This is a genomic window from Flammeovirga sp. SJP92, assembly GCF_001583495.1.
Lineage (GTDB): Bacteria > Bacteroidota > Bacteroidia > Cytophagales > Flammeovirgaceae > Flammeovirga.
The window spans coordinates 461,370-692,055 of the sequence record NZ_LQAQ01000093.1 but is presented as its reverse complement, the minus strand read 5'-3'; the positions used below and the strand labels follow the sequence as shown (position 1 = coordinate 692,055).

184 protein-coding genes, 1 tRNA gene, 1 other RNA gene, 1 pseudogene and 1 riboswitch (2 of these 188 only partly in view) are annotated in these 230,686 nt (G+C 34.6%); of the genes and pseudogenes, 109 read left to right on the top strand and 78 right to left on the bottom strand.

Going from position 1 to position 230,686, the window contains the following annotated elements:
• The 10 genes from AVL50_RS23560 to AVL50_RS23515 all read left to right on the top strand — a co-directional run.
• A protein-coding gene (locus tag AVL50_RS23560) for a transporter (RefSeq protein ID WP_062619038.1) crosses the window boundary here: on the top strand, nucleotides 1–43 show its 3' portion. Its footprint begins 482 nt before the window's first position; 43 of the gene's 525 nt are visible here — the last part of the coding sequence; its start codon lies beyond the left edge, outside the window; the stop codon is at nucleotides 41–43.
• Between the two features lie 126 nt (nucleotides 44–169).
• Nucleotides 170–1,630 (top strand): M48 family metalloprotease, encoded by a 1,461-nt coding sequence (locus tag AVL50_RS23555; RefSeq protein ID WP_062619036.1) that lies wholly within the window; start codon nucleotides 170–172, stop codon nucleotides 1,628–1,630.
• Between the two features lie 618 nt (nucleotides 1,631–2,248).
• Nucleotides 2,249–2,710: a hypothetical protein gene (locus AVL50_RS23550; protein WP_062619034.1), complete on the top strand. Its 462-nt coding sequence runs from the start codon at nucleotides 2,249–2,251 to the stop codon at nucleotides 2,708–2,710.
• 70 nt (nucleotides 2,711–2,780) lie between these two features.
• Nucleotides 2,781–3,368, top strand: a complete 588-nt coding sequence (locus tag AVL50_RS23545; protein WP_062619032.1) for an HdeD family acid-resistance protein — start codon at nucleotides 2,781–2,783, stop codon at nucleotides 3,366–3,368.
• Nucleotides 3,369–3,569: 201 nt separating this feature from the next.
• The gene (locus AVL50_RS23540) at nucleotides 3,570–7,031 is read left to right on the top strand and encodes a two-component regulator propeller domain-containing protein (protein WP_062619029.1); all 3,462 of its coding nucleotides are present in this window, start codon (nucleotides 3,570–3,572) and stop codon (nucleotides 7,029–7,031) included.
• Nucleotides 7,032–7,038: 7 nt separating this feature from the next.
• Nucleotides 7,039–7,698, top strand: a complete 660-nt coding sequence (locus tag AVL50_RS23535; protein WP_062619027.1) for a response regulator transcription factor — start codon at nucleotides 7,039–7,041, stop codon at nucleotides 7,696–7,698.
• A gap of 69 nt (nucleotides 7,699–7,767) precedes the next feature.
• Entirely contained in the window at nucleotides 7,768–8,103 is a 336-nt protein-coding gene (locus AVL50_RS23530) for a hypothetical protein (protein WP_157491506.1), read from the top strand.
• Between the two features lie 214 nt (nucleotides 8,104–8,317).
• Entirely contained in the window at nucleotides 8,318–9,076 is a 759-nt protein-coding gene (locus AVL50_RS23525) for a hypothetical protein (RefSeq protein ID WP_062619023.1), read from the top strand.
• A gap of 493 nt (nucleotides 9,077–9,569) precedes the next feature.
• On the top strand, nucleotides 9,570–10,655 hold the full coding sequence (locus tag AVL50_RS23520; protein WP_062619021.1) for an ATP-binding protein: 1,086 nt from the start codon (nucleotides 9,570–9,572) through the stop codon (nucleotides 10,653–10,655).
• Nucleotides 10,655–11,086, top strand: coding sequence for a response regulator (locus AVL50_RS23515; RefSeq protein ID WP_062619019.1), 432 nt, complete (start codon nucleotides 10,655–10,657; stop codon nucleotides 11,084–11,086). Before AVL50_RS23520 ends, AVL50_RS23515 begins: the two co-directional genes overlap by 1 nt.
• Before the next feature lie 93 nt (nucleotides 11,087–11,179).
• On the opposite strand, the gene prfA is transcribed toward AVL50_RS23515, so the two are convergent.
• From prfA to AVL50_RS23490, 5 genes are all read right to left on the bottom strand, one after another.
• Nucleotides 11,180–12,253 (bottom strand): peptide chain release factor 1, encoded by a 1,074-nt coding sequence (gene prfA, locus AVL50_RS23510; protein WP_062619018.1) that lies wholly within the window; start codon nucleotides 12,251–12,253, stop codon nucleotides 11,180–11,182.
• Nucleotides 12,254–12,398: 145 nt separating this feature from the next.
• Nucleotides 12,399–13,292: a toxin-antitoxin system YwqK family antitoxin gene (locus AVL50_RS23505; protein WP_157491505.1), complete on the bottom strand. Its 894-nt coding sequence runs from the start codon at nucleotides 13,290–13,292 to the stop codon at nucleotides 12,399–12,401.
• A gap of 14 nt (nucleotides 13,293–13,306) precedes the next feature.
• Nucleotides 13,307–18,676: a hypothetical protein gene (locus AVL50_RS23500; protein WP_062619014.1), complete on the bottom strand. Its 5,370-nt coding sequence runs from the start codon at nucleotides 18,674–18,676 to the stop codon at nucleotides 13,307–13,309.
• Between the two features lie 103 nt (nucleotides 18,677–18,779).
• Complete coding sequence (gene prmA / locus AVL50_RS23495; RefSeq protein ID WP_062619012.1) at nucleotides 18,780–19,598, bottom strand: 50S ribosomal protein L11 methyltransferase; 819 nt, start codon at nucleotides 19,596–19,598, stop codon at nucleotides 18,780–18,782.
• Nucleotides 19,599–19,609: 11 nt separating this feature from the next.
• Nucleotides 19,610–20,107, bottom strand: coding sequence for a dihydrofolate reductase (locus AVL50_RS23490; RefSeq protein WP_062619010.1), 498 nt, complete (start codon nucleotides 20,105–20,107; stop codon nucleotides 19,610–19,612).
• 594 nt (nucleotides 20,108–20,701) lie between these two features.
• Here AVL50_RS23490 and AVL50_RS23485 point away from each other — a divergent pair.
• Complete coding sequence (locus AVL50_RS23485) at nucleotides 20,702–21,517, top strand: hypothetical protein (RefSeq protein WP_062619008.1); 816 nt, start codon at nucleotides 20,702–20,704, stop codon at nucleotides 21,515–21,517.
• 80 nt (nucleotides 21,518–21,597) lie between these two features.
• Here the strand turns inward: AVL50_RS23485 and AVL50_RS23480 are convergent, their stop codons facing one another.
• Nucleotides 21,598–23,388, bottom strand: a complete 1,791-nt coding sequence (locus tag AVL50_RS23480; protein ID WP_062619006.1) for a murein L,D-transpeptidase — start codon at nucleotides 23,386–23,388, stop codon at nucleotides 21,598–21,600.
• A 50-nt stretch (nucleotides 23,389–23,438) separates the two neighbouring features.
• A complete protein-coding gene (locus AVL50_RS23475; protein WP_082795980.1) occupies nucleotides 23,439–23,927 on the bottom strand; it encodes a MarR family winged helix-turn-helix transcriptional regulator in 489 nt (162 codons plus the stop codon).
• 301 nt (nucleotides 23,928–24,228) lie between these two features.
• On the opposite strand from AVL50_RS23475, the gene AVL50_RS23470 reads away from it, so the two are divergent.
• The 5 genes from AVL50_RS23470 (at nucleotide 24,229) to fmt (ending at nucleotide 28,874) form a co-directional block, all read left to right on the top strand.
• The gene (locus tag AVL50_RS23470) at nucleotides 24,229–24,630 is read left to right on the top strand and encodes an Hsp20/alpha crystallin family protein (RefSeq protein ID WP_062619003.1); all 402 of its coding nucleotides are present in this window, start codon (nucleotides 24,229–24,231) and stop codon (nucleotides 24,628–24,630) included.
• 28 nt (nucleotides 24,631–24,658) lie between these two features.
• Entirely contained in the window at nucleotides 24,659–25,069 is a 411-nt protein-coding gene (locus AVL50_RS23465; RefSeq protein ID WP_082795979.1) for an Hsp20/alpha crystallin family protein, read from the top strand.
• Nucleotides 25,070–25,376: 307 nt separating this feature from the next.
• Nucleotides 25,377–27,140, top strand: coding sequence for an ABC transporter substrate-binding protein (locus AVL50_RS23460; RefSeq protein ID WP_062618999.1), 1,764 nt, complete (start codon nucleotides 25,377–25,379; stop codon nucleotides 27,138–27,140).
• 93 nt (nucleotides 27,141–27,233) lie between these two features.
• Nucleotides 27,234–27,944 (top strand): RNA methyltransferase, encoded by a 711-nt coding sequence (locus AVL50_RS23455; RefSeq protein WP_082795978.1) that lies wholly within the window; start codon nucleotides 27,234–27,236, stop codon nucleotides 27,942–27,944.
• Between the two features lie 6 nt (nucleotides 27,945–27,950).
• Nucleotides 27,951–28,874 (top strand): methionyl-tRNA formyltransferase, encoded by a 924-nt coding sequence (gene fmt / locus AVL50_RS23450; RefSeq protein WP_062619186.1) that lies wholly within the window; start codon nucleotides 27,951–27,953, stop codon nucleotides 28,872–28,874.
• Between the two features lie 76 nt (nucleotides 28,875–28,950).
• On the opposite strand, the gene AVL50_RS23445 is transcribed toward fmt, so the two are convergent.
• Nucleotides 28,951–29,682: an SDR family oxidoreductase gene (locus AVL50_RS23445; RefSeq protein WP_062618996.1), complete on the bottom strand. Its 732-nt coding sequence runs from the start codon at nucleotides 29,680–29,682 to the stop codon at nucleotides 28,951–28,953.
• A gap of 119 nt (nucleotides 29,683–29,801) precedes the next feature.
• On the opposite strand from AVL50_RS23445, the gene AVL50_RS23440 reads away from it, so the two are divergent.
• The 5 genes from AVL50_RS23440 (at nucleotide 29,802) to AVL50_RS23420 (ending at nucleotide 34,063) form a co-directional block, all read left to right on the top strand.
• Nucleotides 29,802–30,647: a LysR family transcriptional regulator gene (locus AVL50_RS23440; RefSeq protein WP_062618995.1), complete on the top strand. Its 846-nt coding sequence runs from the start codon at nucleotides 29,802–29,804 to the stop codon at nucleotides 30,645–30,647.
• Nucleotides 30,648–30,666: 19 nt separating this feature from the next.
• Nucleotides 30,667–31,233 (top strand): Crp/Fnr family transcriptional regulator, encoded by a 567-nt coding sequence (locus tag AVL50_RS23435; protein WP_062618993.1) that lies wholly within the window; start codon nucleotides 30,667–30,669, stop codon nucleotides 31,231–31,233.
• A gap of 86 nt (nucleotides 31,234–31,319) precedes the next feature.
• Nucleotides 31,320–31,796 (top strand): heme-binding protein, encoded by a 477-nt coding sequence (locus AVL50_RS23430; protein WP_062619185.1) that lies wholly within the window; start codon nucleotides 31,320–31,322, stop codon nucleotides 31,794–31,796.
• 25 nt (nucleotides 31,797–31,821) lie between these two features.
• Nucleotides 31,822–33,357 (top strand): Dabb family protein, encoded by a 1,536-nt coding sequence (locus tag AVL50_RS23425; protein ID WP_062618991.1) that lies wholly within the window; start codon nucleotides 31,822–31,824, stop codon nucleotides 33,355–33,357.
• A complete protein-coding gene (locus AVL50_RS23420; protein ID WP_062618990.1) occupies nucleotides 33,341–34,063 on the top strand; it encodes a 3-ketoacyl-ACP reductase in 723 nt (240 codons plus the stop codon). The genes AVL50_RS23425 and AVL50_RS23420 overlap by 17 nt, the downstream gene beginning before the upstream one ends.
• Nucleotides 34,064–34,277: 214 nt before the next feature.
• Here the strand turns inward: AVL50_RS23420 and AVL50_RS23415 are convergent, their stop codons facing one another.
• The 3 genes from AVL50_RS23415 to AVL50_RS23405 form a co-directional block, all read right to left on the bottom strand.
• On the bottom strand, nucleotides 34,278–35,234 hold the full coding sequence (locus tag AVL50_RS23415) for a hypothetical protein (RefSeq protein WP_062618988.1): 957 nt from the start codon (nucleotides 35,232–35,234) through the stop codon (nucleotides 34,278–34,280).
• Nucleotides 35,235–35,538: 304 nt separating this feature from the next.
• Complete coding sequence (locus AVL50_RS23410; RefSeq protein WP_062618986.1) at nucleotides 35,539–36,108, bottom strand: hypothetical protein; 570 nt, start codon at nucleotides 36,106–36,108, stop codon at nucleotides 35,539–35,541.
• Between the two features lie 282 nt (nucleotides 36,109–36,390).
• Nucleotides 36,391–37,476 carry an Ldh family oxidoreductase gene (locus AVL50_RS23405; protein ID WP_062618984.1) on the bottom strand — a complete coding sequence of 362 codons (1,086 nt, stop codon included), beginning with the start codon at nucleotides 37,474–37,476 and terminating at the stop codon, nucleotides 36,391–36,393.
• 223 nt (nucleotides 37,477–37,699) lie between these two features.
• Here AVL50_RS23405 and AVL50_RS23400 point away from each other — a divergent pair, with 223 nt between their 5' ends.
• Nucleotides 37,700–38,677, top strand: coding sequence for a glycosyltransferase (locus AVL50_RS23400; protein WP_172826907.1), 978 nt, complete (start codon nucleotides 37,700–37,702; stop codon nucleotides 38,675–38,677).
• 65 nt (nucleotides 38,678–38,742) lie between these two features.
• On the top strand, nucleotides 38,743–39,270 hold the full coding sequence (locus tag AVL50_RS23395) for an HAD-IIIA family hydrolase (RefSeq protein WP_062618981.1): 528 nt from the start codon (nucleotides 38,743–38,745) through the stop codon (nucleotides 39,268–39,270).
• A gap of 103 nt (nucleotides 39,271–39,373) precedes the next feature.
• Here AVL50_RS23395 and AVL50_RS23390 read toward each other — a convergent pair whose 3' ends face one another.
• The gene (locus AVL50_RS23390; RefSeq protein ID WP_062618979.1) at nucleotides 39,374–39,859 is read right to left on the bottom strand and encodes a GAF domain-containing protein; all 486 of its coding nucleotides are present in this window, start codon (nucleotides 39,857–39,859) and stop codon (nucleotides 39,374–39,376) included.
• Between the two features lie 231 nt (nucleotides 39,860–40,090).
• Between AVL50_RS23390 and AVL50_RS23385 the strand changes: the two genes are divergently transcribed.
• The 6 genes from AVL50_RS23385 (at nucleotide 40,091) to AVL50_RS23360 (ending at nucleotide 49,494) form a co-directional block, all read left to right on the top strand.
• Nucleotides 40,091–41,548, top strand: a complete 1,458-nt coding sequence (locus AVL50_RS23385; RefSeq protein WP_062618977.1) for a hypothetical protein — start codon at nucleotides 40,091–40,093, stop codon at nucleotides 41,546–41,548.
• On the top strand, nucleotides 41,532–42,806 hold the full coding sequence (locus tag AVL50_RS23380) for a GDSL-type esterase/lipase family protein (RefSeq protein ID WP_062618976.1): 1,275 nt from the start codon (nucleotides 41,532–41,534) through the stop codon (nucleotides 42,804–42,806). Before AVL50_RS23385 ends, AVL50_RS23380 begins: the two co-directional genes overlap by 17 nt.
• Nucleotides 42,807–43,243: 437 nt before the next feature.
• The gene (locus AVL50_RS23375) at nucleotides 43,244–44,494 is read left to right on the top strand and encodes an OmpP1/FadL family transporter (RefSeq protein WP_062618974.1); all 1,251 of its coding nucleotides are present in this window, start codon (nucleotides 43,244–43,246) and stop codon (nucleotides 44,492–44,494) included.
• 28 nt (nucleotides 44,495–44,522) lie between these two features.
• On the top strand, nucleotides 44,523–46,280 hold the full coding sequence (locus tag AVL50_RS23370) for a hypothetical protein (RefSeq protein ID WP_062618971.1): 1,758 nt from the start codon (nucleotides 44,523–44,525) through the stop codon (nucleotides 46,278–46,280).
• A 239-nt stretch (nucleotides 46,281–46,519) separates the two neighbouring features.
• Entirely contained in the window at nucleotides 46,520–48,319 is a 1,800-nt protein-coding gene (locus AVL50_RS23365) for a chloride channel protein (RefSeq protein ID WP_062618969.1), read from the top strand.
• 44 nt (nucleotides 48,320–48,363) lie between these two features.
• A complete protein-coding gene (locus AVL50_RS23360) occupies nucleotides 48,364–49,494 on the top strand; it encodes a hypothetical protein (protein WP_062618967.1) in 1,131 nt (376 codons plus the stop codon).
• Here the strand turns inward: AVL50_RS23360 and AVL50_RS23355 are convergent.
• A complete protein-coding gene (locus AVL50_RS23355) occupies nucleotides 49,486–50,172 on the bottom strand; it encodes an arylesterase (protein WP_062618965.1) in 687 nt (228 codons plus the stop codon). The two genes, AVL50_RS23360 and AVL50_RS23355, sit on opposite strands and share 9 nt — an antisense overlap.
• A gap of 110 nt (nucleotides 50,173–50,282) precedes the next feature.
• On the opposite strand from AVL50_RS23355, the gene AVL50_RS23350 reads away from it, so the two are divergent.
• The 24 genes and pseudogenes from AVL50_RS23350 (at nucleotide 50,283) to AVL50_RS23235 (ending at nucleotide 74,147) form a co-directional block, all read left to right on the top strand.
• Nucleotides 50,283–50,711 carry a hypothetical protein gene (locus tag AVL50_RS23350; protein WP_062618963.1) on the top strand — a complete coding sequence of 143 codons (429 nt, stop codon included), beginning with the start codon at nucleotides 50,283–50,285 and terminating at the stop codon, nucleotides 50,709–50,711.
• Nucleotides 50,712–50,812: 101 nt separating this feature from the next.
• Entirely contained in the window at nucleotides 50,813–51,334 is a 522-nt protein-coding gene (locus AVL50_RS23345; protein ID WP_062618961.1) for a hypothetical protein, read from the top strand.
• Nucleotides 51,335–51,351: 17 nt separating this feature from the next.
• Complete coding sequence (locus AVL50_RS23340; protein ID WP_062618959.1) at nucleotides 51,352–52,095, top strand: NRDE family protein; 744 nt, start codon at nucleotides 51,352–51,354, stop codon at nucleotides 52,093–52,095.
• 103 nt (nucleotides 52,096–52,198) lie between these two features.
• Nucleotides 52,199–53,086: a hypothetical protein gene (locus AVL50_RS23335; protein WP_062618957.1), complete on the top strand. Its 888-nt coding sequence runs from the start codon at nucleotides 52,199–52,201 to the stop codon at nucleotides 53,084–53,086.
• Between the two features lie 92 nt (nucleotides 53,087–53,178).
• On the top strand, nucleotides 53,179–54,252 hold the full coding sequence (locus tag AVL50_RS23330; protein ID WP_062618955.1) for a DNA replication/repair protein RecF: 1,074 nt from the start codon (nucleotides 53,179–53,181) through the stop codon (nucleotides 54,250–54,252).
• A gap of 7 nt (nucleotides 54,253–54,259) precedes the next feature.
• Nucleotides 54,260–54,601, top strand: a complete 342-nt coding sequence (locus AVL50_RS23325) for a DUF721 domain-containing protein (RefSeq protein ID WP_062618953.1) — start codon at nucleotides 54,260–54,262, stop codon at nucleotides 54,599–54,601.
• Between the two features lie 16 nt (nucleotides 54,602–54,617).
• Nucleotides 54,618–55,694: a mannose-1-phosphate guanylyltransferase gene (locus tag AVL50_RS23320; protein ID WP_062618951.1), complete on the top strand. Its 1,077-nt coding sequence runs from the start codon at nucleotides 54,618–54,620 to the stop codon at nucleotides 55,692–55,694.
• A gap of 35 nt (nucleotides 55,695–55,729) precedes the next feature.
• On the top strand, nucleotides 55,730–56,995 hold the full coding sequence (locus AVL50_RS23315) for a nucleotide sugar dehydrogenase (protein WP_062618949.1): 1,266 nt from the start codon (nucleotides 55,730–55,732) through the stop codon (nucleotides 56,993–56,995).
• A gap of 127 nt (nucleotides 56,996–57,122) precedes the next feature.
• A complete protein-coding gene (locus tag AVL50_RS23310) occupies nucleotides 57,123–58,181 on the top strand; it encodes a hypothetical protein (RefSeq protein WP_062618948.1) in 1,059 nt (352 codons plus the stop codon).
• A gap of 7 nt (nucleotides 58,182–58,188) precedes the next feature.
• Nucleotides 58,189–59,586 carry a nucleotide sugar dehydrogenase gene (locus tag AVL50_RS23305; RefSeq protein ID WP_062618946.1) on the top strand — a complete coding sequence of 466 codons (1,398 nt, stop codon included), beginning with the start codon at nucleotides 58,189–58,191 and terminating at the stop codon, nucleotides 59,584–59,586.
• Nucleotides 59,587–59,588: 2 nt separating this feature from the next.
• On the top strand, nucleotides 59,589–60,857 hold the full coding sequence (locus tag AVL50_RS23300) for a nucleotide sugar dehydrogenase (RefSeq protein WP_062618944.1): 1,269 nt from the start codon (nucleotides 59,589–59,591) through the stop codon (nucleotides 60,855–60,857).
• Complete coding sequence (locus tag AVL50_RS23295; protein ID WP_062618942.1) at nucleotides 60,857–61,852, top strand: SDR family oxidoreductase; 996 nt, start codon at nucleotides 60,857–60,859, stop codon at nucleotides 61,850–61,852. Before AVL50_RS23300 ends, AVL50_RS23295 begins: the two co-directional genes overlap by 1 nt.
• Nucleotides 61,853–61,854: 2 nt before the next feature.
• Nucleotides 61,855–62,862: an NAD-dependent epimerase/dehydratase family protein gene (locus tag AVL50_RS23290; RefSeq protein WP_062618940.1), complete on the top strand. Its 1,008-nt coding sequence runs from the start codon at nucleotides 61,855–61,857 to the stop codon at nucleotides 62,860–62,862.
• Between the two features lie 5 nt (nucleotides 62,863–62,867).
• Complete coding sequence (locus tag AVL50_RS23285; RefSeq protein ID WP_062618938.1) at nucleotides 62,868–63,986, top strand: O-antigen ligase; 1,119 nt, start codon at nucleotides 62,868–62,870, stop codon at nucleotides 63,984–63,986.
• Nucleotides 63,983–65,272 (top strand): O-antigen polymerase, encoded by a 1,290-nt coding sequence (locus AVL50_RS23280; protein ID WP_062618936.1) that lies wholly within the window; start codon nucleotides 63,983–63,985, stop codon nucleotides 65,270–65,272. The genes AVL50_RS23285 and AVL50_RS23280 overlap by 4 nt, the downstream gene beginning before the upstream one ends.
• Nucleotides 65,265–66,554 carry a lipopolysaccharide biosynthesis protein gene (locus AVL50_RS23275; protein WP_062618934.1) on the top strand — a complete coding sequence of 430 codons (1,290 nt, stop codon included), beginning with the start codon at nucleotides 65,265–65,267 and terminating at the stop codon, nucleotides 66,552–66,554. The genes AVL50_RS23280 and AVL50_RS23275 overlap by 8 nt, the downstream gene beginning before the upstream one ends.
• Nucleotides 66,523–67,542 carry a hypothetical protein gene (locus AVL50_RS23270; protein WP_062618933.1) on the top strand — a complete coding sequence of 340 codons (1,020 nt, stop codon included), beginning with the start codon at nucleotides 66,523–66,525 and terminating at the stop codon, nucleotides 67,540–67,542. The genes AVL50_RS23275 and AVL50_RS23270 overlap by 32 nt, the downstream gene beginning before the upstream one ends.
• 206 nt (nucleotides 67,543–67,748) lie before the next feature.
• Nucleotides 67,749–68,150 (top strand): annotated as a pseudogene (gene tnpA, locus AVL50_RS23265) (IS200/IS605 family transposase).
• 273 nt (nucleotides 68,151–68,423) lie between these two features.
• Nucleotides 68,424–69,518, top strand: a complete 1,095-nt coding sequence (locus AVL50_RS23260; protein WP_062618930.1) for a glycosyltransferase — start codon at nucleotides 68,424–68,426, stop codon at nucleotides 69,516–69,518.
• Between the two features lie 2 nt (nucleotides 69,519–69,520).
• The gene (locus tag AVL50_RS23255; protein WP_062618929.1) at nucleotides 69,521–70,675 is read left to right on the top strand and encodes a glycosyltransferase; all 1,155 of its coding nucleotides are present in this window, start codon (nucleotides 69,521–69,523) and stop codon (nucleotides 70,673–70,675) included.
• Nucleotides 70,668–71,822, top strand: coding sequence for a glycosyltransferase family 4 protein (locus AVL50_RS23250; protein WP_082795976.1), 1,155 nt, complete (start codon nucleotides 70,668–70,670; stop codon nucleotides 71,820–71,822). The genes AVL50_RS23255 and AVL50_RS23250 overlap by 8 nt, the downstream gene beginning before the upstream one ends.
• Complete coding sequence (locus tag AVL50_RS23245) at nucleotides 71,815–72,426, top strand: sugar transferase (protein WP_062618925.1); 612 nt, start codon at nucleotides 71,815–71,817, stop codon at nucleotides 72,424–72,426. The genes AVL50_RS23250 and AVL50_RS23245 overlap by 8 nt, the downstream gene beginning before the upstream one ends.
• A complete protein-coding gene (locus tag AVL50_RS23240; protein ID WP_062618923.1) occupies nucleotides 72,413–73,024 on the top strand; it encodes an acetyltransferase in 612 nt (203 codons plus the stop codon). Before AVL50_RS23245 ends, AVL50_RS23240 begins: the two co-directional genes overlap by 14 nt.
• On the top strand, nucleotides 73,017–74,147 hold the full coding sequence (locus AVL50_RS23235; RefSeq protein WP_082795975.1) for an aminotransferase class I/II-fold pyridoxal phosphate-dependent enzyme: 1,131 nt from the start codon (nucleotides 73,017–73,019) through the stop codon (nucleotides 74,145–74,147). Before AVL50_RS23240 ends, AVL50_RS23235 begins: the two co-directional genes overlap by 8 nt.
• On the opposite strand, the gene AVL50_RS23230 is transcribed toward AVL50_RS23235, so the two are convergent.
• From AVL50_RS23230 to atpD, 3 genes are all read right to left on the bottom strand, one after another.
• Nucleotides 74,144–75,907, bottom strand: a complete 1,764-nt coding sequence (locus AVL50_RS23230; protein WP_253764317.1) for a nucleoside-diphosphate sugar epimerase/dehydratase — start codon at nucleotides 75,905–75,907, stop codon at nucleotides 74,144–74,146. The genes AVL50_RS23235 and AVL50_RS23230 overlap by 4 nt on opposite strands.
• 1,040 nt (nucleotides 75,908–76,947) lie before the next feature.
• Entirely contained in the window at nucleotides 76,948–77,193 is a 246-nt protein-coding gene (locus tag AVL50_RS23225) for a F0F1 ATP synthase subunit epsilon (RefSeq protein ID WP_062618918.1), read from the bottom strand.
• A gap of 142 nt (nucleotides 77,194–77,335) precedes the next feature.
• Complete coding sequence (gene atpD / locus AVL50_RS23220; protein ID WP_062618916.1) at nucleotides 77,336–78,841, bottom strand: F0F1 ATP synthase subunit beta; 1,506 nt, start codon at nucleotides 78,839–78,841, stop codon at nucleotides 77,336–77,338.
• A gap of 449 nt (nucleotides 78,842–79,290) precedes the next feature.
• Between atpD and AVL50_RS23215 the strand changes: the two genes are divergently transcribed.
• The 5 genes from AVL50_RS23215 (at nucleotide 79,291) to AVL50_RS23195 (ending at nucleotide 83,755) form a co-directional block, all read left to right on the top strand.
• Complete coding sequence (locus tag AVL50_RS23215; protein ID WP_062618913.1) at nucleotides 79,291–79,974, top strand: hypothetical protein; 684 nt, start codon at nucleotides 79,291–79,293, stop codon at nucleotides 79,972–79,974.
• A gap of 161 nt (nucleotides 79,975–80,135) precedes the next feature.
• Nucleotides 80,136–80,801 (top strand): carboxypeptidase-like regulatory domain-containing protein, encoded by a 666-nt coding sequence (locus tag AVL50_RS23210; protein ID WP_082795974.1) that lies wholly within the window; start codon nucleotides 80,136–80,138, stop codon nucleotides 80,799–80,801.
• Between the two features lie 283 nt (nucleotides 80,802–81,084).
• Complete coding sequence (locus tag AVL50_RS23205) at nucleotides 81,085–82,110, top strand: rod shape-determining protein (RefSeq protein ID WP_062618911.1); 1,026 nt, start codon at nucleotides 81,085–81,087, stop codon at nucleotides 82,108–82,110.
• 226 nt (nucleotides 82,111–82,336) lie between these two features.
• On the top strand, nucleotides 82,337–83,188 hold the full coding sequence (gene mreC / locus AVL50_RS23200) for a rod shape-determining protein MreC (RefSeq protein ID WP_062618909.1): 852 nt from the start codon (nucleotides 82,337–82,339) through the stop codon (nucleotides 83,186–83,188).
• 36 nt (nucleotides 83,189–83,224) lie between these two features.
• A complete protein-coding gene (locus AVL50_RS23195; RefSeq protein WP_062618906.1) occupies nucleotides 83,225–83,755 on the top strand; it encodes a hypothetical protein in 531 nt (176 codons plus the stop codon).
• Between the two features lie 84 nt (nucleotides 83,756–83,839).
• On the opposite strand, the gene mnmA is transcribed toward AVL50_RS23195, so the two are convergent.
• On the bottom strand, nucleotides 83,840–85,045 hold the full coding sequence (gene mnmA, locus AVL50_RS23190; RefSeq protein ID WP_062618905.1) for a tRNA 2-thiouridine(34) synthase MnmA: 1,206 nt from the start codon (nucleotides 85,043–85,045) through the stop codon (nucleotides 83,840–83,842).
• Between the two features lie 438 nt (nucleotides 85,046–85,483).
• Between mnmA and AVL50_RS23185 the strand changes: the two genes are divergently transcribed.
• Both AVL50_RS23185 and AVL50_RS23180 read left to right on the top strand, forming a co-directional pair.
• A tRNA-Leu gene (locus tag AVL50_RS23185) sits at nucleotides 85,484–85,565 on the top strand.
• A 245-nt stretch (nucleotides 85,566–85,810) separates the two neighbouring features.
• Complete coding sequence (locus AVL50_RS23180; protein WP_082795973.1) at nucleotides 85,811–88,204, top strand: GAF domain-containing protein; 2,394 nt, start codon at nucleotides 85,811–85,813, stop codon at nucleotides 88,202–88,204.
• Nucleotides 88,205–88,298: 94 nt separating this feature from the next.
• On the opposite strand, the gene AVL50_RS23175 is transcribed toward AVL50_RS23180, so the two are convergent.
• Nucleotides 88,299–90,338 carry a BatA domain-containing protein gene (locus tag AVL50_RS23175; protein WP_062618901.1) on the bottom strand — a complete coding sequence of 680 codons (2,040 nt, stop codon included), beginning with the start codon at nucleotides 90,336–90,338 and terminating at the stop codon, nucleotides 88,299–88,301.
• Between the two features lie 248 nt (nucleotides 90,339–90,586).
• Between AVL50_RS23175 and AVL50_RS23170 the strand changes: the two genes are divergently transcribed.
• The 3 genes from AVL50_RS23170 (at nucleotide 90,587) to AVL50_RS23160 (ending at nucleotide 92,728) form a co-directional block, all read left to right on the top strand.
• On the top strand, nucleotides 90,587–91,189 hold the full coding sequence (locus tag AVL50_RS23170) for an OmpH family outer membrane protein (protein WP_062618899.1): 603 nt from the start codon (nucleotides 90,587–90,589) through the stop codon (nucleotides 91,187–91,189).
• Nucleotides 91,190–91,360: 171 nt separating this feature from the next.
• Nucleotides 91,361–91,894, top strand: coding sequence for a hypothetical protein (locus tag AVL50_RS23165; protein WP_062618897.1), 534 nt, complete (start codon nucleotides 91,361–91,363; stop codon nucleotides 91,892–91,894).
• Nucleotides 91,895–91,969: 75 nt separating this feature from the next.
• Nucleotides 91,970–92,728 carry a class I SAM-dependent methyltransferase gene (locus tag AVL50_RS23160; RefSeq protein ID WP_062618896.1) on the top strand — a complete coding sequence of 253 codons (759 nt, stop codon included), beginning with the start codon at nucleotides 91,970–91,972 and terminating at the stop codon, nucleotides 92,726–92,728.
• Nucleotides 92,729–93,033: 305 nt separating this feature from the next.
• Here AVL50_RS23160 and uvrA read toward each other — a convergent pair whose 3' ends face one another.
• The 7 genes from uvrA to AVL50_RS23125 all read right to left on the bottom strand — a co-directional run bounded on the left by uvrA (nucleotide 93,034) and on the right by AVL50_RS23125 (nucleotide 103,102).
• Nucleotides 93,034–95,883 (bottom strand): excinuclease ABC subunit UvrA, encoded by a 2,850-nt coding sequence (uvrA, locus tag AVL50_RS23155; RefSeq protein ID WP_253764316.1) that lies wholly within the window; start codon nucleotides 95,881–95,883, stop codon nucleotides 93,034–93,036.
• A 132-nt stretch (nucleotides 95,884–96,015) separates the two neighbouring features.
• Nucleotides 96,016–97,140 carry a leucine-rich repeat domain-containing protein gene (locus AVL50_RS23150; RefSeq protein WP_062618891.1) on the bottom strand — a complete coding sequence of 375 codons (1,125 nt, stop codon included), beginning with the start codon at nucleotides 97,138–97,140 and terminating at the stop codon, nucleotides 96,016–96,018.
• The gene (locus AVL50_RS23145; RefSeq protein ID WP_157491504.1) at nucleotides 97,118–99,418 is read right to left on the bottom strand and encodes a hypothetical protein; all 2,301 of its coding nucleotides are present in this window, start codon (nucleotides 99,416–99,418) and stop codon (nucleotides 97,118–97,120) included. The genes AVL50_RS23150 and AVL50_RS23145 overlap by 23 nt, the downstream gene beginning before the upstream one ends.
• A gap of 33 nt (nucleotides 99,419–99,451) precedes the next feature.
• Entirely contained in the window at nucleotides 99,452–99,601 is a 150-nt protein-coding gene (locus AVL50_RS33130) for a hypothetical protein (RefSeq protein ID WP_157491503.1), read from the bottom strand.
• Between the two features lie 566 nt (nucleotides 99,602–100,167).
• The gene (locus AVL50_RS23135; RefSeq protein ID WP_157491502.1) at nucleotides 100,168–101,061 is read right to left on the bottom strand and encodes a hypothetical protein; all 894 of its coding nucleotides are present in this window, start codon (nucleotides 101,059–101,061) and stop codon (nucleotides 100,168–100,170) included.
• Between the two features lie 33 nt (nucleotides 101,062–101,094).
• A complete protein-coding gene (locus tag AVL50_RS23130; RefSeq protein ID WP_062618883.1) occupies nucleotides 101,095–102,519 on the bottom strand; it encodes an ATP-binding protein in 1,425 nt (474 codons plus the stop codon).
• Between the two features lie 124 nt (nucleotides 102,520–102,643).
• Nucleotides 102,644–103,102, bottom strand: a complete 459-nt coding sequence (locus AVL50_RS23125) for an N-acetyltransferase (protein WP_157491501.1) — start codon at nucleotides 103,100–103,102, stop codon at nucleotides 102,644–102,646.
• 223 nt (nucleotides 103,103–103,325) lie between these two features.
• On the opposite strand from AVL50_RS23125, the gene pruA reads away from it, so the two are divergent.
• Nucleotides 103,326–104,960, top strand: coding sequence for an L-glutamate gamma-semialdehyde dehydrogenase (gene pruA / locus AVL50_RS23120; protein ID WP_044211646.1), 1,635 nt, complete (start codon nucleotides 103,326–103,328; stop codon nucleotides 104,958–104,960).
• 325 nt (nucleotides 104,961–105,285) lie between these two features.
• The gene (locus tag AVL50_RS23115) at nucleotides 105,286–106,614 is read left to right on the top strand and encodes a T9SS type A sorting domain-containing protein (RefSeq protein ID WP_082795972.1); all 1,329 of its coding nucleotides are present in this window, start codon (nucleotides 105,286–105,288) and stop codon (nucleotides 106,612–106,614) included.
• A gap of 128 nt (nucleotides 106,615–106,742) precedes the next feature.
• Here the strand turns inward: AVL50_RS23115 and AVL50_RS23110 are convergent, their stop codons facing one another.
• From AVL50_RS23110 to AVL50_RS23090, 5 genes are all read right to left on the bottom strand, one after another.
• Nucleotides 106,743–107,600 (bottom strand): biotin-dependent carboxyltransferase family protein, encoded by an 858-nt coding sequence (locus tag AVL50_RS23110; protein WP_062618879.1) that lies wholly within the window; start codon nucleotides 107,598–107,600, stop codon nucleotides 106,743–106,745.
• Nucleotides 107,597–108,265 carry a 5-oxoprolinase subunit PxpB gene (gene pxpB, locus AVL50_RS23105; protein WP_062618877.1) on the bottom strand — a complete coding sequence of 223 codons (669 nt, stop codon included), beginning with the start codon at nucleotides 108,263–108,265 and terminating at the stop codon, nucleotides 107,597–107,599. Before pxpB ends, AVL50_RS23110 begins: the two co-directional genes overlap by 4 nt.
• Nucleotides 108,262–109,005 carry a 5-oxoprolinase subunit PxpA gene (pxpA, locus tag AVL50_RS23100; RefSeq protein WP_062618876.1) on the bottom strand — a complete coding sequence of 248 codons (744 nt, stop codon included), beginning with the start codon at nucleotides 109,003–109,005 and terminating at the stop codon, nucleotides 108,262–108,264. Before pxpA ends, pxpB begins: the two co-directional genes overlap by 4 nt.
• A 116-nt stretch (nucleotides 109,006–109,121) precedes the next feature.
• Nucleotides 109,122–109,637, bottom strand: a complete 516-nt coding sequence (locus AVL50_RS23095) for an LptA/OstA family protein (protein ID WP_062618874.1) — start codon at nucleotides 109,635–109,637, stop codon at nucleotides 109,122–109,124.
• A gap of 52 nt (nucleotides 109,638–109,689) precedes the next feature.
• Nucleotides 109,690–110,157 (bottom strand): hypothetical protein, encoded by a 468-nt coding sequence (locus tag AVL50_RS23090; protein ID WP_172826906.1) that lies wholly within the window; start codon nucleotides 110,155–110,157, stop codon nucleotides 109,690–109,692.
• A 492-nt stretch (nucleotides 110,158–110,649) separates the two neighbouring features.
• Between AVL50_RS23090 and AVL50_RS23085 the strand changes: the two genes are divergently transcribed.
• On the top strand, nucleotides 110,650–111,102 hold the full coding sequence (locus tag AVL50_RS23085) for a hypothetical protein (RefSeq protein ID WP_157491500.1): 453 nt from the start codon (nucleotides 110,650–110,652) through the stop codon (nucleotides 111,100–111,102).
• 69 nt (nucleotides 111,103–111,171) lie between these two features.
• Here the strand turns inward: AVL50_RS23085 and AVL50_RS23080 are convergent, their stop codons facing one another.
• The 6 genes from AVL50_RS23080 to AVL50_RS23055 form a co-directional block, all read right to left on the bottom strand.
• Nucleotides 111,172–111,627: a DUF6438 domain-containing protein gene (locus AVL50_RS23080; protein ID WP_062618868.1), complete on the bottom strand. Its 456-nt coding sequence runs from the start codon at nucleotides 111,625–111,627 to the stop codon at nucleotides 111,172–111,174.
• A gap of 4 nt (nucleotides 111,628–111,631) precedes the next feature.
• Entirely contained in the window at nucleotides 111,632–113,434 is a 1,803-nt protein-coding gene (locus AVL50_RS23075; protein WP_062618866.1) for a T9SS type A sorting domain-containing protein, read from the bottom strand.
• A 352-nt stretch (nucleotides 113,435–113,786) separates the two neighbouring features.
• Nucleotides 113,787–114,497, bottom strand: coding sequence for a Bax inhibitor-1/YccA family protein (locus AVL50_RS23070; RefSeq protein WP_082795970.1), 711 nt, complete (start codon nucleotides 114,495–114,497; stop codon nucleotides 113,787–113,789).
• 60 nt (nucleotides 114,498–114,557) lie between these two features.
• Nucleotides 114,558–115,250, bottom strand: a complete 693-nt coding sequence (locus AVL50_RS23065; protein WP_082795969.1) for a YggS family pyridoxal phosphate-dependent enzyme — start codon at nucleotides 115,248–115,250, stop codon at nucleotides 114,558–114,560.
• Nucleotides 115,251–115,252: 2 nt separating this feature from the next.
• Nucleotides 115,253–115,807 (bottom strand): hypothetical protein, encoded by a 555-nt coding sequence (locus AVL50_RS23060; RefSeq protein ID WP_062618864.1) that lies wholly within the window; start codon nucleotides 115,805–115,807, stop codon nucleotides 115,253–115,255.
• A gap of 86 nt (nucleotides 115,808–115,893) precedes the next feature.
• Nucleotides 115,894–117,936, bottom strand: coding sequence for a PP2C family protein-serine/threonine phosphatase (locus tag AVL50_RS23055; RefSeq protein WP_082795968.1), 2,043 nt, complete (start codon nucleotides 117,934–117,936; stop codon nucleotides 115,894–115,896).
• A gap of 305 nt (nucleotides 117,937–118,241) precedes the next feature.
• On the opposite strand from AVL50_RS23055, the gene AVL50_RS23050 reads away from it, so the two are divergent.
• Complete coding sequence (locus tag AVL50_RS23050; RefSeq protein ID WP_157491499.1) at nucleotides 118,242–119,660, top strand: BamA/TamA family outer membrane protein; 1,419 nt, start codon at nucleotides 118,242–118,244, stop codon at nucleotides 119,658–119,660.
• Here AVL50_RS23050 and AVL50_RS23045 read toward each other — a convergent pair.
• The 3 genes from AVL50_RS23045 to AVL50_RS23035 all read right to left on the bottom strand — a co-directional run bounded on the left by AVL50_RS23045 (nucleotide 119,657) and on the right by AVL50_RS23035 (nucleotide 121,876).
• Nucleotides 119,657–119,947, bottom strand: a complete 291-nt coding sequence (locus AVL50_RS23045) for a helix-turn-helix transcriptional regulator (protein ID WP_216639079.1) — start codon at nucleotides 119,945–119,947, stop codon at nucleotides 119,657–119,659. The genes AVL50_RS23050 and AVL50_RS23045 overlap by 4 nt on opposite strands.
• A 70-nt stretch (nucleotides 119,948–120,017) precedes the next feature.
• The gene (locus tag AVL50_RS23040; protein WP_062618856.1) at nucleotides 120,018–121,310 is read right to left on the bottom strand and encodes a DUF2851 family protein; all 1,293 of its coding nucleotides are present in this window, start codon (nucleotides 121,308–121,310) and stop codon (nucleotides 120,018–120,020) included.
• Nucleotides 121,311–121,468: 158 nt separating this feature from the next.
• Complete coding sequence (locus AVL50_RS23035) at nucleotides 121,469–121,876, bottom strand: hypothetical protein (protein WP_062618854.1); 408 nt, start codon at nucleotides 121,874–121,876, stop codon at nucleotides 121,469–121,471.
• 274 nt (nucleotides 121,877–122,150) lie between these two features.
• Here AVL50_RS23035 and AVL50_RS23030 point away from each other — a divergent pair, with 274 nt between their 5' ends.
• The 3 genes from AVL50_RS23030 (at nucleotide 122,151) to AVL50_RS23020 (ending at nucleotide 125,872) form a co-directional block, all read left to right on the top strand.
• The gene (locus tag AVL50_RS23030; RefSeq protein ID WP_062618852.1) at nucleotides 122,151–124,229 is read left to right on the top strand and encodes a S9 family peptidase; all 2,079 of its coding nucleotides are present in this window, start codon (nucleotides 122,151–122,153) and stop codon (nucleotides 124,227–124,229) included.
• A gap of 200 nt (nucleotides 124,230–124,429) precedes the next feature.
• Nucleotides 124,430–124,936, top strand: a complete 507-nt coding sequence (locus AVL50_RS23025) for a transposase (RefSeq protein ID WP_253764315.1) — start codon at nucleotides 124,430–124,432, stop codon at nucleotides 124,934–124,936.
• 456 nt (nucleotides 124,937–125,392) lie between these two features.
• On the top strand, nucleotides 125,393–125,872 hold the full coding sequence (locus AVL50_RS23020) for a Dps family protein (RefSeq protein WP_062618850.1): 480 nt from the start codon (nucleotides 125,393–125,395) through the stop codon (nucleotides 125,870–125,872).
• A gap of 125 nt (nucleotides 125,873–125,997) precedes the next feature.
• On the opposite strand, the gene AVL50_RS23015 is transcribed toward AVL50_RS23020, so the two are convergent.
• From AVL50_RS23015 to AVL50_RS22995, 5 genes are all read right to left on the bottom strand, one after another.
• Nucleotides 125,998–127,599, bottom strand: coding sequence for a hypothetical protein (locus AVL50_RS23015; protein WP_157491498.1), 1,602 nt, complete (start codon nucleotides 127,597–127,599; stop codon nucleotides 125,998–126,000).
• A gap of 79 nt (nucleotides 127,600–127,678) precedes the next feature.
• Nucleotides 127,679–128,788, bottom strand: a complete 1,110-nt coding sequence (gene obgE / locus AVL50_RS23010; RefSeq protein WP_062618846.1) for a GTPase ObgE — start codon at nucleotides 128,786–128,788, stop codon at nucleotides 127,679–127,681.
• 268 nt (nucleotides 128,789–129,056) lie between these two features.
• On the bottom strand, nucleotides 129,057–129,629 hold the full coding sequence (locus AVL50_RS23005; protein WP_062618839.1) for an adenylate kinase: 573 nt from the start codon (nucleotides 129,627–129,629) through the stop codon (nucleotides 129,057–129,059).
• A 183-nt stretch (nucleotides 129,630–129,812) separates the two neighbouring features.
• On the bottom strand, nucleotides 129,813–130,337 hold the full coding sequence (locus tag AVL50_RS23000; protein ID WP_062618837.1) for an RNA polymerase sigma factor: 525 nt from the start codon (nucleotides 130,335–130,337) through the stop codon (nucleotides 129,813–129,815).
• A 246-nt stretch (nucleotides 130,338–130,583) separates the two neighbouring features.
• Nucleotides 130,584–132,362, bottom strand: a complete 1,779-nt coding sequence (locus AVL50_RS22995) for an ABC transporter ATP-binding protein (RefSeq protein WP_062618835.1) — start codon at nucleotides 132,360–132,362, stop codon at nucleotides 130,584–130,586.
• Between the two features lie 477 nt (nucleotides 132,363–132,839).
• On the opposite strand from AVL50_RS22995, the gene AVL50_RS22990 reads away from it, so the two are divergent.
• From AVL50_RS22990 to AVL50_RS22960, 7 genes are all read left to right on the top strand, one after another.
• Nucleotides 132,840–133,361 carry a MarR family winged helix-turn-helix transcriptional regulator gene (locus AVL50_RS22990; protein ID WP_062618833.1) on the top strand — a complete coding sequence of 174 codons (522 nt, stop codon included), beginning with the start codon at nucleotides 132,840–132,842 and terminating at the stop codon, nucleotides 133,359–133,361.
• Nucleotides 133,362–133,427: 66 nt separating this feature from the next.
• Complete coding sequence (locus tag AVL50_RS22985) at nucleotides 133,428–135,836, top strand: 3-hydroxyacyl-CoA dehydrogenase/enoyl-CoA hydratase family protein (protein WP_062618832.1); 2,409 nt, start codon at nucleotides 133,428–133,430, stop codon at nucleotides 135,834–135,836.
• A gap of 45 nt (nucleotides 135,837–135,881) precedes the next feature.
• On the top strand, nucleotides 135,882–137,060 hold the full coding sequence (locus AVL50_RS22980) for an acetyl-CoA C-acyltransferase (protein WP_062618830.1): 1,179 nt from the start codon (nucleotides 135,882–135,884) through the stop codon (nucleotides 137,058–137,060).
• Between the two features lie 242 nt (nucleotides 137,061–137,302).
• Nucleotides 137,303–138,256: a hypothetical protein gene (locus AVL50_RS22975; RefSeq protein ID WP_157491497.1), complete on the top strand. Its 954-nt coding sequence runs from the start codon at nucleotides 137,303–137,305 to the stop codon at nucleotides 138,254–138,256.
• Nucleotides 138,237–139,049, top strand: a complete 813-nt coding sequence (locus AVL50_RS22970; RefSeq protein WP_062618826.1) for a DUF6048 family protein — start codon at nucleotides 138,237–138,239, stop codon at nucleotides 139,047–139,049. Before AVL50_RS22975 ends, AVL50_RS22970 begins: the two co-directional genes overlap by 20 nt.
• Nucleotides 139,050–139,186: 137 nt before the next feature.
• Nucleotides 139,187–139,876, top strand: coding sequence for an outer membrane beta-barrel protein (locus AVL50_RS22965; RefSeq protein WP_062618824.1), 690 nt, complete (start codon nucleotides 139,187–139,189; stop codon nucleotides 139,874–139,876).
• A 7-nt stretch (nucleotides 139,877–139,883) separates the two neighbouring features.
• Nucleotides 139,884–140,948, top strand: coding sequence for a PCMD domain-containing protein (locus AVL50_RS22960; RefSeq protein WP_062618821.1), 1,065 nt, complete (start codon nucleotides 139,884–139,886; stop codon nucleotides 140,946–140,948).
• An 89-nt stretch (nucleotides 140,949–141,037) separates the two neighbouring features.
• On the opposite strand, the gene AVL50_RS22955 is transcribed toward AVL50_RS22960, so the two are convergent.
• Entirely contained in the window at nucleotides 141,038–143,365 is a 2,328-nt protein-coding gene (locus AVL50_RS22955; RefSeq protein ID WP_172826905.1) for a DUF6089 family protein, read from the bottom strand.
• A gap of 209 nt (nucleotides 143,366–143,574) precedes the next feature.
• Nucleotides 143,575–144,216 carry an NAD(P)H-binding protein gene (locus AVL50_RS22950; protein WP_062618816.1) on the bottom strand — a complete coding sequence of 214 codons (642 nt, stop codon included), beginning with the start codon at nucleotides 144,214–144,216 and terminating at the stop codon, nucleotides 143,575–143,577.
• A gap of 145 nt (nucleotides 144,217–144,361) precedes the next feature.
• On the opposite strand from AVL50_RS22950, the gene AVL50_RS22945 reads away from it, so the two are divergent.
• From AVL50_RS22945 to AVL50_RS22935, 3 genes are read left to right on the top strand one after another with little or no spacing between them, the layout of a single operon-like run.
• Complete coding sequence (locus AVL50_RS22945) at nucleotides 144,362–146,200, top strand: ABC transporter ATP-binding protein (protein ID WP_062618814.1); 1,839 nt, start codon at nucleotides 144,362–144,364, stop codon at nucleotides 146,198–146,200.
• Between the two features lie 6 nt (nucleotides 146,201–146,206).
• The gene (locus AVL50_RS32805) at nucleotides 146,207–148,063 is read left to right on the top strand and encodes a glycosyltransferase (RefSeq protein ID WP_062618812.1); all 1,857 of its coding nucleotides are present in this window, start codon (nucleotides 146,207–146,209) and stop codon (nucleotides 148,061–148,063) included.
• A 20-nt stretch (nucleotides 148,064–148,083) separates the two neighbouring features.
• Complete coding sequence (locus AVL50_RS22935) at nucleotides 148,084–148,791, top strand: FkbM family methyltransferase (RefSeq protein WP_062618810.1); 708 nt, start codon at nucleotides 148,084–148,086, stop codon at nucleotides 148,789–148,791.
• Nucleotides 148,792–148,804: 13 nt separating this feature from the next.
• Here AVL50_RS22935 and AVL50_RS22930 read toward each other — a convergent pair whose 3' ends face one another.
• The 13 genes from AVL50_RS22930 to thiS form a co-directional block, all read right to left on the bottom strand.
• Nucleotides 148,805–149,626, bottom strand: coding sequence for a DUF5672 family protein (locus AVL50_RS22930; RefSeq protein ID WP_062618808.1), 822 nt, complete (start codon nucleotides 149,624–149,626; stop codon nucleotides 148,805–148,807).
• A 327-nt stretch (nucleotides 149,627–149,953) separates the two neighbouring features.
• The gene (locus tag AVL50_RS22925) at nucleotides 149,954–150,976 is read right to left on the bottom strand and encodes a hypothetical protein (RefSeq protein WP_062618806.1); all 1,023 of its coding nucleotides are present in this window, start codon (nucleotides 150,974–150,976) and stop codon (nucleotides 149,954–149,956) included.
• Nucleotides 150,957–152,099, bottom strand: a complete 1,143-nt coding sequence (locus tag AVL50_RS22920; RefSeq protein WP_062618804.1) for a glycosyltransferase family 4 protein — start codon at nucleotides 152,097–152,099, stop codon at nucleotides 150,957–150,959. Before AVL50_RS22920 ends, AVL50_RS22925 begins: the two co-directional genes overlap by 20 nt.
• A gap of 173 nt (nucleotides 152,100–152,272) precedes the next feature.
• Nucleotides 152,273–153,007: a polyprenol monophosphomannose synthase gene (locus AVL50_RS22915; protein ID WP_062618802.1), complete on the bottom strand. Its 735-nt coding sequence runs from the start codon at nucleotides 153,005–153,007 to the stop codon at nucleotides 152,273–152,275.
• 58 nt (nucleotides 153,008–153,065) lie between these two features.
• Complete coding sequence (locus AVL50_RS22910) at nucleotides 153,066–153,944, bottom strand: glycosyltransferase family 2 protein (protein ID WP_371259052.1); 879 nt, start codon at nucleotides 153,942–153,944, stop codon at nucleotides 153,066–153,068.
• 191 nt (nucleotides 153,945–154,135) lie between these two features.
• A complete protein-coding gene (moeB, locus tag AVL50_RS22905; protein ID WP_063850846.1) occupies nucleotides 154,136–155,212 on the bottom strand; it encodes a HesA/MoeB/ThiF family protein in 1,077 nt (358 codons plus the stop codon).
• A gap of 66 nt (nucleotides 155,213–155,278) precedes the next feature.
• Nucleotides 155,279–156,385 (bottom strand): 2-iminoacetate synthase ThiH, encoded by a 1,107-nt coding sequence (thiH, locus tag AVL50_RS22900; RefSeq protein WP_062618797.1) that lies wholly within the window; start codon nucleotides 156,383–156,385, stop codon nucleotides 155,279–155,281.
• 98 nt (nucleotides 156,386–156,483) lie between these two features.
• Nucleotides 156,484–157,257 (bottom strand): thiazole synthase, encoded by a 774-nt coding sequence (locus AVL50_RS22895; protein ID WP_044204544.1) that lies wholly within the window; start codon nucleotides 157,255–157,257, stop codon nucleotides 156,484–156,486.
• A gap of 25 nt (nucleotides 157,258–157,282) precedes the next feature.
• Nucleotides 157,283–157,927: a thiamine phosphate synthase gene (locus AVL50_RS22890; protein WP_062618795.1), complete on the bottom strand. Its 645-nt coding sequence runs from the start codon at nucleotides 157,925–157,927 to the stop codon at nucleotides 157,283–157,285.
• Nucleotides 157,924–158,685, bottom strand: coding sequence for a hydroxymethylpyrimidine/phosphomethylpyrimidine kinase (locus tag AVL50_RS22885; protein WP_063850844.1), 762 nt, complete (start codon nucleotides 158,683–158,685; stop codon nucleotides 157,924–157,926). The genes AVL50_RS22890 and AVL50_RS22885 overlap by 4 nt, the downstream gene beginning before the upstream one ends.
• Nucleotides 158,658–159,380 (bottom strand): thiamine phosphate synthase, encoded by a 723-nt coding sequence (locus AVL50_RS32800; protein WP_172826904.1) that lies wholly within the window; start codon nucleotides 159,378–159,380, stop codon nucleotides 158,658–158,660. Before AVL50_RS32800 ends, AVL50_RS22885 begins: the two co-directional genes overlap by 28 nt.
• 78 nt (nucleotides 159,381–159,458) lie before the next feature.
• Nucleotides 159,459–161,303, bottom strand: coding sequence for a phosphomethylpyrimidine synthase ThiC (gene thiC / locus AVL50_RS22875; protein ID WP_062618790.1), 1,845 nt, complete (start codon nucleotides 161,301–161,303; stop codon nucleotides 159,459–159,461).
• Between the two features lie 180 nt (nucleotides 161,304–161,483).
• Nucleotides 161,484–161,690, bottom strand: a complete 207-nt coding sequence (thiS, locus tag AVL50_RS22870; RefSeq protein WP_062618788.1) for a sulfur carrier protein ThiS — start codon at nucleotides 161,688–161,690, stop codon at nucleotides 161,484–161,486.
• A gap of 104 nt (nucleotides 161,691–161,794) precedes the next feature.
• Nucleotides 161,795–161,889, bottom strand: a riboswitch (TPP riboswitch).
• 281 nt (nucleotides 161,890–162,170) lie between these two features.
• Between thiS and AVL50_RS22865 the strand changes: the two genes are divergently transcribed.
• Together AVL50_RS22865 and AVL50_RS22860 are read left to right on the top strand one after the other, a co-directional pair.
• The gene (locus AVL50_RS22865) at nucleotides 162,171–162,785 is read left to right on the top strand and encodes a tRNA-(ms[2]io[6]A)-hydroxylase (RefSeq protein WP_240970838.1); all 615 of its coding nucleotides are present in this window, start codon (nucleotides 162,171–162,173) and stop codon (nucleotides 162,783–162,785) included.
• Between the two features lie 105 nt (nucleotides 162,786–162,890).
• Nucleotides 162,891–164,174 (top strand): anthranilate synthase component I family protein, encoded by a 1,284-nt coding sequence (locus tag AVL50_RS22860; protein WP_063850883.1) that lies wholly within the window; start codon nucleotides 162,891–162,893, stop codon nucleotides 164,172–164,174.
• 85 nt (nucleotides 164,175–164,259) lie between these two features.
• Here AVL50_RS22860 and AVL50_RS22855 read toward each other — a convergent pair whose 3' ends face one another.
• Both AVL50_RS22855 and AVL50_RS22850 read right to left on the bottom strand, forming a co-directional pair.
• Nucleotides 164,260–165,027 (bottom strand): sulfite exporter TauE/SafE family protein, encoded by a 768-nt coding sequence (locus AVL50_RS22855; protein WP_062618786.1) that lies wholly within the window; start codon nucleotides 165,025–165,027, stop codon nucleotides 164,260–164,262.
• An 86-nt stretch (nucleotides 165,028–165,113) separates the two neighbouring features.
• Nucleotides 165,114–166,919: an SLC13 family permease gene (locus AVL50_RS22850; protein ID WP_062618785.1), complete on the bottom strand. Its 1,806-nt coding sequence runs from the start codon at nucleotides 166,917–166,919 to the stop codon at nucleotides 165,114–165,116.
• A gap of 179 nt (nucleotides 166,920–167,098) precedes the next feature.
• Between AVL50_RS22850 and AVL50_RS22845 the strand changes: the two genes are divergently transcribed.
• Nucleotides 167,099–170,245: a PAS domain S-box protein gene (locus tag AVL50_RS22845; protein WP_062618783.1), complete on the top strand. Its 3,147-nt coding sequence runs from the start codon at nucleotides 167,099–167,101 to the stop codon at nucleotides 170,243–170,245.
• Nucleotides 170,246–170,310: 65 nt separating this feature from the next.
• On the opposite strand, the gene AVL50_RS22840 is transcribed toward AVL50_RS22845, so the two are convergent.
• Nucleotides 170,311–170,865 carry an NADPH-dependent FMN reductase gene (locus AVL50_RS22840; protein WP_062618781.1) on the bottom strand — a complete coding sequence of 185 codons (555 nt, stop codon included), beginning with the start codon at nucleotides 170,863–170,865 and terminating at the stop codon, nucleotides 170,311–170,313.
• Nucleotides 170,866–171,088: 223 nt separating this feature from the next.
• On the opposite strand from AVL50_RS22840, the gene AVL50_RS22835 reads away from it, so the two are divergent.
• The 7 genes from AVL50_RS22835 to AVL50_RS22805 all read left to right on the top strand — a co-directional run bounded on the left by AVL50_RS22835 (nucleotide 171,089) and on the right by AVL50_RS22805 (nucleotide 181,715).
• Entirely contained in the window at nucleotides 171,089–172,123 is a 1,035-nt protein-coding gene (locus AVL50_RS22835) for a low specificity L-threonine aldolase (RefSeq protein WP_062618779.1), read from the top strand.
• A 133-nt stretch (nucleotides 172,124–172,256) separates the two neighbouring features.
• On the top strand, nucleotides 172,257–172,700 hold the full coding sequence (locus AVL50_RS22830) for a DUF4199 domain-containing protein (RefSeq protein ID WP_062618777.1): 444 nt from the start codon (nucleotides 172,257–172,259) through the stop codon (nucleotides 172,698–172,700).
• A gap of 472 nt (nucleotides 172,701–173,172) precedes the next feature.
• Nucleotides 173,173–174,306 (top strand): T9SS type A sorting domain-containing protein, encoded by a 1,134-nt coding sequence (locus AVL50_RS22825; protein ID WP_062618775.1) that lies wholly within the window; start codon nucleotides 173,173–173,175, stop codon nucleotides 174,304–174,306.
• 342 nt (nucleotides 174,307–174,648) lie between these two features.
• Nucleotides 174,649–175,716: a T9SS type A sorting domain-containing protein gene (locus tag AVL50_RS22820; RefSeq protein WP_157491495.1), complete on the top strand. Its 1,068-nt coding sequence runs from the start codon at nucleotides 174,649–174,651 to the stop codon at nucleotides 175,714–175,716.
• 722 nt (nucleotides 175,717–176,438) lie between these two features.
• Entirely contained in the window at nucleotides 176,439–177,533 is a 1,095-nt protein-coding gene (locus tag AVL50_RS22815) for a T9SS type A sorting domain-containing protein (RefSeq protein ID WP_062618772.1), read from the top strand.
• Between the two features lie 269 nt (nucleotides 177,534–177,802).
• Nucleotides 177,803–179,629 carry a T9SS type A sorting domain-containing protein gene (locus AVL50_RS22810; RefSeq protein ID WP_062618770.1) on the top strand — a complete coding sequence of 609 codons (1,827 nt, stop codon included), beginning with the start codon at nucleotides 177,803–177,805 and terminating at the stop codon, nucleotides 179,627–179,629.
• A gap of 382 nt (nucleotides 179,630–180,011) precedes the next feature.
• Nucleotides 180,012–181,715 (top strand): T9SS type A sorting domain-containing protein, encoded by a 1,704-nt coding sequence (locus AVL50_RS22805; protein WP_062618768.1) that lies wholly within the window; start codon nucleotides 180,012–180,014, stop codon nucleotides 181,713–181,715.
• A gap of 87 nt (nucleotides 181,716–181,802) precedes the next feature.
• On the opposite strand, the gene AVL50_RS22800 is transcribed toward AVL50_RS22805, so the two are convergent.
• Together AVL50_RS22800 and rnpB are read right to left on the bottom strand one after the other, a co-directional pair.
• Nucleotides 181,803–182,666, bottom strand: coding sequence for a glycerophosphodiester phosphodiesterase family protein (locus AVL50_RS22800; protein WP_062618766.1), 864 nt, complete (start codon nucleotides 182,664–182,666; stop codon nucleotides 181,803–181,805).
• Between the two features lie 35 nt (nucleotides 182,667–182,701).
• An RNA gene (gene rnpB / locus AVL50_RS22795) (RNase P RNA component class A) lies at nucleotides 182,702–183,084 on the bottom strand.
• 445 nt (nucleotides 183,085–183,529) lie between these two features.
• Here rnpB and thrA point away from each other — a divergent pair.
• From thrA to AVL50_RS22740, 11 genes are all read left to right on the top strand, one after another.
• Nucleotides 183,530–185,992, top strand: coding sequence for a bifunctional aspartate kinase/homoserine dehydrogenase I (gene thrA, locus AVL50_RS22790; RefSeq protein ID WP_062618765.1), 2,463 nt, complete (start codon nucleotides 183,530–183,532; stop codon nucleotides 185,990–185,992).
• A 210-nt stretch (nucleotides 185,993–186,202) separates the two neighbouring features.
• Nucleotides 186,203–187,135 carry a homoserine kinase gene (locus tag AVL50_RS22785; protein ID WP_062618763.1) on the top strand — a complete coding sequence of 311 codons (933 nt, stop codon included), beginning with the start codon at nucleotides 186,203–186,205 and terminating at the stop codon, nucleotides 187,133–187,135.
• Between the two features lie 1,041 nt (nucleotides 187,136–188,176).
• On the top strand, nucleotides 188,177–190,039 hold the full coding sequence (locus AVL50_RS22780) for a GMC family oxidoreductase (protein ID WP_062618761.1): 1,863 nt from the start codon (nucleotides 188,177–188,179) through the stop codon (nucleotides 190,037–190,039).
• Between the two features lie 60 nt (nucleotides 190,040–190,099).
• Nucleotides 190,100–190,582 (top strand): hypothetical protein, encoded by a 483-nt coding sequence (locus tag AVL50_RS22775; protein WP_062618758.1) that lies wholly within the window; start codon nucleotides 190,100–190,102, stop codon nucleotides 190,580–190,582.
• A gap of 435 nt (nucleotides 190,583–191,017) precedes the next feature.
• Nucleotides 191,018–192,922: a GMC family oxidoreductase gene (locus AVL50_RS22770; RefSeq protein ID WP_062618756.1), complete on the top strand. Its 1,905-nt coding sequence runs from the start codon at nucleotides 191,018–191,020 to the stop codon at nucleotides 192,920–192,922.
• Nucleotides 192,912–194,033, top strand: a complete 1,122-nt coding sequence (locus tag AVL50_RS22765; protein WP_062618754.1) for a ferritin-like protein — start codon at nucleotides 192,912–192,914, stop codon at nucleotides 194,031–194,033. The genes AVL50_RS22770 and AVL50_RS22765 overlap by 11 nt, the downstream gene beginning before the upstream one ends.
• Nucleotides 194,026–195,291, top strand: coding sequence for a VCBS repeat-containing protein (locus AVL50_RS22760; RefSeq protein WP_062618752.1), 1,266 nt, complete (start codon nucleotides 194,026–194,028; stop codon nucleotides 195,289–195,291). Before AVL50_RS22765 ends, AVL50_RS22760 begins: the two co-directional genes overlap by 8 nt.
• A 2-nt stretch (nucleotides 195,292–195,293) precedes the next feature.
• Nucleotides 195,294–197,315, top strand: a complete 2,022-nt coding sequence (locus tag AVL50_RS22755) for an amylo-alpha-1,6-glucosidase (RefSeq protein WP_062618750.1) — start codon at nucleotides 195,294–195,296, stop codon at nucleotides 197,313–197,315.
• Nucleotides 197,312–200,011 (top strand): hypothetical protein, encoded by a 2,700-nt coding sequence (locus AVL50_RS22750; RefSeq protein WP_062618748.1) that lies wholly within the window; start codon nucleotides 197,312–197,314, stop codon nucleotides 200,009–200,011. The genes AVL50_RS22755 and AVL50_RS22750 overlap by 4 nt, the downstream gene beginning before the upstream one ends.
• 8 nt (nucleotides 200,012–200,019) lie before the next feature.
• Nucleotides 200,020–200,931 (top strand): myo-inosose-2 dehydratase, encoded by a 912-nt coding sequence (gene iolE, locus AVL50_RS22745; protein WP_062618747.1) that lies wholly within the window; start codon nucleotides 200,020–200,022, stop codon nucleotides 200,929–200,931.
• Between the two features lie 362 nt (nucleotides 200,932–201,293).
• Entirely contained in the window at nucleotides 201,294–202,901 is a 1,608-nt protein-coding gene (locus tag AVL50_RS22740) for a cation:proton antiporter family protein (RefSeq protein ID WP_062618745.1), read from the top strand.
• Between the two features lie 500 nt (nucleotides 202,902–203,401).
• Here AVL50_RS22740 and AVL50_RS22735 read toward each other — a convergent pair whose 3' ends face one another.
• The 3 genes from AVL50_RS22735 to AVL50_RS22725 all read right to left on the bottom strand — a co-directional run bounded on the left by AVL50_RS22735 (nucleotide 203,402) and on the right by AVL50_RS22725 (nucleotide 206,901).
• Nucleotides 203,402–204,349, bottom strand: coding sequence for a succinylglutamate desuccinylase/aspartoacylase family protein (locus AVL50_RS22735; protein ID WP_062618743.1), 948 nt, complete (start codon nucleotides 204,347–204,349; stop codon nucleotides 203,402–203,404).
• Between the two features lie 125 nt (nucleotides 204,350–204,474).
• Nucleotides 204,475–204,990, bottom strand: a complete 516-nt coding sequence (locus AVL50_RS22730) for a DUF3124 domain-containing protein (protein WP_062618741.1) — start codon at nucleotides 204,988–204,990, stop codon at nucleotides 204,475–204,477.
• Between the two features lie 147 nt (nucleotides 204,991–205,137).
• Nucleotides 205,138–206,901: a long-chain fatty acid--CoA ligase gene (locus tag AVL50_RS22725; RefSeq protein ID WP_062618739.1), complete on the bottom strand. Its 1,764-nt coding sequence runs from the start codon at nucleotides 206,899–206,901 to the stop codon at nucleotides 205,138–205,140.
• Nucleotides 206,902–207,198: 297 nt separating this feature from the next.
• On the opposite strand from AVL50_RS22725, the gene AVL50_RS22720 reads away from it, so the two are divergent.
• Nucleotides 207,199–207,819 carry a class I SAM-dependent methyltransferase gene (locus AVL50_RS22720; RefSeq protein ID WP_062618732.1) on the top strand — a complete coding sequence of 207 codons (621 nt, stop codon included), beginning with the start codon at nucleotides 207,199–207,201 and terminating at the stop codon, nucleotides 207,817–207,819.
• A 68-nt stretch (nucleotides 207,820–207,887) separates the two neighbouring features.
• Here AVL50_RS22720 and AVL50_RS22715 read toward each other — a convergent pair whose 3' ends face one another.
• Nucleotides 207,888–208,328: a BLUF domain-containing protein gene (locus tag AVL50_RS22715; protein WP_062618730.1), complete on the bottom strand. Its 441-nt coding sequence runs from the start codon at nucleotides 208,326–208,328 to the stop codon at nucleotides 207,888–207,890.
• A gap of 126 nt (nucleotides 208,329–208,454) precedes the next feature.
• Nucleotides 208,455–209,447: an AraC family transcriptional regulator gene (locus tag AVL50_RS22710; RefSeq protein ID WP_062618728.1), complete on the bottom strand. Its 993-nt coding sequence runs from the start codon at nucleotides 209,445–209,447 to the stop codon at nucleotides 208,455–208,457.
• 156 nt (nucleotides 209,448–209,603) lie between these two features.
• On the opposite strand from AVL50_RS22710, the gene AVL50_RS22705 reads away from it, so the two are divergent.
• Nucleotides 209,604–211,112 carry a DUF1214 domain-containing protein gene (locus AVL50_RS22705; protein ID WP_062618727.1) on the top strand — a complete coding sequence of 503 codons (1,509 nt, stop codon included), beginning with the start codon at nucleotides 209,604–209,606 and terminating at the stop codon, nucleotides 211,110–211,112.
• A 180-nt stretch (nucleotides 211,113–211,292) separates the two neighbouring features.
• Here the strand turns inward: AVL50_RS22705 and AVL50_RS22700 are convergent, their stop codons facing one another.
• Both AVL50_RS22700 and AVL50_RS22695 read right to left on the bottom strand, forming a co-directional pair.
• Nucleotides 211,293–212,360: an LA_2272 family surface repeat-containing protein gene (locus AVL50_RS22700; protein WP_062618724.1), complete on the bottom strand. Its 1,068-nt coding sequence runs from the start codon at nucleotides 212,358–212,360 to the stop codon at nucleotides 211,293–211,295.
• 254 nt (nucleotides 212,361–212,614) lie between these two features.
• Nucleotides 212,615–213,334: a chalcone isomerase family protein gene (locus tag AVL50_RS22695; protein WP_062618722.1), complete on the bottom strand. Its 720-nt coding sequence runs from the start codon at nucleotides 213,332–213,334 to the stop codon at nucleotides 212,615–212,617.
• A gap of 256 nt (nucleotides 213,335–213,590) precedes the next feature.
• On the opposite strand from AVL50_RS22695, the gene AVL50_RS22690 reads away from it, so the two are divergent.
• Together AVL50_RS22690 and AVL50_RS22685 are read left to right on the top strand one after the other, a co-directional pair.
• Nucleotides 213,591–214,001 carry a DoxX family membrane protein gene (locus AVL50_RS22690; RefSeq protein WP_062618721.1) on the top strand — a complete coding sequence of 137 codons (411 nt, stop codon included), beginning with the start codon at nucleotides 213,591–213,593 and terminating at the stop codon, nucleotides 213,999–214,001.
• 324 nt (nucleotides 214,002–214,325) lie between these two features.
• The gene (locus AVL50_RS22685) at nucleotides 214,326–215,489 is read left to right on the top strand and encodes a nitrate/nitrite transporter (protein ID WP_062618720.1); all 1,164 of its coding nucleotides are present in this window, start codon (nucleotides 214,326–214,328) and stop codon (nucleotides 215,487–215,489) included.
• A gap of 33 nt (nucleotides 215,490–215,522) precedes the next feature.
• On the opposite strand, the gene AVL50_RS22680 is transcribed toward AVL50_RS22685, so the two are convergent.
• The 4 genes from AVL50_RS22680 to AVL50_RS22665 form a co-directional block, all read right to left on the bottom strand.
• Entirely contained in the window at nucleotides 215,523–216,332 is an 810-nt protein-coding gene (locus AVL50_RS22680) for a DUF4249 domain-containing protein (protein WP_062618719.1), read from the bottom strand.
• 14 nt (nucleotides 216,333–216,346) lie between these two features.
• On the bottom strand, nucleotides 216,347–218,671 hold the full coding sequence (locus AVL50_RS22675; RefSeq protein WP_062618718.1) for a TonB-dependent receptor: 2,325 nt from the start codon (nucleotides 218,669–218,671) through the stop codon (nucleotides 216,347–216,349).
• A gap of 127 nt (nucleotides 218,672–218,798) precedes the next feature.
• Nucleotides 218,799–219,554: a LytTR family DNA-binding domain-containing protein gene (locus AVL50_RS22670; RefSeq protein WP_062618717.1), complete on the bottom strand. Its 756-nt coding sequence runs from the start codon at nucleotides 219,552–219,554 to the stop codon at nucleotides 218,799–218,801.
• Nucleotides 219,551–220,615, bottom strand: a complete 1,065-nt coding sequence (locus AVL50_RS22665; protein WP_062618716.1) for a sensor histidine kinase — start codon at nucleotides 220,613–220,615, stop codon at nucleotides 219,551–219,553. The genes AVL50_RS22670 and AVL50_RS22665 overlap by 4 nt, the downstream gene beginning before the upstream one ends.
• 1,308 nt (nucleotides 220,616–221,923) lie before the next feature.
• Between AVL50_RS22665 and tpiA the strand changes: the two genes are divergently transcribed.
• A complete protein-coding gene (gene tpiA, locus AVL50_RS22660; RefSeq protein ID WP_062618715.1) occupies nucleotides 221,924–222,685 on the top strand; it encodes a triose-phosphate isomerase in 762 nt (253 codons plus the stop codon).
• A 200-nt stretch (nucleotides 222,686–222,885) separates the two neighbouring features.
• The gene (locus tag AVL50_RS22655) at nucleotides 222,886–223,734 is read left to right on the top strand and encodes a hypothetical protein (protein WP_062618714.1); all 849 of its coding nucleotides are present in this window, start codon (nucleotides 222,886–222,888) and stop codon (nucleotides 223,732–223,734) included.
• Nucleotides 223,735–223,773: 39 nt separating this feature from the next.
• Here AVL50_RS22655 and AVL50_RS22650 read toward each other — a convergent pair whose 3' ends face one another.
• The 3 genes from AVL50_RS22650 to AVL50_RS22640 are packed head-to-tail and all read right to left on the bottom strand — an operon-like array spanning nucleotide 223,774 to nucleotide 226,464.
• Nucleotides 223,774–224,559, bottom strand: coding sequence for an alpha/beta hydrolase (locus tag AVL50_RS22650; RefSeq protein ID WP_062618713.1), 786 nt, complete (start codon nucleotides 224,557–224,559; stop codon nucleotides 223,774–223,776).
• A gap of 17 nt (nucleotides 224,560–224,576) precedes the next feature.
• Nucleotides 224,577–225,341: a LytTR family DNA-binding domain-containing protein gene (locus tag AVL50_RS22645; RefSeq protein ID WP_062618712.1), complete on the bottom strand. Its 765-nt coding sequence runs from the start codon at nucleotides 225,339–225,341 to the stop codon at nucleotides 224,577–224,579.
• A complete protein-coding gene (locus AVL50_RS22640) occupies nucleotides 225,313–226,464 on the bottom strand; it encodes a sensor histidine kinase (protein WP_062618711.1) in 1,152 nt (383 codons plus the stop codon). Before AVL50_RS22640 ends, AVL50_RS22645 begins: the two co-directional genes overlap by 29 nt.
• 346 nt (nucleotides 226,465–226,810) lie before the next feature.
• On the opposite strand from AVL50_RS22640, the gene AVL50_RS22635 reads away from it, so the two are divergent.
• Together AVL50_RS22635 and AVL50_RS22630 are read left to right on the top strand one after the other, a co-directional pair.
• Nucleotides 226,811–229,780: a TonB-dependent receptor domain-containing protein gene (locus AVL50_RS22635; protein WP_062618710.1), complete on the top strand. Its 2,970-nt coding sequence runs from the start codon at nucleotides 226,811–226,813 to the stop codon at nucleotides 229,778–229,780.
• A gap of 19 nt (nucleotides 229,781–229,799) precedes the next feature.
• On the top strand, nucleotides 229,800–230,686 hold the 5' portion of the coding sequence (locus AVL50_RS22630) for a RagB/SusD family nutrient uptake outer membrane protein (RefSeq protein WP_063850880.1). The gene runs 712 nt beyond the window's last position; 887 of the gene's 1,599 nt are visible here — the first part of the coding sequence; it begins with the start codon at nucleotides 229,800–229,802; the stop codon falls past the right edge of the window.

The window sequence follows — 230,686 nt, the reverse complement described above, 5'->3', positions numbered from 1 at the left end:
TGATACTTTTTCTTTGAGTGTAGGTATTGGAAAGGCGTTTTAGGCAATTTACCTAATCTCTCACTCTAGGTTTTCTTCTCACATAATCACCTTCAAAATTCAGTTGATTTGTAATAAGATCAATCACTACTGATCTACAAAAATTATCTCTCAGAAATTACAAATCATCATGAAAAATCTATCTGCCTTTCTATCGATCATTATTACAGTACTGTTTTTCCAAAATATCAGTTATGCACAAAGCATAGAAATTGATAAAGCCGTAGGGCATGAATATGCTCAAAGTGTTATCAAAGACATGGGTGTTTATCAAGATCATGCATTAACCGCTTATGTGGACAGTGTAGGACAAAAACTGGTAGGAAATTTAGAAGAAAAGAAATTCGATTATCAGTTTTTTATTGTTGAAAATATTGAACCGAATGCCTTCGCATTGCCGGGAGGCTATATTTTTATCACCACTGGCTTGTTGCCCATCATTCAGACTGAGGATGAGTTGGCCTGTATTATTTCACATGAAATTATTCATTCTCATAACAGACATACAGTTTCTCAGTTTAAAAAAGGAATTTTACCTCGATTGCTGGAAGTACCTGGAAATCTCTTAGGTATCTTAAGTAAGGACTTAGAGACGATTTTCAATGCTCCGATCAAATCAACCAATGCTTTATATATGGCTTCTCATGGTAGAAAAAACGAAACAGAAGCCGACTTGGAAGGTATGGAACTTGCCGCTAAATCGGGGTACAAGCCATCAGCCTTAAAAGATATTTTGCATAGAATGTCAACTTCCATTGAATTAGTAACCGGAGAAACGGAACAGAAAAGTTACTTTAATGACCATCCTTATACTCCAGACAGAATCAATGCGATTGATCTTCAATCCACTTTTATGGAAAAGGCGCCATCAGCACGTTTAACGAAGAATTATCAGACTAGAATAGACGGTCTGCTTTTCGGTGAAAGTGTTTATAAAGGCACTTTCGAAGGTCAGACTTTTATGCACCCCGTCTTTGATTTTAAGGTGACTTTCCCAGAAAAATGGAACTTGGTTAATCAGCCTGACTTTGTAGGTGGTTATAGTACCAATGGTAAGGAAGGCATTATCATAACGATTGAAAAAGATAAAGATATAATGGAGTCGGCCCTTGCGTTTATGGAGGAGTTATCGGAGAAAGAAAAAAATGCGATGACTTCTAAAGGGTACTTCTCCAATGGAGAAAGTGAAGGCTACTTAATGACATTTGAAGGAGAACTGAAAAATGAAAAGAAGTACGCTAATATTGGCTGGGTAAAGATTCACAATTATGTCTATAAAGTAACAAGCTTCACTAATAAGCCTAAGGATATAGCATTCGAACAGGTGGCTACGTCTTTAAAACCTTTGGAGAAAAAGGATTTGAAAGAAATTCATACGCATAAAATAGTAGCAGTTCAAGCTAGAAAAGGTGAAACGTTAAAACAGCTTTGCAACAGAAGTGACAACAAAGGAAATCTTGAGTTGATTAGTGTTTTGAATGATAAGAAACCGAATGATAGGTTGGAGTATGGAGAGTGGATTAAGGTAGTCAACGCCTTCCCATATTTTACAGAAGTGGAAATTGACCATGAGATAACCCTCTCTAAGTAAAACACCTAGTACGCTAATTTAGGTAATCAGCTAAAAGAGTTGAGGTATAAAAGAAGGAACTTTGTAATGTACCAGTGATGGAATATGTGGGGACATAATCCTGGTACAATAGAAGTAAAGAAAACGCTCTCAAGATCATGAAAATAGTAACATTTATATTGCTTTTGGCAGTGATCATTTTTATCACTAAAGTCAGCAAAGTACATCATCAAACAGAGACAGTAGTAATAATTATAGAAAGGTAGCGAAGGTATAAACTTCACTGCTGAAAAGGAGGGGATATTTTATCCCCTTTTTTTGTATCTGTAGCCACGTAGCCCTGCTACGTGTCCTCTTTAAAAGATAAAATAACACTTAAGTTATTAGTAATGTAAATGATATATGAGTGCTTATTTCGGACGAAGCGTAATAGATTCCGCTACTACATGTACTCCTTCAAATGTGATGTATTGTAATGTAAATGATGAGTGAATATTAATTTCAGTCAAAGTAAAACAGTTTAGTATTCAACATAGGTAATTTACCTAAATACGGTAATTAGGTAAGCCTGCAATATAGAAAAGCCCTTATTTCTCCACCTTTGTATAGTAGTAATAACTCTCTTAAATCAATACAGATATGAATACTTCTATACAAAATTCGATTTCAAGTTTACCTTTTGATAGCAAGGATTTACCCAATAGAATAGACGACGTTTTATTAGAAAATGAAATTACTTTCGCGGAGAAATTTGAAGTGATAAGCGGTGTGAAAAATGAACTCTTTGATATTGTCAAAGGTGTTGAAGAGATCTCTTTAAAAATTATCACTCGTCATGTTTTTAATAAAATGAGATATCAAAAAATCTCTGAAGTACAGAAAGATACAGTACTTACAGAACGTCAGAAAGAACTAAAACTTCAGGAAAGCCTATTGGACATCTATCTTCTTCAAAATGAGATTGAAGAGATGATCCAAGAAGACTTGATCCAGATTGAAAAAATTAATGTTGATACTCAAGAATATTTAACTTCTACATTCAGATTAGGAGAGGAGTTTCTTTCTAAAATGAATAACAAAGTATCATCAATGATCAGATAAAAAATTATTTAAAAAGGAATTGCCGAACTCCTAAATAGTAGGCATAAATATTTCTCTCTCTTTAAAAATTATGGAAACTAAAAATTCATTGCAAAGAACTATTAAGCATTGGTACCTTCCCCTTATTTCAGGCATATTATTTATCATTGCAGGCGTGTTTACGTTCACTTATCCTATTGAAAGTTATGTAGCATTATCCACCTTATTCAGTGTTACATTTATCATAATGGGTATTTCAGATATTACCTTTTCAATATTAAATCGTAAAGCAATTAAAGGCTGGGGATGGCAGTTGTTATTAGGTTTTACCTATACTCTTTTAGGTATCTTCTTGATCAAGAATCCTGCAATCTCAATTGTGACATTACCAATGTATGTAGGCTTTTCGTTTTTGATCAGAGCCATAGGTACAATATCCTTTTCACAAGACTTGAGAAGATTTGGTTTGATCTCTCACGATCCGTTAATGTTTATAGGAGTTGTAGGATTGATTTTCTCATTGATCTTAATATGGAATCCTGTTTTTGCAGGCTTTACCATCATCACTTTAACAGGTGTGACATGTATACTTTTAGGAGTTTATCATGTATCGCTTTCGATGAAGTTGAAGAAGGCTAAAAATTTTATTAAAGATGTTAGTAAGATGGAGTTAGTATAATACATATGGAAGATAGAAGTATTACTTATATCTTCCTTTTTTACTATCTTGAATATTATAAGCACAAGGAAAAAAATATAGGGAAGAGTTAAAAGGGATGAGGGAAGGTGGCCCGTGCAGTGATTCAAGAACCATAACACGAACCACTTTTCTTCCCTCTTAATTCTTCCCTCTTCCCTTTTTAGACCTCTTATTTATACTATGTACTGTCTGAACTATTTATATAAAACTACTAAAATACTGCTCCTTTTATTACTTGGATTTTCAGGCATAGTATTCTCTCAATCCTTAAATCCAAATATTCCCCTAGATGAATATGAATTAAAAACATGGACTGAAATACTAGAAACTCCTATCGATAGAGTTTTTGCCATCAATCAAGATCCAAAAGGCTACTTATGGATTGGATCGGACAGAGGACTCTTGAAGTTTGACGGTTCGCAGATTAAGGTGATCAATCTGAAATCAGATCCTATTATAGAAACGGAGTCTATTGTGTATATAGAGTTCGATAATGATGGAAAACTATGGTTTGCGACGCGAAGAGGTGTTTTTTATTTGGAAGACAATAAAGCGGTTCAAATTTATGATCAAGACCATCAGAAACTGAGCCGTATCATGAACTTTTTCAAAGATAAAAATGGAGTGATTTGGTTTGTGAGGTATGGAAAAGTGTATTCGATTAAGAATAGTATCTTGAAAGAACACAATTACCCTAAACCTCGACTCTTTAGAATATTTCCTGCTGATGATGGGCAAATCTATACACTGCATACGTTCCTTTCTAAAAATGAATCCATCTTCTATAAATGGGACCCAAAAACAAATAAGACTCATAAATTATTTGACGATCCTGTTGGTATGATGGCTTTTTCAATTAAAGATTTTGGTGATAATTATGTGATTGGCGGGCTTTGGGGTGAGCTATGTTTATACGCTAAAGAGAAAGGTTTTATCAAGCAATGGGTAGGGAAAAACAATACTAAATCACCTGTTAGAAAAATACTTATTCAAGAAGACAGTACGATTTGGGGAGGCGGTGTTGGTCTCCATCGTATTTATAAAGATCAGGTTTCTTCTATGTATGATGATGATGGATTGACAAACAGTACTATTCGCTCTATCTTTTTTGATAAAGACAATAACCTTTGGCTGGGCACAATGGCAGGGTTGAACTACTTTTCCAATACTGCTTTGCACCAAATGAATAAATCTGAAGAAGCACAAAACGTTGCTTTTCAAAGACCTATTGATATAGACGGACAGCTTATTTTTGGATCAAGGGAAAATGGACTTTTTACCTTCAAGAATAATCAAATTGAAAAACTGAAAGTCGTTGGTGATATCGGAAGTGTAATTTATGAAACGGCTATCTCTATCAATAATCACCTTCTTTTATCCACCGACAAAGGAGCATTTGAACTTCAAAAAATCAATGGTATTTACCAAGTTATTCATCACCTTAAAGAAGGAAAAGTATACGATTTCTTTCAGCTTTCTAACGGTGATTATCTTCTCAACGACCCTACAGGATTTTACATTGCAAAGCAAGATACCTTGATAAAGGTCAGAAATAGTTTCCTTGAAATAGAAGGTTTGAACCGTACGTTGGGTAAAGATTGGTTGAGCACAAATTTAGGTGTTTATAGTGTGGAAGGAGACTCTTTGAAGTTAAGTAAATTAGACTTTGCCTTAGAAAAATATGTGGTAAGTCTGGCTTTGGAAGAGGATTCTACGCTTTGGGTGGGAACGTATGGAAGTGGAATTGTACATATCATAAATGATAGCACTGCTGTAAAATATGATACTCGTAACAATCTACCTGCTAATCAGGCAATGATGATTGCGATGTCACCTTCACAAGGAAAATGGTTTTATGTGGCACACTCCAGACAGCCCTATTTACAGGAAGTCATTCCCATTTCAGACAAAGACGGACATCGAATTAATTTAGGGAAAAAATTCCGATGGGTTTTATTAGGTGGAGCCTTTCATGAGTTAGGATACTCTCCACAATTCGTCAAACATCAATCAGAACTATACTTATTGACAAAACACAATCTTTATCTTTTCAGACCAAGAGATGTGTATTATTCTCCACCTGTATTGAGTTTACAACTTATGACGATTAATGGTGAGTCATTAAACACATTTCCATCAGAAATTGAAGCGGATTTAAATCAATTAGAGTTTTACTTGTCCACTCTTGATTTTTCTCAAGGAGAAAGATTCAACTATGAATATAAAATAGAAGGGTACGATAAAGATTGGGTGAAAATGGGCACAAGAACGGTAGCTTATTATAATAATCTGCCCGCTGGAGAATATACCTTCAACGCACGAATCCTTAACACTGATGACTCCTATACTTACCTCCAAAACCCTTATCATTTTGTAAAAAAAGAGTTTTGGTATAAGACAGCCTTAGCAAAAACATGTTATGTCGTTTTATTTGGACTATTGATCTATCTGATTTTCCAATGGAGATTAAGAGTCCTGAAGGCCCAAAGAAGAAGATTACAAGTAAAGGTCAATGAGCGTACACAAGAATTGAAGCACCTCAACGAAAATCTTGAAAATATTGTACAGGAAAGAACTCATGAAATTACAGAACTCAATGATCATCTGTATGAAAGTGAAGAACGACTGAAATACGCTTTGGAAGCCACAAAAGATGGTATTTGGGATTATAATGTGTATTACGATACCTTGAAAATCAGTGATGCTTCTGCCGAAATGTTAGGGTACACACTTGCAGATTGTGATGCTCATACTGGTATTTTACCCTTTATACATCCAGATGATCGAGACTTGTGGATTGTCACTTATGAGGAACCTAGAAGGCAAAAATTGATTGATGAAATAGAAGATCAAGAGTTTAGATTTCATCATAAAAACGGTAAGCTGATCTGGATTTTAGTGAAGTGTAAAATTGTGGAAAGAGATCAAGAAGGGAACCCTCAACGTATTGTCGGAACTTACATTGATGTCACGGAAAAGAAGAAGAAAACACAAGATCTCATTGAGGCAATTATTCGAACTGAAAACAATGAGAGAAGTAGAATTTCCAAGGATATTCATGATGGATTGCAACAGACACTAACCATCTCTTCATTGAACTTTCAATCCGTAAAAAAGAACCTTAAAGATATATCGCCGGTCATTTGGGAAAAGTTTGAAACAGGATGGGATTACCTGCAAAAGTCAATTACAGAGAGCAGATCGGTGGCTCATAGTCTGATGCCTAAGGCGATCACTGATTTTGGTATTATTTCGGCTTTCGAAAGTTTGATCACTGAAGCGGATAAAAGCAGTGAGGATATTGAGTTTCAGTTTTTTCATAATTTCGATGGACATCAAATTAAAAACCAGCAAATTGAAGTGATTTTGTATCGCATATTGCAAGAAGGGGTCAATAATATCTTCAAGTATTCTAAAGCCACCAAAGTTGATATTCAACTCAAAAACTATGAAGATATTTATATGTTAACCATAGAAGATAATGGTGTAGGTTTTGATGTATCAAAGGTTTTGAAAGGAAATTCAGGACTTGGTTTCAAAGGAATGAAAAACCGATTGGATGCTATTGACGGCTTTTTGGAAATAGAAAGTAGAGAGGGGAGAGGAACAACATTATTAATAGAAATCAATAAAAATATATAAAGATAAAATGGGAAAGATTAAACTGTTTTTGGTGGATGATCATAAAATGATTCGTGAAGGTTTGAAGAATTTCTTATTGGATGAAAGTGATTTTGAGATTACAGGTGAGGCAGAACACGGCAAAGATTGTTTGGATCAATTAGAGAAAAATAGTGATATTGATATACTATTGACAGATGTGAATATGCCTGTCATGGATGGTTTGGAATTGGTTCAAAATGTAAAAGAGAAATATCCATCGATAAAAATTATAGCACTCACGATGTTGGGTGAAAGTCAACATATCAAGAAAATGCTGGGCGAGGGTGCTATGGGCTATTTACTGAAAAACTGTAGTGAACAAGAATTGATCAATGGTATCAGAATTGTGTATTCGGGCGGGACTTATTATTCTCCTGAAGTAACAAATGCCATCATTAATAATATCAGAAAAGTAAAACCTCAAAAGTCAAATGTTGCTTTGGAAGTACCATTGTCTGAAAGAGAAACAGAAGTGCTCCATCTGATATTAAAAGAAAAAACGAATAAGGAAATCGCTGAAGAACTTTTCATCAGTGTAAGAACTGTAGATGCTCACAAACGTAATTTACTGGATAAAACAGGTAGTAAAAACTTAGCAGGTTTGATTCTTTATGCCATAGACAGGGAATTATTTGATGATATTTAATCAAAATAGGTAATTCTCTAATAGACGAAGCCTTACTAGATAATAGATTTGTGTGTAAACCCTATGGACATGAATTTATTAATTGGAAAAGAGAATAATCTAAATAATAAACTTGTAGAGCAAATTCATTCCTTGACACCCATCAAAAGAGTGGACTTAGAAGAAATCGTAGATGATCAATTGACATCTGAAGGATATATTTTTGTAAATCTCCTGGATGTAAGTATTTCTTCCGCAGAAGTTTTGAGAATTGTAAGGAAAAAGTTTCCCAATGATTGTATTGTGGCAATGCACTGCTTTCAAGTTGATCATATGATCAATAAATTAATGGAGGAAGGATATCACGCTTATGTATCAATCTTAGACTTCACGGATTCTATCCATGATGTTTTTGGTGAGGTATAATACTGTTTGATATTTTCCCATTGCATGCAGACTATTGTCAGTAGTTTGTTTCGCTATTAAAGATCTCATTATATGAGGTCTTTTTTTGTGCCCTATTTCCTGACAAAGAGCGTAGTAAGCATTTTACCTAAAAAGGAATAATTAGTAATTCTCTATCCTATGCGGAAGCATTTTTCAAGAGATTTGAAGTATCAAAAAACAATAATCTCTCAACATGAAAAATCTATTTATAGCAGTATTGCTACTTGTATCATCTTTCTCATTTGCTCAAACTGCTGAAGAAAAAGCACAAGCAAATAATCCCTTAGCCAATCTCACGGCATTTAATCTCCAACAGTATTATTCACCAAATCTTTCAGGAAATAGTGAAGCTACTCAAAGTTCGTATTGGATGCGATTTGCTACACCAACCGGACGAGTGTTATGGAGAGCCTCTTTACCAATCAATACTTATTCGAATCCAGAATTAGGAGTGAGTCGATCTGGTATTGGAGATTTTGACTTATTCGGAGCGTATCTAGCTGTTTCAAAACCCACTTTATCAATAGGTATTGGACCATCGGTGTCAGCTCCAACAGCTACTCATTCATCGTTAGGTACAGGTAAGTGGACAGCCGGTGCTGCCGCAGTTGCTTATGCCAGTGTATCACCACAATTCCAAGTAGGTGGTTTAGCAATATGGCGTACCGATGTAGGAGGTGATGCGAATAAAAACGATGTCAATTTTATGGCGATCCAGCCTTTCGCCTTTTGGCAGGTGAGCAATGGGTTGTACTTCAGAACGGCTCCAACATGGAATTTCAATTTAGAGAAAGGAGAATACAACGTTCCTGTAGGCTTTGGTATTGGTAAAATAGTGAAGGTAGGTAACACAGTATGCAATTTCTTTGTTGAACCTCAGTACTCGGTATTACACCATGGTGATAATCAGTCTATTTTTCAGTTATATTCTGCATTGAATATGCAGTTTTAACTCTACCAATTGCTATGGGGTTTTATAAGTTGGAAGGGTTAGATTATAAAAGTAGCCTGACATTCATACCTTACTGACAATTGATGTTCTGTAAGGTATATTTTTAATGATAAATTGTCCTTTTTTTATGATTAGTGTGATGGGTACGCTTAAAGTAGTTTTATTCTGTTTAAATTGAACCATAACAGTATTCGTATCGTTATGCTTTTGTAAAGTAAGCAAAGATATGGGTTGAAGATAGAAGAGGCTTTACTACCAAAGATTTTGTAATCAAATTTTTTAGAAATCCTTTAATCATATAATGTGTTATAAGAATAAATTTTTATGTAAATCAGTCTTCAACCATTCATTATACTATAGCAAAAATATCAAGTATTTAAATAAGAATATCTTTCATCTTTCTTATAATCTTTAAAGGATAAAGTGTAAAAGTTCTAGATTATTTTAAATTGTTCTATTACGAAAACCCCAAATAACTATTCCACTTAAACCTATGAAACCATCCTATAATACGACCTTACTCCTTGATCACTTGAATACGGCGGTATATGTGTTGCGCCTCAAGTCAGGAGCAATATTGAATTTTGATATTGTTTATGCCAATTCAGTAAACAAGGAGGTGATCGGGACGGATTTGAGGGATTTTGTAGGATCTGACTTTAAATCTTCTTTTCCAGAATTATATGAGACCAAATTACCCTCATTGTATTATACCTCTATTAAAGAACAGAGAGTAGTGGATGTTGGAGAAGTGGAATATGGAGACTGTAAAGTCAGCAAGAATACCTATCTCATTAAAGCCATTCCAATTTCTCATCAAGAAGTAATGGTAACTTGTAATAATGTCACCAGGTTGAAAAGAGCTGAACGGGAATTAATCAAAAATAATATAGTACTCAAAGAGAAAAATAAATCACTCGAAGAATTTGCTTACATCACCTCTCATGACCTTCAGGAACCCCTAAATACAATTACAAGCTTTGTAGAAATTTTTAAGGAAAAGTATAACGGTTTGTTTGATGAAACAGGACAAATGTGTTTGAATTACCTTGAAAACTCAGCTACCCGTATGAGTGAAATGATTAAAGGGATATTACATCATTCACGACTTGGTACGGACGTCACGATTACTCAAGTGGACCTCAATAAAACATTACAGGGCATCAATGAGGATCTTAAAAGTGTTATTGATGAAAAAGATGCACTGATAAGGTCTGAAACCTTGCCTATACTCAAAGGTTGTGATGTCGGTTTGAGGTTACTCTTTCAAAATCTGATTCATAATGCATTGAAATATCAGAAACAGGGCAATCGTCCGGAAGTAACCATTAAAGTGAAAAGTCAACAGAATGGGTGGCTTTTCAGTGTGAAAGATAATGGTATAGGTATTCGAGAAAAACATCAAAAGAAGATATTTCAGGTTTTTCAACGGCTTCATACCAATGAAAGTAATTATCAAGGTACAGGACTTGGCCTTGCAAACTGTATGAAAATAGTAAAAGTATCTGGAGGTAAGTTGTGGGTTGAATCAACTTATGGTGAAGGAAGTACTTTCTTTTTTACGTTACCAAATTTATAATGGATCAATTAGCACATATTTTACTAATCGATGATAGTGAATCAATTAATTTCTTTAATCGATTGATCATCGAAGACTCAAAAATTACTAAAAAATGTACCTTTTTCTTAAGTGCTGAAAAGGGGCTCGATTATCTGAAACAGGAAGATAAAGAGCGGTACCCTTTGCCGAATATCATATTTCTGGACATCAATATGCCTAGAATGAATGGGTGGGAATTTATAACTGAATACGACAAATTGGATATTGAAATAAGAGAACAAATATCCCTGTTTCTCTTAACAACTTCTATCAATGATGACGACCTTCAGAAGGCAAATACACTTCCAACAGTAAAGGGATATCTGAATAAGCCACTGTCTGTAGAAACCATTATGTCAGCGTATAATTTAAGCTTAAATGTTTTACAGAGAAAGCCTACTATAGAGTGAAAAATCATTAAGTGCCTTTAATGAGAAACCCCTCCACTAATTTTTAGTGGAGGGGTTTTCTTGTATTTTTGAGGAAATTATGATGTCGCTGAATTAAGCTAAACCACTATTCTCCATTTTCTCTAAGTTATCAGCAATACGTAAACGGTCGATGAAATCTTGTAATTCACCATCCATAACGATTGGCAAGTTGAACACCGAGTGGTTGATACGGTGATCTGTTACACGACCTTGAGGGTAGTTATACGTACGAATTTTATCCGAACGAGCACCAGAACCTACCATGGATTTACGCTCTGCACCAATCTCTTCTTGACGCTTTTTCTCTTCGATAGCGTAAAGACGAGATTTTAACTCTTTTAATGCCTTGTCGTAGTTTTTCAACTTCGATTTCTCATCTTGACATTGTACGATAATTCCTGTAGGAAGGTGAGTAAGACGGATGGCAGAGTAAGTTGTGTTTACTGACTGACCACCAGGTCCAGATGAACAGAATTCGTCACGACGGATATCAGACATGTTCAATTCAATTTCTACATCGTCCATTTCTGGAAGTACAGCCACTGAAGCTACTGAAGTGTGAATACGTCCTTGAGATTCTGTTGCAGGAACACGTTGTACACGGTGAACACCTGCTTCATATTTCAACATACCGTAAGCATCTTCACCTTGGATGTTGGCTACGATTTTGTTGAAACCACCAGAAGTACCGTCAACGAAGTCGGTAATTGATAACTTCCATTTATGTTTTTCACAGAAACGTTGGTACATACGAAGTAAATCTCCTGCGAAGATTGAAGCTTCATCACCACCCGCACCTGCTCTGATTTCAAAGATGGCATTCTTAGAATCGTTAGGATCTTTAGGGATTAAAAGCATTTTTAATTCTTCTTCAATCACAGGGATCCCTTCTTGATGTTCGTCAAGTTCCATTTTTGCCATTTCACGCAATTCTGGATCTTTCTCTTCTTCTAATATTTGCTTTGCCTCATCAATACCCTCAAGCATATTTTTATACTCAAAGTATTTATTGACAACTTTCTCTAAATCTTTATATTCTTTGTTTAATTTGGCGTATAATTTCATGTCTGAGACAGTCTCAGGCTTCACCAAATCTTCGCTTACTTGATCAAAGCGTTCTTTTATTTTCTCAAGTTTATCTAACATCTCTGATTGACTTTGCTATAATTTCTACAAATGTACGCTTTTTTCATTAAAAGGAAGGTTTAAAAAAGTCCTTATGAACATTTGTTCAGTGGATTAGGTACTGGGTAAAAGTATTTTTGATCCACTCTGTTCGTTTTTTAAGGTCTTATTTACTCTTATGAGTCACTTTCCCGTTTTTATCCCATTCGTATTTTACTTTCGGGCCTGCGTAATCTTTTCTGTAGACGTTATTTTTATTTCTATACTGGGTTAATTTTTTTCTTCTCTGTCTTCCTCTTTTGTCCATTGCGTCATAGTATTCAGTCCAGTCACCAATTTTGTAACCGTACTTGTAACTGCCTACGACTTTCTTTCTGCCACTTTCATAAAAAGACTGATAGATACCATTGAGTTCTCCATGTTGATAGGGAGTTACTTCTTTAACTTTGGTTTGTTTAGAATCGTAATAAGTGATTTCAGCATCTTTAGGGAAGCCCATATAATAAAATTTCTTATCCTTGATCGTTTTATCTTTCCCATACCAAACCCATCTTCCGGTCAAGAGTCCTTTATAAAAGAAACCAGTAGTGACAGTATCTTTTTCAACGATTTTGACATAAGAACCATGTAAGGGGATACCATATTTGGAATTCGAAGTTGACTTTCTCTCTATCTTACGATCCTTCGCATTATAATAGTATTTTAAAGGTGCGTAAGGGTTAGGTGCTTCATATTCAGGTAAAACGAAGAAAAGTTCAAATACAGCTTTTCCTTTGTCACTAGAGCGGGTATATTGCTTTTTAGTTTTAATACCCCAAAAAATATTACGTTTCTTTTTCTTCTTTTTTTTGATTTGTGCCTGTTCTTCAGGTGCACCAGGGTTCAACTCAATAGTAGGAGCATCTTCGTCAATAGAATCCATCTCAACTACCATTGGTTTTGGTTTTATTTCTTCGCCTTCCTCATCATACTCATTTTGAGCATAGATAGTGGAAGAAGACATTCCAATTATTGATAATAAAAGGAACGTTGATTTAATAAGATAAAAAAGTCTTGCCATCTTTCTAGCCTAATTTAGAAATCATCTCCATCGTCTTCCTCTTCCTCTGGAATACTGTCAATACTATCATCCTCTTCTCCTTCAGTTGCTGAATTGTCTTCTACGCCTTCGAAATCATTACCGAAATCCTCTTCTTCTTCAATAGCTGTATTAAGTTCTGAATCATATCTTGAAGGGATCTCGGAACCATCTTTATAGGTATTATAGTACCACTCTAAGAATGCAAAGGTCTGTTTCGCTTTACCAGGAGTAACGTCGCTTTGTTTCTTAATGTCTTCCATGAAAGCCTTGTTAGAGCTAAATATACTCAATTCTCCGTTATCTTGTCTTATATGATACCAAATTCCTGTAGGGCCTTCTAAGAATATATTAATAACTCTATCGTTAGGTTCTCGGTCGCCATCATCACCAGTTTCTTCTTCTTTTGGTATTTCTATGAATCCAGTGACTACGGTGTTAATATCATCACCGAAGGCAGATAATAATTTGATTTCCTCTCCTTTAGAATGGAAAGCTGCGTTGTTATTATCCCACACCAACGGATTATCCAATATCACAATATAGCTACTGAGCAGTCTTGCAATATCGTAGCCATTCAAATAGTTTTTATATTGACTGGCATTGAATAGCGGTACAATTTGATGATTCAAAGTACCTAAACTGTCAATTTCATAATCTTCAGGAAGTACTCTTGGAGCATCCTCTTTATTGGATCTCATATCATTCAAAATATAAGATGCCACTTTTGAAGATAGCTTAGGACCAATAGCAAAGGAAGCATTCATAGAAAGCTCGTCAATTTCATGCATTGCTACTCCTTCTGCTGCAGTAAGAATAGAAGGAGTTTTTTCTTTAGGGTTTGGTTGAAGCAAATCGATTTTCCCTCTGAAATTGATTTTATTTTTCTGATGATCAAAGCTAAACCAGTTTCCTGCAATAGATGCATAAAACTCTTCTTCTCCTTTTGCTAATTCATCATAGTATCTCTTTGGTTTGATATGGAAAATACCTTTGTTACTTGTGCCGTCTAAGGATTCAAATTTCAGTAAACCTTCCACATTAAATAGCTTTCTGTGTTCCTTTCTGTAACCATCCGGGCGCTCAACAAAGCTATTGTAGATATAACCATTTTTCTCATCATAGAAAAGTCCTGTAATTAAAGGTAGATTCTCTTCTGTTGAAACTAGTTTTTCATCTATAATAACATGTGCTGTAGAGTCAGTTTCACCATCATCATTTGTAGATTCATAACTGAACCATTGCGTAGATTGTCCTGGAATGTTCAAGCGGGCATTTCCTCCTTTGAAACGAGCCACTTTTTTATTTTCAACCAAACCAATCTTACCATAATATTCTAATCCGCCAACAAATAATAAAGGATCACTTTCGCTTACCTCTCCATAAGCTCTATTTTGAATCGTGTTGTCAGAGATATCATTGTTATAGAACTCTTTGGCAATCACTCTGCTTATTTTAATCACCTTTGATTCTCCAAGCTCATTTTCATATTTATAATCTCCAGAAGCATTTACTTCTTTACTAGAAATCAGTTCAACATTGGCGTTGTAAATTGTGTGCAGTTTAGTGTATCTACTTAAAACGATTTTAGCGTTTGTCAATGGTTCAATTGTAGCACCATTACTGATTTTTACTGTTTGATTTAATGAATCAGGTAGAATATCAAGGTTGCTGACTTTTATCTTGTCCACATTGTAAATGTTCAGCTTATTGGATGCTAAATCATAATTGGCGGAATCACCTTCAATAAGTAATGAATCTTGAGATGGCTCATTGGAAACAAATTTACCTTTTTGACTTTCTCCTGCAGACATGTAAATCTTTTTGGAATCGATGTCCCAAAGGGCTTCATTAATTGAAGTTTGGAAATTTACCGCTGGGAAAGTAAGGGAAGAAGTGTTTCTGCTATTATTCTCCGTACGGATAAGGACCTTATTGTCTATTACATTTCTTGCTACTCTGATATCATTACCGTGCATTGATGGACTGCCTTCAATATTGGATTTGATATCAAAAGTGGAATGTCTACTAATATAGCCGTCTTTTTGGAATCTAAAGTTTTGAGATTTATTTCTAGATTCTGAAGTTTCGATTTCACCTTCACCAAAGATTTTTGTTGGAAGAAGGGCTAGATCACCAGAAAATTTAGTGTCATCATTATAAATAGTAAAAGGCTCCTCATAAGTACCTTTAAAAGCCATACTGTCTCTAAATACATACCATTTCATATCGTAAGTATGCATTTCTACTCTAGGGTGAATATCAGATTCTATAATACCTTTTGTACCTTGAGTTGTCACAGAATCGGAATAGAAAATAAAGTCATCTGATTTAAATTCACTTCCTAAATATTCTAACTCTCCACTGCCTCTGATTCCTTTATGGGTTAAAGCAATATCTCCATCAAAGTGACCTTTACCACTGAGTTTTGGACCAAAATCAGTCTTTTTCTTTTTAACGTAAATGGGCCACCCTTTTTCACTTCCCCATGGAGCATCGTGATTGGTATTTCTTTCTAAAACAAAAATACCTGATGTTGGATCCATGGTCACTTCGTCTTTGAAAGAAGGGAAAATTCCTCCCGTATTTAGTACTCCATTAAATGAAACGTCACTATGTTCTACAGAGGCGTCCACAGTGAAAGTATCTAACTCAAAAACAATTCTTTTGTCATAGGCTCCATTCAAAATTGAAGGACGGTCATAATAAATACGACCACCTTTACTACTGCTGTCTGATGTAGCATTGAATGAAGGGAAGCCATTGATATTTAAGAGACCACTTTTGTTGAATGATTTATTGATATAAAGTGTACCACCAGTATCAACTAAAGGGTTTGGAGCTTCTTTTGGTTTTCCTGTAATACTGTCTTTCAATACAAAGCTGATAGAGTCAACATCAGTAAGCTGAATAAGGAAGCTATCGTAATCAAATGTAAATTCCTTACCTCTGAAAAGGTAAGTTCCGGCCATAAACTCTCCACCAAAAGATATTTTTCTTTCTTTTTCAATTGTCAAACCAGCACTGTCTGGAGTTACAAATACGTTCAGAGAATCGGAAATTGGGAAGTAAGGTACCTTTTTAAGAATCAGCTTAGAGCTATCGTCCAATGAAAGCTGAGCGTTAGCACTACCGTCAACTGGCAATTGAGCCGCAATACTCAAGTTATCAAAATCTCTATTGAAAAGAGCTTGTTCTTGTCTTGCACTCAGGTGTTCAAAATTCATTCTTGAGGTCATTGCCCTTCTTCTTCTTTCGCTTGAAGCATAGAAGTAGCGGTCAAGATACCTGTAGGCTTTATCGTTGAGTTTTACAATTTTTGAATAAGGATCATATTCAATAAGTCCGTCAATTGCCATAGATTGAAGACTTTCATCAAACTGCTCTTCATTGATCTGAAGTTCTTTGGCAAGTTGACCAGCATCAAAACATTTTCGTCTATGTGATCTTGAGTGATTAACAAGAATCATCAGCGGATGAAACTTTTTCATGCCTTGAATTCTTGTTACAAAACCAGGATGGAAAAAGTCCTGTGATTCTACAATTAGAGGAACAATTTTTTCACCTCCTGTAATTCTAAAATCAAGAGAGTCCTTCGTAATATCCCAATCAATTGCATCAGCATAGACATTCACGTCCTGAGCACTTAATGTAAACGGATTAAATCTGTAGATATCTGTGGTCTTTCTGAAGTACACCTTTTTGATACTGTCACCAATGCTGATATAAGAGTTAACAGAAGGATGGGAGATGGTATCTCCATTCGAATAGTAGATATCAATCTGACTTGATTTAGTTCTTATAACTTCACCTTCGTCTTTTATGCGTACTTCTTTATCGGAACGCAAAGTGAAAAGAGCTGAATTATCATTTTTTACTGTGATAGTTGTTGGAGCACCAGAAACAGCCTTGGATACTGTATGTTTTCCTTTGATGGCAAACCCTCCTTTCATCTCCATCTCTTCTGGAAGGTTTTTCCAATGAAGATTATTATTATAGCTGATAAATTGAGGATAAATTGCCCTTTCTGGGAATTTATTAAAGTGACCACTTCTATAGGTAAATGCACCAATCGCAATTGTATCGAGGTAATGACTAAAATACATTTCAGCATGATCCGCCTCAATGTAAGCTACTCTTGTATCAAAACTGAAGTGAGGTAATTCACACCAGGCAGAATCTTTAGAGAAATTGACATTTTCCCAATAGAAACGCCCTCCTTGACACACAATTGTATCAGATTTGAAAAGGAAAGTACCTACAGTATGTTCAAGTAATGCTGTATCAAATTTTGTAGTAATCAGTAAGTCAGCTTCTGAAATATGGAGCATAGGCCCTTCCAGAGGTGGCATATCTGTGATGCCAGGATCATAATTTACAATTTCAGAAGATTGTTCATTACAGTCTTCTGAAAAGGCGTAAGTATCAGCTTCCGCTCCACTGTCTCTTCCATCACTGCTGCCTTCATCATATACCTCAATGCTACTGTCGTCACCACTCCATGAGTCACCCCAATCAGAGGAACCATCATCGGAACTCCAGTCACTGCTACTGTCATTGCCCCAGTCTACGCTTCCGCTGTCCCATGAATCATTACTGCTGTCATCACCCCAGTCTGTATTGCCACTATCTTCCCAAGAGTTTTCATCATTGCCGGAAGAGTCATCACCCCAATCAGAAGAAGAGTCAGAGGTGTTTTCTTGTGCAACATCTTCATTGGTTTCAAACCAGTCTTCTTTTGGAGCTTCTTCCTGTGCTTCTTTATTGATTTCTACCACCATGTTGTCACTCACATAGCCATCTGCTGATAGTTCATGCATAAACTCATACTCACCTCCCATTACTTTGATGGTGGTGTACTTTGATTTCTCAATCAGTCTTTTCTCCAAAAAGAGTCTTGATTTATAGAAGAAATTATGAGTGACTTTTGGAGTATAAGAAATAAGACAAGTATCTGCTATTTCTAAGAACCGGGTGAATTGATTGTTATTATGACCTGCTGAATCTATGAATGCCATGATACAGCCATAATACATTGCCGCTTGATGTTTGTACTTGAAGCGGTTCTTATGCATACGTTTAGTACTCTTAAAAATCCATTCTTTTTGATTCTCCTTGATGACATTATTTTCCCAATGAGACTCAAAATCAGCCATGATGGTATCACTTCCTAATCGGACACCTTTTTGCAAATACAAATTAAGGTCCACCAAGAAGCTATCATACTCAGTAAAAGGATGATAGTACTTTTTTACTAATGAATCTGACTGCACATTGTTGGCGTCAGATTGAGCAAATAGGGCTGATGAGTAAAAACTCAATAAGAAGAGTAGAGGTAGAAATTTATATTTAAACTTTGAAAGCATAAGTTCAAAAGACGATTTAAAAATAAAAGAGGCTGTAATAGACACTCTTGTTCAATTACAGCCTACTTATAAGCTTGTTTCGCAAAAAATACTCCAAAAAGTATTAATTTTCAAATACGGCACTTACCCAATTATCTTTCTCTAAATGTGAAAGGTAAGTAAGACCTACTGAATTAGCTTTTTCAGTTATTATTGGAAGATCTTCTGTGTAGAATCCACTGAGTAATAGTTTGCCACCTTTGGTGATAAGTTTTTGGTACGTAGGCATTTCTTCCAACAAAACATTCCTATTAATGTTGGCCAATACGATTTCGTATTCTTCTAGCTTCTCCATTTCGTGTACAGTTCCTACTGTCACTCTTAAATCTACATTATTTAAAGAAGCATTTTCTAAAGCGTTTTCACACGACCAGTCTTCTATATCACAAGCGTCAACTTGTTCTGCTCCTAGAAGTTTCGCCATTACAGCTAAAATTCCAGTACCACATCCCAAGTCAGCAACATTTTTACCTTTATGATCGATTGTAAGTTGATTTCTCAACATCAAAGTTGTAGTAGCATGATGCCCTGTTCCAAAAGACATTTTCGGAGTAATGACAATTTCATACTTGTACTTTGGATTGGCAGGGTGGAAGGAAGCTCTGATTTGTAGTTCTTCGCTAATTTCTACTGGATCATAATGACTTTCCCATAACTTATTCCAGTTTTGCTTTTCCTGCTCTTCAACTGTATAAGTGATTTGTTCTTCGAAGAAATCCAATGCTTCTTTTACTTCAACTTCATTATAAAGGTCTTTTTCAATTGAAGCTTCAAACCCATGGTCATTTTCAAGAAATGCATCAAACCCAACATTTCCCAAAACCGCCTGAAGAACTTCACTTAGTTCCTCATTGCATTCCACTTTGATGACAATGTAATTCATAAAAAGGTTAATTATTTATTGCGTATATAATTTACAAAAGAATAAGCATACGGAGAAGTCATATTTTTGGGATATTCAAACCTTGATATTTCAGACCACTGACTAGGTAGAATATCTGGGAAGAAAGTATCCCCAACAAATTGATCATGTATTTCAGTGATATAAAGTTTATCTGCAATTTTCATTGCCTCTTCATAAATTTTTCCACCACCAATAATAAACACCTCTTGCTCACCTTTTTGTCTAGCCATTTCAATAGCGTCAGCTAAACTGTTAGTCAATACACCTCCGTCGAACACTTGGAAATCAGGGTTTCTTGAAATGACAATATTCACTCTGTTCGGTAAACATTTACCGATAGATTCATGTGTCTTTCTACCCATAATCACCGTGTGGTTTGAAGTCACTTTTTTGAAGTATTTTAAATCAGCGGGAATATGCCATATGAGCTGATTATCTTTTCCTATCACATTATTAGTAGCTTTTGCTACAATGATGGATATTTTCATATTTGATATATTTATTAAAAAATTGTCGTGTCTAAAGGCATTTTTGAAACATGAACCTCAAAAAAGAAGTCTCAAGCATGCTCCAGTTCATAGGACCAATTTCTATTTAATAATTGAGTAAATAAGAAACATCTAAATGAGCAAAACAAAAGTAGAGTTTTTATTCTATGATTCCCAAGTAAAAGAGACTTTAGTCATAGTACTGCGTTAAGGGAAATGTCAATCATCATTAATTTGGTTCTTTCAAAAAAACACACTGAATAAATTTCATTATTTTCTTTATTCCTACAAAGATAAGCTACAAACTGCTAAAACAATAGAATTCACATTGCAGTAGTTCTAAGTATAAAGTCAAAAATAGTGTATAATCAATACATTATTGAATGCAATTAGTAATTTGATTCTAAGATTAAAGAGAAATGCTCAAACAAAAATTTATTTTTTATGATTAAGTTTGCTATATTCTTATAACAATAGCAAACTTAGTGATTTTTTGCTTTCTATTCATCACTTTCTTATTTGTAGGAATCATTTATAGAATGTAAATTACTATAGTAAACCCTTATTTATCTGAACGAATTAAATTAGCTAGACTTGAAGAAGTTAATCATCTCTTTAATATTTATCTGTATTTCCCCGTTAGCCGTTTTTGCTCAATTTCCAGTTGAGGAGGAGGATGAATATTATGAAAAAGAATGGGCCTTGGGTATTATGATGAATACCTACGGGGGAACTATTGGTGGAGCTTCTCTCCGTTTCTCCAAGAAATTCTTTTATGAGCATAAAATCACAGAGTCATTGGGAAGAAACAGTGGTAAAACGAAAGTGACTCGTGGTAGAGTTGGGCAAATAGAGAACGAAAGGAAGTACCATTCATTGAGTATAGAATTTCTAAACATCAAACACCCTAAAGAGGAAAGAAGACAAACCTATACAGGTGAAGGTGTTGTCTATGGAAAAATGAACAGACTTTACGCCATCCGACCTATGTTTGGTAAAGAGTGGATTATCTTTAAAAAAGCTAGGAAACAAGGAGTGCAGATGAATGTGATTGTCAATGCAGGTCCTTCTATTGGGCTTGTAACCCCTTACCTCATCAAATATAAAGACCCTCAAGATGGAGTGATTACGAAGCAATTTACGAAGCAGGATTTTGCAGATTATAGTAGTTATATTGAGGGAACAGGCTCTTTTGGGGAAAGTCTTTCCAAGGCCAGTGTAGTGGCAGGTTTAGCGCTAAAGGCTTCTTTGTCGTTTGAATTTGGGGTAAATAAGAGAAGTATAACAGGTATTGAAGCAGGCATTATTGCAGATGCTTACACACAGGAAGTTCAGATCATGGCATCTTCAGATAACCGTAGTTTTTATTCAGCAATGTTCCTTACCTTCTTCTTCGGAGGAAGAAAGTAACAGAGTGTAAAAATAATAAGGAGAAAAGGTATAGCATGTAGAGTGCTATACCTTTTGTGTTTATATCATAAACTGTACAATTAATACAGTGATTTGTTGAGTTCTTTTAATACTTTTTTATCTCTTGAATAAATATCATCATAGAAATGAACTGCAACATCAGGCCCAAGCATTGCTGTGAAATACAGTAAATAAACAGTAGGTCTTTCCATCAAAATTACTCTTTTCAATTCATGAGTTTTTACAATTTCCTCAATCTTTTCTAAGGTATACCCTTGATCTTTCAGTAACTGTTCCCCCAGTTTTAGAGGTTCATGTACTCTGATACAACCGTGACTGAATGCTCTTGAATTTCTGCTGAATAAATATCTGGAAGGAGTATCATGCAGATAAATTGAATATTTATTGGGGAAAATGAATTTGATGTATCCTAGTGCATTTCCTGGTCCTGATCCTTGGACAATATAATAAGGAAAGCTTTTTTGTTTGATCGTTTTCCAGTCAACAGAATAAGGATCAATTTCATTATTGGCTCTGTCATAAAGCTTCATATTTTGCCTTTTCAGATAACCAGCATCCTTTTTAAGTTTAGGAAGCATTTCTTTACTTGCTATACTATAAGGAACATTCCAAGTGGGATTAATGTCTATATAGCTCATTTTTGCTTTGAATACAGGCGTTTGATGGTAAGGTTTTCCTACTACCACATTAGTAGTGTAATACCACTCGCCATGCTTATGAAGGTACAATGTGAAATCTGCAATATTGACAAAAATAAAATTATCATCATCTTCGTGATTGATCCACCTGGCTCTTTCCATATTCACTCTCAGCGTGTTGATTCGGCTTGAAATAGGAACATTCAACGCCTTGAGAGTAGCTTTTCCTACTTTTCCATCTTGTTCTAATCCATACATTTTCTGAAATGCAATAATGGACTGTTTCAAATTCTCATTATAAAGAGTAGATGCCGTGTCTAAAAGAGGAACTGTAACGTAAGCTGAATCAAGAATAGGGGCAGGGTTGAAAGGAATCATTGAAGTGATGGTATCAATCTCAGGTCTGTTTGATGGAGCATTCACAATTGCAATTCCTTCTTGCTGAGAGCGGAATGTAGTATCTACTTTAAGTACGGTAGAATCTACTGGGATAAGATTTCCGGTGATGGCCAATCTTTTTCTTAGCTCAGGAATAAACTCATTGTTATCACCCAACTCTATTGATTCTATTTTTTGAAGTTTTGTATAACCGCCTTTCGCCTCAATTTCCCTGAAGTTTTTTAATGATTTTCGTAATCCGGTGTATAAGATGTTACTAGGTCTAATAGAGGCAGAAGCCTCAAGAATTTTTTCTTGTTCAATAGGTGCTAAAAAAAGCTTGATTCTATCTTCAGAAAATTCCTTGGTGTCAAAATTCCAAGTAGAAGAGATGGTTTCAGGTTGTACTTTTCCCCAAATCAAATGAGAACTCAATAATATTCCAGCATCAGTCATTGCAATATCATAGAGAGCCTTTTCTTCATTGGTCAATGAAGGTTTATTTTTCAGCTCCATGATGATTTTCAAATGATAATGCTCAGGTGTTAAACCATCATTATAGCTGTCATTAATAACAAAAAGAAGATCTTCGATGTTTTTTGGGGAAGTCCATATTGGCTGGTATTCTCTTCTTTCATAGATCAAAGGCATTAAACTGTCCGAGAAGATTTTGATACCATAAGATGGGTCTCCGGAATTGAGTGCTTGAAGAACAGTTTTAATTTCTGGAGTTTGCTGTGAGAAAAGTGTATTGGAAAATAGAAGTGAGATAAAAAACACAATTGATCCAATACACTTTTGCCAACAAATAAGAGTATTAGTTTGTTGTTGCATATTTTTGAAAGTAACCTTTCTATTATTAAGAGCTTTTTCGGTTGGAGAGGTTATGCACCTTTTTGATCATCAAGAATATTCTCATCATATTCTACGATGTTCTCTAAACATTTTGTTAGTAAGTCTGCGGCATGTTCAACATCTTCTAAAGGAATTCCTTTTGTGATAGAAAGAATTGCATCTTGAGCAATGCCTACAACTTGTTCTTTAAGGTCTCTTGCTTTTCTTGTTAGATAAATAAGTTTTGATCTTTTATCGTTAGGATTTGGAACTCTTGTTACCAAGTTATTCTTCTCCATATTATCGATCAAACTCGTGATACTTGCTCTGTTTTTCAATAAAAATGTAGCAAACTCTTGTTGTGCTCTACCATCTTTATCCCAAAGCATCACAAGCACATCCCATTGTTCTCTTGATATAGGTAATCCTTCACGTTCAAAAGCACGCCCTAAGGTGTAGTTGCCTAACCTTGATACTTGTGCGATGATTTTAGTCAGACGTCTTCTCTTCTCAACATCTTCTCTCATTAATGTGCTCATTAGATATGAATTTGAATTGATAAGTAATTAAATGTCCTGTAATGTAATTAATTGTTTGTGTTTAATCAAAATTTAAAACCTAAAATTATTCTCAAGTATTGGCACGCTTGAACGGGAACTTGAATTTTAATTTTGACTCATTTTGTCCGATTAATTTCGTTTAAAATGACATTATGTCATTTGTTGGAGCGTTTTTATTAATATAAAATGACAAAATGTCTTAATTTTTCACTTGGTATACCTCTTGTCTATAAGCAAACTGTAAAATTGATATTGAAATTAAAATTAAAATAATAAAATCATGAGTATCACAACTTATAGACCTTCGACAAGAAAATCATTTGTTTCAAATGTAATTAATGCAGTAGAAAGAAATAGGCAATCATTTGTGCCTGTGAATATTAAGGAAGATGAAGCAGCCTTTTATTTAGAATTAGTAGTACCAGGTTACAAAAAAGAGTTTTTCTCAATTGATGTTGAAAATAATAGATTGAATATTAACTATAAGCAACCAAAAGAAGAGAACAAAACAGAAGAGAAAATCTTAGTCAATGCTTATCAAGTAAGTGATTTTGAAAAAACGTTTAGAATCTCTGACTTAATTAAAGTAGAAGCTTTAGAAGCGAAATTTAATGCAGGTATTTTGACTGTAACTTTACCAAAAAGTGAAGAGAAAAAGCCTGTTAAAATTGAAGTAAAATAATTAGCCAAACCAAAACATAAATAATAAAATGAAACATTCATTGTCAGATTACCCAACAACTTTTATTTCCTCTTTAATGAGTGATGTTGTTAATGTATTAGATACTGTAAACCCGTTAGATGCTCAGGTTCCTATGAACGTGAAAGAGTATGCGGAAGGGTTCACTGTTGAAATAGTTATTCCAGGTGTTAAGAAAGAAGATGTGGAAATTGCCATTGATCAAAACAAATTAGTGGTGACTTACAAACATACTGAAGTAGAGCAGGAAGGAGTTACATATTTGAAAAGAGAATTTGTAGGTAAAGATTTCAAAAGGTCTTTTACACTTCCTAATAATATTAATGTAGAGGGTATTAATGCTTCATACGATGACGGAATTTTATCCGTAGTGTTGCCGAAGAATACTCCTGCTGAGAAAAAAACAATAGAAATCAGCTAGTCAATAATAGTCGTTATCAAATCACGGATCCCTATTGTGGTGAGTAGGTTGGATTTGTGACAGATAGTTTTAGAGTTCCTTTTTTTAGCCAATCTCATTTTTTGAGGTTGGCTTTTTCTATTCAAAAAAACTAATAAAACTGTAATTCAGAAGGTTCTATTACCTATTATTTATCCCAAAGTGTTTTTAATCATAACCGTTTTTGTAACTTGCAGTTGCTTTTAATTCGAAAGAACTATTTTTCTTATTACCAAAGCCATATTCTAAATTTTTATCTCAGTTTAAATAAGAAGAAGATCATTTTTTTATGAGATACTTTTATACGTTAATCTTGACTTTCTTAGTTTCTATCAGTGCTTTTGCTCAAAGTGGAAAAACTGAAGTTGAGAAATATACTTACGGGAAACAATTAATAGACCAAGGAAAGTACCAGCCTGCGATTGTGGTATTACAAGATATGATGAGTCTTAAAGGAGCAACTTTGCAGCCTTATGCACTTACATTGATTGGGTATGCTAATTATCAGGAAGGTAACTTTACAGAAGCACAAAATAATTTAAATAAAGCAATTGCAGATTATGCGGATTGGGATGAGAAAGAACAAGCAAAATACCTTTTAGGTTGTGCTTATCTGAAAGCCACTAAGTATGATGAAAGCTTGATGATTGCTAATGGAATCACGGACAGTAAACTCAGAGAAGAGCTGACTGCAATGATTTACCAATCTTTAGAAGCACTTTCTATTGAAGAGTTGAAGCCAATTTGTGAGGCAAACACTGATAATAAAGAGATTGCATCTTTGCTTTTCAATAAAATATTAGAACAGCCTAAAGAGGAAAGAGATGAAGAGCTGTTGACAAAGCTTTCTGTTCATTTGGGTATTGAAATTAATAAGCATGTAGTTAGAAAATCTCAAAAGAAAGAGAAATATACTGTAGCTGTAGTATTGCCATTCTTTACTGAAACTACGAATGGAAATGCATTGAGAGTCAAAAACGAATTTGTTTATAATATCTATCAAGGAATTTTAATTGCTAAAGAATACTTGGCAAAAAGAGATGTCAACATAGATGTAGTGGCTTATGATACTAAAAGAGATACAACTCATTTGAAAGGGTTGCTTGAAGATCCTAAAATGATGAATGTAGATCTTATTGTGGGACCATTATATGCAGATATGTTGCCATTGGTACAGCAATTCTCAAATGAAACTGGTATTCCAATGGTCAATCCAATTTCAAATAACAGTATGGTGATTGAAAACTCTTCTAATGCATTTTTAGCTACTTCAACTCCTGAAACAATTGGAAGAAGTTTAGGTAAAAGATTAAGAGCTGAGGAGTTAGCAACATTAGAGCAATTCCCTGAAGGCGATTCTTTGAGAATTCAAGCAGACACAGTTCAAACTTATGTTGTTTTTGGACATTCAACCAAAGAAAAACAAATGGCTGTAGCTTTTAAAGAAGCTTATGAGGCTGAAGGTGGTAAAATTGCAGCTTATCAAGAGTTTGACCCAGTAGATGGTTTTGAGGTATTGCAGGAGATGTTTGATCCTTTGGCTTACGATGATTCTCTGGGAGTGGTAAAAGATTCAACTGCTCATGTATTTATTGCAGTAACTAATGAAGTTGAAGCTTTAAGTACAGTAAGTGCATTATTGTCATTAGGTACAGTGGCCTCTGCTTATGTTCCTCAAGAATGGTTGAAATACAAACAGTTGAGTTATTCTCAAATGGAGACTGCAAAAATCAATATCCTATTCCCCAATTGGTTTGATGATGACTCTTTCAGAGCAAAAACATTTATTGCTGAATATCAAGAAAAATTTAATAACCAGCCCTCAAGCTTTGTATATGATGGTTTTGAAACCATGTTTGCTTTTGGTATGATCATGAGTGAATACGGAAATGGTTTTGTGCAGCAGTTAAAAGCAAGTGACGAGTTCAGGAAAGGATATTTGACCCCAGCTTATAATTATAAGAATGCTCAAGACAATCAATATGTTCCGATTATTCAATTTGTTGATGGAGATTTGAAGAATAAAACTCCAATTGAAGAAGCAGTGAACTAAGATTCATAGAAATAATACAAATTAAAGCTGTCCGTAAAGCTGTTTTTCACTTTACAGACAGCTTTCCTAGTTTTAGAAATAACATAGAGAGAAATGCCTTACGCAAATGACGATGATTTCAAGTTTTTTAAAACAGATGCTTTTAAAAAATACTCTGAAGAAGAAGGGTTAGTAGATTACTTGAAAACATTTATAACAGAAAAGAAATTAGAAGGAATAGAAAAGGTACTTTCTCAGAGAACAAATCATTTTACAGTATTGTTGGAGGAGGTTTTCAAACTTCAAAACGTAGGAGCGATCATCAGAACATGTGATTGTTTCGGTTTACAAAACCTTCATTTGATTGAATCTGATACAAAGTTTAAAGTCTCATTGAAAACCACAATGGGGTCAGCAAAATGGGTAGATGTCAATACTTATGATTCTACTAAGGGAGCCATTGAAACATTGCAATCTAAAGGGTATAAGTTAGTAGCCACAACACCTCATACGGATATGTCTATTGATGATTTACCAGTCGATGAACCTTTAGCCTTGATGTTTGGTAATGAAAAAGAAGGCATTTCAGAGGAAGCTTTTGAAATAGCTGACTACAAGGTGAAAATACCAATGTACGGCTTTGCTGAAAGCTTTAATATATCGGTCAGTGCGGCATTGAGCCTGCATACATTAAGCACAAAATTGAGAAAGTTGCCCGAGAGTGAGTGGAAATTATCAGAGGAAGAAAGAAAACTGATTGAAGCGGCTTGGGTATGTAAATCATTGGACCGTCACGAGACCATTGCTAAGACTTTTAAAAAATAAGATATGATGAATAAAGACTTGAGAATTGTTTTTATGGGAACACCGGATTTTGCGGTTCCTTCATTAAAGATTTTAGTAGAAAATAATTACAATGTGGTAGGTGTGATCACAGCACCTGACAAACCTGCTGGTAGAGGAAGAAAATTGCATATGTCTCCTGTAAAAGAATATGCATTGGAAGCTGGGTTGAATATTCTTCAACCTACCAATTTAAAGAACGAGGAGTTTCAAGCAGAATTAAAAGCTTTGAAAGTTGATCTTCAGATTGTTGTGGCGTTCAGAATGTTGCCTGAGTCTGTTTGGGATATGCCTCGAATTGGTACTTTTAACCTTCACGGTTCATTGCTTCCTGATTACAGAGGTGCAGCTCCAATTAACTGGGCCATCATCAATGGTGAGAAAGTAACAGGTGTAACAACTTTCTTCTTACAGCATGAAATTGACACAGGAGATGTTATTATGCGTGAGGAAGAGCCAATTCATGAAGAAGATACTGTAGGAGATGTGTATTTGAGATTGATGGAGAAAGGTGCTGGTACAGTATTGAAAACTGTGAAGCTGATTGAAGAAGGAAACTACAAGACAACACCTCAGCAGATTGTAGGGGAACCTAAACATGCACCAAAAATCTTTAAGGAGACTTGTAAAGTAGATTTTAATCAGCCTACGGAAAAAGTATATAATTTTATCAGAGGACTTTCACCGTATCCTGCTGCTTGGACTGAAATTGAAGGCAAAACATATAAGCTTTTCAAGGTGTCTAAAGTGATGGACAGTGAGGTAGAAGCCAATGAAAAAGGTTACGCCACTGATAATAAGAATTACTTCTATATTAAAACAGTAGATGGGTTCATCTCTGTTGAAGAATGGCAAATGCAAGGCAAGAAAAGAATGCCTGTTAAAGCTTTTCTACTTGGAACGAAGTTTTAATTCACAAAAAATCCCGATCAATAATTGGTCGGGATTTTTTTTTGGATACCTGCTGTACCCTAATTCAAATTTTGATCTATTGTTGCTGTTTTGTTGCAGCAAGTACAATTTCTCTCACATTGACACCTTGAGGTTGATTAAAAGCATACCATATAGCATTGGCAATATCTTCTGCCTTTAAAATGTTTCCCATTTCCTCTTTCCATGCCTCGTAACCATCTTTTATTTCTTGATTACTAGTATGTGAAAGCAGTTCCGTTTCTACAGCACCAGGTGCAATCGTAACCATTCTTACATTATCTGCAGCCGCTTCTTCTCTAGCATTTTCAGTTATGGCGTGTACACCGAATTTGGTACCACAGTAAGCAGCATGATTGCCGAAGGTTTTTCTACCTGCAATTGAACTGATGTTAATAATTGTGCCCCCTTTTCTTTCTCTCATTTGAGGCAAGACAATTTGCATTCCATTCAATACTCCCATAATGTTTACATCAAACATTTTTTTCCATTCCATTGGATCTTGGACAGCAATATCACCCAAAAGCATCATTCCAGCATTATTCACTATAGCTTCCGTTGGCCCGAATTGTTTTTCGGCATCATTTACAGCAGTTTTAAAAGCGTCGTAATCGGTCACATCCACTTTTTTAATGAGTGTATTAGGAAGGTTTAGCGCTTCCATTTTTTCCACTCTTCTGCCTAACAGTAAAAGAGGAAAACCATTGTCAGAAAAAAGTTGAGCAGTGGCAGCACCAATTCCAGAACTAGCACCTGTGATAACGATCAGACCTTTTTGTATTGATTCCATAATGAGAAGTATTAGATTTATTTATGATTAAATGTCTTTATTATTTGTTGATACAAAGGTGTTTATTATCAAATTAGCATCAAAATACTATTTTTGTATCGTTATCATAACTATTTATTATGGATGAAAGACTACTTCGATTTTTTGTGGCAGTGTACGAGGAAAAAAATATTTCTAGAGCGGCCGAGAAATGTTTTGTATCACAACCTAATATCTCTAATGGTATCAAGTCATTAGAAGAATTAATAGGAAAAGAACTTTTTATACGGCACAAAAAAGGGGTGACCATCAAAGAGGAAGGTCATCAATTGTACCCTATTGCAAAGAGAATATTAGGTGAGTTAAATGATATACCTGATTTGTTTAAACATAAAGACTTTAAGCAAAAAGTAGTGCTAGGCGTGGCTGACAGTCTGCCTCAATCTTTAAAAAAGAAATTTTACCTAGCCATAAATCAAAAAGTCAATAATATAGAATGGGATATTAGAGGTATAGGCAGAGATTGTGAATTGAACTTGCTGGTAAGAGAATGGAAGTTTGAAGATCATTTATTTTTGCCATTGTGGAAAGAGGATTATGTTTTGTGCATTCCAGATCAGCATCCTTTATGTGATAAAGAAGAAATAGAAATTACGGATCTAGAAGGCGAGCCTTTTATTCATTGTCCTCCATGTGAAGCACATCAGCAAAGTTTATCTATTTTGAATGATTTAGGAGGGAAATGGAAAACAATAGCCAATTGTGCAACAAAGAACGATGTGCTCACATTACTTATCGCAGGACTGGGAATCACCTTTTTACCTGAATCTTTTGTCAGAGAATGGAGCGGATTTCAGATTCGTAAATATAAAGGACCAATTTCGTACAGAGAAGTAGGATTATCTTACCCTAAAGACAGTTTAAGAAATCCTGCTGTAGCTGACATCATTAAACTATTCTCTTCAAATGAGCTTTTAATGGATTGACTTAAATAAATAGACAATAATGAATGAACTTTTAAAGCAGAATATAAGTAAGAATGCTACTTTCTCAGAAACTGAATTGGAAGAATTTTGTAAGCATTTTAAGTTGAAATATTTTAAGAAGAAAGAATACCTTTTAAAACAAGGGGATGTTTGTCGGTTTGAAGGCTTTGTGTTAAATGGATGTTTTCGGATTTTCACTTTTGATCAAAAAGGTAATGATAATACATTGTATTTTGCAGCAGAGGATTGGTGGCTTATGGATAATGATAGTTTTATGCATCAAAGTCCATCTCACCTGAACATACAAGCCTTGGAAGACAGTGAGGTATTGATGATCAATAGAACAGACAAATTGATGCTTTACGAAAAATTGCCTGTGGTAGAAAAGCTTTTTCGTGTTATGTCACAAAAAGCGTTGGTGGCTTGGCAACGCCGTTTGATCAGAAATCATTGTGAAACAGCAAAAGAGCGTTATCAAAATTTTGTTTCCACATATCCGGATATCTCTTCTAAAATAACAGATAAACAGATGGCTAGCTATTTAGGAATTACACACGAATTTTTGAGTAAGATCAAAAAGCGGTAATTTTTCCGGAGAGTTGAACTAGTTCAACTTTTTTTTGAAAACGGTTTATGAATTTTGCATTAGAATTTATAATCACGTTTTTTAAGATGTATAAAGTATTATTTTTTATAACTATCACTCTCTTCAGCTCAAACTTCATTTATGCCCAAAACGCATATGATATTACGGATGAAGAAGCTCTTCAAATTCTTTTAGCGGCCAAACAAAAAGCAGAAGAATCCAACGTATTGGTCAATATTGCAGTCACTGATGCCGGTGCTAATCTAAAAGCATTTATTCGGATGGATGATTCTTATTTGGGAAGTATTGATGTAGCCATCAAAAAAGCGAAAACCGCAAGATATTTTAATATTGATACCGGTGAATTGGGAGAGTTGACACAGCCAGGTGGTATCATTTACAACATAGAACATTCCAATGGTGGATTGATTACTTTTCCGGGAGGAATACCAATTAGAAATAAGGACAATATAATTATTGGAGCTATAGGTGTAAGTGGCGGCACAATAGAGCAGGATAGAACAATAGCAACTGCAGGTGCAATTACAATTTTACAACAATAAGCACTTTACTTGAAAAACTACACTCATGAAATTTATAATCAACTTTTTTTTCATTGCCTTTTTATTCCAAACTATATACGCACAGGAAGATAGTTTGAGGTTGGTAAGACAAGATTTTAAAAAGATCTCAGCAAAAAATACGGTAACAGTTACTTCTTATAAAAAGCAAGGGAAAGACTTTGTATATGTAGGAGGGTTTGGGAATATTGATGTCTATGAATTAGATAAGAATGGTCAACTGACTCCAGTAAGCAATCATGAATTGTACAAACAGCAAGGTCCAGCTAGAGGAATGGTGGCAGATCAAATTGGAGGTAATGATTATCTTTTTGTCGCCAACAAATATGGAAATGCTGTAGAGACTTTCAAGATATTAGAAAATGGTTCTATTGAAAGGGTAGCGATCACTGAAGATACAGAGGAGACACATATTGGGGTAGCCATTACATTACAGGTGATACATATGAAGAAATCTTCTTACCTGTTTGTGGGAGGTTTAGAGGAAACTCCAGGACTGAGTTGCTTTAAGATTAATAATGATGGAAAACTTATACATGTACAGTCGTTAAGAGATAATGATGTCATTCATACAGATGGAATTATTGGAATGTTTTCACATCAAATCAATGGCAAAACTTATTTGTACACAGGAGGTTTTCAGGATAATGGTATCAGCAGTTTTAGAGTTTATGAAAACGGAACTTTTAAAAACATCAATAACATTAGTGATAATGAAACAGACCGCTATTTAACGGGTACTTATCCGGTAACGGGAGTGCAAATGGGCGATGATTATTATGTGATTGCTGGGCATCGCCATCATAAATATTATAAGCGGAAAGGCTTTATAAAGAATACTGATTTTGTTTATCATGGAGATGGTGTTACAGTATTCAAAGTGGATAAAAAAGGAGCTTTGGTTCCTCATTATGTATTAAAAGATACGGAGAAGACTCGATTGAAGGGGCAGACTAGAATTGAGGTGGTCTCTTCAAATGCAGATGAGGCAATTCTAGCTATTGGCACTAGAGATGATGAAAGCATTCAGCTTTGTCAATTGAATAAAGAAGGCATTTTAAAACCTATCAACTATTTAGAAACAGGTTTTTCAATTTATTATGGTTTAAGAGCTCATGAAATGAACAATCAGCAATTTTTGATTGCCGGTTCTTTTCGATTTGACCTTGGAAAAGTGGTGACATACAAAATAGAGCCAAATATCAACAGGGAGAATGAGCAATTGAAACATATTGTAAGTATAAAATTTAAGGAAGAGGCTACACAGGAGAAAATTAATTTGGTGATTAAAACATTTGAAAGTTTAAAAACAGACATTCCAGCAATCGCACATCTTGAGTGGGGACTAAATGATAGTACTGAAGGTATGAGCAAAGGTTTTACACACTGTTTTACATTGGTTTTTAATGATGAATCAGCCAGAGAAATTTACCTTTTTCATAAGGCACATCTAGAGCTTGTGAAAATTGTAGGACCTCTTATAGAAGATATATTTGTTATTGATTATTGGATAGAAGGAAAAGAATATGAGCTTGAAAAATAAAAAGGCCATCATTACAGGTGGTGGCAGAGGATTAGGGAAAGCAACAGCTATTGCATTTGCTAAAGATGGAATTGACGTGGCAATTACCGGCCGAAATGAGGAAGTGTTAAAAGCAACAGTAAAGGAACTAGAGGCTTTTGGGGTGAAGGCAGTTTATGCAGCTTTTGATGTTTCAGTTTATGAGGAAGTGAAAACCAATATCAAAAAGTTGGTAGAAGAATTAGGCTCTGTGGATATTCTTGTGAATAATGCAGGGATAGCGGGTATTGGATCCTTCAATGAGATGCCGGTAGAAGAATGGTCGCAAATGATACAGGTCAATGTAATGGGATTGTACTATGTCACAAAAGAGGTGCTTCCATATTTAATTGAAAAAAATGAAGGTGATATTTTCAATGTGGCATCAACGGCAGGGTTAAATGGAAATGCCAATATATCGGCTTATTCAGCTTCTAAGTTTGCAGTGATTGGATTGTCGGAATCCTTAATGAAAGAAGTAAGGAAAAATAATATCAGAGTAATTACACTGACACCAAGTACTATTGAGACAGACATGACAAAAGACTTGGGCATGATAGGCAGTGACGATTCAGAGGAAAGAGTGCTGCAACCTGAAGACTTTGCAGAATTGATATCGTCTGCATTAAAACTCCCAAGGAGGGCAATGCTGAAGAGTGCGGCTTTATGGTCTACAAACCCAGCTTAATAGCATAATTACCAGAACATGTACTTGATTACTTTTTCTGGTAGTTATATTCAAAGTAGATTAAAGGAGTGTTTCTTAGGTTTTCCAATTCATCCATTTCTTTACCTTCAGATGATATAGCCAGCCAAGAACACTTCCTTTTTTATCTAAAAAGAAAAGTCCCCGAAAAAGGTCCAATAAGGCTTTTATCGGGGTGTTTGTTGTTCAGTTAGTATTATTTTAATAAACGGACAACCGGGTAAATCATAGCCGCTGTGCCGTTTGTAATAAATTTCCTAACATTTTGACGTGCTTCATCCACATCATCCATTTTCGGAAGTTCAACAGGTGACATTCTTAGGATCTTGTCTGACACATCAGAAAATACACTTGATGTAGCGTCTTTAGCACTATTTGCTGTTGAAGAAATAGTGTCTACAGGTTCTGATACTAGATCTTTTGATGTACTGAATACCTTTGAAGAAGCATCCTTGATGAAACGGTGTGATTCATCTACAATACTGTCAGCCTGAGTTGTAACACTGTCAATGGTTTCATTGGCTTTTTCATAAGCCATATCTTTGAACGTTTTACCGTTGCTGACCAATGAGGTAACCACTTCTTGAGAATTGACAAAAGTGCTTTCAACTAAATCTTTTGTAGAAGACAACACCTTGTTTGTCGTTTCCTCAATACTATCAATAGCGGCATCAGATAAACTTTTTGCTTCTGTAATTAGACGACCAGCAGCATCTTCAGTTTGATCAAAAATAGCAGTAGCTTTTTCATTAACAGTAGTTGCTGATGATTTAGAAAAAGTAGACGCATCTTTGATTACTTCGTGCGACTGCTGTACTGTTTTCTCTAACATCTCCTCTACTTTAGAATCCGCTTTTTCTGTTGCCTCAATTACTTTTTCTTGTCCAGTATTGATCGTTTCTTTTGCTTTTTCTTCTACAGATTCTTTTGCGTCTTCTACCATTTTAGTAGCAGTAGAAATACCTTCATTTACAGTTTCTGTAATTTTCTCTACAACATCAGAAGAAGCTTCTTGAGTAGTTTCATCTACTTTTTCTTCTGTTTTTGGAGGTGTTACATTTTCTGTCTCTTGCGTGTTCTTAGTCTCTTTATTAACTGTAGTCGAAGCTCTACTAGCAGTTGTTCTGCGGGGCTTTTTTCTTTGCTGTGCCATAGTATTTATGAGGTTATTATCTATAATTCTATTTGTTGAAGGTTTGCCTTCACAGAAAAAAATAACAGATCAGATGTCATTTTTTTCTCTGTAGAGTAAATATACGTATGAATGATTGTTTATTCACTATCATTTGTAAATTTTATAAGCTTAATGGGTTGAAAAAGAGACTTTTGATCGCTTAAAAGGTGTAATGATAAGGAGTATTGTTAAAATAAAAAAGTACTCCATCAAAATGAGTTTAAATCATTCTAGTGGAGTACTTTATTTATATTGAATTTCCAATACTGATTTAGCACTTGTTCTAGTTGCTTGAAACAATATTAGGATTTTCTTCTTCTTCAAATTTATTCAAGCTCTTTGTCTTACCAAAAAGCTCCTTTGACTTATTGTTATAAGCTTCCGCTGCACTTTCAGCAGATGGGAATAAGCCTAAGTCATATCTTTCACCTTTTGAGTAAAGTACCGCACGGTATGTTTTCTTACTCACTTTCACAACACCTCTGTAACCGGTCTTGTTATGATGATGTTTTTGATTTCTTCTTAATTCAGCCATAGTAGCCCAACCAAGGTTTTTCTCTCTACAATCCAATGGATTGCCATTCATAATTCTAACGAATAATCTTCTTTCCGACTCATGCTTAGGAACAAACTTCTCTGCTACTAACTTATGAAGGTAAATGGTTACATTTTTATAACCTCCATTAGGTTTTGGAAAGTTTTTTTGGAAGAAAACATATCCGCTGGCGTGCAAACGTAGGTTTTCCAAAAGATTTAATTGCTTGTAGTACTCGTTGTTTTCAATGAACTCATAAGCTGCACTTGATAAAAGCACATGCTCATCAGCATTCTTAAGCTTAATTTTGTAAAGCATTTTCTTAATTGGTTTTAGATAGTAATAAAATCATAGACAGTACATTTCGGCAAGTTCATCACTTGCATCAATACACTACCTTATTTTGCTAAGTGTTTTGTTTTTAAATTTTAATCTAGAATGAAGTTTAGTGCCATGGCAAAAGTTTATAATTACGTTTGTCATAGTACTTTAGCAAGTTGTAAATGTCTTAGTATTTAATGGTTTTGTTTTTAGTAATTCTGGAATTAATACTCCATCAAAATGAGTTGAAAGTGATTTTGATGGAGTATAAAATCCAATTTAAATTGATAGACTAAATTTACTACCAACTTCTTCTAAGTCTTTTATAACAGGAGACAACAAAGGAATACCCTCCGTTAATCTTTCATGTTCAATTTCTCTTTCTGGATCGCCTGGAATCAATACTCTTTCCTGACCTTCAACAGCTTCCGCATTTTTGAAACGTCTGATCCAGTTGTCCATATGTGATTTAAACTCTTCTTTAGGTCTAAATCCATCTACTCTCATAGCACCGAAGAAGTGTCCTAATCCTTCTCCTACCGGATCTTCAGGTAACGGCAAGAAGCTAACAAAAGGAGGAGCCCACGGTCCATATCCAGCACCTGATAGTACAGATGATAAAATATCTACCATACTTCCTAAACAATATCCTTTGTGACTGCTTCTGATTCTATCACCTCCTAAAGGTAATAGTGCACCACCATTTTTCAATTCGGCTGCATTTGTAGAAGATAACCCTTCTTTGTCTTGAATCCACCCCACTGGAGCATCTTCTTGTTTTCTTTGAAGGATTTCAAGTTTGCCATTAGCTGCCGTTGTTGTGGCAAAGTCTGCAACATAAGGAGGTTCCTCACCAGCAGGAATGGCCATGGCAATCGGGTTGGTACCCAATAATCTTTCTTTAGAGAAAGTAGGTGCAACCAATGGACTTGCGTTGGTCATGGATAAACCAATCATATCATGCTCTAGGGCCATCATTGCATGATAACCAGCAATGCCGTAATGGTTTGAGTTTTTAACAGAAACCCATCCAGTACCAACATTTTCGGCTTTATCAATCGCAATCTGCATAGCTTGAGGTGCTACAACCAAACCTAATCCAGCATCACCATCTACAGTAGCTGTACTTGGTGTTTCATGGATTATTTTAATATTGGGTGTAGGATTGATTCTTCCAGCTTCCCACAGTCTTACATATCCAATCAAACGAGCAACCCCATGTGAATCTACACCTCTTAAATCAGCTGATAATAAAACATTCGCGGCTAAATCTGCATCTTTCTCAGGACAGCCCATTGCCAAGAAAACGTTTTTACTGAAAGTTAGAAGAGTTTTATAGGGAACTAAATTTATTGCCGTTGTCATGTATAAGTCTTTTTATAAGTAGAACTATCAGTCTAGTTTTATTAAGTACAAACGTAAAGTCAATTTTTCAATACCTTGTAATTTGAAAACAGTGATTTTCTACTCTTGGTATTATTTTAATTACATACAAATTTACCAACTTTACATAAACCTACAAACAGGTCAAAATGCTGTGAGGTTTAAATTTTAACATGTTTAGTAAATTGATTTTGATAAAATGAAGGTGAGTGTACTTGTTGCGGCTAGAAATGAGGAAGTTACGATAAAATCTTGCCTTGAAAGTTTAATTTCGCAAAATGTTAATAACAATGTATGTGTTGATATTTTAATAGGTAACGATGCTTCTGAAGATAATACAGCCGAAATTCTTCTTGAATTTGTACGTAAATCTGACCAGATTAGAGTATTTAACATTCCTCAAAACCGGCCTTTGAAAGGGAAAGTGAATGTGCTGGATTACTTGAGTTCGTATACTGATGCAGAGTACATTCTATTTGCAGATGCCGATGTAATTTACCCTTCTTCGTGGGTGCAAAATATGCTTAATTCCTTATTATCAAAGGATATTGTGACGGGTGTGACTATTGTTGAGCAAGGGGAATTGTGGTCAGATTATCAAAGATTGGACTGGATTTTTGCCTTAAAGATGATTCGAATTTTATCAAAACTGGGTATACCTGTAACGGCTATGGGGAACAATATGGGAATCCGAAAGGTGATGTTTGATAAAGTGGGAGGAATGAAGGGAATCCCTTTTTCAGTAGCTGAAGATTTTGCATTATTCAGAGAAGTAATTAAAGCAGAAGGACATTTTGAACAGTTGTTCTCAAAAGAAGTATTGGCAGTAACTCAACCTATTAACTCTTTAAATGAATGGTTGCATCAGCGATGGAGGTGGATGCAGGGAGCTAAAAAGGTTCAAGTGTCACTAAAAATACTGAACTACCTTAATATCATTTTTTATCCTTTATTAATACTTTTAGGTGCGTTTTTTAACGAATTATTATGGTTGCTTCCTGTCGTTTATGTTGTTAAGTCAGCAACAATAATCACAATTCAGAAAAAATTAGCATTAAAAATAAGATGGAAAGCGAGTTTGCTCTTCGAATTTATGTACCTATTTACCTACAATGTCTTGCTCATTTACAGTGTTACCAAACCCAAGGTGTACTGGAAAGGAAGGGTTTATAAATCTGAATAGATGAAGGATTATAACTGTATTCTTTTAACTTTGCGGAAATTATTTCATTTCTATACTTAATTAAGATGAAAAAGAATAAGTGCGTATTCTTGGATAGAGACGGGGTTTTGAATAAAGACTATGTGGACTATGCTTATACTTTAGAAAAGTTTGAAGTGCTTCCAGGAGTTGCAGAAGCTTTGCAAAAATTAAAAGATGCAGGTTTTAAGTTAGTCATTCTAACCAACCAATCAGGCATTGTAAAAGGAATCTACAAGAAAGAAGATGTATATATCTGTCATGATGATTTACAGAAAGAATGTAACAATGCCATTGATGATATGTTTTACGCTCCTTTACATGAGAATTGGACCAATTCATTAAGCCGTAAGCCAGGTACTTTGATGTTTGAAAGAGCCATCTACAAGTACGATGCGGATATGGAAAACACTTGGATGATTGGGGACAAAGAGAGGGATTTAATTCCTGCTGAAAAAGTGGGTATCAAATATAGAATTCAAGTTGACAATCCTTTAGTAGAAAATTCAGTTGCAACACATTATGCAAAGAATTTATTAGAGGCAGTTGACAAGATCATTTTAGCTGATCAATAAAAAAATAAGGGCGTCTATTCAACGCCCTTATTTTTTGTTTCAATTTTAAATACGAAGACAAAATTATATAACACTAATTCTTCATGACTTTTTGGCTTAGTGCTTAGCTCCATTTAGAAGCCAAGTAATTACATAACTCTTCAATATATTTTTGATCTGTCGTATCAAAAGTGCTCAGTTGATCACTATCAATATCTAAAACTGCAACTACTTCACCATTTACTATTACAGGAGCAACAATCTCAGACTTAGAAGCCGAACTGCAGGCAATATGGCCAGGGAAAGCCTCTACATCTTCCACGACATAAGTTTTTGCTTCAGCCCAAGTCGTTCCACAAACACCTTTCCCTTTTTTGATTCTTGTACAGGCTATTGGACCTTGGAATGGACCTAATACCAATTCATCATTTTTTACCAAATAAAATCCAATCCACAAGTGGTGAAAAGCTTCCTTTAGAACAGCACAAGTATTGGATAAATTCGCAATCAAGTCTGTTTCAATAGAAGTCAATCCTTTTATTTGAGGAAGAATGCTTTCATATATTTCTACTTTACTACCATTATCTGGTAAGAATAATTCTTCTGCCATGTTTTATGTATTTATTGAGGTTAGTATATTTTTCTTTGGAAGAGAAAATCAAAACTCAAAATTAAAGGATTGAAGATAGATAAAAAACTTTCAGTGAATTATGAGGAACAGCTTATGGTTCATTTATATTTTTTATAAATTTATACTTGAATTTTTTGTAGGAAAAATACTTTTTTAATGTAGGCGAATGAAAGCCACTCCTTCAACTTTTAATAACCTTAGAGAGAAAGAATGAAAATTACTCCTTTAAAGATAATTCAGATATTAGTATACGTAGCCTTAATGCTTGGTTTGGTACTGATGATGTCTCCTGAAGAAATTAATGTTTTCGGGACAACAATTCGTATTCCATCGACTGAAGATGTTTTGCCAGAAAGCATGATTGCCAATGAAACAGAAGAAGTGGTAGAAGTAGAAGAATACGAAGAGGATGATTCTATGACAGTAGATATGGAAAGTATTTCAGAAGAGTCGTCATGGACGCCAGTGGAAGAAAAACCATTGAAAGTAAGAACGCCCAAAGGAGCAGTGGCAATAGAATATCCTGAAAGTAATCCCAATTGTTTGGATCATTTCTTTAAAGGTTTGACTTCAATTTCTGAACAAGGAAAGTTGATCAGAATTTTACATTATGGAGATTCTCAATTGGAAGGTGATAGAATGACGGAACAGCTTCGAAGAAATTTACAAGAGCAGTTTGGTGGATGCGGAGTAGGATTAGTGCCTATTATGGAGCAGAAAAATAGGAGAACAACCTTAGCTCAATCTTTCAGTAATAACTGGGAGCAGTTTTTATGTTTTGGTCCAAAAAAATATAGAGGAAAGCACAATGACTATGGTTTTTTCGGAAAGTATTATTCCTATGAAGGCACTGAAGCAACAATTGCTTTTGAACCAGCTCCTTATTCAAAAAATTCGCATAAGCAATTTGAACTGTTTAATGTGTATATGAGAAATACAGTGGCTGATGTGAAATTGGGGTACAGTATGAATGGAGTAGAAGGGAACCCAATTGAAGTGGAAGCAGACTCAGAGAGTAAAAAAGTAAAACTCCCTGTTTCAGGTGCACTTGGAGATCTAGAAATCTCATTTGAAGCAGATGCATCTCCAGAAGTTTATGGTGTGAGCTTTGATTGTAATACCGGTATTGCAGTTGATAATATCCCAATGAGAGGTTCATCAGGGACAGATTTTACTAAAGTGAGTAGAAAACACTTCAAGACCTTACTTTCTACTGTCAATACGGAACTTTTAATCTTGCAATTTGGTGTCAATGTTGTGCCTCAAGAAGCAAAGAACTATAAATTTTACGAGCGTCTATTGGTGAAACAATTGAATTATTTCAAAGAGGTGGCACCAGAGATGAGTATTCTTGTAGTCGGAGTTTCTGATATGGCCAGAAAAGAAGGCTCGAAAATTGAATCTTATCCTAATATAGATGCCATTAGAGCTGCGGAAAGAAGAGCAGCAAAGCAGGCAGGAGTAGCTTATTGGGATTTATATTTGGCAATGGGAGGAAAGAATTCCATTGTTAAATGGGCAGATAAGAAGCCAGCTTGGGCAGGGAAAGATTATACACACTTTACTAGAAAAGGAGCAAATTACATCGGTGATATGCTTTATAATGAGTTGGTAAGAGAATACCAACGCTATAAAAACAGAAATAACGCTAATGAAGCCACAAAATAATAATAGAGTTTGGAAAAGGTATGTATCCAATAGTGTAAAAGCTTTTTTTACAATACTATTTTTGTGTGGTCATTCTGCTCCAACTTCTATATCCTCTACAAAGAAACCTTTTGAAGTTTATGATTTTATTAGAATGGATTTGAACTCCATTCAAGTCTTTAACGATTCATCTTTATTAGATTCTTTTTTTGATAAGCTTTCGGATTTGGAAGCCGGAGATCAAAAGCAACTTGAGGTCTTGCATATTGGAGATTCGCACATTCAAGCTGATTTTTTCTCGGGGTGGGTAAGAGAAAAATTTTATGAAGATCCTCGATTCCCAATGCAGAGCAGAGGTTTTTTCTTTCCTTATAAAGCTGCCAAAACGAATAATCCTTATAATTTTTCTGTTTCTAAAATAGGAACTTGGGAGGGAAAACGTGCTTCAATTAGCTACCATAAGAGTAATTGGGGATTAGCGGCTATTTCGGCAAGAACCACTGAATCATTTGCAGCACTTACTGTTAATGTAGGAATCGATTCATTACACCCTTATAAAGGGAATATAATTGAAGTCTATTATCCCACAGATGATGCATCACAGTTTACACCAAAAGTGATGCCTTTGGAGCCTGCTCAATTAATAAGTATGGAAGTAGGAAATGGGAAAGTGTCATTCCTTTTTGATAAACCGATTTCTAAATTCAGGTTCTCATTCAAAAAAGAAAATTCATCACAAAGCCAGTTTATATTAAGAGGTTTTGGAGTTTATGATAAACTCAATAAAGGACTATCTTATAGTTCATCAGGCGTTAATGGAGCTAAAGTCACTTCTTATTTAAGGTGTAAAGCTATTCAGGAAGATATTTTATCGATTCATCCTGATTTATTAATCATTTCTTTAGGTACTAACGATGCTTTTCACTCTCCATTTAATAAAAACCTTTTTATAGAAAGATATACAAAGCTGATTCAAGACATCAGAAAAGTCATTCCAGACCTGCCCATAATATTGACTACACCGGGAGATAATTTTAGGAAATCGAAATATTTGAATAGAGATAATGCCATTGCCACGAAAGCAATGTATGAAATAGCTCAGGCTAATAATGTAGCAATTTGGGACTTCTACCATGTTATGGGAGGATTATCTTCAATCGAGCAATGGAGTGCGCTTTCTATGACTTCAAAGGACAGAGTCCATCTGAGTAGAATTGGCTACCAATATCAAGGAGAATTATTTTATAGAGCATTAATGAAATATTATAATACATATTAATTTGATTCGTATATATAAATTGGTTATATAAATAATGAATAATCATTCATTTATATAATACCCAAATAGTTCAATTATTAAATTCTTTATCTTCTTTCTTTTTTTATTACAAAATTAACTATTGGTTAATTCTTTTGCTGTACCTGTTTAACGAGTGTTATGTGTTATGAATGAATATTCATTTGGGGTTAAATGTAATAATTACAAATATTATATTGTATTTTTTTTATAATAAATGTAAATATATCTATTAAAAGAGCTTTAAGTGTGAAATATACGTGGGAATTTTTATGAATTGTTTGCACTTTGCGGACAGTAAACCTATAATTGTTTAGAAAAATTTGTTATGCATACATAACATTTATTCATCTGATTGTAATATTAAAGACAACACTTAGTCTGGAAATTATCAATTTTTACAAAATCTATTTTACTTAATGAAACTTAGAAATCTACTGTTATCATTGGCAGCAGTATGCATCGCTCAAGCATCTTTTGCTAATGGCTTCCAGGTGCTTCTTCAAGGAACAAAGCAAACTGGACGTGGTAATGTTGGCGTGGGTTACGGCCCAGACGCATCAAGCTTATTTTTTAATCCAGGAGCTCTTTCCTTTTTAGAAAGTACACAAATCCAAGTAGGATTTAGTCCAGTAATGTCACACATTTCATATCGTGGCCTTGAAGGAACACAGAAATATGAATCCAATTCACCAATGGGTACACCTTTTCACGCATACGGTGTATATAGACCTTCAGCAGAGTCTCCATGGGCGTTTGGCTTAGGTGTTTTCACTCCTTTTGGGTCAACAGTAACCTATGATCATGATTGGACAGGTAGATATTCTCTACAAGAAATTTCATTACAGTCAATTTATATCCAGCCAACTGTATCTTACAGAATTGGAGAAAAAGTATCAGTTGGTGCAGGTTTGGATATTGTATCGGGTAGTGTTGTCTTCCAAAAATCAAACACAGCTCCAGGTGGCGATATCAATTCAAAGATTGAAGGTAACACTTTGCAATATGCATTCAACGTAGGTGTTTTTGCTCAGTTGAACGATCAGTTGTCACTTGGTGTAAATTACCGTTCAGGTGTAGATATGAAAGTAGAAGGTGGTGATGCCACTTTTAATGTACCGAACGCATACATTGCAGGTGTTCTTGGAATGGTTGAAGGTGTAAACACAGATAAATTTGATGCTACATTGCCGTTGCCTCAGACTATTGCAGTGGGTGTAGGATACAAAGTAACAGACAAATTGGCACTAGCATTAGACTTCAACTATGTAGGTTGGAGTGTGTATGAATCACTTGAAGTGGAATTTGAAGAATTTTCTAGCAACAATATCAGCTTTGCAAGAAACTGGAAAGATTCATACATCATTAATTTTGGAGCAGAATACCAAGCATTGGACAATTTAGTAGTTAGAGCAGGTGCTTATTATGATACAACTCCAGTGAGAGACGGTTATATGACACCTGAATCTCCAGACGCCAACACTATTGGTTTAACAATTGGAGCAAGTTATAATATTGGTGAGCACTTCGCTATTGATGCCGCTTTCCTTTACAATACAAAAGAGCAAAGAGAGAACGTAATTCCTGATGGTGTGAATACAGGTGCATTGAATGGTGTTTACAAAGCATCAGCCATGATCCCTAGTATTGCATTGAACTACAAATTCTAATTACTAATCCAATCAATTTTTTAGAAACATGACATTGAAAAGATATAGATCATTAATTACTGCAGGGGTTTTTGCTTTGCTCATGGCTTGTAAGCCAGAAGTAGAAGACTTTACTCCTTCGGGTGGTTCTTCTAATGGAACCCCAATTGATTATACAACTTATGTAGCACTTGGCAACTCATTGACGGCGGGTGTTTCAGATGGAGCTTGGCTTGCATCTTCTCAAGTGAATTCTTATCCTCAGCTGATCGCGAATAGCTTACAGCAGGCAGGATTAGGAGCTAAAGATTTTGCTCAGCCTTTAATCACTCATTCTGGTAACGAATATTTTGGACAGCCACTTATTCTTACAAATGCGGGACCTTGTTTTACATGTACAGAAGCGGTTGTACCTACTTCTAATATTTATGCTGATCATGGTGGTTTCCATAATATGGCGGTTTCAGGAATGAAAGCAATTGAGGTAAACAACCCAGCTTTGGCATTAGGTTTATATGGCTACTTTGCCAGCCAGCCAGGTGCTTCAACTGTTTTAACTGATGCATTGGCATTAGATCCAACTTTTTATACAATGTGGTTGGGAGCCAATGATGTGCTTGGATATGCTCAGTCTGGAGGTTCATTAGGTAGTGAAGCAATTACTCCTCAAGAGGATTATGAAGCAGCAATATCATCTGTATTGGATGCTATGGATGACAAAGGAGCGAAGGGTGCTCTTTTAAATATTCCAGATATCACAGAAGCGGCTTTATTTAATTTTATTCCATCTGATTTAGAAGGCGTTTTACAATTAGCAGGTCAAGAATTATCAGAGCCTGTTTTAGGCCTTGTGAATGGTTTTATGGATAATGCCATTGGAGGTGTGAAAAACCCTACAATTACAGATTTGGTAACACCAAGCATTGATATTGGAAATGGAACAATGATCAATGTAGTAGCAGGTGTTGTAGCACAGATTCAAGGTAGTGTAGGAGATCCTACATATATACCAAAGGCAGTAGAGATTGCAACTGCAATTGTTTATGCTGGTGCTTATGCTGAAGCTATTGAAGGAGGAGCAAGCGAAGAAATGGCTCAAGCGATAGCTAATGCCTATGTTGCTAGTGCTGAAGGACAAGCAGCTATCAGCCTTTTAGTTGGTATTGGAATCGATGCATCATGGGCAAGTGCATCTGTAGAAGAAGCTATTAGTTCTTCAGATGAATATATGAAAGCCAATGGAAGTTATCCTGTATTTACAATGGAGTCGAATCAAATGCCGGTATATGACGCAACATCTCCAACGCAAATGAGACAAACTACAGTAGGTACTAAATTTACGCTTTTAGCTCAAGGTAAAGTGTCTGCTCTAGTCAATGTGATTACTGGTGGAGGAAGTCTTCCAGATGATTTGCAGGAGGTATTACCTGTTCCAACTGCAGGTGAAGCATTATTGGCTGATGATGTGAAAAAGGTTCAAGAAGCTGTTGAAGGGTATAATGCTTTCTTAAAGGAGCAAGCAGATGCTAGAGATTTAGCTTATGTAGATACTAAATCAATTATGAGTGAAGCGGCACAAACTGGGATTATTATTGATGGAGTAACATATACTACAGCTTATTTAAGTGGTAACTTGTTCTCTTTAGATGGTGCTCATTTAACTCAAAGAGGATATGCTGTGATTGGTAATCTTACAATTCAAGCAATTAATGCAAAATACAACGCAAAGATTCCTCAAATTCAGCAAAATGACTTCCCTGTAGTAGAAACTACTCCTACTACACCAGCACCTGCGGGATCGAACTAGAATAAAAAACTCAATTATAGGTAAGTCACCTTTCTTTTTCTTAAGAGAGGTGGCTTTTTTTGTCTAGTATTTTTGTAAGTTTACTTTCTGAAAGTTGTGCGAATCATTAAAATAAGTACATAGTCAGTGCAGAGTGAAGCAATTTTGTCTTAGTACTTAATATTCAAACGTATTATTTTTGGAGAAATAAAGGTATTCTCATTTTTTGTAGACCAACAGAAACATTTTTTAATAGATAAATGGCAAAATATAAATTAGTCGAAAAGTTATTAAACTTAAGAAGGGTACACCTCTCCGATAGGAATTTTATTCTTATTGTTAGTAGCATGGTGGGTATAGCTTCAGGTTTAGCAGCTGTTCTATTAAAGCTTTCAGTACATCATATTCATGAGCACCTTACACATTATAGCTTTGGAGATAATTGGGGGTTGTTATTATTCCCAATAATTGGTTTGATCATAACAACTTTAATAGCAAAATCACTTTACAAAGAAAGTAGTGTAGGACATGCTATCACTGATATTCTTCACGATATTTTTAGAAATAACAGTAACATTGGAAAGAGTAAAATGTATTCCAGGTTCGTTACTTCTATGTTTACCGTAGGTTTTGGAGGCTCCGTTGGACTAGAGTCCCCGATTGTATTAACAGGAGGAGCAATTGGCTCTAATATGGCCCAGTCATTTTTGTTGGATTATAAAACCAAAACATTGATGATTGGATGTGGTACGGCAGGGGTGATCTCCGCCATATTCAATGCACCTGTTACAGGTTTGATTTTTAGTATTGAAGTAATTTTGACGGGAGTTTCTGTAGCGAACTTTGTGCCTCTATTAATATCATCAGTGAGCGCGGCAATTGTATCATCATTAATTGTAGGTGAAGAAGTATTGTTCTCCTTTAAAATAACAGATGACTTTCAAGCACAGAACATTCCTTTCTTTATCATATTAGGTGTTTTAGCCGGTTTGATGTCTATTTATTTCAATCAGACATTGCATCAGATGGAACATTTGATGGAAGAGAAATTTCCAAATAGATATAGAAGAGCATTGTTTGGCGGTATTTTATTGTCTATCACAATCTTTATTTTTCCTCCAATTTATGGTGAAGGGTACGAGTCTATTAAAGCATTGTTAAATGGACACGAACATCATCTTTTAGAGAGAGCAGAGCTTTTTGAGAGTATTATTCCAAATACTAAAGCATGGTTGTTTTTGGCATATATCATTATGATATTATTTGCAAAAGTGATTGCCGCTTCTTTAACGCTTTCATCGGGAGGTAGTGGTGGTACTTTTGGACCTGCCTTGGTGATTGGGGGTCTGACAGGTTTTGCCTTTGCAAGGTTAGTCAACCTTTTAGGTTTTGCAAGTCTTCATGAATCTCATTTTATACTTGTAGGTATGAGTGGAGTTTTATGCGGAGTAGTATATGCCCCGTTGACTGCCATCTTCTTAATTGCAGAAATTACAGGTGGTTATACACTTTTTGTTCCCTTGATGTTGGTTTCAGCAATTGCTTATACTACTGTAAGTGTGGTGAACCCTGATGCTCCTCACGTGAGTACATTAAAAGCAAGAGGTGACTATTTGAAAGGAGATAGAGATATGCAGGTCTTGGACCGTTTAAATATCAATAAACTAATTGAAACCAACTTTGTTACTGTACAAGTAAGAGGTTACTTGAGTGATTTAGTAAAAGCAATTAGTGTGAGTCAAAGATCGGTTTTTCCTGTTGTAGACAAAGAAGGAAAGCTGAGAGGAATCATTACGTTAGATCAAGTAAGGGAAATCATGTTTGATCAGGAACAGCAAGAAACTGTAAAAATTGCTAATGTAATGATGCAACCACCAAGTATTGTTTATTATGGTGAAAGAATGCAGAGTGTGATGCAGAAATTTGAAAAAGAAGATGCATGGAATTTACCAGTGATAGATCAGGATAAGAAGTATGTTGGGATGGTTTCCAAATCTAGAATTTTCAGTGTCTACAGAAAGCAACTTCAAAGATTGAATAAGGAATGGGTAGGTAATTAATCATTTTCGATTGGTCAACCATTTAATTCTTAAAAAAAATAGCGATGAGCGAGTTTGAAATATATCTAACAAAGAAACGAATAGATCATAAAGTTTTTAAGGCATCAGAACCAGAAAGATACCAGGAATGGGAATCGCTGTTTATGATGGTACACCCTAAAAGTTTTACGCAGCAGAAACTATTTTTAATCAATCAGATCAGAAGAAGATATTGGTTGGCTGAGGCTGTAAAGGTGGAAACACCTAAACCAAAACCTAAGGCTTCTCCTGTAAAAAGAGTAGTTAAAACAACTTCGACTTCAGATGAAACGGTAGATAAACCAAAGCCTAAGTTCAGACCTAAAGTAAAACCAAAAGCTACCTCTGCAGCAACTGAAGAAGAATCAAAAGAGGTGAAGAAGCCGGCTAGACCTGTCGTAAAAAGAAAATCAACAGAAGAAACTGAGGGAGAAGCTCCTAAAAAAGCTACTCGTCCTGTGATGAAAAAGAAACCAGCTTCTTCAGAGAGTGAAGTACCTTCTAAGCCCGCTCGTCCAGTTTTTAAACGTAAATCATCAGAAGGCAGTGAAGAGGAGAAACCAAAGGTTGCTCGTCCTGTGATGAAAAAGAAACCAGCTTCTTCAGAGAGTGAAGTACCTTCTAAGCCCGCTCGTCCAGTTTTTAAACTTAAATCATCAGAAGGCAGTGAAGAGGAGAAACCAAAGGTTGCTCGTCCTGTGATGAAAAAGAAACCAGCTTCTTCTGAGAATGAAGTACCTTCTAAACCTTCTCGTCCAGTTTTTAAGCGTAAAACATCAGAAAGCAATGAAGAGGAAAAACCAAAGGTTGCTCGTCCTGTGATGAAAAAGAAATCGGCTTCTTCAGAGAGTGAAGTATCTTCTAAACCTTCTCGTCCAGTTTTCAAACGTAAAACATCAGAAAGCAGTGAAGAGGAGAAACCAAAGGTTGCTCGTCCTGTGATGAAAAAGAAATCGGCTTCTTCAGAGAGTGAAGTGCCTTCTAAGCCCGCTCGTCCAGTTTTTAAACGTAAATCATCAGAAGACAGTGAAGAAGAGAAACCAAAGGCCGTTCGTCCTGTGATGAAGAAGAAGCCCGACTCAGAAGAGGAAACTGAAAAGCCTAAAAAAAGAGTAAGGCCTGTAATTAAGCCTAAGAGAAAAGACGATTCAGAGTAACGGTTTTAATGCTTCTATAACATTTTGCGCTACGATTTTAGCACCCTGTTTGTTAGGGTGGATACCATCTTCTTGATTTAACGAAGGTTCACCTGCTACATTTTCTAATAAAAACTTTAAAAGATAAGTCTTTTTATTACTTGCAATAGCGGGGTAGATTTTCTGAAAAGTACCAAAATAATCTTGTCCCATATTAGGCGGAGGAACAATGCCTGCTAATAATATTTTACAATCAGGATTAACGGTTCTTACTTTATCAATAATACTTTCAAGGTTTTGCTGACTACTCTTAGGTGAAATTCCTCTTAATGCATCATTTCCTCCTAAAGCTAAAACGAAAATATCGGGTTTATTCTGACTTAAAATCCAGTCTACTCTTTCATTTCCTCCAGCAGTTGTTTCACCACTCAAACCAGCATTAATGCAGTTATAGTTGATATTTAAGCTATCAAATTCCCTTTGGATGACAGATGGAAATGAAGCTTCTTTTTCTAAACCATACCCCGCTGTTAAGCTATTGCCAAAGAATATGATATTCTTTTTTTTCGCTTTTTTAGTAGATGCTTGTTGTACTTCAGCTATTGTTGAACTAGACTTTTCTTTTTTTTGTTCTGTTGAATTACACCCTATTAAGGTATAAAGTAAAAAATGGAATATAAAAAATGTACTTCTTTTCATAATTTCTTGCAGATGTATTTTTGGTAAAAGTAATGTTCAAAATCTGAAAAAATAAACCATTAAATTGCAATAGCTATTTTACCTTTAAACCTAATTTTATTTCCAATACAATGCAAAAAGATTTTAAAATCCATAAAGTATTGTCGTATTGGGCCCTTCGAATTGTACCGTCAGTCATCCTTTTTCAATCATTACTCTATAAATTCGGAGATGACGCAGAGTCGGTATATATTTTTACAGCAACAGGCTTAGGCGATGATACACGGCTGTTGATTGCTGTTTTTGAATTTATAGCTGCATTTTTTTTAGTTTACCCTCCACTTTCCAAAGAGGGAGCAAGAATTTCACTTGTCATTACCTCTTTTCTGCTGATTGTTCATTTATTCATAGTAGGGGTAGATTTGCCCGTTGAAGGAGGCTACTCAGAAGGTCTTCAATTATTTGGTATGACGCTAGTAGCTTTTTTAACTTCATTATTAGTTTTTGAGCAGGAGGTAGAAGGAGAAAAAACCTATGGAGGTGAGTTATCTTTAAAATAAACTCGCTCGAGATAAAATAATTTCATGAATCTTTATAATTTTAAGCTGTTTTATTATTTTTAGAATAAGACAGCTAATTTTTTGCTCTTAATTTTTAATCCATGAAAAATCCTGTAATTCAATCTGCTGTAGAGCTATCAGACCAACTTTGTAATTTATTACCCCAATTATCAGAAGAACAATACGTTGCTCCTTTGGACTTATTCAATGGCTCATCTATCGGTCAACATGCAAGGCATATTATTGAATTTTATCAATGCCTGCACGCAAGTTATCAACAAGAGGTCTCTGTTTGTTATGAAGAGAGAAAGAGAAACCTTGCGATGGAATGCGATCTCAAAGAAGCGATCTCAAAAGTAGAAGAAACTTCTCATTGGTTGAAAACAATTCATGAACCTTTTTATAGCATGAATTTGGTAGTAAAAGACTATCAAAAAAGTAATATGAATGAATGGAGTACTCCAACAACGCTAGCAAGAGAGGTACATCATTGTAATGAACATGCTGTTCATCATTTAGCGATTATTAAAATAGGTCTTCAACATTATTTTCCTAATGTAGTTATTGGTGAACAAGTGGGCGTAGCAAAGTCTACAACTGCTTACCAAAAACAACAATCTTAGGAATAGAATTATAATTTATGTGTACACTCAGCTACGTTCCAATATCGCCCAATTCTTATATATTCACCTCAAACAGAGACGAAAGGAAAAGTAGATCTTCTGCTTTTGCTCCAACAATTCATAAAGAAAAAGGAGTTAAATTTTTAGCCCCAATTGATGGTGAAGCACTAGGGACTTGGTTGGGAGCAACAGAACAAGGGAGAGTAGTTTGCCTTTTGAATGGAGAATTCAAAATTCATATACCAACACCTCCTTATAGACACAGTAGAGGTAAAGTGGTGATTGATGCGTTAACAGCTACAAATGTTTTGGACTATCTAGAAGACTATGATTTTGATAACATTGAGCCATTTACATTAATCGTTGTTGAAAATAGGAATGCTATTGAGCTTCAGCAATTTGTGTGGGACGGTTCAAAAAAGCATTTTACAATCTTAGATAGCAGTACTCCTCATATTTGGTCTTCTTCTACCTTATATACCCCTCAACAAAAAGAAAAAAGATCGGCTGATTTTATGCAGTGGCTTGATCAACAGAATAGATCTTCAAAGGAAATATTAAAAGTCCATGAAGCTATCAATACAGAGAGGAAGTTAGGTTTGTCAATGCTAAGACCTCAGTATTGTACGGTAAGTTCAACTCAATTAGAAGTGGATGCTGTGTCAGTAAACATGTTCTATCACGACAGACTTACACAGGAAAAAGATCAACTTAGGTTGCCATTTACTATTATAAATTATGAATCTCAAACCAGACTTTAGACATAGGGTTTTAAAGTGGGAGTTTTGGCCCTTTTATATATTTTATATTCCAGTCTACTTTTTTTATTTTTTTCTCTCTATACTTTCTAAGTCATTTAGTTTTATGACCTTAGCGAACCCTGGAATGAAGTATGGAGGTTTTTTTAATTACTCAAAGTTCAATGCACTAAAACAAATTCCAGCAGAGTATTTGCCGAAATCTCATTTTTTTAAAACCACACCATCATTAGAAGATATAAAGTCTACCATGGATGAATTGGGGTTAAATTTTCCAATAATTCTGAAACCTGATGAAGGAGAAAGAGGCAGTGGCGTTGAAAAAATTAATTCAGAAGAAGAAATTGAAAACTATTTATCTTCAAACCCATTGGGTGTAATCATGCAAGAGTTTATTACTGCTAACTATGAATATGGTGTAATGTATGTAAGGCGTCCTTCGGAACAAAGTGGGCAGATTACATCAGTAGTTTACAAGGGAGAGCTATTTGTAGTAGGAGATGGGAAAAGTACTTTGTTTGAATTATTTAAAAGTCATAACAGGGCAATTTTGTATATTGATTTTTTAAAAGAGAAATATAGTAATGAGTTAGACCTAATTCTTCCAGAAAATAAAATTTTCATGCTCTCAAAAATGGGAAACCACTGCAGAGGAGCAATTTTTAATGATGCGAATTATTTAAAGGAAGAACTGGATATTCAGGTTTTTGATAAAATATCTTCTCATGTAAATGATTTTTATTTTGGAAGGTATGACCTGAAAGCTGAAAGTGAGGAGGCATTGAAGGAAGGTCGTTTTAAAATTATGGAATTGAACGGTGTAAATTCTGAACCTGCACACATTTATGATCCAGGAAATTCAATTATTAAGGCTTATAAAGATTTATTCTCACACTGGTGGAAGATTTATCAAATCAGCAAAGAAAATAGAAAAAAGGGCTATCAAGAAACTTCATTCCCAATTTTAGTAAAGTCATTAATGCAACGATCGTAGTTTTATTATAGAAATCGTTATTCACTTTTTATGTAACAATAATGATATCATTATAAAATGATTACTTTTGCACCCTAGCAAAAAGTAATTACATGTATCTAGAACGGCTTTATCTAAAGAATTTCAAAAATTACGATGAGCTCACCTTGGAATTAGAGGAGGGGATCAACTGTATCATTGGACCCAATGGTATAGGAAAAACGAACTTGATAGATGCTGTTTACATGTTGTCCATGACAAAAAGTGCTTTTAGTTTTACCGAAAACCAAAATGTAAAACATGGAACTAGCGATTTTGCTCTCTCAGGAAGATTTAAAACCGAGAATGATTTGAGTACTGTTATTTGTCAGTATGATAAATCAAAGAAGAAGATAAGTCTTAATGGAAAAGAATACAGTCGCTTCAGTGAGCACTTTGGGAAATTTCCTTGCGTTTTAATAGCACCTAATGATACAGATTTATTAAGGGAAGGAAGTGAAATCAGACGAAGGTATTTTGACAGTGTAATTTCTCAATTTGATAAAGAGTACCTACAATCTCTTATTGATTATCAAAGAGCGTTATTGCAAAGAAATCAATTGTTGAAAAACTTTGCTGAGCAAAGGCAAATTCCTAATAAAGAATGGGTGGCTCCCTATAATCATATGTTATTAAAAGAGGGTCAGAAAATCCATTCAAAAAGAAAATTATTTATAGAAGAATTTCTTTTCAATTTTAAAGAGGCATATGTATCTCTTGCTGGAGAGGAAAATGCAGATATCAATTATAAATCAGACTTTGGATCAAATACAATTTTTGAAGAGTCATGGGAGAAAGATATTGCTTTACAAAGAACAACTAAAGGTATTCATAAAGATGATTTTGATTTCAGGTTAAATACTTATCCGCTTAAGAAATTTGGTTCACAAGGTCAACAAAAATCGTTTATCATTGCTTTGAAACTAGGGCAGTATTTACTCCTTAAAAAGCAACTTCACACCAGTCCTATATTGTTATTGGATGATATTTTTGACAAATTGGACGACATTCGTATCAAAAAATTGCTTGATTTAATAAAAGAAAAGAAATTTAACCAGATTTTATTGTCAGATGCCCGACCTGAACGGTCTAAAACATTGATAGATCAAATTTCGATGCCTTGTAATATCATAGAATTAAAAAAATGATTTAATTTTGAGTGATGATAAAAAAATAAAATACAGGTTTAGAAAAGTAACCCCAATTCCCAAAAAACATGAGTCGATAAGTGTAGCTGGTGCCATGCAGGATTTTGTGAAATCTTTAAAAAAAAGTCACAGTTATAATCAAGCACTTATTGAAAAAGTATGGGAAGACGAATTAGGTACGCCAATTGCTTCTCGAACTGTTAGTTTAAAGTTAAGAGGTAAGGTACTTTACGTACGCTTATCTACTCCTACTCTCAAGAACGAATTGACGATGGCTAGGGAAAGAATCGTTAGAAAATTAAATAGAAGGTTGGGGGCTGAAGTATTAACAGATATAAAATTTGCATAAATAACTATTATATAAAATGAATAACAATTATGTGGTCATAATGGCTGGAGGAATCGGAAGTAGATTCTGGCCATTTAGTAGAGAAAAAAGACCAAAGCAGTTTCAGGATATTTTAGGAGTAGGCCGTACCATGATCCAGCAAACAGTTGATAGGTTTGAAGGTGTATGCCCTAAAGAAAACATATATATAGTTACGAGCAAGGATTATAAAGAAATCACAAAGGAACAATTGCCTTTCCTTTCAGATGATCAAATTCTGTTAGAACCTTGTAGAAGAAATACAGCACCATGCGTCGCTTATGCTGCTTATAAGATCGGGAAAAAAGATCCTAATGCAAATATAGTAGTAGCACCTGCAGATCACGTGATCTTAGACGTTCCAGAATTCCAGTTGAGAGTAGAAAAAGCATTACATTATGTGGCCTCTCATGATATTTTAATCACACTTGGTATTCGTCCAAATAGACCTGATACAGGGTATGGTTACATTCAGGCACTTAATGATGAAAGGTTAGAAGTTTTATATAAAGTTAAAACCTTTACAGAAAAACCTAATGAAGAACTAGCAAGAGCCTTTGTATTAAGTGGTGATTTCGTATGGAATGCGGGAATTTTTGTTTGGAATGCCAAAGCAATCAAGAAAGCCATTGAAACACATCTTCAAGATGTTCATCAACTGTTTAGTAGTGCAGAAGAATCCTTCTATACGTCACAAGAAGAACAGAAAATAGATGAACTTTATCATCAGTGTAGAGACATTTCTATTGACTATGGTATCATGGAGCATGCTGAAAATGTTTATGTCATGAGAACAGATTTTGGTTGGTCTGATCTAGGTACTTGGAAGTCTCTCTACGAACAAGCAGATAAAAATCAAGAAGAGAATGTTCTTCATGGTAATGTAATGTCATATGAAACTTTCAATACAATTGTAAAAACACCAGAAGATAAACTGGTTGTTGTACAAGGCCTTGAAAACTATATTGTGGCTGAATATGATAATGTTTTGATGATTTGTGAGAAAGATCACGAACAAAGAGTCAAGCAGTTTTTAGCAAATGCTAAAGATCAAAAAGGCAAAGAGTTTGTCTAATTTTTTAATTCAAAACTATTACAAAGAATCAACTAATGAATAAAACTATTGGAGTAATAGGCTTAGGGTACGTAGGATTGCCTTTAGCTGCTGAGTTTGCCAAACAGAAAGTTAAAGTTATTGGTTTCGATATTAATTCAGAAAGAATTAATGAGTTAAATAAAGGTATTGATCATACTTTGGAAGTATCATCTGATGAGTTGAAGGAAGCGCAGGATTTTATTAATTATACTTCCAATACAGATGATTTGAAGGCTGTAGATATTTATATTATCACAGTCCCAACTCCAATAGATGAATATAAAACTCCAGACCTTACACCTTTGAAAAAAGCGAGTGAGACTGTTGGTAAGGTATTGTCTTATGGAAATATAGTAGTATATGAATCTACTGTATACCCAGGATGTACAGAAGAAGTTTGTGTACCTGTTCTTGAGAAAGTCAGTGGATTAAAGTTTAATGAAGACTTCTATGCAGGTTATTCACCGGAAAGAATAAATCCTGGTGATCATGTACATAGAGTACATAATATCATGAAAGTAACTTCAGGTTCGACACCAGAAATTGCAGAAGAAATTGATCAGATGTACCAGGTAGTGGTAAAAGTTGGTACGCATAAAGCTTCTTCAATCAAAGTAGCTGAAGCTGCAAAAGTAATTGAGAACTCACAAAGAGATTTAAATATTGCATTTGTAAACGAACTATCAAAAATCTTTGATAAAGTAGGTATTGATACTTTAGATGTATTGGAAGCAGCTGGTACAAAATGGAACTTCTTACCTTTTAGACCTGGTTTAGTAGGAGGTCACTGTATTGGAGTTGACCCGTATTATCTTACTTACAAATCAGAATCTTTAGGGTATCATCCAGAAGTTATTTTAGCAGGTCGCCGAATCAACGATGGTATGGGGTCGCATGTAGCTAACAAAGTATTACGTTTGATGATGGAGAAAAATGCTTCCATTCAAAAGGGAACAAAAGTTCTAATGTTGGGTATTACTTTTAAGGAGGACTGTCCTGATATTAGAAACTCAAAAGCAATTGATGTAATCCGTGAGTTACAATCTTTCAATTTAGATGTAGAGGTATATGACCCTCATGCAGATAAAGAAGAGGTATACGAAGAATATGGAATCAATTTATTATCAGAAGTAGGAGATAACTATAGTGCCATTATTCATGCAGTAGCACATCAAAGTTTCAAAGAAGAGATAGATTGGAAAGCATTGAGTGAATCAGGTGCAGTGATATACGATGTGAAAAGTGTAATTGATAAAAAATATATTACAGACCGCCTTTAATTTATGCTTGTTTAAATATAGTAGTGAACATTCTTAAATCGTATAATTAATCTTTTATTTGTAGAACTTTATAAGTTCTACTAGTATATTTTATATTTGCACATAAAATATTTGAGATTTAGCCTGTATGGAAGAAAATAAAAACAAATCGAATCACCAAACAGCTTCTAATAATGATGAAATTGATTTAATCGAACTATTTTCAATAGTTGGAGATAAAATTAACTTAATTGTCATTAATATATGGAAGTTATTTTTAAATGTAGTCTTATACTTTTACAATATCCTTAATAAATGGAAAGTTTTAATTGGATTGGCAATTGTTATTGGAGGGGTAATAGGTTATATGACAAAAAATACTTCAAAGTTTTATTCCTCAAAAGCTACTATAAATTCAAGGTTCTTGAAAGGAGTTGATTTTACAACAGAAGTAAGTGAGTTGAATGCCCTTTGTACTGATGAAGGGAGACCTATGTTGGCAAAAGCTTTGAATATACCAATTAAGACAGCAGAATTTATTTCTGAAATATCTGCAACAGGATATTATAAATTGTATAAGTATGGTGCAATTGAGAATTCTCATATTGCTGATTCGTTATTGATGAAAAGCTATGATACCGAAACTCGTTTTGAGATTGTAGTAAGCTCTATTGACCCCAATATTACGAAACAACTAATCCAACAAGGTTTTGAATATTATTTTAATAATAATGTTTATATAAAGAAAAATCTAGATGTTTATAGGAAGAACCTTTCAATAAAGTCAGATTCTTTTGTTGAAGAAAAAAAAGAATTACAGGAGTATAATAAAGCTTATAAAAAAATTATAGATTCACAAGGTGATATAATTCAACAAGGTAAACCAAGTAGAAATAATCCAAATATTGTTTTAATGTCTACAGATCAACAAAACGATAGTTATATCAGGCAGAGTGGAGAGCTTGCTTTTGAGGCCATGCAAAAAAGTAGAAGGGCTGATGATAGTATTGCAGTTATAAGGCAAAAACTATCATTATTACAACCTGTGGAATTTGTAAATAGATTCTCCGAATTTTATACTGTATCCTTATCGGCTAAAGGTAAAACAGCTTTAGGAATGTTAGTAGGATTTATATGTGTTATAGCTTTTGCCATTTTAGCAGATATCAACTCTTATCTAAAAGATAAAGCCAATTTGAAAAATTAATGCTGTTATGAAAAAAGAAATTAAAAATATTTGTTGTATCGGAGCGGGTTATGTAGGAGGGCCTACAATGGCAGTCATTGCATTGAAAAACCCAGAAATTAAAGTGAATATTGTTGATATAAATGACCAACGTATTCAAGATTGGAATGATACAAATTTAGATAATCTCCCTATTTATGAACCAGGTTTAGCAGAAGTAGTAGAACAGACAAGAGGAAAAAACTTATTCTTTTCTACTGATGTGGATCAAGGTATCAGGGATGCAGATATGATCTTTATATCTGTAAATACGCCAACAAAAACGTATGGAAAAGGCAAAGGTCAAGCTGCGGATTTAAAATATATTGAACTTTGTGCTCGTCAAATTGCAAGAATAGCACAGCGAGATAAAATAGTAGTAGAAAAATCGACACTTCCTGTAAGAACAGCAGAAGCATTATCTGATATTTTATCTAACTCTGAGAGTGGTTTTAATTTTGAAATCCTTTCAAACCCTGAGTTCCTAGCAGAAGGTACTGCAATTGACGATCTTCTAAATCCAGATAGGGTATTAATCGGAGGTGATAATACAGAATCAGGACAAATTGCGAAAAATACTTTATCTTCAATATATGAAGCTTGGGTACCAAAAGAAAGAGTTTTGCAAACGAATGTATGGTCTTCAGAGTTATCTAAATTGACTGCAAATGCGTTTTTAGCACAACGTATTTCGTCCATTAATGCTATGTCTGCTTTATGCGAAAAAACAGAAGCAGATGTGGATGAAATTGCACGTGCAATTGGCATGGATAGTAGAATTGGACCAAAATTTTTAAAATCATCTGTTGGTTTTGGTGGTTCATGTTTCCAAAAAGATGTCTTAAACTTGGTTTATATTGCAAAATCTTATGGACTTGATGAGGTCGCTGAATATTGGGATCAAGTAATCAAGTTAAATGATTATCAAAAAAGACGTTTTGCTGACCGTATTATCAAAGAGTCTTATAATACAGTGTCAGGTAAAAAAATTGCTTTCTTTGGTTGGGCATTTAAAAAAGATACCAATGATACACGTGAATCAGCAGCAATTTATGTAGCAGATCATTTATTAGATGAAGAAGCTGAAATTGTTGTTTACGATCCTAAAGTATCTGAGGAAAGAGTATATGCTGATTTAGAATACTTAAATAATCATTCTTCTGAATACATTAGATCAAGAGTAAAGGTAGTAAACAATCCTTTTAATGCTGTAGATGATGCTCATGCGATTGCTGTTCTGACAGAATGGGATGAGTTCAAGGATTATAATTGGGGAGAGATTTATTCAAAAGTACTAAAACCCGCAAATATATTTGATGGGAGAAATATTTTGGATACTGAAACATTAGTGGAATTAGGATTTAACGTTTATAATATCGGAAAATAAAAATGACTGACATCAAACAAAAAAAACTTGCAGTAATTGGATTAGGATATGTTGGTTTACCTTTAGCTGTAGAGTTTGGTAAACAAGGCTTTTCTGTTATTGGCTTTGATATTAATTCTGAAAGAATTAAAGAGTTAATTAATGGAAAGGACAGTACTCTTGAAGTAACTCCTGAAGAAATGAAACTTGCTGAGGGTTTATCATATACTGATCAAATAGAATCAATTAAGGATGCTGATATTTATATTGTAACGGTACCAACTCCAATCGATGAATATAAAACTCCTGATCTTACACCTTTAAGAAAATCTAGTGAAACTGTAGGTTCAGTATTATCAAATGGTAATATTGTAATTTATGAATCTACAGTATACCCTGGTTGTACAGAAGAAGAGTGTGTCCCTGTTCTAGAGAAAGTTTCAGGACTTACTTATAACAAAGATTTTTTCTGTGGTTATTCGCCAGAGAGAATTAACCCAGGTGATCATGTTCATCGAGTTCACAATATTATGAAGGTGACCTCTGGTTCAACACCTGAAGTAGCTGAAGAAGTAGATCAATTATATAAAGCAATTGTAACAGTAGGTACTCATAAAGCACCTAACCTAAAAGTTGCAGAAGCTGCAAAAGTAATAGAAAACTCACAAAGAGACTTAAATATTGCTTTTGTAAACGAATTGTCCAAAATTTTTGATAAAGTTGGTATTGATACTCTTGATGTATTAGAAGCAGCTGGTACAAAATGGAATTTTTTGCCGTTTCGACCTGGTTTAGTAGGAGGTCATTGTATTGGGGTTGATCCATTCTATTTAACATATAAAGCGGAATCTCTTGGTTACCATCCTGAAGTAATTTTATCAGGGAGAAGAATTAATGATGGAATGGGGCCTTTTGTCGCGAATCAAGTGATTAAGTTGATGGTAAAAGCAGGACATGCAATTAAAAATTCAAAGGTTCTTGTTTTAGGGATTACATTTAAAGAGGACTGTCCAGATATCAGAAATTCTAGAGTTATTGATGTTATCCAAGAGTTTCAGGAGTTTGGTGTGGATTTAGACGTTTATGATCCTTACGCTTCAAAGGAAGAGGTGAAAGAAGAGTATGGTATTGATCTAGTTAATGAACTTGGTAACGATTACAGTGCCGTTGTATTAACTGTTGCTCATAAAGAATTTAAAGAGTTGAATTGGTCAAAAATAAATAATGGATCAACTGTTATTTATGATGTGAAAAGTGTTTTACAAAAAGAAATTATTACTGATAGATTATAATGAATCAGAGCAAAATAGTTAACTCTAAAGTTCTTGTAACAGGCGGAGCAGGTTTTATAGGATCAAATTTAGTTGAAGTTTTACTAGAACAAGGAAATAAAGTAGTAGTTTTAGATAACTTTTCAACAGGAAAAAGAGAAAATGTTGAGCCTTTTTTGTCAGATTTAAATTTCAAATTAATAGAAGGAGATATAAGAAATTTAAATGATTGTATGGAGGCATGTGATGGAATGGAATATGTTTTACATCAAGCTGCATTAGGTTCTGTACCACGATCAATAAATGATCCAATCACTTCTAATGAGGTGAATGTAGGAGGTTTCCTAAATATGTTAATTTCAGTTCGAGATAAAGGTGTTAAAAGAATGGTATATGCTGCAAGTTCGTCAACATACGGAGATCACCCTGGATTACCAAAAGTGGAAAATAAAATAGGTAATCCTCTTTCTCCTTATGCTGTTACAAAATATGTTAATGAACTATATGCTGATGTTTTTTCTAAAACCTATGGAGTTGAAGTAGTTGGCTTAAGATATTTTAATGTTTTTGGTAAACGTCAAGATCCATTCGGTGCATATGCGGCGGTAATACCTTTATTTATTAAAGCATTGATTAATCATGAAAGTCCCATGATTAATGGTGATGGAACACACTCTAGAGATTTTACATATATAGATAACGTTGTCCAGATGAATCAATTGGCAGCATTAACACAAGATAAGGGTTCAATCAATACAGTTTATAATACAGCTCAAGGAGAAAATACAAGTTTAAATGAGTTAATAATTTCTTTGAAAAAGAATCTTACTCAATTTGACTCCAAAATAAAGGAAATTGAAGCAACTCATCGAGAAGAAAGAGTAGGTGATGTAAAACATTCTTTAGCAGATATATCAAAAGCAGTTAAATTATTGAACTATCAGCCAACTCATAATGTAGCCAAAGGAATTAATGAGGCTATCGAATGGTATTGGAATTATTTTAATAATAAATAATTATGAAAATATTAGTAACAGGAGTTGCAGGTTTCATTGGTTTTCATGTAGCAAAAAAATTAATCGATGATAATATTGAAGTAATAGGAATTGATAATATTAATGATTATTATCCTATGACTTTGAAATTTGATAGATTAAAAGAATTAGGGATACAACCTGATTTTATAAGGTATAACAATAAAGTGAAAAGTGAAACAATGAAAAGTTTCACTTTCTTGCGATTAGATATAACTGATGAATCACATTTATTGAATTTATTCAATAGAGAAAAATTTGATATAGTTATACATTTAGCAGCCCAAGCTGGAGTTCGATATAGTCTTGATAATCCAAAAGCTTATATTAAATCCAATATAGAAGGGTTCAATAATATTTTAGAAGCGTGTAGAAATTTTCCTGTGAAGCATTTGGTTTATGCGAGTAGTTCAAGTGTATATGGAATGAATAAAGAACAACCTTTTTCTGTAAAACATAAAGTCGATAGTCCTGTGAGTCTGTATGCGGCAACAAAGAAAAGTAATGAACTAATGGCTCATTCTTACAGTTATCTTTATAATATTCCAACTACAGGTTTAAGATTTTTCACAGTATACGGTCCATGGGGTAGACCTGACATGGCCCCAATGTTATTTGCTAAATCAATAATTGAAGGTAAGCCAATTAAAGTTTTTAATAATGGTAATTTGGAACGAGATTTTACTTATATCGATGATATAATAACAGGTATAACTAAGATTATGTCGTTACCTCCTTGTGAAAAAATACCTTATAGAATCCTTAATATTGGAAATAGTAAACCAGTGAAATTAGGAGAATTTATAAATGAGATCGAAGAAGCTTTAGGGGAAAAGGCAATTAAAGAAATGTACCCAATGCAAGATGGAGATGTGTATAGTACTTTTGCAGATGTATCTGAATTACAGCAGTTAACCAATTATAAACCTACAATTGCATTAAAAGAAGGAATTACAAAATTTATTAAATGGTATACTGCTTACTTTAATTAAAATATATGCAATTAATTAAGGTCTTTAACGATAATCATAACAAATTAGTTAAATATTGTTTGTATTTAGCAGTTTTTTTTCTACCAATTGACATTTGGTTTAACTCGTTATTTATATTAATATCATTTTTAATAACTGTATTAAGTAAAAAACAAAGATATAGCTATAGTGGTAATTTATTTATGTATATATCTTTTGCATGGTTTTTATTATTTTTAATATCTATACCATTTGTAAAAGATGTAAGTTATCTTTTGAAGCATATTGAAACTAATTATTTATTCGTTTCTATCCCTATTGTGTTATTTTCGTTAATAAGTATTAGAGATGAAGATGTGTTTCATTATTTCTGTATTCTATATTTCGCTTGTGTTATCTATTTCATTATTTCATTATTTAATGTAATAGAACTAGCTGGTATAGAAGTTTTATTTTCTAAGCATACTTCAACATACTTATTGCATTATCATGATATCCATCATTCATATTTTGGATTATTTGTTGCGATATCTTCATTGTCAATCTTAAAGAAAAGTAACGTAGTTAGTTTCCTCATTCTCTTTGTTATTAATTTATTAATATTAATTATACTAAGAGGAAAGATGAGTATTTTAATTTATTTATTGGGTGTAGTTCTAATAAATATTAAGAATTTTAATAATCAACTCAAATTTATTGGTTTATTATTTTTACTCTCAATTCCTGCTATTTTCCTATTAAAGGAAAACCTTATTATATTATTAAATGAGAGAATTTATATTTGGGAAAATGCTTTAGACGTAATTTTTTCAAATTTCTTATTTGGAGTTGATCCAAGTAGAGTTCAAGCTATCTTAGCAGAGAATGCTCAAAATAATGAAATAGTCTCTGATATGTCTTTCAATATGAATGCACATAATCAGTTCCTAACTTCATTTTTGTACTTTGGTATTTTTGGTTTTGTATTCATTTCTCTTTTCTTTCTAATTCCTCTGTATTATTCTATCAAAAAGAGAGACTCTAATTTATTAGTGTTTTTAGTATTATTATTTATATCATTTCAAACAGAATCATTTCTGTTAAGACAACAAGGAATTGTTTTTTCTTTATTCTTTCTCTCCCTTTTAATATCAAAAAATAAATGAAAGAAATACTGTTGATATTATATATTATTATTGCTTTAGTACTAGTTAATTTTGTTTATAAAAAAATAAAACTAACAAATTGGTCGATTGGTACATATCTTATTTTATGGATAATTGTATTCTATTATATTATGCCAATTATAATGCTATTGTCTAATATTATTAATGGTAGGACTTTAGGGGTAGAGCCATATTATGGTTTGAAAAATATAAATGAAGAAACATATGTTGATTTCTTGACGTTATTTATTTCTAGTTTTTTTACATTAGTTTTTATTGTAAGCTATAATTTAAAAATTAAACAAAAGAAAGTAAATGAAATAATATATAGGAAAATAAAAATATTTCGTTATAAATTCGATATTCAGCATATTTTATCATTTTGTTTGGTATTATTATCCTTGTTTTCGATGTTTTTTTATGTCTATGGATTTGGTGGTGTTGGAAAAACTTTATCATATGCAAAAGCTGTGAGAGCAGGTATACTATCAATCGATCATAATTACCTTTTTTTAAAAAGGTTTTTAAAATTTTCTATTTTACCAATTCTATTGTTTCCTATTCTTTATAAAAGAAATAAGAGTAAATATATTTTTCTCTTTTTTATAGTATCTTTATTTACATATGGATTGACACTGAAAATTTATGAGTCTAGGCAAAATTATATAGATTTTATGCTGATTTTATTTTTGTCTTATTATTTGAAAAATAATAAAGCACTAACAAATGGTATAAAGCTTTTAATTTTTTTCATCATTATATCAGCACCTTTTCTTATATATTTAGTATTAGACGGAGATAGTAAATTTGATAATTTAATCGCTGATTTTTCATTTCCACAGTTAAGCCTTTTTGTTGGTTTAGATAATTCGTATAATTATTTTTTATTTCAAGATATACTATCATCACCATTTGGTAATGTTTTACCATCAAGTTTATCTCCATTTTCTCCTACTGGAGAAATAGTTTTTTTAAATACATATTATATTTTAGGTACTAAAGAATCAATAGTTCCAGCAGGGATAGTAGGTTGGTCTTATTATAATTTATCAATTTTTGGTGTAGGAATAGTTGCTTTTACTTTGGGGATTATTTTCAAAAAAATAGATTCTTTTTTTCAAGAATTATTACAATCTGATATGAATTATGCTTATATATATTCGTATATCATTTTATCAAGTGTTGTGATAATAAGAACAGGTTCGCCAAGGTTATATTTATTCTATCCTTTATTTATTACTATTTTTTTAGTTTTTTTCTGCCAAGCAAGGTATTCTGATGATTAGAAATATTTTAAAAAATAAGACCTTAAAAAAAATTTTTATTTTAATCTTTGGAACAGGATTTTCTCAATTATTAAATCTAGCTTTTTCACCCATTCTTTCAAGGTTATATTTACCTGAACATTTTGGAGTAGCTTCATTATTTTTATCATCAACAGCAACTTTATCTGTGGTTGGATCATTAAAGTTTGAACAAGCAATTCTTTTACCTAAAGAAAATAAAGAAGCTAAAAACTTACTACATCTATGTTTAATAATAATTTGTTCCATTACATTGATATTATTTGTACTTTTAGTACCAACAGCACTTCTTCTTAACCTTTTTTCTTCCTTAGATTCTGTTTATTTATTCTTTATTTTATTATTACCAGTAGGTTTTTTCATCAATAGCTTTATTCAATTATTAAGTATTTTTTTAACTAGAATAAAGAAGTATTCTTTAATTTCATCTACAAGAATATTACAAAGTAGTTCAATAAACATATCTCAATTAAGTTTTTCTTTCATATCATTAAGTTCATTCAGTCTAATATTTGGACAAATATTAGGTGGCTTAATGAGTATATTATTTTCAACATTCTTTATTAAGGAATACATATTTGGTTTTCATAAATTAAAAAAGAAAATAATTTTTTATTTAATGAAAAAATATCAAAGATTTCCAAAGTATTCAATTTTATCAACACTAATGAATGCTTTGTCTTTATCAGTACCTATTTTTTTGTTGAATTTTTTTTATGATGAATCTGTAGCAGGTTACTTTGCTATGTCGTATAAATTATTGATTGCTCCTGTCAGTTTAATAGGAAGAACATCAAAGAATGTTTATTTTGAAGAAGCTTCAAAGATATATAGAGAAGGAGGAAGGATTATAAAAATTTTCCAAAAGCAGACACTTATACTAGGACTGATTATTTTATTACCTCTGATTGTCATTTTTTTTTATGCAAAACAAATCTTTACTACACTACTTGGAGCAGACTGGAATGGAATAGACCTCTATATTAGAGCTATTGTACCATTAATATTTTTTATAATGCTTAACGGTCCTTCAGTAGCAAATATCAATATTCTATCTTTACAAAAATTTCAATTCAAATATGAAGTTGTTCTATTAGTACTTAGAATATTGTCAATAGGTATAGGTTATGTTCTTTTTAATGATCCAATTAAAAGCATATCTTTTTATGTATTGGTTGGTTGTATTATGAATTCAATTTTAATATTAAAAAATTCTATAGAAATAAGAAAAAATGAAAATAGCTATACATCCTCGAGAAAATAGTTTTTCGGATAGTTGGACTGAACTATGTGAAGAAGAAGGAATAGATTATACTTTAGTAAATTGTTTCGATAATAACATTATTTCTATCTTAAAAGGTTATGATGTATTATTATGGCATTGGCATCATACTGATTCCAAGGCAAAACTAATTGCAGATACTTTGATGTATTCTGTTGAATTAATGGGATTGAAAGTTTACCCTAATTATAAAACATCACTATTCTTTGATGATAAAATAAAACAAAAATATTTATTTGAGTCTATCGGAGTACCTTCAATCGTAACAAATATTTTCTTTGATAAACAGTCTTCAAGTAATTTTTTAAGTAAAACGTCTTTTCCAAAAGTTTTTAAATTAAAAGGTGGGGCGGGTGCTAGTAATGTAAGATTAATCAATAACATTAGTCAAGCTAAAGAAATCAATAATATTATGTTTGATACAGGTATTTCTTTAGTTTCTAGCCATACTAGTGATGCTAAAGCAAAATTTAAAAAAATAAAATCTTTTAAAGATTTTATTGAAAAAGCATTACGTTTTCCAAGTGTATTCTTGAAGAAAAGAAAATTAAATAAGTCTTTTAATAAAGAAATAGGATATACATATTTTCAAGATTTTTTACCTAATAATACTTATGATATTAGAATAATTGTAATATCAAATATTGCTTTTGGTATAAAAAGGATGAATCGAAAAGATGATTTTAGAGCATCAGGTAGCGGTAATATAGATTATGATATATCTGAGTTAGATACGTCAATTGTAAATAAATGCTTTGAAATAAAAAATAAATTAAGTTTGCAATCAGTAGCATTTGATTTATTATATAATAAAGATAAAGTTGAATTTGTTGAAATGTGCCACGTTTGGTCTAGAAAAGCTTACTATCCTTGTAAAGGATATTGGGATAGTGAATTAAAGTGGCATAATAATTTAGATTTTAAGCCAGAAAATTACATTCTAACAGAATTGATTAAAGGTAAATTGTAATTATGAATAATATTTCATCATTATTATTCAATTTTATTAACATCATGTGTTGAAAAAACTAAGATAAACAAGATGTATTAGAGTTAAAAGTAGCCCCAATGATACAGTTAGAATTGGGTTTATTGGTCTCAGAAATGGGGTTGAAATCCTGTACTTTCAATGCAAAAATTTAGTATTTCGAAAAAATCTACTACATATTGTGCATTATGACACAAGAGTATAGAAAAGGGCATCATACCATGACTCGATTGATGGTTCATATCGTCTTTGTAACTAAATACCGTTACCATGTATTGGAAGAAAATATTCAAAAAGGATGCTGTTACCTTCTCATTCTAATATGTGAAGCCGAAGGAATTGAATTACAGAAAGGAGTAGTTAGTAAAGATCATGTTCATATGTATATGGAGTATCCCCCGAGCAAAAGTTGGAGTGAACTTCTAAAGCTCATAAAGGGGCACACCTCTCGAATATTACATCAAGAGTTTCCACAAATGCTATTAAGGTAAGCATTTTTGGGCCGGAGGTTATGTGTCTGGAGAACAGGCAATGTAACTGAACAAATGGTTAACAACTATTTGGAACATCATAGGAGTGAGCATAGATAGGACTTTCAAACCTCTGAGAGCAGTTTAGTTCAATAAGTAATAATTACTAGAAATGTTTCAGATAATGTTATCAATGATGTAGAAGCGTTGTTACAAAATTGGGGAATTGAAGAGTTTATTATTACAGCTAACCTAGCTAGAATAGTTAGAGTTTTTGATATATATACTTGAAAAAATATTAGATTCATATTGTTCCGATAAGGTTATACATATCGAATTCGATATGAAAAAGAGTATATCATTGATTAAAAATTAATATAAAAGTGTCTTTAAATGAAAAAAAACATAGTTAGCTTAGTTCCTGAAGATTCAATGAATGGAGCTGAATTTTTTTTAAACTCTTTTCTTTCAGAAGCTCAAAAACAAAATTATGCAGTGAGCGTATTTTTTCTTAAAAAGCATAAACATAATTTATGGAGTAAAGAAAAAGAATTAAATTTTACTAATTCAAAAACTGAGAAATTTGGAATATTACCATTAATAAAAAATTTACTTTATTCAAATTCTAGGAATTCTGATTTAATAATAACATCTCACTTTCATCTTAATATTTTAGTTAGTGTTTTAGCAAAATTAAGGGTAATCACCCCAAATAGAATAGTATTTAGAGAAAGCTCTATTTGGTTAAGAAGAGTAAAGGGTATTAAGCTAAGCTTATACAAAACTTTGTATAGAATGTTTTATCTTAATTGCGATTTATTGATCTGTCAAACAGAGGAAATGAAAGAGGTATTACTTAGTGAAATTCCTGAGTTAGTAAATGTTAAAATTAAGGTTCTAAGAAATCCAATAAATTATGATGAAGTTAAAAATAAAATAAAGCTTACACAATTTAGAGGAGATAAGTTAATTGTAGCAGCAGGTAGATTACATCCTATAAAAGGATTTGATATTTTAATAGAATCATTTCATAAATTAATTGAGAATGATGAAAGACTTAGATCACTAAAATTGTTGATTCTTGGAGAAGGAACTGAGAGAGATAAATTAGAAATATTGGTAAAAAAATTAAAACTAGAAGATAATGTACATCTTTATGGTTATTCAAAATATCCATTTAAGTATTTTGAAAAAGCAGAACTTTGTGTTGTTTCATCAATAAAAGAAGGCTTTCCAAATGTTTTACATCAAATGATGGTTAATAATTCGAATGTTCTAAGTACTAGATGTGCAGAAGGAATAGAAAGCATAAATGGTTTATTAACTTGCAAGCCTAATTCAGTAGAAGAGTTATATCTTTTAATGAAAAAAGCTTTAGAAAGAAGTGATTTCGAAAAAGAAAATTCTTCAACCGAATTTGCTGAATATACTAAAAAAAATAGTATTGAAAACTATTTTAAGAGAGTGATGGCAGAAATTAATTTTTAGTAATGAAGAAAAAAGTTTTATTATTAAATATATCCTTAAGAGGTGGTGGTGCCGAAAGAATAACATCGGGGTTAATTAATAACTTACACAATGAGTACGATTTTACATTAGTTCTTTTAAGTAAAGACCAAGAATATGAGATTCCGTCTCATATTGAAGTTGTTTATTTAGATAACCAATACCAAGGTTATTCTTCTATAAAAGCAATACTTCGAACACCATTTTTAGCAATGAAATTGGCATCTATATGTAAAGAAAAAAGTATAGATGTAGTTTTATCCTTTATGTATCGCCCAAATTATATTGCTAGTTTAAGTAAATTATTATATTCAAAACCTAAGATATATATAAGTGAAAGAAATTTTCCATCTAAGGTACACAAAGGGTCATCTTTTTCGAATAAATTGTCTAGATTTTTAATAAAGTCATTATATCCAAATGCAGATTTAGTTATTCCTAATTCTTTTGAAGCAAGTAAGGATTTAAAAGATAATTTCGGTGTTAAAAATTTAAAAGTAATCAATAATTTTATTGATATAGCTAAAATAGCTTCGTTATCAAACGATCAATCTGAATATTCTTTTGATAAAGATTACTTCTACTTTGTAACTGTAGGGAGTTTAAGTGAACAAAAAAACCATGAACTATTAATTAGGGCATTTAAAAAAGCCTCTATTGATAAGGCAAAACTTTTAATAATAGGTAAGGGACATTTGAAAGTGTCGTTGCAAAATTTAATTTTAGCTGAAAACCTAGAAGAAAAAGTAAATCTATTAGGTTTTAAATCAAATCCATTTTCAATTTTAAAAAATTGTAACTGTTTTGTATTGTCTTCTAAGTTTGAAGGTTTTCCTAATGTTATGTTAGAAAGTATGGCGGTAGGACTACCTGTAATATCTACAGATTGTCAAAGTGGCCCTCGTGAAATCTTAGCGAAAGATTATTTATTTGATAGACAAGAAACAAAAACCTTAACAAATGAAAAATATGGTATTTTGGTACAAAATGAATCTATTCATTCTATGTCAGAAGCCTTAATTAAGATTTACGAAAATAAAGAACTCGAACATAAATATTCCAAGTTATCCTATGAAAGAGCTTTAGAATTCGATAAGCCTATATTAATGTCTAAGTTTAAATCTTTATTTGATGAATAAATTAATTAGAATAACTACAGTACCTATATCAATTCATAAGTTACTGAGTGGGCAACCGTTATTTATGAAGAATCAGGGTTTTGATGTTAAATTAGTAAGTTCAGATGGACATTTTATATCAAAAATTGAATTAGAAACAGGTATTAGTGTAAAGGTAATTCCTTACAGTAGAGCTATAACTCCTATAGCAGATCTTAGGTCCTTGTGGTTGACATATAAGTATATAAAAAAAGAAAAGCCACAAATCGTTCACACTCATACGCCAAAAGCTGGATTAATAGGTATGTTGGCTGCTTACTTGCTTAATGTTCCTATTAGAATGCATACAGTTGCCGGACTTCCATTAATGGAAACAAGAGGAATTAAACGAAGAGTATTAAATGTAGTAGAAAGGTTGACAAGTTTTTGTGCTTCAAATGTTTATCCAAATTCAAATGCGTTAAAAGATTTTATGCTAGAAGAACAGTTATGTTCAAAAAGTAAAATAAAAGTCATTGGACATGGTAGCTCAAATGGTATTGATTTAGAATATTACGCTCCTTCTTTAGACACAAAAGAAAAATCTGATAAAGTTCGTAAAGATTTAGGTATCAATGAAAGTGATTTTGTTTTTGGCTTTGTAGGTAGAGTTGTTAAAGATAAAGGAATTTCTGAATTAGTTAAATCCTTTTGTAGTTTAAATGATAGTAGTACTCATTTATTAATCATTGGACCTTTTGAAGAAGAATTAGACTCCCTTGATGAAGGTATAATGAACGAAATTGAAAAAAATAACCATATACATCATGTTGGTTATAAAGAAGATGTAAGACCTTTTTTTATGGCAATGAATACTTTTGTTTTTCCTAGTTATAGAGAAGGTTTTCCAAATGTGGTATTACAGGCATCAGCTTTATCGATTCCTTCTATTGTATCAAACATAAATGGGAGTAATGAAATAATTAATGATAAAGTTAATGGATTAGTTGTCCCTGTAAAAAATGAGGTTTCTCTTACTAAAGCTATGTTTGAAATGTATAAGAATAATGATTTTAGAAAAAAGGTTTCCTCCAGTATTCGTAATGAAATTATGATGAAATATGACCAAAAATATATTTGGAGAGAATTATTAAAAGAATATAATCATTTATTAGAATCTAATGTATAGGAAAGTTATTAAGCGTATCATTGATATTATAATATCATTAATTGGATTTATATTTCTTTTTCCATTATTTCTACTAGTGTTAGTTTTCTTATTTATTGCTAATAGAGGTACTCCATTTTTCATTCAACAAAGACCAGGTTACAAGGGTAAAGTTTTTAATATTATAAAATTTAAAACTATGAGTGATAAACGAGATCTGAATGGACATTTACTTCCGGACCAAGAACGGTTGACAAAAATCGGAGAAGTTGTTCGTAAAACTTCTTTAGATGAAATCCCTCAACTTATTAATGTTATAAAAGGAGATATGTCACTAATAGGTCCTCGCCCTTTATTAGAGGAATATTTACCTTTATATTCAAAAGAACAAGCAAGAAGACATGATATAAAACCTGGTATAACAGGTTGGGCTCAAGTAAATGGTAGAAATGCAATATCTTGGAAACAAAAATTTGAATACGATGTATGGTACGTAGATAATTGTAGTTTTAAATTAGATCTGAAAGTTATTTTAATAACAATTAAAAAGGTATTTGGAGCTAAGGATATTTCATCAACAACATCAGTAACAATGGAGAAATTTAAAGGAAATGGAAATAGCTAATATTTTTATATATGGTGCTAGTGGACATGGAAAAGTTGTATATGATTGTGCAATTTCCAGTAAAATTAACGTTCAAGGTTTTATTGATGATGACCCTTTAAAACAAGAATTTTTAGGATGTAAAGTTTATAAGTCTACTGAAATTTCAAAGGATTGGGTAATAATTGTAGCAATAGGTAGTTCTCAAATAAGAAAACGAATTGTAGACTCTTTAGATGTTAATTTTGGTATTATCAAACATAGCTCTAGTATTTTATCTTCACATACGGTTATTCATGGTGGTACAGTTTTTTTTCACAATACTGTAGTTCAATCTGGTAGTGAAATAGGAGAACATTGTATAATAAATACATCTTCTATTATAGATCATGATTGTCAATTAGGTAATTATGTTCATGTAGCCCCAAATGCAGTTTTATGTGGGGGAGTAAAAGTAGGAAACAGTTCATGGATAGGAGCAGGAAGTACTATAATACAAGGAATTACTATTGGAAATAATTGTACAATAGGAGCTGGATCTGTTGTTATTAATAATATTCCGGATAATGCCGTTGTCGTTGGTAACCCTGGAAAAATAATAAAATATAATAATGAATAAAAAGATATGGCTTTCTTCACCGAATATGGGAGGGAAAGAACAAGTTTATGTAAAAGAAGCATTTGAAACAAATTGGATTGCTCCGTTAGGTCCTCATGTTAATAATTTTGAAAAAGATATTTGTAATTATACAGGAGCTAAACATTGTGCAGCTTTAAGTTCTGGTACATCAGCCATACATTTAGCATTGATTTTACTTGGAGTAAAGTCAGGAGATGAGGTTTTATGTTCCACATTTACATTTTCTGCAACTGTAAACCCTATAATTTATCAGGGAGCAACTCCAATATTTATTGACTCTGAAGATGAAACTTGGAATATGTCTCCAATCTTACTTGAAGAGGCAATAATTGATAGAATTAAATTAGGTAAGAAACCTAAAGCAATATTATTGGTTCATTTATATGGTATAGCTGCTAAGATGGAAGAAATTACTGAGATAGCATCCAAGTATGATATTCCACTTATTGAAGATGCGGCAGAAGCTTTAGGTAGTACTTATAAAGGAAAGGCCTTAGGTACTTTTGGGGTGATGGGTGTTTTTTCTTTTAATGGAAATAAGATTATAACGACCTCTGGTGGAGGAGCATTAGTGTCTGATGATGAAGATCTGATAAAGGAAGCTAGGTTTTTAGCAACACAGGCAAGAGATAATGCACCTCATTATCAGCACTCTCAAATAGGTTATAATTATCGAATGAGTAATATTTGTGCTGGTATTGGTCGTGGACAAATGGAGGTTTTAAATGAAAGAGTAGCTCAAAAAAGAAAAATTAGAACCTTTTATAAAGATCTTTTCGAAAATATAGAAGGGATTAATATTTTAGAAGAAGATAAAAATATTAGTTTTTCAAATGCTTGGTTGACATGCATTTTAATTGATAAAGTTAAAATGGGTTTTGATAGAGAAGACTTAAGGTTAGAACTGGAGAAAGATAATATTGAAGCTAGACCGTTATGGAAGCCAATGCACCTTCAGCCAATATTTGAAAAATATCCAGCTTATACAGATGAGACATCTGAGAGGCTTTTTGATATAGGATTATGTCTACCATCAGATTCCAACATTGATAAAGAAGACATTAGGAGAATTGAAAAGAGTATAAAAAATAAGTTGGTTTAAACCAACTTATTTTTTTTATCTAATTCTTCAAAAATTGAATTATTACTGACATACTCAGGTACAATATCTTTAACTTTTGCAATAAGTTTATGATCATCGACATTGATCTTTCTAAATAAACTCTCATATTGCAAAATGACATCTTCATATACATATTCTCTTACTTTACCTGCCATAATCTTTGGATGATGTGTAGGAATAGTATTCTCTTCATTATTCAATAATTCTTCATAGAGTTTTTCCCCAGGCCTTAATCCTGTAATTTTGATATCAATATCTTCTCCCTCAATTAAACCAGAAAGCTTAATCATTTTTTTAGCGACATCAATAATTTTGACAGCTTCTCCCATATCGAAAACAAAGATTTCTCCACCTTTACCCATTGCACCTGCTTCCAATACTAATTGACAAGCTTCTGGGATAGTCATGAAATACCTTGTGATTCGATCACTCGTAACAGTGATTGGGCCACCTTTTTCTATTTGTTCTCTAAAAAGAGGTATAACGGAACCATTAGAACCTAATACATTTCCAAAACGAGTAGTGACGAACTTTGTGGGACACTGAGTTGTTTTACCTAAACTTTGAATATATATTTCGGCTAATCTTTTACTTGCACCCATTACATTCGTAGGATTTACTGCCTTATCAGTCGAAACCATCACAAACTTTTCAGTATTGTACTTTACAGCTGCATCAGCAATATTTTTAGAGCCACAAACATTAACTAATATTGCTTCAGATGGATTTTTTTCCATCATAGGCACATGTTTGTATGCAGCGGCATGATAAACTATATCTGGGGTAAATTCCCTGAAAACCTCCTCAATTCTAGTTTTATTAGAAATGTCACCTATGATGACTTCTAATTGAGTTTGATTAGGGTCATAAATAGGATGAAGGTGTCTTTCTATATCATACAGCCCAGTTTCAGATTGATCTAAAATAATTAATTTTTTAGGTTTGTATAAAACTAATTGTTTTGCGATCTCAGAGCCAATAGATCCAGCAGCTCCAGTTACTAAAAGTACCTTGCCTTGTACTTCTCTCTTTACATTTTCTTTTTCTAATTGGATTGGTTTTCTGTCAAGTAAGTCTTCAATTTTAACCCTTGTTATTTGTCGGGCACTTAACTCACCATTTATCCAAGTTTGGAAAGGAGGGACGTTTTTAACATGCAAGTCTAAACTAAGGCATTTATCTACAATTTTTCTTTTTCTTGGAGCTGATAGTTTATTTATTGACAATATAAGTTCATCTATATCGTTGTCGTCCAAAAAACTTGGATTTAAAGCATATCTTTGGGATAATATTTTTACACCACCAAGAATTTTACCTTGCTTCGTTTTATTATCATCAATGAAACCTTTTATATTATAATTACAAGTTGTATCCTTATCTAATACATCTTTTGTGATAGATCCAGCAGCTCCTGCTCCATAAATAAGAATATTTTTAGTAGGAAGTTTATAATAAAAAATTCTGTGATAAATAAATTTGGCAAGAATTCTCGAAGCTGTAATTAATCCCATAGAGAGTAAATAATTAATTACATTTACAGAGAGGGGTACATCAATAGCATCTAGGGTTCCTTTAAATAAGTATCTATTATTAGCTGATATACCGCTTAAAATGAATAAAGCTATTGTATTAGCATTGAATATTTTAACAATATCAGATAGATTGGTGTGTCTTAACGATGAAGAATAAACATTTAAAGATAAGTAAGATAGGAAATATATTAGTACAGTGAAACTCATTTGAGTTTCATATAGTTCACTAGAAGCTATACTCCAATTGAAATTAAAACGTATTAATAGCGATATTAGAAATGAAATACCAACAAGAAGCATCTCGAACCCCAGCACATACCACCTTGATAAAAATCTGTTTGTTTGTAAACTCTTTTTTAGAAACCTTTTTGTTGCCATAATAAAAATAATTGATCTCTTTGCTAAACTCCCTGATTTTAGCAAATTAAGTAAATATAGATGTTTTATTAATAATACTCTAAACCATTCGTTGATATTAAGTTATTTTCTTTTCATGTCATTATGAAATTTTTAATAACACAATGCACCATTTTCATTTTTGTAAAAATGAAAAAAACATTGAAAAATATTTCGTAAACATTTGTAAATACATTAACTAAATATTAATATTGAAGTAACGTAAAACAAAGAAATAGAGTAATTCGACTCTGCTTCTCGGTTCATATAAAAAAGCTAAACTATTTCTTATGCAAGCAAATTATTTGGTGTACTTATGCTTATCAAACAAGCCTCAAAATCAAATTTTATCTTGTTATTTTTCTTCCCTTATTGGGAATAGGGAAGAGTATAGTATAGTTTTCACCTCATCTTGTGGGTGAGGTGTTTTTCGAAGAAATTTGTTGTATTTAAAAATATATATTCAATGTCATGTGCCAAACTTTATGTAGAATCACAATGATTAAGTACTATAAGTACTGAAATGATATTATCAATTAACGATTCAAAAAAAACGAAACTATTTTTCTAAAATAACATCACAATATGTGCTAAATGACTACATATCATTACTTTAGCTAATATTTAATCAAGATTTTGTTGATATTATTTTACCTTATGTATAATTAAGGATATAATAGTATAGTTTTCACCTCATTAAGAAATTGATGAGGTGTTTTTATTTTACAAATTTATGTAATATTGGATTATTTAAATACCGTTATCTTGTGCTATATATTTGATTATGAAATTATGTGATACAAAAAAAGGACGATAAAATCGTCCTTCATCATAATGTTATGTTATGATGCTTAGCTTAATACAGCTTCAGCTAGAATTACTAACTTGTTGTCAAGCATCTCGATAGTACCGCCGTCAACAGTGAAAGTAGTAAGGTCTTTACCGTTGGCGATACGAACATCACCTTTTGCTAAGCTTGAGATGATGTTGGCGTGTCTATCAAGCATTTCAAATTCCCCGTTGATACCAGGAACTTTCACACCTGTAGCTTCACCTTCAAAATATTTTTTATCAGGAGTAATTAATTCAACAAACATGATAAATAAATTTATTAAAGTAAATTATGTTTGAGAGGTAGAAGCAGTGAATGTGTACAACTTCCTACTCCCTAAATTAAAAACGGGAATCCGAGAAGATCCCAGACTCCCGTCTTTGAATATGATTAAGTTGATGAAGGAATTACTTCGCTTCAGCAAGCATTTTCTCACCTCTTTCTACAGCTTCCTCGATAGCACCTACGAACATGAAGGCTGCTTCTGGAAGATGATCCCACTTACCATCTAAGATTTCGTTGAAACCACGGATAGTATCTTTAATGTCTACGATTAGACCTGGGATACCTGAGAATTGTTCTGCTACGTGGAATGGCTGAGATAAGTAACGTTGAACTCTACGAGCTCTTGCTACTACTTGCTTATCCTCTTCAGAAAGTTCGTCCATACCAAGGATTGCAATGATATCTTGTAATTCCTTGTAACGTTGGATTGTTTCTTTTACACGTTGGGCAGTGTTGTAGTGTTCGTCTCCTAATACATCTGGAGATAAGATACGTGAAGATGACTCAAGTGGATCTACACCTGGGAAGATACCCATTGAAGTAATCTTACGTGATAATACTGTTTGTGCGTCTAAGTGGGCGAATGTTGTCGCTGGAGCTGGGTCAGTTAAGTCATCGGCAGGTACATATACCGCCTGTACGGATGTAATTGATCCTCTCTTAGTTGAAGTAATACGCTCTTGCATAGCACCCATTTCAGTAGCAAGCGTTGGTTGGTAACCTACGGCTGAAGGCATACGACCTAGAAGGGCTGATACCTCTGAACCTGCTTGAGTGAAACGGAAAATGTTGTCAACGAAGAATAAGATATCTCTACCTTCACCTTCACCGTCACCATCACGGAAATACTCTGCAATTGTAAGACCTGATAAAGCTACACGAGCACGAGCACCTGGAGGTTCGTTCATTTGACCGAATACCAATGTCGCTTGTGATTGAGCAAGCTCTTCTTCGTTTACTTTAGAAAGATCCCATCCACCTTTCTCCATGTCTTCTTCGAATTCTTTACCGTATTTGATTACGCCTGATTCGATCATTTCACGAAGAAGGTCATTACCTTCACGAGTACGCTCACCAACACCAGCAAATACAGAAATACCTGAGTATACCTTTGCGATGTTGTTAATCAATTCCATGATCAATACTGTTTTACCTACACCGGCACCACCGAAAAGACCAATTTTACCACCTTTAGTATAAGGCTCTAATAAGTCGATTACTTTGATACCTGTATAAAGAACTTCAGTAGAAGTTGCTAATTGATCAAATGGAGGAGCAGACCTGTGAATAGGTAATGAAGTTTTACCTGAAGGTTGTTTCATTCCGTCAATAGCTTCACCTACAACGTTGAATAAACGACCTCTAACTTCTTCACCTGTAGGCATTGCAATAGCCTCGCCTGTATCAAGTACTTCAGCACCACGCTGAAGACCTTCTGTACCGTCCATCGCTACTGTACGAACGCGTTCCTCGCCAAGGTGTTGTTGAACCTCCAAAATGATCTCTTGACCATTGGATTTCTTCACCTTCAAAGCATTGTAAATCGCAGGTAGCGTAGATCCTTCTGCTTCGAAGCTGACGTCAACTACTGGTCCAATGACTGTGGAAACTTTACCGATATTTGACATCTTGGTATTTATTATTATATCAATGAATTCAAACACAAGCTTCGAAGCAAGACTACTTCAAAGACTATTTTCAATGCAAAACTATAATACTATCTAATGATTCCAAAGATTATTGACATTTTAAGTGTAAGAATTGTATTTTAATTGCAAATTTTATGGTATACCGGTTGAAATTTTGAATTTGACTGCCTTTTTTACCAAATAGAGTTAATAGAATGGCGTATATCGAATCAAGATTAGAATTTATTAGGAATTTACACGTAAGTTTTAGTTCTTGTAGGCAGACTTTATTATAATTGATAACTATTGCTATAAAAACTTACATCGAATTAGGCATGATTTTTTAGGTTACCTTAGCAATTAATGATCATTTTACGTTGTACTATAAAATATACTTAACCTAAGTGTATCAACATAACAACCAAAAATGACAACTTACTGTGTGAAAAATGAAGATTAAAAACACCTTTTATCTATTATTAGCGTTTACTTTTTTTAGTGTAAATGTTTATGCCAATGATCCTCTTAACAAACCAAAAGTTTGGTCTCTACTACAAGAAACACCAACGGATATGAGTTTGTGGGCAGCCTATTTGGGTAAGTCATGGGTTTGTATGAACATTACTGAAAAAGAAAACATCAAAAACTGGAAACAGATGCTTGGTTCATCGGCTCCATTAGCTAAAAGCGAACAACATATAAGAATTTCAACTGAGCAGCAGAAACAAATTCAGGAAGAAGTTTTCCATGATGAACACGAATTTTGGGAAGGTGAAGAACTGCAGTCACAAGTAACGGCGAATGAGATTTTGCAGGAAAAGCAGGAGTTAAAGCAACACTTTGAGGAAATGGAGCAGAAAATGGTTCAGACACCAAGTGCTATCACTTCTTTATCAAGAAATTTAAGAGAAAATTTTATCTTAATTGATGATGAATTCAGAATGGAATTCGAATCATTAGGTTTAGAATATGTGGGGTATTGGGATAAGTATCCCAATGGAAAATATTCTCCAGAGAAATGGGTGCACGAAAGAAGTATGGAGCTGAAAAACCTTAAGAAACAACAGTTTGAAAAAATTAAGTCTTCAATGTTAGCTTCTGCATTATCTGCAGATGGCAACGGCGGACACTAATATATAATGTATTAGAGTGTTAAAGAGAAAAGGTTAAATCTCTAATTCACTTAATTATTTACAAATATTTTAAGAAAAGCCTCAATACATCCCTTTTGTATTGAGGCTTTCCTTATATTTGATAATCTTAATCACTTATCAAAATTATTCATTGACGGAGAATGATTCATTTTTTTGAAAAAATATTAAATATCAGAGCAATTTTATTTTTAGGAATAGTTGCTTTCTTTATACAGCCTAATGAAATTTTCGCTCAAGGGGAACAGAATACAATACAGTTTTCAGGTATTGTAGTAGAAGGAGACAGCTCATATGGAGTTCCAGGAGCTCACGTTTATATTAAACAAGCAGGAAGAGGAACGGTAACAAATCATGCTGGTTTCTTTACAATGCCTACTCAAGTAGGTGATACAATCGTGGTAAGTTCGGTTGGTTTTGCGAAGCAAGAGATCGTAATTCCTAAAAGAGATGATTTAGGTTTTACAGTATTAATAGAAATGAGGGAGGAAGTAACAGAATTACCACTTTTAGAGGTATTCCCATATCCAACCAAAGAGATTTTCGAAGAAGCATTCTTAGCACTTGGAGAGCAAAAAGATCAAAGAGTGGAGAATATGGAAAAAAATCTTAGTCAGGAAAAGTTGACAATGATGTCAAATGCCTTGCCTATGGGAGCAAGCGGTAACTATAAGTATTACATGAATTACCGAGCAGATCAGATTGCTACTCAGTATTTTATGGAGACAGCTAACCCGCTTTTAAACCCGTTTGCTTGGGGTGATTTGATTAAATCAATAAAACGAGGAGACTTTAAAAGAAAAGATTAAGATAATTTTATAAGCATTTAGTATACCATAGGTACATTATTTGCCGTTTCTTTAATAGCCGTAGATAAGGCGGTTATTAAACTTCATTAGGGCGGTTGATTGATGAACCAATAAAAATAAGCGAGATAAATAGCTGATCATTTGTCTTGTATTCCTTTTCAATAAACTGAGAGTAATTATTCGGATGTAAGTAATTGCTACAAATTGAAATCATTAATAACTCGATTTTTTTTACTGCAGTTGTACCAATTATCTCGAAAAATGAAAAAAGAGTAAAGTTTCAATGGGTTTCTTTGATTTTTTTACAAGTGATCTAGCAATAGATCTAGGAACAGCAAATACGCTGATTCTCACCAAAGGCAAAATTGCGGTAGAAGAACCTTCTATCATTGCATTAGATAGGCAATCAGGAAAAGTGATTGCACTCGGTGCTAAAGCCATGCAGATGCATGAGAAAACACATGAGAATATCAAGACAATTCGTCCTCTTAAAGATGGCGTAATTGCGGACTTCCATGCTGCAGAGCAGATGATCCGTGGTTTGATTAAGATGTCTGATGCAAAAAAGCGTTTTTTTACGCCTTCTCATAGAATGGTTATTTGTATCCCTTCTGGTATTACAGAGGTAGAAAAGAGAGCCGTTCGTGACTCCGCAGAGCATGCCGGAGCAAAAGAAGTATATATGGTTCCTGAACCAATAGCTGCAGCAATTGGTATTGGTGTAAATATTGAAGAGCCAATGGGAAGTATGGTAGTGGATATCGGTGGTGGTACTACAGAAATTGCAGTGATTGCAATGTCCGGAATTGTATGTGATCAATCTGTGAGAACTGCTGGAGATGTCTTCAATAGAGATATTTTAGATTATATGCGCCGTCAGCATAACTTATTGATTGGTGAAAGATCAGCTGAGAAAATTAAGTTTGAAGTAGGGGCTGCTTTGGCTGAATTGGATGATGCTCCAGAGGATTATGAAATCAGAGGTAGGGACTTATTGACAGGTATTCCAAAAGTCATTAATGTATCTTATGCAGAAGTAGCTTTTGCTTTAGATAAATCTATTTCTAAGATAGAAGAAGCCATTTTAAGAGCTTTGGAAACTGCACCGCCTGAATTATCTGCAGATATATATGATAGAGGAATTCATCTGACAGGTGGAGGAGCTTTATTAAGAGGGTTGGACAAAAGAATTTCATTGAAAACAAAACTTCCTGTTCATGTGCCAGACGATCCGTTAAGAGCCGTTGTATTAGGTACTGGACATGTTCTAAAAGAATTAAATAGGTTCAAAGCAATTTTGATTACCTAATTAGATAAAAATAACGCAATAAGAATTGAAAGATTTCATTGCGTTTTTTTTTGTTCGAATCTTCATTTTATCTTGCATGATATTTTAAGAGAGAGAAAAATTACGATAAGCTAAAAACCTTTTCTCTCTTAAATTATTAATGAGAGGCTAGATTTTTACAAAAAGAGAGAGATTCTAAGTCTGCTCATATATTTTTTCTGGAGATAATATTTTTGATTGCCATTTTATGAGTCAATTATTTGCTATAATATTTAAATACCGAGTCTTTTTAGTATTTATCCTCTTAGAGCTGGTTGCGGCCGCTTTAATTGTCAATAATAATACCTATCAGCGTTCGGTAATTCTATCTTCTTCTAACACTGTTGTAGGAGGGATTTACAATACTACATCAAATGTTGAGCAGTATTTTCACCTAACTGAGGTCAATGAGGACCTGTTGAATGAAAACGCACTTTTGAGAAAGCAGATAGAGCTTAATCAGATGGTAAGTATTAATGATAGTGTTGAACAGGAAAATACTTTGTCTCCTCTGTTTTACGGGATGAGTGATACAATTGCTTATGATTTTATTCCAGCAAGAGTTATCAATAATTCAGTCTATAGATCGGCCAATTATATTACGTTGAATAAAGGTAGAAAAGATGGAATTTTAGAAGGAATGGGTATCATGACAAAAGATGGTGTGGTAGGACAAGTGAAATCTGTGTCCAATCATTTTGCGACATGTTATTCGCTTCTGCATAGAGATATGGCAGTGTCTTCAGAATTGAAGAAAAATGGTGCTCTTTGTACTGTAAAATGGGACACAGAAGATCCTACTAAGGCCTCTGTAAATTATTTACCGTTGCATTTAGATATTGACGTGGGAGATACAATTACAACTTCAGGGTTTAATACTGTGTATCCAGAGGGTGTAATGTTAGGTGTTGTGACAGAGGCGGAGAAAACACCTTCTGAACGTTTTTGGTTAGTGACAATTGATGTTTCAGTAGACTTCTCGAAACTACATCATGTCTATGTATCAAAATCGCTATTCAGGGCTGAAAAAGATTCATTGGAATCTATGGATGAACAGTAAAATTTTTTGTAGGAGTTTAAGGATCAATTATAAATTATGGGAAGAGAAATTTGGTTAAAACAAGCAGGCTTATTTTTAATCTACCTTTTTGTTCAGGTATTGTTTTTTAGAAACCTTACTTTCTTTGATGGTAATGTGATGGTGTTTCCTTACGTTGCTTTTCTAGTCTTACTTCCATTTGGGGCAATGAACATGAGTATTTTGTTGGTAGCTTTCTGTATGGGATTTGTAGTAGATATATTTTATGATTCAATAGGTATCCATACAGCTTCATGTGTTTTTCTTGCTTTTACTAGAACTCAAATCATGAAGTGGACAGCACCTACAGGTGGTTATGAATTATCTGAAATACCTACCATTAATCAAATGGGCTTTGGTACTTTCCTTGTTTTTGTAATTCCTCAAATCCTTCTACATCATATTACTTTATTTATGATTGAGGCAGGCAATATGTCTTTTATGCCAAAAGCAATCTTAAGAGGAGTATTAAGCACTTTTGCTACCTTAGTTATTGTATTAGCGATTCAGTACTTATTTTATGGTAATGTAGGAAGAAGAAGGCTTTAAGTATTCAGTCTGAAAAATTATAGAATAGAAATGGTCATTAGTTATGAAAAGCTAATGACCATTTTTTATGAAAATGAAATGGAATTATCTACCAATTACACCAGAACCTATTAATTCATCCTCTTGATACCAAGAAATAAATTGTCCTGCTGAAATACCAGATTGTTTATTGTCAAATACACAGTATAACCCATCTTCTTTTTGATAAAGCGTGACTTTCTCAAGAGGTTGACGGTATCTGATTCTAGCCATGTATTCTCTTGTTTCACCAATTTCCATCTTAAGGTCTTCTCTTACCCAGTGAATTTCATTTGATTCTACTTTCAAACCTTGTCTATTCAAACCAGGATGTTCACTGCCTTGACCAGTGTAAATCGTATTGGTTTCTGTGTCAGTTGCAATCACAAACAGTGGTAGTGGAGTTCCTCCTACACCTAAGCCTTTACGTTGACCGATTGTGTAGTAATGTGCTCCTTGATGTTCACCTACTTTTTTACCATACGTCGGTTTGTAAGTATAAGGGAGTGTCTGAAGATCTAATTTTTCAGTATCAGAAGATGCGTCATTAATCGAGGCCTCTCTTTCAATATAAATAGGGTGATCAACAGGTACCTCAACAATATTACCAGCCTTTGGCATTAACTGCTGTTTTAAGAAGTCTGGAAGTTTTACTTTTCCAATAAAGCAAAGTCCTTGTGAATCCTTTTTATCTGCTGTGATCAAGTCTTGCTCAGCAGCAATAGCTCTTACCTCTGGTTTTGTAAGTTCACCAATTGGGAAGAGAGCTTTTGAAAGCTGTTCTTGATTCAATTGTGATAAGAAATAACTTTGATCTTTATTTCCATCGACACCTGCGAGTAAGCGGTATACCTCCTTGCCATTTTCATCAATGAATGAATCTTTTCTGCAATAATGGCCCATAGCTACGTAATCAGCTCCAAGTGACATCGCAATATCCATAAAGACATCGAATTTCACTTCTCTGTTACATAATACGTCTGGATTGGGGGTTCTGCCTTTTTCGTATTCAGCAAACATATAATCAACAATACGTTCTTTGTATTGTTCACTTAAATCTACACTCTGGAATGGGATGTTAAGCTTATTTGCTACAAGTAATGCATCATTACTATCATCAATCCATGGGCATTCACCTTGAATTGTTACACTTCCATCGTGCCAATTGATCATAAAAAGACCAATTACATCATAACCTTGCTCTTTTAATAAATAAGCGGCTACGCTTGAGTCTACTCCACCGGATAGACCAACTACTACTCTTTTTGCCATAAAATTAAAATGCTTACAGGGGGTTAAGTTCCCTTTTCACAAACAATAATGACCAAAACAATTATTCTTTTCCCTTTTTAATTCTCTTTTTTCTGGAAAATACCTCAACGTAGCAATGGCTTAAACGTTTTAATTTTTTCATGAATAGCTTCAAAAAATGAATTCAAAAGTTCAGAATATTCTCTGTCTTGGTGTTTATCAAATTTTTTTCAAAAAAAACTCGATTTTTTTTCAAAGATAGGAATAAGTTTTTGATGTTATACACACTATTTATTATCAGATACTTAACACATCTGAATAACAGACGAATATTATTTTTAGAAATGTAAATCGCATTATATTTAATTTTATTAAAGAAATTATTTTAGAATAAACTTGCGTGGTAATATAAAAACGTGCACCTTTGCATCGCTTTAAAACAAAAGGCCACAACAAAAAGCGGGTGTGGTGAAATTGGTAGACACGCTAGACTTAGGATCTAGTGCTTCACGGCGTGGGGGTTCGAGTCCCTCCACCCGCACTGAGAAAGGTTGATAGAAATATCAACCTTTTTTTTTATGCCCAAAATTTAGTAATCTTAAAAATAGAATATCTAATTCTTCGTTATTCTTAATAATCAGAATGATTTCATCTATTCACATAGAATGATTATTTTCAAATCAGGAATAAATTCTAAAAAAGAAATAGTTCATACATCCACTATGTAATCATGGTACTTGAATTGCTTTAAAGTACAGCAGTAGTAGGAGACATATAAAGTAGACTATGAGTGATCAATCATCAACTTCCAGAAATGTTGGTTTAAGGATAAATGATTTAAGTATTCGTGTTAAGGTTTTGCTTAACATGCTAATGATTGCAGCACTGTCAAGTATTGCAGTAGGCTTTTTGGGATATTACTCTGCAAAGAAATCTTTGGAAGAGGCTGTTTTTGCTCAGTTAACCTCTGTACGAGAAGTAAAGAGAAGAGCATTGGAGTCTTTTATTGAAGATGCAAAAGAGCAGGTAAGTGTATTGGCACAAAGTAGAATGGTAGCTGATGCAGTGATGGAGCTTTCTCCAGCTTATTCTATTATGGATTTTTATTACACCCCTGGTAAGATTACTTTGATGAGAAGAGATCTTAAGGAATTTTACAGAACAAGTGTGGATAGAAAGCTTGGAGAGCAGGATCTTTTTTCAAAACAACTTATAAAAAGTACTGAAGAACTATCGGACAAGGCTGTAGTCCTTCAGAATCTATACATTGCAAACAATCAGAATCCAATCGGTAAAAAAGACTTGATGAATAGAGCGGAAGATAAAACTGCTTATTCAGATATTCATGAAAGATATCATTCTTCTTTTAGGAGGTTTTTGATGGCGGATGGTTTCTCTGATATTTTACTAGTCAATGTGCATACTTCAGAAGTGATTTACTCAGTGGCAAAAAATACTGATTTTGGATCAAGTTTGATGGATGGTGTTTTTAGACAGTCGGCCCTTGGACAAGCTTTCACTTTAGCCAGAAATTCTATCCGACCAAATATGGTGATCTTATCCGATTTTGTTTCTTATGAAGGTGCTTATGGAGGACTGCAAATATTTTTCTCAGCTCCAGTATATGAAGAAGGAGAAAAGATTGCTGTGCTTATTGCTACAATGCCTTTATCTGCTATCAATAAGATCATGACAGATGACGGAGATTGGGTAGAAGAAGGACTTGGTGTAACGGGAGAAACTTATTTGGTAGGTAAAGATCAATTGATGAGAAGTGATGCTCGTCTTTTCGAAGAAGAACCAGAAAAATTTTATGAGGAGTTATTGGATCTTAACGTCGCAGGTGATGAAATCAATCAGATAAAGTCGCTTAGAACAACGGTACTGTCTAAATCTGTGAAAACAGAACCTATTTTGGATGCTCTGAAAGGACATGCTGGTAATATGCTGTCTAAAAACTATTTGGGTAAGCCGGCTTTGAGCGCTTATTCAACATTAAAGATCAGAGAGCTTCCATGGATTATTATAGCTGAAATGCAGGAAGAGGAAGCTTTTGAGTCTATTGAAAGATTGAAATGGAATGTGGCATTAGCTACCTTGGTCATTTTCATTATTGGTGTGATTATCTCCAATGCTTATTCTACTAGTTTTACAAGGCCAATTTATAAATTGCAGGAGGCAATTGGAAAATTGTCAAGAGGTGATTTATCTACTTCGATTCCTGTCACTTCTCAGGATGAAATCGGACAAACGATTTCTTCTATGAATACTCTGATTGATCGAACAAAAGATACTTCTGATTTTGCGAGGGATATTGGTAAAGGTAATTTTGAAACCAAATTCGAAACTTACGGCAATAGAGATGTACTAGGAAATTCATTGGTGAAAATGAGAGATCGATTAAAAGAGGTTTCTATTGAAGATCACCGAAGGCAATGGGTGAATGAGGGGATTACCAAATTTGCAGATATCACAAGACAGTACCTGGATAATGTTGATCAATTGTATGAGGTGGTATTAAGAGAACTGGTCGATTACCTGTCAGCCAATCAAGGCATGCTATTTTTGGTAGAAGATGATGAGAAAGCCAGTAAACCTTACTTACAATTGAAAGCTTGTTATGCTTTTGACCGACAAAAATACCTCGATAAGAAAATTGGTTTTGGAGAAGGTCTAGCAGGCCGTTGCTGGCAAGAAAATGAATCTTTATTTATCGATGATGTTCCTGATGGGTATTCCAAAATTGTAACAGGTTTAGGTTTAGCATCACCGAAAAGCCTTTTAATTGTTCCATTGAAGTTCAACGAACAGGCTTTAGGAGTTATTGAGGTAGCGTCATTTGATGTTTTTGAAAGATATATGATTGAGTTTGTAGAGCGAATTTCTGAGAATATTGCTTCAGCAATTACTTCTGCAAAACATAATACAAGAACGGCACACTTACTCTCAGACGCACAGAAGTTGACACAGGAACTGAGAACAAGAGAGGAAGAAATGCTTCAGAATACAGAAGAACTTCAAACTACTCAAGAAGAAATGGCAAGAAGGCAAATTGAGTTGGAAGAAGTAAGAAATGCTCTGAAGAAGGAAATAGCCTTGAAAGATGAACAAATTCTTTTCTATAAATCTCAGTTAGGAGAAAAAGGAGACGACTTGTCTTCTGAAGTAGAAAAAGTTTAAGTTTGTACTTTGATAAAAGCAAAAATCCATTGTAAACGAGGTTTACAATGGATTTTTTTGTTTAAATGTGGGGAATGTGAGTTAATAATATACTCTATTTCCAAAATCTAAGAATTGCCATTTCTATACTAAGGAACAGTAATGCAAAAAGAAGGAACCATCTCCATAGTGGTTGTGCCACATTATCTTCCATGAAAATTTGTTTGAAGGTATCTGCTTTCGTATTGCTGTAAATTTTTATGTTTTTGATATCCTTTAGTTTCTCCTTCAGTTCATCTGCTGAATAACTTTCCAGTTTGGATTCCAGAATGTCATAGTTGAAAGCAATATAACCAATGATTGCTTCATTTTCGGTGCTTTTAATGGTATAACACCCAGCTTCCATATCTTCATTAGGAAGTTTTAAAGTAAGAATATCTGCATTGACTTTTTGAGTAGGGATGATCTCAAGGTCGCCTTTCTGAAGCTTATACATACTTCCTTTCTGAAGGCCTTCAAGACGAATACGAATATTCTTATCTCCAAAGTTATAAGAAAGCTGATCGGATTGTGTTTTACTCAAAATAGCCATTCTATACATGACGGGAACAAATAAAGCATGCTTTCCGAAATTAGAATATTTTGGATCCAGTGGCACTGAGCTGAAATAAATATTCTGTAACGCATTCTCCTGTACAGACAAGAAACTTTGACTGTTTTTGTAGCTCAAAAGTGTATGAACTCCTCTGCCGTTCCATTGATAATTAGAAATACCTTCTGGCATACTCATGTTTTTGATTCTCTTTTCAAATACGTTAGCAAAGAAAGGATCTTTTTTAGGAGGAGGAATAGTACCAATAAACTGACTGTTTACTGAAATATTATTTTTAGAAATCAATACGCCAAAAGCACGGGAATAACTGTCAATATCCATGTTTGGAGGAGGAAAGACAGTGATATTTGTACCGTTTCTGATAGCATTAGTAATGACTTCATTGAGAGATTCATTAATGGACTCTACATAATCAAGAATCAATAAATCAGCTCCGTTGGTAGCGGAGTAATCAATAGAGTTGGATCTGAAAGAAGTTGCATTTAAAAATGGTTCACTTTTATAAACTGTAGACAAATATTTTCTAGGGTTATCTGATATAATGGCAATATTGATATTTGGTGACACATTAAGAATAAAGTAATGGTCATTGTCAAAGTCGACAGGGTAATCATCAATACTCACCCTGCATCTTTTGGAGCCGGCATTACTAATTGCGAAAGCCATTTCTATCGTTTTCGTTTCATCTTCTTCCAAAGAGATATTGGCGTTGGAAGATTGCACATCTTCAATGTAGAGTTTGAGATCTTTGTCAATTACTTCACCTTTTCCAAGGTTAGAAACTTTGACAAAGAGTTTATTATTTTCTTTTTCCTTCAAGAAAGGTTTTTCTAACCAAACAGAATCAATACGCAGATTTTCAGTTTTGTCGGCTTGTAATGGAATTAAATGATAAGTCGTAGATGTATCAAAGTCAAATTGTTCAAATTCTTGATTTGTTGATTTTTGAAAATCTGAAATCATAAAAATTTGTTTATTGTCACCCATTTTTTCTCTAACAAAAGCATCTTGGCTAAAAGTATTGATCTCATCTAGCCCTCTTGTGAAATTAGAGTATGTGAGACCTATGATTTCTTCTTCAGTACGGTCTTGGTTTTTGAAATATCTAGAACTCCCTGTAAATCGGTTGTCAATAATTTGATAATTATACCCCACCGGGAAGATGCTTGGTATATTTCTGCCAATATCTTTTCCAGCATCCAGAAGTGTTTTTCCATTACGTTCACTTTGCATACTGAAGGAGTTGTCAATGTAAATACTGATTTTTCCGGTGTCACCTTTCAATAATGTACTTCCATCTTCCTTTGGAATATAAGGACGGGCGAAAGTCAGAATAGCCAAAAGAATAAAAGCCATACGGGCAATCATCACTAGAATCTTTTTTAATCGATCCTGAGCATTTGACATTTCCTTAACGGTTTGAAGAAAGGCAACATTGGTAAACTTCACTTCAGACGACCTCTGGAAATTAAAAAGGTGAATAATTAGTGGCACTGCAACTAATGGCAGGGCATATAAAAAAACAGGGTTTACGAAGTTCATAGAAAATCTAGACTTATATCGATACTTTGAGGTACAAACAGTACTTCTACATATCTAATTTCATCATTTTTGTGAAAAATATACTAGTAAGATACAATGAAAGAATAGGACTTTTTACACTTAGAAGGATTTAATTATATTTGTGCCGGATTAAATCGGAAATAAAATAGAAAAAGACCCTTTATCAAGAATTTTTTTCTATTTTTCATAGTTTATTTTTTGAAACACATTCTAAACTAATAAATAAAGTGAAGAAGTTATTAATCGTAGTGGGTATCATTGCTACAATGATTGCATGTCAGCAACCTCAACCTGTTCAAACAGCAGCACCAGCAGGAGCTACAACAAAAATCGCTTATATCAACAACGATACTTTATCGGTTTACTATAAGTACGGAGAAGATCAATACAAGGACTTCCAAGCAAAAGTAGAGAAGAGTCAAAAGCAGTTACAAACGCGTGCAATGAAATTGCAGAAAGAAGCTGAGAACTTTGAAAAAAGAGCTAGAGCTGGTTTGATGTCTCAAAACGACATCCGTAAGAAACAAGAGGAATTGGCAATCAAACAACAAGAAATTCAAATTGCTCAACAATCTCAAGCACAAGGTTTAGCTGCTGAAGAGGCTGCTATCCAAGCTGAAGTTCGTAAAAGAGTAAAAGAATTTTTAGATGCTTATTCTGCTGACAAAAATTACAGTATTGTATTGGGTTATAGTGATGGTGTTACATCTACTGTAATTTGGTCAACGCCAAACGTAGAAGATATCACTCAAGCTGTTATCGACGGTTTGAATACAAAATATGAAGAGGAATTAAATGCAACTACGTCTGAAGAAAAAGGAACGAAGTAATTTTAAATTCTGATCAAAGTGCTTTTTGACAGTACTTTTCAATCCACAATAGTTGTTATGCTGTTGTGGATTTTTTTTCATTAAAATTTAAGCTTTGTACCTTTGTGGTAAGTTCCAAAATGGAAAGAACCGAGGTCTTATGTTTTGGAGCTTTAATAACTTATAAAAAATATGAGCGATAGAAAACCTACTTTTTTTGAAGGGTTCAAGGACCCATTTGAAATGGTCAATAAATTAAGAATTGTATTTTATTCATTAGCAAGTCTCTCCGTGCCATTCTTCACAATTTGGTATCTTCAAAATAAGAATGAAGAACTTGAAACAATCATTGAGCCTCTAGGAAAAGTATTTTCGGGCATTGTGGCAGCAATTGCAGTTGCAGTCGCAGCGGTGGTTTATTTACAATATCAAAAGAAATTGAAATCCATCAGAAAAGAGGATTCACTTCCATACCGACTGACAATGTTGCTTAAAGCACAATGTTTTAAGTTTATTCCTCTAGCAGTTGCCCCTGTGATTACAGTGGTCTTGTATAGATTAACTTTGGAGCCATTAATGATGGGAGTGTACCTTTTCTCATTAATATTATTGGCGATGAGTAACCCAACAGTACATACCGTTATTTCTGACTTGAGACTGAATAAACGAGATAAAGAAATAATGCTTCAAAATATTCCTTTTGAAGAAACAGATATGAAATTATAATTATTAAAAAACTTCATCAGCAATAACATTAATATTCTGATGGAGTTTTTTTATTCCTTATTAACCCCCAATCCTATGACTGAAGAAGATTTTCAAATCCTTATTGATTTCCACGTAAAAGCAAACCGACAAGGCCCTGGCAGTGACGCTGAAACTGAAAAAGCACTTTCTTTCACTGCTCTTGATTTTACAAAGCCATTAAAAGTAGCTGATATTGGTTGTGGTTCTGGAGCACAAACTTTTGCTCTAGCCAACAGTTTGGAAAATGCCGAAATCATAGCTGTAGATCTATTCAATGAATTTTTAAAAGAGTTAAACCTGAAGGCGATACAGAATAACTATGATAATAGAATTATAACCCGTCAAGAATCCATGGATCAGTTATCATTGGAGGAGGGAGAATTTGATTTGATTTGGTCAGAAGGGGCTATTTATAATATTGGTTTTAAGAAAGGGCTGGCAGAATGGAAGAAATACCTTAAAGAGGGGGGATACATTGCTGTAAGTGAAATTACATGGCTAACTAATACAAGGCCTTCAGAAATTGATGAGTATTGGAATAATGCTTACCCAGAAATTGATACTTCTTCTAACAAAATGAAGGTTATTGAGGAGTTAGGGTATCAACCTGTTGGTTATTTTCCATTAAGGGAGGAAAGTTGGATGAATAATTATTATGGTCCAATTGAAGATCGTTTTGCCTCTTTTTTGGAAGATAAAAGCCACTCGGAGAAGGCAGTCAACTTGGTTGCACAGGAAAAAGGAGAGATTGAGATGTATCAGAAGTTCAAAGACTATTATAGCTATGGATTTTATATTGCTAAAAAGGTTTGATCTATTCTTCTGTAAATATTAAGATACAAAAAAGCACGTTTCCTTAAATGAAAACGTGCTTTTTATTTGAAGTGATAATTGAATTGGTTAGTGTTACAAATATAAAGGGAATGTATACTAAATGCAAATAATTATCAACATAGTGCAATAATAAGTAAATTGTTTTGTGAACTTATTAAATAACAAAATATTCATTCATTTATCTGGCACTTATGGAATTGAGAGAAAATAATATTTTACAAATATCACATCAAAGGGAAATACTGTTATATATGATTCGGAAAATCATAAATTCCTGATGTTCATTATTTCAACTCCTCCTTTAAATATTTTGCTGTATGACTCTTTTTATTTTTTATGACCTTTTCAGGGGGGCCAGTTACTACCACTTTACCTCCTTCCGCACCGCCTTCTGGGCCGATATCAATGATATGATCTGCCACTTTAATAACATCTAAATTGTGCTCAATAATGAGTACCGTATTTCCTTTGTCAACTAACTTGTGAAGTACATCCAAAAGGTGTTGAATATCTTCAAAATGAAGGCCTGTTGTAGGTTCATCTAAAATGTAGAAAGTTTTACCCGTATCTCTCTTAGAAAGTTCCGTTGCGAGTTTTACACGTTGTGCTTCACCACCTGATAGAGTAGTGGCATGTTGACCTAATGTGATATATCCTAAACCTACATCTTTAAGAGCGGACAGTTTTCTCATAATCTTCGGATGAGCTTCGAAAAACTCTACGGCTTGATTGACGGTCATGTCTAAAACATCAGAAATTGATTTTCCTTTGAATCGAATTTCTAGTGTTTCACGGTTGTAACGTTTGCCTTTGCATTCTTCACAATCTACGTAAACATCAGGAAGGAAGTCCATTTCGATCAACTTCTTACCACCACCTTGACAGTTCTCACAGCGACCACCTTTTACATTAAAAGAGAAACGACCAGGCTTGTAACCTCTGATTTTTGATTCAGGAAGATTGGTAAACAATGATCTGATCTCAGAGAACATATCCGTATAAGTGGCAGGGTTAGAACGTGGAGTTCTACCAATTGGCGATTGATCTACCTCAATTACCTTATCAATAAAATCCAGTCCATCTATACTTTTATAAGCTTTAGGAGCCCTTTTAGAGCGATATATCTTTTGATTTAGAATTGGATATAAGGTATCGTGAATCAAAGTAGATTTTCCAGAACCCGAAACTCCTGATACGACAATCATTTTACCCAATGGGAAAGAGACGTCAACGTTTTTCAAGTTGTTGCCAGAAGCACCTTTTAAGTCGATATTTTTTCCGTTACCTTCTCTTCTCTTTTTAGGAATTTCGATTTGAAGTTTTTCACTTAAGAAATCAGCCGTTGTACTTCCTTGCTTTAAGAAAGCATCTGGATTTCCTGCAGCGACTACATTTCCTCCATAAAGTCCTGCTTTCGGACCGATATCTAGAATGTAATCAGAGGCCAACATCATGTCCTTATCATGCTCCACCACAATGACTGAGTTACCTAAATCTCTTAGGTCTTGAAGTGATTTGATGAGTTTGACGTTGTCTCTTTGATGTAAACCGATACTCGGCTCATCCAATATATAAAGTACACCTACGAGTTGTGTTCCGATTTGCGTTGCCAGACGAATACGTTGTGCTTCACCACCCGAAAGTGTTCTCAATGATCTATTTAAAGTCAGATAATCGAGACCAACATTGATCAAAAACTGTGTTCTCTTTCTTAGTTCCTTTAGAATTTCAGAACCAATTGTTTTTTGACGTTCCGTAAGGTCATCATCTACATTATTGATCCATTGCCCAAATGTTTTGATGTCCATTTCAGCTAGATCAGCAATGTTTTTACCTGCAATTTTAAAGTGTAAAGATTCTTTTTTGAGTCTTGCACCATTACAGGTAGGGCAAGTTTTGACGATGGTAAATTCCTCCGCCCAGTTTTTTACTTTTTCAGAACTGCTCTTTGCATGTCTTTTCAAGAAAGGAATGACCCCTTCAAACTGAGTTACCCAAGCAGAATCATATTTCGATTCCTTGGCAGTCAATACTTCAATTTCTTCATCAGAACCGTGAAGTACAATTTCTATCATTTCATCACTCAACTCATTGATAGGAGTTGAAAGCGTATATCCTTTTTGCTTTAGGTGCTGTTCAATCATCTTGAAAATATAGATATCTCTATATTCCCCTAAAGGAACAATACCGCCCGCAAAAATACTCTTTGTAGGGTCTGGAATAACGGCTTCTTTCGTGATTTCCTCAATCTCACCCAAACCATTACATGTCTGACATGCACCGTAAGGGGAGTTGAAAGAGAACATATTTGGAGCAGGTTCATCATATGAGATACCCGACTTTGGATCCATCAAGAATTTGGAGAAGAACTTTACTTGTTCCTTTGCAGGTGCGTCAGGGAAAACCGTCATCATGATTCCCTTACCTTCTTTCATTGCCGTTTTTAGTGATTGCGTAATTCTGAAAATATCTTTCTCAGCAACTTTCACTCTATCCACCACTACTTCTATATCGTGGGTCTTATAACGGTCCACCTGCATTTTTGGCACTAAGTCCAAAATTTCACCATCCACACGCACCTTGCTATAGCCTTGCTTTCGAAGCTGAACGAAAAGTTCTCTATAATGACCTTTACGACCTTTGATCACAGGAGCAAGAATAATCATTTTATGACCATCATAATGACTCATGATCCATTCAATGATTTGATCTTCCGTTTGCTTGATCATTTTCTCACCTGTTACATAAGAAAAAGCATCAGCCGTACGAGCATAAAGCAGACGAAGAAAATCGTAAATCTCCGTCGTTGTACCTACAGTAGATCTAGGGTTTCTTGAAGTTGTTTTCTGTTCAATAGAAATTACAGGACTTAAACCTTCAATTTTATCTACGTCCGGACGTTCCATATTTCCAATAAAAGAACGAGCGTAGGCAGAAAAAGACTCCATATATCTTCTTTGTCCTTCTGCGTAGATAGTATCGAATGCTAAAGACGACTTTCCACTACCCGAAACGCCAGTGATCACCACTAGGCTATTTCTAGGAAATTTTAAATCAAAGTTTTTAAGATTATTCTCTCTTGCCCCGTAAATGGCAATTTCTTCCTCGATGTATGCTTCTGAGTGTTTCTCCAAAGTGCTTGAAATGATGATGAAATAACAAATTCAGTCCTTAAAAATAATGGAAATAGTCTACATTATTTTCTTTTTTTTGAAATAATATTATCACTTTATTTAATATATCTATCATCATTCCAGAAGTATAGTTTACCGCCTTTCCACCCCAGGTAGATTTCCAGAATTTCTTGATATCTGAAAAGTACCATCATCCACACAAGCAGGAAGCCACTCCCATTTGTTTCTTCTACTATAAAAACAAGTAATTTTTTCGATATTACAGATTGTCGCCGGTAGTGTGGTAAGGTCATTATAGTCAGCCCATATCGTTCTTATTTTTGTACAGTTTCCAATTTCATCAGGTAAAGAGGTAAGTCTATTTTGATCAATTAGTAAGTCTTTCAGGTTAGTAAGGTTTCCTAATTCTGGAGGGAGTTGTGTGAGTTCATTTCCTTTTAAAGATAAAAAGTTCACGTTTTTACATTTCCAAACAAAAGAGGGAATTTCACCGTCATGTAAATTCATATGTTCTAGACTTACCGACTTAAGAGAGTCAATTTTCCAAATGTCTTCAGGTATCTCTTTTAAGGCTGTGCATTTATTTAAATAAAAATGCTCTATTTTTTTCAATTTGGTTATTGATTTTGGGATACTTTCCAGGTAAGGGTTTTTATAAAAAGAAAATCCTTCAAGGTTTTTTAAATTGCCTATCTTATTTGGAATTGTTTTAATAAGATTATCAGTGATAGTAAGTTCTTTCAAAGAAATCATCTTACAGATGGAATTCGGAATTTCATCAATTTGATTATGATCTAAATAAAGACGTTGTAATCTTTTAAGTTGATTAATATTGTGAGGAATAGAATTTATTTTATTTGACTCTAAAATTAGATATTCTAGTTTTTTGAGCTTAAAAAATGATTGTGGTATTTCTTTCAACTCAGTAAAGGAAGCCTCTAGATAATCAATATTTTTAAAATTTTGAATGCTATCAACTAACGTTTTAAACTCTGGATGATAGTTAAAATTTAAATAAGACACAGAGTCTTTGATATCTTTTATATCATCATACCAATCAGAGATATTTTTTTTCTCTAATCTAAAAGATATTACATATGTACCTTTGATAATTAAAATTTCAGCATTAGGGTATTTATCCCTTAATTCTTTTAATTTTTTCGTTTCTATTTCTTCATTAGCATTCGTCAATGAACATGAAATGAATACAAAAAATACTAACAATAAAAAAATCTTATTTCCAATAGTCTGAAGCATAAGTTCTGTTTTCTAGGTAGTTCTTAAATAAAATATATTTGAAGAATGATTCTTTACTAAGCTTTAATAAACTTTTTGTTTTATTCATAGGGTTAATTTGAAACTCTGAATTAGGTAGATTAGCAGTTATTTTTTCCTTACTATTCCCCAAATGTCTCCAAATGTCAAATCCCATAATTGTTCTTGGCATTCTATCTTCATTTTTCATAAGTCTTACCCAATGCTTATTAAACTCTTTTACAAAAGAATTTTTAATACCATCAATACCCGAAGAATGTTTACTGTAGTACTTATCCCAATCTGAGCAACTGTATTCAAAAGGATCATTATCATAGAGTGCTTCTAGTTTTTCAAGAATTTGTTGATCATATTCGAGGTAGCTATCTTTTTGGGATAACCTTTTGACTTTTGATGATTTGAGAAGTTTTAAAAGCTCATTCTCACTTGTCGTGTCTCTTGCTTCCCACATCATTTGGTTATAAACTGTACAAATATAACTAAGGGTATTTCCAAATAAGAATTCAGAAAAGGCATATTTTGAGTTTGCATTCAATTCTAAAGCTACTTTTTTTGCTTTATCGGTACTACTTTTTTTATTATCTGAACCTGCGGATAATGTGTTGCTAGACCAAAATCTTACATATTGAATATTATAGCCAATAGCACTAAAATCCTCTTGTACAGCATTAATTTCCATGATTAACGAGGTAGTAGCACTAATACTTTTGTTTTTACTTATCCCAGCTTCTTTTCCATGAACAAAAACGGGGATAAAAGCTCTACCTAGAGTAGTTGTTAGCTCCCCTAAGCTCCCCAAGCCTCCTTTGATAGAGGAAATAGCTTGACGTACTTGTTCCTTATTATTTTTTATTCCTCCAATAAGGCCATCAATTTTATTTTTTTTATTGGTTGCTTCAGCTTTTCCTAAAGGAACTTCTATCTGAAGATTTATGTATGCACCATTATTGTCTTTATTGGCGTCATTATATACATCTAAAGTTTCGATGGCAACTTTTGTTCCTCCATATATTGGTAAATTTAACTCAAAGCTTTTGGTATGTTCATAGACTAAGTCAGTATCATTTATATCTTTTAAAAATTCAGTATCGACGTCTTGACTGGCCTCTGGATTACTCTTACCAATTGTTTTAATACCAGCACGTTTTTTTCGTTCAATAAAAGTCGTTGCAACTTTTCCTTCTGCAGAGAGTTTGTCATCAGCATCAAGTCCAACACCTCCTTTTCCTTTCAGTGCACCGTATACTTTTTTTACCATAGTATACGGTTTTCCAAGCTCACTTTTATTTGTCTGCCAATATGTGGAGTTATCATCTAGCCCGTAATCAGCTGGGTCTAATTCGGCTTTATCGACAAGTATTCTTAAGTTGTTGTGGAAATGTGCTAAGAAGTGATTTATTGATTCATAACTACCATTGAGTTGATCAAATAAAGATAAAGATCCCCCAATTTCAGCCCCAATTTCAGCAGAGGCAATTCCAAAGTCTACACCTCCACTCATACCAAGATTCCAATTTAAAGAAGTAGTAAATCTTCTGTCATCTGTTACACTTCCTGTCACACCAACGCCAGCAGAACCTGAAATAGTAAAAATAACATATATTCTACTTGATATGTAAAATGCAAACTCAATTTGAGATTGAGAAATTTTCTGATTGTCTTTTTCTCCGGGAAATAGTTTATGGAAGCGGTCAGATAAATCCTGAGGTGAGTATTGTTTTTCTGCTTCTTCTGGAGCTAAATTCTCCGGTTTTTTAGCTGTTTTTGATGAGTGATCTGTAAATTTTGATACTAGAAATGAATTATAAAGTTGCTGAGTATCATTATGAAAATCTTGTTTCTGATATTCGATTTCCATGTAAGAAAAAATATTTCCTTGTGATGAAAGTGGAAAATCAGAAGATGACTCTTTTTGTAAATTTTGAATGCTCCCCAATGAAATGAGATCACCAAGTTGTGTTGCATAAGGAATAGGCTTTATATCATTTAAATAATACACATATTCCTTTTTTATATTAAATAAGCTTGCTATAAAAGATAATGTTTCACCTTTTTTTCTGCAATAATAGATTTCCTTGTTTTCGTAGTAGCAAAAACCTTCTCTATATGACCCATCATTTCTTTTATTAAGAGACTTAGCCTTAAATTCAAGTGCCTTATTTACATCCAGTTGATCATAACCCGTAATCAAAGAAGAATAGTCTTTTTTTTCAAAAATTTCTTCTTCTTGTTCTAAGTCGTTTGTTTTAAGTTTATTCAATTTATTAGTTATTTGGTTTTTCGTGAACAAAATTTACATTCTTTTTCCATTATGAACTGCAGATCTACCTAATCGTTGTTCCATTAATATTGCACCTGGAGAATTGTCCGGACACATCTGATAAGTAGAATCTCTTTTGTAGAATTCCTTCTTGATATAAGGTTCTATGAATTCAAAGGTCAATACATAAATATTATCGTGAATGAAGAAATATGTCTTTATAAAACTATCAAGACATTAAAGATTTTCAAATTCTCTATCTATATACTTTTACATAAGCATTAATATTTTTTTAATTTACCCTTTTTGAAAAATAATATTAAGTCTTTGATCATAAATACTTCATTAAGTTCTTACAGAAAGTAATTTTCCTTATAATGAAAGGAGCTAAAACGATTGATACGCAGGTAACCCAAAACATTACACCTTCGGGAGGTAATGGAATATTCTTACCCCAAATAATCCTTGATGAAATAGATAAAAAGATATAAATAAAAAGGTTTATAAAACTCAGTAATATTGGTCTACTTAAAGTGAATCGATTTAGAAATTTAAAAAATAAAAAAAACAGTAGAATATACGGAACTCCAAAAAATAAAACTCTCCAAAAGTTCCACATTCCAGTTGAATTCAATGCTTTATAAAGATAAAATTGATCATAACCATATCTAGACAGGTCAATAGATAGCATAACAAAGAAAGTAATAATTACTTCAATGATGAACAGACTAAAGCTTAGTACAGTAAAATTAATTACTTTTTTCATTATATAATTTACGAATTAGTTCTTTACCTAATTTCACCCTATCTTTATAGTTTTTGAAGTCAAATGTTTTTCCACCTTCAAAATGGTCTTTCATTACATCTTGAACTTCGCCTGGTCCTAGCCAACTACTCATCAAGTCGTTTATTCCTGATATTATTTCTCCTAAGTCATTTCCTTTATAATTTTTTATATATTCTTGAACTTTAGACTGTTCAAATTCTACCATTTTAAAATCTAACTTTATCCCTGTTAAATCATCAAAAGATTGATCTTCTCCAAAGGCATCAATAAAATGTCCATTTAATTTACCGTCCTTCAAAATATCTTTTGCATTTTTCATATTTTCAGCAAATAAAAACTCATTCCCACCTTGTAAAAATGAATCTACTTTACTGTCTGAGAAAAAATTCCAATCTGGTATTTCTGAACCACCAACGCCTCTAAAACCAGTTACTAATTCAGCTGCAGCAAACCATTTAGAATTATATTTTTTTGAATCAATTTGATTTTGAACCCATTCATAATAAGCATTTCTTTGGTAAACAGTTTGATAAGCGTCGGAATTCAATTTTTCAGTATTGTATATAGCGGCTTTATTAAATGTATCCTCATCATATACCCCTGCTGAACCAAACCATTGAGATTCTTTTCTAGGATCTCCACTCCATCTTCTCCATGATGGTATTGGCTCTTCATTTTTACGAAAATGAACGTCACCCTGATTAGAGACCTGATTTTCTTTTGTAATTGATTTGGCTTTAAATTTCAAAGCATTATTTACATCCAGCTGATCATAGCCCGTAATTAAAGAAGAATAGTCTATCTTTTCTAGATTTTCTTCTTCTTGTTCTAAATCGTTTGTTTTAAGTTTATTCAATTTATTAGTTATTTGGTTTTTCGTGAACAAAATTTACATTCTTCTTCCATTATGAACTGCAGATCTACCTAATCGTTGTTCCATTAATATTGCACCTGGAGAATTGTCCGGACACATCTGATAAGTAGAATCTCTTTTGTAGAATTCCTTCTTGATATAAGGTTCTATGAATTCAAAGGTCAATACATAAATATTATCGTGAATGGCTTTGATAAGTACTTCAGACATTAATGAAGAAATATTTGCACCTGATAATTGGAAAGACATAGCTACTTTTTCAATAACTCCTTCGCTATATTTAAATCCTTCTGGAATGGCCATTTCCCATATTTTTTTTCTTTCATCAGCAAGTGGGAATGGAAAATCAATGATGTGATTAATTCTCCTCATCATTGCCTTGTCTACATGTGTTCTGATATCTTGAACATTACTGGCTAAGATTACAACTCCATCAAACGTTTCTAGCCTTTGAAGTAAATAGGACATTTCTTGATTACTGTATTTTTCCTTTGCTTCATTAGCATTCTCATTTCTTTTGGTGAAAATTGAATCAGCTTCGTCAATAAAAAGAATACAATTCTGACCATGAAGTCTTGTAAATACTTTTTCCATAGCTTTTTCAAAGTCACCAACATATCTTGAAACTACTTTGGATATATCTAATGTATATGTATCCATATCATACTTTGTACCTAAAGTAGTTGCTGTAAGCGATTTACCTGTACCAGGAGAACCAGTGAAAACGAAAATGTGATTTTCAGAGATATATTTTTTGAGTTTGCTTTTTTGTTGTAAACTTGGTTTTACTTTTAATAGTAGTTCCAATGATTCCAATTCATCTTTGGTTTTATTGGAAAGTACTACATCATCAAAGCTGACCTTACTTTTCTTTAAGTTGGCAGGGAAATCAAATTCGTGATCCAATCTAGGTTTTTTTCCTCCAATAATATATTGAATGTAATGATTGGAAAGAATGATCTTTTTATCTAAAATATTATTATTTTCTTTAGAGAAAGATTCTAATACAATGATACCGTCCCTAATTAATTTGAAAGACTTGTCCGATAGTTTTAATAGAAAGGGAGCTCTTTCATCTTCATTAAGAAAAACTTCCAAAAATGTTTTTACTGTTGGTATAAACAATTCAGTGTTTTTTTCAAGATATCCCCCAAATCTTGCTCTAAATTTCAAGTTTTTATAACCTTCAATAAAAGGTAGAAATATTTGAGGTTGAAATTGCCATGAGTAGGCAAAAACAATAAATAATTCTTCTACAATTGTAAGGTTGTATTTTTTAGATAAAATACCCAGGTTTGATTCTAAACTGATTGATGATATATCGACTATTGGATCACCTTCCTTAAAGACATTTTTGAGGAGGCAGTCAATGATTTTGCATCTTGAATTGATAGTATTCATGTGAATACCAAGTTCTTCTTTTACAATAGTTTCGCTCATAATAGTTAGATTGCTTAGTTTATTAACTTCTTAAGAATCAAATATAAAACTACAACTTGAAAATTTAAATTTCAAACAATAAAATTATTAATCTGATTTATCATAAATCAACTTTACTTTTTCGTCACCCAAATACCTTCTTCATCTTATACTCATCCAACCCTTTTCCAAAACCATCTTTGATTTTCTCATAAGTGACAAAACCATATCGGTTGAAAAGCTTTTCCATCAGCTGAGTGGTATCAATATGAATAGGTAACATTTTCCCCTCAGGAATGATTCTACTTTCTATCTCATTATAAAAAGTGTCTGCTACATGGAGTAAATTTTTAGCACCAATACTTCCTTGCTTGAACATAACCCATGGCATTCCATGACGATCTTCTTTAGTGTAATATCCTCCACAACCAATAATCTCACCCTTATCGTTTTCTACCACCAAATAGTTTTCGTCTGTGTAATTATCAAGGAAATCAATAAGGTAAGCTTCGTCTTCAGGGTCAAAATACTTGGGTGTATTAGAATGGAATATTTCAAGAATCGTCTTTTGATGGGAAGGTTGATAGGTTTTAAACGTGATCATAATGAGTGGTTTTGTTTTGAAATCCTATGCAAGATATTGAATTATAAGAGGAAGAGGCTTTAATATTATCAATAAAAAATGATAAAAACGCCCTTTATTCTTCAAATAACATGATGATTATGTGACTCAATTTCATACATTTGTAGCACAAAATTTATACTGTCTGTATTTCACATACTATCAGACAGCTAAGTATATATTCACATATCAATTATTTTAAACCATGGCAAAAGGATTTTTCAGCGTACCTAAGGCTGTCAACGAACCCATCAAAAGCTATGCTCCAGGTACTCCTGAGCGTGCTGAGTTAGAAGCAAAAATTGCAGAAATGTCATCTCAAAAGATCGATGTTCCAATGTATATTGGTGCTGAAGAGGTTCGTACGGGTAACTTAGGAACTTGTGTATCTCCTCACGATCACCAAAATGTGGTAGGTGAGTATCACAAAGGTGATAAGGACCATGTAACTCAAGCAATCAACGCAGCATTAGGTGCAAGAGAAGCTTGGGCGGAATTGTCTTGGGAGCACAGAGCGTCAATTTTCTTAAAAGCAGCAGATCTTTTAGCAGGTCCTTACAGAGCGAAGATCAATGCGGCAACTATTATTGGCCAATCAAAAACAGCACACCAAGCAGAGATTGATTCAGCATGTGAATTAATCGACTTCTTAAGATTCAACGTACAATTCATGACTGAGATCTACCAGGATCAACCTGAGTCATCTCCAGGCATGTGGAATAGATTAGAGTACCGTCCATTAGAAGGATTCGTATTCGCTTTAACTCCATTCAACTTTACAGCAATTGCGGGTAACTTACCAACAGCTCCTGCAATGATGGGTAACACAGTAGTTTGGAAACCATCTCACGATCAGATTTACTCTGCTAACGTATTGATGGAAGTATTCAAGGAAGCTGGTGTACCTGACGGTGTTATCAACCTTGTTTATGTTTCTGGTCCAGACGCAGGTGACGTGATTTTCAATCACCCTGAGTTTGCTGGTCTTCACTTCACAGGTTCTACAGGTGTATTCCAAGATCTTTGGGCTACTATCGGTAACAACATTGCGAAGTACAACACTTACCCACGTATCGTAGGTGAGACTGGTGGTAAAGACTTTATCTTGGCACACAAATCAGCAAAAGCGAAAGGTTTAGCTACAGCGATCACTCGTGGTGCATTTGAATTCCAAGGTCAAAAATGTTCAGCTGCTTCTCGTGTTTATGTTCCTTCTAACCTTTGGGAAGAAGTGAAAGGTTATATCATTGAGGACGCGAATGATATCATCAACAACCACATGGGTACTCCACATGATTTCAAAAACTTCTTCACAGCAGTGATCAACGAGAAATCATTTGACAAGTGTGCAGGTTATATCGACAGAGCGAATGCTTCTGAAATGTGTGAAATCATCGCTGGTGGTGGTTACGACAAATCAAAAGGTTACTTCGTTGAGCCAACAATCATCGTGACTAAAGATCCTAACTACGAATCAATGGTAGAAGAGATCTTTGGACCAATCGTTACTATCTACGTTTATGACGCAGAGTACTTCGATGAGGCAATGTACTTAGTAAACAACACTTCTTCGTATGCATTGACAGGAGCTATCTTCTCTCAAGACCGTTATGCGATTGAGTTAGCAACTAAGAAATTAGAAAACGCGGCAGGTAACTTCTACATCAACGACAAGCCAACTGGTGCTGTTGTTGGTCAACAACCTTTCGGTGGTTCTAGAGCTTCAGGTACTAACGATAAAGCGGGTTCTGCAATCAACTTGATGCGTTGGACTACTCCAAGAACAATGAAAGAGACATTTGTTTCTCCAGAAGATTACAAGTATCCATTTATGGGATAATTATTATAAAAGATGAAACCTTTTAAAGGTTTTGTTTTCTGAAGAAAGGCTTAGTTTTCAAATGAGAACTAAGCTTTTTTTATTGAATTGATAAGAGAATGACATGAAAGAAATTATTCTTTCTTAGAGTATAAAAATAACTGATCTTTTTACTACTTTTAACGGAATAATAAAACAAACTAAACCCCTCTTCTTAATATTATTAGAGTATTCACCATTGTATTTTTTTGTTAAACCCTACTGCCTCTCAAAATTACATTATGTCATACCTGATGGATACGTTTGATAAAGGGGACTTCTTTAATCAGTTAAACTAATTAATTTAATGAAACTACACTACAATATGTTAAGGTTAACGTTAATGTTCTTTTTACTTTTTAATTTCTCTCAATCGTTTGCTCAAGAACAGGCTCAGAAAGATAGAATAAAAAGAATAAGTGCAATCATTCAGAATCACCTTCCCAATATTATATTTCCACACTTTAGCTCAAATAGAATGAACCAAGGGTACAAATATAAAGTGACCCAATCGGAGTATTTCGAAATGAATGATTCAGGTGATGAGTTACAACTTGAATCTAAGTTGGTTCCTCAATACAATAAAAGTCAGATAACAGGCTATATTTTATTTGTTAAATCGGAGACAAGTGGAGAACTAGTAGAATATAATACTATAGAATTAGCTTACAATGATAAGTTGTTATCATCTATGAAAGTTTTTAATGAATTTGGAGAGTTAGAATTAAAGGAAGAGTTTTTGTATAATGAAGAGTCTTTGTTGGTCAAAATAGAACATTATTTTTATGAATCTTCTGAACCATTATTATCCTATGTTCATGATTTTGAATATAATAACAAAAACCAAGTAATAAAGACAGATTACACAGAAGGTGAAAATAATGTGGATTATCAGACTAGTAGAATGGTTATTTCATATAATCAGAATGGAAATGTGAGTCGTATTGAAAAGTCATTTTTTAATAGTGACTATCATCAAGAGTTTCAAGAGGGGAGTACAATAGTTTTTGATTACAACGATAATGGGACTTTACATCAAGAAAACGTTTATTATTCAAATAGTCAAGGAGATACTCCAAATCAAAAGTCGGAGTATGAATACGTTGGTAATGAGTTGATTATAAACGTTTATTACTTAGTGGATAATCAATACATTCAGGATGTCAGAGAGGTATATGAATTTACTAAAGACTTCAAAAGAACGGAAACTGTACATTATTTGGAAGTAGAAAGGTGGAAAAATGAATTTATCATATTATTAGATCATGACTTTGGAGAATTGGAATATTGCTCTAATCGATATTCCTTCTATCGTTATAGCAACGGTGAATTTAACCTTGAAGAGAAAGTGGAATTCCAATACGCTCCAATTGAAGATGGAGATATAACAAATATAAAATCACTGGAGGATGAGCTAATTGTATATCCTAACCCAGCTTCAAATACGCTTTATCTTAAAAATAATACTTTAGATAAATCATCTACACTTTTACTAATCAATACCATTGGAACAGTTTATTCTTTCAATAATGTACTTCAAGGTTTAGACATTTCTCATCTGAATAAAGGGATATATATTTATAAATTGATAGATAAGAATGATAACCAAAAGACTGGTAAAGTTGTAATACAATAAAAATTAGTTACATTATTATTGGAATTTGAAAGGTCTAATTTTCGTGGAAAGTTAGTCCTTTCATCCCTATAAAGGAAAAAAGACATCATTCTATGTCGAGCTAAGGAACATGGAAATGATTTAATTAATCAAACCATACAAAACTGTACTTTTCCAGTTTGCATCTGTGCCAATTGATCACATGCCCTCTCCGTCAAATTCAAAACTCTTAAATATCCTCCAGAAGTTGGAGCATCAGCCATCATAATGATGGGAATTCCAGCACTCGTAATTTGCATTGTACCTTTGACCATACCAGAAGAGATTATTTCTTTTTTATTTCCTAAAGGAATTGAATCGCCTTCTAATCGATAACCAATTCGATTGATATTTTTGCCTATGGTGTAGGTAGAGGATAATAATTGCTTTTGGCTTTCGGATGGAAGTTTATCCCATTCTGGACCGGGTAGCGTTTCAAGAACAACTTGTTGAGGGAAACTTTGAGGTTTAATGACACTAAAACTATTGGTGAGAATATTAGGGTTGATAATGCTAATACTATCTCCTTTTTCTAATTTCCTTCCTTTAAATCCACCAAACTTTGCTGGTAGATATGTAGCACAGCTATCATAAGTTTTAGGAATATCCAATTGACCGCAAATAGCTAGATAGCCATACAAACCCTTTTGAGCAAAGCCAATACTTAAAACATCATCAGTAGTAAGTGTGATAATTTTACCTTGAGAAACTATATGGTTATTTAGTTTTAGTTCCATATGTGCTCCATAAAATGCAACTGAAAACTCAGTGTTTGCTTTGATGGTGCAACCTACTTGACAGCATTCTAACAGAGCAGAGTTTGGAGTATTACCTACCAACGAATTGGCAATTTGAGCTGAAGACTCATCCATAAAACCAGATACAGGAATTCCTTGATCTTGTACTCCATACCTTCCTCCATCTTGAATGGTCGTCATTAACCCTCCTTTTATGATTTCAAAACTCATTTTGTATTCTTTAGTTGGTGAAAAGTATCAAGGTCGATGGGCTTGAATTTGATTTGATCACCCATTTGTACGAGTGGTTTTTCGTTGACTTGGAAAATGGGAAGGGGAGTTTGCCCTATGATCTGCCACCCTCCAGGAGTCGCTGAAGGATAAATTCCCGTTTGCTGATCTGCTAAACCTACAGCTCCGGCAGGGATTTGAAGTCGTGGTGTTTTTTTTCTAGGTATAAATAACTGAGGATTTAAGCCACCGAGATACATAAAGCCGGGAGAGAAGCCTAACATATACACTGTGTAATGAGGAGCAGTGTGTAAATGAATAATTTCATCTATTGCTATATTTTTTGATTGTGCTACTTCTTCGATATCCAACCCTAAAGAACTGTCATAGCAAACCGGTATCTCCACCACTTTTTGATCTGCTGTAGTATTGGAATCAATTTCTAAGTTTTCAACTTTTTCTTTTAAAGCATCAAAAGAAGTCACCAAAGGATCAAACATTAATGTGATAGAATTATAAGCCGGAGAAATTGACTTTATACCATCAATAGAAGAATGTAAAAGGTGTTTGTAATAATTTTTTACCTGTTGATGAACTGGAATGGAAATGATGTTTTCAAACTGAATAATTAAACTCTTTTCCCCAAATCTTTTTACTTCTATCATAAGACTGATTTAATATGAATAGAATTGTCTGTTAGTTTTTTTTGCACGAATTGAATTAATTCTAAAGCTTCAGGAGTATCTCCATGGAAACAAATACTGTTTGTTTTTAATGCAACTAATTTTCCATCAATGCTTTCAAGTTGACCTTTTTCAATAGTACTCTTGATTTGTAACCAAACGTCCTCATTGGTATGAATGATGGCACCGACCTCCCTTCTTGATACCAATTTTCCATCAGAAGTATATCTTCTATCTGCAAAACTTTCTTTTATAAAATGGATTCCTTGCTTTATGCATAAGGCTTCCAGCTTTGAACTAGGCATTCCCATTATAGCTAAATTCTTGCTTACTGCTTGAACTGCTTCAACAATGATCAATGCAGTAGTTTTATCAACCATGGCTTTATTGTACAAGGCACCATGTGGTTTGACATAACTTACCTTTACTTTTTCCTCCTTTGAAATTTCAAGCAAGTCATTTATTTGATTCATTAATGACAACTTTAATTTTTGATCTGAAATAACGATCTCTTTTCTTCCGAAGTTTCCCTGATCAGGATAAGACGGGTGAGCACCCACATTCACATTATATTTTTGAGCTAAACGTAATGTGATTTTCATACTTTCTTTAGTGCCTGTGTGTCCTCCACAAGCAATGTTACAGGAGGAAACAATTTGAAGCAGTTGTTCATCATAAGGAAAACCTTCTCCTAGGTCCGCATTGAGGTCTATTGTTTTCAAGTGTAGAAGAGTAATATTTGTTGAGCATGCAAAATACTTAATTATCTGAATTTTGGGTAAAAAATAAACCACCTCAATTGCTTAAGGTGGTTTAGTATCAAATTATAAATGATAATTTATCTTATGAATTTATAATTACTAGTAATTACATCTACCTGCTTATTAGTACTCCAATCAAATTCACGGTTGATAATAGATTGAGCGATAATTTCATTATCAGACATAGTGATAATTTTAATACTACCAGAAGCAATTGTTCCATTGACTTCTGTTTGAAGAATTAAATTATCTCCTTCAATTTCCCAAGTATAGTCAGTAAGAGTAGCTTGATTGGTCACAGTATAATCTACCTCACCATTTTCATCATAACTAACCAAGTCAGCTGTGCCACTTACTTGTAAAGTCTTGTCATTTCTAAAATCATAAGTGATATTAATGTTTTGATATTCAACCCTTCTTGGGTCTTCCTTTGTTACCCTATCGTCAAAAATTAATTCAGTCTCTTGAATTAATTCAAATTCTTGTAACTGCCATTTTCCTACAATTGGATGAATATTTTCTTCTTCTGTAGAACATGAAAATAAGCTTAATACCAGAGTAATTAAGCATAAGATTGAAGTTTGTTTTAGCATTTCAATAGTATTTTAAAAACTAAAAAAATAAATAGTTTGTCGTTAGTGAAGACTAGCGTGAAAATTTCATAGTTACTTCATTCCTTAAAATATAAGGCCCGTCAAAACTATCAAATTCAAAATCAGTCACAATGGTCTTAACTAATTTGTTGCTTGTTAATTCTGTGATTGTCCAAGTCTCTTCAAAGAAACCGCCTTCTATCACAAAACGTAACTTACTCATGTCTTCGTTGGCCTCCCAATAATCTGTTCTTTCCACTAAAATATTTCTAGATGCGATAGTTTGATTTCCATCCTCATCATACTTTACATTGTCGTAAATACCATCTACAACAAGAACATTATTGTCCATGAACTCATAAGTCATATCAATATTTTCACCAACCGTTGTTGTAAAACTATTCAGTTCCTCGGCTGATTCATAAATGTAACTTTGAGTAGACGTGATATCTGTTACTTGCCACTTGCCTTTGATAGGGTCTTGTACTGTTTCGTCTTCTGAACAAGAGTATAAGGACATTACTCCAAGAAGTAGGAGTAAACGTAAAAAATAGGTTTGCTTCAACATTATAAGTGTATATAAAAAAATTAAAAAATAGATTGCTTTTCTATGTCATCAGTTTTAATTGAAACACAAAGATATATCTTTTCTATCATTAATAATATTCTTTATTGAAATGGCTGGATATTTATAACAATTCTAAGATGCTCTTGGTTGAATGATATCTTTTAGTCACCTATGAAATTTTGAATAAAAGAAAGTACTGTGACATGTATTAATGTTTAGTGAAAAGCATTCAAATACAACGGTAATAGTAAAACTTACATTGATTTATTACATATAAAAAACTGATTAATGAATGGATGTTTTTATAAATACCCGTATTATAGACTATTTTTTGTCTGGTTTTGTAGTGAATCGATTACATGTACTAAAAGAATGTAAATATCCACAATATCAATTTTTCCGTGTAAAGAGCAGAAACCTAATTACATGAATTACTTTTTTACTATGAATTACCAGAGATTTACCCATCTATTATTTCTTATCATTCCTTTTTTATTTATTTCTTGTTTTGATGAAATGGAAGAGGTTGAACAAATTGATATATCTAAAAATGTAGAAGGACAGTATATTATTACTGGATTTCAATATGAAGGTGTAGATATTGTAGATCCTTTATCTGAAGATGAAGTAGGCAATAGTTATATTTCAGTGATTAGAGATAACGAAACACAAGTAACAGTTCGATTGGTTTTTAATACAGATGAAATACAGTTTTCTTGGAGTCTTTCAGGACAAAATGTTGTAGTACTTCAAGACTCAGAGTATGCTTATCAAATACAGCCTGGGTTGACAAGTCTTAATAATCTTCATTTAAATATTACAGCTGACGGTCGATTAAAAGCGGAATTTTCACCTTATCTGCAGCCTAATATAAAAGCGATTTATGCTTCAAAATAGAAGAAGCCGTCTACTTAGCATATTGTAAATAGACGGCTACAATGTCGGTCGGTTTATTTCATTTTAAGGTTAGATATCCATTTTTTTCCATCCTTCTTCTTCAAGAAGGTTAGAAACTTTTTTCTCTAACTCTTTCAGTTTTTCAGGTGCTCCATAATAATCCTTGATAGTATATAAGGAGTCATTGGTTAAAAAACTGATATAAGTGGTAGGAAGGTCAGTAACTTTCGATGTATATTCTTTTTCAAAAGAAGAAAAATTAGATTCTTCAAATGCTTGAATCAAGGCACCGTATTGAGTGTCACTTAATTCAAGAGCATATTTACCTTCGAATTTAAGATTACTTTTGGCCTCCAGTACAGCTTTTTTAGAGTTATATATTACAATGGAATATTGAGGACAGTTGCCTCTGCAACTTGTTTTCGACATCTTGATCATCTCCATTTCTTCCACTTGTTGACTGGTTGTTTTTACACAAGAGAAAAATGAAAAGAAGATGAGAAGAGTGAACAGTATTTTTTGCATAGTCTTAATTTTTGATGACTTTAAATGTTTTACCGTTATCTAGTGTAATAAAATAGACACCTTTAGCTCCATCTAATACCAATTCAGTACTAAAAGTCTCAGCCTTGTAAGTTCCTTTTAGTTTACCGGTGATATCACGAATGGAGATATTTTTAACGGTGTTGGCTTGATAGTCAATGTTGATCAGTCCGCTGGTTGGGTTAGGACCAAGTGTTATTTTCTGCAGATCATCAAAAACACTGGTTACAGAACCCTCTACCTTTTTAGCTGTGATTTTATAAGTGGCGTCAACATCACCATTAAATACATCATCATTTCTGGTGATTACTATAATTTTATATTCATATTGATCAGGGTTGTCAATACGAATAATGTGATCCGATGAATCTGATTTCACTTCAGCAGTATTGGTTGTTGTGTTGAATAAAATTATATCCATCACCACGTCGTCATCTTCATCTGCGGTTAACTGAATATCTATGCTGTCAGCATTACTGGATTGGAAAAGTAGATAATCTGCAGATAACCTATTCAATCTGTCATTACCATCTGAAGAGCTGTTATGCTCTACTGAAGTGGCACTACCTCCGTTTAAACTGATTGATTCTTCTACATAAATGGGCCCGAAATCTTTATATAAGAAAGTATAGGAATCATTATCACTTGAATAAAGTTCTCTAAGGTATGTTCTGTATTTTGCAGCGTCTTTGAAAGTGTAATCTTCATTCAAGTCTGTATCAGCAGAGAGCAGGCCCATAGCTACTCGAAAGGCTCTATTAATAGTATTTAAATCTACTTCAAACAGGTTTTCAAACTCATCATCAAGAAAACTGTAACCTGAATCATCAGAAGTATACACTACACCTCTTTCTAAAATTTTTCTGAAGAAAGGATACGTCTGATCTTCTAGGTTTTCATAAACAAGTTGGAAAAATAACCATCCACTATACCATCTTGAAGCCTCATCAGATTCGTTATCTATATTGTACTCACCATAGTTCAGTGCATAATCTGGTTTGGCAAGTGATGTGAGATATTGAAAGTTATCTGTAAGATCTGGATAAATTCTTTTTTCTTCCCAAGCCCCTTTTGCTTCCAAAAACCAAGTTGGGAAATTGTAGTTATACCCAAAGTCAATCATATGTGAGAGTTCATGTGCTAAAGTTACTTTTAGGTTTTCTTCTTCAGTACCATTGAAGTCCTCATAATTGTTTCTCAAATTCATGTGAGAGGTGTAAGAAGCTTTCTCAACAATAGTTGTCGCACTATTGTCACCTAAATTATTTTCGGGTGCTACTGTTCCGTAAACGCCGGTTTCTAAATTATAAATATAAATGTCGGGTTTGTCAGAACCACCTAAGCCACTATCAGCAGGAGGTGCATTGAAGCCTCTGTCTTGAATGTCAATTTTGAATACATTGTCCGAAATTGTAGCTACTAGATCAATATAATCAGGAATATCATTATTGTTTTGATCTGTGGCATCCACGGCATCACTTCCAGTGGTAGTATAATGAATTGTAAAATACTGAGATTCATAAACTTTAGGACTGTCATATGTGTGACGGTCTGCCGATGTGCTAAAAGCCGCTTGTGTCTTGGCATTTAGGCGGTCCCAGTTTCTGTGAGCTTCCAAATAGAGGGGAGTTCCACAATGCCTTGTGTCGTGGTGATGTGCTCTGTGAGAGGAGTGATTGTTTTGTACTTTCTGGAGTTTTGCTAACAAATACTCAGAATAGGTGTCGTCTTGTGCTAACAAAATCTGAGCAGGCAAAACGAGTAATAAAGTGATAAAAATCTTTACCATAATTTAATAACAATTGAGTGTAAGATGAGCTTTAATAATTTATAAAATGAGGCTGTTGCATTAGTGAATTATAGGTCTAAATAATATATAACGACCATAATTGAATGACTGCAACAGATATTAATTTTTAATATGTAATAGCACTGAGAATTATTTTTTTCTGAACCATAAATAAGAAACGTATTCATTTCATAACAAAAGTTTCTATTTGGTGCATTTAACTTTATGAACTTGAGTAGATTTTATAGTGTCTATGATGTGTTATATGATATGCAATTTTAAGATTTAAACATAAAAAAGCCAACTTTTTTGAAGTTGGCTTTCTAATAATTGAATAATATTTTTAATAATCTTAGTCTCTGCTTGATCCGCCGAAGAAACGTAACAAGTATAAGAATAAGTTGATGAAATCTAAGTATAAACTTAATGCACCTAAGATTGCCATTTTTTGTGCTGATTCTCCATCTGCAATGGCATAGCTCATTTCTTTTAATTTTTGAGAATCATAAGCAATTAATCCTACGAAAATTAAAACACCAACTGCTGATGAAATCCAGTAAAGCATTGAGCTTCCAATAAAGATATTGACAATCGACGTTAAGATTAAACCAAATAAAGCCATAATCAGAAGGTTGCCCATTGATGTAAGGTCTTTTTTAGTTGTTAATCCATAAATACTCATACCGATAAATGTACCTGCCGTAATTAGAAATGTAGACCCAATATTAGCTAAAGGATAAACATAAAAAATTGTAGACAAGGTCACACCTGTCAGTCCTGAATATACCATGAATAATATTGTAGCAGTTGCCGATGACATTTTATGAATTCTTGCACTTAAGAAAAATACTAATCCAAATTGTGCAATAATTAAAATCCAGAAATTGTTGGTCACTAATGGCATATTGGATGCATTATTCGCTACAAACATTGCTACGAAAGCAGTAAGTAAAAGGCCACCGCTCATCCAACCATAAACTTTTGTCATAAATGAACTTTGAATACCTGCTATTTCTTTGTCCGATATATGACTGCGTTGGAACGCATATTCTTGTTGTCTCATTTTAGGTAATATTTTAAGATTTTCTGTTAATCGTTGGTGATTTAAACGAAATATTAAACGTTAGTGTTTCGGGGTACCATAATTTCTTGCACCAAAAATGGCACTTCCAACACGAATCATTGTACTTCCTTCTTTAATAGCTATTGGAAAGTCGCCACTCATCCCCATAGAAATTTCAGAAAGTTCTACGTTCTCTAAGTTATTAAATTTCTCTTTGAGTTCAGTGAAAAGCGTCTTTAAAGATGCAAATTCTTTATGCACTTGCGTTTCATCAGAAGTGTTAGTTGCCATACCCATCACACCTACAATTCTGATATTTTTCAAAGCATGAAATTCTTCTGAGGATAAATACTCTGTTATTTCCTCTTTAGAAAAGCCAAACTTTGTTTCTTCTTCAGCAATAAAAATTTGAAGTAAACAGTCAATCACTCTATCATTTTGAGCTGCTCTTTTTTGTACTTCATTGAGAAGTCTAGGGCTGTCAATAGAATGGATCAAAGACACAAATGGGGCAATATATTTCACCTTATTTCTTTGAAGGTGTCCAATCATATGCCATTGAATATCTTTTGGTAAAACTTCATGCTTATCTACCAGTTCCTGCACTTTATTTTCACCAAATATTCTCTGATCAGCATCATAAGCTTCCTGCAGCATTTCTACAGGCTTTGTCTTGCTTACTGCTACCAATTTACAAGAAGTGCCTTCCAGTTTTTGTCTGAAAGAATTAAGATTTTCTGCTATAGATGACATAATTATTTCTTTTTGATAATTAGCATAAATAAGAAAGTAAGGAACATTCCAAGAACCATTAGGCCGATTGCTTGGTCAATAGCCAAAACACCTGCCGATAATTCCTCTACACCTTTAACATTTTCTTCATAACCGGCTTCTCCTAAACTGTCAATAATAACAGATTTACCCTCTATAAGTATAATTTTTAAATCGGCTTTATGACGTTCAATAATGGCCTGTCCAATCCCTTTTGTACTTAAGACAACGTAAAGTAAAAGTCCATAAAGTGAGGAAGCAACAGCATTTAGAGTGATGCCTATTAAAATTCCCTGTGGACCTTTCATTTTACCATCATTGAGTTTGAGACGGAAATAGGTCATTGCTCCCGCAAAGAAGAGACCGTAAAGAGGGAAGTTAATATTTTTCCATCTTCCAAATGAGTTGAGATTGAGCCCATGCAGTACCAATACATATCCAATGCAGACTAAAGCGGCAATTACTCCGGCAATAGCTCCAACCTTAAATAAATCAGGTCTTAAAAATTTTAACTTAGGTGATTGTTCTTGTTCTTTCATAATTCAGTCTTAAGGCTACAAAAGTAGTATAAGATGTAGGAAGTAGGAAAGAAAGAGGAGAGTTATTGTTTGGTATTTTTGATTTTTTAGAGGCGGATGATCAATAAGGTAAAGTCATCATCCATGGCTTCTTTGCCCATGAAGTTATAAACATCCAATAAAATCTTATTGGCAATCACTTTCAATGGCTCGTCTTTATTCTTCTCTAAGATAGCTTTCATGTAATCATAGCCGTATTCATCTACACCATTTTTACTTCTCGCTTCAGTGATACCATCAGTATATAGAATCATTATATCACCAGGCTGGTAATGGATTTCGTGATTGTGGATGAATTTTTTATATGAGTTATTTCTAACGATGCCCAAACCTAGTCCTCTGTTGTCAAGGAAGGTGGCCTCATTGGTTTCATTGCTATAATATAAAGTAGGGCAGTGGCCGGCTCTTGCATAATCCACCTTTTGCAATTCAGTGTTGATATGAAGATAAGTGGCCGTAATAAAAGTATCTCTTTGAATACAACCTGTCAATGCCGCATTGGCTTTAGTAAAGAACTCATCTGGTTTTATACCTTCTTCACGGGCCAATGAATGATAAATGCCTTTCATTTGAGCCATATTGAAAGCGGCCTTAGGTCCTTTTCCTGATACATCTGCAATGATAAAACTTACTTCATTGTCATTGAGACGGTGCATGTCATAATAGTCTCCCCCAACCACAATGGCGGGCTCCCAAGTAACATAAACCTCAATATTCTCATTGATTTCCTGTTTCTTAGGCATCAATGCTTCCTGCGTTTGTTTGGCAATCTGCATACTGTTTTTGTACACTTCATTCTTTACCGCATTAGAAAGGAGGTCAAGGTTGAAAAGTGCAATTCCGGCTTGAGCAACATAGGTGTTGACCGTTGATTGCATTACAGAGTCAATGGCATTATGAAGGCGTTTCACTAATACCAAAGAACTTTTGACTTCACTATCTACAATAATGGGCAGGGCAATGATTGAACGGTAATTTCTATTGACATTCTCCTTACGGAAATAGGGTTGGAAATTCAGTTTGATAGGCTGTGATCCATTGTATTCCGCATCTTTCAGATCTTGATTGACAATCAGAATATCTTCTTTATCGATTCCGTAAATGACCTTCACATTGAATTCATTGTCAATGATCCATCCAGCGTCAGCTTGAATACTTTTCAGTGAACTATGCAATAATACTTTATAAACATCAGTGTCCTGTTTACCATCCCTTACTGCCAAGCTCAAGTCCCTGAAACTACTTATTTCTTGTTCCTTTTTCTCAAAAACAGAAGAGGTTGGTAAGCTAAAAAGCATGAATAACGCAGCGGATACAGCATACACAAATACAAAAAGGAAAAGTGTAACTGGGAATAAGTTCTTGATTAGATCATCACTGATCAAAGACTGCTCATAAAAGTAGAATCTGAAGCTTGCGACAAAATAACTAAACGCCAGCATGATGAAAGCCAGCTTGAAAATGCCTTGTACTTTTTGTTGGAAATTGAGATGTGGAACCCACCTTACATTAATTGAAATCATTAAAATCCAAATGATCAGAAATGCAATTGGGATTTTGAAATAAACATCATCAATAGTTCCAATTCTGACAAAGTGAGCCAGCATTGTCAATCCCAAAAAGATTTCAAATGCAAGCCATGTATAATGTGTAAACTGTGTTTGTTCGAATAAAATTAATTTCTTCCAGGTGACAAAAGTACTGATTAACAGTGTCATCAAAAGGGAAAATTCAATATGGAAGAAAATAGCGTAGAGGAAAGGGAGATTGTATTTTAATTCATCTCTGAGCCATGTCAGGAGAAGATTTACCCCCATGGAGAGTAAGGTAGACAGTAATGCAACAACAAAAATCTGCCATAATAACCCCTGAAAATCCCGTTCTTTTGGCTGAAAATAAAGCCATATCAAAAAGTAAGAAGAAATAATCCAGATATTCAGGATCAAACCTTTTACAAATGAAGGGAATGGGGCATGGGCGATATTGTAATCAGTGAGGTATTGTTCACGAACACCAATCATCAACAAGAGTATCCAACTGACAATACTAGCAATAGTACTGATGCGTTTAATGCTCTTGTAACTGAACATATCATTTATTTTTGCTGCCTTATTAATAATAACTGTCTTTTTAAATTAAAAATACTTGGTATAATATGTGCCTACCCTAAAAAAGCATATTATATTAGCAAACTTAATATTCTAGAGTCACTCTAGTTGAAGTTAATACAAATATAACCGACTAATTGTGCTTTTTCTATCTTTAGAGTGACAATATTAAACTTAGATATAAATGCTTGATTTTTTTACAACAAGCCGTAGTGATTAAATTAGAAACAAATATATATAGAACTCCCATTATAGCACTGTTCATTAAGGTGATTTTTTTTACCTTTTTGTTATCATTAACTCAACCAGTTTGTGCACAAAATGATCTGCTACTCACCGGACTGGATCAATATGACGCTGATACTGTGGGGTATGTTCATATCAATAAAATCAACTTTGTTGGTCTCAATAAAACTAAGCCACAGATTATCAACCGAGAGCTTGATATTAAGGAGGGCGGTCTTGTGCCCAAAAAAAATATAAAACAATACATTACCACCGAAAGAAATAAAGTTTTCAATACCCAGCTTTTTGAGACTGTGGATGTCATGGTGATAGAAGTGCAAGAGGATTCCATCAACATAGAATTCATTATGGTTGAAAGGTGGTATACTTGGCCTGTGCCGCTTCTGGAATTGGCAGATAGAAGCTTCAATGAATGGTGGAATAATAGAGATGCAGACCTTGGAAGAATCCAATATGGACTAGACTTTAAACAGCGTAATATGCGTGGGCGTAATGAAACGTTGGATGTATTGATTAAATTAGGTTTTTCAAGACAGTTCAGTGTCGGTTACTCATTTCCTTATATTGATAAAAAACAAAAAACCAGCCTTTCTTTTTCAGGAACTTTTAAGGAAGAAACAACCGTAGCCTATAAAACTGAGGACAATATTTTTGTGGAAGTGGAAAATGACACAGAAGTGTTGAGAAGGTCATGGAACGGTGTGGTCAACTTTGGTAAGAGATACGGTTTTTATGATCATCATAACTTCTCTCTTCGATTTGATCATGATCAAGTTGCTGATACAGTGGCAATGTTGAATCCAGATTTTTTCTTGGATGGAAGAACCCGACTAAGATATTTTTCACTTGGATATACTTACACAAGAGATAAAAGAGATATTACGAGTTATCCACTCAATGGATATTACGTGAAGCTAGGATTAGAGAAAATGGGATTAGGTATTTTCGAAGATCTTAACGCAGTGGTGATGGAGTGGTCAGCGTATAAATTCTGGTCTTTAGATAAAGTGAAAAGACTCTATTACTCATTAGGTTTTGCGGGTAAATTAGGTTATCCAGATAAGATGCCTTACAACAAAATGAGAGCAGTGGGATACGACAATTTATTTGTAAGAGGCTATGATAACTATGTGATTGATGGGCAAAATGCTGTGATTCTAAAGAATGAATTGAAGTTCAGAGCATTATCAACAGCATTTAATTTCCAGAATATCATTAAATCAAAACATGCGAAAAGAGTTCCAATAGATATTCTTTTTAAAGCATATATTGATGCTGGGTACGTAGATTTCCCAGAGGTAAATCCTTCCAACGCATCATTAACCAATACACCATTGTTAGGATATGGTTTTGGATTGGACTTTGTGACTTTTTACAGCTCAGTTATAAAGTTTGAATATTCGTTCAACAGACATGGCCGGGGTGGTGGTTTCTATCTGTACTACCTCGTAGACCTTTAACCCATATTGCAGTCGCAGTCCTCCAGACAAGAAATAATATTCACTACTGACTTTTCTTTTAAAGAGTAATAAATATTCTTTCCCTCCCTTTGAGAAGATAAAATACCTTTCAGTTTCATATTCGATAAATGATGAGAAGTCAAAGATTGCTCACAATTCAACTTTGAACAAATCTCACTTACAGAAAGACGGTTGGTACAATCCAATAATTCTAATATTCTTAGTCTAACGGGATGTGCAATGGTCTTTAAAATAAAAGCTGCTTTTTCAATCTTGTCGTGTTCCATAGAAAACATTTATATGTGATGGAAAACACAAATATACAGACTTATGATTACATGTTCATGTATCGAAGTGTTAATGCTTATTTTTAGAACTTAAAATCTGAACACCAATACTACACTCCAAACACCTGTTATTCTGACAGTATTGGGTGTACAATTCAATCAAACCTTGAGAATCCAAGGACGAATTATTTTTGATGGCATATGTTTTCCAGATCTTTGTGTATTTATTATTTTCCGCAGGAATAGATTCTAGCAGCTGAATGGCTTTCTCCTTGTATCGGCTTTCGTTTCTGTCTGTGCCATAGGCAAACTGAAGTGGGATAACGACATTTACAAGTAATGATTGAAGTGCTGATTTTCCCACAAATGCACTGATTGGCTTTTTTGATTTTTTATTGAAATGATAGTGAGAATGCCAGTATTCAGAGGTAGGATGTTGCATAAACCGTATAAAACTTTCCAAAGAGGAAATATGCAGAAATGCAGAGCATAAATGAGGAATATTTATAATGATACTTGCTAACTGAGCAATTCTAATCGTAGGGAAGTTGGCAGGGCGTAACCTGAGGAATTTCCATTCTTGCACTTTCATTTCTTTTTCTTTGATGGAATATTTATGACTTAAAAACTGATACTCTTTATACAGTTTCATCATGTAGGGATCGTCTGGTTTTTCAGATAAAAATCCTGCAGACCCAAACAGAAAAGCCTCCACCTGAGCAGGTTGATAAGCATGAAGTTTTAATAATCGGATAGGCACAATGGATGAAAGTCGTTGAAAAGCATCATTATTGACTTTGAAACCGAAGTATTCGGCAAGAGTTCTGTAAGTACATTCTTCCCAATCTCTATTTGAATTTTGAAGCTGTAAGAGTATCCTGCTGGCTTTTCTTTCTATTCTTTCCAGAAAAACACGGTCAAGCATTGCTAACTTATGAAGTCTGGAGATATTTTCCAGCTGACTTCCACAAGTGATTTCATCTTCATTAAAAAGAAAAGATTGATACTTAATGAAAACTTGTTTTTGAATGAAATTTTCTGTGCTAAATGTAGGCACAATGGACTGATCACTGCGGATGACGTCAAAATCATTTTCCCAGACTACATGAAGAATGACATTGTCATAGGCTTTGTTTTTGGAGTGCTGATGTTTTTTCCAATCAGATGCTTTGATATGGATTTCGATATTTCCATGCCAGTCTATGGTATTAATTCGGATGTGAGCATTCAGAAAATCGGGGCCTGCATCATGATTTTGTAAGCCAGGAGAGATAATTTCTAAAGGTTCGCCTTGATCTGTCTGTAAGGCTATAGCATTGAAATATTGAAACTTCCAAATGAAGTATAGAAAGTCTTCTTTCATGAGAGAATCGTTAGCTAGAATCGTTTATAATTTAAGTTTACTTATTTAAGACAAATCAATATAAAAAAGAAAAAGCCAAGAGGCAAACTAAACCTCTTGGCTTCATGAGTGTTATGAATATATGATAGTCATCGGAATACCTTGATTCCAAATCGCGTTTATTTCATTCGAGCGTATACTAAAACCTTACGTTGGATACGTTCCATATCTTCTTTCCCTAAATTCGTAACTCCTTCTTCAAGTGCATTGAAATAGGTTTCAGTTGCTTTTTCTACATTGCCAGTTCTGATGTAGTAATCACCCAAAACTTCTAATGTCAAAGCATTTTTATCGATTTTGATAGCTTTGTCAATCCATTGCTTCGCTATTTCCAAATCACCATTCCAGTTGATTGTAAATAAAGCGGCGTCTTTTAAAGTGACCCAATCATTTTTCTCTGCTTTTTGAACCTTCTTCATTAACATAGCACTTTTTTCATCGTTGGGTGCTTCTAAATCAGAAGTATTAGCGAATACTGAAACAAAACTTGAGATTAATAATGTAAGAGTTAAGAAAATAGTTTTCATGATATTTAAGAATTATGTTTTTTGAAATTAATTTGACACACTAACTATTATTCTATATCTGTGCCATAAAAACATAAGTAACTGTAGATCAATATTTTAAAGTTGTAATTTCTGTTTTTAAGTAAAATAGTCCGTTCGAAACCGAACAGTAAATACATTGTTTGAACAGCTAATGTGTTCATTTTCAGTAAACTTTGGATTTGAAGAATAAAAGGTTGCGTGAATGCTCACTTATTTTAAGAACTGATTACTTTTGTAGGATAAAGACATAAATATGAATAAAAATATCCAACCCCCTGTAGCTCGAAAAGAGCCGAAAATATTAGAGAAACACGGAGACCAAAGAGTTGACCCATATTATTGGATGCGAGACAGAGAAAACCAAGAGGTGATTGATTATCTCAATGCTGAAAATAAATATATTGAAGATGTAATGTCTGAGCACAAGCAATTTGAAGAAGATTTGTTCGAAGAGCTGAAAGGACGTATTCAAGAGAAAGATGAATCGGTGCCTTATAAAGCAAGAGATTACTATTACTATGTGCGATATATAGAAGGAGGGGAATATCCGATTTACTGCCGTAAAAAAGGTTCATTGGAAGCGGAAGAAGAAATTTTGATTGACGCGAATATTGAAGCAAAAGACAAGTCTTACTTTAAAATAGGTGGCTTGACAGTTGGTGAAGATCAAAATAAGATTGCCTATGCAGAGGATATTGTTGGAAGAAGAATATATACGGTTCGTTTCAGGGATCTGGCAACAGGCAAAAACCTTGAAGACGTTTTAGAAGAAACGACTGGCGATGCAGTTTGGGCTGCTGATGGTAAAACAGTTTTTTACACTACTCAAGATAAAGAAACATTGCGCCCTGATAAAGTATGGAGACATACTTTAGGTACTCCTCAATCAGAAGACGTGGTGGTATATGAAGAAAAAGACGATACTTTCTGGATTGGAGTTCGAAGAACGAAATCAAGAGAATACTTAGTAATCGAATCAGGATCTACACTGACAACCGAAATGAGAATCTTGAAAGCCAATAATCCATTTGGTGAGTTCAAACCTTTCATTCCTAGAGAAAGAGAGCACGAATACAGCGTATCTCATTTCAACGGTCATTTTTATATTGTGACCAACTGGAATGCCAAAAACTTCCGATTGATGAAAGTGGCAGAAGATGCTGATACTACAGATAAGAACAATTGGGAAGAAGTAATTGCTCACAGAACAGATACACTTCTTGAAGGCTTGGATATCTTCAAAAACTTCTATGTAATTGAGGAAAGAAGAGACGGTTTGGTGCATATCCGTATCATTAAATGGGAAGATGGATCTGAGCATTATTTAGATTTCGGTGAAGAGACTTACAGTGCATGGTCTGGTGCCAATCCTGATTTCAATACAGATATCTTACGTTTTGGCTATAATTCTTTGACTACACCTTATTCAGAATATGATTACAATATGGTGGACCGATCAAAGGTATTATTAAAGCAGCAAAAAGTTTTAGGCAAATTTGATCCACAGGATTACGAAGCAAAGCGTTTGTATGCTACTGCAAAAGATGGCGTAAAAGTGCCTATTTCTGTAGTGTATAAAAAAGGATTTGAGTTGAACGGCCAAAATCCACTGTACATGACAGGTTACGGCTCTTATGGTATTTCTTATGATGTTGCCTTTTCACCATCAAGAATCAGTTTGATGGAAAGAGGTTTTGCTTTCGCAATTGCTCATATCAGAGGAGGAGAAGATTTGGGAAGAGCTTGGTATGAAGACGGTAAAATGTTGAAAAAGAAAAATACTTTCAACGATTTCATCGCTTGTTCAGAATTCTTGATTGAGGAAAAATATACTTCTGCAGAAAAGTTTGTGATCAATGGTGGTTCTGCCGGTGGATTATTGATGGGTGCTGTGGTAAACGCCCGTCCTGATCTTTATAAATTCGTCATCTCAGATGTACCGTTTGTGGATGTAGTTACCACAATGTTGGACGAATCTATTCCATTGACTACAGGTGAATATGACGAGTGGGGTAATCCAAATGAAAAGAAATATTACGATTATATGCTGTCTTATTCTCCTTATGATCAAGTCGAGAAAAAAGAGTATCCGCATATGTTAGTTACTTCTGGCTTGCATGATTCTCAAGTACAATACTGGGAGCCTACAAAATGGGTAGCCAAACTTCGTGAGGAAAGTACAAGTGATAATTACATTATGCTTAAGACAAATATGGACGCAGGGCACAGCGGTGCTTCAGGTCGTTTCCAGCGTTTTAAGGAAGTAGCATTTGAATATGCGACAATTTTCGCCGTAGTAGCTCCAGAGCAGATGGTGGCGATTGATCGATAAGAAAATAAAAACTATAGAACTAGCGCAAGTCTTAAGCCGTAGGCGAGACTTGTGCTGGTATTTTTAATAAGTCTGTAGACTTATAGCTCCACAAGAAAAGCTCACATGCTCAAAGTTGTGACATTAAAAACTAACTATTACAATAACGATTCAAAATGAGTAGAAAATACAAAATTCTAGATTAGACTAAATGCTATTTTGTGACTCTAACTGTAGTTCATTGGATTGATGTTTTTACAAGAAAAGAATACAAGGACATCATTATTGATAGCTTGAAATACTGTCAAAAAAATAAAGGATTGGCGTTACATGCTTACGTTATTATGACCAATCATATTCATCTGATAATATCTAATAATGAAGATAATAAGCTGGAATATATCCTTAGAGATATGAAGAAGTTTACGTCTCTTAAAATCATCAATGCAATTAAAGACAATCCTGGTGAGAGTAGGAAAAAATGGTTGATTTGGATGTTTGAAAAAACAGGTCAAAGAAATAAAAATAATACCAGGTATCAATTTTGGCAACAGTATAATTGTCCAAAGATACTTACGAGCTCTGATTCACTTTCTCAAAAGCTAAATTATATTCATGATAATCCTCTCAAAGAGGGAATAGTCAATGAACCTGATGAATACCTGTATTCAAGTGCCGGAAATTATTCTGGTAAAACGTTGAGGGTATTGGATGTTGAACTGATTTAGATGCAAATTAAAGCCCTTATTATTTCTTTAAAGTAATTTTTCATCTAAAAGTCTTCAGACTTTTTACAGATGCCAGCACAAGTGTCGCTATCGCTCAACACTTGCGCTAGATGTGGACTTACATAGTGTACGTAGTAGCATGTACAGTGTGTACGCCCTAGCACTTGCAACCCGTACGTCCTGGCATGTACAGAGTGTACGTGCTGGGATGTCTTAGTTGTCTCATAGTAATGGGAAAAGGTGTCCCCTTTATATGGGAAGCTCTTTCCCATGTATAGGGGAAAGAGTTTCCCTTCTGGTGTGCCAACAGCACAAGTTTATCTATAATGAACTGGTGTGTTTTAATGATATAGTTTTTGATTATAATTATATAAAAACATATTATTTTCATTTATAACTTAAATCCGCCACCTTTGTAAGGTAATCAATCAGAAACAATAAAAGATAGATATAAACATGAATACTTTAGCATTAAACATAATCGGAATCGATGTAGAAAAAGCATCAGAATTAGGTCAAGGATTAAATACATTATTAGCGAACTTTCAACTGTATTATCAGAATTTGAGAGGTTTACACTGGAATATTCAAGGTAAAAACTTCTTTGAATTGCACGCTAAATTCGAAGAGTTATACACAGGTGCAAACGATCGTGTAGACGAGATTGCAGAAAGAATTTTGACATTAGGAGTACAACCGTTGCATACTTTTTCTGATTATTTAGAAACTTCAGAAATTGAGCAAGGAAAGAACATTACAACTGATGTGGCTTCAGTAGAATTAGTAGTTAATAACCTGTCTACATTGCTAAAAATTGAAAGAGAAGTAATTGAGCAGGCATCAGATGCCGGTGATGAAGGTACAGTGGCGTTACTTTCAGAATTGATCAGCGAGCAAGAGAAAACAATTTGGATGTTAGCCGCTTGGTTGAAATAAGATATCAGTAGTTATTAAGTTAGAGAATAGATTGGAGTATTGAGAGGTTGTCATTTTAATATGACAACCTCTTTTTTGAATCTATTGTTCTTCTATTGAATAAAGGATAAAATAAACATCAGATGCTATTGTTCCTTTGGAGTACCTATTTTCAATGTGAATGTTTTTTGTGATTGTATTATCTTTCTTGAAAAAGCATGCATGATAAAATCAGTACTGGAAAGCCTTTCAATTGTACCTGGGTAAATGTAGTTTTTCTTATATATTTTATTTGAGTCTGGATCAAATACTATATTGAAGTTTGTATCTCCTTTCATGCTTATTTCAGCACTTAATAACTTATTTCCATCTAAATAAAACATTAAAATAGAGTCATCCATATTGAAAACTTTTAGTGTTTCACTGAAAGGAAAATTGACGTTTATAAAATGGTATCTGAAATGGTTTTTAATCCAATTAATTTTACCGTATTCGTTTACATTGATATATTGGATCCCCTTTCTACTTCCCCCATTCATACTATAATTTTCTGAGATTAAAGTATAGGTATTATTAGCTTGCTGAAGAATATTTGAAATATTAAAACCATCGTCGAGTTTATAGTTTGGATCACTTTCAAATTCTCTAGTTAATTCTTTTTGAAGCTTTGTAAAATCTTTTTGGTCTTCAAAGTGAGGACGAGACATAGGTAGCCATAGGTCTCTTATATTTTCTCTTGTAAATGGAGTAAATGTTTCAGTAAGTATTTCTTTTTTTGTGAGATCCAGGTTCATAAAATATAACCCTTCGATCTTATTATTGACTTTACTTTTTTTGAAGTCATAATAACCTGCAATGATGAGATTATTATTATCATTTTGAATAAACCTTAGATCTTCTATGTTTTTATCTTCATGTCTTATTGTATGAACTAATGCTTGTTCTTCTCCTTTTTTAAAAACATACAGGGAGAAATAATGATCTTTTTTCTCACTAGAGTTTTTTAATTTCTGAATACCATATAAAGTACCATCATTGAATACTTGAAGATTTTTCTCCTTAAAAATATTGATCTTATTAGGTAAATTGTTCTGAGGATTAGAGAAATAGGTAGAGAGTGTAGGAGACATTTTCCATTCTTTTTTCCAATTTTCATTGATCATATCAATAAAAACATTTGTACACTTCTCTTTTTCATTATTGAAGAATGTGATAACAGAAAGGTATTTTTTCGACTCTGATTGAATAATGTTAAAATTGACACTCTTGTTATTTCTATCACCGCCTTTATTATTATTGATTAGCATCCTTTCAGCCACTAAAGTTCCTTGATCAAAACCCTTCTTTTCGATGTTTACCTTTTTTCTAAAGAGGCGATGTTTAGTACTTGAATAAGCAGAATAGAAAAGCCATATATCTCCTCTATAATCAGCTATTAAGTCAACATACTCCATGGCATTATTTGATTGATAGCCAACGTAAACTTCAATATTCTTGATATTAATAGTAATTTCTTTACTACTGTTTTTTGGAACGAAAGAAAGAAATACTTGTTGCTCTTTGTTTAAAGTACTGTATAAAGTATAAGAACCTTTGTCTGTGATGAGCTTTTTGTGGTACATATAGTCAGTACCTTTCTCTTCAAACTTTAATAAAGTAAGATCTGAAATAGTGTGGAACTGAGAATATCCCAAGTATGGGGATATAACAAAGAGTACTAATAATAGTAGTTTGCTTAAGTTTGTCATTTGTAGCATTGAAAAGTTTAAATAAAAGTCTAATATAAAAAAAAAGGCAACTTCTTTCGAAATTGCCTCTTAGTATTTTTTATTCCTCTTCCTCCGCTTCATTCTCCAAATCAATGCGATCTTGATAAGGATTGTAATCTGCATCTGGTAGAGGTTCGTAATCTTCTTCTATAAATTCTTGTACTTCCTCTTCTACGCCGTCATTGATGGCTTCCCAAAGTATATCTTTTAACTCAGGAATACCTTTTTGAGCAAGAGAAGAAATAAAGACATATGGTACGCCTTCTGGTATAGTCTCAGAGATCATTTCCTCTAATTCTTCATCCAGCATATCACTTTTTGTGATGGCTAACAAGCGGTTTTTGTCGAGTAACTCAGGGTTGTATTTTGTCAATTCGTTGACTAATACTTGGTAATCATGCGCTACATCTTCACTGTCTGCAGGAACCATGAATAACAATACAGAGTTACGCTCGATATGACGTAAGAAACGGATACCCAGTCCTTTTCCTTCAGCAGCACCTTCAATAATACCAGGAATATCTGCCATGACGAATGAAAGATTATCACGGTAAGAAATCACACCAAGGTTAGGAACCATTGTAGTAAATGGGTAGTCTGCAATCTCAGGTTTAGCGGCTGAAAGTACAGAAAGTAAAGTAGACTTACCCGCATTAGGGAAACCAACTAGACCTACATCTGCCAATACTTTCAATTCCAAAATTACCCAAGCTTCTTGGCATTCTCCACCTGGCTGAGCATAGCGAGGAGTTTGGTTGGTAGCAGTTTTAAAGTTTCTGTTACCTAAACCACCACGGCCACCTTTCATTAAGATGATTTCCTGGCCGTCTTCTGTCAGCTCACAAAGTTTTTCTCCTGTTTCAGCATCTTTGGCAATTGTTCCCAAAGGCACATTAAGGATAATATCTTCACCTTCGGCACCACTTTTACCTGTTCCTTGACCGCTTTGTCCATTGTTCCCATGAACGTGTTTACGGTATTTAAGGTGCAATAAAGTCCAAAGTTGTTTATCAGCTTTTAAGATGATATGTCCACCTCGTCCACCATCACCACCGTCAGGACCGCCCTTCGGTACGTGTTTTTCTCTACGAAAAGATACTGCTCCAGATCCACCTGAACCTGAACGTGTGAATATTTTTACGTAATCTATAAAATTTGATGAAGCCATTTTTTCTATACTAAATGTCGAATAATAAGGCTTTTAAGAGAGGAGGGTGCACAGGACAAAAATGCATTGATGCAATACTCACTTTAAAGCCGAACTGCAAAGGTAGGGAAAGAACTTAAATCCTATCACTATTATTAACAACTGATTGGAATAAGAGTATAAAAACCAATGAATTAAATTAATAAAATGGAGGTAGATAATTTTATCACCCAATAAAAAAGAGGTATTGTCTTCACAATACCCCTTCTTTGCAATATAAATATATTGATTATAAGCTATCGATAGCTGCACATAAGTTAGTGAAGATTTCTTCAATAGAACCTACACCGCCGATTGCTTTATATTTTCCTTGAGCTTCGTAGAAGTTCGCTACTGGAGCCGTTTTCGTGTTGTATTCTTTCACACGGTTACGGATCAAGTCTTCGTTTTGGTCATCAGTACGACCAGAAGTTTCACCACGCTTCAAGATTCTTTTCGTTAATTCTTCTTCATCAACGTCAAGAGCAACCATACCTGAGATAGCAATACCATTTTCAGACATTAAACCATCTAACGCTTCAGCTTGTGCTACTGTACGAGGGAAACCATCAAAGATAAAACCATTACCTTCTTTGTTCGCCTTAATTTTAGAATCAATCATACCAATTACAACCTCATCTGGCACTAATTGACCTTGGTCCATTAGTTCTTTCGCTTTGATCCCAAGAGGAGTTCCTGCTTTGATTTCACCACGAAGAAGGTCACCAGTTGACAAGTGAACAAGGTTATATTTTTCCTTAATCATGTCACTTTGCGTTCCTTTTCCTGCACCTGGAGGGCCAAATAATACAAGATTGATCATAACTTTAAATAGTATGTTTATTTGTTATAAGAATGAAATACGAGTAAGAGGACTCTATACTCGAAAGGGCAAACATACAAAAATCAATTAAAGTTTTCTAATGAAATTAACTCTCATTTATGATTTCTAACGGGAATACAACCGGTTTATATTGAACTGTTAAGCATAAATATGGAAGATGTTTCAGATATTAATATCCAATTCCTTTCTCAAAATACTCAGCGCTTTTGACATTCTCTTTTCAATAGCTTTTACGCTCACGCCTAATCTTTCGCTGATTTCACCGTAAGTAAGTCCATCAATTCTGTTCATTAAAAAAACAGTTCTGCTCTTTTCTGGTATTTCATTGATGGTTTTGTCCAGCATAGATTGAAATTCTTCCAGCTCCATTTTGTATTCTGGATTTGTTTCTACTTCTCCGTCTTTTTTATTTTGTTTTTGCTCAAACTGCAACACTACTTTTCCATGTTTGATATGATTGAGCATTAAGTTGTTCGCAATGGTGTACAGGTATGTTTTTACAGTATCAAGAATAACTTTGTCTCTTGATTCCCAAAATTTCACAAAAGCTTCTTGAGCAATGTCTTCAGAAAGATCAATATCACCAATTTTATAGTAGATGAAACTCCTAATACTATCATAGTATTTATCAAAGAGCTCTTTGAATTCTTTCTCAGAGATTTTATGTATTTGGTTTTGAGTATTCACAAATTATAAAAAGATAGCGTTTTCGGCCTACATGTGTGTGTCAGATAATTTACAAATTGAAAATCAACTTTACATTGTGTAAGCTAAAATTAATTTAAAATTAGGTTCCCTTTTACAGCCTTTCTGTGGTCTATAAAAATTTGAATCATTATAACGGGTAAACCAGAATGCCATTATTTGAGGCATTCAATCTTTATTTTGTCCTATGAATCGAAACAAATCTAATTAATAATTTGCAAATATTCTTTAATTATTGCTTTCTGATTGTTGTTGGTAAAGTGATTGATAATGTCCTTCAATTTTAAGTAGCTCATCATGAGTTCCTTGCTCAATAATCTCTCCTTCGTGAAGCACAATTATTTTATCCGCTAATTTCACAGAAGAGACTCTGTGGGAGATAATAACGGAAGTTCTGTCCTTCATCACCTCTTGAAGGTTATTTAAAATTTCATTTTCTGTATTGGTGTCAACCGCAGATAAACTATCATCCAAAATCAAAATACTAGGTGTACCTAAGATTGCTCTTGCAATGGTAGCTCTCTGTTTTTGTCCACCCGAAAGCGTAATACCTCTTTCGCCGACAATAGTATCGAGGCCATTATCCATATTCTGGATATTTTCCCAGAGTCCCGCATTTTTAGTAGCTCTGATAATGTCTTCTTCTGTAGCATCTTCTTTTGCAAAGGCAATATTATTTCTCAACGTATTAGAGAAAAGGAAAACATCTTGAGGAGCCATATTGATCTGTGAGCGAATATCATGAAGGTTCAATGTTTTTAAATCCTGATCATCAATAAATATTTGCCCTTCTGTAGGATCATATAACCTTGAAATCAAGTTGGCAACGGTACTTTTTCCTGAACCTGTTGTACCTAAAATAGCTAAAGTTTTACCTGTTTCAATTTCAAATGAAACCTTATTCAAGGCCTTGATACCGGAATCAGGATAAACCAATGATACATCTTTGAAGGTTATTTTTCCTTTGATATTGAAAGGTTTATTGGTAGGAGAGGTAATCTCAGGCTCAATACTTAAAAACTCGTTGATTCTTTTTTGTGAAGCGGCGGCTCTTTGCACAATACTCGTCACCCAACCTAATGAAGTCACTGGCCAAGTCAGAAGTGTTACATACATAATGAATTCTGCAATGACACCTGGTGTAATGGCTCCTTTTTCAACTTCTAACCCACCCACATAAACGGTCAGGATAGTACTCAAACCAATTAAGAAAAGCATCAGAGGATAAAACATTGAGTTGACCTTTGCCAGTTCCAGTTGACGGCTTTTGTATTCTTCAGCATTTTCAGTGAATTGATGAAGTGATTCTTTTTCCCTCACAAATGCTTTTAATACTCTAATGCCTGAAAATGCTTCTTGTACAAAAGTTGACATTGAAGACAACTGCTGTTGAATCAGTTCAGACTTTTTATTGATGATATTATTGACGAAATAAATACTGATGGAAAGAAGAGGAAGAGGGAATAAAGCCCAAATGGTTAATTCCACATTGATGCTTGCCATGATGGAAATCGTCAGAATAAACGAAATCACCATATTGATACTGTACATAATGGCAGGCCCAAGGTACATTCTCACTTTACTGACATCTTCAGAGATTCTAGCCATCAAGTCACCCGTATTATTTTTTCGGTAAAAACTTAAAGGCAATTTTTGATAATGCTCAAAAATATCATTCTTAAGATCAAATTCAATCAAACGAGACATGACAATGATAGTCTGACGTACTAAGAAAAGGAAAATACCTCTCATCAATGCCATACCCACAATGACACCTCCGTAAAGAAGAACGATTTGGAAAAACTCATTGATGTAATTTTCATAGAGATCACTTCCTTTGAGCAAAGTTTGTGTTTTCAGTGTATCCACTACTAAGTCTAATGCATAACGGACCACTTGTGCAGGAGCAATGGCAAATATGTTGGAGATAATCATAAAAATGATCCCCAATGTTAACCTAAAGCCATAGCGTATGATATATTTATTAAGATAAGCGAGTTCTTTCATTCAGCTTTCTATTGAATTTATTCCGATGTATTATAAGTGCTAATCCAAAAATAATTTATTACTATTTCTGTCTTTATTTTTTGTGAGAACAAGGTTAAAAACGTCTTAATAGTAGTTCTACTGGAAGTTTTTTAGACGGCAGTAATCATAAAACACTAATAATAATTACTAAAAAGTAATTTTGTTTTAACACATTGTTGTTGTCACAACTAATATAGCACACAAATGTAATTAATTGTTTTAAACAAGCTCGGAAACCTTCATTTAATTGTATGTTTTGTAATACATCTTTTATGATTATTGCTAGATTCCTAAATAAATTTTAATAAAACTTTTTGAAAAATGTTATGCTTGCATACTAAATATTTATATATTTGGAATTGAAGGAGAGGATAAGCGTATTTTAGACGTAAAATATTCCTATGCATCTCACCAATAACACAAACACACACACATCACAAAAATTATTATGAAAGCATGGGCGAATTACGTAGAACTGAAAAAAAGAAGAAGTCGGTCGATTTAAGTATCAAAGCCACATGGCTGGCGATTTCAAAGATGTACAATTTATTGGGTGCAGATTATGAAATTTCCCATTCCATTGGTTTTGTATTATTGAATATCGATCCTGTTGAAGGAACTCCTGCTACGAAAATTGCTCCGCTGATGGGGATGGAAGCAAGAAGCTTGACCCGAATGCTGAAAAACTTTGAAGAGAAAGGATTAATTGAAAGAGTAGCAGACAAAACGGATAAACGAAAAGTGATCATTCGTTTAACGGACTACGGTCAGATGAAACGCGAGATGTCGAAACAGACCGTAAAAGTTTTTCAGAGAAGAGTAGAAGAAAAAATTACTCCTGAAGAATTATCAACCTTTTTTAATGTGATGGACAGCATTAATGAAGTGATCAAAGACCCGAAAGGGCAAATGTTTGATGAGATCAGAGATCAACTCAAAAGCTTTGGAATAACTGAGGAAAACGTGAATAAAAAGTAGTTTTACTTTTAAAGCGTTTACACCCAATTAAAATAAATACAATAAACAACACCAATCGGTAAACCGATGAAAAACAGAACTATCAATAAAGTGGCGGTTCTGGGTTCCGGCGTAATGGGATCTAGAATTGCATGTCACTTTGCCAATATTGGCGTAGAGGTATTGTTGTTAGACATAGTGCCTCGTGAATTATCAGAGAAAGAAGCAGCACAGGGATTAACCCTTGAAACCAAATCAGTTCGAAACAGAATTGTCAACGATGCTCTAAAGACTGCTCTAAAATCTAAGCCTGCACCTATTTTCAAAAAAGGAATTGAGCGCTTAGTTTCTACAGGAAACTTTACAGACGATATGCCTAAAATTGCGTCATGTGATTGGGTGATTGAGGTCGTGGTAGAGAACCTTGAAATTAAGAAAAAAGTATTTGAGCAAGTAGAGCAACACCGTAAGCCGGGTACATTAATAACATCGAATACGTCTGGTATTCCGATTAAGTTTATGTGCGATGGCAGAAGTGAGGATTTTGTGAAAAACTTCTGTGGTACGCACTTCTTCAACCCTCCACGTTATTTACGATTACTGGAAATTATTCCAGGACCAAGCACTGATCAAGATGTTGTAGATTTCTTGATGCATTATGGTGATGTACACCTAGGAAAAGAAACGGTATTGTGTAAAGACACACCTGCATTTATTGCCAACCGTATTGGTGTTTATGCAATCATGTCAGGTATGCATACAATCCAGGAAATGGGATTGTCTGTAGGTGAAGTAGATAAATTGACGGGTCCTTTAATTGGTAGAGCAAAGTCTGCAACATTCCGTACGAGTGATGTGGTTGGTTTGGATACTATGGTGAAAGTATCGAACAACTTGCATGCAGGTTTGCCTGAAGATGAATCAAAAGAACGTTTTGTTTTACCAAAAATCGTAAGCGAGTTAAATGACCGTAAGTGGTTTGGTGATAAAACAAAACAAGGTTACTATAAAAAGACAAAAGACGAGAATGGCAAAAAAGTTATTCTTGAATTGAATCTTGAAACATTTGAATACCAGCCAAAAACTAGAGCGAAATTCAAAGCATTAGAGGCGGTAAAAGACATTGACAATTTAAGAGAGCGTCTTCCAATCTTACTAGGTTTTGAAGATAAAGCAGGGGATTTCTATCGTAAGACTTTCTATGACGTATTCCGCTACTGCTCGAATCGTATTCCAGAAATTGCAGACGAATTATTCAGAATTGATGAAGCAGTTTCAGCTGGTTTCGCTTGGGAACTAGGTCCATTTGAGACTTGGGATATTCTTGGAGTGAAAGAAACAGTGGAGAAAATGGAAGCTGCAGGTGAAAAGCCAGCGGCTTGGGTTTATGAAATGTTGGAAGCAGGTCATACTTCATTCTATAAAAATGAAGACCGTCAGCGTTTCTATTATGACATTCCTTCCAAATCATACAAAGTTGTTCCAGGTACAGAGTCATTAGTAATGTTAGAAACATTGCGTGGTGAAAATGTAGTATGGAGCAATGCAGGAGCAACATTATTTGATATTGGAGATGGCGTATTGAACCTTGAGTTCCATACCAAAATGAATGCCTTAGGTGCTGAAAACCTTGAAGGTGTAAATACAGCGATTTCAATTGCGGAAGAAAAAGGCTGGAAAGGTCTTGTAATCGGTAATGAATCAGCCAACTTCTCAGCAGGTGCCAACTTAGCCATGCTGTTTATGTTTGCATGTGATCAGGAATATGATGAAATCAATTTGATGATTGCTCAGTTCCAGAAAACAATGATGAGAGCTCGTTACTCTTCAGTGCCTGTTGTGGCGGCAACTTCTGGTCTAGCACTAGGTGGTGGTTGTGAGCTGTCAATGCACTGTGATGCTATTCAAGCACATGCTGAAACCTATATGGGATTAGTAGAAGTAGGCGTTGGTTTGATTCCTGCTGGTGGAGGTACCAAAGAAATGGCACTTCGAGTATCAGATTCATTAAAAGAAGGTGATCCGGAGTACAACCGTCTGCAAGATGCGTTTATGAGCATCGCTACTGCAAAAGTGGCAACATCAGCAGAGGAAATGAGAAATATGGGCTTCATGAATGCTCAATCTAGAGTAACACTTAACCGTAAGCGTGTGATTGCAGATGCCAAAACACGTGTATTGGAATTGTCAGCTTTAGGTTATGCACAAGCCAATCCTAGAAGAGACATTAAAGTACAAGGCCGTGGCGGTATGGCATTGTTTGAAGCAGGTGTAGCAGGAATGCAATATGCACATTGGGCTTCAGACCACGATGCTAAGATTGCTCGTAAATTAAATTATGTGATCAATGGTGGAGATCTTTCAGCTCCAACTTTAGTTTCTGAGCAATATTTATTGGACTTAGAGCGTGAAGCGTTCTTGAGTTTATCAGGCGAGAAGAAAACATTGGAGCGTATCCAAAGTATTCTATTCAAAGGGAAACCTTTAAGAAACTAATTTTACTAATCACCATTAAACAACTGATCATTAATAATTAAAACAATGGAAGCTTACATAGTAGCAGGATATAGAACAGCGATTGGCAAGGCGAAAAAAGGTGGATTTCGATTCACACGCCCTGACGATTTAGCAGCAGATGTGATCCAACATCTCGTTCAGAGCGTACCGGCTTTGGACCCCACTCGAATTGATGACCTCATCGTAGGTTGTGCAATTCCTGAAGCAGAACAAGGTATGCAAATGGCAAGAATGATTTCATTGCTTGCTTTTGCTCCAGATAACTTAAAAGTACCAGGTGTAACAGTGAATAGATACTGTGGTTCTGGTGTGGAAACGATTTCAATGGCAACGGCCAAGATCCGTGCAGGAATGGCGGATTGTATTATTGCAGGTGGTACAGAATCTATGTCTATGGTACCAATGATGGGCTATAAGACAGGATTGAACTACAAAATAGCGACAGAAACTCCTCAATATTATTTAAACATGGGTCTTACGGCTGAAGAAGTAGCCAAAGACTATGGTATTGACCGTGATGAAGCGGATGAGTTTGCAGTAAAATCGCATGAAAAAGCATTGGCTGCGATTGCTGAAGGAAAATTCAAAGATGAGATTGTTCCAATTACTGTGAAAGAAACGTACTTGGAAGGCGATCGTAAAAAGACAAGAGAGTTTGTAGTAGATACGGATGAAGGACCACGTAAATCTGATGCTTCAGGTTTAGGTCGCTTAAAGCCTGCCTTCAAACAAGGAGGACAAGTAACAGCCGGTAACTCTTCTCAAACTTCAGACGGCGCCGCATTCGTGATGGTAATGTCTGAACGTATGGTAAAGGAATTGAAATTAGAGCCAATCGCAAGAATGGTATCTTATGCATCGGCAGGGGTAGACCCAAGAATCATGGGTATTGGTCCTGTAGAGGCAATTCCAAGAGCAGTAGCTCAAGCAGGTTTGAAATTGTCAGACATTGAGCAAGTAGAATTGAATGAAGCTTTTGCAGCACAGTCATTAGCGGTATTGAAAAATATTGATATTGATCCGGGTATTGTGAATGTAAACGGTGGAGCGATTGCATTAGGTCACCCACTAGGATGTACAGGAGCAAAACTTTCAGTACAGCTTTTCAATGAAATGAGAAGACGTAATCAGAAATACGGTATGGTAACAGCCTGTGTCGGTGGCGGACAAGGTGTTGCTGGTATTTATGAATTATTGAAATAAAGAATTAGATATACTCTAAGTTATAATTTGTTATTGTTAAGGCGGCTCTTCGGGGTCGCTTTTTCTATTTCTACTATTTTGTAGCCTCAATGCCTCCCACAATTTTTAGGTATCGAGTGTCAACAACAATAGGATAACTGTCAAATCTCAAGTTTTAATTGATTTGTACTACGAAAACACAATCCTAATTCGAAAATACTTTTAAATTGCGTTTTGCTCCTTAAATTTGTTGTATGAACTTGATGAAATTAATCAAAAGAGGGTTATGGTCTTTAATACCCCTATCAATTTTTTTAGCAACCCCATCTTGTAGAGATTGTGATGCATATTCCAATCCATCATCTTATGCAGTTGGAGCTTTTTATGATAAAAATGATTACTCAAAAGTACTTACACAAGATTTTGAGTTTGTAAATGGAATAGATGGTCCAGAAATAACAAAAATGGCAAACGGAAAATATTTATTGCCATTAAAAGTTACTTCTAGGGAAACGGGTTTTTCATTTGTTATGCCTGGTATGGCAGATACAACTTACATTAGTTATTTCACTTCTGTTGAGGTAAATGGTCCTGACTGTGGTGCTTATGAACAAATTACAGGTTTAAAAGTTTCTCCCACCGAAGGAGGTACAGGTCAGGATTTCTATAGAGGAGAGTTTGGAGCTTTGTTTGATTCGGTAATTGTAGCATGGCCAACAGTTTCAGCTGATACTATTTCAGAAAATATTCGATTTATAGTTGATGTGTGTGACGCTGAAGAAAAATCTCCAAGTAGAAATCTGATTGTAACCTATTTTGATATTGAAACAGGAAATCCAAGAGAAGAACTTTTTTCTGAAATTTTTATAAAAGGAAGAGAAAATGATGATCCTATTTATGATGGATCAGATCGATTCAGTACCATTTATTTACCTCTGGATGGAGATGAAACCACAACATTTGTTTTTAGACAGAAAATTAATGGAATGAATGTGGATCAGGAAATGAAGGTGGTCTTTAATAATACGACAACAATCAGTGATGACGAAACAGGGTGTATATTTTTTAATGGAACAGGAGATGTTCTTTTAGAAAGTGGTGGTGTAACAGGTAAAGAATTTGAGTTTCCTGATGGCCCACACTTTAAGAAAATGCAAATAGATAGAACTACTGTAAATACTAATCCAAGCTTTCCGAATGTTAAGTTATTTATCTAAAATATTTACAATTGCCCTATTTCTTTTAGGAGGAATCTCGACAGCTTATGCTCAAAATGAATCAGGGGAGCTCAATTCAGACTCCACTGAAATAGCACAGGATTCAACAGAAATTGAAGAAGAACCTTGGCCTTTGAATAAAAAAGGAGAACCAAAAGGCTCTGAGTTTTTTGTATTGTCAGGTATGCGTTTAGGAACAGATTTACGCCCGCTTTTTCAATCTATGTCTGAGCCTAATATGAATGCTTATACTTTTTATGCAGACATTATGATCAGAAATGCATTCTTTCTGACAGGGGAATACGGCATGATGGACCGAACAAGAGAAAATCCTGATGCGGACTTTTTTAGATATAGAAGTAACGGTTCATTTTACCGTTTTGGAATAGAATACAATGTGATGAAAAGAGCATCTGTAGCCAATGCACTTTCTTTTGGTTTCAAGTATGCGAATTCTACATTTGATCAATCTGCAGATTATTATAGCTCAGGTAATGGGTATTGGGAAGAAGGAGCCACTTTGAAGCATCTTACAGAGAAGAATGTCAATGTGGATTGGTATGAAATTACGGTAAGTTTAAAACTAGCAATCGTACAAAACTTGACGCTTGACTTTGGTTTTGCTTACACTATTAAAAAAGATTTTCCACCTACAGCAATTACTAAAAGTGATATTCCAGGGTGGTATTTCAATAAGGATGACCGATCAAGGTTGAATTTTCAATATAGATTGCTTTATAGAATTCCTTTCTGGCCGATTTACACAGAACCAAGACAAAAGAAAAAACAATAATTCAACTCGTGTAAAATATCGCTCGATTTTGATTATATTAAAGTAGCAAACCCTATTAGTAAAAATTTAGCTCTCTAATAACTCTTATCTTATTATTTCTATTTATGAAACACATATTTATCACACTCATCTTACTTATGAGTGTTCAATCTATTTATGCACAAGATGAAATAAAGGGAGATCCAGATCCAAGAGATATGGACTTTAACCACAACGAATCTAAGGGACAATGGTATACTTCTATTACCGTCCAATTATCCTCAAGTAATGCTGAAAATGAAGACCAATTTATTAGGCAATTGCACAAACAAGATAATGGTGAATTTGAAGTAGGTGTTCAAGGTGGATATTTTATCAAAGATTTCTTTATGGTAGGTATGGAATTTTCTTATTCAAGTCAAAATAAGAATGAAATCTATACCGCTAACAGTATTAGAACCCATCTGAAGTCAATTTCACATGGTTACTTCTTTGCTCCGTTTATCAGGAATTATATTCCTTTATCAAGTTCAAGACGTTTCAGTATTTTCAATCAAACAGCTTTGCAGGTGGGAACATCGAGAAGTTTAAAACAAACAGAATCTGGAGATGAGTTGAATAAAACGATCACTGACAAAGTTTTGTTAGGTATTGGGATACAACCGGGACTTGCGGCGTTCATTGCGGATGGTTTTGCTTTTGAAGCTTCAGTAGGCCTATTAGGCTTGGATATGGAGCATAGAAAAGCTGTAACAAATTATACAGAAGAATCGAAAAGAACTGATTTTGACTTGAATTTTAGAATAAACTTATTACAAATCAAATTGGCTGTAGCCTACTATTTCTAAATATTGAATGATGAAAATATTACGATTTACAATTATATGTACCTTAGCATTTTCTCTTTCTGCATGTATTGACTGGGATCATTTTGGGCTTTCTCCCAAAGCTGAGATAATAGACTTTCAACTTGAAGGTCAGTCAGGTATTTCAGAAATAGATTCTTTAAATAGGTTGATAAAAGTTCCTTTGGACAGTTCTGTTGATAGAACAAGTATTGCCCCTTCATTAATTAAGGTATCAAGTTTAGCTTCTGTCGAGCCAGGGGAAGGAGAAAAACAGAGTTTTTTAGATACTGTTGAATATGTTGTAACTGCAGAAGATGGAACGACTGTAAGCTGGGATATTATTATTAAAGAAGCAGAAAATCAAATTCCATTTGGTGATTTTACAACTTGGTTTGAACAAGGAAGTGGAACGAGAAGTTATTTTCTTCCAGGTAATAGTTTAGATACTTCTCCATGGAGGTCTGGAGACAAAGGTGCAGCAGATGTTACTATTCCTACATATCCGAGAACACTTGTTCCAATGCCTTCATTAGAAAATGCAGAATATGCACAATTAGAAACAAAATCTTCAATTGGTGTTCTTGCGGCAGGTTCTTTATTTGTCGGTGATATTCAGGGAAGTGGATTAACGGATGTACAAATTGACTTTGGTTTTCCTTTTACAAGTAGACCTTCAAGTTTTAGTTTATCCTTTCAATACGAGCCTAAAGAATATTCTAAAGATGGAACAACAGTAACGGATAAGAGTGATATTTATGTTTTGCTCCAAGTTAGAGAAGGTGATAATAGATACAGATTGGGAACTGGTTGGGTACCAAGAAGTGATGAAACTGTAACAGACTGGTCCGAGATTACTGTGCCGATAGTGTTAGGGCAGAGTAATGATTTTGCAGATTATATGCAACCATCACCAGATAAAGAAGAGTTGCCAGAAGTAGGTTACTATTCAGATGTAAATGCACGTCCTACTCATATTATTGTAGTATTTTCATCAAGTGCCGAAGGTGCTGATCTAAAAAGTGGAGCGGTTGGGAGTATCTTAAGAATCAGAGATTTTAAGTTAAACTATTAATAATTCATATATAAAAAGAGGGAAGAAGTAGAGTGTTTTGTATATAAATACTCTATTTCTTCCCTTTTTTCGATCCTTTAACCAGGCTATTATTCTTTAGGTTCCAGTCGGATATTATACTTCATAGAAGTTACGGTTCTATATTTAGAAAGATCAGGAATTTGATAGTTTTTCTCTAGGAAGCCATTTTCTTCTACAAAGAAATAATACTTTTTATCCTTATCGATTTCCATTGTATAGTTTCCTTCTGTGTCAGACTTCACATAAATGTTTTCATTTTCATTAGGAGAGATGAACACAAGCTCTATATTTTTTAGGAGTTCTCCTGTTGTTTTATTGGTCACTTGACCATAGAGTTTTACTTTTTGAGCAAGAGGTTCAATGATCAATGTCTTTTCTAAAGTCTCTTTTCCAATCACTCCAACAGTTGAAATTTTAGTAGGTTTCATACGTTTGTAACCAAAAGCAGACGGGAAAATTTCATAATTTGACTCATTTGAAATATCAAAATCATAATTACCATTTTCATCAGTTCTCTTAGTAATCAAGGCATTCGTTTCAAGATTTTTTAAACTGACTAAAATTCTTGGTAAAGCCATTTTAGTGTCTTTAGAAACTACTTGTCCTATCAATTTCATTGCTTCAACCGTAAATAAGTTTTCATGCTCATCTGTCAGCATTCTCGAAAGGTTAATTTCATTGACATTCAATTGGTAAATATCATTTCCACCTTTTCCTCCAAGACGATTGGAGGTGAAATAACCTGTTCTTTTGACTGAATTTAATATCAAACCATAGTCATCATAAGTTGAATTTATAGGAGCTCCTAAATTGGCCACTGCTACTATTCTTCCTTTTTTTACATAAGCCTCATAAAGGTCAAGGCCTCCCATGCCACCATGTCCGTCAGATGCGAAATATAAAGTGCCATCAGGATGAATAAAAGGAGAAACTTCATCGCCAGGTGTATTGACAATATCTCCTAAGTTGATTGGATAAGTCCATTGCCCATTGTATTTATAACTGACATAAATATCTGTGCCTCCATAACCGCCTTCCATGTCTGATACAAAATAAAGTGTATTTCCATCTTTAGAAAATGATGGCTCAGAAATGGAGTATTGTTCATTATTGAATGGTAATTCCTTGATATTGGACCATTTATTTTCTCCTAATACATCAATTAAATATAACTTATGTTGAGCCACTTCAAGGTGAGGGACATCTGCTGCGTATAACGTTGCGATCATGTGATGATCATCAATTTGAAAGGCCGAATGATGATGAAAATGATGGAATGCACTACTATCAATAGCAATAGGTCGAGTCTGCTCATTTCTGTAAAGATCATGCAAAGGAGCAAAGTAGAAGTTATAGTATGATTTTCTGTAGTGTTTATTAAAATGCTTTCTGTCGTTTCGGTCTGTTGTATAAATTAATCCATCTTGATAGAAATATGGAGATCTTTCAGATCCGGCAGTATTGATTGCCAAATTCTGAATAGTATATCTGTTTTGGTATTTCAAAAATGGAGAAGTTTCACGAGTATTACTTTCGATTTTGTCTGCATGCAATGTAGGTTTATAAAACTCATTATTTTTATGCAACCATGATAGGGCCTTAGGTGCTTTATTTCTAGATAGAATATACCTTACACGAACAGAGAAAGTGGAAAAACCATCATTTTTATTATTACTGCCTCTTTTATCTCCAGGTCCAAACTTTTCAGAAGGTACCTGTCTTGGTTTACCCGTCAAAACGGCTACACTTTCTTGAGAGCGGTCGGCCATGGATGCCGCAAGTCTATTTTCTCCAAAATGAGTGTCTCCAACATAATGCAGGCTGACATCATCAAGGTAATCTGTAAACGTAAATTTACTCATCCACTCAATACCAAGATCTATTCGGTCAGTTACTTTTACATTGAAGCCAATACCTAGTGGGATTGCTAAACCTGCTTTGTTGTATTTTGGTTTATAGATATTTCCTCCTTGGCCCTCAGTTCCCAAAGGAGCTAGATCAACCCAAGTATTACCAAATGCATTGGTCGTTTTTCCTTGTGGATTATGAAGAAATGCAGTTAGACCCGTTACAACATACGGTGTAATTCGTTTTCGTTCTGTATAATGTCCGAAGTGTGGTACCAATTCAATTTGAGCAAGAGCAGAAATCTGATAAATATCGTTTCGGAAGTGGAGATTTCTGTTGTATTCAAAAGACCCAACCTCAGCAGTTTGAGCATCATCTCCATGAATTCTTGACCAGCCAATTTCTCCTCTGAAAACAAATCGGTGAGAGAATCGTTTCTCATATGCACCACTTATATAAGCACCAGAAAGACTTGGGTCTAAGGCAAAAGGTGAGGCACTTTTAGTAAGGTCACCAAAATAATTGCTGACACCTGCATGAAATGACAAGGCCCAATGTTTGTCAGTGGAAGGAGCGAGTCCGTTATGGTGTTGGGCTTGGCATAGTATGTTTAGTTGAAAAAAACACAGAAAGTATAAAAAAATGCCAATCCCACACTGTTTTGTTTTGGGGTACATAGTTTCTTTTTATGATAGTAAGTAAGAAATTAAAAATGAAGTCTAGATTTTATTCAATAGAAAGAAGGATAAAAAGACAATTATTGCATCAGATCTGAAGTGAATTTATTAACGCCAGACAAACTAGTATCCAGTGCTTTTTTCATCATATAGTCTGCAACCTTTTGTCCTTCAATTCCTTTATACTTTTTTGGAATAAGAGGAGCAAAGATCTGATTCAATACTTTTCCTAAATCTTCTCCAACTCTTGTTTCTGATCTTTCTCCCAATAACAACGAAGGTTGAAAGATATTTAGTGTAGGAAAGTTCATGTTTGCTAATTCATTTTCAACTTTTCCTTTTACTTTATTGTAATAAAATGGAGAGGAAGCATTTGCACCCATTGAAGAAACAATTTGGAAGGTTTTTGCTCCATTCTGAAACGCTAACTTTCCAAAGTTGATACAATAAGTAAAATCAACCTTAAAAAAAGCATCTTTAGAGCCTGCTTTTCTCATGGTCGTTCCCAAACAACAGAAAGCATCGTCTATTGTCGTTTCAAGTTGTACATTTTCAATGTTTTCAAAGTCTACAATAATTTCTTTTACTTTTGAAAATTTACGCTTTAAAGGTTTTCTGGTCAATGCAAAAATTTGATCGTAATCGCTGTTATTACTTAATTTTTCAAGTAAATGTTGACCAATAAGACCAGTACTTCCAACAACTAATGCTACTCTATTCATTTTACTTCGTTTTATCCCATCAAAAATAATAAAGACTTTGAAATAAATGTTTAAATATAGCAAATATGTAGTTATGAATCAGAATGCAATGATTACATTTGTCGTTAAATTTAAACGAGAATAATAAAATAGCTCTTAGAGCCTTATGAAAATATACAAAAGACTATTAACATTTTCAGGAAATCTTGGGTCATTTATATTGCCCTATTTTTTTGTGACAATTTTGATGAGTGTATTCAGTTTACTCAACTTTACATTCATGATTCCATTATTAGACATCTTGTTTAATAGTGAAAAGTCATTTGTTGTTCCCGAAACATTATTGAAACTTGATAATTTTCAGTTTAATGGTGAATTTATAAAGGAATATGCTTATCAAGAGTTTGGTTTGTTGATGTTAGAAAAAGGGAAATTAAGTGCATTAATGTTGATTTGTACTTTTACCTTTTTAGCCTCTCTTTTAACCAATGTATTTAGATATATAGAAAGGAGACTAGCAGAAAATTATAGAAGAAATACAGTAGCACTTTTGAGAACTAATATTTTTGAAAGAGTATTGACCCTTGATATTGGATATTTAACCAACTCTAAGAAGAGTGACATCATGGCTCGTTCTACAACTGATGTCAACGAGATGGAGAATGCGTTTGCCGCTTTGACTACTTTTATCAAAGACCCAATCATGCTTGTGATCTTCTTCTCAACATTGGTTTACTTGTCTCCAACAATGACCATGTTTGTTTTTATGATTTTACCTGTTTCAGGTATATCAATTGGTCTAATCGCAAAAAAATTAAAGCAAGTATCACATAACTTACAAGATATTTCAGCCAACCTTTTAGGGGTTTTGGATGAAACGATTGTAGGTATGAGAGTCGTAAAGGGTTTCAATGCTGATAACTATGTAAAATCTTCTTTTGAAAGAAGTAATAAAGGATATGTAAAGGAATTCAGAGAGTTTGCCTCTAAGAGAGAATTAGCTTCACCACTGTCAGAAGTGATGGGTGTTTTCTTTGTAGGTGTATTACTTTACTTAGGTGGTACAATTGTACTTTCAGAAGAACCTTCATTGACAGCCTCTGAATTTATGGCTTACCTAGTACTTTTTACTCAAGTATTGAATCCAGTGAAAGCAATATCAGGTAATATCAGTAATATCCAAAGAGGTCTTGCTGCAACAGAACGTATTTTTGAATTATTGGATACAAAACCTAAAATCAAGGATAAAGATGGAGCAAAAGATTTAGCTGATTTTAAAGAAGGGGTTCAGTTTAAAAACGTCACTTTTGGCTACGAGGAAAAGGATGTTTTGAAAGGAATCAATTTCGAGTTGAAAAAAGGACAGATGCTAGCATTAGTAGGTCCTTCAGGCGGTGGTAAATCTACGTTAGCCGATTTGATTCCTAGATTTTATGATCCTCGAAAAGGAAGTGTAGAAATTGATGGAAACGATATCAGAGATTATAAATTAAATTCTCTTCGATCACATATGGGTATTGTAACCCAAGAATCGATTTTATTTAATGATACAATCTTCAATAATATAGCATTTGGCACAGATGCAACTTTGGAACAGGTTAAGGAAGCTGCTAAAATTGCCAATGCACACGAATTTATTGTCAAGACTGATAAAGGATATGATTCGATCATTGGTGATAGAGGTTCAAAATTATCGGGAGGTCAACGTCAGCGTTTAAGTATAGCAAGGGCAATCTTGAAAAACCCTGATATATTGATCTTGGATGAGGCGACTTCAGCCCTAGATACTGAATCAGAGAAATTAGTGCAGAATGCTATTCAGCACCTAATGAAAGGAAGAACAGTATTAGTGATTGCCCACAGATTATCTACAATCCAAGAAGCAGATAATATTCTTGTCATCAAGGAAGGAGAAATTGTAGAGGAAGGCAACCATCAAAGTTTGATGAATATTGAAGACGGAGTTTATAAGAAACTTCAAGAGTTACAGGAGTATTCTAAATAATATTTTATGAGAAGTATTGATCATATTTCAGCTGTAATGATTCTAAAGAATGCAGAAGCGTGTCTTGAAGCTACTTTAGAATCATTGAAGCTATTTAAAGAAGTGATCATTTTAGATAATGGTTCAACAGATCGCTCTTTAGAGATAGCCGCTAAATATGAAAACGTTAAAGTCTATCATTCTGAATTCATTGGGTTTGGCCCTTTAAAAAACCTGGCAGTTTCTTATGCTAATAATGATTGGATTTTTTCAATAGACTCTGACGAGGTTCCTGACCCAACTTTACTAGAAGAAATCATTCACTTTGACCTCTCTGATACAAAAAAGGTGGCAACTATGCATCGTGTCAACGAGTATTTAGGGAAGGTAATTGCTGGAACCGATTGGGGAAATGAAATTATTGTTAGACTATTTAACAAAAGAGAAACAAGGTTTACGGATACAAAAGTCCATGAAACTATTGTTTGTGGACACCTCAAAAAAGTTAAGTTAAAAGGTAAATTATTGCATGAATCCTACACTTCTGTGGCGGAAATGATTACAAAAATGCAATTTTATACTTCCCTTTACGCAGAGCAAAATGTAGGTTCAAAAGATATACATCCTTTGATGATTATATTAAAGGGCTTTTTTGCTTTCATCAGGAGTTTTCTTTTTAAAGGAGGTTTTAAATATGGCTGGAGAGGTTTATTAGTTAGTTCATATGTCGGTATTGATGTATTGTTCAAATATTTCAAACTTTATGAGTTGAATTATAAGCGAACATTAAAAAAGGCTACTTCTGATAATTACAAAGTATTAATTGATCTTGAAAGACTAAAATACCCTAATTGTGGTTTAGGCCAAGTAAGTATTAATTTTTCAAATGCTTTGACTAAAATTGAAGATAAGGGAAACTTAGATTGGGAGTTTTTATTACCTTCTGAAAATAGAAAAAATTATATAAATGATAAGGAAGAAGTGTCTTTTAGGTATCATAATGCGTTGACCAAAAATGGGATGATTCCTGTTGATAAAGACATAGACCTTTTTCATTTAACCCATCAAATTACCGCTTATAAAGCTGTAAAAGCTAGGAAAAATATCTATACTATTCATGATCTAAATTTCTTAAAAGAGAAAAACAAAATTAAAGCTGATCGTGAGTTAAGTAAAATTCAAAAAGCTGTTAATAGAGCGGATGTGATTACCGTTATCTCAAAATTTACTGAAAAAGTAGTGAGAGATAACCTAACTATTCCACCTTCTACACCAGTAAAAGTAATTTATAATGGTGTGAAGTCTCCTATTCTGGAAGAGTCAGTTCAACCGAAAATAGATGATTCGCCTTTCTTTTTTTCCATTGGAACAGTAATGCCCAAGAAGAATTTCCATGTGCTTGTAGCAATGATGGAATTTATGGATCCTAAATATAAACTTTACCTTGCAGGTCAATGGGAAAAGTATTCATATGTGCATCAGATCAGAGATTTGATAGAAGAGAAAAAACTACAGGACAGAGTGAAACTCTTGGGACCAATTTCTGATCAAGAAAAGTCTTATTTATTTAAAAATTGTGAGGGGTTTTTATTCCCGTCACTTTTGGAAGGGTTTGGTTTACCGATCATAGAATCTATGCTGGCGAAAAAACCAACTTTCTCTTCCAACAAAACCAGTTTGCCTGAGGTAGGTGGAGAGTATGCCTATTATTGGGAAAACTTTAAGCCTGAGTATATGGCTGATGTGGTGAAAGAAGGGCTTAAAGATTTTAATTCCGATAGAACGAAAAAGGAACAAGAAGTATATGAGTATGCTTCTAATTTTTCATGGGAGAAGAATGCAGAAGAATATAATAAGTTATATATTGAAACCTTAAACAGTTAAGGCTTCAATATAAACTAATTATGGACTATAGTGACAATAAACAAATTTATCGTAAAATAAAGGAAAAGGGCTTATCGCTAGATTGTGTTTGTGAAGTAGGGGTATATTACCCAGAAACTTCTAATATTTTAGACTTTGTGAATCAGGGTGTGAGAACTATCCTTGTAGAACCTTCAGATGATTCACTAAAAAGGATTGACACCTTTTTCGAGAATAAAGATAATATTACAATCCATCCTGTTGCCGTCTCTGATAAGAACGGAACGTTAGAATTATCAAAAGCAGAAGCATCCACATTTATTTCAGACCTTCCAAAGAGTCCAGCATTAATCAATGATAATTTTAAAGTAACAGAAAATGAAACGATTACTGTTCCATGCGTTACTTTTGATAAAATTGATACTTTAGATATCGACTTATTAAGTATTGATATTGAAGGGGCTGAATGGTATGTTATTCAAAACTTGAAAAGTAGACCAAAAGTCATTTCTATTGAGACTCATGGAAAGTTTTACACTAATCCTTATATCAATGAGATTACTCAGTGGATCAACGAAAACAATTATAAAGTATGGTATAAAGATCATTCAGACACCGTTTTTTATAAAGAGGGTGAGTTAGAACTGACCTCATCAGAAAAGTTTGCACTCACTTGGATGAACTTTAGGATTAACTTGAGAAGATCAAAAAAATATATCTTCTGGCCATACTATCAGTTGAGAAAATAAAAATACTAGCCTTCTAAAGTTTTTTAGAAGGCTTTTTTACATTATAGCCTAACGGTTCTATATGCTCAGCCCAAAAATGAATATCAAATTTTGGCCACGCGTGAGTCCCCATAGGAAGAATATTATTGATCGCTACGCAATCTCTTGGTCTAGATTCAATACTGAATAAGAGTGCTTCTTTGGGATCAGGAGCTGTAAAAAATGAGTAAGCATAAGTAGAGTTTTTACCAAAAAACATGTCCTCATTTTTATAATTATTTTTAAAAAGCCTGGAGTTTTTGTTCTTAAGACGGATATAAGCATACCAGTTTTTAAGCCTTTTAGCAAAGTTGAAACTCAAAAAGCATTTTGGAAGGGAAGATGAAAGGTCAATCACTCGAATATGGTCCTCTATTTTGCGTAAGGATAATCCTCCATTTCCTACATGCTTATACCTAACTGGTTCATTGTCTGGTCCATGAGGCCATGGAGCCCCGATATATGAATAATTTCGGGCACACCACTTTTGTACCTGATCTTCAAAAATAAAGCAATCTAATTGGTAAATCATTAAGTATTTATAGGACGTGTTATAGGTCTTATAAAATTGCTTGTCAACCATCAGTTGGTTGTATCCGTGTACATTTTGAAAAAATGATTGGTCAAAGTATGTAAACTGATATTGGACTTTACTTTCCTCTAAAAAAGGAGTGTAAAATGAAGTGTCTAACTCTTTGTAAGTTATAATGGAAATGTCCCAATTCTTCAGAACTTTTAGACATTGCTGAAAAGAAATCAACTCGTTATTGTCTAAAACTTCTTTATAAATTGGAATGACAATTATGCATTCTTTCATAAATAAGGTGTCTGTTTAGCAAAATACTAATGCACAAAAGAGTGCTTAGTTAAAAAAATGAACAGTTGGTAATTATTGATTACCAATTGATGTAAAGTGAGCTTTATATGTAGTTAATATTACTAAGTACAAATTCAAAATTATCTAATACTAATTCTATTTATTGTTTTGGGATTAATTCCTTCAAAAAACTTTTAATAGAACCACTATTAGCACGTTTTTTAGTGTTGTACTCACAAAAAATAAATTAGAATGAACTATGATTTATTTTTGACTTAGTACTTATCAATTTATTCAGATAGTACTTACTATGAACATGTTGTGATATTATAAATATTGATTATAGCGTTGAGACTGTGTCCCCAAACTTAATCTTTTTTGTGGAATATATGAATGATCTAAGGATAAATTCTCAATGATCTCATTAATTTTATCCATTGAATAAAAAATAGTATTGTCTTTAAACTCTTGATACTTATTGAAAGAATGATCCATAATCATTACTTTTTCATAAGCATAAGCAAGGTTAAAGGCACCAGTGATTCTTGTTTTATACATATCATTACTGAATGAAGTATCCACTAATGGAAGTATAAAATCACTGAGTTGAATGTAAGTGTGAAAATCCTCATTGGACATAAATGAGTTTTTCAATTCTATATTCTTTTGAAGGTCCAGTCGCTTTACCTCCTCTAAAAGTTTCTTGTAATGTTCTTCATTACCTTTTCCTAAAAAGATAAATTTTACATTTGAAGGAACATTTTTTAATGCATTGATGAACCTCAGATATGGTTTTCTTTCAAAGAAAATCCCGCCAGGAATTGTAATCCATATCTCGTTTGCATCACTTTTTTTTATAGAGGGGTTGGTTTCAAACTTTGGAAAAAATTTAGGATAATAGGCTGTGAATTTATTTTTATCCGTAGAAAGTTCTTCAATTAGATAATCACTCAATGCAAACAGTTTCTTACACTTTTTAGCAATAATCTTGTAGCCAATACTTCCATTACACTTTTGTAAATTATGTAAAGTCCCAGTAAAATTGACGTTAGAAGGGAAAGGTAGCAGACACAAGTATTTTACAAAGTTGCCTTGCGCAGTATTGAAGATTACGGTATCAAACTTTTCTTTTAGAATATATGACCTGATTTTAAATGCCATTAAGATGTCATGATACTTATCCGTATCAATAACTTCCTTATGTTCATATAAATGATCATAGTCGATTAATTTCTCAACTTTTGGATCAAGAATTAAAGTGATTTTAGCATCTAAATTTTGTAAGAAAAGTACCTGTGAGTAAATACATTCAGAGTGAGATCCTCCGATTTCAATGATTGCTACTTTCATAGTTTAATAGTTCGTTAAATTTTTTACGCCATATACCCCAATTAAGTCTTGAATGATATTCATTTAAAGAAGATTTTCTCAAGCTGATCAATTTTTCTTTATCATTCCATAATTTTTCAATAGTATCAGCATATTCAGATGGCGTAGCATTAAGATCAAAGGTATAACCGTTTTTACCTTCCAAGATCACACTCTCCGTTCCTCCGACTTTAGTAGTGATTACAGGCAAAGAGTATGCCCCAGATTCAGAAAATACAATTGGTGTACAATCTGCAACGGTTGGAAGCACAAAAAATGTGGAATTTTTAAAATAATTCGTGAATAACTCCAGGTCTTTTTTAATGTTCTTATTTAGAAAAGGAATAATAGTGACATTTTTATCTCTAATAGATGGATTGCATCCAATAATCACCAATTCGGTATTTATTCCTCTTTTCGTCAATTCTCTTGTGATTGCCAATGCAGTTTCTCCTCCCTTTCTTTTCCAGTCTACTCCACTAAATAACAAACGGCATTTGTTATTGACATATTCTGAAGGGATATTTTCAGTATAATCTTCTAATGGAAGATTTGCCCCAAAGTCAATAAAAGAAACTTTATTTTTATCTGCATTGTAATAATTGACGGCACTGTCTACTGCCCATTGTGAACTATAAACTACTTTTGAAGCTCTCTTTAATAAGGCTCTTTCAATTTCGTGTCCTTCTTTGATTCCCTTTTTACTTAACCCCATAAAAGGCGCATAGAAATCAATCATATTTTCAAAAGTAGCATCATTAAGATAGATCATAGGGATTGTGGTATTTTTGATAAATGCTCCCATGAAAGGAACAGCACATACAAAAATATAATCGAAGTCCTGTGATGCTATAAATTCATCCATTTTGGAAGAATAGACCTTGGAGATTTCTAGATTTCGTTCATTAGCTAACCTTCCTTTCCCAATTTTATTGACATATTTATTGAAAAAGAGGCTTGCTTTTTCAGATTTGCTTAACTCTATTTTACCGTGCCAATAGACATCAAAATCTTTCTTTAATGTCATAAAGATAGTGTGAGCGGTACCGGACCAAGCCCTTTTATCATTAGGATCATCTTGAGATATAAATGCTATTTTTTTCATCTGAAATTTATTACAATAAGGTAAATGCAAGAATCAATGACTTTCTATTATACACAGAAAAAACCTGTTAAATGACTCATTAACAGTATTGATTTGAAAATTTATTATTTATGAACCTAGAAAATGTAATGATATCTTATTGATAAAATCACAAAGAAGGTGTTTATAAGCGTTTACTTCTCGAACTTTCTAAAGTAGCTCCTTATTTTTAAGGTGATGACACCAAAGAATGCTTCCTTAAAGATACTGCCACTCATTTTAGAATCGCCTCTTGTTCTGTCAGTGAAAACAATGGGCACCTCTTTTATTTTGTAGCCATATTTCCAAGTTTTGAATTTCATTTCAATTTGGAAAGCATATCCAACAAAATGAATTTTATCTTTATTCAAAATTGTTGTCAGCACTTTATTTGTGTAGCATTTGAAGCCAGCTGTAGTATCGTTGATAGGCAATCCAGTGATAAATCGAACATATTTACTAGCAAAATAGGACATTAGAACTCTTCCCATTGGCCAGTTGACTACGTTCACACCAGATTTATATCTAGAACCAATAGACATATCATACCCTTCTTCCTTACACGCCTTATAAAGGTTTTCTAGATCATTAGGATTGTGAGAGAAATCAGCATCCATTTCATACACAAACTGATAATCATGAGCCAATGCCCATTTAAATCCGTGAATGTATGCAGTACCTAATCCATTTTTTCCAGTTCTTTCTTCTAAAAATAAACGGTCAGGAAACTCAAGCATAAGTTCTTTTACTTTTGCTCCAGTACCATCAGGTGACCCATCATCAACAATTAACATGTCAAAATGAGTATTGAGATTCATTACAGCACGTATGATTAATTCTACGTTTTCAATCTCATTATAGGTTGGCGTTATTACTAGATTCTCTTTCACGGTGCAAAGATAGAAGTTTTGTTGTTAGTTATAGAATAATTTAAACACTAAGTATTATTTATTTGATGATCTTGTAATTTCGATATTCACCAATAATATAACCTCCTGTTAACTTCATAACGAACTGCTTTACAGCTTCTTTAAATGATGTTTTTTTGATTGAAATGTCTCTTTCAAACTTCCAGTTTTGTCTATTGATTCTATCTTGCATGACTTTTGGATGTTTTCCTTCAAAAAGACTAAGCATATCAATTTCTGAATAATCGAATTCTTCATTTGATGCTACTTGTTTCTTTTCCCCATCGTAAAATGACTTGAAATTAGAATTTTTCTGCAACATAGTCTTTGGAGGTCTTACCCAACCATAATGATAGATCCATGCATCAATTGGAATAACATTGAGCTTTTCGTTATTTCCTTTTCTGAAGCCTTGAGCATCTCTGTAAGAGTAAATTTCAGGGTTATTTTTTATAACACGAATTTCATTTCTATACCAGTTTGTAGAAGAACCAATATAGTCGTAAGAACCATAAAAGTGTTTATAATGGAATAGAAGACCGTCTACTTTTGGATTGTCTTTATGTTTCTCCATGGCCTCTCTTACCACAGGGTAGAAGTCTTCTTGAAGTGCCTCATCTCCCTGAATGTAAAAACACCAGTCGGTATCTTTAGAAATTTCTTTGAAAGCTTTGTTGGTTTCAACAGCTAATACTCTTCCTCCTTCCCTTAAATTGTCATCCCAAACCGTTTCAATTATTTTGATTTTGGTAGGATCAATAGCTTTAATTAAATCCAAAGTAGCATCTTCTGAATTACCAACTGCTACTACAAACTCATCACAAATTGGCAAGATAGATTTAATTGCTTCTACAATAGGATAGTCGTATTTGATTGCGTTGCGTATAAAGCTGAAACCTGTAACCTTCATATTACTCATTACATTTTCTAAAATTAGAATGCAAAGATATCAGTTTTTGAGATTAAGTAATGAGCTAATATTATTTTATCATTAAATCTTAATTATTTTTTAAGTTAGGACATAAAAAAAACATGAAAGTGCATTGTATTTCATGTTTTTTAGATGGATTAACCATAAATACCTTAATAGAACCCTATTCAGTTTTATCCTTAAAGCAGTTCCATTCCACCTTTTAAACTAAAAAGTTGGGCAGTAGTATTCAGTGTAGATTGATACACTTCAATCGCTTTTCTACTTCTTTTACCAGATTGACAATAGAAAATGATATGGTCTACTGCTGGAATTTCATCTATCCTTTCTTCCAGTTCAGCTAAAGGAATATTGATCCCGCCGATGTCATCAATCTCTCTTTCGTATTCTTCACGAACATCAATTAACACTGAGTTATCAACATTGTCGGTGAGTATCTGCTCCACTTGTTCATAACTGATCTCAATTTCATCATCAGGAATAGCACAAAAATCAAAATTATAATCACCCAGTGTTGATATGTTGGCAACTTTTGGATTTTTCTTGAATTTCAACGTTTGAAATTGCATATCTAAACCACTTACCAACAAAAGTTGACCACTTAATACATTTCCAGCTCCTGTGACCAACTTAATCACTTCTGTGGCTTGCATAGTTCCCATAATGCCTACCATTGAACCGACTACTCCAATTTCATTACAATTTGGAGCCTCTTCTTGTGATGGTGGATTAGGAAAAATACAGCGGTAGGTAGGGCCACCTTTGTAGTTGAATACAGAAAGCTGTCCATCAAAACTCTGAATAGAGGCGGAAACCAAAGGTTTGTCTTCTATCACACAAGCATCGTTGATGAGGTATCTTGATGAAAAATTATCTGTTCCATCTACTACCACATCTGCTTTTTTGATGATGGATAAAGCATTTTCTTTTGAAAATTGCTCTAAAATTACCTCCACATTGCAATCAGGGTTCATTGCAATGAGGCGGTCTTTGATCACTTCTGCTTTGGGTTTGCCAATGTCAGAAGTAGTGAAAAGTACTTGACGTTGAAGATTAGAAACGGAAACGACATCATGATCAACAATAATCAAATGTCCAATTCCTGCTGCCGCAAGATATTGTAATACAGGACATCCCAATCCACCTGCACCAATCACCAAAACAGAAGCATTTTTCAGTTTTTCCTGTCCTTCTGCTCCAATCTCCTTTAATCTGATATGTCTGTCGTATCGTTTGTATTCTTCTTTCGTCAACATAATTAAGTTCTTAAATCTTCATTTTCTGTGGATTTGCCCAAATGCTAAACGTAGCAGGCTACGTTACTACTGAAGTGCTAGGTCCCAGTCTTTCCAAACTACTTCGTAACCTTGGCTTTTCACCATCTCTGCAAATTCCTCCGCAGATCTTTCATCTGAGATTTCAAATTGTTCCAATGATTCAGGTTCTACTACATATCCACCAGGGTTTGTCTTCGATCCTGCCGAAGCGGAAGTAATTCCTAGCTTGATGATATTGTCTCTGAAGATAGGGTGTTCTCTTGTTGATAAAGAAAGTTCTACTTCTTCATCAAATAGGCGGTAAGCACAAATCAACTGTACCAATTCTCTATCATTCATTTCCACTTTAGGTTCTAAACCTCCCGAGAAAGGTCTTAATCTTGGGAATGAGATAGAATATTTGGTTTGCCAATAGGTACGCTCAAGATAGTCTAAATGCAATGCTGTAAAGAATGAGTCTGTTCTCCAGTCTTCTAAACCAATCAATACACCTACACCAATTTTATGAATACCAGCTTTACCCAAACGGTCCGGCGTATCAACTCTGTAATCAAAGTTCGATTTCTTTCCTTTCGGGTGATGCTTTTTATAATCGTCCTTATGGTAAGTCTCTTGGTATACCAAAACAGTATTCAAACCTGCCTCAATCAGTTCTTCATATTCATCTTGGTCCATTGGTTGCACCTCCATTGAAATATGAGAGAAATAAGGTTTCATCAGTTTGATGGCATTCTTAATGTACTTTACACCAACCGTTCTATTGGCTTCACCAGTTACCAAAAGAATGTGCTCAAAACCCATTGTACGGATAGCTTCTGCTTCGCGAATGATTTCTTCGTCAGAAAGTGTTCTTCTTCTTACTTTATTGTCTAAAGAAAAACCACAATACGTACAAATGTTTTGGCACTCATTCGAAAGGTACATTGGCGTGTACATCTGAATCGTGTTGCCAAATCTCTTCTTTGTCAACTGATGACTTAATTGTGCCATCTGCTCTAAATAAGGAGCAGCCGCAGGAGAAATTAAGGCTTTGAAATCTTCTAAATTTCTTTTCTCTTTTCCCAAAGCACGCTCCACATCATGAGCGGTTTTGGCGTAGATACTCGCCTTTACTTCATCCCAATTATGTTGATAAAATAAATCTTGATACATAAGTCAGGGAAGAGGGAACAGGGAAGAGAAACAGGGAAAAGGAAAGAGAAATCTGATCTCCACCTCTTACCTCTTACTTCTTACCTCTTACCTCAACATTAAAGTTGGTTCAAAAATCCTGTTAATGGCGAACTTGCTTCTGCAGTTACTCTTGGTTGAGCAACTTGTGCTAAGTGTGCCGCTCTACCTGCTTCTACTGCTTGACCGAATGCTTTACCCATAGCTACGGGATCTCCGGCAACAGCAATGGCAGTGTTGACTAAAACTGCATCAGCTCCTAATTCCATAGCATGTGCTGCATGAGAAGGGGCACCGATACCTGCATCAACAACAACAGGAACGTTACTTTGTTCAATGATGATCTCTAAGAAATCCAATGTTTTCAGTCCTTTATTACTTCCAATTGGAGCACCTAAAGGCATTACTGCGTCACATCCTACTTCTTCCAATCTTTTACATAAAACTGGATCAGCGTGAATGTAAGGTAATACCACAAAACCTAATTTCTTCAATTCTTCTGCCGCTTGAAGCGTTTCAATCGGGTCAGGCATTAAATACTTAGGATCAGGGTGAATCTCTAATTTTACCCAGTTGGTTCCTAGCGCTTCTCTTGCCAGTTGTGCAGCAAAAACAGCTTCTTTAGCTGTTCTAGCGCCAGAAGTGTTCGGTAATAAGTTGAATTGATCGTGTTGAAGGTGCTTTAATACATCATCATCAGGATTGTCAACGTCTACTCTTTTTAGAGCAACAGTGACTAACTCTGATCCTGAAGCGATTAAAGATTTCTCCATCAGATCATTTGACATAAACTTTCCTGTACCTGTGAAAAGGCGAGAGTTGAAAGTTTTATCAGCTATTTTTAATTGATCCATGAGGATAATTTTTTATAAAATTCAGTTATAAAACAGGAGTTGAAGTTCTATTCAAAATATCATTCATAACAGTTACTACACCGGCAGGGTTGATTGCATTGGCGATAACTCCTGATACAGCGATACCGTGAACACCTGTTTTTAATATATTTTCCACATCTGTCACTTCAATACCACCAATTGCAATAATTGGCGTATCAATACCTCTTTCTTTACATTGGTCTAAAAGTGATTGATAGCCTTCCAAACCTAAAATCGGGCTCAGTTTCTTTTTTGTTTGTGTAAAACGAAACGGCCCTAATCCAATATAATCTACACCATAGTCATACAGACGTTGAATGTCTTCGATGGTATTGGCTGTGCCTCCGACAACTTTTCCTTCTCCCAAAATTTCTCTAGCTTCTGCAGGAGAAATATCCTCTTTACCCACATGCACACCATCAGCATTCACTGCTTTGGCTACGTCTGGACGGTCGTTGATAAGGAGAATAGCATTGTGAAGATCAGTGATGATTTTAGCTTTTTTGGCTAAAGCAATGTAATCTTCAGTGCTGATATCTTTGGCTCTTAGTTGTATCCATCGACAACCCGACTCACACGCTTCTTGGATATGCTGAAGGTGGTTTTTGTCTTTTTTTTCTGTCGAAATGTAATGCAGTTTGTGTATCATGATATTGTTATGAAATGATGTTGTCCAAATTTACTTGGGTCACTTGCTAAGTAATCTTCGATATAAATTTTACCTAAACGGCAGGCTTCTTCAATTGATTTTCCATGGGCAAGGTAACTGCTGATGGACGATGCCAATACGCAACCTGAACCATGTTTTTCGAAAACCTCTATCGGTCTACCTTCAATTTTTGTGATATTACCTTTATAAATCAGAGAGTCCGTTCCTTTTTCTGTAGGATGATGTCCGCCTTTTAAAAGCACATGCGTAGACTGACTGATTTTGATGGCTTCTTCAAGCGGATCGTTGTCAGAAAGCTGTTGCATCTCTTTCCAGTTGGGAGTGATCAAGTCCACTTTCTTTAAAACTTTATCCAGCTGACGAATGGTTGTTTCATCATGGAAATCAAAGCCAGCACTCGCACTTAATACAGGATCAAGTACGACTTTACACATTGGGTAAAATCCTTTGATCAGATCAATCCAATGCCTCATCAATTTGAAATTCTCTATGATGCCAATCTTTAATACATGAATAGGATAACGTTCTATGATTGGTAAAAGCTGTGCAGTAATCACATCAGCACTTACCCAGTTCATTCCTATAAATTCATCTCCGGTCTGATATGTCAGTGCTGTACAAATTCCGAAACCATGAACATCATGTGCTTCAAAAGTTTTGACATCTGACAATACTCCAGCTCCGGCTGAGGGATCAAACCCTGCAAGTATTAAGGCATTAGGTCGAGTGTTTTCCATGACGATTGTAATTCGAAGGCTTTATTTTTGATTTCTTCTGAAGAAGCATTCCATAAATATCCCAAAATTGCTGCTCCTGTAAATGAAGACCCATCTAACTCTGAAAGAGTTTTAGGAGTGATACCTCCTAATGCAATGATTTGATGATGTGGAAAACGTTCCTTTTTCATCCTTTTCAGAATCTCTTTGTTGGAATTGTACCCAATTTTTGAAGTGCTATCAAATACAGGGCTCAGAAACAAGTAATTGAAAAGTGTAGGGATTTCTGGAATCTCGTCCATCTGATGTACAGAAGAACTCAATCGTAATCCTTTCTTTTTCCAAACTTTTAACGTTGCTTCATTCAACTCTTTTCGCTGAGATTCTTTAAAGTGAATTCCACCAACATTATACTTTTCAGAAAGAGTATAATGTTGGTGTAAAGTTATTCTAGAGTGAAAATGAGTAGGGATAACTTCGAGTAAGTTTTTGATTTCCTCTTCAGTGGCATTAGGTTTTCGAAGGTGAATAATGTCAATGCCATTGTTCAGCCAACAAATAATCTGATCCACTTCAGAGTTGTAAAAGCTTTCTTTAGTTAAACCTATTGTGGGAGGTAAGAGGTATGAGGTAAGAGGTAAGAGGTTTTCCTCACTAGGATTTAAACCAATTCCTTTTTTATCTTCCTTCTTAAATATTTCTCTTTCTTCCTCCATACTTCTCATTTTCGGGTAGACACGTACGTCTCTATCGGGTAGACACATAGGTCTACCCCTACGATGGAAACCTAAATTCTAGTGATAGATTTCTCCTCCTAATTCTTTAAACTCTTCAGACTTTTGCTTCAAGCCTTCTTCTTGCTCTTGTTTTGCAGCAAAATCACGAACATCTTGAGTAATCTTCATCGAACAGAAGTTTGGTCCACACATCGAGCAGAAGTGAGCAACTTTTGCACCTTCAGCAGGAAGTGTTTCGTCATGATATTCACGAGCAGTGTCTGGATCAAGAGACAAGTTGAATTGATCTTCCCAACGGAATTCAAAACGAGCTTTTGACATAGCGTTATCACGGTATTGAGCACCTGGGTGACCTTTTGCCAAGTCAGCCGCGTGTGCTGCAATTTTATAAGTGATAACACCTTCTTTTACGTCTGCTTTGTTTGGTAAACCTAAGTGCTCTTTTGGAGTTACGTAGCAAAGCATTGCTGTACCGTACCAACCGATTTGAGCGGCACCAATTGCAGAAGTAATGTGGTCATAACCAGGAGCGATATCCGTAGTCAATGGACCTAATGTATAGAAAGGAGCTTCGTAGCAGTCTTGCAACTGAGCATCCATGTTTTCTTTGATCATGTGCATTGGAACGTGACCAGGACCTTCAATGATCGTCTGTACGTCATGCTTCCAAGCAATCTTAGTCAACTCACCTAATGTTTTCAATTCTGAAAGTTGAGGCTCATCGTTTGCATCAGCAATTGAACCTGGACGAAGACCATCACCTAATGAGAAGGCTACGTCATAAGCTTTCATAATCTCACAAATCTCTTCGAAGTGAGTGTACAAGAAGTTTTCTTTGTGATGTGCTAAACACCATTTCGCCATGATTGAACCACCACGAGATACGATACCAGTCACACGTTTTGCTGTCATTGGAACGTAACGTAATAATACACCTGCGTGGATTGTGAAGTAATCCACACCTTGCTCTGCTTGTTCGATCAACGTATCACGGAAAATCTCCCATGTTAAGTCCTCTGCTTTACCATTTACTTTTTCTAATGCTTGGTAAATTGGCACTGTACCGATTGGCACTGGAGAGTTACGGATTACCCACTCACGTGTTTCGTGGATGTTTTTACCTGTAGAAAGGTCCATGATTGTATCAGCACCCCAACGGCAAGCCCAAACTGTTTTTTCTACTTCTTCCTCGATCGAAGATGTAACCGCAGAGTTACCAATGTTAGCGTTGATTTTCACCAAGAAGTTACGACCAATAATCATTGGCTCAGATTCAGGGTGGTTGATGTTGTTAGGAATTACAGCACGACCCGCTGCTACTTCATCACGAACAAACTCAGGAGTAATTTTACCTACTGGAGTGTTTGCACCGAAGCTGTTACCTGGGTGTTGTGTACCAAATTTACCTTCTTGCTCTTCAATTCTTTGGTTCTCACGAATAGCAATGTATTCCATTTCTGGAGTGATGATACCCTTACGAGCATAATGCATCTGAGAAACGTTTTGACCTTTTTTTGCTTTCAAAGGCTTTTTGATGTGCTCGAAACGCAAGTGATCTAATTCAGAATTTTCTAAACGTTCGATACCATACTCAGATGATAACTTAGGAAGCTCTTCTACATCACCTCTGTCAAGAATCCAATCCTTACGCAATTTGTTCAAACCTTTTCTTACATCGATCTCAATTTCAGGATCAGTGAAAGGTCCAGATGTATCATAAACTGTGATTGGAGGGTTTTTCTCTACTTTGTTCAGGAATTTGTGGTTCGTATCCGCCTGCTCGATTTCACGCATCGCTACTTTGATGTTGTGAATCTTACCGTCAACATAGATCTTTTTCGATCCAGTGAATGGCTCACGGCTGATGACTTCCTGACTAGGGATTTTGTCTTGCTTTTTCATTTTTTCGTAAGTGTTTATTCGAGTGAAGAATTAAGAAAATCGGGCGTTTCCTCTGCTTAATTCATAAAAACATCTGATCTACCAATCCCAAAAAATCAATTTTGTTTTGAGAAATCAGTAAAGAATAGAAGTGAAAGATCACCAATGTTCTTAATTCTTCAGTTTTATTCTTCAATCAAATTATCCTCCTTGTGCAGGAGCGACTATCGTGACATGATCATTTTCAGTGATCGCATGTTTTTCCCAAAGATCTTTTGAAATAATTTCATCATTAATGGCGACCGCAACTGTACCACGTGCCACCGAAATATTCATGTGTTCTAATAATTGTGCTATAGAGTAAGCACTTGGAAGTGAAACAGACTTATTGTTTACAGTGATATTCATTTCTTAATTAAAATTTGAAATGTAGGAGTTACCATGAGTAATATGATCAACTCAAAATCAATACAATCAATAAACCTTAGGAGGGAATGCACGGAATGCGTGCAAGAGTAGAAATGACTTTTCCCTTCGTCGGTACTAACCGCATCAGGTTCAAAGGGTATTTCTCAGTTCGATTTAACGAACACCCCTAAAGTGTAAAGTGTGGCAAAATTAATAAATAAAAATTAAAAGACTAGTTTAAAATTAGTTATAAATGATTTTTAAGGGGTAATGTGGGTGAAAGTCACGTTTTGAGGTATAAATAGGATAAGTAGGTAAGAATGGTTTTTTCGCTGTGAGCGAAGTTCATGTTATAAATTCAATATTCTATTCTTTATAAGTTCTTATGATCATCAAAAATCTAATTCTACAACTCAATAAAACCCTAAAAAAGAAGTAAGTTCGCACATTAAAACTCACACTTAACATTTTATCGATCCGATGGAAGAAGAATTCAAAGGGCAAGGACACATGCTTCACCTCAAATTACCGACTGATCCGAAGTGGGTAAACATGGTGGAGAAAAACAATATTGAGGAAATTTTAGTTGATCATGCATACTGTGAACAGAAAGCAGCAACGGCAAGTATGTCTATCATTGTCAACTATCCTGAATTGGATGATGTGGTGGATACTTTGATGCCGATTGTAGCAGAAGAATGGGAACATTTTGAAAGAGTCGTAAAGCAACTCCGAAAAAGAGGCTTGTCTTTGGGACGTATGCGTAAAGATGAATATGTTAATGCGATTGTGAAGTTTGCTCGAAAAGGAGGTTCAAGAATGGATCAATTAGTAGACAAACTTCTTGTGAGTGCTTTGATTGAGGCTAGATCTTGTGAGCGATTCAAATTACTTTGGAAAGGATTGGATGATGAAGATTTAAAAAGCTTCTACTATGAATTGATGATTTCTGAGGCAGGGCACTATGTCACTTTTATTGAGCTGGCGAGAAAGTACAAACCAAGAGAAGAAGTGGATGCTCGTTGGCAAGAATTCTTAAAATTTGAAGCAGACCTACTCAAAACAATGGATGTCCGAGGAGATCGAATGCATTAGCAATTTTCAGTTAACAGATTCTTAATTGATTAAACTGTGTAAAGATCAATTATAAATGATTAATTTTGTGTTGTGATGTTTTTGGAAGAAATAGAAGAAAAAAGAATGCGTTTTCAAGTCGAAGATGTGGAGTCATTTCGTCTGCAGGCATGGAATTGGGGTAAGGATGAAACTTACTGCACTTACCTGTATGATCACGGAATAGATTACCCTAATGGTGGTTTTAAGCACTTACTGGCTGTTGGGGCTAAAAAAGTTTGTGATATTGAAGATGGAAACTCTTTTGAAAGTGTCCAAAAGTTTCATAATCAACACAAAAGTTGGCTGTTTGGTCATTGGGGATATGACCTTAAAAATGAGGTGGAATTGCTATGTTCTGACCATCAAGATGGTATTGACATGCCAAATGCCTTTTTCTACATCCCTAAAACTCTATTCATTTTTGAGGGAAATGAGGTGCAAATTGTTTCAGACGGTGATGCCGAAGCTATTTTTTATCAAGTTTCTCAACAAGAAGTGCCTCAACCTTCAATTGATGGCTGGGGTGGAGAAGTGAGTCCAAAGATCTCTCATAAAATCTATATCGATACTGTAGAAAGAATACAGGAACATATCGTAGAAGGAGATGTTTATGAGGTCAATATCTGTATGGAATTCTTGGCAAGAGAAGCGGAGATTGATCCGTTTGATTTGTACTTAAGAATTTCAGCATTATCACCTGCTCCTTTTTCAGCATTCCATAAAGTGAAAAACAAGTTTGTCGCTTGTTCTTCTCCGGAGCGCTACATGAAAAAAGAAGACAATAAAGTAATTTCTCAGCCTATTAAGGGAACAATCCGAAGAGGAAAAACAGAGGAAGAAGATCATCAATTGAAAGTACAGCTTCGTAACGATGAAAAAGAAGTGGCAGAAAATATGATGATTGTGGACTTGGTGAGAAATGACTTAGCTAGAACTTGTAAGGCAGGGACAATCAAAGTACCAGAGATTTTTGGAATCTATGGTTTCAAATCCGTCTTCCAGATGATTTCAACAATTGAAGGAGAAATCAAGGAAGGTATTCCTTTTGCGAAAGTATTGAAAAACGCATTTCCAATGGGAAGTATGACCGGAGCACCAAAAGTGATGGCAATGGCATTGATTGAAACGTATGAGCGTACGAAACGAGGTTTATACTCTGGTTCTATAGGTTATATCACTCCAGAAGGAGATTTTGATTTTAATGTAGTGATCAGAAGTGCCTTTTATAACGCCAGAAATAAATACTTATCCTTCCAAATTGGTAGTGCGATTACGATCGACTCCAATGCAGAATTAGAATATGAAGAATGTTTATTGAAAGCGAAAGGAATGCTTGATGCATTAAATGCTGAGATGGAATTGAAATAAAATGTTGTAATGCATTTTGAAGATATATAACCCTTGACTGTGAAAACAGTGAAGGGTTTTTACTTTTTTAAGAGGGAAGTCGTGCTTAATATTGACTCAAATCGTAAAGTGTCTTTAATAAGAATAATATCAAAATCACATTAAAAAAAGCCTTCACAACTTTTGGATTTACTTTTACTACTAATTCAGCTCCAATCCAACTTCCTGCAAAAGCACCTACTACACCCACTAATCCATAATCCCAATACACTAAGCCCTCTATCATAAAAAAGGATAAAGCAGACATAGATGAAATCATGGCCAGACTTTTAGAAAAAGCAACGTTGACCATCACAGGAATATTACTGAAAAACGAAAGGATAAAAAAGCAAATAACACTTGTGCCCGGACCGAAAAAACCACTGTAAAGTCCAATAAAAAAGGCTGTAGGATATACTATTTTTGAAGGTACATTGTCGTCAAAATCTGTCTCAGATTTAGGATGTTTTCGTTTATACCATTCAAGTACAAACAGAAAAAGAATAATAATCAAGAGAAAGTAAAGCATGTACTTCGCGTTCATCAGTTTGCTTAATTCTGCTCCACAAACGGCCATTACTAATGAAATACCACAGGCAATTAATAGTTGTTGGTTAATCTTCAAAAAACCTTTTCTATGATACTGAAAAGTGGCAGTGATTGAAGCTGTTGTGAGAATCACTTTATTCGTTCCGAGAATAACGGCATCCGGTAATCCAAGGTAAATTAATGCAGGTAATGAAAGCATTCCACCTCCACCTGAAATAGAGGTAATCACTGATGAAAAACTACACACTAAAAACCAGAAGATATATTTGTAAATTTGTTCGTCCATTATCAGAAAGTATTAGGTTATTCACCTTGATGAGCATGTTTCAAACATGTTCTAAATCGCACAAAAGTTCTTTGGCTCAAAGATACCTAATATAAATGATAATACAGGATAATGAATACAATACATGTTGAGCAGTAAATACCCATTAGAGGAAGTCCAACCTTCATAAAATCTTTTGTTTTATATCCTCCAGGGCCGTAAACAATCCAATTGGTCTGATAACTAACAGGGGTTAAAAATGCGGCAGAAGCCGCAAATGCAATGGCTACGAAAAACGGTGTGCTAGGAAGGTTGAGCATTTCACTCACCGAATAGGCGATTGGAAATACAATGGAAATTGCAGCAACATTCGTTACAAAAGAGGTCAATAACACAGTGACTAAAAATAATCCTATTAGTACACCTATCACACCGAAAGGTAAGAAGATAGTAATAAACATTTTACTGACTATTTCAGAGGCTCCTGATGCAATAAATGCATCACCCAATGTCAGTGCTGACATCAAAAGAACGATGAGGTCTAGATCAAGTTCTTTATTGACGGTATTAAAAGTGGTGGCTTTGATAAGCAGTAACCCTGCAAAGGCTATAATAGCTCCTGTAAGGATAGAAATAATTCCTGATCCTATCAAAAATACTAATCCCATCAACACTCCTAAATAAATTCCTTTGTGGACTTCCTTAACCACCGGTCTCTGACTCTCAATAGTGGATAACACATAGAATTCCTTATAAGATTTCATGTTAGAAAAGAAAGTGTCGCCGGCGGATAATAAAAGCATATCGCCAGCTTGTAGACTGATGTTTTCTAATTCACCCGTTACCTTATGACCGTTTCTATGTATGGCCACTAACTCCACATCATACTTTTCTTTAAAGTTGATTTTATTGATGTATTTTCCATCCAAAAAGGAGTTGGCAGGAATAACGGCTTCCACAATTTCGGAGTCATCTTCATGGTTGGGAACATCTAGTCCAAGGTCCGAATTGACAATGTTCATAATATTGTCAGTTTGTCCCATAAACATGAGCTGATCTTTGTATTGGAACGTAAAATCATCTGGAATAGGAGTGATGACTTCACCACTGCGGTGTACCTCAATCAGGTAAGCCCCTGAAAACTTTTTGAGCTCTGATTCATTGACCGTTTTATTTATGATTTTAGAAGTATTGTGTACTTCCAAGGCCATTAGATATTCAGGAGCAATGGCTTTTGCATCATCAAAAACTTCTTTATTTTCAGGTAATAAATTGTAGCCGATGGTCACTAAATAGAGAATTCCTAAAAAAGTCACCAAAATCCCTAAATAAAGGAAGTCGGTATAGGCTAAAAGGGGGAGGTTATTCGTTTCTATAAAACCATTGAGGACTAAATTGGTTGACGTACCAATAATCGTAATCATACCGCCCAGAATTGTACTGAAAGAAAGCGGGATCAATAATTTAGAAGGGTGAGCTCCCATTTTTTTACACCAATTGTAGACATAAGGAGTCAAACCAGCCACAACGGGAGTGTTGTTGGTGAAGGAAGACAGAAATGCGGCAAATGAAATGACCTTCAGTAAAAAGAATTTAGGATTTTTGGATTTACCAATCATCCTATCCAAAATAGCTTCTAAATTAAAGGTATGATAAAGATGAGTAGTCACAATAACTAGCACAATGATTGTAGCTATTGAAGGGTTACTCATAGAGTGCAAAATGTCTTTTGAAGTAATTGTTCCGGTGACCAAAAGAATCACAACACCGATAAAGAAAATAACAGAAGGTTTGGCACGCTCTCTCAAGAGTCCTATCACTACTAAACAAACAGTGATGAGTACAATCCATTTTTCTACATCGTGTGGTAAATAGTGACTGATATGTAAGATGGGAATAAGAAACTTAGGCATAGATTTGGGTTATAGATTATAACCAATATAGACTTTTTGAGATTATAAAAAAGTGATGATTATCAACGAAATTTTGATAAAGATTAAAAAAAAATGCTTTTTCAAGAAGTAATGTAGTCACTTGATTTGATATATTAAATTCATATAGGAAAAAATCCTATTTTTTAGAAAAATAAAATATGAAAGTAAGCCCAGAATTCAGAGGTACAGCAACTATTGTCGTAGTAAGTTTATTACTGCTGATGAGTTTTGTTTCTTTCTTAAGGTCTTCACAAGCTGAGAAAAGAGAAGTATCAGAAATTCTTTTAAATCAGGAATATAAGATTGCGAACTTCCCTTTTCATGCAAGAGAATATTACAGGACTGATGACAGGAAAACATTACTGAGTCTAAAACAGGAGGCGGACAAAGTACTTTCCCAGATTAATGCAATGGAAAGTGGGGCAAAAATGTTCTCCTCTGAGCAACAGTCTTTTTTGGTACTCACTTCATTAGACGATGATGATTTGTCGCATGCCTTAGAATTATACAGAAAAAGATTTGAAGACTACTACGCTCAAATAGACGTGATGTGGGACGCAAGTATCAAGTCAAATTCCTCTATGGAAGAATTGCAGTACGGTAGAAGAACTTTGGGCTATTCTGCTACAAAATCACAGATTATTGAAGAAGGAGAGGGAAGCGATGTGGTAGGTAAGGCATTGGATTTTTTAGAAAGAAGAAATTCATCTTTATTACTTCATAATAGAGAAACACGTTTTCAGTTGGAAGAGAATATTAGAAGAACAAAGTCAACTAACCTTATTTTCAATGGTTTTTTGGTTGTTTTTGGTGTGGTGCTTCTTATTTCCCAAGGTGCTTATTTTAGAAATCAGCTGTTAGTGCCAATGAATTTACTAAGAAAGAACCTTGAGTATTTTACTTCAGAAAAAGGAGGAGATAATGTATCTGACATCAAAGTAATTGAAGATAAGGTAAATCATTTGGAAGATGATTTTGAAAGAATTACAAAGATGATTGAACACTTGGGAGAAAAGGATTTTGAAGCAAATACTGATGGTCTTAACCCAAGGTTGGAAGAATCTTATGATAAAGCCCGTAATACTTTAATGCAATTGGCCAACGAGGAATTTGTAAGTAAATGGATTACGGAAGGACTTGCTAAAACAACTGAAACGCTGAATGGAGAACACTTTGATTCCATCACTGATATGAGTTTTGCCTTCGTAAGGTTTGTTACTCGACATTTGGGAGCATTGCAAGGCGGTGTATTCTTGAGATTAGACAAAGATAGTGATCAGGTGGTCAATCAGGTTGCAAGTTATGCTTATGGAAAGAAGCGTTTTCCTCAGAAAAAAATATCAGCAAATGAAGGGCTCGTAGGACAGGTAATGCTTGAAAAGCAATATATCTATGTGGAAGATGTGCCCGACCATTATACGGCTATTTCTTCAGGATTGGGAGAAGCAGCGCCTACCAGTATTATGATTATTCCTGTAGTACATGGGTCAGATGAGGTGTATGGTGCTGTTGAAATTGCATCTTACAGAAATCTGGCTCCTCATGAAAAAGAATATGCTAGTGCTGCCTGTGAACGTTTTGCTTCTGCAATTGCGGTGTATATGATGAACGAAAATACACGTCGATTACTGAAGGAATCAATGGAAGTGAATGAGAATTTGAAGAACAAAGAGGAATCTTTGATTTCTAAAACCAAAGAAATGCAGGGCTTTCAGGATGAGCTAAATGTGAAACTGAAAGAGCTTTCAAAGGAGTCTAACTTAAACAAGAATATTCTAGATGCGATTGGTAAAACAATGGCAATTATTGAATTTGATCTTGAAGGAAGAATCTTAACGGCTAACGATATGTACCTTTCTGTAATGGGCTACAAATTGGAAAACCTTACAGGAAAATATGAAAGAGTATTAGTGCCTTCTGAAGAGGTGAACTCGATGCGTTATAAATTACTATGGGACAGTTTAAATAATGGATCTTATATTTCTGGAGAGTATTGCAGAATCAATAAAAGAGGACAAGAAATATGGATGAACGGTACTTATAATCCAATTTTCGGACTCGATGGAAAGCCTTATAAGATTATACAATTTGCTGAATTTACCACTGAGCAAAAAGCAAAAGATCTTACAAATAATGAGAGACTGAATGCTTTTGGAATGCACTTCCCTGTACTTGATCTTGACTTGGATGGTAAAATAAAATCAGCCAACACTACATTTACAGAGCTGTTAGGGTACAGAAGAAAGGAGTATAGAAATATAGCTTTGGTTGAGCTTTTTGAAGACGCTAAAGAAATTCGTTCTTTCAAAAGAATATTAAGAGACATAAAGGCAGGGACAGATGCCGTGGCCACTTTCAATTTTATGTCGAGAGAAGGTCATGTTAAAACCTTAGAGCTTAATTTATTCCCATTGAGAAACCTTTCTGGAGATGTTCAGAAAATTACCCTTTTCATGGTGGATAAAACAGAGGAAAGCTTTATCAAGAAGGAATTGAAGACAGAATCTGAAACACTTACACTTTTACAAAATGAAGTGGCTTCAAGAACTGCAATTTTGGAAGGTATGGCCATGATTTTAGAAGTGGACTTGAATGGTAGAATTATTTCTGGTAACAAAAAGGTAGAAGAGTGGACTGGAAAGCCAATTGATACGAGAATTGGTGAACCATTGGCAGATATGGTCACTACTTCTTATCAGTCTGTTATCTCAACATTATTGATGGATGATGCTGAGAAAAATGTAAAAACAAGAACATTAGAGTTCTTTACAACAAGAAAAGGAGCTTTGTGGGGAGAAACTAGCGTAAGAGCGGTGTTTAATGAAGATGTTCCAGTGAAGTTTACCTTTATCATTTTTGATGTAACAGAGAGAGTGGAACGTGAACAAGGGCTTACAAGACAAATTGAACGTCAGAAAACGAAGAATACACTCTTCAGAATGCAACATAAAGACAATAATAAAGAAAGTGGTTTTGCAGTTTTAGAACAGATTTTCCAAGATAAAGATGTGGATTTGTCTACTAATGAATGGATCAACAAGCTCTCATTACCTTCATTATTGTTGGATGAAAAAGGAAATATAGAAGCGGATAACGAAGCTTATCAAAGTTTAAATATATCGGCATCTAAGATTTTGAATGTTCCTGATTTCTTATCAGAATCTCAGAAAGAAAAAATCACGCAATCAGTTGGTAATGCTTCTTTGCTGGAAGAATCTTTACGATTAAAAGGAGAGGAGAAACTGTTGCTGTCAGTGCCTTTATTCCAAGAGGATACGCATAGGATACTAATCATGTTTGCTTAGTAGTAAAGGTGACGTATTAAATCTCCCAATTTTAATCCATGCATTAAAATTGGGAGATTTTTTTATTATTTTTTCTTCTTATCAACAATTGCCTCTGCCAACCAAAGGTATTCTTCAATAAAAATATCCACTGCACCTTCAAAAGATGGATTTAATAACACTCCTTCAGAGTCCACCTGATCTTGGACATTAGAAATAGTCATCATTCTGTAAATTGGGTAAGCCATTAATGCCAGCACCTGAAGTTGCATTGCTTGTGCAGCTCTTATGCCCCCCAAAGGGCCCGCCGATATACTGATTACACCAATTGGTTTTTTCTGATAAGTACTTTTCGGGAAAAAGTCGATAGCATTTTTCAGTGCTGAAGAGAAACTGCCATTATATTCAGGAGAGGCCAGTAAAATTCCATCAGCTTCATCTAAAATCTTTCCCAGTTTTTTGACATTTTCTGGTGAGTCGTCATGTAAAGTATTGGTCAGTGGTGGAAGTGCGTATTCTTTAAGGTCAATCACTTCAGCATCGATTGAAAACTGTTCTTTCATTCTTTGAGCAATATATAAAACAGCACCATGAGAGAGTCTGTCATCTCTTACACTTCCAGAGAGTAGTATTAGTTTCATTTTATAGAGGTTTTAAAATTTAGATTTAAGTTATGAAACCAAATGCAAAAACAAGTGCTTTTACTAACAAAACTTATTAGACTTGGTTTGGAGAGAAATAAGTTGTCAACATTTAATAACCTTTTCTCTAACTTTGTACTTTTCTATGTTATTTACCCATACAGAACTCTTATTGAAATAGGAGAACATAAAAGAAAGACTTCCATCTAAGTAGAAATATATAATGAAAAAGACATTAGCAAGTGATAATTACTCAGGAACAAACCCTGAGCTTATTGAAGCATTAGGAAAAATAAATGTAGGCCATCAAGGATCTTATGGAGCAGATGATTCCACTGCGGGTGCAATTGCTGTTTTTAAGAAATTATTGAAAGAAGATATTGACGTTTACTTTACAATGAACGGTACAGGTGCCAATGTGACGGCTTTATCTTCTGTTTGTCCTTCTTTTGGTGCAGTTATCTGCTCTTCAGTAGCTCATATTAATGTAGATGAATGTGGTGCTCCAGAAAAGTTTGGAGGATTTAAGTTGCTTTCAGTAGAAAAGGAAAATGGTAAACTTTCTCCTGAAGATATTGCTCCCTTCTTAGTCAATTTAGGAGAGCAGCACTGGTCTCAACCCAAGGTGGTTTCAATCACACAAGCTACAGAATATGGAACAGTATACACTTGTGAAGAGATCAAAGCCATTGCAGATTATGCACATGAAAATAATTTATTATTACATGTAGATGGGGCAAGAATCAGTAATGCAGCTGTATCATTAGGCGTTTCTTTCAAAGAAATGCTTGTGGATACAGGAGTTGATTTTATCTCTTTTGGAGGCACTAAAAATGGACTGATGTTCGGTGAGGCTGTCATCTTTTTGAATACCAAGATTTCTGAAAACTATAAATTCGTCAGAAAACAAGGCATGCAGTTATTATCAAAAATGAGATACATAGCGGTGCAGTTTGAAACGCTTTTTGGTACGGATCTATGGAAGGAAAATGCACTTCACGCCAATAAAATGGCTAAAAAACTTGCTGAAGGGTTGAGTAAAGTACCTGAAGTTCGTATTACACAAGAAGTGCAGGCCAATGGCGTCTTTGCCATTTTACCTAAAGAGGTGATACCAGCCATGCAAGAACAGTCTCCTTTTTATGTTTGGAATGAGCAAATCAATGAAGTTCGTTTGATGTGTTCTTTTGATACATCAGAAGAGGAAATCAATGCATTTATTGAGAAACTTGAAGCTCTGACAACAGCAACAGCTTAATCAGAGATCAATATCACTCAAAGGCCATGTGTTTTCATAAAATACATGGCTTTTTTCATTTTATTAAAACAATTATCGACTTAAGGGGTTTAGTACTACATAATTACACCAAAATTCCTAACTATCTCCTCTTATGAAAATCATTATCAAATACTCTTCTTTCATGTTCGCGGGTTACTTATTGCTTTTTCTGATCATGAAATTTCTAAACCTTTACCACATTATAGAATTGAGAGCATTGAACTTTGTGATTCATGCAGGAGGTATATTTTATGCTTTTAGAGAGATACAAAGAGAAAATCCAGGAGATTTTGGGTATTTATCAGGATTTCTTAGTGGTATGAAAATATCTCTTTTCAGTGCTATCCCTTTTGCATTATTCATGATGTTCTATCTGACTTTTATAGATCCAGAATTTTTACAGTATTTAAAAGAATCTGCATTATCAGGAGCATACATCACAAAAGGAAAATTATTTATTGGTTTATGTGCGGAAGCCTTGGGTTCAGGGATTCTGATATCATATATAGCGATGCGATATACAATTATGCTATCATCATATCGCTCTCAGCATTAAAGATTATCAACTATAGACAAATTAGACCTACAAGCTGGAAACCTCATGGATTTAATCTATGAGGTTTTTTTTATGTGAAATTGATGAAATGAGTCTAATGTTTATTTAAACCTGTTTTCTTAGAAGAGTTTGATATTATCACTTAAATAAAAAACGTATTATTTTATTTATATAAACTATTGTACTGCCTATGATTACAATTTTAGGTATTGTAATGAAATGTATACTCAGAAGTTAATTTGAAGTAGAGGGAATGAAAAGTTGACGTAGTGGAATTTAAAGCAGAACAAGGCGGTTTACTTAGATTTGAGCATACTTTTTAAGTACCAGGAAATTGTACTGCAATCAATACTTAAAAACGTTGACGAAGTCTTGTGTTCCTATTCACTTTTTACACATTTATCATTCCCTAAACTTCACCACAGCCACTGTTTTCAATTCCTCAGCGATTGTGAATCAAATTAACTTACTAATGAAAAAAAGATATTTTTTAGGTCTATTACTATGGGCTTCTGTTGTACAATCCATCAATGCACAATGTTTACAAGATGACATTGCGTTAGGAGCTTTTAATAATTATTACCTTCCATCAGATTATAATTTATGTTCTGATTTGCGTGCCGATTTATCAGGAGCAAATGGTATTACAAGTGCAACGGTACCCGCTTCGAGTTTAACCATTAAATCAGGTACTGACATAACCATTACTGCCACTACTTTTTCAATCTTTTATCTCAATTTAATTATTGAAGAAAATGCAATTCTCCGCATCAATGGAAATATGCAGATTGAAGATGCTGATGCGTACGATTCTAGTTATCAGATTGATGGACAGCTCATAGTAAGCGGGAATCTATCGACTAGTGCTTGGAGTTTTGAAAATAATGGAGTTGGAGAAGACATTATTATTAATGGAAACGGGTCTGTTCAGGTGGGAGGAAACTTTAATAGTGGCACAATTAATCCAGATAATGTATCAGATGGTATTAATTGGGACCTGAATTGCGATAATATCACGGGAAATCTGAACTGTAGTGACCTTCCTGTAGAACTCACTTACTTTCAAGCGTCATCAAAGGAGGAATCAGTTTTTTTAGAGTGGGAGACAGCGACTGAGGTAAATGCTTCTCATTTTGATGTAGAAAGATCTTCAGACCGAAAAAATTGGGATAAACTAGGAACGCTTCAAGCTTCAGGAAATTCACAAACATCAACAACTTATCAATTTGAAGATGAAGTACCTTTATCAAGTGCTTATTACCGATTGAAGCAAGTAGATTTCGATGGATCTTATACGTATTATGGTTCTATATTGGTGAGTAATCAGTATGAACAACATAAATTAAACGCTGTAATTATGCCTAATAAAGTATTTAGTGGGGAGAAAGTACAATGCAATCTATCAGGATTAAATATCGGGAATGACGTATTGATTCAAGTATACAATAACAAAGGGCATAACGTCTACTTTAAGGAAATCAGTAACATTGATGCAAATAATATTTTAAAGACTTTCAATTTTACAGAACAACTTAGTTCAGGTATGTATTACATCGTTATCAGATCAGGGCAAAATGTTGTAAAAGAAAAACTTTTAGTGAAATAAAGATCATATAAATTGAAGCAAACTATTGTTACTCAAACCATTCATTTTAAACAAAATTCATCTTATAATGATAAAATGGCATTATTTTTTAGACATAACGAATAAAAAATTGCATATGTTAAATACGAATGAACTTTTTGTTTGTTAATGTTGTTTAGCTAAATTTTGCAATAAATCTATTTATTTCAACAATGCAATCATAAAAAAATAGCAGTAAACTATACTTAGCTTCTTTTTGATCTAATGCTCAAGTATGCTTCTTTATGATTTGAATTTTACTCTAAATTAAACTTCTGCCACCCATTTTTTGAATGCGAAGTGGGGGCAAAAAATTAACCTGACATGAAAAGAATTTACTTTTTATTATCTATGCTGTTTATAGCATATTTTTCATCTGCTCAAACATGTACAACACCTGCAAATGGTGTAACTTATACTTCTAATTGTACATATACAAGTGCTACTGATGTCAATATCGGATCCGGTGGAGATTTAACTGTTTCGGGCGATGCAAATGTTGAGTTTACTGTAAACTCCTACTCTATTGGAGGGAACCTTTTTAATTATGGTTACCTGATTGTTGATGAAGGCAGTACATTAACAATTAATGGCGATTTGGTTTTGGAAGAGTTTGGTGTTCTAGAAGTTTATGGAACTTTGAATGTTAATGGTAACGTTACATCAACAACAGGATTTTCATTTGGAGACCGATTAATAGTTGGGTCAAATGGAGTAGTTAATATTGATGGAGACTTAGATCTTACAGGACCATTAGGCGATGGAATTAATGGTACTGTTGAAGGTGAATTGAATGTAACAGGAACATCAACGGGAACAGGTAATCTTCCTGTAGAACTTACTTACTTTCAAGCATCATCAGAAGAAAAAGAAGTTACTTTAGAATGGGGAACTGCTACAGAGGTAAATGCATCTCACTTTGATGTACAAAGATCTGCAGATAGAAATAACTGGGAGACATTAGGAACTGTAGAAGCAAGTGGTAACTCACAAGTAGCTATCAGTTATACTTTTGAAGATAGCGATCCATTGCCTAAAGCTTACTATAGATTGAAACAAGTAGACTTTGACGGTGTTTTTGAATTTTTTGGTCCATTACAAGTAGCTCTAGCAGGAGTGGAAATGCCAATGGAATTATTAGTGATGCCAAACAATATCAGTAATGGAGAACAAGTACAATTTAACCTTTCAGGGCTAGATGTTGGAAATAGTATTGAAATCACGGTTTATAATAACATTGGAAATATAGTTTATACAGAGAGTGAAAAATATATTACATCTGAAGTGTTATTGAAACCAATGAACTTTACTTCTTCTCTTGGAGTAGGTATGTATTATATAGTAGTGAAATCTGGTAAAGAAACTATAAAAGAAAAGCTGTTAATCAAATAGGTTAACTCTTTCATTATAAATTATAAAGGAGACCCGTAGTTTGGATAAAAACTACGGGTCTCTTTGCTATTTTTTTATTTTTAAAAGAAGAAAAATCTCAGAGATAAAAAAAAAAGAAAAATAATTTTCAGTATTAACAAAATAATTTTAGTGTCAAAACTCTGTTTTTGTATCACAAATCAAATATGAAAATTTTTAGACAAGGTAAAGGTGTTAAACTCTCTATCAAATAGAGGTGCTTTTTAAGTGGAATGTTATTTATTTACTTATACATGTAAGAAAATTAGAAATTTTGTTCTTAAATAATGTAACCTAAAAGAAGTTGTTCTACTTTTTAAACTTCTTTATAGTAGAAAAGTCAACTTTGGCTGTAAATTCCAATCTTTGTATATTCTCATAACATGTTGCACTATTTTTATATTTATTAGATTGAATTAATGAATTACTGAACAAAAACAACAAAAAAGTGAATATGTTAATAGTGTTGTTGTCATTTGTTTAATAAGATTGTTTTGCAATCTTTGTAAAGCGTAATGATGTATTAAATTACTGAAAAAGAAATAAATACGATTTATTAATCAAAGAAAAGATGTTATAAAATACTATCTCATTTGCTCAGAAATACAACTCGCCCGCACTCTAATTTTAATCAAATAATAGCTCAGATTGTTTTTGGTTTTTGATATCAATTTTGAAAAAACCAGAGATGAAATTAATTAATCATGAAAAAAATTTACTGCTTTTTCTTATTGCTACTTACTGCTCAAATTATTTATGGACAATGTACGCCTTCGGATGGAACTGTGTATACTAGTGATTGTACATATGACAATCCTGGAGCAGCTGTTAACATAGGTTCTGGTAGCGATGTAACAGTCTCTGATAGTGGTGACCCTGGTGATCCTACTGACGTTACTTGGAATTTAGGATCGTATACTATTCAAGGATGGACCGTTATTCTTTTTACAAATTTTGGTAACCTAACAGTTGATGAAGGGACTACCCTAACTATCAATGGGGATTTGATAATGTCTGAATTTGGTATCCTTACTGTAAATGGTACTTTAAATGTAAATGGAAATGTTTCACATACTATTGGAGCTTCATTAGGAGATCGTTTCAATATCGGTCCAAATGGAGTTGTTAACGTGGATGGTAATCTGGATCTTTCAGGACCTTTCGGTACAGGTGTTCAAGGAGTTTGGGAAGGCGAATTAAACGTCACAGGATCTATAGCAGGTACTGTTAACTTACCTGTAGAATTGACATACCTTAAAGCATCACCTTCAGAAGAAGATATTTCTATAGAATGGGTGACAGCAACTGAAATTAATGCTTCTCATTTTGATATTGAAAGATCTACTGACCGAAAAAATTGGGAGTCGATTGGATCTATTCAAGCTGCAGGAAATTCTCAAACGGCCGTTTATTATGAATTTAAAGATGAAGAACCTTTGCCACGAGCATATTACAGGTTGAAACAAGTCGACTTAGATGATGCTTATGAATATTATGGGCCAATAGTCATCAATCACGCTGGAGTAGAGGAATCTATGAACGCACTGATTATGCCTAATAATATCAGCAGTGGTGAGGAAGTACAGTTTAGTATGTCTGGATTAAACATTGGAAATAATGTTTTCATTCAAGTTTACAATAATCAAGGACACAATGTATACATGGAAGAAATAAGAGACATAAGTTCTAATAATCTGTTAAGGACAATGGATTTCACAAGTCAACTTGGATCAGGTATGTACTATATCGTTATCAAGTCCGGACAAAGTGTTGTAAAAGAAAAGTTGCTTGTAGACTAAGCAACAGCAGACGAGTTTAAAAATTATTCATACCGTATATAACTAAACTTTCAGCCCATAGCCTGCCAAGCTATGGGCATTTTTATTGTTAAGTAGCGTTTATTAACCTTTGTTAGGTCTTATACTTGGCTTTTGGCGTAGTTTTTCGCTTATTCGTGCTTAATTAAGTTATATTAAATGGTGATTTAGTCCAAATTTATCGAAAATAAGGTGAAGTGAACTACTAAAACAAACATGCAAACACACCTTATTCTAAAACCTTTTCTGATATGTTAAGCATTAACTACTACAAGCTATTGTTCATATCATCTATTCTTCTGATAAGTTATAATTCATTCGCAATAGATGGGTGTTCAGCTGATTATTCTTCAGGTCGTGTGACTATTGGAGATGGAAACCTTATTTTTAATGAAAGCTGTCAAGTCTTTTCTGAATCAACAATAACACTGGAAAACGATGGAAATTATCGTACAATTCTAGTTGGAGATGCCACAGAAAATTTATCTGTACTGATAGAAGCATCTCAACTGATACTTGAGCCTGATCCAAATGATATATTGGAACTTATTATTGAGGCACAGGATACCCTTGTGATTATTGGTGATCTTAGATTATTCAACAATAGTACAGTGACTGTCAAAGATAATGGAGTATTAATTATTCATGGAAGTTTACTGACAGAAGGAGATGAAGATACTCCTGAAAAGTCAAGTAAAGTAAATATCAATGTTGCTGCTGAAGGGCAAATACATGTGAATGAAGATGCTATTTTAAACTATTCTTCAGGTAATTTAGAAGGTCTAATCATTGTGCCTAATGGAAAAATAGAAAGTTACTCTATTGAAGGTGAAGTGCCAGGTTGGTTGTTAGGATGGTTAGCTCTTTGTGAATGGTTGTTTCCAGATAGTCAATACACACAAGATTTGAGAGATACGGTTGATGAAATTAGAAATGGAGGAAAAATTGGGGATATTGATTTCGATCAAATTAAGGATGAATACCCTGGAGATATAGATAATCCTTTCACGAAAGATTACCCAGTGGATATCAGTCTACCAATAACAGCGAGAGGACTTGACTTTTTTGATGAAACAGGAATTTATACTCAACCTATTTTCACCTCAGAGAACTTAGAAGAAATCCTGTCCAATGGTAATGTATTAAGTTTATTGGGAAAAGAAATCGCATTTACTGTACAAAGTGAAGAAGATAAAAACTGTATGTTATACTCTACATTCAAAGTTAATTCTGTGGGTGGTCTTAAAGATGCTTTAGGAGAGATGACATGGAAGTTGCCTACTGAAATTGAAGATGCGATTGAAAAGAGAAATGGTGGAGATGAATCAGACAACCAGATGATCCTTGATTATTTTATTAATAAAACCATCAAAATTGAAGTAGTTGAATCAGGATCGGTTTCAGAAAGAGTCACTGTAGACGGTCAGTTAGGAGGAAGTACAGCTAGAATTGCAACAGTACAGTCGAGCGGTAACATCATTATTGATTTTGAAAGCCAAGTGCCAGGAGACTTACCCGTAGAGCTTATTTATTTCAGAGGTGCTGTAATAGGAGAAGAAGTAGAGCTAGAATGGAAAACAGCTTCAGAAATAAATGCATCTCATTTTGAGGTGCAACGTTCATCAGATCGTAAAAACTGGATTAACCTTGGGACAGTTGAAGCAAGTGGAAATTCGCAAACTGCCATTGAATATACTTTCACAGATGAAAAACCACTAGCTGTATCATATTATAGATTAAAGCAAGTTGATTTTGATGAAGCTTTTGAATTCTTTGGGCCAGTTGCTGTTACATTAGAGGGAGTAGAAGAGGCATTGGAACTTTTGATTATGCCTAATAATATTTTGAACAGTGAAAATGTGCAGTTCAGCATTTCAGGATTGAATGTAGGTACAAGTATGAGCATTCAAGTTTTCAACAACAATGGATACCTTGTGTATAGTGAAGATATAGCAGAAGTGACTTCAAATAACCTTTTGAAACCAATGCATTTCACAAAGCAATTAGGATCAGGAATGTATTATGTTGTAGTGAAGTCTGGAAAAAACATTGTAAAAGAACGTTTATTAGTCAGGTAACTTGCTGAAAAATATTTTACTACAGATTATCCCATAGTTTCTAGAAAGCTATGGGATTTTTTTTGCCTAAAATTTTACATCAACATTAATTTTTCGTCGATGTAAGAAAAAAGCTATAGGAATATACTGATTGTCGTTTTGGATGTCTTTAGTGTTGATTATTGGTTATTTTTTTGATTTTAAGGATGTATGATAACCGTTATAAATATCATATTCCGATTCTTTTTTTATTAACAAAAGGCTAGAAACATACGATTTCAAATTTTGTTGCCTTCAACACAAAAGAAAAAAAATGCGTTAGACCTCACAACCACAGCGAGAAAGATAAAATTAAAAACTAATCGTGAAATGAGAGTACCGACTTTTTAAATAATTAGAAGATATGAGAGCTATTTACCCTTTTCTATTAGCTGGTGCATTAGGATTCATAACAATGGAAAGTTATGGTCAATGTGCAAATCTAAAATCAGATTTTGATACAGACGCAGTGTTCACATCAGATGCCAATTGTTCGTTTGCAGATGATTTGACACTAAGTAGTAATTCTAGTGCCAGGAAGGTTGAGGTGAAAAATGATAGTGATGAACTTTCCGTAACAATTGACTTAAATGGTAACACATTGTCACTTGGAGGTAGGGACCAGGCCTTTAATTATCCAAGCGGTGTAAATCTTATAGTTGGTGAAACAGATACTTTAATTATCAATGGAAATTTGTATATCAACACTAATTCATCAGTTCAAGTAGATGGCGTGCTGATTGTCAGAGGAAATGTTGATACTTATGATGGAACTCTCATTTCTGATTATGGAACTGATAATATTGGGGTGAATGTAGGGAACTCAGGAATAATTTCTGTTTCAGGAAGTGCAGACTTTGGACGTGCAACCAATGAAAACCCACAAAACATTTATGCAACAGGTGGATTGGATAATCGAAGTGGAAATGGAAATTTCTCTAATGCTATTGTAGGTTCAGATCCATTTTCTACTGATAAAGTGTTGGATTTTAATGAGCTGAGTGCATCCATTGATTTTTGGGATGAATCAAAATTAGTGGCAGGGGATCGATCTGGAAACAAGATCAGTGTGTATATTTTAAATGATCTTACTGTCAATTCCGCATCGGGATGGTATGGTAAATATTTAAAAGTAACGGCTTATGGCTTCGATAACAATGAAATCGTTTTACCCAATCAGTCTAGTCTTGGTAAAATTACTTCACTCCAAGATTTGAAAGATAGAATTGTCGCCATCAAATGGGAAGTGAAAAATCAAAACGTTAGTGAAAAGCTAGATCACTATCATGACAATGGAAAAACAGATACAAAGCATCTGACAAAATCAGAAAATACTACGATGCAAAACTATTTCTCCCAAAGTAGAAAAATTGTAATTGAATTTGTTGACACACCTTTAGAGGCTAAAGCGAGTTATGAGAATTACCCATCAAATGCAAGATTGAGTGCCGTAAATGCTATTGATGAAATTGAGGTAGAAAACAATATGGGAGATCTCCCAATCATACTTAGCACATTTTCAATTGGTATAACAGAGCAACAGACAGTAAAACTGCAATGGACCTCTGCTATGGAAATCAATAATGATTATTATGAAGTACTTCGCTCAGTAGATCAAAAAAACTGGGAAAGTATAGGGATATTGGATGGTGCTGGAAACACTACTTACGCTATTGATTACACTTTTGTGGATGAAGAACCTCTTTTTGAAGCTTATTATAAGCTAGTACAATATGATTTTGATGGACAAAATGAATCTTACGGTCCTTTGTTTATTGCTTTAGAAGATGATGGGGTGAATGATTTTCAAGTAAATCTATATCCTAATGTAATCAATGGGAATCAGGTTCCTAATCTTTCGATTCAGGATGTATCAAAAGGCAATGATATTCTGATTCAGGTTTACAATAACTCAGGAAGAGCAATCTATCAAGAAGTCATTAAAAACTTAGCTGGAAACTCTCTTTTAAAACCTGTGCCATTACCTTCTAATTTACCATCAGGAATGTATTATATGGTTATAAAGTCAGGACTTAAAGCAACTAAGAAAAAATTGGTTTTACAATAAATAGAATAATAATTAGGTAAAGAGTATATATATAACGAGTGAAATTAATGAAGCTGTTCCACGAGTATCTTGTGGAACAGCTTATTTTTATTTTTTGGAATCAAATGCCTCAATAGGAAGATCAGATGCGATGATATCTACACCTAAATCCCAAGCTTCTTGATATTCTTTTGTTCTGTTTTGAGCATCCTGCACTTTATCAGTAGTATGGAAAGTAGCAGAAATACAGTAGATGCCTTCTTTATGTAAATTTTCATAAAGAGATTTATCTTGAAGTTTAACTCCCGTGAAAGCAATCATTCTGTTGAAAGGAATGCCAGAAGCTTTCGCCTCTTCCCATCCTTTTTCATCCATGATAGTTACAGAAATCATTAATTCAGGTGCCAATTGATGAACTAATTTTGCATCTTCCCAATTGTAAGTGATTACTGCCGCATATTTTTCAACACCTGCGTCACGGATGGCTTTTGTAATTTTTTCAAATGGAACACCACGTTTTACATCAACAGTTAAAAGTGCTTTTCCTTTTTTAGTCCACTTCAATACTTTTTCAAAAGTATCAAACTTATATTTCGTCAAATTACCTTCATCGTCTTTCAAACGAATTTTCTGTAATTCTTTCCAAGTGTAATTTCTCACAGAACCACTGCCCGTAGTTGTTCTTCCTAGCTCATTGTCATGCATTAAAAACATCACACTGTCTTTGCTCATCTCAACGTCCAATTCAATCACAGGTACGTCAACATATTTCACAAGGTGTTTGAAAGTAGGAATACAATTTTCTGGATAACCAATATAAGGACCACCACGGTGAGCACTCACTAACTGTTTTGGCTTAGAAGCATTGTAATCGAAAAAAGAATAAAGGTCTTCAACACTTTTGAAATCTAAAGACTGTGCATGAAGTTGGAAGGTTCCCAGAAAAAGGATAATGGAAAATAAGGTTCTCATTTTTTGGGGGAAATAAAATTAAGTGGATGAGAAAATAAAAACGTGCGTCTATAAGCCGAGTTCTGTACCTCCATTGCAAGCAATGTGGTCCCTGTCATTTATCTAGGCCTGCAATCGCTCACAGGCTCCATCGACCTACCCATCTTATCTGTCTGTGAAGACAATGAAGCGAGCAACTTCATTCCCGAAGGACAATAAGACCTATTTGGTCTTTCATCTCACAAGGTTTACCATGCCGTTCGTGTTGCCACCAACGCGGTGAGCTCTTACCTCACCATTTCACCCTTACCCGAAGGCGGTTTACTTTCTGTTGCACTTTCTGTCACCCATTGCTGAGTGCCTTCCCGTTAGGAAGTGTGACGCTCTGTGATGCTCGGACTTTCCTCTTCATTACTGAAGCGACAAGGCAACGCACGTTTGCAGCAAAAGTAAGAAGAGAAAAATTAATAACTAAGAAATAACAACTAATAATTGCCAATTAATAATTAAAAAGAGGAGAAGTAGATATTTTTCATTTTTGACTAAGAAAAGTCTCTAAAAATGAGAAATTTTAGAAAAAATGACCCTTTTAATGATAAATTATAAAAAACTTCACCTATCATTTATCAAATTGTTGGCGATTCACTGATTTAAATACTACTTTTATAACTTTAGTACTAAGACAAATGTTATCGAATATTTGGAATTGACTTTTTTGCCTGCCTTTTATCGGAATTCTCATTACATGGTTTGAACAATGTTTTTACGAAATTCCGGAGCAGAAAATCGAAAAGTGTATTTCTAAAAAGATTGATTTTGCCTTAGCATTGTACTCGCAAATTTTGCGAATTGTTTATACTTATGGACTAGCAAACAGGAAAAGGATGAAAGTACTCAAGTTTGGAGGTACATCGGTTGGAAGTGCGAAAAATATCCAACAAGTGGCCAATATCCTTTCTGATTACCAGCAAAGCGGACAAAGAGTCGCAGTTGTGGTATCGGCGATGAGCGGGATAACAAACAAGCTCATAGAAGTAGGGAACAGAGCAGCGTCAGGTGACGAAACCTATAAGTCATTATTGAAAGATATTGAGTCTACTCACTTAACCGCGATTCGTGAGTTAATTGAAGTACGTAGACAAAGTAAAACCATTGCGTTCGTGAAACTTCAGTTGAACGACCTAGAGGATATTTTAAGAGGTATTTTCCTTTTAAAAGAATTGTCTCTACGCTCATTGGATATTTTACAGTCTTTCGGAGAACGCCTTTCATCATATATTATTGCTGAGTTCTTAACACAAGAGGGCGTTCTTGCTGAACAGTTGGATGCACGTAAAGTAGTGCGTACTAACAGTGTGTTTGGCGGAGCGAAGGTTGACTTTGTAACAACAAATTCTGCAATTACAAAGCATTTTGCAGAAACAGATAAAATGCAGATTGTAACTGGATTTATTGCTTCTTCTGAAAGTGGTGAAACAACTACTTTAGGTCGTGGTGGTTCAGATTATACTGCGGCGATTTTCGGTGCGGCATTAAATGCTACTGAAATCGAAATTTGGACAGATGTTGACGGTGTAATGACTACCGATCCAAGAGTTGTGCCTACAGCCTTCTCATTACAGCAACTGTCTTATGAAGAAGCAATGGAGATGTCACACTTCGGTGCGAAAGTGATCTATCCTCCAACACTTCAGCCTGCCATCAAGAAAAACATTGATTTAAGAATCAGAAATACATTCAACCCGTCTTTCCCTGGTACACTTGTAACAAGCAAGTCAGGTCAGGAAGATTGGCCAGTGAAAGGTATTTCTTCTATCAAAGAGATTGCTTTGGTTACACTTTCAGGCAGTGGTTTGATTGGTGTTCCGGGTGTATCATCAAGATTGTTTGGTGCTTTGGCAAGAGGTGGTGTATCGATGATTTTGATTACACAAGCTTCTTCAGAGCATACAATTACTTTCGCGGTAGCTCCAGGTGATGCTACGGAGAGTAAGAAAATCATTGAGGAAGAGTTCTTCAATGAAATGGCATCTGGAAAAGTAAATCCAGTAGAAGTGCAAAATAACTTATCAATTCTTGCAATTATCGGTGAGAACATGGCACACCGCCCAGGTGTTGCAGCCAAGTTATTTAGTGCATTGGGTAAAAACGGTGTAAACATCGCCGCAATTGCTCAAGGTTCATCAGAACTAAACGTTTCTGTAGTAATCGAGCAGAAGCATTTACATAAATCATTGAATGCATTGCACGAAATCTTCTTCTTGTCAGATATGGCGGAGTTGAACGTGTTTATGTTGGGCCTTGGTTTGATCGGTAATACATTACTGACACAAATGAGAGATCAGGCTGAGTACTTATTGACTGAGCGTAACTTACGCTTGAACGTAGTAGGTGCTGCCAATTCAAAGAAAATGATCTTCAATGAAACAGGTTTAGATATTTCTTTACCTAAAGACGAAATTCTAGCAGAAGGAGAAACTTCAAGTGCTGCAGGTTTCGTAGAGAAGATGATTGAAATGAACTTGCCTAACTCTGTATTTGTAGACTGTACAGCAGGTGATAGTGCGGTGAAATTGTATGAAAAGATTCTATTGAATTCTATTTCTATTACTACACCAAACAAAATCGCCAACTCAAGTAGCTTAGATTATTACTTGAGATGTCAAGCGGCTGCAAAACGTAGAGGCGTGAAATTCTTGTATGAGACAAACGTAGGTGCAGGTCTTCCTGTAATCGGACCTCTTCAAGATTTAAAGAGATCAGGTGATAAGATCATTAAAATCGAAGGTATTCTTTCAGGTACATTATCGTACTTATTCAATACTTTCTCAGCAGGAATGAAATTCTCTGAGTTAGTAAAAGATGCCAAAGAAATGGGTTATACTGAGCCAGATCCACGTGACGATTTGGGTGGAGTAGACGTTGCCCGTAAGATCTTGATCTTAGCGCGTGAAGCAGGTTATCATATGGAACCTTCTGACGTAACAGTAAAACCTATCCTTCCGCAAGCATGTATGGATGCTGAATCTGTAGATGATTTCTTTGTAGAACTAGAAAAAGCAAATGACCTTTTCGAAAAACAAAGAGCAGAAGCAGAAATCGACGGTAAGGCACTAAGAATGGTGGCTACTTTAGATGAAGAAGGAAAAGCAACTGTAAGTTTGGAGGCAGTAGATAGTACGCATCCATTCTACGGATTGGTTGGTTCTGACAACATGGTAGTATTTACTTCTCGTCGTTACTTCAATGAGCCATTAGTAATCAGAGGACCTGGTGCTGGTGCAGAAGTGACTGCAGCGGGAGTATTTGCAGAGATTATTACAATCGGAAACTTCTTGATCAACTAAGAGTTGAGAATGAAGAATGAAGAATGAAGAATGAAGAATGAAGAATGAAGAGGTAATTACTCTTTATAAATTGCTTCATAATTCAATTTCTAATTTGATTATAAAATGAGGATAAAGCTAGTCTTTGTCCTCATTATACTTTTTATAAAATAAGGTCTAATTCACATTATTGAAAAGAGACCTTAACTACTACAGGTAGCAATAAAAATAATGAAAGAAGTAAAAGCATTTGCCCCTGCTACAGTGGCTAACGTAGCTTGTGGCTTTGATATCTTAGGTTTTGCCGTAGATAGCCCTGGTGATGAAATCGAAATGAAATTAGTCGATAAGCCGGGTATTGTAATTAAAGACATCACAGGTGATGGTGGCCGTCTTTCTCGCAATCCAAGAGAAAACACAGCGACCGTTTCAGTGTATCAATTTTTAGAGAAAATTGGAGCAGAGAAGGCAGGGATTGAAGTAACCTTACACAAAAAAATGCCTTTTGGTAGTGGTTTAGGTTCTTCATCAGCAAGTACAGTTGCTGGTGCTTTTGCGGTCAACGCATTATTTGACAATCCATTAACTTCTGAAGAGCTACTTCCTTTCGCAATGGAAGGAGAAAGAGTAGCTTGTGGAGCGGCGCATGCTGATAACGTAGCACCTGCATTGTATGGTGGTTTTGTTTTGGTGCGTAGTTATGATCCGTTGGATGTAGTTCGTTTGAATGTACCAGAGGAATTATGCTGTGCAGTAGTTCACCCTCATATCGAAGTATCTACAAAAGATGCTCGTAATATTTTGAGAGGTGAAATTCCATTAGTAGATGCGGTTCGTCAGTGGGGTAACGTAGGTGGTTTGATTGCTGGTTTAGAGCAAGAAAATTACGATTTGATTGGTCGTTCATTACAAGATGTAATTGTAGAACCGATCCGTTCAATGCTGATTCCAGGTTTTGATGAAGTAAAAAGAGCAGCAGTTTATGCAGGCTCAATGGGTACAGCAATTTCAGGTTCAGGTCCTTCAGTTTTCTCTTTATGTAGAGGATTGGATAAGGCAGAAAGAATTGCAAATGCCAAGGTAGAAGCTTTCAAAGCTATTGGTATTGATAGTGATAAATTCGTATCAAAAGTGAATAAAGTAGGGCCGAAGATTATTTATTAGTTTTCCCCTTTTTCATATAAAATGCCCTAGTATTGGTTGTCAATACTAGGGCATTTTTTTAGTACTATTTATATAAACAATCCCGATTTAGAAGAACACAAACTTACCAAGACAACACCCATTTATCATACTTTTTATTTACACTCTTTGAGTGGTAAGGTTGTGGACAAGCAGAGTTGAATATATTGATATTTTGAATTTATAAACAGTGATCAGTTAGATCAACTTGTTTAAAAAGTATTAGATATCCGATGTGACACTTATTTTGACAGATGGATTTATCCCATATTAATTGAAATGATATAATGTTCAGAATTATTAATTATAGCATAGATCAATTCACTTTACCCAAGTAGCCTTTAGATGAAGGACATGAGGTGTGTGAATTATTTAATTTCCATATCAAATTTCATCTATATCTATGAAGATGAAGTATGAAAAATGATTTAAAATTAAATTTTGTTGAATGTTTTGAAAAAAAATATTGACAAGATTAGAGGAGAAAAAACAGGTCATTTTTCATGGTTCATGAACAAGGATCTAAAAACAGTATTTTAAAGCTTTTGGTCTTCTAATTTGATCTCATCTTGATATAATTATTAATTGAACCTCTTTCCTTATTTATACATTAAAGAAGGGGGCATTTTTGTAATAACGAATTATTTCATAGAAAAATGATTTTATATATCTATGATAACTCAATTAAATAAATCAAAATTCGCCTCCTCTAAGTTGTTTGAATAGTTCAATTTTTAAAATGCAAATAAGTGTAAATTGCGTATTGAATATTTTGTTATTTTATATTTAATCCAAATAAAAATGACTTAAAATTCAAATTTGAGTAATTTTGTGTTAACAAAAAATTAACATTGCAATATGTTGTAAGTAAGATTTAGAATCCTAAATTCGTATAGATTCAATTTTAAAAAGATGCCTTCAACCAGCAACATTTTTTTAAAAGAACATACAATAGGTATATCCAGCTTTGAATAATTATAACTATTGACTAAGCTATTTCTAACTTAATAATATAACCAAGAAATGAGTAACGATCACGGTGGTCTGACTAGTACAGTTGACCATAAAACCGCTGCGTCAACCAATTATGATGCAGTTATCGTCGGTTCTGGTATAAGCGGTGCTATTGCAGCCAAAGAACTATGTGAAAAAGGTTTCAAGGTATTGATTCTTGAAGCTGGTCCGGGTAAAGATCTCTCTTTAAATGGGTATGAAAAATACTTGGACAATTTTTACACAGCAACATCCAAAGACAACAATGCCCCTTTCCCAAGAAACCCTAATGCTCCAATGCCTAGAGGTACAGATGTGGATAGTCTACGACCTGGAGAACCCAATTCAGCTAATTTTTTAGTCCAAAACGGCCCATTAGTGACGGATACTACTTACTGTAAAGTAGTGGGAGGTACTACAATGCACTTTGAGTCCAAAACACCCCGAATGCTTCCTGAGGACTTTCATATGAAAGACAGATATGATGTGGGTGTAAACTGGCCAATTGACTACAAAGAATTGCAACCTTACTACAGGACTGCTGAAAAAGAAATGGGAGTTTCTGGTGAAGTAGCTTCTCAGAACATCACTGATACAGATAATTACGCTGAAGGATATGTTTTCCCTATGCACGGAATGCCACCTTCTTATCTTGACCAAACTGTTGGAAAAGGTTTGAATGGTATGAAGGTCGACATGAAAGGGGAAGAGCATACACTGCAGGTAAGACCTTTCCCTCAAGGTAGAAATGGTATTCCAAACTTGGAGTACAAAGCGTTCAATGACGGTGAGAATTTTGTTCCTGAAGGAGCTGTAAGTTTACACCAAGCAGAAATTGGAGAACGTTGCCAAGGGAATAACAACTGTACACCTATCTGTCCAGTTCAAGCAAAGTACGATGCTCGTAAAACATTGGCTAAAGCTTTGAGAACAGGTTATGCTGATTTATTGCCTCAAACAGTGGCATCAAAAGTAGTAGTGGATGATAGTGGTAAAGTCACAGAAATCGAGTACAAGCACTATGACTCAATGGAATCATCAGAGTATGAGTCAGGAAGTTTCAAAGGAAAGATTTTCGTTTTGGCTGCCAATGCTATTGAAAATGCGCGTTTGATGTTGGCTTCAGGTCTTCAAAGCAGTAGTAAACTGATGGGTAAAAACTTTATGGATCACCCTTATTTACTGACTTGGGGATTACTGCCAGAAGTAGCAGGCACAATGAGAGGAACTGTTTGTACATCAGGCATTTCTGATTTAAGAAGCGGTGAATTTCGTAAAGATCACGCTGCTTTTGCCATTGATATTCACAATGATGGTTGGGGATGGGCCACAGGTTCACCTTACACAAACCTTCATGATATTGTGGATCACATGAATAAGTATGGTAAGGAATTGAGACATGAATTGGTCAATCAGATTTCAACACAATTATTGATGGCTGTGATGATTGAGCTGATGCCAGATCCATCAAACAGTATAACGGTAAGCCCAGACTACACTGACCGTTTAGGCAATATGCGTCCTATTGTTTCACTTTCTATCCCTGATTATACGCTAAAGGCAGTTGAAAAGGCAAGACAAGTGACACGTCAGATCTTCCAGAGATTGGGAGCAGAAGATCACACATCTTACGACCCATTGGATTTTGGATATGTTTCTTACAACGGTGAAGGCTATGCACTTCGTGGCGGTAACCACATCGCAGGTACGCACATTATGGGAGATGACAAAGCTACTTCAGTAGTTGATAAGTATCAGAAATCATGGGATCATGAAAATTTGTACATTATTGGTGCAGGTAGTATGCCATCAATTGGTACGTCTAACACAACACTTACACTAGCAGCGCTGTGCTTTATGAGTACAAAGAAAATGCTAGAGGATTTAATTTAGATTTCGCTCAATCTAATATTTAAAAATCAACAAACATTTATCCAAAACTTTCTAATTACTATGAATGCTAAAACATTAGAAACCCAACAATTTTTACAGTTGTCTGTTAAGCTAACAGCTTTTTCAGAATTCCAACTTCAAGGAACAGGACAATTAGAAGAATATTATGATGCTGTCTACCAAATTATTGGTGAAAAAAATATGATACAGTTGCTTACTACTTTTGATGAAATCCAAGATGACACAGGATCAGATGAAGTAGCTTTTGATAAGCAATTCCGTGCTAAAGTTTTAAGCGATGAAAAACTAGGACCAATTACAAGAAGCATCATCAAGTTATGGTTTGTAGGAACTTGGTATCAATTACCTAAATCATGGAATGATACATTCGGATTATTAGAAAACGATAAGACGTATGTGATCTCTCCAAGTGCTTATAAAGAAGGTTTACTTTGGCCAACAATTGGTTCACATCCTATGGGGGCAAAAGCTCCAGGTTATGGTACATGGTCTGCTCCTCCGGAAATTCCAGCAATAGACTAGTATACTGTAAACTAAGTTTTTAAAAAGCTATGTATTTAGAAATCAGGAGATTTCTTATGATCTGTAGGACACGAATGACGCTTACGCTTAACATTCGCGCTAGTATACTGTAAACTAAGTTTTTAAAAAGCTATGTATTTAGAAATCAGGAGATTTCTTATGATCTGTAGGACACGAATGACGCTTACGCTTAACATTCGCGCCAGTTGGTTTCTACCATTTTTAGGTTGATAGTACTTACTCAACCTTGACTTCTAAGCCTAAATTTTGCTTCGTTTTTGTTTCAAGACAAAAATGAAGAAGAAGAAAGCTTGAAAGTACTTCGTACAAAGCTTGTGATACTATCAATTGATAATGGACAAAAATTTAGTTTGCAATGTGTTAGGTTCGTTTTCAACGAACACCCAAAAAGTACTCTAACTAAATACTATAATCATGGAAAATAGAAAAAGTCACCTATTGGAAGATATAGTGACAGACCATAAAACTGCATCAGAGATTCTGTATGATGCAGTGATTGTTGGTGCCGGTATTTCTGGGGCAATCATGGCCAATGAACTAAGCCAAAAGGGTTTTAAAGTACTTGTTGTAGAAGCAGGACCGGGTCAGGACCTTACTATTCCAGGCTATGAGGAATATGTAAAAAGGTTCTATACTAACTTGGACAAGGACCCTAACGCTCCTTACCCTGTGAACTCAAGTGCACCTATGCCACGCCCTCAAGATATCAAACCTTTGAAAAAAGGAGAGATTGATGATAGCGGTTACATTGTACAAAAAGGACCGGATGTTTTTGATGGTACTTATGCAAAAGTCGTTGGAGGAACGACGATGCACTTTCAATCGAATACACCAAGAATGTTGCCTGAGGATTTCGAAATGAAATCAACTTTTGACAAGGGTATTGATTGGCCAATGAAGTACGATGACCTGAAACCTTACTACCGCAGAGCGGAAAAGGAAATGGGTGTCGCAGCTAATGTAGAAGATCAAGCCTATGACGGTATGACTTTCGACGAAGGGTATGTTTTTCCAATGGAAGCCATGCCTCCAACTTATTTGGACAAAGTGATTGCTGATACTGTAGATGGTACAGTGATTAAGTTGGCTGGAGAAAATCATGAATTGAAAGTCCGTAACATTCCGCAAGGCCGTAACGGAATTCCAAATCCAAAATATAATAACGGAAAAGGTTTTGTTCCTGATGGAGCAGTAAGTGATCATCAAGCTGAAATTGGTGAGCGTTGCCAAGGGAATACGAACTGTACTCCGATTTGCCCTGTGCAAGCAAAATATGATGCTAGAAAAACACTAGCAAAAGCATTGCATACAGATCAGGTAGATTTCTTGAATAAGACGATTGCTTCTAAAGTGATTGTTGATCCTAATACGGGTGAGGTCACTTCATTGGAAGTGAAATATTATGATGAAGTAGGGGCTGATCATTATGAGGTAGCTACTTTGAAAGCAAGAAAATTTATTTTGGCAGGTAATGCCATTGAAAATGCCCGTTTGATGTTGGCATCTGGTCTTAAAGGAGAAAGTGAATTGATTGGTAAGAACTTGACGAATCATATTTACTTATTCAATTGGGCCTTAATGCCAGAAAATGTAGGTGCTTTCAGAGGTACTCAAGGTACTTCAGGAATTGAAAACTTCAGAAGTGGTCAATTCAGAAATGAGCAGGCGGCATTCCATATGGACATCATTAATAATGGATGGAACTTCGCAACAGGAGCTCCTTACAGTGATGTAGCCGACTTGGTAGACAACAAGAACAAATACGGAAAAGATCTTCGTAAAGGTTTGGTAGATAAAGTTTGTCGTCAAGTGCTCTTCACATTTATGGTAGAAATGACTGCTGATCCAAACAACGCTGTCACTGTTGATCCTCAATACAAAGATAAGTTTGGCAACCTTAAGCCTGTTGTCTCTTTCAAAATTCCGGAGTATACCTTAAACGGACTTCAGTATGGAAGAAAACTGGCGAAGAAGTTATTCCAACAGCTAGGAGCGGAGGATTATACTGAGTACAACCCAACAGACTGGGGCTATATCATTCATAATGGAGAAGGTATTGTAGTAAGAGGTGGAAATCACTTCTCAGGTACACACATTATGGGAGATGACCCTAAAACTTCAGTAGTAGATACTAATCAGAAGTCGTGGGATCATAAAAACCTCTTCTTAGTAGGGTCAGGAAGTATGCCAACCATAGGAACTTCAAATACTACGCTAACGCTAGCGGCACTTTGCTATAAAACAGCAGATGCCATCACTAATGAATTAAACAACGAAAAAAATAACCAACAAAAAAAGGAACTAGATTATGTCTCTTAAGCCAATAAAAACTCTTGACGACGTAAAGGATTATCTTTACGCAGGTATGCAATTAGAACATGCCACTATCCCAACGTACATCACTACGATGTATTCTATTCATCCTGATACAAACTTAGAAGCTTATAACCTTATTCGTGTTATTGTGATTGAAGAGATGTTACACCTTACTTTGGCGGCTAACATTTTGAATGCAGTAGGAGGTACGCCTGACATGAATAAAGAAGGTTTCTTACCAGAATTTCCAACTTATTTACCTAACGGCGAAACTGATTTTGAAGTAAGTTTAGCTCCTTTCTCTCATGAAGCAATAGATATGTTTTTAGAGATTGAGCGTCCTGCTAAACCTGAAGAAGAGCATACAGGTGTACGTTTGAAGGCTGTAAATCCATCCCAGAAGAAATACTTATTACCTTGTCTGAAAGATGAAAATGATCAGGATGTAAGCTATTACAGTATTGGTGATTTCTACAAGGCAATTGAAGAAGGTTTGGAAATGCTTTGTGATGAATTAGGAGAGGAAAATGTATTTGTTGGTGATAAGAGCAGACAAGTAACTCCGGAATATTATTACTCAGGAGGTGGTGATATTGTTCCTGTTTATGATTTAGAAAGTGCAAAAGAAGCAATCCGTTTAATTTCAGAACAAGGTGAAGGTTTTGAGGGAGGCATCTTTGATTATGAAGGCGAACTAGCTCACTACTATAGATTCCAGCAGTTGAAATTAGGAAAGTATTACCATAAAGGTGATCAAGCAGATGAGCCAACTGGTGAAGCATTAAGTATTGATTGGGATGCAGTTTATCCTATCAAGGTCAATGCTAAAATGGATGAGTATCCGAAAGATTCAGAGTTGTATGCAGCCAACTTGAAGTTCAACCAATACTATAAGAACTTCATGGACAAGATCAACACAGCCTTTAACGGAAAGCCTGAAACATTGATTCCTGCTATTGGTGGTATGTTTATCATTAAGCAAATGGCTTATGAAATCATCAAAAACCCTATTCCTGGGCAGGAAGGTGTGAATGCTACCCCAACTTTTGAGGTAGATAAAGTAGAATTATTATCAGATGAAGAACTAAACGTAGTAACACCTCAACATGGATAAGGAAGCATTAGATATACACGGTTACTTAAATGATGGAACTGTAAAGATTCCGAAGTTTAAGAAAATCACGTTAGCAGAAAATCAAAAAGATGGATATTGGATTTCTGCGATTGATATAAATGGCAATGGAAAACTGGATATTGTCACTTCTGGTCTTGCTGAAGGTGAGGTAGTTTGGTATGAAAACCCTACTTGGGAAAAGCATCTTATTGCAAAATTCCCTGAACCTGTAGCGATTGACGTTGCTGATATTGCAGGCAACGGTCGTAAAGATTTGGTGATCTCTCACAACTTCGGAACGTGTGCTTTCTGGTGCCGTCCTGAAGATGGTAAGATTTCATGGCTAGAAAATCCAGGTGAGTACAAAGAAAATACACCTTGGAAACGTCACTTCGTAAGTGATCTATTAGCAACGCACAGAGTAAAACTAGGTTATTTCACGCAGTCTGAAAACTTAGAACTTCTGGGTATTCCTGTAGTAGGTTGTAAGCCTTACGGAGAAGGAATTCATCAGCCGATTGCCATGACACTTTTTGATCGTCCCAAAGATCCTGTAAACGCAGGAGAGTGGAAAGGAAGAGTGGTTAATGATACAGATTTCCGTTTAGTACATGATGTTCTTTTAGGAAAATATGGTGGTTATTCTGGTGAGAAGCACGACTCTATGTTGATTTGTAGTGAGGAAGGATTGACTTGGTTCTACTACAATATTGAAACTGGAAAGTGGGATTCGGCTCCATTATCAGAAGGTGATCGTGAATATGAAGACATCGGATTCACAGGTTGTTCAAACATCGCTTACGGAAAATTAGGCGATGATCCTTATGGCTATATGGTATCATTAGATCCATTCCATGGTAACAAATTGGCACTTTACACAAGAAGAAATAAAGGCGGTATTGCTGATGGACCTTGGACACGTAAAGTGATTGACACTTACGGCGATTTTGATGCTCATGGACAAGGAGCTACTCACCATGTGATCTGTGCGGATTTTGATGGAGACGGTGATGACGAATTCTTAGTCGCACTAAGAGGTCCTATGCCAAATCAAGGCGTTTATTACTATAAAGTAATTGACTTGGAGCAGGGATTGATTGAAAGATGGAGAGTATCCACTGCATCAGCTTCATTAATTGTAATCGGTGATTTCAACGGAGATGGTCGTTTAGACTTTGCAACAACGAGTTATTACACACCAGGATTTTTCCTATGTGACAATGCTCAAGTGAACGTTTTCATTAACGATTTTGCATAGTCATGGCGGTTCACTTCGGACGTGACATTACCGGAAGTCTAGAAACGGCTGAAGAAAGAGAGTTTCTAGTGACAAATGGTATTGGCGGCTACTGTTCAGGAACAGTAGCCGGTTCACTTACTCGTGGATACCACGGGCTTTTGGTGTCTTCTTTAAGACCGCCAATAGACCGTCGATTAATGCTTGCCAAGTTGGAAGAAACAATTACATACAGAGGGACAGCCTTTGCATTGACTTCCAATAGATGGCAAAACGGTGCCGTAGCCCCAGAGGGGTATAAAAACATTCAGACTTTCGCTCTTGAAAGCTCGATCCCGACCTGGCAATATGCTTGTGCGGATGCTTTGATAGAAAAGAAAGTATGGATGAAATATGGAGAAAATACAACGTATGTGTCTTATGAAGTACTTGAAGCGGATGAAGTGGTTGAACTCCAAATCAGTGCAATTGTAGACAACAGAATTTTTCATAATACAGGACAAGTGGAATGGCCTGTGAATGTTTCAGCTATTCCATCAGGTGTAAAAATCACTTCCAATAATTCTTCTGATTTACCGCTTTTCTTAAAGCTGGAAAACAGTTCTTGTACTATTTTCAATGAATTGTATCAGAATTTTCATTTAGAAGAAGAACTGAAAAGAGGGTTGAATGATACGGATTCACACGTACACCCTGCTACTTTTCAACTTCAGCTTTCAAAAGGTCAACGCATCACTTTTGTAGCTTCTACAGAAGAAAATGCAACGGCTGATGGAAATGAACTTTCTGAAAGAGTTCAAAGAGATGAAGCGGTGGTGAAGAAGTGGTTGAAAACACAAAAGCTTAAGAAAAATCAGGTTTCTGACTGGATGAAACAATTGGTTTTAGCTTCAGATCAGTTTGTGGTCAATAGAGTGAGCCAAAATGATCAAAATGGCAGAAGTGTCATTGCAGGTTACCATTGGTTTGAAGATTGGGGCAGAGATACAATGATCAGCCTTACAGGCTTGACATTAGAGACAGGAAGGTTTGATGATGCATCAAAAATTCTGAAGACATTTGCTTTATATCTTAATGAAGGAATGTTACCGAACCGTTTTCCTGATGTAAGCGACACACCTGAGTACAATACCATTGATGCTACACTTTGGTATTTTCAAGCTATTCATAATTACTATGAAAAGACCTCAGATTTAGCACTGATTAAAGAGCTATATCCAAAGTTGCAGGATGTGGTGCATTGGCATATTCAAGGTACAAGGTATAATATCAAAATGGACCCTCAAGATCACTTATTAAGTGGCGGTCAAGATGGCGTCCAATTGACTTGGATGGATGCAAAAGTGGGAGATCACGTTGTAACACCAAGAATTGGGAAGCCCGTTGAAGTCAATGCACTTTGGTACAATGCCATTTGTGTGATGGATCGTTTTGCAAAGCTTTTAAATGACCAAGAATCAACTTACAATACATTAGCTGATAATATCAAACAAGGGTTTCAACGTTTCTGGAATGAAGACAAGCAATACCTTTTTGATGTATTAGATGGTCCAAATGGACATGAAGATTTACTTAGACCCAACCAACTATTTGCTGTTTCTTTACCAGATACTCCATTGAACGAAGAACAACAAAAGAAAGTGGTAGATGTCTCTGCCGAGCATTTACTCACTTCTTTTGGGCTTCGTTCATTGGCTCCTTTTGAAAAGGAATTTATTGGTTTCTATGGAGGTGATCAATTCCACCGAGACAGTGCCTATCATCAAGGTACTGTTTGGGGGTGGTTGTTGGGACCATTTGTAAGAGCACATCTAAAAGTTTATCAAGATAAGGACAGAGCCTATGATTTCCTTATGCCAATCTCAGATCATTTAAATACATCTGGCTTGGGTACTATAAGTGAAATTTTTGATGGAGATGCTCCTTTCACACCCAAAGGCTGTATTGCACAGGCTTGGAGTGTTGCGCAGATTATTGAAGCGTTTCATGCTATTGAAACCTTAACCACTACGTCTCAATCTCAACAAAATTTAGTATCAGCATGACATTAAATAAAGAACAAGAAAGACTAGCAAAAGCCTACTCCAATAAACAAGATCATGAAGATTGGTTGGAGTGGGGACCATATTTATCCGAACGTCAATGGGGAACTGTAAGAGAAGATTATAGTTCTGATGGTAATGCTTGGGATTACTTTCCGCATGATCAGGCAAGGTCAAGAGCTTACCGCTGGGGGGAAGATGGATTGGCAGGGATTTCAGATCCAAAACAGAAACTATGTTTTGCCTTAAGTCTTTGGAATGGTAATGATCCTATTCTGAAAGAAAGATTGTTTGGCCTGACCAACAGTGAAGGGAACCATGGAGAGGATGTAAAAGAATATTATTTCTATCAAGATAATACACCTACTCATAGTTATATGAAGTGGTTGTATAAATACCCTCAAAAGGCATTTCCTTATCAAGATTTAGTGGATGAAAATGCGAGACGAAAGCAGTTTCCTCACTCTATGGAGTATGAGCTGATTGATACAGGTATTTTTGATGAAGACCGTTACTTTGATGTACAAGTGGAGTATGCGAAATCATCTCCAACAGATGTATTGGTAAAGATAAAAGTAACGAATCATGGTCCTGATAAAGCACCAATTCACCTTTTGCCAACCTTATGGTTTAGAAATACTTGGTCATGGTTTTTTGATGTAAAAACACCAGTGATTGAAGGTGCTACACAAGGGAATATTGGTGTATTAAAAGCGAGTTCTGATGCGGATGGAAGCACAGACGAAATGGCTTTGTACTGTGAAAACCCTGAGAAACTGTTCTTTGTAGATAATGAGACCAACAATCAGAAGCTTTTCAATTCTGAAAATAAAACACAGTATCCTAAAGATGGTATCAATGATCATTTGATTTATGGTACTGAATCGGTGAATCCTGAATTGAAAGGATCTAAATCAAGTGCCTACTATTATTTTGATCTTGAAAGCGGAGCAACGCAAGAAATCAATTTAAGATTTACTGCAGATATGGATAACCAAGCTCCATTTGGTGATGCTTTCGAAAAAGTATTTACAGATAGAATTGCGGAAGCAGATATTTTCTATGAAAATATTTCTCCTGCCACTTTATCGGATGAGCAGAAGATGATCCAGCGTCAAGCTTATGCAGGTATGTTGTGGAGTAAGCAGTATTACTTGTATGTAGTTTCTGATTGGTTAAAAGGAGATCCTGTTGGACCTACACCTCCAGAAAGTAGAAATAGAAATAAAGAGTGGAGCCACTTTTATGCAGATAACATCTTAACGATGCCTGATAAATGGGAATACCCTTGGTTTGCTGCTTGGGATTTATGTTTCCAAACAGTGGTGTTCTCAAGAGTGGATATTGAGTTTGCGAAGAAGCAATTACTCTTCTTATCACATGAGTGGTACATGTCGCCGAAAGGTGCCATTCCTGCTTATGAATGGTCATTTAGTGATATCAACCCTCCACTACATGCGTGGGCTGCACTGAAAATCTATGAGATAGATAAGGAACTGAATGGTGATAAAGCGGATACTGACTTTTTAGCGGATATTTTTAGACACTGTTTGATGAATTTTACTTGGTGGGTAAATCAAGTGGATAAGGACAACAACAACTTGTTTGAAGGTGGATTCTTAGGTTTGGATAATATCTCTATCATCAACAGAAGTGACCTTTCTAACCTTGAGCAACGATTAGGTGTTGGAGTGAATATGAACCAATCTGACGGTACAAGTTGGGTGGGAATGTTTTGTCTGAAAATGATGGACATTGCGAATGTACTGAGTCTTGAGAACCACTCAGAATATTCACATTTGGTTAGTAAGTTTTTCCAACACTTTGTATTTGTAGCAGACGCTATGAATATGAATAGAACCGAGTGTAATATCAACCTATGGGACGATGAAGATCAGTTCTACTATGATTTCTTGACGGTTTATGAACAGCCAACCAAGTATCATTCAGTGAAATTAAGGTCGTTGGTAGGAGTGATTGCTTTATTCCCAGTAGCTACAGTTGATTTTACAAAGTTAGAAGCTCATAGTGCTCAGTCTTTAAAAGAGAGATTGGATTGGTTCTTAGACAAGCATCCAGAACTTTTAGAACAAGTTAAAACTACTTCTAAAAGTGATGAGGATAAAATGCTTTTGTCCTTTGTGAATCCAGAAAGGCTCGTGAAAATACTATTAAGAGTATTTGATGAGCTAGAATTCTTAAGCCCACATGGTATCCGTGGTATTTCAAAGGTATATGAAGACAATCCGTATACATTAGATTTACAACGTAATAATGTGACGTTGCAAGAACAATATGCACCAGCTGAATCTCTGAATCAAGCGTTTGGTGGTAACTCCAATTGGAGAGGTCCTGTATGGTTCCCTATCAACTTCTTATTGATTGAAACACTATTAAAATACAATGAATTCTTAGGGGAAGATTTCAAAGTGGAATACCCTTCGAAGTCAGGAAATATGATGCATCTTGGCGATATCGCCAAAGATCTTTCGAAGCGTTTGATTGGCATTTTTGAAAAAGATCAAAATGGCAACCGTCCAGTATTTGGAGGAAATCAGACCTTCCAAAAAGATGAAAGATGGAACAACAATATTCTTTTCTATGAATATTTCCATGGTGATATCGGTGCAGGTATCGGTGCATCACATCAAACAGGCTGGACAGGTCTGGTCGCTGAATTACTTCAAACTCTTAAATAACGAAAACAATGAAAACTCCATTCAATAAAGAAAAAGTATATATAGGAATTACTCCTACATCATGGTGGAACGATGACTTTTTAGACATCGATATTGGAATTCCATTTGAACAATGTGTATCTGAAATGGCTTTGGCTGGCTATGAAGGTTGTAGTGTGGGGCACAAATACCCTAAGGACCCTGAAGTATTGAAATATGCTTTAGACATTAGAGGACTTCGTGTTTCTGAACCTTGGACAAGTACCTACTTTACCATCAAAGATATGTATGATAAAACGGTAGAGGACTTTAATAAATCATTAGAGTTTATCAAGTCTATGGGGGGAACGGATATAGTTGTTGCTGAATTAGGGGGCTCCTCACATCAACAGCCTATCGCATTGAAAGCCAACAAAGCTGTATTTAATGATGAGCAATGGCAAGCATTGGCAGACGGATTGAACCACATTGGTAAAATTGCTACTGACAATGGTATGAACTTATGCTATCACCATCATATGGGAACAGGTGTGATGACAAGACCTGAAGTAGACCGTTTGATGGAAATGACAAACCCAGCATTTGTTCATTTATTATTTGATACAGGACACATTCGTTTTGCAGGTGGAGATCCATTAGAAATGGCGATGGACTATGCACATCGTATCAAACACGTTCACCTGAAAAATATTCGTCAACCAATCATGAATCAGTCAGATGAGCAAGGAATGTCATTCAAAGAATCAATTGAAGAGGGCATTTTCACGGTTCCTGGTGATGAAGAAGGTTGCATTGACTTTGAACCTATTTTTGAAACATTAGCTGAAAATAATTTCGAAGGTTGGTTAGTGGTTGAAGCAGAACAGAATCCTGCTAACGCTTACCCTTTGAAATATGCTAAAATGGGTAGAGAGTACATCAGAAAAGTAACAGGTATCTAATATCTGATTGCACTAAACACTTTTTACACTCAAACTGAATACACTGTATTATATTAATTACGGGTTTAGCGTCATTACGATGATGACTTATTGTGTATGATTATATTGGACTCCTCACTAGAATTTTTCTTGTGGGGAGTTTTTTATAAGTACTAAGTCAAACGTATTGAATACTAATTGCAATTACTTCCTTTAAAAAACGATCAATTATTTTTGTTCTAGTACTTATAATTAATGCACATAAGCAATTTTAACGGCTCAATACTCTCATAAATCATTTTATATGCTTAATTTATTTCCGCAATAAGAATGCGATTGATTAACAACATACAGTAACCAACTGTCAAAACTAAAGACGTTATATGACCGAAGAGATTATACTAATCATACTCACTACTTTTGTAACAGGTTTCATTGCCTTCAAATCAAAATTTCCTCCTTTAGTAGGCTTCCTGATTGCAGGTTTTGCATTGCATGCTTTTGGTGTGGAAAGCAATGAAATCATTCAGTGGCTAGCAGATACGGGAGTGACCCTTTTGCTTTTTACAATTGGGTTGAAATTAGATATCAAAATGCTGATTGGAAAGCATATTTGGTTGAGTGCTTTAATTCATAACCTTGGGACTACCCTTTATTTCTTTCTTGCACTGTGGGGACTTCAAATAATGGGAATATCATTACTAGCATCATTAGGTTATGTAGAACTGCTATTAGTAGCTTTTGCGTTATCATTTTCAAGTACTGTTTTCGCTATTAAAACCCTTCAGGAAAAAGGGGTGATGAATGCCATTTATGGTGCTTTGTCTATTGGTGTACTTGTAATGCAAGATATATTTGCGGTAGTTTTTATGACGATTAGTACAGGGAAAGTGCCTGAAATCTGGGCCTTTTTACTATTTGGATTACCGCTGTTAAGACCGCTGTTTTATAAAGTGATGGATATTGTTGAGCACGGTGAAATGTTGGTGATATTCGGCATTTTCATGTGTTTTGTAATGGGATCAGGACTGTTTGCAGAAGCAGGTTTAAAGCCTGATTTAGGAGCATTGATTATTGGGGTATTGCTATCAGGTCATCCCAAAGCATCTGAATTGTCAAAGTCTTTATTCAACATCAAAGAACTATTGCTGGTTTGCTTCTTCTTAGATATTGGTCTGTCAACTTCATTAAGTACATCTGCAATTATCTTTGCATTTGTTCTTGTTTTATTGTTGCCTTTAAAAGGCTGGCTGTATTTCAGAATCTTCGACCTATTCAATTTTAGAGTAAGAACATCTGTTTTCAGTGCCTTAACTCTGATGAATTATAGTGAGTTTGGATTGATTGTAGGGGGACTCGGCTATAAGTTTGGATGGATTTCAGGTGAGCTTCTAGTGAGTATTGCTGTTGCCGTATCTCTATCATTTATCATTGCTTCTCCTATCAATAATTGGAGTAATGAAGTGTATCAATTATTGGCTAAAATAAAGAAGGAGAACAGCCGTTTGAATAAAATGGATCAGATGCTGAAAACTGGAAAATCAAAGATTTTGATTTTAGGAATGGGGCGTATTGGTACAGGTATTTATGATGAAATCAATAAAGTTTACGAAGGGCAGGTATTGGGTGTAGATGTGAAAGAAGGAGCTGTTGAGTCTCAGTTGGAAGAAGGCAGAAGAGCTATTTTAGGTGATGCCATTGATTGGGATTTCTGGCATAGAATCAGAGATATTAATCAATTTGAAATGATTTTATTTGCCATGCCTCACCATCATTCCAACGACCTAGCTTTTAGACAGCTGAAGCATTTGAATTTTAGAGGGAAAACAGCTGCAATTGTTGAATATTCTGATCAGATTGAACAATTGAAATCGGAAGGAATGGATGCCGTTTATAACGTATATAGAGAAGCCGGAAAAGGTTTTGCACAACATGTCATCGAACAGTTTTCTGATAATACGATTTCAATAGCTTATAAGGCGACGAATTAAAAAAGTTTCCTGTATGTTTCTGTCGCGGAACCTATCAATATGGTAAGAAAATTACCATGTTTCAAGTATGTTCTTATATATAGAAGATATTGAGAAGTTTATTAATAAACTATCTCGTGTAGCCATTCATGCATAATGTTTGGCTACCATTTTTTTACGCTTTTCTCTTGTCAGTTATCGTTTTCATCGTGTAATACTAATAAAGGTGCTGGGGTTGTCTAGTGCAATGCTTTTTGGATCTACAAGAAGGAGTGGTCCCATACTTATGGGAAAGGTTGTCTCATAGTAATGGGAAAAGGTGTCCCCTCTATATGGGAAACCCTTTCCCATGTATAGGGGAAAGAGTTTCCCCTTTCTAGTGCAAGTGTTAAGCCTGTATTTGTATCTAACAATCGGGGAAATTCCCGACTTTCGAACCAACGTACTCCCTCAAAATAGAGATACAAGTGACAGTTATTGTCTTAACACCTGTGATATAGAACCATTTTTTCTTTCAAAAACTACTTCACGCTTACATGAAAAATAGCATCTCCCTTATTGACGTTTGGAGCAGTATTTAATCCAAAAATTGCAGAATTAGAAGGAGCGTAAATTTTCTTTTCAAACTCTCCAAAAGGGTCAGAAATTCTACCAATCAATTGTTTCTTGGTGACTTGCTCCCCATTTTTCACTGTAGATTCAAAAATCCCTGAATAAGGCGCTCTTAACCATTTACTTTTTTTGATATAAATAGGACCTTGCTTGAACTCAGGTTCACCTTCGTGCATTTTGAGGTATTTCATAACATTCAAAGCACCATTGACACCTATATCGATGACATCATTTTCCAAATGAAGCGATTTTCCACCTTCAAAAAGAATGATAGGTTTACCCATTTTATGGATTGTTTCACGGATGGATTTATGAATATATTTTGAATGCATAACATAAGGCGCTCCAAATGCTTTGGCCAATTCAAATTCTTCCTTTTCATTAAAATCACACCTGATGTTAGGGAAGTTGCTTCGGTCAGCACCTCCAGTATGGAAGTCCACTACATAATCTACTACAGGGGCAATTTCTTTAGTGAAAGTATAGGCAAACTGACTTGCCAAAGAACCATTTTTTGTTCCCGGAAACATTCTATTGAGGTCTCTGCCATCAGGAAAAGCCCGCGTTAAATTGAGATAGCCAAAAACGTTGAACACTGGGATACAAATCACAGTACCGCTTTTAGGTTTGTGGTATTTCTTTCTGATAATATCACGAACTATAGCAACACCATTGGATTCATCACCATGCACACCTCCCAAGAGTAAAAGTACGGGACCGTCTTTTTTTCCTCTTTCAACAATTACAGGCACTTTCAAACTATTGCGTGTATGTAGTTTAGCCACTTCAAGCTCAAGGACAGCACCTTTACCTTTCTTGATTTCTGTTCCTAAAAGAACAAATTTATCACTTGCCATTTTATATGAATATATTGAGAGCTTGTGATACGCTATTTAAAGTCAGTAGGTTGCAGTGTTGAGAGAAAAAAGAATAAATATTTTGATGGATTTGAAAAGGAGTGATTTTGTGAAATAAGATTGACTTATTCATTAATCAAAATAGCTCTTGATTTGAAAGAAAAGCCGTGCTGGCTGAAGTTGCCAATATTGATTGCTTCAATTAATGCTTTGTTTTTTGGAGTGGAGGTTGTGCCATATTCTACAATAAAATTGGCTCCTACACCTCCTAAACTTTCTCTTTTCTCTACAATGTACTCAGCAGATTCTAACGGCTTCAACTCTAGAGTTTCACCCTTTAAGTAATTTCGAAGGAGTTTTCCGTTGCTGTCATAATAATCGGCAGTTGTGAAATAAAGTGTGTCTGTGGTACTTACATTTCTTAAACTCAAAATCACGGTACACTGAAATTTATCGTTGCCTTCCTGATAATATAAATCAGAATACGCCGCCACATAATATTTCTCTTTGAAACTAAGTTGAGGAGTTTCACTGGGTTTAATCACTTTTGAAGTGAGATCTTCAGAAACCAATGAAACTTGCTTTTTTTCACAAGAAAAAATTAATAAACAAAGAATAGAAAAAAAGGAAATATGTCGCATGCTAAAATAGTTTTGTACTGTGATGATTTACTCAACGAAAATAGAAATAAAAAGCATCATTTTAAAGAAAAATGACCTCATCAGTTTTTACTAATGAGGCCATTTATTAAAATTGAGATTTTATATGAAGTATGAAAGTGAAACGAATTAAGTATAAATCTCATTGATTTCACTTTCATATTTTTTATTGATGATCTTCCTTTTTGGTTTTAGAGTAGGTGTGACCTCTCCTGTTTCAACCGTCCATTCATTTTCCAATAATTTGAACTTTTGAATCTTTTCCCAACGGGCAAAATCAATATTCGCTTTTTGAATTTCCTTCTTGAACTTATTGAAAACCTGATTATTTTTGATCAGTTCCTGCTTGGTGTCAAAAGCAATTTGCTGTTCTTGAGACCATCTTTCCAAAGCTTCAAAGTTTGGAACAATCAATGCAGAAGCGAATTTTTGGTTACTGCCAATAACGGCTACTTGTTCTATGAAGAACGACTCCTTCAGTTTATTTTCTAAAAGTTGAGGAGCGATGTATTTGCCGGCTGAAGTTTTGAATAATTCTTTTTTACGATCAGTAATTTTTAAGAATTTCCCATCTACTAACTCTCCAATATCACCAGTATGTAACCAGCCATCTACAACCGTTTCAGCTGTTAATTCAGGTTGCTTATAATAACCTTTCATAATGTTAGGGCCTTTGATAAGGATCTCACCATCACTGGCAATTTTCACCTCAATACCTTCCAAAGTAGGCCCAACGGTTCCCACCATCATATTGTCTGGAGTGATACGGTTGACACAAACTACAGGTGAGGCTTCAGACATGCCATAACCTTCACATACTTTAATTCCTGCAGCCCAGAATGAACGGATCAATCTTGGTTGAAGCGCAGCAGCGCCTACGTTCATATTTTTGATGTTGCCACCCAATGCTTCACGCCATTTACTGAATACTAATGTATCAGCAATTTTATGTTGTATTTTCTGCCAGAACGACTGTTTTTCTCTTGGATCATATTTCAAACCTAAGTTTAAAGCCCAGAAGAAAATGGCCTTTTTAAGCCCTTTTGTCTCCATTCCTTTTCCAACAATAGTATCATATACTTTTTCCAGTAATCTTGGGACAGTACAGAAAACATCAGGTTTCACTTCTTTCATGGCTTCACCTATTTTGGCCACGCTTTCAGCATAGTACACTGATGTAGAATTACTCACGTAAGAGAAAACACTTGTACGTTCATAAACATGTGAAAGAGGGAGGAAGCTAAGTGCTTTTCCTTTTCCTTCTTCAACAGGAAGTGTTTGAGCTGCCGCCAATGCATTTGATACCACGTTTTTATGTGTGAGCATTACCCCTTTTGGAGGGCCTGTAGTACCAGAAGTATACACAATTGTATAAAGGTCTTCAACATCTATATTTTGTTTGACTTCAGAAAGATTACGGTCTTCCTCCTCAGAGATATCTTTCAAGAAAGTCTTCCATGATTCAATATTTTCAACCTCTTCAAAAGAGAAAATAGCTTCTAATGCTGGCAGTTTTTCTTGAATAGACTTGATCTTTTTGACAAGAGCATTCGTTTCAATGAAAGCAATTTTAATCTCAGCGTGATTGAAAATATAATTGTAGTCTTCAATTGTAATAGTAGGGTAAATTGGTACAGCCACTGCTCCAATCTGAGAACAAGCCAGATCGATGAAGTTCCATTCAGGCCTGTTTTCAGAAACAATAGCTATTTTATCCCCTTTTTGAATACCATATCGCAATAGAGAATTACTTACTTGATTGATGATTTGAAGAACATCATCAGTTGAATAAGTTTTCCATGTTCCTTTTTCTTTAGCAGCCAAGCAGACGTCAATACCGTTGTATTTACGTTTTTGCTGTTCAATAAAATCAAAAACTCTTGTTGGTTTCATATGGTTCGTTGTGGATAAGTACAGCAGTACTTAAGAATTGAAATTTATGTCTAATAATAGGGTATGTTCATACTACGGATTACAAATAAACATAATTTTTATCCTGAAATACGATGATTTACGTTAAGCTTTTTGAATACCAAGTTAATAGTTAAGTCAAAAAGAGAGGTTTTTATTGGTTTTTAGTCGTTATACCATTCAAAATAGTACTTTATATAACACTTAACACAATTTGATGTTGATTCGTTTTTCGAATACTTTTATTGTTCCAAATCCATTATTTAAAACGCATAGAGAATGTCTGAATTCAATAAAAAAGAACATTGGGAAAATATATATTCAACAAAACCATTAGAAAACGTAAGTTGGTATCAGCCAGTACCTGAAACTTCTTTGGCTTTTGTAGAACGATCTATTCTAGCACCTGATGATAAGATCATAGATGTGGGTGGAGGAGATAGTTTTTTAGTGGATCATTTGCTGGAAAAAGGCTATAAAGATATTACGGTTTTAGATATTTCTAAAAAAGCCCTTGACAGAGCAAAGGAAAGGTTAGGTGCAAAGGCATCAAAAGTGAAATGGGTTGTTGCAGATGCATCTCGTTTTGAGTCAGACGAGCAGTTTGCCTTCTGGCACGACAGAGCCGCTTTTCATTTTTTGACAGATCCTATTGATATTGAAAATTACAGAAAAGTAGTTGCTTGTTGTGTCAAACCTGATGGGGTTTTGCTTATTGGTACTTTTTCAGAAAAAGGCCCAACGAAGTGCAGTGGCATTCCAATACAACAATATTCTCCAGAGCGTTTGACAAAGGTTTTTGAAGAAGACTTTGAATTAGTCAATACTCAAACTATAGATCATAAAACACCTTTTGATACCTTTCAGAATTTTGTATTCTGTTGTTTTAGAAAGAAGTAAGTCAAAATAAAAACTCCTTTAAGGAATTTCTCTTAAAGGAGTTCAGTCATTATTTCTATTCATATAAATTAATTTGGTAGGTTTATCCTTAACTCAGAAACCCCCTGATATGTTTTAAGTAATTCTATAACATAGTGATTTTTATCTTTCAAATAGGTTTCAAGTGGTAAGCTTTTATCATACTCTTTGATGAATCCGGCATCTTCTAAGTCGTCCCAGTGAATCTCCTTGAAAGCCATAGACCAGGTATTGAAATTACGTTGTTCAATATCACCTGCATAGACCTTTTGTACATAGCTGTGCCTGTCATCTCTTTTGATTTTAGCATACAGCTCTTCTACTTCTTGTTCATCCCCTTCAAGTACCTGAATAAATTTATCTTCCAATAAGATCAACAATCCAGTGAGGTTTTTGAGAACATTGTTTTTTCTACTCAAAACAAGTATCTCACGCAACACATCATCATCTAATGATAGCTTACGTGTGCTTACATAGCATAGACAATACATGGTATTTAATTGGTTTATTAATAGTAACTGAGAAATAGTTGTGATTAATATAATAAGATTGGAAAAGAATCTTTTGCTGTAGAAAGGTTAAAGTTCCGAATTAATTACAATGTGAAAATTTATCTTTTAAACATTATATCTTATCGATATTTCTTTCGGTGTGATATCGAATTTTTCTTTAAAGTTCTCTGAAAAATTGGATAAGCTTTTGTATCCAAAATGCCTTGCTACCTCAGTAACAGAGATCTGTTGTGATTCCAGCATTTTATAAGCGAGTTCAAGTCTATAATTGGAATGAAAACGAGGAATTGTAGTGCCAAATACACTTCCGAAATCTCTTTTAAGTTTTGATACAGAAACACCGTATTTCTCTGCAATAGTTGGCAAAGACGGCGTTTTGTCATATAGACAGATCAGTTCATCTTTGATCATCTGCATTCTTTTGATATCCTCAATATGCAGGTTGTTGTTTCTTTGAGTTTGATGTTCTCTTCTGATGATCTGATCAAGAAATAACCCAACAGCCTCTGTAGTTCTAGCAATGATCAAACTGTTTTTCAATGGAGGAGTCATTTCCTCATTCAAAGAGAACAGGTCAGCAATAAGAAGATTGATTTTTGGTGGAATGATTTCATAAATCACCCAAGGGTTTGACGGATCAAATACTTTTCCGATGTGTACTTTCATATGAGACATATAACGATTGAAGTACTCTTCAGAAAGCCTTAATGTAATCCATTGGCTTTGGTCTCCCTTTTGAGCTTTCATATTAAGAAAAATACTTGTGCTTTGCATACTCATCATCGTGACAAGCTGAGTGATATTGCTGTTTTCCTCCGGTGTTTTGGGAGAAACATTCCCTTTGTATTCAAACTGAAAGTAAATGTATTTTTTTTCATTAGTATCACTTAGTATATCTACTTCCAAATCATTTTTATATTTCACTCTATGAATCCCAATTTCAACACCGTCGTAAGGAAAAAACCATTCATAATCTAATTCCACTAAATGATTGTTGATGATTAAAGTATTTTCTCTTGACGGCTCTTTGCCAAGAATAGATCCAAGCTGTTCAGCAACACTTTCAACGGACCCTGTATGTATTGTGATTTTTTCCATAGATGAGCAACGAATTAATGATTCAATATGAAATTACGATAAAAAAACAGAGATCAATAACAATTGAACTAACTGCGATACCCTTTGAACTAATGAAAGTAATCTAATGGGATGATTGAACGGTTTAAGTAGAATGTAAATCAATCCAATATTAAAATGAAAAAGAAAATACTTGAGGTATTAGGTACCGCATTGTTACTACAGTCAGGAATTCAATCTGCATTTGCTCAGGTTCCCCTATCAGAAGCTACTTTAGAAGGGGATGAAGTTATTGAAACAGTTTATGGAAATATTGAGTTAGAACATCATTTCATAGCCAAAGGAGAGCAAGAATTATTCGATATTATGGATTTTCAACGTGCTTCTCAGGCATATATATGGTCTACTCCAATTGTTTCTATGAAAACTTGGGGACAGCAAGAAGACCAAGCTTATGATGTGGCTGGACTCGAAAACTTTGTGGTATTAAAATCATTAAAAGAGAAAAGGGGTATTGTGACCGGCAACCTAACGACTCCTTACATTTTCACTTTTTCTAATTTAAAAGAAGGAGCGGTGAAGTTAGAATATCCAAAAGGAATGACTGCCGGAGCTTTTCTTGATCTATGGCAAAGGCCTGTTGCAGACTTAGGATTGACAGGCCCTGATAAAGGGAAGGGAGGAACTTATATTATTTGTGGTCCCAATGATGATCCAAAATTGTATGAAGGAAAGGCCGATTTTGTCGTTCAATCTGAGACTAACAACTTCTTTATTGGTTTGAGAATTTTGGAAGCAGACCCACAGGCGGAAGCCAGCTTCAAAAAAGCCTTGAAACTAGGAAGAGTGGGAAGTGAATTGAGGAAGGCTACGTTTGCTGAAGACAAAAATATAGAATGGTCCGCTACAGCACCAAGGGGATTGGCATATTGGGAAACCCTGCATACCATTATCAATGAAGAACCTGTGAGAGAACAGGATAAGGCTTGGATTGCGATGTTAAAACCGCTTGGTGTTGAGATCGGAAAACCTTTCCAACCTACCGAAAAACAAAAAGACTTATTAGTGAAAGGTGGAAATATGGGAGAACTGATGTTGAGAAATCTTCAAACCAATCCCCGTTTTACTGTGCCTTATTGGGAAGGAACGAACTGGTACAAATCATTTGATTTCAATATTCCTCAAAGTAATGAAATGATGGTATATCTAGATGAAAGAGCTGTATGGTATTATGAGGCGGTAAGTTCGACAAAGGGGATGGTAGAGCCTTCTCCAGGTTATGGTCAAGTTTATATGACTTCTAAAAGAGATGAAAATGGAGACTTACTGAGAGCAGATAAAACTTATAAACTGCATGTACCTGCTCATGTTCCTGTAGATCAATTTTGGTCGGTGACATTGTACTCAGAAAATACACGTAGACCTTATGATAATGGTGGTGAAAATATTTCGGATATAGGAATTAATTCAAGAAGAACAGATGTAACGTACAATCAAGATGGTTCGATTGATCTCTATATAGGTGCGGAATGTCCCAAAGATGTAAACCCTGCAAATTATCTGAAAACGGTGGGGAATGATGGATGGTTTATCTATTTCCGACTTTATGCCCCAAGAGAAGAATTTTTCAATAAGTCTTTCCAATTAAGCGACTGGGAAGTGGTGAATACTGGTTTAAGCAAGTAAAGTGAAGCGACATAGTACTTAACTATGATTTTTACCTCCCAAAAACAATTGTCTTAGTATTTCTAGTGTCCAAAGTGACTTTTAAAAAATGGATACTAAAATTGATAATATAATATTGAGTAAAACAAAAGGAGAGACTTTTTGAGCCTCTCCTTTTTAATATTTCTAATTGTAAAGTTATTAGAATGTGAAATTCAAACCTGCTTGACCACCAATCCAAATGGCAGTTCTTGTACCATGTTTTGAAGTTTCATCATAAAAAGTATGTTCAGGAATATCCAAAGTACCGGCCATTTCATTTCCATCAAGTTTGTAATCTGTTGTGTATACATTCAATGAAGGACCCACGTAGATACCGATGTTTTTGGCCAGTTTCACTTGAATATTCAGATCAGCTTTATTCAATAAGTTCAAGCCTGTATCTGCTAATTTTCCATCATAAACAATTTGGTTGGCAGAAAGGTCCAATGCAAGGTTTACTCTTTTTGCTAATTGGAACGAAGTACCAAAACCAGCACCAAATGTAGTCACATCTTTGTCGTTGTATTGAGTATAACCACCTTTGAAAATAGTGTAGAATTGTTGTGTACCCATTTTGAAGTTTACATTGCCCCAGATGGTTTCACTTACACCAACTTCAACTGCATAATAGCCATTTTTCACTACGTTGATCAAACCGATTGGTGTTCCTTTCGCTCCATCTTTTACCACATTGATTAATCCTACTTGAGTACCGCTTAAGCTGTCAGTATAGTTGATCAACCCCACTTGACCACCTGTCATTTTACCTCTCACTGTGTTGATTAAACCAATTTGTGCACCATTCATATCACCTCCAGAAATATTAGAAATACCTGATATTTGAGCACCGTTTACTTCATTGTTTGTATAATTGTTGATACCTGCTAATTGTAATCCTTTTGCAGAAGAGCTGTTGAAGTTGGTAATACCAGAAACGATAATACCATTACTTTCACCTTTTGTTACGTTAGTAATACCAGCTATTTGACCACCAGTTACGTTACCGTTATTGACGTTGGCAATACCGCCTAATTCAAAATAATTTACACCTCCGTTAACACCCCAAAGAACGTTGAAAGATCCATCGCTGGCCACCTGAGTATTTGTACCATTAATTCCTAAAGGATATAAAAATGAAACTTGAAAAGGTCTTGATTCTTTCTCTTGAGCGATAACTGATAATGAGATCAATAAAAGTGCGAAAAGGTTGAAAATTAATTTTTTCATTTGATTATATAATTAGATAATTTTTTTAATTCAATTTTGATTAGAGCAGGAGAGAGGATTTCACTTGACGTCATTAGTAGAAATCACTGTTTCTCCCGCTTCCGGTATAATGACCCGCACTCTTGAGTTTACCCCTATTCTTTTTTGAAAAAAAATCTAATTATTTTGCAAATGGCTTATTTTTAGGTTTTTAAATAAATAAAAAAGGCCGATTATTTTTCAATAACCGACCTTTAAGTGATGTTTTTTCTTTCTTACAAAGAAAGAAGATCATTTTTTAATGAAGCATCAATAGGGGTATTCCCTAAGTAGATGTTCATAAGTGCTTTTTTGAAAGCTTTGTTATCTGTCTCGAATAGTTCCTTACCGTTTTTAAAAAGCGTTACAGAATTATTCTTGCTGATGATTCTGAAGTGATCGCCACCTTCAATCAAATCTGAGAAAGATGCGATATACTCTTTAATGTCCGCACTGATAGCATCCACATTACCCAAGTTCGACTTATTAAAAGCCTCTCCAAACAGTTTTTCAACAGTTATAATCTGAGAAGTAATGATTTTGTCATGCTTTCTTAAAGAGGCAACAAATTGCTTATCCTCCTCTGTTGCATTAATGTCTGCCTTCAAATCTTTCGCATACGCTTCTTTGATTTTTTTGACAGTAGCTTCAGATTGTAGATAATTTGAAGTCATTACTAAGTCAATTACTTTGAGATCATCACTGTAAATCAAACTGATTGCATCATCTGTTGGGTGTTCTACATATAAAGCACAAGAAAAGACTTTTTTCAGCCCTTTCGACAAAGCACCATAGCCATTGCTTTTCAGCGACTGACTTGAAATAGTGACATTTTCTGGAAATTCAACCTCGTTAAAAAAATTAGTTTTGAAAGTAGGTTGGTTCTGTGCTTGGATGTTAAGGGTAACTAATAAAAATACAATGCTTAATAAGTTAATACGATAAACCTTTTTCATAGGAAGTTTACTTTTTATTTAATTATTGATGTTAATCTTTCATCAAAATACTAAACATTATATAACTATTCAAAGAAAAAGTTTGATAATAGTGTTAATGTTGTTATCTGTTTAAACAAATTTTGTTCTATTTTTTGAATTGTAATTTCATTATTCTAAGTTTGTTTCAACAAATAAAGTAATCACAATTATTGAGTTTGTAAAATATCCATTATCCACTATTGATTAGAAATCAGATTTTAAACACTCATACATCATGGAAAACCAAACATTAGTGCAGGATCAGGCCGTAGTTTCAGAAGGTAAAGTTACAATAGTAGTAAGATTTTTACTTGCACTGATGATGGTCGTATTTGGATTAAATAAATTTCTGAATTTTATACCAATGCCACCTGCAAATGATGAAGTTTCACAAGTTTTTGGTTCATTAATGCTGATGGGGATACTTCCAGTAGTTGGTATCCTTGAGGTAGTAGGAGGTGTGATGTTGGCCATCAAGAAAGCTGTACCTGCCACTTTGGTTGTGCTAGGTGCAATTGGTTTTAATGCTTTCTTATTCCATGCAACTCTTGACCCAGCGGGTATTGGAGGAGCAATATTTTTTCTTGGAATGGTTATATATTTAGCGTATGCATATAGATCAAAATTTGCCCCACTCTTTAGATAATATACTATAAAAATTAGACTTGAAGTTTTTAACCCATTAAAAGAGTAGCCCTTTGGTTACTCTTTTTTGGTGGATAACCATTTTTTGACACTCAAAAAGCACTTTTTATCAGTAATATCTTCAAACACAGTCGTTAAACAAGCTGTAGATAGAATGATAAAAACGTAGTATAGACAGTAGTTAGATTAAAAAAATTGAAAGAGGTTATCCAGTGGATAGCCTTTTTTTGTTTATTCCCTTATTGGAGTGAGGGAGAAAAGTTACTTTTGTTTATACATCCCTTTGCAAAGTAATTTTGCATAGATCACAATTAACAAACACTTCATGAAAAATAAATTTACGCTCCCTCTTATTGTTACTTCTCAGTTTTGCTGTACTTCACTCTGGTTTGCGGGTAATGCCGTAATGAATGATTTAGTAGACAGCCTTCATTTACAATCAAATGCCTTGGGAGCACTGACTTCAGTTGTGCAGTTTGGTTTTATCATTGGTACACTCACGTTTGCGGTATTGACAATCACAGACCGTTTTTCTCCTTCAAAAGTATTTTTCGTTTCCTCAATACTTGGTGCCTTGTTCAACATAGGAGTAATCTGGGAGGGAAATAGTTTGAATACATTGCTATTATTCCGATTCTTAACAGGCTTTTTTCTTTCGGGTGTGTATCCAGTGGGAATGAAGATAGCAGCAGATTACTTTGAAAAAGGATTAGGGAAATCACTCTCTTTTTTAGTAGGAGCATTGGTATTAGGAACTGCCTTTCCACATTTATTAAAAGTACTGACCAATGCTTTTCCATGGAAATATGTGATTGTATCTACATCGGTTCTGGCCACAATTGGAGCTTTCTTGATTGTTCTATTTGTACCGGATGGCCCTCATAGGAAGCCTTCTTCTTCTTTCAGTTTTTATGCCATCAAAGATATTTTCAAAAAGCCCACTTTCAGAGCATCCGCCTTTGGTTATTTTGGTCATATGTGGGAGTTGTATACATTTTGGGCTTTTGTGCCTGTAATGCTTCAATCTTATCAGCAACTACATGCTATTGATGCATTGAATATACCATTGCTTTCATTTATTATTATAGCAGTAGGAGGTTTAGCTTGTGTTGTTGGAGGGTATATTTCTCAAATGATAGGAGTGAAGAAAACAGCCCAATTGTCGTTGACTTTATCAGGGGTTTGTTGTTTGCTTTCTCCATTGTTTTTTAGCATCGGTTCTGAATTACTGTTTATCAGTTTTCTCGTTATTTGGGGAATGTTTGTTATTGCAGATTCTCCACTTTTCTCCACATTAGTAGCTCAAAATGCACCCGTTGAATTGAAGGGTACAGCTTTGACGATTGTCAACTGTATTGGTTTTGCTATTACTATTGTCAGCATACAGTTGTTGACCGTAATGCAAACAAAAGTAGCAGTGACTTATCTATTCTTGATATTGGTCTTGGGGCCTCTTGTGGGACTGAGGGCATTAATAAAAGAACATTAGAAGACGGGTAGACACAATGGCCTACCCTTTATGTTATTCGCCAATAATGATGGTGGCAGTATCGTAATTATAGGCAGAAAAATAACCTAGTGCATTATTCGACCAGTTGGATAAGGGATTGCCTGGCGCGGCAGCACCTCCACTTGGTCCTCCATTGCCACCAATAATATCATTTAAGGAACTGAAGTAATCATAAGAGGACTCATCAAAATGAATCAGGTTTACGTCTACTACATCTCCTTCTTCAAATACTTTAAATCCTAGAGAAGTTTTTGGCTGGTTACCGTTGTTTCTTAGATCATTGAAAACTCTCAGATCGCTTTCAGTATTTTGGTATTCTCCGTTTAAAGAATGCGTTAATCGATAAAAGTTCTCAACATCTCCTGGATCAGTATACTTGATGTAGACATAATAACCCGATTCTCTAGGGCCGAAACCTTCTTCAAATTCAGAATAAATGGTATCGATCATTACTTTATCAAGCATTGTGGTTGACGCATTGTAGGTTTCATTATCAACATTGACTTCTAGATGATACTCTGTATTGATGAGAGCATTGACAGGCAAAGAATAAATGCCATTTCCAGAATTAGGAATATCAATTTCTTCATCATTAAATTTTAACGTAACATTGGCATGGTCAATCTTTTCCGATGGAGAGTTGTCAAAATAGGGAGCCGTTTTAGAGATTTTTACTACAAAGTCATTTTCACCTTCCATCAGTACGGCTTCAATGACAATACTGGGAGCCGCATCTTTTAGATCCACATCAATCACTTTTTCACAAGCGGTGACCAGAAAAGCAATAATAATTGCAGAAACGATAAGTTGTATTGATTTCATAATTAAGCAGTCTTTTAAAATTTAAAGTTGTAAGTAACCGAAGGAACCCATTTGAATAAGGCTAATTGTACAGCTTCTGTGGTATTTGGATCTTCCTCGCTTGGTTCAAAGCTGATGGTGTAGGCATTTTCTCTTCCATAAACATTGTAAATGGAGAAGTTCCAGCTGGATTCAAACTTATCTGTTTTCTTTCTGATCCATGTCAAAGCTAAGTCTAAACGATGATAATCAGGCATTCTATAACCGTTTCTTTCAGTGTAATAAGGAATCACTTTTCCATCCACTTCATATCTTCCAGAAGGGAATGTTATTGCATCTCCAGTATAGTAAATGAAGTTACCCGATAAGGTCAATTTAGGATTGATCTTGTAGATGGCCACCAAGTTGATATCATGAATTCTATCTTGTCTGGCGGCGAACCAGTCACCGTTATTGATTTCATCAAATTGCTTTTCAGACCTTGATAATGTGTATCCTAACCATCCTGTAAGTCGGCCTTTGTTCTTTTTGATCATAAATTCCACACCATACGCTCTTCCTTTGCCATAAACTAAATCACCTTCTAACTGATCGTTTAAGAAAACATTGGCACCTGTTTTATAATCAATAACATTTTTCATGTCTTTGTAGTACGCTTCCACTGAAGTTTCAAAAGTATTGTCTTTGAAGTTTCTGAAATAACCCAATGAAATTTGCTCAGCTTCCTGTGGTTTCACATTATTAGAGCTCATGATCCATGTGTCTGTTGGGGAAGAAGAAGTTGAATTACTCAGCATATGCAAGTATTGGTAATTCTTGTTGTAACCTAATTTCACAGAACTTTTAGGATTGATGATATAGTTGGCTGATAAACGAGGCTCAAAACCACCATAATATTGCATTGTTTCACCATCACCATATTCTTTCGCCCCAATCACTTCACCTTTATCATTGAATTGATATTCTGTACCTGTTCCAATACCTTGGAATAATGAATAACGAAGACCGTAATTGATACTTAATCGGTTTGAGATTTTAAATTCATCTTGAATATAAATAGCACCTTCGATACCGTATTTTTTTTCAGAATCTTGAGGGTTAATGCCTGTGTTAGATCCCGCAGAAAGGTTACCTGGTTCTATGGTGTGGTGAATAGCATTGAATCCAAACTTGATTGTATGTTTTGTGGAAGCATAAAAAGAGAAATCTTGTTTGATGTTGATGTCTTTAATGATCGATTCCAAACCAATTTTGTCTTCATCTGCACCAAAACCAAATTCGTAATTATAATTGCTATATATAAAGGAAGTGTTGGAAAACAGTTTACTAGAAAAAACGTGATTCCAGCGCAGTGTTCCTGTTGCATTGCCATAGTCCATATTGACCGAGCCATCCATTCCTAATTTATCTTGGCCAAAATAACCTGAAATGAAAATTCTATCTTTTTCAGTAATTCTATAGTTGGCCTTTAGGTTGAGATCATAAAAATAAAGACTCGAATTACTGAAACTAGGATCATTGGAAAGGCCAAGAAATAAATCTGCATAGGTTCTTCGGCCAGAAATCATGAATGATCCCTTGTCTTTTACAATAGGACCTTCGACCGTCAATCTTGAGGCAATGGTACCAATTCCACCTGTCACAGAGAGGTCTTTAGCATTTCCATCTTTCATTCTAATGTCTAAAACAGAAGAAGTACGTCCGCCATATTCGGGCATCATACCCCCTTTGTACATTGTGGCCCCTTTGATGGCATCTCCATTGAAAACAGAAAAGAAACCTAAAAGGTGCGAAGGGTTATAAACAGGTGCTTCATCAAGAAGTACAAGGTTTTGGTCCAATCCACCTCCACGTACATAAAAGCCTGATCCACCTTCGCCTGAAGCTTTAACACCTGGCTGTGTTTGCATTACTTTTATAATGTCAACCTCACCACCAAAAGTGGGTAACTCTCTGATGGCTTTAGTGTCAATTTTGGTCACACTTCCCTCATTTGAAGTGATATTTCGGTCTTCTCTTTCGGCAGTGACAACCACTTCCTCCAAGTTTTGAGCAGATGTAGGAAGTTCCAAAGAGATTGTAATGTTTTTATTGAGTTCAATGGATTTTTCAATCACATCATATCCAATGTATTGATAAATAACGGTATAATTTCCTTCAGGCAAGCTCAATGAATAATACCCGTAAGTGTTGGCGGTTACACCAACTCCTTTTAGTTCTTTTACTGTTACCGTAGCAAATGGGAGGTCTTCTCCATTTGAAGCATCTTTGATCTGACCACTTAGGGTGTATTTAGTCTGGCCAAGAGAGATCGATGAGATGGTAAGTAAGATGATAGTTAAGAAAGAATTAATATTCATACTAAAATTAAGTTATGATTTAGATACAAATATTAACTTCTCTCACAGCGGGTGTGAGAAAAAAAGAGGTCAAACGGGCAATTTTATACTTTAAACGGGCAGGGCAATTTGTAAATGGAAAACCTATTTAGTCCTGTAGCCATTTTAAAAAATCGCTTGCTTTTGCTTTACTCACAATGATGTCTTCATGAATTTCAATTTGAGTTTCTACCAGCAGTTTCCGTGCAAAGTATTTTGATACATGATTGATGGCATTTCTATTGACTAAAAATTGCCTGTTGATTCTATAGAAATCAGCATTCAAATTAGATTCCAAGGTATCCAAAGACTGGTCAGATGCATATTTTTCTCCATCAAAAGTATAGATATAAGTCACGCTTGAATCTAGATGAATTAATGCGATTTGTTGGGTGTTAACAGGAATAATTTTTTCTCCTTTAAAAATGAGAATATTCTTTTTGATGTTCTTTTTTGGAGTACCCGAAAGTTCAGCAATAATAGAATTAAAATCCTGTGGGACATGGTGATTGATGATCCGGTCCACTTTACGAAGGGTTTCAATAATAGTATTATTGTCAAAGGGTTTAAGTATGTAGTCAATGCCATTGACTTTGAAAGCTTCTAAAGCATATTCATCGTATGCGGTGCAGAAAACAATTGGAACCTCGCATTTTATTTCTTGAAAAATCTCAAAACTTAGCCCATCAGGAAGCTGTATATCCGAGAAGAATAAATCAGGCATTGGGTTACTTTTGAGGTACTCAATTGATTCATCAACTGTTGTGAGTTTTGTGACAATAGTATGTTCTGAACTGTATTCTAAGATTAAAGATTCAAGTTCATCAGCCATCAAATACTCGTCTTCTATAATTACAATATTCATTTTTTCAATGTGTTAAAAGTCACTTCAAACTGCTTGTCTTTGATGTTATGAAGTACAACAGGTTCATCATTTCCTAAGAGCTTAAACCGCTTTTTAAGGTTATTCAAGCCTGTGCCTGTGGTCGTTTCATTGTTTCTCTTCGGAATAAGATTATTAATGAAAGAGATGGAGTGGTCCTCATTCTGCTGTATTTGTATGATCAGCGGGTTGTGCTTTGTGAAGGCATTATGTTTTATGGCATTTTCAGCCAAAGATTGAAGTGTGACTACCGGCAGGTACTCGTTATTAATAACTTCAGTTGGAAGAAGGTTTTGAAACTGAATAGAGTTGGCAAACCTTACTTTTTGTAGCTCGATATAATTTTTACAGAACTCCAATTCATTTTTTATCAGTGCTTGATCTTTGGCGGTTTCTGTGATGGAAAATCTTAGGTAAGCAGACAAACGGACCAGATAATCTTCAGCCACTTTCTCTTCTTTTTTAATTAAAAGTTTCAGAGTATTCAAGGCATTAAAAATAAAGTGGGGATGAATTTTATTTTTCAATTGCTCCTGCTGTGTAACGTATTGTGCTAATTCCAAACGTGTTTTGTCTAATTCTAACCTCGCTTTCTCATGCTTTCCGGTTATCAATCGGTAAAGAATCAAGATAAAAGTATTATTGGCGGTGGTGACTATTAAAGGATAGTAGCCAAATACGCCAAAGTCAATGGTATTGTGCTGTGCCCGTTTTTCTTTAAGCAGAATAAAAAAAAGGAACATGATAGAAAATGAAAATAAGTACTTCAAGTTTTTATTGATTTTTCTATTGAGCTGATCATCTAAAAAGTGAAAAAGCCAGATATTTAGCATCCACAGCATCAAGATGACTACTGATACTCCTATCAGTGCTTTCATTAGATTGAAGTGATTCAGCGTTGTTAAACTTTTTTCTAAAGAAGGAATAGATACAATATGCATCACCATTGGGCTGATAGTGTACACAGCTATGATAGGTGAGGTAATTAGTGCCATTTTCACCAATTCACGCAATTGAAGCTTTTTGGAAACAAACTTATTCATGTGAGTAAAGTAAGAAAAAGAAACTTTTTAAAGAGCTAAAGCCTTGATAAAAACGGCTTAAATAAGCCATATTCCCTCATTATACTACTTATCATAGAGCTTTTACCGCTTTAAAAGGTTGTTTGATATGTGAATTATTTCTGTAGGTAATCAATAAAAAAATAATTTTTTCAATTTAAATTCTGTTGAAATGAACTAAAACCTACCCATGTCTGTTTTTATAGTGTGCGTGATTAAAACCTAATATTGTGTTAGGTCCTACATCCAACTCGTTCAGATTGATTTTGATGGATAGAAATTAAAATCACTGTGAATGCTATGAAAGAATATCCAACATTGGTTTCAACTAATGAGAATATAAATATCATGATGAATACCCCTCACGCTTCTAGTTCAACAGAAAAGATGATCTGATGAATACGTCAGTTGACATTGTTTATGCAATTGAAATAGAAGCTAACCAGACCAACCCAATATATTCTGTCCCAGCGTATCATGATAGTGGCATCTAAATTTTATGGATCCAAAATGGGACAGAAAAACACTCTCAAAAATATTGATCCAGTAAATTAGACAACAGAGAGATGTAATGAGGTTTCACTTAAAAAGTGAAGCCTTTTTTTTGAGTTGTGTATTTTGTTAGATTATAAATGAAAAAGTCAGATTTTAATACTTTATAGTAAGAATTTGAAAGTCGAAGATCACTAACTGCCGTTTTTAGAGATAGATAGAATGAAAAAGTAGTATAGACAGTAGTTAGATTATATAGTGAAAAAGGTTATCCGATGGATGGCCTTTTTTTGTTTGGGCAGATTGTGTAGAAGGAGGCGTAGTATGTCTTTATCTTTTAAGGCTTCAACTTTACATCTTTTTCTAAATGTCTTATCTTTCAAAAAATTAGGATAAAAAAAAACACTTGAAATATTTCAAGTGTCTTTCCACAGCTGGTTAATGTTACTGGTGTATCATGCCATACAATAGGTGACTAACCTATGTTTCTTTACCCATTAATCTTTATTCACTTACTGTGCCATAAAATGAAAAATTAGTTAAATTATTAATAATCAGTTATTTATGAGTTAAAATATGTTTTTTGGCATATTTTTAAGTTTCAAAATGAAACATATTTTCCATAATATGGAAAAATAACCGAATTAGAATATTGAAATTCATTTTTATTCAGAATAATTCACTAAATCCACCCTCAACTATCTACCTGAGTATGACGAAACTCATTTTCAAAATAGCTCTAGGTATGTATATTCGCGACTGATTATAAAATTCATCTTATAAAAGAAAATTTACATCATGAGACAAAAAATTGTTGCAGGTAACTGGAAAATGAATCTTCTTAAGGAAGACGCTGAATCTTTAGCATCAGAAGTAGTGAATATCGCAAGAGACGAGACTCCGTCAGACGTTAAAGTTATTATGTGTACTCCTTTCATTCATTTAAGCAAGGTAAAGTCATTGGTAGGTGATACTGCTAATGTATTTGTTGGTGCTCAAAACTGCTACACAGAGCCAAAAGGTGCTTACACAGGAGAAATTTCTGCACAGCAATTAGCTTCTTATGGTATTGATTACGTGATTTTGGGTCACTCTGAGCGTCGTGAGTATTTTGGTGAGTCTAATGCTATGTTAGCTACTAAAACTGATGCGGTAATCGCTAACGGTATGTTGCCTATCTTCTGTATCGGTGAAGTATTAGAGGAGCGTGAAGCAGGTACTCAAAAAGAAGTTGTAGAGAAGCAATTATCAGAAGGTTTATTCCACCTTTCTGCTGAGGACTTCGGTAAAGTAGTTTTAGCATACGAGCCAGTTTGGGCAATCGGTACTGGTAAAACAGCTACATCTGCACAAGCTCAAGAAATGCACAAAGATATCCGTGATATGATTGCTGCTAAATATGGTCAAGAAGTTGCTGATGCTACTTCTATCTTATATGGTGGTTCTGCTAAACCAAGCAACGCTCAAGAATTATTCGCTCAACCTGACGTTGACGGTGGTTTGATCGGTGGTGCTTCATTAGTAGCTAGAGACTTCATCGAAATCTCAAAATCATACTAATTTAGACTCGAAGCGTTAAAGTACAGAGAAATACCTTTTCTCTTTGCTCACGTTACGCATTGAAGATAAACGTGTTTAAGGGGGTTGTTCTATTCATAGTTCAACCTCTTTTTTTTGTCCAAAAACTTGTTTTCTTCCCTATCTTCAGTATATTAATAATGTGATTCAGCCAATTGCCGGAAACGGTGGCTACTATTGAAATGAAACCAAGACTTAATTCAAAAATGTACAGACTCTCTATATTCACATTGTTATTTTTAGTATCAGGCACCCTTCTTTTTGCTCAGAAAAAAGAGAAAAAAAAGAAGAACGACATGATTCATGCTGCTACAAAAGACTTGGAAAATCAATCTCAGAATGAGAGAGACAGTATGGTTTTTTATCATTCAGAGTGGGAGGTTGGCAATCTGTTGTTGAAAAATGGGAAGGCTTTCAAAGGTGTTTCTTTGCTTTATGATCTAGAGAGAGATCAGGTGGAAGTCTTACAGATTGAAGATATTGAGTTGTATGGAGGGGAAGGTATGAAAGATACTACTACTTTAATTTTTGAACAACATGAAATTGAAGAGTTTGATTTTATTGCTCACACTGTAGATGAAAACGAACAGGAGATTACAGTACCTCATCATTTTGTAAATGCGGAGCGTTATTATAGAGATGAACACCCTGCTACAGGAATATTTGAAATTGTGACAGAAGGAAAAGTAGGGATTATTGCTTACCCCTATTTATTGAAAACGATTCATAGAACCAACCCTCATTTTGATCCTGATAGGAGACGAGAAATGGAAAATAATGTCCATTCTTACCGAGGAAACCAAGCTGATGTATATTATAGTTATAAACTTAAGGAAAGACTGTATTTAGTATTGGAAGGGAATGTAATTTTTGATTTGAATATCAAAAGAAAGTCTTTCTTAAAGATTTTTGGAGAAAAGGAGGATGAACTCAATGATTTTATGAGAAAATCAGGCCTTCAGTATAAAATTAGAGAAGATCTTATTCAAATCGTTGATTATTATAATGGATTGGAAGAAATAATGAATTAAAGTAAGTTTGAATATAGACAGGTCTATGATACAATTTTATTATGCTTCGTTATTTTCATCAAGCCATTCTTTAATGTAATCTCCAACCTCTTTCCAATTAGGCTCAAACATAAAAGCATGTGCTCGATTTTCGAATATTTTTGCTTTTTGACCGTAAAATTCGGCCGTTTTTTCTACGTCTTCAGGAAAAATAATTTTATCATCTCTAAAACCAATATGAGCCATTGGGAAATGTGCTTTGGAAGCATCGATTTCAAAGTCTCTCCATATCATTTCAAGTAAAGCACGTATTGATTCTCCTTGCATATTTTTGCTGACGTGTTGTCTGACTTCAAGAGAAGGCATAGTTGTGTAAATCCCTTCGGGAGGTTCCGTATCAAAGTATTTTCCAATTGGGAATATCGCTGAAACGGCAAATTTACTCCAACTCAATGGTGCTGTTAGGAAAAATTCTGACATCGATCTGAAAACACCAAAAGGAGGAACTGCCGCCAATAAAACAGCGGCTTGAAGAGAAATTTTTTGACCTACAAGCTGGGTAACAAGACCGCCCATAGAATGACCAATAAGAATTGGTTTTTCATCAAATGAGGTGATCAGCTTAATAACGTCTTCAGTGTATTGATCTAAACCATATAGGTTCAAAAAGAGTTTACTTTCATTGTCACGGTGGCCACTCAGGTGAATGGCGTAGGTGTCATAACCAAGTTCCGCAAAAAAGTCTAAAAAGTTACCCCTCCAAGCCTCTCCATTGAACAAAGCTCCATGTATGAGTATAAGAGGGTGTTTCGATTTTTTTTGTACTGCAGGTTTAAAAGTAAACATTACTCACACTTTATGTTTTAAGAATTGGGCATAATGCCTTTGCTGTAGATTGTATCTTTAACCGTTTGCTGATAAAGTCTACCAATAGGTAACATTTTTCCATTCTTCAATTCTACTTGATTTCCTTCAATGGCATTCACCTTCTTAAGTGAAATAGCATAAGAGCGGTGTATTCTTATGAATTCATCCTCAGGAAGATTTTCCAATATTTTGGTAAGTGTATAATGGACCACCATTTCTTTTTCTTTAGTGTAGATTCTCAAGTAATCTTTCAGACTTTCCATATAAATGATGTCATCAAGAAATACCTTCAGCATTTTCTTTTCTACTTTCAAGAAAATAAAACGTTCTTCATCATTGTTACTTGATGTCGAAACAGGTGCAGTCATTGCCTTAGCAGGAGTTTTAGCGGCTTCTTTTGTATGTATGAATTGTGAAGCTTTATTGGCCGCCTTTAAGAAGCGCTGAAAAGAAATGGGCTTTAATAGATAATCCAAAGCTGAAATTTCAAAACCTTCTAAAGCATACTCTCGGTGTGCAGTAGTAAGAATAACTTCCGGCTTTTGCTCTAGAGACTTCACAAAGTCAATACCGGTCAGCATTGGCATATTAATGTCCAAAAACAGCAAGTCAATTTTATTGTTCTGTAATATATTGAAGGCCTCAATGGCACTTTCACATTTTGCTACAATTTCAAATTCATTGAGACGCAGTAGATAATTTTCAATCACTTTTATTGCTAAAGGCTCATCATCAATGATTAGGCATTTTATTTTGCTCATCTCTTGGAATTTTAAGTGTTACTTTAAAAATCTTCTCCCCATCGTTAATATCCAAAGAATAGAGGTCGCCATATAGCAAGCCTAATCTTCTTCTAGCGTTTTCTAGCCCAAACCCACCGGTTTTAGGTTTCTTTTGTGAATCAGTAGTAAGATTAAACGGCAGAGGGGTTTGGTCAATGTTAGGATTTTCTACTTCAAATGTGATAAAATCCTCTGAGATCTTCAAGTGAAGTGAGATATCTATTTCATTTAATTTATTCTTGGTGCCATGTTTAAAGGTATTTTCAATAAATGGCAATAATAATAACTGAGGAACTCTTACTCCATCATCATCACCTTCTATCTCAAACGTTAGGTTGAGTCTATTACCGAAACGTAATTTTTCAAGATCAAGGTAATTCTGCATATAATAAAGCTCATCAGAAAGAAGCACCCTTGAGGCTTTTTGATAAAGCATATAACTCATTAATTCAGAAAGCTTGATAACTGCATCAGGTGCATCATCACTTTTGTCTAAGGTAAGAGAATAGATATTGTTTAATGTATTGAATAGAAAGTGAGGCTGAATTTGTGACTTCAGTAAGTTCAACTCAGTCATCATATTTTGTTTTTCCAACTCACGTGTACGTTTCTGATTGATAATCCAGTTTCTAGTTAAAGCAATGGAAGTAGTAATCCCCAACACATACAATTCCCCTGTAATAATGGCTACCACATGATTGACACTAAAAATCTCTGCCTGTGTTCCTGCTTCAGGCCATACAGGTAATAAAAATTGCTGTGTCATAAATACTTTGACATACATCATTACTACCAAAGCACCAGCGAGATTTAGTAAATAAAGGAAATATTTCTTCGAAGGGATGAATTTTGGAAGTAAATAATACGCGTGATAGTACGTAAGGGGGATATGAATCGCAAAACCTATTATATTAGATTGAAAAGAATAAATGTAGTCATCATAGTAGCTTCCCCATCTCAATCCATTCAGAACAAAATAAATCAACCAAAAGATGGTATGATGTAATATAGGCTTCTGCAATTTAAGCGTCATCACTTCGGGGATATGTTCAAAAAAGTTTACTGGCTCATTGAACTTATTTTTATTAGTAGATATAGCCATTGTTAACTAAAGTTTAATTATATCTACTAATTATATGTTAAATGTCAATGGGACAATTAATTTAGATTTATGTTACAAATATAGGATTTTATGACGTTTATCCTTAGATGAATGCAGTTTATCCTCTAATTAATGTTGTATAACATAAGTTAATCACTGTTAATCTATTTTTTTAAAATTCCTTAAGTGTCTGTTATACATTTACGATATCAAGAAAATGCAAGGGAGTGTTTCCTTTGCTTGTGAGCGAAATTACTAATTACTCTCTGCTCACATCGTCTGTTCATCTAACCTTCAGTTCAATATGAAATTCAGACTACTAACATTCGTCGTTAGCCTACTACTAATGACAAATTTCCTTCAAGCACAAGAGTCACTTGTGAAAGGTACAGTAAAAGAAAATGGCACAGGAGAGCCATTACCAGGTGTTAACGTATTAGTTAAAGGTACATCTGTAGGTACAACAACCGATTTCAATGGTGAGTTTGCCTTATCAGTAGAGAAAGGAACAACATTAGTCTTTTCTTATATTGGTTTTATCTCACAGGAAGTACTTGTCGAAAACCAATCATCATTAGACATTTCTTTAGAAGTTGACGCAGAACAACTAGAAGAAGTTGTCGTAACAGCGTTAGGTGTCGAAAGATCAGCAGAAAGCTTAACTTACTCAACACAATCTGTAAGTTCAGAAGACTTAGTTACTGCTAAAGACCCTAACTTAATGAACTCACTTTCTGGTCGTGTTGCTGGTTTACAGTTATCAAGAAGTGGTTCTGGTGCAGGTGGGTCAGTAAAGATCAACTTACGTGGTAACCGTTCGGCTAAAGGGGATAGTTCTCCGTTATATGTAATTGACGGTGTGCCAATGGCCGGTCAAGGTGCAGGTCAGCCGGGTGAAATTGAAAACCCTGGTCGTGACGGTGGTGACGGTATCTCAAACCTTAACCCAGAAGATATTGAGTCAATCAACATCTTAAAAGGTGCAGCAGCTTCAGTACTTTATGGTTCACAAGCGGCAAACGGTGTAATCATGATTACGACTAAGAAAGGACGTCCGGGTCACTCAAGCTTAAGCTTCTCGTCAAACTTTATGGCTGAGCAAGCTTACCAATACCCTGAAATGCAAACTAAATACGATCTTAATGGAGATGCAGTAAACGTAACAGGTCATACAGCGGATGATTTCTACAAGACTGGTACAACTTGGGTAAATTCAATCTCTTATACTCAAGGTTCTGAAAAATCACAATTTTATGCATCATATGCTAACACAACAGCAGCTGGTGTAATGCCAACAAACACTTTCAATAAGCATAACTTCTCATTTAATACTACATCTAAAGGATTGAATGATAAATTAGAGTTGAGAGCTTCAGCCAACTACATCAACCAAAAAGGTGAAAACAGACCAACTGCAGGTGCTTATATGAACCCTATTTACAGTTCATATTTATCATCAAGAACAATTTCACATGATGAATTAAAGAATAACTACCAAACTTGGAATTCTAGTAGAAATATCTACGAGCAAAATTACCCTGCAGCAGTTAGATCTGAAATTGGTAACGAGAACCCATACTGGTTATTGAATAAAGCTCAAACTGAAGATATTCGTAACCGTTTCATGTTATCAGGTTCAGCGAAGTATAACTTCAACGAGTTCTTATCATTACAAGGACGTGCAAATGTGGATGCAACGCAAGATCTTTGGGAAAGAAAAGCACATGCTACTACTAACCCAATCAACATTGCAGCAGACCCTGTAACTGGTTTGTCAAACGGCGGTTACTTTAGAGATGACTTCTCAAATACAATGATCTACGCTGATGCGATCTTAAACTTCAACAAGACATTCAACGACTTAAGTGTTACAGCTTTATTAGGTTCTTCAATTCGTGATGAGAATAATTCATTCCAAAGAGTAACATCTGATAAACGTTCGATTCGTTACACTAACGTATTTACTCCAGCAGGTTTACCTGAAGGAATGGTACCAACAGAAACATTGAACCGTCGTCAAGTACAATCAGTATTTGCATCAGCAACATTAGGATACAAAGAAATGGTTTATTTAGACGTGGCAGGACGTAATGACTGGTCTTCTACTCTTCCATTAGACAACAACTCTTACTTCTATCCTTCAGTAGGTTTAACAGCAGTACTTAACAAGATGATGACTTTACCAGAAGTAATTTCATTAGCAAAAGTTAGAGGTAACTACACAGTGTTAGGTAATGATGCTCAGCCAGGTGTGACAACTTTACAACATCAGGTAGATTTTAACGGAAACTTATTATTCGCAGATACAGAGCCAGCAGCTAATCTTAAGCCAGAGCTTTCAACTTCAATTGAATTCGGTGCAGAGTTAGAATTATTCAACGGATTACTTTACTTGGATGCCAACTTCTACAAGACAAACACTGTTAACCAGTTGTTTAGAGTGGCTAACCCAACAGGTTCTTCAGGATACCAATATAGCTTTGTAAACGCAGGTGACGTAGAAAACAGAGGTTTTGAATTATCAATCTCAGCAATGCCAATCTCTCAAGGTGATTTAACTTGGAGTACTACATTAAACTTTGCAAGAAACGTGAACGAAATCAAAGAGTTATATACTCGTGCGGATGGAACAGAAGCAGAATTTGATATCGTAACAAACGGTGGTAACATCAACTACATGCAAGTATTAAGAAAAGGCGGTGCAATTGGTGAAATCTGGACAGCTGATTTTGCAAGAAATGCTGACGGAACAATCGCAGTTGGAGATGATGGTTTACCAAGTGCTGCTGGTATTGATCCTGAAACTGCAGTGAAATCGAACTCTAACCCTAACTTAATTGCAGGTTGGACGAACACATTGAAGTACAAAGGCTTCATCTTAAACATGGTAATTGATGGTAAATTTGGAGGTCAGACTCTTTCTTTAACAAACTCTTACATGGATGCGGAAGGTACTTCAAAAGAATTTGCAGATGCAGTTGAAAACACTGGAAAAGTAGTAGTAGAAGGTAACGAATTTGATCCTCTAGGATACTTAAGAGCTACAGCAGGTAGATCTAATGTTACTTCTCAATACTTATATGATCAAACAAACATCAGATTGAGAGAATTATCTGTCGGATATACTTTTGGTAGCGTAGGTCCTTTAAATGATGTTACATTATCAGCAGTAGGTAGAAACTTATTCTTCTTCTACAATGCAGCTCCATTTGATCCAGACGTAGTAATGTCAACAGGTGCAGGTGTTCAAGGTCTTAACTTCTTCGGCTTGCCAACAACAAGAAGCTTAGGTTTAAACTTGAGAGTTAACTTCTAATTCTAAACGATCAATGACAATGAAATCAATAGTAAAAAAATATATTTTACCTACTGTACTTGCTGCAGGTATGTTTACAGCATGTACAAGTAACTTTGAAGAAATTAATAATGATCCAAACCGTCCAACAAATGAAGATTTGTTGGCGGATGGTAACCTGATCAATGGTTTCTTCCCTCAATTATCACGTTCTGTTTATTTCAACTTTGATAACTCAAACTGGAAATGGCAGGTACAGCAAAACTTGAACGGTGATGTATTCTCAGGGTACATGGCACCTCCAACACCTTTTGCTGGTAACTCTAACGCAACACACTACAACTTAATTTGGAACTTATGGCCTTGGTCTTTAGGATATGAAAACATCATGTCTCCAGCCAATGCAATTGACCAATTAGGGGAAGACTTAACACCAAGATTATATGCGCCAGCATTGGTATTGAAAGTGTTAGGTATGCACAGAGTTTCAGATATCTATGGTCCAATTCCTTACGTGAAATTTGGTACTTCAGAAGTGACTTATGATGCTCAAGAGGCTGTATATGACAAATTCTTTGCGGAGTTAGATTTAGCCATTGCTAACTTAGAAAATACAGAGCCTGTACCAACTTTCTCAGCAGTAGATGACCTTTACCAAGGTGATTTTGTAATGTGGAAGAAGTTAGCGGCTTCATTAAAGTTGAGATTAGCAATGAGAATTTCTAATGTCAATCCTACAAAAGCAAAGCAATATGCAGAAGAAGCGATTGCAACAGGTGTATTTGAAGGAAGTGATATTGCTTCAGTAGGTGTAGGAGTATCGCCAATCGTTAACCCACTTGCTACGATCTCTGAAGGATGGGGTGATATTAAAATGGGTGCTGATATGGAATCAATCTTGACAGGTTTGAATGACCCTCGTGCTGG

Excerpts from the sequence above, each read along its gene's own strand:
- AVL50_RS23555 (WP_062619036.1), top strand. The coding sequence starts at position 170 with ATGAAAAATCTATCTGCCTTTCTATCGATCATTATTACAGTACTGTTT.
- AVL50_RS23550 (WP_062619034.1), top strand. The coding sequence starts at position 2,249 with ATGAATACTTCTATACAAAATTCGATTTCAAGTTTACCTTTTGATAGC.
- AVL50_RS23545 (WP_062619032.1), top strand. The coding sequence starts at position 2,781 with ATGGAAACTAAAAATTCATTGCAAAGAACTATTAAGCATTGGTACCTT.
- AVL50_RS23540 (WP_062619029.1), top strand. The coding sequence starts at position 3,570 with ATGTACTGTCTGAACTATTTATATAAAACTACTAAAATACTGCTCCTT.
- AVL50_RS23535 (WP_062619027.1), top strand. The coding sequence starts at position 7,039 with ATGGGAAAGATTAAACTGTTTTTGGTGGATGATCATAAAATGATTCGT.
- AVL50_RS23530 (WP_157491506.1), top strand. The coding sequence starts at position 7,768 with ATGAATTTATTAATTGGAAAAGAGAATAATCTAAATAATAAACTTGTA.
- AVL50_RS23525 (WP_062619023.1), top strand. The coding sequence starts at position 8,318 with ATGAAAAATCTATTTATAGCAGTATTGCTACTTGTATCATCTTTCTCA.
- AVL50_RS23520 (WP_062619021.1), top strand. The coding sequence starts at position 9,570 with ATGAAACCATCCTATAATACGACCTTACTCCTTGATCACTTGAATACG.
- AVL50_RS23515 (WP_062619019.1), top strand. The coding sequence starts at position 10,655 with ATGGATCAATTAGCACATATTTTACTAATCGATGATAGTGAATCAATT.
- prfA (WP_062619018.1), bottom strand. The coding sequence starts at position 12,253 with ATGTTAGATAAACTTGAGAAAATAAAAGAACGCTTTGATCAAGTAAGC.
- AVL50_RS23505 (WP_157491505.1), bottom strand. The coding sequence starts at position 13,292 with ATGGCAAGACTTTTTTATCTTATTAAATCAACGTTCCTTTTATTATCA.
- AVL50_RS23500 (WP_062619014.1), bottom strand. The coding sequence starts at position 18,676 with ATGCTTTCAAAGTTTAAATATAAATTTCTACCTCTACTCTTCTTATTG.
- prmA (WP_062619012.1), bottom strand. The coding sequence starts at position 19,598 with ATGAATTACATTGTCATCAAAGTGGAATGCAATGAGGAACTAAGTGAA.
- AVL50_RS23490 (WP_062619010.1), bottom strand. The coding sequence starts at position 20,107 with ATGAAAATATCCATCATTGTAGCAAAAGCTACTAATAATGTGATAGGA.
- AVL50_RS23480 (WP_062619006.1), bottom strand. The coding sequence starts at position 23,388 with ATGCAACAACAAACTAATACTCTTATTTGTTGGCAAAAGTGTATTGGA.
- AVL50_RS23475 (WP_082795980.1), bottom strand. The coding sequence starts at position 23,927 with ATGAGCACATTAATGAGAGAAGATGTTGAGAAGAGAAGACGTCTGACT.
- AVL50_RS23470 (WP_062619003.1), top strand. The coding sequence starts at position 24,229 with ATGAGTATCACAACTTATAGACCTTCGACAAGAAAATCATTTGTTTCA.
- AVL50_RS23465 (WP_082795979.1), top strand. The coding sequence starts at position 24,659 with ATGAAACATTCATTGTCAGATTACCCAACAACTTTTATTTCCTCTTTA.
- AVL50_RS23460 (WP_062618999.1), top strand. The coding sequence starts at position 25,377 with ATGAGATACTTTTATACGTTAATCTTGACTTTCTTAGTTTCTATCAGT.
- AVL50_RS23455 (WP_082795978.1), top strand. The coding sequence starts at position 27,234 with ATGCCTTACGCAAATGACGATGATTTCAAGTTTTTTAAAACAGATGCT.
- fmt (WP_062619186.1), top strand. The coding sequence starts at position 27,951 with ATGAATAAAGACTTGAGAATTGTTTTTATGGGAACACCGGATTTTGCG.
- AVL50_RS23445 (WP_062618996.1), bottom strand. The coding sequence starts at position 29,682 with ATGGAATCAATACAAAAAGGTCTGATCGTTATCACAGGTGCTAGTTCT.
- AVL50_RS23440 (WP_062618995.1), top strand. The coding sequence starts at position 29,802 with ATGGATGAAAGACTACTTCGATTTTTTGTGGCAGTGTACGAGGAAAAA.
- AVL50_RS23435 (WP_062618993.1), top strand. The coding sequence starts at position 30,667 with ATGAATGAACTTTTAAAGCAGAATATAAGTAAGAATGCTACTTTCTCA.
- AVL50_RS23430 (WP_062619185.1), top strand. The coding sequence starts at position 31,320 with ATGTATAAAGTATTATTTTTTATAACTATCACTCTCTTCAGCTCAAAC.
- AVL50_RS23425 (WP_062618991.1), top strand. The coding sequence starts at position 31,822 with ATGAAATTTATAATCAACTTTTTTTTCATTGCCTTTTTATTCCAAACT.
- AVL50_RS23420 (WP_062618990.1), top strand. The coding sequence starts at position 33,341 with ATGAGCTTGAAAAATAAAAAGGCCATCATTACAGGTGGTGGCAGAGGA.
- AVL50_RS23415 (WP_062618988.1), bottom strand. The coding sequence starts at position 35,234 with ATGGCACAGCAAAGAAAAAAGCCCCGCAGAACAACTGCTAGTAGAGCT.
- AVL50_RS23410 (WP_062618986.1), bottom strand. The coding sequence starts at position 36,108 with ATGCTTTACAAAATTAAGCTTAAGAATGCTGATGAGCATGTGCTTTTA.
- AVL50_RS23405 (WP_062618984.1), bottom strand. The coding sequence starts at position 37,476 with ATGACAACGGCAATAAATTTAGTTCCCTATAAAACTCTTCTAACTTTC.
- AVL50_RS23395 (WP_062618981.1), top strand. The coding sequence starts at position 38,743 with ATGAAAAAGAATAAGTGCGTATTCTTGGATAGAGACGGGGTTTTGAAT.
- AVL50_RS23390 (WP_062618979.1), bottom strand. The coding sequence starts at position 39,859 with ATGGCAGAAGAATTATTCTTACCAGATAATGGTAGTAAAGTAGAAATA.
- AVL50_RS23385 (WP_062618977.1), top strand. The coding sequence starts at position 40,091 with ATGAAAATTACTCCTTTAAAGATAATTCAGATATTAGTATACGTAGCC.
- AVL50_RS23380 (WP_062618976.1), top strand. The coding sequence starts at position 41,532 with ATGAAGCCACAAAATAATAATAGAGTTTGGAAAAGGTATGTATCCAAT.
- AVL50_RS23375 (WP_062618974.1), top strand. The coding sequence starts at position 43,244 with ATGAAACTTAGAAATCTACTGTTATCATTGGCAGCAGTATGCATCGCT.
- AVL50_RS23370 (WP_062618971.1), top strand. The coding sequence starts at position 44,523 with ATGACATTGAAAAGATATAGATCATTAATTACTGCAGGGGTTTTTGCT.
- AVL50_RS23365 (WP_062618969.1), top strand. The coding sequence starts at position 46,520 with ATGGCAAAATATAAATTAGTCGAAAAGTTATTAAACTTAAGAAGGGTA.
- AVL50_RS23360 (WP_062618967.1), top strand. The coding sequence starts at position 48,364 with ATGAGCGAGTTTGAAATATATCTAACAAAGAAACGAATAGATCATAAA.
- AVL50_RS23355 (WP_062618965.1), bottom strand. The coding sequence starts at position 50,172 with ATGAAAAGAAGTACATTTTTTATATTCCATTTTTTACTTTATACCTTA.
- AVL50_RS23350 (WP_062618963.1), top strand. The coding sequence starts at position 50,283 with ATGCAAAAAGATTTTAAAATCCATAAAGTATTGTCGTATTGGGCCCTT.
- AVL50_RS23345 (WP_062618961.1), top strand. The coding sequence starts at position 50,813 with ATGAAAAATCCTGTAATTCAATCTGCTGTAGAGCTATCAGACCAACTT.
- AVL50_RS23340 (WP_062618959.1), top strand. The coding sequence starts at position 51,352 with ATGTGTACACTCAGCTACGTTCCAATATCGCCCAATTCTTATATATTC.
- AVL50_RS23335 (WP_062618957.1), top strand. The coding sequence starts at position 52,199 with ATGACCTTAGCGAACCCTGGAATGAAGTATGGAGGTTTTTTTAATTAC.
- AVL50_RS23330 (WP_062618955.1), top strand. The coding sequence starts at position 53,179 with ATGTATCTAGAACGGCTTTATCTAAAGAATTTCAAAAATTACGATGAG.
- AVL50_RS23320 (WP_062618951.1), top strand. The coding sequence starts at position 54,618 with ATGAATAACAATTATGTGGTCATAATGGCTGGAGGAATCGGAAGTAGA.
- AVL50_RS23315 (WP_062618949.1), top strand. The coding sequence starts at position 55,730 with ATGAATAAAACTATTGGAGTAATAGGCTTAGGGTACGTAGGATTGCCT.
- AVL50_RS23310 (WP_062618948.1), top strand. The coding sequence starts at position 57,123 with ATGGAAGAAAATAAAAACAAATCGAATCACCAAACAGCTTCTAATAAT.
- AVL50_RS23305 (WP_062618946.1), top strand. The coding sequence starts at position 58,189 with ATGAAAAAAGAAATTAAAAATATTTGTTGTATCGGAGCGGGTTATGTA.
- AVL50_RS23300 (WP_062618944.1), top strand. The coding sequence starts at position 59,589 with ATGACTGACATCAAACAAAAAAAACTTGCAGTAATTGGATTAGGATAT.
- AVL50_RS23295 (WP_062618942.1), top strand. The coding sequence starts at position 60,857 with ATGAATCAGAGCAAAATAGTTAACTCTAAAGTTCTTGTAACAGGCGGA.
- AVL50_RS23290 (WP_062618940.1), top strand. The coding sequence starts at position 61,855 with ATGAAAATATTAGTAACAGGAGTTGCAGGTTTCATTGGTTTTCATGTA.
- AVL50_RS23285 (WP_062618938.1), top strand. The coding sequence starts at position 62,868 with ATGCAATTAATTAAGGTCTTTAACGATAATCATAACAAATTAGTTAAA.
- AVL50_RS23280 (WP_062618936.1), top strand. The coding sequence starts at position 63,983 with ATGAAAGAAATACTGTTGATATTATATATTATTATTGCTTTAGTACTA.
- AVL50_RS23275 (WP_062618934.1), top strand. The coding sequence starts at position 65,265 with ATGATTAGAAATATTTTAAAAAATAAGACCTTAAAAAAAATTTTTATT.
- AVL50_RS23270 (WP_062618933.1), top strand. The coding sequence starts at position 66,523 with ATGAAAATAGCTATACATCCTCGAGAAAATAGTTTTTCGGATAGTTGG.
- AVL50_RS23260 (WP_062618930.1), top strand. The coding sequence starts at position 68,424 with ATGAAAAAAAACATAGTTAGCTTAGTTCCTGAAGATTCAATGAATGGA.
- AVL50_RS23255 (WP_062618929.1), top strand. The coding sequence starts at position 69,521 with ATGAAGAAAAAAGTTTTATTATTAAATATATCCTTAAGAGGTGGTGGT.
- AVL50_RS23250 (WP_082795976.1), top strand. The coding sequence starts at position 70,668 with ATGAATAAATTAATTAGAATAACTACAGTACCTATATCAATTCATAAG.
- AVL50_RS23245 (WP_062618925.1), top strand. The coding sequence starts at position 71,815 with ATGTATAGGAAAGTTATTAAGCGTATCATTGATATTATAATATCATTA.
- AVL50_RS23240 (WP_062618923.1), top strand. The coding sequence starts at position 72,413 with ATGGAAATAGCTAATATTTTTATATATGGTGCTAGTGGACATGGAAAA.
- AVL50_RS23235 (WP_082795975.1), top strand. The coding sequence starts at position 73,017 with ATGAATAAAAAGATATGGCTTTCTTCACCGAATATGGGAGGGAAAGAA.
- AVL50_RS23230 (WP_253764317.1), bottom strand. The coding sequence starts at position 75,907 with ATGAGTTTCACTGTACTAATATATTTCCTATCTTACTTATCTTTAAAT.
- AVL50_RS23225 (WP_062618918.1), bottom strand. The coding sequence starts at position 77,193 with ATGTTTGTTGAATTAATTACTCCTGATAAAAAATATTTTGAAGGTGAA.
- atpD (WP_062618916.1), bottom strand. The coding sequence starts at position 78,841 with ATGTCAAATATCGGTAAAGTTTCCACAGTCATTGGACCAGTAGTTGAC.
- AVL50_RS23215 (WP_062618913.1), top strand. The coding sequence starts at position 79,291 with ATGAAGATTAAAAACACCTTTTATCTATTATTAGCGTTTACTTTTTTT.
- AVL50_RS23210 (WP_082795974.1), top strand. The coding sequence starts at position 80,136 with ATGATTCATTTTTTTGAAAAAATATTAAATATCAGAGCAATTTTATTT.
- AVL50_RS23205 (WP_062618911.1), top strand. The coding sequence starts at position 81,085 with ATGGGTTTCTTTGATTTTTTTACAAGTGATCTAGCAATAGATCTAGGA.
- mreC (WP_062618909.1), top strand. The coding sequence starts at position 82,337 with ATGAGTCAATTATTTGCTATAATATTTAAATACCGAGTCTTTTTAGTA.
- AVL50_RS23195 (WP_062618906.1), top strand. The coding sequence starts at position 83,225 with ATGGGAAGAGAAATTTGGTTAAAACAAGCAGGCTTATTTTTAATCTAC.
- mnmA (WP_062618905.1), bottom strand. The coding sequence starts at position 85,045 with ATGGCAAAAAGAGTAGTAGTTGGTCTATCCGGTGGAGTAGACTCAAGC.
- AVL50_RS23180 (WP_082795973.1), top strand. The coding sequence starts at position 85,811 with ATGAGTGATCAATCATCAACTTCCAGAAATGTTGGTTTAAGGATAAAT.
- AVL50_RS23175 (WP_062618901.1), bottom strand. The coding sequence starts at position 90,338 with ATGAACTTCGTAAACCCTGTTTTTTTATATGCCCTGCCATTAGTTGCA.
- AVL50_RS23165 (WP_062618897.1), top strand. The coding sequence starts at position 91,361 with ATGAGCGATAGAAAACCTACTTTTTTTGAAGGGTTCAAGGACCCATTT.
- AVL50_RS23160 (WP_062618896.1), top strand. The coding sequence starts at position 91,970 with ATGACTGAAGAAGATTTTCAAATCCTTATTGATTTCCACGTAAAAGCA.
- AVL50_RS23150 (WP_062618891.1), bottom strand. The coding sequence starts at position 97,140 with ATGCTTCAGACTATTGGAAATAAGATTTTTTTATTGTTAGTATTTTTT.
- AVL50_RS23130 (WP_062618883.1), bottom strand. The coding sequence starts at position 102,519 with ATGAGCGAAACTATTGTAAAAGAAGAACTTGGTATTCACATGAATACT.
- AVL50_RS23125 (WP_157491501.1), bottom strand. The coding sequence starts at position 103,102 with ATGATCACGTTTAAAACCTATCAACCTTCCCATCAAAAGACGATTCTT.
- pruA (WP_044211646.1), top strand. The coding sequence starts at position 103,326 with ATGGCAAAAGGATTTTTCAGCGTACCTAAGGCTGTCAACGAACCCATC.
- AVL50_RS23115 (WP_082795972.1), top strand. The coding sequence starts at position 105,286 with ATGAAACTACACTACAATATGTTAAGGTTAACGTTAATGTTCTTTTTA.
- AVL50_RS23110 (WP_062618879.1), bottom strand. The coding sequence starts at position 107,600 with ATGAGTTTTGAAATCATAAAAGGAGGGTTAATGACGACCATTCAAGAT.
- pxpB (WP_062618877.1), bottom strand. The coding sequence starts at position 108,265 with ATGATAGAAGTAAAAAGATTTGGGGAAAAGAGTTTAATTATTCAGTTT.
- AVL50_RS23095 (WP_062618874.1), bottom strand. The coding sequence starts at position 109,637 with ATGCTAAAACAAACTTCAATCTTATGCTTAATTACTCTGGTATTAAGC.
- AVL50_RS23090 (WP_172826906.1), bottom strand. The coding sequence starts at position 110,157 with ATGTCCTTATACTCTTGTTCAGAAGACGAAACAGTACAAGACCCTATC.
- AVL50_RS23085 (WP_157491500.1), top strand. The coding sequence starts at position 110,650 with ATGAATTACCAGAGATTTACCCATCTATTATTTCTTATCATTCCTTTT.
- AVL50_RS23080 (WP_062618868.1), bottom strand. The coding sequence starts at position 111,627 with ATGCAAAAAATACTGTTCACTCTTCTCATCTTCTTTTCATTTTTCTCT.
- AVL50_RS23075 (WP_062618866.1), bottom strand. The coding sequence starts at position 113,434 with ATGGTAAAGATTTTTATCACTTTATTACTCGTTTTGCCTGCTCAGATT.
- AVL50_RS23070 (WP_082795970.1), bottom strand. The coding sequence starts at position 114,497 with ATGAGACAACAAGAATATGCGTTCCAACGCAGTCATATATCGGACAAA.
- AVL50_RS23065 (WP_082795969.1), bottom strand. The coding sequence starts at position 115,250 with ATGTCATCTATAGCAGAAAATCTTAATTCTTTCAGACAAAAACTGGAA.
- AVL50_RS23060 (WP_062618864.1), bottom strand. The coding sequence starts at position 115,807 with ATGAAAGAACAAGAACAATCACCTAAGTTAAAATTTTTAAGACCTGAT.
- AVL50_RS23055 (WP_082795968.1), bottom strand. The coding sequence starts at position 117,936 with ATGTTCAGTTACAAGAGCATTAAACGCATCAGTACTATTGCTAGTATT.
- AVL50_RS23045 (WP_216639079.1), bottom strand. The coding sequence starts at position 119,947 with ATGGAACACGACAAGATTGAAAAAGCAGCTTTTATTTTAAAGACCATT.
- AVL50_RS23040 (WP_062618856.1), bottom strand. The coding sequence starts at position 121,310 with ATGAAAGAAGACTTTCTATACTTCATTTGGAAGTTTCAATATTTCAAT.
- AVL50_RS23035 (WP_062618854.1), bottom strand. The coding sequence starts at position 121,876 with ATGAAAACTATTTTCTTAACTCTTACATTATTAATCTCAAGTTTTGTT.
- AVL50_RS23030 (WP_062618852.1), top strand. The coding sequence starts at position 122,151 with ATGAATAAAAATATCCAACCCCCTGTAGCTCGAAAAGAGCCGAAAATA.
- AVL50_RS23020 (WP_062618850.1), top strand. The coding sequence starts at position 125,393 with ATGAATACTTTAGCATTAAACATAATCGGAATCGATGTAGAAAAAGCA.
- AVL50_RS23015 (WP_157491498.1), bottom strand. The coding sequence starts at position 127,599 with ATGACAAACTTAAGCAAACTACTATTATTAGTACTCTTTGTTATATCC.
- obgE (WP_062618846.1), bottom strand. The coding sequence starts at position 128,788 with ATGGCTTCATCAAATTTTATAGATTACGTAAAAATATTCACACGTTCA.
- AVL50_RS23005 (WP_062618839.1), bottom strand. The coding sequence starts at position 129,629 with ATGATCAATCTTGTATTATTTGGCCCTCCAGGTGCAGGAAAAGGAACG.
- AVL50_RS22995 (WP_062618835.1), bottom strand. The coding sequence starts at position 132,362 with ATGAAAGAACTCGCTTATCTTAATAAATATATCATACGCTATGGCTTT.
- AVL50_RS22990 (WP_062618833.1), top strand. The coding sequence starts at position 132,840 with ATGGGCGAATTACGTAGAACTGAAAAAAAGAAGAAGTCGGTCGATTTA.
- AVL50_RS22985 (WP_062618832.1), top strand. The coding sequence starts at position 133,428 with ATGAAAAACAGAACTATCAATAAAGTGGCGGTTCTGGGTTCCGGCGTA.
- AVL50_RS22980 (WP_062618830.1), top strand. The coding sequence starts at position 135,882 with ATGGAAGCTTACATAGTAGCAGGATATAGAACAGCGATTGGCAAGGCG.
- AVL50_RS22975 (WP_157491497.1), top strand. The coding sequence starts at position 137,303 with ATGAAATTAATCAAAAGAGGGTTATGGTCTTTAATACCCCTATCAATT.
- AVL50_RS22970 (WP_062618826.1), top strand. The coding sequence starts at position 138,237 with ATGTTAAGTTATTTATCTAAAATATTTACAATTGCCCTATTTCTTTTA.
- AVL50_RS22965 (WP_062618824.1), top strand. The coding sequence starts at position 139,187 with ATGAGTGTTCAATCTATTTATGCACAAGATGAAATAAAGGGAGATCCA.
- AVL50_RS22960 (WP_062618821.1), top strand. The coding sequence starts at position 139,884 with ATGATGAAAATATTACGATTTACAATTATATGTACCTTAGCATTTTCT.
- AVL50_RS22950 (WP_062618816.1), bottom strand. The coding sequence starts at position 144,216 with ATGAATAGAGTAGCATTAGTTGTTGGAAGTACTGGTCTTATTGGTCAA.
- AVL50_RS22945 (WP_062618814.1), top strand. The coding sequence starts at position 144,362 with ATGAAAATATACAAAAGACTATTAACATTTTCAGGAAATCTTGGGTCA.
- AVL50_RS32805 (WP_062618812.1), top strand. The coding sequence starts at position 146,207 with ATGAGAAGTATTGATCATATTTCAGCTGTAATGATTCTAAAGAATGCA.
- AVL50_RS22935 (WP_062618810.1), top strand. The coding sequence starts at position 148,084 with ATGGACTATAGTGACAATAAACAAATTTATCGTAAAATAAAGGAAAAG.
- AVL50_RS22930 (WP_062618808.1), bottom strand. The coding sequence starts at position 149,626 with ATGAAAGAATGCATAATTGTCATTCCAATTTATAAAGAAGTTTTAGAC.
- AVL50_RS22925 (WP_062618806.1), bottom strand. The coding sequence starts at position 150,976 with ATGAAAGTAGCAATCATTGAAATCGGAGGATCTCACTCTGAATGTATT.
- AVL50_RS22920 (WP_062618804.1), bottom strand. The coding sequence starts at position 152,099 with ATGAAAAAAATAGCATTTATATCTCAAGATGATCCTAATGATAAAAGG.
- AVL50_RS22910 (WP_371259052.1), bottom strand. The coding sequence starts at position 153,944 with ATGAGTAATATGAAGGTTACAGGTTTCAGCTTTATACGCAACGCAATC.
- moeB (WP_063850846.1), bottom strand. The coding sequence starts at position 155,212 with ATGTTGACGAAAGAAGAATACAAACGATACGACAGACATATCAGATTA.
- thiH (WP_062618797.1), bottom strand. The coding sequence starts at position 156,385 with ATGTATCAAGATTTATTTTATCAACATAATTGGGATGAAGTAAAGGCG.
- AVL50_RS22895 (WP_044204544.1), bottom strand. The coding sequence starts at position 157,257 with ATGGATCAATTAAAAATAGCTGATAAAACTTTCAACTCTCGCCTTTTC.
- AVL50_RS22890 (WP_062618795.1), bottom strand. The coding sequence starts at position 157,927 with ATGATACACAAACTGCATTACATTTCGACAGAAAAAAAAGACAAAAAC.
- AVL50_RS22885 (WP_063850844.1), bottom strand. The coding sequence starts at position 158,685 with ATGGAAAACACTCGACCTAATGCCTTAATACTTGCAGGGTTTGATCCC.
- AVL50_RS32800 (WP_172826904.1), bottom strand. The coding sequence starts at position 159,380 with ATGGAGGAAGAAAGAGAAATATTTAAGAAGGAAGATAAAAAAGGAATT.
- thiC (WP_062618790.1), bottom strand. The coding sequence starts at position 161,303 with ATGAAAAAGCAAGACAAAATCCCTAGTCAGGAAGTCATCAGCCGTGAG.
- thiS (WP_062618788.1), bottom strand. The coding sequence starts at position 161,690 with ATGAATATCACTGTAAACAATAAGTCTGTTTCACTTCCAAGTGCTTAC.
- AVL50_RS22865 (WP_240970838.1), top strand. The coding sequence starts at position 162,171 with ATGGAAGAAGAATTCAAAGGGCAAGGACACATGCTTCACCTCAAATTA.
- AVL50_RS22860 (WP_063850883.1), top strand. The coding sequence starts at position 162,891 with ATGCGTTTTCAAGTCGAAGATGTGGAGTCATTTCGTCTGCAGGCATGG.
- AVL50_RS22855 (WP_062618786.1), bottom strand. The coding sequence starts at position 165,027 with ATGGACGAACAAATTTACAAATATATCTTCTGGTTTTTAGTGTGTAGT.
- AVL50_RS22850 (WP_062618785.1), bottom strand. The coding sequence starts at position 166,919 with ATGCCTAAGTTTCTTATTCCCATCTTACATATCAGTCACTATTTACCA.
- AVL50_RS22845 (WP_062618783.1), top strand. The coding sequence starts at position 167,099 with ATGAAAGTAAGCCCAGAATTCAGAGGTACAGCAACTATTGTCGTAGTA.
- AVL50_RS22840 (WP_062618781.1), bottom strand. The coding sequence starts at position 170,865 with ATGAAACTAATACTACTCTCTGGAAGTGTAAGAGATGACAGACTCTCT.
- AVL50_RS22835 (WP_062618779.1), top strand. The coding sequence starts at position 171,089 with ATGAAAAAGACATTAGCAAGTGATAATTACTCAGGAACAAACCCTGAG.
- AVL50_RS22830 (WP_062618777.1), top strand. The coding sequence starts at position 172,257 with ATGAAAATCATTATCAAATACTCTTCTTTCATGTTCGCGGGTTACTTA.
- AVL50_RS22825 (WP_062618775.1), top strand. The coding sequence starts at position 173,173 with ATGAAAAAAAGATATTTTTTAGGTCTATTACTATGGGCTTCTGTTGTA.
- AVL50_RS22820 (WP_157491495.1), top strand. The coding sequence starts at position 174,649 with ATGAAAAGAATTTACTTTTTATTATCTATGCTGTTTATAGCATATTTT.
- AVL50_RS22815 (WP_062618772.1), top strand. The coding sequence starts at position 176,439 with ATGAAAAAAATTTACTGCTTTTTCTTATTGCTACTTACTGCTCAAATT.
- AVL50_RS22810 (WP_062618770.1), top strand. The coding sequence starts at position 177,803 with ATGTTAAGCATTAACTACTACAAGCTATTGTTCATATCATCTATTCTT.
- AVL50_RS22805 (WP_062618768.1), top strand. The coding sequence starts at position 180,012 with ATGAGAGCTATTTACCCTTTTCTATTAGCTGGTGCATTAGGATTCATA.
- AVL50_RS22800 (WP_062618766.1), bottom strand. The coding sequence starts at position 182,666 with ATGAGAACCTTATTTTCCATTATCCTTTTTCTGGGAACCTTCCAACTT.
- thrA (WP_062618765.1), top strand. The coding sequence starts at position 183,530 with ATGAAAGTACTCAAGTTTGGAGGTACATCGGTTGGAAGTGCGAAAAAT.
- AVL50_RS22785 (WP_062618763.1), top strand. The coding sequence starts at position 186,203 with ATGAAAGAAGTAAAAGCATTTGCCCCTGCTACAGTGGCTAACGTAGCT.
- AVL50_RS22780 (WP_062618761.1), top strand. The coding sequence starts at position 188,177 with ATGAGTAACGATCACGGTGGTCTGACTAGTACAGTTGACCATAAAACC.
- AVL50_RS22775 (WP_062618758.1), top strand. The coding sequence starts at position 190,100 with ATGAATGCTAAAACATTAGAAACCCAACAATTTTTACAGTTGTCTGTT.
- AVL50_RS22770 (WP_062618756.1), top strand. The coding sequence starts at position 191,018 with ATGGAAAATAGAAAAAGTCACCTATTGGAAGATATAGTGACAGACCAT.
- AVL50_RS22765 (WP_062618754.1), top strand. The coding sequence starts at position 192,912 with ATGTCTCTTAAGCCAATAAAAACTCTTGACGACGTAAAGGATTATCTT.
- AVL50_RS22760 (WP_062618752.1), top strand. The coding sequence starts at position 194,026 with ATGGATAAGGAAGCATTAGATATACACGGTTACTTAAATGATGGAACT.
- AVL50_RS22755 (WP_062618750.1), top strand. The coding sequence starts at position 195,294 with ATGGCGGTTCACTTCGGACGTGACATTACCGGAAGTCTAGAAACGGCT.
- AVL50_RS22750 (WP_062618748.1), top strand. The coding sequence starts at position 197,312 with ATGACATTAAATAAAGAACAAGAAAGACTAGCAAAAGCCTACTCCAAT.
- iolE (WP_062618747.1), top strand. The coding sequence starts at position 200,020 with ATGAAAACTCCATTCAATAAAGAAAAAGTATATATAGGAATTACTCCT.
- AVL50_RS22740 (WP_062618745.1), top strand. The coding sequence starts at position 201,294 with ATGACCGAAGAGATTATACTAATCATACTCACTACTTTTGTAACAGGT.
- AVL50_RS22735 (WP_062618743.1), bottom strand. The coding sequence starts at position 204,349 with ATGGCAAGTGATAAATTTGTTCTTTTAGGAACAGAAATCAAGAAAGGT.
- AVL50_RS22730 (WP_062618741.1), bottom strand. The coding sequence starts at position 204,990 with ATGCGACATATTTCCTTTTTTTCTATTCTTTGTTTATTAATTTTTTCT.
- AVL50_RS22725 (WP_062618739.1), bottom strand. The coding sequence starts at position 206,901 with ATGAAACCAACAAGAGTTTTTGATTTTATTGAACAGCAAAAACGTAAA.
- AVL50_RS22720 (WP_062618732.1), top strand. The coding sequence starts at position 207,199 with ATGTCTGAATTCAATAAAAAAGAACATTGGGAAAATATATATTCAACA.
- AVL50_RS22715 (WP_062618730.1), bottom strand. The coding sequence starts at position 208,328 with ATGTATTGTCTATGCTATGTAAGCACACGTAAGCTATCATTAGATGAT.
- AVL50_RS22710 (WP_062618728.1), bottom strand. The coding sequence starts at position 209,447 with ATGGAAAAAATCACAATACATACAGGGTCCGTTGAAAGTGTTGCTGAA.
- AVL50_RS22705 (WP_062618727.1), top strand. The coding sequence starts at position 209,604 with ATGAAAAAGAAAATACTTGAGGTATTAGGTACCGCATTGTTACTACAG.
- AVL50_RS22700 (WP_062618724.1), bottom strand. The coding sequence starts at position 212,360 with ATGAAAAAATTAATTTTCAACCTTTTCGCACTTTTATTGATCTCATTA.
- AVL50_RS22695 (WP_062618722.1), bottom strand. The coding sequence starts at position 213,334 with ATGAAAAAGGTTTATCGTATTAACTTATTAAGCATTGTATTTTTATTA.
- AVL50_RS22690 (WP_062618721.1), top strand. The coding sequence starts at position 213,591 with ATGGAAAACCAAACATTAGTGCAGGATCAGGCCGTAGTTTCAGAAGGT.
- AVL50_RS22685 (WP_062618720.1), top strand. The coding sequence starts at position 214,326 with ATGAAAAATAAATTTACGCTCCCTCTTATTGTTACTTCTCAGTTTTGC.
- AVL50_RS22680 (WP_062618719.1), bottom strand. The coding sequence starts at position 216,332 with ATGAAATCAATACAACTTATCGTTTCTGCAATTATTATTGCTTTTCTG.
- AVL50_RS22675 (WP_062618718.1), bottom strand. The coding sequence starts at position 218,671 with ATGAATATTAATTCTTTCTTAACTATCATCTTACTTACCATCTCATCG.
- AVL50_RS22670 (WP_062618717.1), bottom strand. The coding sequence starts at position 219,554 with ATGAATATTGTAATTATAGAAGACGAGTATTTGATGGCTGATGAACTT.
- AVL50_RS22665 (WP_062618716.1), bottom strand. The coding sequence starts at position 220,615 with ATGAATAAGTTTGTTTCCAAAAAGCTTCAATTGCGTGAATTGGTGAAA.
- tpiA (WP_062618715.1), top strand. The coding sequence starts at position 221,924 with ATGAGACAAAAAATTGTTGCAGGTAACTGGAAAATGAATCTTCTTAAG.
- AVL50_RS22655 (WP_062618714.1), top strand. The coding sequence starts at position 222,886 with ATGAAACCAAGACTTAATTCAAAAATGTACAGACTCTCTATATTCACA.
- AVL50_RS22650 (WP_062618713.1), bottom strand. The coding sequence starts at position 224,559 with ATGTTTACTTTTAAACCTGCAGTACAAAAAAAATCGAAACACCCTCTT.
- AVL50_RS22645 (WP_062618712.1), bottom strand. The coding sequence starts at position 225,341 with ATGAGCAAAATAAAATGCCTAATCATTGATGATGAGCCTTTAGCAATA.
- AVL50_RS22640 (WP_062618711.1), bottom strand. The coding sequence starts at position 226,464 with ATGGCTATATCTACTAATAAAAATAAGTTCAATGAGCCAGTAAACTTT.
- AVL50_RS22635 (WP_062618710.1), top strand. The coding sequence starts at position 226,811 with ATGACAAATTTCCTTCAAGCACAAGAGTCACTTGTGAAAGGTACAGTA.